This window comes from Amaricoccus solimangrovi (genome assembly GCF_006385685.1).
GTDB lineage: Bacteria > Pseudomonadota > Alphaproteobacteria > Rhodobacterales > Rhodobacteraceae > Amaricoccus > Amaricoccus solimangrovi.
Genome location: NZ_VFRP01000007.1, coordinates 1 through 215,983, shown reverse-complemented (window position 1 = coordinate 215,983; position 215,983 = coordinate 1). Strand labels below are relative to the sequence as shown.

The window sequence follows — 215,983 nt, the reverse complement described above, 5'->3', positions numbered from 1 at the left end:
CTGCGGCTCGACAAATCCACCCTCGCGCCCTCGAACGCCGCGCTGGTCCGCCGCGTGGTCGAGCTCTGCGAGAAATACGAGCGGCCGGTGGCGGGCTACGCGCAGGCGCGGGAGATCCTCGGCCTCAGGGCGGCCTGATGTTCTCGCCCTTCGACGATCCGCTGACCGCGCGGCTCTACGGCGATCCGGAGGTCGCGGCGCTCTTCGCGACCGGGGCGGCGCTGCGCGCGATGCTCCGCGTCGAAGGCGCGCTCGCCGCCGCCGAGGGGGCGCTCGGGATCATCCCGGCGGAGAGCGCGCGCGCGATCGCCGGGGCGGCGGAGACGGTGACGCTCGATCCCGAGGCGATCGGGGAGGGCATGGCGGAGGCGGGGGTTCCGGTCCCCGCCCTCGTCGCGGGCTTCCGCGCCGCGCTCCCGAAGGAGCATGGCGCCTGGCTCCACTGGGGCGCGACGAGCCAGGACATCGTCGATACCGGGCTCGCGCTGCGCCTCCGCGACCTCTGCGACCTCGTCGACGCCCGCCTCGCCACGCTGATCGCGGCCTTCGCGGACCAGGCGGCGCGCCATCGCGGCACGGTGATGGCCGCGCGCACGCGCAACCAGATCGCGACGCCGACGACGCTCGGCGCCAAGATCGCCGTCTGGGCCGCGCCGCTCCTCACCCATCGCGAACGCCTCGCCGAGCTTCGGCCCCGGCTGCTCCGCGTCTCGCTCGCCGGCGCCTCGGGCACCAACGCGGCGCTCGCGGGGCGGGGGCCGGAGGTGATGCGCGCGCTCGCCGCCGGACTCGGGCTCGAACCCTCGGAAATCCCGTGGCACGCTGACCGCGCCGCCATGGCGGAATTCGGCGCCTTCCTCGCGCTCGTCTCGGGCTCGCTCGGCAAGATCGGGACCGACCTGATCCTGCTCGGCCAGTCGGAGGTGGGCGAGGTCCGCGCCGGCGCCGGCGGCGGCTCCTCGACCATGCCGCAGAAGTCGAACCCGGTCTCGGCCGAGGCGCTGGTGACGCTCGCCCGCGTCGCGGGAAGCCAGGTCGGCGCGCTCTACGCGGCGATGCCCGGCGCGCAGGAACGCGACGGCGCGGCCTGGCCGCTCGAATGGTTCGCGCTTCCCGCGCTCGCCGCCGCCGCCGGGGCGGGGCTCCGGATCGCCGCGGATCTCGCGACGAGCCTCCGCGCCGATCCCGCGCGGATGGCGCGCGCGCTGATGGCCGACGGCGGGCTCATGATGGCCGAGGCGGCGACCTTCGCGCTCGCCGCCCGGATGCCGCGCCCCGAGGCCGCCGCGCTCGTGAAGGCCGCGGTCGCCCGGGTGCGCGATCAGGGCGGCACGCTCGCCGAGGCGCTGCCCGCCACGCCCGGGATCGACTGGCCCGCCGTGCTCGACCCCGCCACCCAGACCGGCGACGCCGGCGCCATCGTCGACGCCTTCCTCGCCCGCGCGCGGGGATAGGGCGGGATCGCGGGGCGGCGTCCGGCGAGCAGATCCATGGCCGCGCTCTTGCACTTGAACACAGGGCGGGAGGCGATGGTGTGGGTGTCAAAGGGGACGCAGCGCGGACGGTTCGCCTCGCCCCCCAGCGCAGCTTGTACAAGGCGGGCAAGGCCGCCTCCTCGCCAGCCGCGTAGATCTTGTTGAGAGCGTGCGAGCCGCTACGGAGATGAGGAAGTGTGGGCGCGACGTGGGATCACCTGTGCGTAGCTTGTCGAGACGCTGGCGGATACAGGAATCGATGACAATGAGCGGAATCTGCGAAACAAAGTGAGCTGAGAGAAATTCACTGCGGGGTTCCTGCTGTAATGTCTGACAGCAATTCGGATGGTTCAGTTGCAGCTCTGGTGCTCGGTCTATGTTGCCTTGTCGTGGTTGGGTTTGGAGCTTGGACCGCCGGCTTCCTGTCAGACCACCGCGTGCAAACAGAGCGCACTACCCGCTATGCCGAGCGTACCGACGAATATATAGGTCGCACTTGCGTCGGGATGGATCGCGCGGCTCTTCTCCAATGCGCGACGGAAGCCATAGAATCCTCCCGTGAAGATCAGCGCGCCGAGTACAACCTGAACGCTCAGGAAAGCATGGCTCGATGGACTTTCTGGCTTCTTGGCCTGAGCGTGATCACGACAGGAGTAGCAGGAGGCGGTATCTACTACGTCCACGCGACGCTAACGGAAACCAGGGCAGCAGTCCGAGCCGCCGAGGCCGCCAATGAAGTTTCCCGAGATGTTGGCCAAGCGCAAATTAGGGCCTACCTTTCCCTAACTCCTGGTCTGCCGTCCGGAGTTAAAATCGACGACTTCCCAAGTGTCCAGATCTTCGTGGAAAACACTGGGCAATCCCCAGCCTACAGTGTTTTGTGCGCTTCCGCGATTGTACCGAGAAACTGGTATTTCGACGGGAATGAAAACTTCCTTGTTATGACATCCTTTGACAAGGCCCCATTTCAAACCCCAGAAGCCTTGGGGACCATCGGGGCGAATGGCAGGAGCCCGACGGAGGCCAAGTGCATTCTGCTTCTCGACCGCTCTCTCTACGACAAATGCTTTGATCGGGGGGATGATGCCATGTTCTTGGCAGCCATCGTCACCTACGTTGATGTTTTTGGGGCGAGCCACGAAACACGCTTCTGCGCTCGTATGGACGACCCTGTTCGTGGTGGTGGCGCGATAGGGAACCCCGAGACGGGGCAGTGCCGCTGGACGCAAACACGCTTTCACAACACCGCTACTTAGTCCCGTCCCGCCAGCACCACCTCACAACCACCGCTCAGCCGTCCGCGCCGCCTGGTGCGCCTGATCCGTACCGCCTAGACGTCATCCCGGCTGAAACGCGGAACCGCCGCGCCCGGCAGGGAGCAGCCGCCCCGGGCGCCCCGCGACGGCGCGCCGCCGCCGGGGCGGCTGAGGCGGGGTTGGAACTGCCCGGCGGCGGGCTTATGTTGCCCGCGAAAGACGCCGTCGCGCGGACGCATCGAGGGAGACCAGCCATGCGCATGCCGGAACCGGATCCGGGGGTGATCGCCCGGAAGGCCGCGATCGTCGCGCGGCTGAGGGAGGCCGCGCCGGACGCGCTGGTGATCGACGCGCCCGAGGAAGTGCGCGCCTATGAATGCGACGCGCTGACCGCCTATCGCTGCCCGCCGCTCGCCGTGGTGCTGCCCGCCTCCACCGCCGAGGTCGCGCGCGTGATGCGCGCCTGTTCCGAGGAGGGGGTGAAGGTCGTGCCCCGCGGCGCCGGGACCAGCCTCGCCGGCGGGTCGCTGCCGACCGAGGATTGCGTGGTGCTCGGCGTCTCGCGCATGAACCGGGTGCTCGAGATCGACACCGCGAACCGCTTCATCCGCGTCGAGACCGGCCGCACCAACCTCTCGGTCACCGGCGCGGTCGAGGGGCTCGACTTCTTCTACGCGCCCGACCCGTCGAGCCAGCTCGCCTGCGCGATCGCGGGCAACATCGGCATGAACTCGGGCGGCGCGCACTGCCTCAAGTACGGGGTGACGACGAACAACCTCCTGGGCGTCACCATGGTGCTGATGGACGGCACCGTGGTCGAGATCGGCGGCGCGCATCTCGACGCGCCGGGGCTCGACCTGCTCGGCGTCATCTGCGGCTCGGAGGGGCAGCTCGGCATCGTGACCGAGGCGACGCTCCGGATCCTGCGCAAGCCCGAGGGGGCGCGGCCGGTGCTGATGGGCTTCGGCTCGAACGAGGTGGCGGGCGCCTGCGTCGCCGACATCATCCGCGCGGGCGTGCTGCCCGTCGCGATCGAATTCATGGACCGCCCCTGCATCCGCGCCTGCGAGGATTTCGCCCACGCGGGCTATCCGGATGTCGAGGCGCTGCTGATCGTCGAGGTCGAGGGTTCGGAGGCCGAGATCGCCGAGCAGCTCGAAAAGATCCTCGCCGTCGCGGAGCGCCACGCGCCCGAGGTGGTGCGCGAGAGCCGCTCGGCCGAGGAATCCGCGCTGATCTGGAAGGGGCGCAAATCCGCCTTCGGCGCGATGGGGCAGATCGCCGACTACATCTGCCTCGACGGAACGATCCCGGTCGGCGAACTCCCCCACGTGCTGCGCCGGATCGGGGAGCTGACCGAGAGCTACGGGCTCGCCGTCGCCAATGTCTTTCACGCCGGCGACGGCAACATGCATCCGCTCATCCTCTACGATGCCAACAAGCCCGGCGATCTGGAGAAGGCCGAGGATCTCGGCTCCGACATCCTGCGGCTCTGCGTCGAGGTCGGCGGCTGCCTGACCGGCGAGCATGGCGTGGGCGTCGAGAAGCGCGACCTGATGGACGTGCAGTTCGCCCGCGAGGATCTGGAGGCGCAGCTGCGCGTCAAGGACGTGTTCGATCCGCGCTGGCTGCTCAACCCGGCGAAGGTCTTTCCGCTGCCGGCGAGCGAAGGCCGGAGGGCGGCGTGAGCATGACACCGAGGGACGAGGCCGACGTGGCCGAGGCGGTGCGCGCCGCCGCCGCGCGGGGCGAGCCGCTGGAGATCCGGGGCGGGGGCACGCGCGGGATCGGCCACGCGGTCCGGGGAACGCCGCTCGCGCTGTCGGGCCTGAGCGGGATCACGCTCTACGAGCCGGGCGCGCTGACGCTGGTCGCGCGGGCCGGAACGCCGCTCGCCGAGGTCGAGGCCGCGCTCGCCGCCGAGGGGCAGCGGCTGCCCTTCGAACCCTGGGACGGGCGCGCGCTCACCGGCGCGAACGGGGCGCCGACGCTGGGCGGCATGGTCGCCGTCAACGCCTCCGGTCCGCGCCGGATCCAGGCCGGCGCCTGCCGCGACAGCCTGATCGGCGTGCGCTTCGTCGACGGGACCGGGACGATCGTCAAGAACGGCGGCCGGGTGATGAAGAACGTCACCGGCCTCGATCTCGTGAAACTCGTCGCCGGCGCGCACGGCACGCTCGGCGTGCTGACCGAGGTCGCCTTCAAGCTGCTGCCGGTGTCGCACCGCGTCGCGACGGTGGTGCTCGACGGGCTGGCGCCGGAGGCGGCGGGCCGGGCGATGGCGGTGGCGATGGGCGCGCCCTACGACGTGACCGGGGCCGCGCACGCGCCGGCGGGCCTCGGGCCGGGACCGGTCACGCTGCTGCGGCTCGAGGGTTTCGAGGGCGCGGTCTCGCACCGGATCGCCGGGCTCACCCGCGCGCTCGCGGAATTCGGCCCGGCCCGCGTGGTCGAGGGGCCGGGCGACTGGGCGGCGCTGCGCGACATGACGCTCTTCGCCGGGCGGCCGGGCGCGGTCTGGCGGATCTCGGTCAAACCCTCCGACGGGCCGGCGCTCGGCGCGCGGCTCGGCGCGGCGGGGGCCGAGGCGGTGGTCTACGACTGGGCCGGCGGGCTTCTCACCGTGCTCGCGGACGAGGGGCTCGACATGCGCGCCGCGATGGCGGGGATCTCCGGCCATGCGACGCTCATCCGCGCCTCGGAAGAGGCGAAGGCGCGCCACGGCGTGTTCCACCCCGAACCCGCCCCGATCGCGGCGCTCTCCGCCGGGCTCCGTGCGAAATTCGATCCGAAAGGAGTGCTGAACCCGGGGCGGATGGTCCCGGCGCCGGCGCTGGTCTGAGATGCGTACCAATTTCTCCGAAGAACAGCTCGCCGATCCCGAGACCGCCGAGGCGAACGGGATCCTGCGGACCTGCGTGCATTGCGGCTTCTGCACCGCGACCTGCCCGACCTATCAGGTGCTGGGCGACGAACTCGATTCTCCGCGCGGCCGGATCTATCTCATCAAGGACATGCTCGAGGCCGGGCGGCCGGCGGACGAGAAGACGGTCAAGCATATCGACCGCTGCCTCTCCTGCCTCTCCTGCATGACGACCTGCCCCTCGGGCGTCGACTACATGCATCTCGTCGATCATGCCCGCGTCCATATCGAGCGCACCTACAAGCGCCCCTGGGCCGAGCGGCGGACGCGCGACCTGCTCGCCTTCCTGCTGCCCCATCCCGAGCGGTTCCGCGCCGCGCTCCGGCTCGCGCGGCTCGGCCGGCCCTTCGCCGGGGCGCTGCCGGGGCGGCTCCGCGCGATGCTCGACCTCGCCCCCGCCGAGGTGCCGGCGAAGGGCGACGACGGCCCCCGCGTCATTCCGGCGGAGGGCGAGCGGCGGATGCGCGTGGCGCTCTTGACCGGCTGCGCGCAGCGGGTGCTCGATCCCGGCATCAACGCGGCGACGATCCGGCTTCTGACGCGCCACGGCGTCGAGGTGGTGATCGCCGAGGGCATGGGCTGTTGCGGGGCGCTCACCCATCACATGGGGCGCGAGGAGGAGGCGCGGGCCTCGGCGCGGGAGAACATCGCCGCCTGGACGCGCGAGATCGCGGGCGAGGGACTCGACGCGATCGTCGTCAACACGAGCGGCTGCGGCACGGTGGTCAAGGACTACGGCCATCTCTTCGCGCGCGAGCCGGAGGAGGCGGCGGCGCGGGTCGTGGCGGAGCGGGCGAAGGATCTGACCGAGGTGATGACCACGCTCGGCCTGCGCGAGCCCGGCGGCGCGCCGGGGCTGCGCGTCGCCTATCACGCCGCCTGCTCGCTCCAGCACGGGCAGCGGGTCCGGGAGCAGCCGAAGGCGCTGCTGCGCGCGGCCGGTTTCGAGGTGGTGGAGCCGCGCGACAGCCATCTCTGCTGCGGCTCGGCCGGGACCTACAACCTTATCCAGCCCGAGATCGCCGGCAAGCTGCGCGACCGGAAGGTGGAGACGCTGGCCGAACTCGGCCCGCAGGTGATCGCGGCGGGCAATCTCGGCTGCATGACGCAGATCGCGAGCGGCATCGACGTGCCAGTGGTCCATACCGCCGAACTGCTCGACTGGGCGACCGGCGGGCCGAAGCCCCGGGCGCTCGCGGACCGCGCGTGAACCCGGCGCGGCGCCTCCTGCTCGCGGCGCTGCTCGGCCTCGCCGCGGGCGCATCGGCGGGGGCGCCGGCGGGGGCCGACGACCGGCGACTGCTCTCGCATACCGACGCCGCCGAATTCCGCGCCGTCGGACGGCTCAACGTCTACGGCTCGCGCTTCTGCACCGCGACGCTCATCGACCCGACCCATGTTCTGACGGCGGCGCATTGCCTCTACAGCCCGATCACGAAGCGCCTCGCGCGGCTGCACGGGTTCACCTTCGTCGCGGGCGTCTACCGCGACGGCCATGTCGCCGACCGCCGCGTGACGCGGATGGCGACGCTGCCCGGCTTCGACTTCACGGCGGCGGCCAATCTCGGCGACGTCTCGAAGGACATGGCGCTCCTCGAACTCGAGCGGCCGGTGCCACGCTCCGCCGCCGCGCCGCTTCGCGTCGCCGCCTCGGGCGGGGAGCGGGGCGGGACGATCGTCTCCTATGCGAAGGACCGGCCCTACGCGCCGTCGATCGAGGGGCCCTGCGCGCCGCGCTCGGTCACGCGCGGCGTGGCGCTGCTCGCCTGCGGGATCAATTCCGGCGTCTCCGGCGCGCCGGTCCTCGCCGGGGCGCCGGGCCGGCGCCAGGTGGTGGCCGTCGTCTCGGCGATGGCGCGCGACCGGGCCGGGCGCGACATCGCGCTGACGGTGATCGCGCCGCCCCGGATGGACGCGCTCCGCGCCGCCCTCGCCGCCCAGCCGGTGACGAGCGTGGCCGAGCAGGACGCCGCGCGCGCGAAACGCAAGAAGAAGTGAGCGCCAGGGCCCGGAGGCCCTTGAAACCGCCGCGGGGTTTTCCCAACTCAGTCTCATCCGGCGCCGGGTAACGGGCCGGATCAGAAGACCTCAGGACCCGTCCAGTCGCGAGGGTCCGCAACGACTGTATCGCTTCCAATGGAGGATGCATCATGCGTCACTTTGATCTTTCCCCGCTCTATCGCTCGACCGTCGGCTTCGACCGTCTCGCCAATATCCTCGAGCAGGTCTCGGTCGCCGAGGGCCAGGCGAGCTATCCGCCCTACAACATCGAGAAGACCGGCGAGAACGCCTACCGCATCACCATCGCGGTGGCCGGATTCGCCGATGACGAACTCAATGTCGAGGCGCGCGAGGGCCAGCTCTTCGTGACCGGCCGCAAGACCGAGGCCGAGGCCGATCAGAAGCGGAACTACCTGCACCGCGGCATCGCCACCCGCGCCTTCGAACGGCGCTTCCAGCTCGCCGACCATGTGCGCGCGAGCGCGGCGACGACCGAGAACGGCCTGCTGCACATCGACCTCGTGCGCGAGGTGCCCGAGGCGCTGAAGCCGCGCCGGATCGAGATCGGCGCCCGCGGCGCGATCGAGGCGAAGCCGGAACCGGCCGAGGCTTGATCCCCCACGCGCGCGGCCGGATCGCCGGCCGCGTCGCCCGACCCGACCGAATGGCCCGCCGGAGACCGCTCCGGCGGGCCATGCACATTTCTTTCGGCATATTGCGCCGGATCAAGGTCCGCTCGCGAATCCGGTGCGAAACCGCTCGTCAACGGGGGAGACGAGACAAGAGATGTTCAGCCATATCCTGGTGGCGACGGATGGCTCGCCGCGGGCCGATCGCGCGGTGGACGCGGCGATGGCCCTTGGCGCCGGGGCGGGGATCGGCGCGCAGCTGACCTTCCTGACGGTGGTGAGGCCGGCGGCGCCGGAGATTTTCGGCCCGATCTCGGTCCTGGAGGAGAGCCTCGACAACGTCCGCGAGCTTCGCGCCGAATGGGTGCTGGCCGAGGCCGAGACCCGCGCGCTGGCGCTCGGCTTCCGCACCGACGCGATCCTCGTCGTGGCGCCGGAGCCGACGCGCGCCATCCTCGACGAGGCCGAGCGGCGCGGCTGCGACCTGATCGTCGTCGGCGCGCGGGGCGACGCCTGCCCGATCGGCGGCCAGGCGGTGCGGGTCGTCAGCGAATCCGCGATCCCGGTGATGATCGCGCGCTGAGCTCAGCGGTAGAAGACGTTGCCGCCGATCCGGCCCACCCGGTCGCGGGAGGCGAACCAGCCCGGCTTCGCGCTCGCCGCGTGGAAGAAGAGCGCGCCCTTCGTGATGTCCGGCGCTCCCGAGAGCGCGGCGCGCGCGGCGGCGTAGGCCCGCTCGCGCCGTTCGGCATTGGCGAGCGCGTCGGACTTGCCGTCGCAGCGGTAGGAGAACTGGCAGCCTTGGCGCACCACGCCGCAGACCGTGCCGGGAAACTTCGGGCTCTCCGCCCGGTTCACGATCACATGCGCGACCGCCGCCTCGCCCTTCGTCCCGGTGCCGCCCGCCTCGAAATAGACCGCCTCGGCGAGGCAGCTCATCTCGGAGGAGCGGGGCGCGTTGCGCGTGCTCACCGCCGGATCGGCCGCGAGCGCCGGGGCCGCCAGCGCGCCCGCGAGCGCGAGCGCGAGGGTGGCGCGAAGGGAATGGTCGAACAGGCGCAAGCCGGCGCTCCTCGAATTGTTGAAGGGGTGGGAAGGCTGCCTCCCCCGGCCCCGAGAGTCCAGACACCGCGCCCGTCTCGGCGGATTTCCGCCGGTCCCGATGCGAACCCCGCCCGGCAACCCGTTGCCACCGCTCGCTTCTCCTGAACCCTGTCAAGCCCCGCCGTCCGGGCGCGCGCCCCTTCCCGGGAACGGCCCGGGTCCATCCCCCGTTAACCGCCGCCGCCGCAGGGTCCGCCGGTCACGCGGGCGCCGGAGGACCTTGATGGATGCGAAGCGGAGCAGGGCGGAGCAGAGCGCCCATGTCGAACTCCTGATCTGCCTCCTCGCGCAGGAACGCTGGATGGAGGCCTACGTGGCGCGCGCCGGGGCGCTCCCCGTCTACGGCGAGGACCGCCCGAACACGGCGGAGCCGGTCGAGGTCGAGCTCGAGATCGACGTCGATGTCGCGAAATGGTTCAGGGGGCTCGGCCCGGCGCATATGGCGCGGCTCGCCGCCGTGCTCCGGACCTATGCGCGGGACCGGGGCCGGGGCGGCGGGGGCGACGGCGGCGGTGGGGGCGGAAACTCCGCCCCGCCCGACGCGCCCCCCGGCCGCCCGGACCTACTGCAGCGAGCGGACCGCCAGTTCCCCCTCGAGCCGGCTCTTCATCGCGAGCGCGGCGGCGTGGGCGCCGGCGGCCGTGGTGAAATAGGGCGTCCTGGTGGAGAGGGTCAGCGCGCGGATCGCGCGGCTGTCGGCGATCGACTGGCGCCCCTCGGTCGTGTTGAACACGACCTGCACGCCGCCGTCCTTCATCAGGTCGACGATATGGGGCCGGCCCTCGTAGACCTTGTTGACCCGGGTCGCCTCGATCCCGTTCTCCTTCAGGAAGCTCGCCGTGCCGCCGGTCGCGATCAGCCGGAAGCCGAGGTCGCGCATCAGCCGCGCCGCCTCGATCAGCGTCCCGGTCTTGTCCGCGTCCTTGACCGAGATGAAGAGCGCGCCCTTCTCGGGCAGGATCGTGCCGGCGCCGAGCTGCGCCTTCAGGAAGGCGCGCGGGAAGCTCCGGTCCCAGCCCATCACCTCGCCGGTCGAGCGCATCTCGGGCCCGAGCAGCGTGTCGACGCCGGGGAAGCGGTTGAAGGGCATCACCGCCTCCTTGACCGAGAACCAGGGCGTCCTGGGATCGGCGAGCGTCAGCGGATCGGCGAAGGGCAGCGGATCGTCGGGGCCGACGCCCTCGGGATAGGGGGCGCGCCGCGGGAAACCGGCGAGCCGCTCGCCCGCCATGATCCGCGCGGCGATCGCCGCGATCGCGCTGTCGGTCGCCTTGGCGACGAAGGGCACGGTGCGGGAGGCGCGCGGGTTCACCTCGAGCACGTAGATCTCCTCGCCCTGGATCGCGAACTGCACGTTCATGAGCCCGACCACGCCGAGGGCGAGCGCCATGGCCCGCGTCTGCTCCTCGATCCGGGCGACGATCTCGGGGGTGAGCGAATAGGGCGGGATCGAGCAGGCGCTGTCGCCGGAATGGACGCCCGCCTCCTCGATATGCTCCATCACGCCCGCGATATGCACGTCGCGCCCGTCGCAGAGCGCGTCCACGTCGACCTCGGTCGCATTCGAGAGATAGCCGTCGAGCAGCACCGGGTTCGTGCCCGAGACCGTCACCGCCTCGCGAATGTAGCGCGTGAGCTGCGCCTCGTCGCGCACGATCTCCATCGCCCGGCCGCCGAGCACATAGGAGGGGCGGATCACGAGCGGATAGCCGAGCTCCTTCGCCACCGCCATCGCCTGTTCCGGCGAGCGCGCGATGCCGTTGCGCGGCTGTTTCAGGTCGAGCCGCCGCAGCAGCTGCTGGAACCGCTCGCGGTCCTCGGCGAGGTCGATCGCATCCGGCGTCGTGCCGAGGATCGGGATGCCCGCGTCATGGAGCGCGTTGGCGAGCTTCAGCGGCGTCTGGCCGCCGAACTGCACGATCACGCCGTGCAGGGTGCCGTTCTCTTGCTCCACCCGCAGGATCTCGAGCACGTGTTCGAGCGTCAGCGGCTCGAAATAGAGCCGGTCCGACGTGTCGTAGTCGGTCGAGACGGTCTCCGGGTTGCAGTTGACCATGATGGTCTCGTAGCCGGCCTTCGTCAGCGCGAAACAGGCGTGGCAGCAGCAGTAGTCGAACTCGATCCCCTGGCCGATCCGGTTCGGGCCGCCGCCGAGGATCACCACCTTCCTCGCATTGGAAGGCCGCGCCTCGTCCTCGGTATAGCCGCCGTGCTCGGCCTCGTAGGTCGAGTACATGTAGGGCGTCTGCGCCTCGAACTCGGCGCCGCAGGTGTCGATGCGCTTGAAGACGGCGCGGATGCCGGCGCGGTGCCGGTCGGCGCGCACGCTCGCCTCGGTCCGGCCGGTGAGCTTCGCGAGCCGGGCGTCGGAGAAGCCCATCATCTTCAGCCGGCGCAGCGCCGGGGCCGCGCCGGGCAGGCCGTTCGCCCGCACCTCGTCCTCGGCCTCGACGATCTCGCGGATCCGGGCGAGGAACCAGGGATCGAACTTCGTCACCGCGTGGATCTGGTCGTCCGAGAGCCCGTGGCGCATCGCCTGCGCGGCGAGGCGGAGCCGGTCGGGCGTCTGGGCCGAGAGCGCCGAGGTGATCGCGGCGAGCGAATCGGGTCCGTCGGCGCCGGGAATCTCGATCTCGTCGAAACCGGTCAGCCCGGTCTCGAGCGAGCAGAGCGCCTTCTGCACCGATTCGTGGAAGCTCCGCCCGATCGCCATCGCCTCGCCGACCGACTTCATCGCGGTGGTGAGCAAGGGCTCGGTGCCGGGGAACTTCTCGAAGGCGAAGCGCGGGATCTTCGTCACCACGTAGTCGATCGTCGGCTCGAAGCTCGCGGGCGTCACCTGGGTGATGTCGTTGTCGAGCTCGTCGAGCGTGTAACCGACCGCGAGCTTCGCCGCGATCTTCGCGATCGGGAAGCCGGTGGCCTTCGAGGCCAGCGCCGAGGAGCGCGAGACCCGCGGGTTCATCTCGATCACGACGAGCCGGCCGGTCTCGGGATGGACCGCGAACTGCACGTTGGAGCCGCCGGTCTCCACCCCGATCTCGCGCAGCACCGCGATCGAGGCGTTGCGCATGATCTGGTATTCCTTGTCGGTCAGCGTCAGCGCGGGCGCCACCGTGATCGAGTCGCCCGTGTGGACGCCCATCGGGTCGATGTTCTCGATCGAGCAGACGATGATGCAGTTGTCCGCCTTGTCGCGGACCACCTCCATCTCGAATTCCTTCCAGCCGAGCAGGCTCTCGTCGATCAGGATCTGTGAGACCGGCGAGGCGTCGAGTCCGGTCTTGCAGATCCGCTCGTAATCCTCGCGGTTGTAGGCGACGCCGCCGCCGGTGCCGCCGAGCGTGAAGGCGGGGCGGATGATCGCGGGCAGGCCGACCTGCTCGATCGCGGCCATCGCCTCGTCTATCGACTTCGCGATGGTGGCCTTCGGGTTCTCGAGGCCGATTCGGTCCATCGCCTCGCGGAAGAGCGCGCGGTCCTCGGCCATCTCGATCGCGTCGCGCTTCGCACCGATGAGCTCGACGCCGAATTTCTCCAGCACGCCCATGTCGTCGAGCGCGAGCGCGGTGTTGAGCCCGGTCTGGCCGCCCATCGTCGGCAGCAGCGCGTCCGGGCGCTCCTTCTCGATGATCTTCGCGACGACCTCGGCCGTGATCGGCTCGATATAGGTCGCGTCGGCCATCTCCGGATCGGTCATGATCGTGGCCGGGTTCGAATTCACCAGGATGACGCGGTAGCCTTCCTCGCGCAGCGCCTTGCAGGCCTGCACGCCGGAATAGTCGAATTCGCAGGCCTGGCCGATGACGATGGGCCCGGCGCCGATGATCATGATCGACTGGATATCGGTTCTCTTCGGCATTTTAGGGCCTTGCAGCTTCGTCCGGCGCGCATCGCGCGTCGGCTGGTTTGGGTTCTGACGGGCACGGCAAATTCGCGCTGGTTTATAGGGCGCGAGGCCCCGGGCGCAAGGAGATTTGCCTCATCCGAGCCGGAGCGTGATCGCGCCCGCGAGGATCAGCGCCGCCGCGGCGAGCCGGACGGGTCCGATCCGCTCGCCGAGGAAGAGCGCCGCGATCGCGAGGCCGAACAGGATCGAGGTCTCGCGCAGCGCCGCCACGACCGCGACCGGGGCGCCGGTCATCGCCCAGAGCGCGAGCCCGTAGGAGCCGAGATTGCCCGCGCCGCCGACGAGGCCGAGCCGGGCATGGGCGCGGAGATAGGCGCGCAGCTCCGGCCCCCGGCGCAGGAGCGCCCAGGCGAGGAAGGGCGCCGCGTTGGCGAGGAAGAGCCAGAGCGCGTAGGAGACCGGCGCCCCGGAGCGCCGCACGCCCGCGCCGTCGATGAGCGTGTAGGTCGCGATGACGCAGGCGTTGCCGAGCGCGATCGCCACGCCCCGGCCCGTCGCATGCGCCCGGCCCGCGCCCGCGATCGCGAGCACGCCGAGCGAGACGAGCGCCACGCCGAGCCAGCCCGCCGGCCCGATCCGCTCCCCGAGCGCGAGCGCGCCCGCGAGCGCCACGAGCGCGGGCGCGCCGCCGCGCATCAGCGGATAGACGAGGCTCATGTCCGCGGCGCGGTAGGCGGTGGCGACCAGCACGAAATAGAGCAGCTGGGCGAGGGTCGAGGCGGCGAGAAACGGCCAGCTCGCCGGCGCGGGCGCGGGCAGGACGAGCGCGAAGGGCAGGGCGATCAGCGCCGAGCCGCCGGAGACGAGCACGGTGGAGAGAAGCTTGTCCGTCCCCGCCTTGACGATCGCGTTCCAGCTTGCGTGCAGCAGGGCGCCCAGGAGGACGGCGGCGAAGACCGGAAGGGACATGGCGGGCGCGGGACCGGAGGAAGGAGGCGACGCCGCGCCTTATCCCGGCGCCGCGCGAAAGGAAATGCCCCGGAACCGGCCCTCCGGGCGGTGGCGCCGCGTCCGCCGCCGCGCCCGTGGAGGCGCCGCGCCCGCGGCGCACCCCGCGACCTTCGCATGTGGCACCCGCCGGCTCTTCGCCCCGCCGGGCGCGTCGCCGACGCGCGCTTCTTCCCATGTTTCATATGGGCATGAAATCTATCGGGCAGTCCGCCCCGGCCAACAGGCCGGGACGAGGGGCCCCGCCAACAGGCGGGGAGAAAAAGGACTCGCGGCCAAAGGGCCGCTCCGCCCGATCCCGCCATGGGCGGGATCGCCCTCCCTCAGCCGGTCTCGCGCATCCGGCCCGGCACTTCCGCGAGGCCGGCGCCCGAATGCAGCGCGGCGTAGTCGGGGATGCCCGCCTCGATTCCGCGCAGCCGGGCCAGTTCGCGCGGGATATAGGCGCGGGTCAGCGGGATCCGCTCCTGGTCGCGGACGAGCTGCAGGTGGAAGACGTGGAAATTGTCGTGGCGGAAGCTCGCCTCCGACCCCGCGAGATAGAAATCCCACATCCGGATGAAGCGCTCGTCGTAGAGCGCCAGCACCTTGTCGCGCGCCGCGTTGAACCGCTCGCGCCAGGCGGCGAGCGTCTTCGCGTAATGCAGCGTCAGGATCTCGATGTCGCGGAGCAGCAGGCCCGCCTTCTCGACGAAGGGCAGGACCTGCGACAGGGCCGGGATATGCCCGCCGGGGAAGATGTACTTCTCGATGAAGGGCTGGTTGTAGCGTGGCGGCGTCGGCTGGCCGATCGCATGCAGCAGCATCGTCCCCTCCGGCGCGAGCAGGCGCGAGGCGGTCTCGAAGAAGACCGGGAACTGGCGCTGGCCGACATGTTCGAACATCCCGACCGAGACGATGTTGTCGAATTCGCCGACCATCTCGCGGTAGTCGCGCAGTTCGAAGCTCACCCGGTCGGAGAGGCCGAGCGCCTCGGCGCGCGCGGTCGCGACGCGGAGCTGCTCCTGGCTGAGCGTGATCCCCGTCACCCGCGCGTCGCAGACGCGGGCGAGGTAGAGCGCCATGCCGCCCCAGCCGCAGCCGATGTCGAGCACCCGCGCCCCGGGCTCGACCAGCATCTTCGCCGCGATCAGCCGCTTCTTCGCGAGCTGCGCCTCGTCGAGCGACATGTCCTCGCGCTCGAAGAAGGCGCAGGAATACTGCATGTCGTCGTCGAGGAAGAGGCGGTAGAGTTCCTCGCTGAGGTCGTAGTGATGCGCGACATTGGCCCGCGCGGCGCCGAGCGTGATGCCATGGGCCTTCGGCGCGCGCAGCACGGCGCGCACCGTGTCGCCGATCACCGCGCCGGCCGTGGCGCGTTCCGGGGCGGTGTTGCTCTTGAAGAGGGCGATCAGGTCGTAGGGATCGCCCCGCTCGATCGTGAGCCGCCCCTCCATGTACATTTCCGGCACCGCCAGCGTGGGGTCGAGCGCGATGGCGCGGAGCGCGCCGGTGTCGCGGATGCTGATCGAGATCCCCGGATCCGCGCCGTTTCCGTAGGCCCGCGTCTGGCCCGAGGGGAAGGTGACGCTGATCGATCCGTCCGTTATCTGTCCGCGCAGCGCGGAATCGAGCCTTTGTTCAAGCATGTTACCCGAGCTTCTTCTCGTGACCACATGGGAACAGGTTAATGCAAAAGTCCCGCTTGGCCAGAGTCAAAGATGAAGGATTGTTGACTTCCACCGCCCGCGGGCGCGCTCCGCCCGGTCCGGGCGGAGCAGGGGCGGACGGCGGAACGGATTGACCGCCGGCCCGGTCCGGGAGATGAGGCGGGGGGCGAAGGGCGGGGCGGCGTATCGTGGCGGCGGAGTCATTCATCGAGGTCGGGTTCGGACCGGGCGGCGCGCCGGCCCGTTTCGGCGCGCCGGTCGAGACGCTGGTCGCGACCCGGCGCGAGGAGGCGCTCGGCGTCGTCGCCCATGCCGAGGCCGCGCTCGCCCGCGGGCGCTGGATCGCGGGCTATGCCTCCTACGAGCTCGGCTACGTGCTGGAACCGAGGCTCGCGCCGCTGCTTCCGGAGGGGCGCGGGGCGCCGCTCCTCTGCCTCGGCGTCTTCGACGGGCCCGAACCCGCGCGCCCGGCGGCGCCGGGCGGGGCGCTCGGCCCCTTCGTCCCGCGCTGGGACATCTCCGCCTATGGCCGGGCGTTCGAGCGCGTCGCGGATTACATCGCCGCGGGCGACATCTACCAGGCGAACCTGACCTTCCCGCTCGACGGGCGCTGGTCGGGCGATCCGGGCGGGATCGCCGCCGCGCTCGCCGCGCGCCAGCCGGTCGGGCACGACGCGCTGGCGCGCCTCGGCCCGGTGACGCTGCTCTCCCGCTCGCCGGAGCTCTTCTTCGCGCTCGACGGGAAAGGCGGGATCGAGACGCGGCCGATGAAGGGCACGGCGCCGCGCGCCGGCGATCCGGCCGAGGACGCGCGCCTCGCCGCCGCGCTCGCGGCCGATGCGAAGAACCGCGCCGAGAACCTGATGATCGTCGACCTGCTGCGCAACGACATCTCGCGCATCGCCCGGATCGGCTCGGTCGCGGTGCCGGAGCTCTTCGCGGTCGAGAGCTACGCGACCGTGCACCAGATGGTGAGCCGGGTGACAGGTGAACTGTTGCCGGGCACGCGGCTCGGTGGCATTCTCGCGGCGCTCTTTCCTTGTGGATCCGTGACCGGAGCGCCGAAGGTCCGCGCGATGGAGATCATCCGCGAGCTGGAGCCATGGCCGCGCGACGCCTATTGCGGAGCGATCGGCTGGATGGCGCCCGACGGCCGCGCGGCCTTCAACGTCGCGATCCGGACGCTCGCGCTGCATCCGGACGGGCGGGCCGTGCTCAATGTCGGGGGAGGAATCGTGGCCGACAGCCGGGCCGCGAGCGAATACGAGGAGGCCCTGTGGAAAGCGCGATTCGTCCAGGCCTGCCCAGGGACTTCCGCCTGATCGAGACCTTCGCCTGGCGGCGGAACCCGGGTTTTCTCAATCTCGACATGCATCTCGCGCGGATGGAGCGCGCGGCGCGGCTCTTCGGCCTCGCCTTCGACCGCGAGCGTATCGACGCCGCGCTCGACGAGGTGGCGCGGGGCTCGGGGCCGCTGCGCGTGCGGCTGACGCTCGGGCAGCGGAACCTGCTCGAGGTCTCGGCCCGGCTCTTCACGCAGGGCCCGCCGATCTGGAACGTCGCCGTCGCGCGCGACCGGCTCGACCCGGCCGACCCCTGGCTCCGCGTCAAGACGACCGAGCGCGCGCTCTACGACCGGACCCGCGCCAACCTGCCGCCGGAGATCCACGAGATGATCTTCCTCAACCACCGGGGCGAGGTCTGCGAGGGCACGATCTTCAACGTCTTCCTCAAGCTGGGCGACGATCTGCTGACGCCCCGGCTCTCCTGCGGCCTGCTGCCGGGCGTGCTGCGCGAGAGCCTGCTCCGGAGCGGGCGCGCGCGCGAGGCGGTGCTGAGGCCCGAGGATCTCGACCGGGGCACGGTGATGCTCGGCAATTCGCTGCGCGGCCTCTGCCCGGCGCGGCTCGTCCGCCGCGCGGCGACGCTCGCCCGGATCTGAGGCGCGATCCGCCCCGGGAAACCTTGCGCGCCGGGGGCTGGCCGGTATAAGGGGCCGCGTCTTCGCGGGCGCCGCCCCGCCACAGCCAGGATCCGCCCGATGCACGCCTATCGCACCCATACATGCGCCGCGCTCCGCGCCGGCAACGTCGGCGAGACCGTCCGGCTCTCGGGCTGGGTGCATCGCGTGCGCGACCATGGCGGCGTGCTCTTCATCGACCTGCGCGACCATTACGGCGTCACCCAGGTGATCTGCGACGGCGACAGCGCCGCCTTCGCGACGCTCGAGAGCGTGCGCGCCGAATGGGTGATCCGGATCGACGGCGTGGTGAAGGCGCGCGCCGCGGACCTGGTGAACCCGAAGATCGCCACCGGCGAGATCGAGGTCTACGCGCGCGAGGTCGAGGTGCTCTCGGCCGCGGACGAACTGCCGCTGCCGGTCTTCGGCGAGGTCGAGTATCCCGAGGAGACCCGGCTCCGCTACCGCTTCCTCGACCTGCGCCGCGAGAGCCTGCATGCGAACATCATGCTGCGCTCGAACGTGATCGCCTATCTGCGCGACGCGATGCGCGCGCAGGGCTTCACCGAGTTCCAGACGCCGATCCTGACCGCCTCCTCCCCCGAGGGCGCGCGCGACTTCCTCGTGCCTTCGCGCCTCCATCCGGGCAAGTTCTACGCGCTGCCGCAGGCGCCGCAGCAGTTCAAGCAGCTGACCATGGTCGCGGGTTTCGACCGCTACTTCCAGATCGCCCCCTGTTTCCGCGACGAGGATCCGCGCGCCGACCGTAGCCCCGGCGAGTTCTACCAGCTCGACATGGAGATGAGCTTCGCGACCCAGGAGGACGTCTTCCAGGTGATCGAGCCTGTGATGCGCGGCGTCTTCGAGGAATTCGGCGGCGGCCGCCCGGTCACGCCGGAATTCCCGCGCATCGCCTATCGCGATTCGATGCTCTGGTACGGGTCCGACAAGCCGGACCTCAGGAACCCGATCCGGATGCAGATCGTTTCCGAGCATTTCGCGGGCTCCGGCTTCAAGGTCTTCGCCTCGCTGCTGGAGCAGCCCGGCAACGAGGTCCGCGCGATCCCGGCGCCCGGCGGCGGCAGCCGCAAGTTCTGCGACCGGATGAACGCCTTCGCCCAGAGCGAGGGGCTTCCGGGTATGGGCTACATCTTCTGGCGCAAGGGCGAGGACGGCGCGACGGAGGCCGCGGGGCCGCTCGCGAAGAACATCGGCCCGGAGCGGACCGAGGCGATCCGGACCCAGCTTGGGCTGAAGGAGGGCGACGCGGCCTTCTTCCTCGGCGGCAAGCCCTCGAAGTTCCAGGCGGTCGCCGGCAAGGCGCGCAACGTGATCGGCAAGGAGCTCGGCCTCACGGACGAGGAGCGGTTCGACTTCGCCTGGATCGTCGATTTCCCGATGTACGAGCTCGACGAGGAGACGGACAGGCTCGACTTCTCGCACAACCCGTTCTCGATGCCGCAGGGCGGGCTCGAGGCGCTCGAGACGATGAACCCGCTCGACGTGCTCGGGTATCAGTACGACATCGTCTGCAACGGGGTGGAACTGTCGTCGGGCGCGGTGCGGAACCACAAGCCCGAGATCATGTACAAGGCCTTCGGCGTCGTCGGCTATCCGAAGGAGCATGTCGACGCCCATTTCGGCGGCATGCTCTCCGCCTTCCGCTACGGCGCGCCGCCCCACGCCGGGATCGCGCCGGGCGTCGACCGGATCGTGATGCTGCTCGCCGGCGCGGAGAACATCCGCGAGGTCATCATGTACCCGATGAACCAGCGCGCCGAGGACCTGATGATGGGCGCCCCGAGCGAGCCGACGAACGAGCAGCTCAAGGATCTGCAGTTGAGGGTGGTGCCGAAGGGGTAGGCGTCAATTCTCGCCCTCGGCCAAGGGGTGGCCGGGCGGGTAGGGCGCACTGACGGGGAGGCCGTTCTCCAGCTTGCGCGCGGGATTGTCCTGACGGCAGAGGAACTCTGCGCGAAGCTCCGACTCTGACACGAAGGGGTTGGAAAGATAAAGATATCGCACGAGGTCGTCGAATCCCTCCGGCGGCGTCTCCCAGCAGCTCCAGACGTGGTAGGGTTCGCCGGTGTCCGGGGCATTGCCCTCCGGCAGCAGCGTCCCCGCGTTCCCGATGAATTGATCGAGCTGGGCTTGCGTCACGTCTTGCGCGCCGCGAAGATCCGCGAAATGGGCCGGGGACGCCCGGATTGATGCCCCGGCCCATTTCGAGTTCCGCAGGTCCGCCCCGCGGAGGTCCGCCCCCTCCATCCGCGCCTGCCAGAGGTCCGCCCCCTCCATCCGCGCCCCGCTGAGGTTCGCCCCCTCCATCCGCGCCCCGCGGAGGTCCGCCCCCTCCATCCGCGCCTGCCAGAGGTTCGCCCCCTCCATCCGCGCCCCGCGGAGGTACGCCCCCTCCATCCGCGCCTGCCAGAGGTCCGCCCCCTCCATCCGCGCCTCGCGGAGGTCCGCCCCCTCCATCCGCGCCTGCCAGAGGTTCGCCCCCTCCATCCGCGCCCCGCGGAGGTACGCCCCCTCCATCCGCGCCTGCCAGAGGTCCGCCCCCTCCATCCGCGCCTCGCGGAGGTCCGCCCCCTCCATCCGCGCCCCGCTGAGGTACGCCCCCTCCATCCGCGCCTCGCGGAGGTCCGCCCCCTCCATCCGCGCCTGCCAGAGGTCCGCCCCCTCCATCCGCGCCTCGACGAGGTCGGCGCGGCGGAAATCGAGATGGGACAGGTCATAACGGCGCAGGTTACTTTGTCTCAGGTTGAGCCGATAGCCTTCGGCGCCGCTGCGAGTCTCGGCGGCCTCCTCGCGGCCGATCCGCTCAGGATCGCGGCGCCCGATGACCTCAAGCACAGCCTGAACGTCGGTCCGAGGGGGAGGCAGGGAGGCGACCCACGCACGCAACCGCTCGGCTCTCTCCCGAAGTTCGGCCGACCGTCGAACAGCGTGGTCTTGCGTCATGCCTTCGGGATATTCGGGCCATTCGCCCGGCTCGTGCGGCATCGCATCCCGCGCCGGAGCGTTCTCGCGGACATAAGCGCAGAGAATATCCATGACGCGGATATGTTCGGCGGGGTCTGTCCGCGCGATCCGCTCAAGCGTGTAGATCGCGCCGATGCGAACCTCCAGATTGGGCTGGGTCGCGTCGAACGTCTGCCAGTCACCGCTTCGGCGGTGCCAGCCAGCCTCGGGCGGGTCCGGTAATTCCTGTCCCCGCCACTCGATCTCGGTGCGGTCGGGCGCGCCTCCCATCGAGAAGGTGACCGGACGGCCGATCCGGCTCACCGTCTTCTCGGCGCCGAGGCCCTCGACGGCGGTATTGATCAGGCTGGTGGTCAGATTGGCTTCCTGCGTGCGCGCGGTGCGCTCGTTGATCCAGACGCGGACAAGCTGGAACGGGATGGTGGCGAGGATCGCGAGCATACCGGCGAGCGCGGCGAACGTGTACGCGATGTCACGAATGCCGGACGTGTCCGTGCCTGCCATTTGCAGCTTGAGCCTGGCGAGCATCGCGCCGATCAGCAGCGGAATTTGCCACAGGTACGCGGCGACCGACCAGCCGAGCGCGATGATGCCGAACAGGATCAGGGGCGTAACATAGTTCCGCTGGACGCTGCCGGTGAGGCCGCGCCAGAGCCTCCGCGGCGAGGGCTGACGACGGTTCCAGACCTCGATGAGCTTGAGGACGAGCGCGAGACCGCAGGTGAGGCCGATCAGCCAAGCCGCGGTCTGGAGGCCTTCAGGGATGGCAATCTGAACCGTGATGCCCGCGTCATCGATCCGGAGCCATTCTGCCATCTAGATGCGCTCCGCGCCGTGGAAGATATTCCGGTGAGGATTGTCAGTGGCCATGAAACGAACGCGGATTGAAATCGCCCCGCGCAAAGGCTAGCTCGCAGGCGCATCCCGAACAAGCGGATCTCCGCGAGGCGCGCCAAGATGGACCAGAAACCGCCCCCGTTCTACCGCGCCTCGGTGCCGGTCTTCATCGCCGTGCTCGACCGGCTCGAGGCGACGCTCGTCCGCGCGGAGGAGCATCTCGGGCCGCTCTATCCCGAGGCGCTGACGCTCAGGCCGCATCCCGAGATGATGCCCGCCGCGCGCCAGGTCGCGACCACGGCGCAGTTCGCGCTCCGGATCGCCTTCCCGCTCGTGGGGCGGCGCGCGCCGGAACTGCGTGATCCGCTGGACGGGCCGGGGCTTCTCGCGCGGCTCGAAGGGGCGCGGGGGCTGCTGCGGGGGCTCGATCCCGAGGATTTCGCCCATTCCGGGCGGCGGATCATCCGGGCGCAGGCGGGGATCGCGCATCTCGAACTGCCCGCCGAGCAGTTCCTGAACGGCTTCGGCCTGCCGAACCTCTATTTCCACCACGCGATGGCCTATCTCGCGCTCCGCAACGCCGGCGTCACGCTCGGCAAGGCCGATTTCGACGGGCTGCACGAATATCCGCCGGGCTTCTCCTTCGGCTGAGGCGCGGGCTCAGTCGCCGAAGCGCGCCGGGGCGAGCGTCCGGAACGGCGGCAGCGGATAGGGGTCGACGCGGCGCGTGTCGGGCCGGGTGGTGAGGCCGGTGGCGGCGATCGCGGGGCCATCGGGCCTCGGGCAGAGCCGCGCCTCCCACTCCGCCGTCCGGGGGCTGGCCCAGGCGCGGCAGGTCTCCTTCGTCGTCGCGTCCTCCCAGTCGTCGCACATCCGCTCGATCACCTCGGGCCGTCGCGCGAAGCACGACCGGATTTCGAGCGGCGGCTGGAGGCGGTTCGGCAGCAGGCCGATCTCGCGCGGCCGGGGCAGGCAGGTGCCGCCGGCGCAGGCCGCCCCGGCCTCGGTATCGGGCGCGGGGGGCCGCGCCTCGCCCGCGGCGCCGTCGAGCTGGGCCTGCGTCAGCCCGTCCGCGTCGGTGAGGTCGGCGTCGAAGAGGAGCGCGCCCTCGAGCCGGGCGCGGTAGAGCTTGGCGCGGATGAGCTTCGCGCCGCGCAGGTCCGCCCCGCGCAGGTCGGCGCCGACGAGATTGGCGCCGCTGAGATTGGCGCCGCGCAGGTCGGCCCGGATCAGCACCGCGTCGGCGAGGTCGCTCCATTCGAGATTGGCGTGGCGCATGTCGGCGTCGGTGAAGTTCGCGAGGCTGAAATCGGCGTAATAGGCCCAGAGGTCGGTCAGGTCCGCCTCCTGCAGCGTCGCGCCCTCGAACCGCGCCCAGGGCAGGTTGGCGCCGGAGAGCGAGGCATGGGTGAGATCGACGCGGCTGAGCTGCGCCCCCTCTGCCGAGGCGCCGGTCAGGTCGCGCGCGGTCAGGTCGATCACCGGCAGCTTGCCAAGCTCCGCGCGGCGCGCGGCGATCCAGTCCACCTCGAACCGCGCGTCGATCAGGTCGAAATACTGCTCGCAATCGGCCGGGCGGAGGTAGAGCGCGCGGATCTCGGCGCGCTGGCAATAGGCGCGGCGGCGCAGCGTCGTCGTGTTGGTGGCGCCGATCGTGGCGCCCGGCACGTTGCCGCAGACCTCGGTCTCGATCTCCATCCGCTCGCACCAGCCCTTCCGGAACGCCTCGCGGCTGTCCGCGGCGCTCGGGATCGCGTCGGCCTTGACGATCTTGCCGCGGTCGATGTCGAGCGTGAGCCCGGCGAGGGCCGCGACGCGCCGCCTGCCCTCGGGGCTGCCCGAGCCGATCTGGGCGAGGATGTCGCGGGCGGCGGCGAAACGCGCCTCGTAGGGCCGGAGCCCGGCCGGGCCGAAGATCCAGGCGCCGCTCGCGACGAGGAGCAGGGCGAGGATGGCGCCGCCGCCGAGCGCCGCGCGCCGTTCGAGCGCCGCGCGGTCGCGCTTGCGGAGGCGGACCATCGCCTCGGTCCGGCTGCGGCTTCCCATCACCACCATCGCGGCGAGGCAGGCGAGGATGACGAGCGTCAGCAGCGGGTCGCGCGCCGGCAGGAAGCGGTACCAGGCGTAGACGAGCACCGCGGGCGCGAGCCACCAGATGAGGAAGCTCGCGATCAGGTCGCGCCCGCCCGCCCATTCCTCGGCATGGGGCGTGTTGCCCGCGTTCATCGAGAGCGCGAGGTCGTTGCCCATCCAGGTCGGGATGTCGTCGGCGAGCCGGTAGGGTTTCGTGCCGAATTCCGGGCTGCCCTCCCGGTCCGGCGGCGCGATCTCGAAGGCCTTCCAGAGCCGGCGCAGGTGGTTGTGCAGGTTCACGTAGAGCACGGCGAGCAGCACCGGGGCGCAGAAGAAGAACATCCGCGTCGGCATGCTGAGGCTGATCACCGGCAGCGTCACGTTCTCGCCCGCGACGAGGAATTCCGCGTGGCGCAGCGAGACGAGCGTGACGCCGATGAAGAGGATCGCGGTCAGCAGGCTCGTCCAGGCGCCCTTGGCGAGCGCGGTCAGCTCGGTGATGCGTTCGGGAACGGATTTCGGATCGGCCATCGGCTCCTCCTGTTCGATCGAATGATCACGACGCGCGATCCGGGTATTGTACCATCGCGCGGGCGCGGCGCGGCCAGGGGGAATTGCCTCGGCGGCGGCGGGGCTTGCCGACGGGGGTTGCGCCGGGGTCCGCCGGGTCAACCCGAGGCTGCGCGGCTTTCCCGGCGCGCTGATTCGGCGCGCGGGGGCCGTTGCGGTCGGCGGTGCCGCGTGGCAGGGTCGCGCCCGCGAAGGGAGAGTGGCGCATGGGCGAGCTTGGCTGGATCGTCGAGGGCTGGAAGCCGGCGCGGGCGCCGGAGCGGCGGGTGATCGAGGGCGATTACGCGCGGCTCGAGCCGCTCGACCGCCGCCACGCGGCCGATCTGCACATGGCGCTGCAGGGGGCCGAGGCGACCTGGGACTATCTGCCCTACGGCCCCTTCTTCGGCATCGGCGAATATTCCCGCTTCATCGAGCGGCAGAGCGCGAGCCGGGATCCGCTGTTCTTCGCGCTGATCGACCGGGCGACGCGGCTGCCGGGCGGGGTGATGAGCCTGATGCGGATCACGCCGGAGTCGGGCACGATCGAGGTCGGCCACGTCTGCCTCGCGCCCCGGGCGCGGCGGAGCCGGGCGGCGACCGAGGCGATCTTCCTGCTGGCGGCGAATGTCTTCGCCTGGGGTTATCGCCGGTTCGAGTGGAAATGCGACGCGCTGAACCTGCCGAGCCGGCGGGCGGCGGAGCGGTTCGGCTTCTCCTACGAGGGCGTGTTCCGCCGGGCCACCGTGGTCAAGGGGCGCAACCGCGACACCGCCTGGTTCGCGATGGTCGACGGCGACTGGCCCTGCCTCGGCCCGGCCTATGCCGAATGGCTCGATCCGGCGAATTTCGACGGGCAGGGCCGGCAGGTCCGCGCGCTCTCGGAACTGACCGCGCCCTGCCTCGTCGCGCGCGATCCGGGCCTCGGCTGAGCATGGCGCGCGACGAGGCATCGCGGCGGCGGCAGGAACGCCCGCTCCGGGTCTGGCACCGGAACTGGAAGGAGCGCTGGCTCGCGGAGGGCGGCGCGGCGGCGCGGCGGGGCGCGGTGATCGACATGCTCGTCTTCGATCACGGGCTGGCGCGCTATGTCTGGCGCAACCTGCACGAGATCGGCCCCGGCGTCTGGCGCGGCAGCCAGCCCGATCCGGCCCAGATCCGCCGGCTCGCCGGCCGCGGCTTCCGGACGATCCTGAACCTGCGCGGCGAGACGCGCTGGGGCTCCTACATTCTCGAGCGCGAGGCCTGCGCCGAGCTCGGGATCGAGCTCGTCGACCTGAAGCTCAATTCGCGCTCGCTGCCCGAGGTGGCGACGATCCTGGAGCTCGACGCGATCTTCGCCCGCGCCGCGAAGCCCATGCTGATCCACTGCAAATCCGGCTCGGACCGGGCCGGGTTCGCCTCCGCGCTCTACCTGCTGCTCCGGACCGACGCGACGCCGGAGGCGGCGCGGGCGCAGCTCTCGTGGCGCTACCTGCATCTGCGCCGCGGCGGGACCGGGGTGCTCGGCTACATGATCGACGCCTACGCGGCGGAGCAGGCGCGGAGCGGCGTCGGCTTTCGCGACTGGCTGCGCGAGGGCTACGACCGGGAGGCGCTGATGGCGGGCTTCCGGAGCGGCGCGGTCGCGGGCTTCCTGAGCGACCGGGTGCTCGGGCGCGAGTGAGCCTCCCGGCACGACGGCCCTTGACGCGGGCCGCGCGGCGGAACATCTGCCCGGCGCAATCCCAGACGAGGACACGACAGACCATGCCCGCCAATCCGGAAGCCGCCGAATTCCTCCTGACCCGCCGCTCGCGTCCCGCGCGGCTTCTCGGCCTGCCGGAGCCGGACCGCGAGACGCTGGAGCGGCTGATGACGGCCGCGGTCCGGGTGCCCGACCACGGCAAGCTGGAGCCCTGGCGGCTGATCGTGCTGCGCGGCGTGGCACTCGGCCGTTTCGCCCGCGCGATCCGCGACCGCGCCGAGGCGGCGGGGCAGGATCCCGAGAAGGGCGCGCTCGCCTTCGAACAGGCGCCGGTCGCGATCGCGGTGGTGGCGAGCCCGGTCGAGAGCGAGAAGGTGCCCTCGGTCGAACAGGCGCTCTCCGCGGGCGCGGTGGCGCTCAGCCTGCTCAACGCCTGCCTCGCCGAGGGCTGGGGCGCGAACTGGCTGACCGGCTGGCCCGCCTATGACGCGGAACTGCGCGAGAAGGAACTCGGCCTCGCCGATCACGAATGGATCGCGGGCTTCATCCATATCGGCACCGGCGTCGGCGAGGTGCCGGACCGGCCGCGGCCCGATCTCGAGAAGGTCGTGACGTGGAAGGAGTGACGGGAGCGGGGGCGCGGCGCTGATGGGACTGGTCGTCGATTTCGGACGCGCGCTCGAGCAGATGGGGGACCGGCGCTTCCTGCGGGTGCTGGTCCGCTCGCTCGCGATCACCGTGCTCGGGCTGGCGCTGCTCTTCTGGGCGGTGATGCTCGGGCTCGGCTGGCTGCTGCCGCCGGAGGTGACGCTGCCCTGGGTCGGGCGGGTGAGCTTCATCGACAACCTCGTTTCCTGGGCGGCGGTCGGGCTCATGCTCGCGCTCTCGGTCGTGCTGATGGTGCCGGTCGCGGCCGGCGTGGTCGGCTTCTTCCTCGACGAGGTGGCCGCGGCGGTGGAGGCGCGGCACTATCCGGCGCTGCCTCCGGTCACGGCGCTGCCGATCGGCCAGCAGATCGGCGACGCGCTGCGCTTCGCGGGCGTCGTGCTCGGCGTCAACGTCGTGGCCTTCGCGCTCTATCTCGCGTTTCCGCCGCTCGCGCCCGCGGTCTTCGTGATGCTGAACGGCTATCTGCTCGGGCGGGAATACTTCCAGCTCGTCGCGGCGCGGCGGCTGGGGTTCGAGACGGCAAGGCGTCTCGGCAAGCGGCATTTCTGGCGGATCTGGGTGGCCGGGATGCTGATGGCCGCGCCGCTCACGGTGCCGCTCCTGAACCTCCTGGTGCCGATCTTCGGCGTCGCGGTCTTCACGCACCAGTTCCACAGGCTGGAGCGGGGCGGAAGGAACGGGGGCGGGCGAAACGGGGGCGCATGAGAAAACCGCCGGCGGGACCGGCGGTTCCTTCGCAGCCCCGGCGGGTCAGCGGTGGCGGCGCCGGTCCTCGACACGGACCCGTACCGCCTCCGCGCGGAGGACGGCGAGACGCGCCCCCAGATAGGCGAGCAGGACGGCCGCGCCGCCGAGCAGGGTCAGGGTCGTCGATGTGCTCACGTGGCGGTCTCCCTTTTCCGCGGCGTCGACGGGGCGGCGGTGCCGCGCTCCTCGGCCATGTCGCACTTCCCCTCAGGCTAGCACGATTCGGGGGAATGTCGACGGGCTATCGCGCGCGTCGGCGCCCTTCGGCGCATCGGCCTCAGCCGACGTGCCAGATGTCGATGTCGTGGATCGTCAGGCCGCCGAACGCCAGATAGGCGCAGAGCGGGACGCCGATCACCACGGCCGCGCAGGTGGCCCAGAGGAGCTTGCGCCGGATCATCGGATCGACCGGCGCCGAGGAGGGCGTGCCCGGCACGCGCTCGCCCGCCTCGCCCTGCGTGCGGAGCCCGATCGGCAGGCAGACGAGCAGCGCGAGGAACCAGATGGTGGCGAAGATGACGATGGTGCCGGTGAGGGTCATGCCTGCTCCAGTTCGACCAGCGTGCCGTTGAAATCCTTCGGATGCAGGAAGAGGACCGGCTTGCCATGCGCGCCGATCCTCGGCTCCCCGTCGCCGAGTACGCGGGCGCCGTCGGCCCTGAGCTTGTCGCGGGCGGCGAGGATGTCGTCGACCTCGTAGCAGATGTGGTGGATGCCGCCGGCCGGGTTCTTCGCGAGGAAGCCGGCGATGGGCGAGTCCTCCCCGAGCGGCCAGAGCAGTTCGATCTTGGTGTTCGGCAGGTCGATGAAGACGACGCGCACGCCGTGGTCGGGCTCGTCCTGCGGCGCGCGGACCGAGGCGCCGAGCGTGTCGCGATACTGCGCGCTCGCGGCCTCGAGGTCGGGCACGGCGATGGCGACGTGGTTCAGGCGGCCGATCATGTGGAAATTCCCCCCGCTGGAACGCCCCCGCTGGAACGCGTGTCGCGCAGGACTAGGCCGTTTCGGGGCCGGGGGCAAGGCGGCCGAAAGGCGGGGATCAGCCGCCGAGCACGCGCCAGCCGATGTCGCGCCGGGCGAAGCCGCCGGGCCAGGCGACCGCGTCGAGCATCGCATAGGCGCGGTCGCGCGCCTCGCCGAGCGTGCCCGCGCGGGCGGTGACGTTGAGCACCCGGCCGCCGTTCGAGACGAGCCGGCCGTCGGAGAGCCTGGTGCCGGCGTGGAAGATCTGCGCGCCGGGCAGGTCGATCGCGGGCAGGCCGATCTCCTCGCCCTTCGCGTAATCGCCGGGATAGCCCTTCGCCGCCATCACGACGGTGATCGCATGATCGTCGGCCCAGTTCACCGCGCCCTCCGCGACGCGGCCCTCGGCGCAGGCGAGGATCGCGTCGAGCAGCTGCGCGCCGAGGCGCATGGCGATCACCTGGGTCTCGGGATCGCCGAAGCGGACGTTGTATTCGACGAGCCGGGGGGCGCCCCCCTCGATCATCAGCCCGGCGTAGAGCACGCCCTGGTAGGGGGCGCCGCGACGCGCCATCTCCGCGAGCGTCGGCGCGACGATCTCGGCGAGCGCGCGCTCGGTCACTTCCGGGGTCAGGACCGGGGCGGGGGAATAGGCGCCCATGCCGCCGGTATTGGGCCCCTCGTCGCCGTCGAAGGCGCGCTTGTGGTCCTGCGCGCTGCCGATCACGATGAAATCGGTGCCGTTGGCGAGCACGAAGAGGCTCGCCTCCTCGCCGGTCATGAATTCCTCGATCACGACGCGCGCGCCCGGGCCTTCGGCGAAGATCGCGTCGAGGGCGGCGTTGGCCTCCTCGAGCGTTTCCGCGACCGTCACGCCCTTGCCGGCGGCGAGCCCGTCGGCCTTGACGACGATCGGCGCGCCCTCGGCCGCGACATAGGCGCGGGCGGCGTCGGCGTCGGTGAAGGTCTGGCTCTTCGCAGTCGGCGCGCCGCAGGCTTCGCAGATCTCCTTGGTGAAGGCCTTCGAGGCTTCGAGCCGCGCGGCCTCCCGGCCCGGGCCGAAGGTCGCGACGCCGCCGGCGCGGAGCGCGTCCGCGACGCCTTCCGCGAGCGGCGCCTCGGGACCGATCATCACGAAATCCACCGCGTTCTCGGCGCAGAAGGCGAGGATCTTCGCCCCGTCCAGCACGTCGAGCGCGACGCAGGTCGCCTGTTCCGCGATCCCGGCGTTGCCCGGCGCGCAGAAGAGCCGGTCGACCTTCGGGTTCTGCGCGAAGGCCCAGGCGAGCGCGTGTTCGCGGCCCCCGCCGCCCAGGATCAGGATGTTCATCGGCTCGTCCCCGCCTTGGCCCCCGTCGCGCGGCGTTCTATGGTGCCGCCGGGCCAACCGCAAGCGAGGGATCGTTGGAGCTGTTCGAGGAAACCCGCGCGGGGGTGAACGCGCCCGAATTCACCGTCTCCGAGATCTCGGGCGCGGTGAAACGCGTGATCGAGGGCGAATTCGGCCGCGTGCGCGTGCGGGGCGAGGTCGGCCGGGTGTCGCGGCCGAACTCGGGGCACATCTATTTCGACCTGAAGGACGAGCGCGCCGTGCTCGGCGCCGTGGTCTGGAAGGGCGCGGTCCGGGGGCTGGCCGCGAAGCCCGAGGAGGGGATGGAAGTGGTCGCGACCGGCCGGCTCACCACCTTCCCCGGCTCGTCGAAATACCAGATGATCGTCGAGGAGATCGCCCCGGCGGGCGCCGGCGCGCTGATGGCGATGCTGGAGAAGCGCCGGCAGGCGCTCGCGGCGGAGGGATTGTTCGACGCGGGGCGCAAGCGGCCGCTGCCGTTCCTGCCGGAGGTGATCGGCGTCGTCACCTCGCCCTCGGGCGCGGTGATCCGCGACATCCTGCACCGGCTGCGCGAACGCTTCCCGCGCCCGGTGCTGCTCTGGCCGGTGACGGTGCAGGGGCCGAACTGCGCCGCCGAGGTCGCGGCGGCGATCCGGGGCTTCGACGCGATCGCGCCGGGCGGCCGGATCCCGAGGCCCGACGTGCTGATCGTGGCCCGCGGCGGGGGATCGATCGAGGATCTCTGGGGCTTCAACGAGGAGATCGTCGTGCGCGCGGTCGCCGAGAGCCGGATCCCGGTCATCTCCGCCGTCGGCCACGAGACCGACACCACGCTCATCGACCACGCCGCCGACCGCCGCGCGCCGACGCCGACGGCGGCGGCCGAGATGGCGGTGCCGGTGCGCGTCGAACTCCTCGCCGCGCTCGCCGGGCTCGAGGAGCGCCGCCGCGCCTCCGCGGCGCGGGGGCTGGCGCTGCGCGGGCAGCGGCTGCGGGATCTCTCGCGCGGCCTGCCCCGGCCGGAGGCGCTGATCGGGGAGCGGGCGCAGCGGCTCGACGCGCTCGGCCCCCGGCTGCCGCGCGCGCTGGTGGGGCTCGTGCGCGCGCGCGAACTCGGCCTCGCGCGGGGGGCGGCGGGGCGTTTCGGTCCGGCGCTGCTCCGCCACGGGCTCGACCGGCGGGCGGAGCGGCTTCGCCGCGCCGAGGCGGGGCTCCGGCCGCTGGTGATGGCGCGGCTCGCGGCGCGGCTCGCCGACCGGCTCGGGGCCTGCGGCGCGCGGCTCGACCGCGACGGCGGGCGGATCGGCCGGGACGAGGCGGCGCGGCTCGGCGCGCTCGCCCGCACGCTCGCGACGCTCGACCCGGAGGCGGTGCTCGGCCGGGGCTATGCGATCGTGCGCGACGGCGGCGGCCGGGTCGTGACGCGGGCGCGGACCGCGGGAGCGCAGGCGCGGCTCGAGATCCAGTTCGCGGACGGGCGGCTCGGCGCGCTGCCGGAGACCGCGCCGCCGCGCCCGAGGCGCCGCGCGCGGGGCGGGGAGGAGGACGAGGGGCAGGGGCGCCTGCTCTGAGCCCTAGCTTCCGACGCCCGGCGCGGGACAGTCGAGCGGGCGCTCGTCCGCGCCGCTCAGCCGCAGGAGCGGCCCGGAGGGCAGGCCGTTCTCGATCAGCGTCGCGCTGAAACCCGCGCCGCCGTCGCCCTCGAAACGCCAGCATTGCGGGTCGTCGGTCAGGTCGTAGCGGAAGCAGATCAGCCCGTCGCGCGCGTACCAGCGGCCCCAGGCGCAGCCGCCGTCGGCGTAGCGCCAGAGGCTGCGGCGGCCGGGGAAATACTGTTCGGCGCCGAAGTCCCGCCCGTCGAGGGTGAAGTGGAGCGTACGCCCCTCGCTCATCCGCTCGAAGGCCTCGGGCGTGACCGGGCCGGCCGCCGCCGCGAGGGCGCTGGCGAGCAGGGCGGCGAGGGCGGCTGTCAGGCGCAACGGCGGCTCCCTGGTCCGGAAACGGGCGCCCCGAGTCTACGTCCGCCGGCGCTCCGACGCCAGCCGGACCCGATCGGCGCCGATTGGCGTGGAGGCCCGCCGAGAGCTGTGCTAACGGCGTGGCTCGCCGAAGAGGGAGAAGGTTCGATGGATCTGTTCGCGGAAGTGAAGGCGCTCGTGGTCGCCGCGGTGAGCCGGCTCGCCGCGCGGGGCGACCTGCCGGAAGGGCTCGACCTCGGTCCGGTGACGGTCGAGCCGCCGCGCGATCCGGCGCATGGCGACATGGCGAGCAACGTGGCGATGGTGCTGGCGCGTCCCGCGCGCAAGTCCCCGCGCGAGATCGCCGAGGCGCTGGCGCCGCTTCTGGCCGAGGCCGACGGGATCGACACGGTCGAGGTCGCGGGGCCGGGCTTTCTCAACATCCGCCTCGCGCGGGGGCGCTGGTTCGCGCAGCTTCCCGCGATCCTCGCGCGCGGCCGCGACATCGGCCGCTCGACGCTCGGCGCCGGGCGCAAGGTCAATGTCGAATTCGTCTCCGCCAACCCGACCGGCCCGCTCCACATCGGCCATACCCGGGGCGCGGTCTTCGGCGACGCGCTGGCCGCGCTGCTCGATTTCGCGGGTTACGAGGTGATGCGCGAATACTACATCAACGACGGCGGCGCGCAGGTCGACGTGCTCGCCCGCTCGGTCTACCTGCGCTATCTCGAGGCGCTCGGCCGCGCGGTGGAATTCCCCGAGGGGAGCTATCCCGGCGAATACCTGATCCCGGTCGGCGAGGCGCTGGCGCGCGAACATGGCGAGGCGCTGGTCGGCCATGACAACGAGGACTGGCTGCCGGCGATCCGCGATCATGCGATCGAGAAGATGATGGAGATGATCCGCGAGGATCTCGACCTGCTGAACGTGCGGATGGACCACTTCTTCTCCGAACGCTCGCTCTACGGCACCGGCCAGATCGAGGCGGCGCTGGGCGCGCTGGAGGCGAAGGGGCTCATCTACGAGGGGGTGCTGGAGCCGCCGAAGGGCAAGACGCCGGAGGATTGGGAGCCGCGGGTCCAGACGCTCTTCAAGTCAACGGCTTACGGCGACGACGTCGACCGCCCCGTGAAGAAGTCGGACGGGAGCTGGACCTATTTCGCGCCGGACATCGCCTATCACTACACCAAGGTGGAGCGCGGCTTCGACGAGCTCATCGACGTGCTCGGCGCCGATCACGGCGGCTATGTGAAGCGGATGCGGGCGGCGGTCGCGGCGCTGAGCGAGGGGCGGGTGCCGCTCGACGTGAAGCTCTGCCAGCTCGTGAAGCTCACCAAGGACGGCCAGCCTTTCAAGATGAGCAAGCGCGCCGGCACCTTCGTCACGCTGCGCGACCTGATCGACATGGTCGGCCCCGACGTGACCCGCTTCGTGATGCTGACGCGCAAGAACGACGCGCCGCTCGATTTCGACCTCGACAAGGTGCTGGAGCAGTCGAAGGAGAACCCGGTCTTCTACGTGCAATACGCCCATGCCCGGATCTTCTCGGTGCTGGCGAAGGCGGCGGAGGCGGGGTTCGCGACCGGGGACGCCGATCTCGCGGGCGCGGACACCGCGCGGCTCGGCACGCCGGGGGAGATCGCGCTCGCGCGCAAGCTCGGCGAGTGGCCGCGCCAGGTGGAGGTCGCGGCCAACAATCACGAGCCGCACCGGATCGCCTTCTATCTCTATGATCTGGCGTCGGAATTCCATTCGCTCCAGCATCAGGGCAAGCTCGATCCGGAGCTGAGGTTCCTGCGCGAGGACGCGCCGGAGACGACGCTGGCGCGTCTCGCGCTCGCCCGCGCGACAGCGGTTGTCATCTCGGCGGGGCTTGGTATTCTCGGCGTTACCCCGATGGATGAGATGCGTTAAGCATCCGCGCGGATTTCGGGGTTGGAGCAGAGGCACATACACGATATGGTGTGTGAAAACAGGCACAAACCCTATGCGCGATCTTCTGAGCGACGAATACGAGTCCGTCGCGGGGCATCCGGCTGAAGGCCAGCTCGTCCCCGTCTCGCTGCGCCGGATCGGCGGCGCGGCGCTGTTTCTCGGCGTGATCGGCGTGATGGGCCTCTGGTCCTATCGTCTCGGCACGCGCGATGCGAACGAGGTGCCCGTGATCCGGGCGCTGGAGGGGCCGGCGCGGATCGCGCCCGAGGATCCGGGCGGGCTCACCGCCGCGCATCAGGGGCTCGAGGTCAATTCGGTGCTCGCCGGGAGCGAGCCGCCGGCGCCAGGTGCCACGATGGCGACGCCGCCCCCGGTCGCGCTCGCCGACGAGGACCAGCCGGAATCCGAGATGGTGATCGCCGGCACGCCGATCGGGCCGGAGGCCGGGGAGGACGGGGAGGCCGGGCCGGCGCCCGCCTCGATCCGGAACGAACTCGCGGCGATGGTGGCCTCGGTCGCCCCGGCCGCGGCGGCGACGCCCGACGCGGCCGCCGCGCCGGGCGAGCGGCCCCGGGGCCGGCCGTCGAACCTCGCGCTCGCCCGCGCCGCGGCCCCGGTCGCGGCCCCCGTCGCGGCGGCGCCCGCGCGGCCGGCGACGGCGTCCGCGGCTCCGCGCGTCCGCGAGGTCGCGAGCGTCGCCCCCGGCGCGCGCATGGTGCAGCTCGGCGCCTATGACAGCGAGGCGCTGGCGCGGGACGCCTGGGGGCGGCTCGTCGCGCGCGAGGGCGATCTCCTGGGCGCGCGGAGCCTCTATGTCGAACGCGCGACCTCGAACGCGCGGGTGTTCTACCGGCTGCGGGTCGCGGGGTTCGACGACGTGGACGAGACGCGCCGGACCTGCGAGGCGCTGCGCGCCCGCGGGATCGACTGCATCCCGGTCACGTCGCACTGAGATGGCGGCGCGGGCGGTCATCCTCGGCTGCGCCGGCCCGGAGCTCTCGGAGGACGAGCGGCGCTTCTTCGCCGCCGCCGATCCCTGGGGCTTCATCCTCTTCGCGCGCAACATCGAGACGCCGGAACAGACCCGGGCGCTGACGCGGGCGCTGCGCGACAGCGTCGGGCGCGACGCGCCGGTGCTGGTCGATCAGGAGGGCGGCCGGGTCGCGCGGCTGCGCGGGCCGGTCTGGCGCGAATGGGCGCCCGCGCTCGAGGAATGCGCGGGGCTGCCGGTCGCCGCGCGGGCGCGGGCGATGCATCTGCGCTACCGGCTGATCGCGGGCGAACTCGCCGAGATCGGCATCGACGTCAACTGCGCCCCGGTGCTCGACCTCGCGCGCGCCGAGACGCATGGCATCCTGCTCAACCGCTGCTATTCGGGCGATCCGGCGGAGGTGGCGGCGATGGGCCGCGCGGTGGCCGAGGGGCTGCTCGCGGGGGGCGTGCTGCCGATCCTGAAGCACATGCCCGGCCAGGGCCGCGCGCCGCTCGACAGCCACCGGGAGCTTCCCGTGGTGGAGGCGGAGGCGGCCGCGCTCGAAGCCGCGGATTTCGCCCCGTTCCGCGCGCTCGCGGACATGCCGATGGCGATGAGCGCGCATGTCGTCTATCGCGCGCTCGATCCCGAACGGCCCGCGACCCAGTCGCCGCGCGTGATCGGCATGATCCGCGAGAGCATCGGTTTCGACGGGCTCCTGATGACCGACGACCTCTCGATGCAGGCGCTGAAGGGGGATTTCGGCGAACGCGCCGCGCGCGCGCTCGACGCGGGCTGCGACATGGTCCTGCATTGCAACGGCGTGGCCGGGGAGATGGCGGCGGTCGTCGCCGCGGTGCCCCGGCTCGCGGGCCGGGCGCGCGCGAGGGCCGAGGCGGCGCTGGCGCGGCGCGGCGGCGCGCCGGGCGAGAGCGCGGCCTTCGAGGCGGAATACCGCGCGCTCGCGGCCGGGGCCTCGGCCCATGCCTGAGGATTTCTTCGATCCCGCCACGATCGCCGAGCGGCTGGCCGCGGAGGCGCTGGTCATCGACGTGGACGGGTACGAAGGGCCGCTCGACCTGCTGCTGACGCTCGCGCGCGGGCAGAAGGTCGATCTGCTGCGGATCTCGATCCTGAAGCTCGCCGAACAGTATCTCGCCTTCGTCGGCGCGGCGCGGGAACTCAGGATCGAGCTCGCGGCCGATTATCTCGTGATGGCGGCCTGGCTCGCCTTCCTGAAGTCGCGGCTGCTGCTGCCGCCCGATCCCGAGGAGGAGGGTCCCTCGGCGGACGATCTCGCCCGGCATCTCGCCTTCCAGCTGCGGCGGCTCGAGGCGATGCGGGGGCGGGCGGCGGAACTGATGGCGCGCGACCAGCTCGGCCGCGACGTCTTCGCGCGGGGCGCGCCGGAGACGATGGGCCGGACGGTCCGGATCGAGCATACCGCCGGGCTCCTCGACCTGATGCGGGCCTATGCGCGGATCAAGACGAAGGACGACTTCCAGCCGCTGCACCTGACGCGCGGCCCGGTCTACACGATGGAACAGGCGCTGGAGCGTATGCGCGGGCTGATCGGGAGCGCGACGGACTGGGTGACGCTCTCCGCCTGGCTGCCCGACGACTGGGCGCTGGAGCCGGCGCGGCGCCGCTCGGCCACCGCGGCGAGCTTCGCGGCGGCGCTGGAACTCGTCAAGGCGGGGCGGCTCACGATCCGGCAGGACGCGCCGTTCCAGCCGGTCTATCTGATGCGGCGGAACCCGGAGGAAGACGCGTGAACGACACCAGCCACGGCTTCGCCGCCGACCCGTCCTTCATGGCCCCGCCGATGCCCGAGCAGGAGCGGATGGTCGAGGCGGTGCTCTTCGCGAGCACGGCGCCGCTCAGCGCGCGCGAGATCGCCGAGCGGCTGCCGCGGGGCTGCGACGTGCCCGAGGCGCTCGCGGGCCTGCGCCGCCGCTACGAGGGGCGGGGGGTGGAGCTGCGCCGGTCGGGCGAGGGCTGGGCCTTCCGCACCGCCGCCGATCTCGGCTTCCTGATGAGCCGCGAGGTGGTGGAGAGCCGCAAGCTCAGCCGCGCCGCGATCGAGACGCTGGCGATCGTCGCCTATCACCAGCCGGTGACGCGGGCCGAGATCGAGGAGATCCGGGGCGTCTCGGTCTCCTCGGGCACGCTCGACCTGCTGATCGAGCTCGGCTGGGTGAAGCTCGGCCGGCGCCGGATGACGCCGGGGCGGCCCGCGACCTATGTGGTGACGCAGGGCTTCCTCGACCATTTCGGCCTCGCCTCCGAGGGCGACCTGCCGGGGCTGGGGGAGCTTCGCGCCGCCGGGCTGCTCGACAACCGCCCGGCGCCGGACGCGGTCCGGGGCGCGATGCCCGGCCCCGGGGCCGGCACGGGCGACGAGGCGGGAGACGAGGCGGGCGACGCGCCGGAGGCGGCGCAGCGCGACCTGCTCTGACCCCTATTCCTCGGGCTCGGTCGTGAACATGAGCGGATAGCCCTCGCGGCGGCCGAGGTCGGTCGCCTGCGTGGCCTTGGTCTCGGCGACCTCGTGGGTGAAGACGGCGACGACGCAGCAGCCCTTGGTATGGGCGGTCAGCATCACGCCATGCGCGCTCGAGGGCGGCATCCGGAAGACGGCGCCGAGCACGCTCACCACGAAGTCGCGCGGCGTGAAGTCGTCGTTGTGGAGCAGCACCTTGTGGAGCGGCGGCCGGGCCGTCCGGGTTTCGGCTTGCGTCTTCGGCGGCGCGCTGACGGCGTCGGGCATCGGCGGACTCGCGGATCAGAGGGGTTTGTCTGCCCCCAGTATAGCGCGGGCGGGCGCGAGATCAAACCGGCCGAGCGCGGGGTCAGACCCGGAAATGCTTGGAAAGCTTCAGGCCCTGGCCCTGGTAGTTCGAGCCGAGCGCGGCGCCATAGAGCTTTTCCGGCCGCTCGGCCATGCGCTCGTAGAGCAGGCGGCCGACGATCTGGCCGTGGTCGAGCGCGAAGGGCGCCTCGTGGCAGCGCACCTCGAGCACCCCGCGCGAGCCGGTGCCGCCGGCCTCGGCATGGCCGAAGCCGGGGTCGAAGAACCCCGCGTAATGCACCCGGAACTCGCCCACCATCGCGAGATAGGGCGCCATCTCGGCGGCGTAGTCGGGCGGCACGTGCACCGCCTCGCGGCTCACGAGGATGTAGAAGGCGCCGGGGTCGAGGATGATCCGGCCGTTCCCGGCATGGACCTCCTCCCAGAACTCGGCGGCGGGATAGTGGCCGATCCGGTCGAGATCGATGAGGCCGGCATGCGGCTTCGCCCGGTAGCCCACCAGCGTGCCCCGGGCGGGCCTGAGATCGACGGAGAAGCCGAGGCCGCCCGCGATATGCGCCGGCCCGTCCACCAGCCGCTCCGCCGCGTTCAGCGCCGTGAGCGCCGCGTCGTCGAGCACGACCTGATCGCGGCGGAAGCGGATCTGGTTGAGCCGCATCCCGGGCCGGACGAGGACCGAGAAGGAACGGGGCGAGATCTCGGCGAAGAGCGGGCCGGAATAGCCCGGCGCGATCCGGTCGAATTCGGTGCCCCGGTCGGTGATGAGGCGCGTCAGCAGGTCGAGCCGGCCGGTCGAACTCTTCGCATTCGCGATCGCCGAGACGTCGCCGGGCAGGTCGAGCGATTCCATCAGCGGCACGAGATAGACGCAGTTCTTCTCGAGCACCGCGCCTTGGGCGAGATCGATCCGGTGCATCTCGAATTCGGCGAGCCGCTCGGCGACGCTGGCCCGAGGGCCGGGCAGGAAGGAGGCGCGCACGCGATAGGCGCAACGCCCGAGGCGCAGGTCGAGGCTCGCGGGCTGGATCTGCCCCTCGGCGACGGAGACCTCGGGGAGGACGCACCCGCGGTCGAGCAGGGCGGAAATGCCCTGCGCGGCGAGGACGCCGGGGCGAAGCCCCGCGGCTCCGGGGGATTTGGTCGGGCTAGCGAGATTCGAACTCACGACCTTTCGACCCCCAGTCGAACGCGCTACCAGACTGCGCTATAGCCCGACACGGGGCGCTTTATAACCGCGCCGCCGGGCAGGGCAAGCGGAAAGCGACGGGATTTCGCGGGGAATTTCCGCGGGCGCGCGGGGCGGGGCGCCGTCTAGCGCTCGGCATCCCCCGCCATCACCGCCCGCAGCGCCTCGAGCTCGGCCACGAGCGCGGCGATGGCGGCCTTGCGGCCCGGCCCGGCCGGCAGGGCGGCGACGGGATCGGGCAGGAGTTCGGAGGTGGTTTCGGTCTCGATCACGGTTTCGGGCATGGGCTCGGGCTCCCGCGCCGGGGCGGGGGCCGGCGCCAGCAGGGTCGTTTCGAAAGGGGCGCCCGGCGCGGCCGCCTCCGCGTCGAGGGGCGCGGGTTCGGGGGCCGGTTCGGGCGCGGCGCGCGGGGCGGGCTCCGCCGGCGCGGGCGTCGCGGAGAGCGCGGCGGGGGTGGCATGCGGGGCGAAGGGATGCGCCGCGCCGCCCGGCTCCTTCCCCCCCGGCGTGCCGAGGCCGATCACATGCCGGATCCCGCGTTCGCGCAGGATCTTCTGCACGCCCTTGATCGTCATGCCGTCGTCGTAGAGCAGGCCGCGGATGCCCCGCAGCAGCCGGACATCCTCCGGACGGTAGTATCGGCGGCCACCGCCGCGCTTCACCGGCTTGACCTGGGTGAAACGCGTCTCCCAGAAGCGCAGCACATGCGGCGGCACATCCAGGGTCTCGGCGACCTCGCTGATCGTTCTGAAAGCTTCCGGTGACTTGTCCATGGTCTGGTAGATCGTGCCCGCGGGAGGATGCCCTGCTCCGGCCGGATCAGGACGCGGCCCGCCGCCGCCCGCCTCTCCTTTCCTGTTGCTCGCGCCGCTCAGCGCTTGTTCCCGGAGTCCACCCGCTCCTTCATGATATGCGATGGGCGGAAAGTCAGAACCCGCCTCGGTTCGATCGGCACCTCCTCGCCGGTCTTCGGATTCCGGCCGACGCGGGCGGACTTGGAGCGCACGCTGAAGGTTCCGAAGGAGGAAATCTTGACCGTTTCGCCCTGCACCAGCGCGTCGGACATGTGTTCGAGAACGGATTCAACCAGTTCCGCGGATTCGTTGCGCGACAGACCCACGGCGCGGAACACGGCTTCGCTCAGTTCCATCCGTGTCAGAGTCTTCTCACTCATTCCTTCCCCCCGGAAACAGCGGCGCCGCGCGCTCTGAATCCTAGGGTCTACAGGGATGCCAAGTCAATCACAACGGCTTGGCGAACAACGGCTTGGCCGCGCCCGCGCAGGCATTGGACAAAAGGTGGCCCGTAAGCCCCCGGAGGAAGCCCTCCGGGGAGGCGCGGGGGCTACCAGCGCAGGACCGCGGCGCCCCAGGCGAGGCCGCCGCCGATCGCCTCCATCAGCACGACGTCGCCGCGCGCGATCCTGCCTTCGGAATTCGCGACCGAGAGCGCGAGCGGGATCGAGGCGGCGGAGGTGTTGCCGTGGTCCTGGACGGTGACGACGACGCGTTCCATCGGCACGCCGAGCTTGTGCGCGGTCATCGTCATGATCCGGAGGTTCGCCTGGTGCGGCACCAGCCAGTCGACATCGGCCCTGGTGAGCCCCGCGCGGGCCAGCGCGGCGGTGCCGGTCTCGGCGAGCTTGATCACCGCGTGCTTGAAGACCTCCTGCCCGGACATCCGCACGACCCCGGCGGTGCCGGTGGTCGAGGGGCCGCCGTCGACGTAGAGAAGCCCGGCGTAGCGCCCGTCCGAATGCAGGTCGGTCGCGAGCAGGCCGCGGTCGCCGGGCCCGCCCGGCTGCTCCTCCGCCTCGAGGATCAGCGCCCCGGCGCCGTCGCCGAAGAGCACGCAGGTCGCGCGGTCGGTGAAGTCGAGGATGCGCGAGAAGGTCTCGGCGCCGATCACGAGGATCCGCTTCGCCGCGCCCGAGCGCAGCAGCGCGTCGGCCTGGGCGAGGGCGAAGACGAAGCCCGCGCAGACCGCCTGGATGTCGAAGGCGAAGCCGCCCGTCATGCCGATCGCGGTCTGCACCTTGACGGCGGTGGAGGGGAAGGTGTTGTCCGGCGTCGCGGTCGCGAGCACGACGGCGTCGATGTCGGCCCCGGTCAGCCCGCCGTCGGCGAGCGCGGCGCGGGCCGCGGCGATCGCGAGATCGGAGGTCGACTCGCCCTCGGCCGCGAAATGGCGGCGCTCGATCCCGGTGCGGGTGCGGATCCATTCGTCGGAAGTGTCGAGGGTCTTCGCGAATTCGGCGTTCTCGACCACGCGGGCCGGAAGATAGTGACCGCAGCCCCGTGCCACGGCCCGGATCGTCGTCATGTCGTCGCACCCTCCGGAGCGCTTTCCTCGGCGTCGCTCGGCGCGCCGAGCGCCATGCGCGCCGCCAGTTTCCGCGTGAAGCCCCGCTCGGCCAGGTTGCCGGCGAGCCGGATGGCCGCGGCGAAGCCGGTCGCATCCGCGCCGCCGTGGCTCTTGATGACGAGGCCGTTCAGCCCGAGGAACACCCCGCCGTTGACGTTGCGCGGATCGATCCGCGCGCCGAGCCGGCGCAGCGAGCCGAGCGCGAAGAGCGCGCCCGCGCGGCTGAAGAGGCTGTAGGCGAAGGCCTGCCTCAGCTGGTCGCGGATCATCAGGGCGGTGCCCTCGCCGGTCTTGAGCGCGATGTTGCCGGTGAACCCGTCGGTGACGATCACGTCGACCCGGCCGGAGGCCATGTCGTTGCCCTCGACGAAGCCGATGTAGTCGAACTCGCCGAGCGGCGCGGCGGTGACCATCATCTCGGCGGCCTCGCGCAGTTCGGGCCGGCCCTTGTGCTCCTCGGTGCCGACGTTGAGCAGCCCGATGCGCGGGCGGGCGACGTCGAGCGCGTTGCGGGCGTAGGAGGCGCCCATCAGCGCGTATTTGACGAGATCGGCGGCGTCGGCGCGGATGTCGGCGCCCGCGTCGAGCAGCACGTTGTAGCCGGCGGGATTGACCGAGGGCCAGAGCACCGCGATCGCGGGGCGGCTCACGCCCGGCGCCTTGCGGAGCGCGAGCATCGAGAGCGCCATCAGCGCGCCGGTGTTGCCGGCGGAGATCGCCGCCGGGCTCTCGCCCGACTTCACCGCCTGGAGCGCGCTCCACATGCTGGAGCCCTGCGCGCGGCGCAGCGCCCGCGAGGGCTTCTCCTCCATGCCGATCACGGATTCGGCGTGGCGGATCTCGGTGCGCGCGGCGAGCGGGCTGCCGGCGCGCAGCGCGCGGTCGAGCACCTCCGCGTCGCCGTGCAGGATGTAGCGCAGGCGCGGATCGGCCTCGAGCGACTTGCCCATGCCCCGCAGCACGTCGGCGACGCCGCGATCGCCGCTCATCGCGTCGATCGACAGGACCACGTCACCCCGCGGGGGGGAGGCGACGCCGCCGATCATCCTGGTGTCGGCGGACATCGCAGCCCAACCTCGCGTTGGTTCGGGAATGCTCAGGCGGCTTCGTCGTCGAGATCGACGGTGTCGACGGCGACGACTTCGCGGCCGTCGTAATGCCCGCAGGCGCCGCAGACATGGTGCGGACGGCGCAGCTCGCCGCAGTTCGGGCATTCGTTCGGATTGCCGGCGACCAGCGCGTCATGCGAGCGGCGCATGCCGCGGCGCGATCCGGTAACCTTGCTTTTAGGTACAGCCATAGTCTTGACCTCGATCTCGATCGGGCTCCGGCCCGGATCATCCTCTTCTCTACTGTTCGGCCCGCGACGTACCAGATACGGCGCGGTCTGTCACGCCCAAGGCCGTCGAAAAACGGGCAGGAAACGAGCCGCGGAAAATACGCATCGCGCGCGCGGGCGCAAGCCCCTTTCCGCCGTTTTTCACGTCCCGTCGCCGAGTTTGTCGCGCAGCGCCGCCAGGGCGGCGAAGGGTTTCACCTCCTCGTCCTCCGCCGCGAAGCCGGTATCGGCGAGCGCGGCGCCCTCCTTGCGCGGATAGGCGGGCAGGGCGAGGGCGAGCGCCTCCAGCGCGACGAGCCCGATGTCGAGCCGTTCGGGCAGCGGGTCGACCTCCTCGTCGTCGTCGGGCGAGAGAATCACCTCCGCCGCGGCGGGCGCGGCGTCGGGCAGGTAGACGCGCCGCACGCCCTGGTCGACGCGGGTGGTGACCGGATCGAGCGTGACGACGCAGTTCTGCGTCACCGTCGCGCCGAGCTTGCCCTCGAGCCGCCAGCCGCCGCGCGCGACCGGGACGAGCCGTCCGGCGAAGCGCAGCTTCCGCACCGAGCGCGCGTCCATCAGCCGCGCGATCGCCTGCGCCTCGGCCTCGGTCGGGGCGATGTCGAACGGGTATTCCGGCGTGTCCCGCAGCCTGGCCAGGTCGATCACGCGCGGAAATTCCGGGTTGTCGGCGGCCTGTTCGATGAGCGGAGGCATGGCTGGTCCTATCGGGGCGCGGATCCGGGCGAGGCCCGGGGCGGCCAGGGCGCGGTCCTGTCCGGCCCGCCCAAGTTCCTTGAATTTAGACCATGCCGGGAGTAGGGGAGCAAGGGAAATTCGGATCAAGAACGAGGACGAGATGCCCTCAAGCGCGACGCGCGCCCTGGCCGCCGCCCTGATAGTCTCGGGGCTTTCGCTCGCGGCCTGTTCGCCGACGCTGCACGTGCATGGCTACATGCCGCCGGAGGCGGATGTGGCCCGGATCAGGCCCGGCGTGTCGACCATGGCGACGGTGCAGGAAACCCTCGGCCTGCCGGCGGGCGCGGGCGTGATGCGCGATTCGGCCTGGTACTATGTCGAGAGCACCTTCGAGAACTACACCTATCACGCGCCGAAGGTGCTCGACCGGAAGGTTCTCGCCGTCACCTACAACCAGGAGGGCGTGGTGACCGGCCTCGCCCGCTACGGCGTCAAGGACGGGCGGATCGTCGATCTCGCCAACGAGACGACCGAGACCGGCGGCCAGCAGCTGGGCGTGCTGCAGCAGCTCTTCGGCAACATCCTCAACATGGACGGCTCGCAGTTCCAGCAGCAGGGCGTGGGCACCCAGACCGGCGCCGGATTGTGACGGCCGGCGCCCGGCGGGGCGCGGCGCCGGCCGCGCCGCGCGGGGGCGCGCTCAGTAGTCGCGCGTGTAGAAGAGGCCGAGCGTCGTGTTGCCGTCGCTGCCGACCGAGCCGCGGGCGTCGACGCGGGGCGTGAGCTCGATCTGGACCTCGGCCTGGCTGACGCCGTCGGCGCCGGTCTGCACGTCGACATAGACGCTGTCGCTGACGTAGCGCCCGGCGCGCAGGGCGAGCGAGCCGTTGTCCTGCGTCACGATGTCGAGATCGGCGAGGCCGGCGGAGGAGCGGACCTGGTCCATCAGCCCGCCGCCGCCGCCGGCGAGTTCGGCGGCGGCGGCCGCGAGCTGGGCGAGCTGGAAGGGCGAGAGGCTGTCGGAGGCGCGGTTGAAGAGGATGCGCGCCAGCACCTCGTCCTGCGGCAGTTCCGGATCGGAGGTGAACTTGATCTCCGGCGCCGTCGCGCTGCCCTCCACGGTGATGTAGGCGGTCACGTCCTCGGATTCCGTCGAGGCGACGAAATGGATCTGCGGATCGAGATTGCCGACCAGCGTCAGCGAGCCCTCGTCGAAATCGAGGCGCTGGTTCAGGATCGAGAGCCGGCCGCGGCGCAGGTCGAACTGCCCGACCGGCTGCACGTCCGAGACGGTGCCCCGGATCCGGGTCTCGCCGCCCAGTTCGACGTCGAGGCCGCGGCCCCGGACGAAGATCCGGGGGGCGCGCACCAGCACGTCGAGCCGGAGCGGCGAGCCGCCGCCCGATGAGGCCTCCTCCGCCGCCGCCAGATCCTCGACCCCGAGCCCGGCGCGGCCGAGCGTCTCGCTCACGCGCGGGGGCGGCAGGTGGTGGATCACCTGTTCGAGATTGGCCGAGGCGCCGGCGCCGAGCCCCTCCGCGATCGAGATCTCGGTGTCGCCGAGATTGACCTGGCCGCTGATCAGCCCGTCGCCGAGCAGCGGCCCGGTGGCGGAGAGGTTGCCGGAGAGCCGGGTCGCGACCATCGCGCCGTCGGTATAGCGCAGGTTGTTGATCCGCAGGTCGAGATCCGCCGGCAGCCCGGCGCCGAGGCCGATCGTGCCCGAGGCGGCGAGCCCGCCGCCCGCCGCCGCGTTGGCCGAGAGGTCGCGGATCTCGACCGTGTCGCCCGCGAGCGCCGCGTCGAGCGCGATGTCGTTGAGGCGCACGTTGGTCTGCGGATCGACGAAGGTGCCGCCGCTCAGCCGGACGGAGCCCGAGAGCACCGGCGCGGTCAGAGCCCCGGTGGCGCGGAAGTCGAGCCGCGCGAGGCCGGCCGCCTGCGCGTCGCGCCCGGCGAGGAAGGCGTTCGCGAGCGAGAGGGGCAGGGCGCCCGAGCCCGAGACGTCGAGGCCGGAGCCGGCGAGCGGGATCCGCCCCGAGGCGTTGAAATCGACCCCGTCGCCGCCGCCGAGCCGCGCCTCTGCGATCGTCACGGTCTGGTCGGCGAAATCGCCGCGCGCGCGCAGCGTCAGCGGGCCGGTCCCGCCGGCGGCGAGCGTGTCGATGCTGAGCCCGTCGCCGTTGAGCTCGAAACTCGCGCGGGGATCGGCGAAGGTGCCGGTCACCTTCGCGCCGCCGGTCACGTCGCCCCGCAGCCCCTGGTTGCCGGCGAGCCCGTCGACCATCGCGAGCGGCAGGCTCGCGAGCGTCACGTCGAGATCCATCGCGCCGCCCTGGGCCATCGGCACGCCGCCGGTCACGCGGAGGTCGAGCCCGTTCGGCGCGCTGGCGGCGGCGTCGAGGCCGAGCCGGCCGTTCTCGGTCGCGCCGGTGGCGGTGAGCGCGAGCGGCGGCACGCCGGCGTTCCGCGTCGCCGCGACGCCGAGACCGGAGGCGGCGACGTCGAAATCGACGTCCGGCGCGGCGCGCGCGCCGGTGACGCGCGCGGTGCCGGTGATCTCGCCCGCCGCGCCAAGCGCCGGCGCGATCGCGTTCGCGATGTCGAGCGGCAGCGCGTCGAGCACCACGTCGAGGTCGAACGTATCCGCGATGGTGCCCTGCGCGCTGAGGCTGCCGGTGCCGAAATCGAGCTTGAGGGGGGTCAGCGTGGTCGCGCCGTCCTTCACGGTGATCGTCGCGGGCGCGGTCAGCGTCGCGATCCGCGGATCCTGGCGCAGGCGCAGCGTGTCGAGCGTGACGGCGATGCCGGGTTCGAGCTGCTCGACCGCGCCGGTCGTGTCGATCAGCGTGCCGATCGCGAGCCGGCTGTCGGCGGAGAAGGTCATCCGGTTCTCGCCCGCCTGCTCCGCCTTCGCATCGACCGAGGCGATCTCGAGCCCCCCGGCGCGGATCGAGCGCGCGGCGAGCGTCCCGTTCACCAGCGGCACGCCGAGCGCGTCGGAAATGGCCGCGTCGAGCTCGAGGCTCTCGATCGCATTGCCCGCCACGACGATGTCGCGGCCATTGGCGGAGACGTCGACGCCCTGTTTCCCGTTCTCGGGTGCGAAGGCGAGATCGGCCTCGATCGAGCCCGAGCCCTCGGTGAGGGCGAGGGCGGCGATCGGCGCGATGTCGGGCGCGCGGACCGCCAGTTTCCCGGTGAGAAGCCCGTCCCGGGCGCGGGTGAGATCGCCCGCGACGGTGTTGGGGCCGACCGCGACGCGCAGGCCGCTGATCTCCTGCTGGCCGCCGGTCGTGTCGATGTTGCCGGCGAGCGCGAGGCTCTGGCCGTCGAATTCGCCGCCGCCCCGGATGTCGCCCCGGACCGTCATCCCCGGGCCGCCGAACCCGGCGAGCGTGCCGGTGAAGCCGAGATCGGCGCCGGTGAGCGGCCGGTCCATCAGCTTGCCCTCGGGGACGCGGGCGTCGAAATCGACGCCGATCTCGCCGCCCGTGCCCTTGGCCGTGCCCGAGGCGGTCAGTTCGCCGCCGAGCCGGGGGTCGACCAGGCCGAGGTCGGCCACGCGCGCGTCGAAGGTGAAATCGGTGCTGCTCGACGAGACGCGGCCGTCGGAGGCGACGGAGAACTGCGCGTTGCCGATCCGGAGCCCCTCGGTCCGGATGCCGTTCTGGTCGCGCACCGCGCGGCCTTCGAGCGTCGTCTCGCCCGCCATCAGCGCGTCAACCCGCGGATCGCCGATCGTCACGTCGGTCGCGGTCCCGGCGAGCGTGAGGTCGAAGCCGCCGCTGAGCGGGCTCACGGAGCCGTTCGCGTCGAGATCCACCGCGCCGCCGAGGTCGCGGCCGGCGAGCGCGCCGAGCGGCGCGAGGTCGTCGACCCGGACCGAATTGCGCCCGTCATAGACCCAGTCCCTGAGCGTGCCGGAGGAGAAGATCGAGAGGCCGGTGCCCGAGAGCTGGAGCTGGCGCACCTCGACCGGCCCGCCCGCGGGCATGGCCGCGTCGGCGAAGAGGTCGAACCGGTCGCCGATCGCCTGGGCGACCGCGGGATCCCGGGCGGTGACGCCGGTCGCGAGTCCCTGCAGCGCGAGGGTGACGGAGCGCTTCGCCGGATCCTCGATATTCTCCGCGAGCCCGCCCATGTCGAGCGTCACGTCCTCCATCTCGATGCCGCGCGCGGCGAGACGGTCGAGCACGACGAGGCCGTTCCAGCGCGTCTGCTGGCCGTAGGAGAGGTAGAGCCGCGCGGAGTTGAGCGTGGTGGCGCCGCCCGGCACCGGCAGCGTGACCGGCGCCGCCTTCGGATCGCCGAGCGAGCCGGTGAGATCGACCGAGCGCGGGAAGCCGTCGGCGGTCGTGTCGAAACTGCCCTGAAGCGAGAGGACCGCGCCCTGGAGCGAGAGCGCGTCGAGCCGGGTGCCGCCTTCCTTCCGGCGCAGGCCGTTCGCGCTCAGCACCGTCTCGCCGGCGAAGAATTCGCGATAGGGGGCGGGGACGAGCGGCGAGATGGCGCCCTTGAAATCGGCCTTGAAGCCGAGCCCCTCGTCGCTTCCGCGCAGCGCCAGCGTGCCCTCGGCGAGCCGCTCGCCCGCCGCGTCGAGCGCGAGGCGGATGTCGACGTTGTCGAGCGGCCCGTCGCCGGTCAGGCGCAGGTCGATCGGCGGCTGGTTCTCGATGTCGAGGAGCGTCGAGACGAGCCCGCCCTGGGGTTCCTGGAGATGCAGGTCGAGGCCGAGCTGGCGCGTGTCGTTCGCGAAGCTCGCCCGGAGGTCGAGCGTGCCGCCCGGCGGGTCGAGCCGCTTCGCGGCGAGCGTGGTGTCGAGCGCGCCGCCGGCGAGGTTCAGGCTGCCGTTGACGGAAAGCTCCGCCGCCACGCCCGCCACCGGCTCCCCGAGCGAGAAGCGCGCGATCGCAAGCTCCTGCAGCCGGATCCGGACCGGCAGTTCCGGCACCTGGAACGGCTTCGCCTCGGTCTGTTCGAGCACCGGCGTCGGCGGGATCTCGGGGCGGCGGGCGAGGTCGATCTCGTCGGCGGCGAGCCGGTTGATGTTGACCCGGCCGAGCAGCAGCGAGGAGCGCGTCCAGTCGAGCGCGACGTTGTGGAGCGTCAGCCAGGCGCCCTTGTCGTCGGAAACGGTGACCTCCTCGATGCGCGCCTGCGAGGAGAGCAGCCCGCTGACGCCGGAGACGCGGATCTGCCGCCCCGGTCCCGAGAGCTGGTTCTGCAGCATGTTGATCAGGAAGCCGTTGTCGTTCTCGTCGCCCTCGGACTGGGCCAGGGCGGCGAGTCCGCAGAAGCTGAGAAGGGCGATGAGCGCGAGCAGCCGTTTCACGTGGCTTTCTCCAATCAGAAGGCCTGGCCGATGCCGATGTAGAGCGCGATCCGCGAATCCCCCGCCTCGGGTTCGAGCGGCGTGGCGAGATCGACGCGGAGCGGGCCGATGGGGGAGAAGTACCGGAAGCCGGCGCCGACGCCGATCTTGGTGTCATGCTCGCCGGAGAAGCGCGGATCGGCGGTGACGAAGCCGACGTCGGTGAAGGCGACGGCGCCGAAGCTCTCGCTGATGCGGTAGCGCGCCTCGCCCGATCCCTCGAAGAGGCCCCGGCCGCCGATCGTGCCCTCCTCGCCGTCGACCGTCGTCGTCACGCCGATCGAGCGGTAGGCGTAGCCCCGGACCGAGCCGCCGCCACCGGCGAAGAAGAGCAGGTCCGGCGGGCTCTCGGCCGCGCCGGGGCCGTAGTAGCTGCCGACCTTGACCCGGCCCGCGAGCACGAGCGTGTCGAGCCCGACGAGGGAATAGTAGTAGCGCCCCTCGAGCGTGCCCCGCACCGCCGGATTGCCGTATTCGAATTCGTAGAACGGCTGGAGCGAGGCCTGGATGAAATAGCCGCGCGTGGCATCGAGCGGGTCGTTGCGGATGTCGTAGGTGAGGTTGCCGAGCGCGCCGAGGGTGAAGAAGTTCCGGGTGCCGTAGATGTCCTCGAACCGCGCCTTCGAGAAGAAGGCGGAAAGATCGCCGGTCAGCCGGTCGCCGAACTGCTGCGAGAAGCCGATGTTGCCGCTGAGCGAGGTCTCGCGATAGGTGTCGTAATCGAGCTGCTTCGCCGCGAGCCCGGTCACGAAATCGGTGTCGGGACTGTAGACGCCGGGCTTGGTGAAGGTGACGCCGACGTTGTAGTCGTAATCGGCCGGGTCGAGCTGTTCGAGCAGCCCCTCGATGCTCGCGTCGAAGCGGAGCCGCTCGCCATGGCCCCAGAGGTTGCGGTGCATCCAGTAGGCCTCGAGCCCGAGCCCGTCGATGGTCGAATAGGTGCCGCCGAAGCCGAGCGAGCGCGGCTTGCGGTCCTGGACGCGCACCGTCATCGGCAGCGTGCCGTCGGGCGCGATCTCGTCGGCCTCCTCGATCCGCATCGAGCGGAAGATGCCGAGCCGGCCGAGCCGCGCCTGCGAGCGCGCGATCTCGGTCGAATCGAACCGGTCGCCCTCGTCGAGATCGGTCATGAACCTGATGAATTCCGGGTCGGTGCGCGTCGCGCCGACCACGCTCGTCGGGCCGTAGCGCGCCTCGCGGCCCGGGTCGAAGGTCAGCGCGACGTCGAGCTGGCTCGCGGGATGGTCCGCGACGACCTCGCGCCCGGTCTCCGCCGCCTTCGCATGGCCGCGCATGCGCCAGTGGGCGATGGCGAGGTCGGAGGTCTTGCCGATCGCGCCGGCCTCGGCCGTCTCTCCCGGCTGGAAGCCGAGCGAGGCCGGCGTGGTCAGGCGCTGGCGCCGGGTGTCCATCGGCGGCGGCGGGTTGACGACGGTGAGCTGGCCGAAGTCGAACTTCGGCCCGGTATCGACCGCGATCGCCACCGGCACCTTCGCCGGCAGGTCGACCGCGAGCGAGAGATCCGCCGCCTCGTGGCCCGCGACGAGGATGCTGATCGAGGGGCCGTAATAGCCCGCCTCGTAGAGCGCGCCGAGGATCCGGCGGTAATCCGCCTTGGCCCGCGACAGCAGCCCGGCGCGGCCCGAGGCCGGCTGCTCCCGGTTCGCATAGAGCGCGGAGGCCTTCTCGACCGTGCCTTCGAGATCGGTATCGCCCGTCACGGTGAGCGTGGCGGTATAGTCGAGCGGGTCGATCACGTCGACGCGGTCCGGATTCTCTTCCTCGCCCCAGAGATGGAAGCCGAAGATGGAGAAGGCGGCGGCCGGACCAGGCACGATCACCGCGGCGCCCATGAGGAGTCCGGCGACGAGGCCGCCACAGCGCGACGCGATCATGGGTTCTCCCTGCTCCTGCTCTCGAGTCAGTTTCTTGTTAACGGCCCGCTAACCGGAGAGACTAGAGAAATCCCCCGGACCCTCAACCCCAACGCGCCCTCCCATGGAATTGTTTCGCTTCCTTCTGCAAAATGGCAACGCCCGGCGGACCGGACCCCCCGCGGCGCTTGCACCCCGGGGGATACGGGGGCATCTTCGCTTCCGCGGCGACGGGGGCGGCGCCCGGTATCGAGTCTGGAGTTTGTCATGAAGTTGCTGGTGACCGGCGGCGCGGGTTTCATCGGTTCGGCGGTGGTCCGCCGGGCGATCGCGGCGGGCCACGCCGTCGTCAATGTCGACGCGCTGACCTACGCGGCCAATCCCGCCAATCTCGACGCGGTGGCGTCGAACGGGCGCTACGCCTTCGAACATGTCGACATCCGCGACCGCGCCGCGCTCGACCGCGTCTTCGCCGCGCACGAACCCGACGCGGTGATGCATCTCGCCGCGGAGAGCCATGTCGACCGCTCGATCGACGGGCCGGCGGCCTTCATCGACACCAACATCACCGGCACCTACACGCTGCTCGAGGCGGCGCGGAGCTACTGGGGCGGGAGCCGCGACAGGGCCGGGCGGGACTTCCGCTTCCACCACATCTCGACCGACGAGGTGTTCGGCACGCTCGGGGAGACGGGCAAGTTCACCGAGACGACGCCCTACGCGCCGAACTCGCCCTATTCCGCCTCCAAGGCGGCGAGCGACCATCTCGCGCGGGCCTGGGGCGAGACCTACGGCCTGCCGGTCGTGCTCTCGAACTGCTCGAACAACTACGGGCCGTACCACTTCCCAGAGAAGCTCATCCCTGTCGTGATCCTGAACGCGCTCGCCGGGCGCGAGATCCCGGTCTACGGCCAGGGGATCAACGTGCGCGACTGGCTCTATGTCGAGGACCACGCCGAGGCGCTGCTGACGGTGGTGACGAAGGGCCGGATCGGGGAGAGCTACAACATCGGCGGCGACGCGGAGGCGACGAACATCGAGATCGTGCGCCGGATCTGCGCGCTGATGGACGAGATGGACCCGGCCGGCGCGCCGCGCGAGCGGCTCATCACCTTCGTGAAGGACCGCCCCGGCCACGACCTGCGCTATGCGATCGACGCCTCGAAGATCCGGGCCGAGCTCGGCTGGCGGCCCTCGGTCACGCTCGACGAGGGGCTCAAGCGCACGGTGGCCTGGTATCTCGAGAACCGCCCCTGGTGGCAGGCGATCCAGGAACGCGGCTACAAGCTCGAACGGCTCGGCCTGAAGGCCGCCGGCTGATGCGGGCGCTGATCTTCGGCGCGACCGGGCAGGTCGCCCGCGAACTCGCGCGCACCGCCGGGGGGGCGCGGCTGACCGTGCTCGACCGCGCCGCGGCCGACCTCTCCGACGCGGCCGCCTGCGCGGCGCGGATCGCGGAAAGCGACGCCGAGGTGGTGATCAACGCCGCCGCCCATACCGCCGTCGACCGGGCCGAGGCGGAGCCGGAACGCGCCCGGGCGATCAACGCCGCCGCCCCCGGTGCGATGGCGCGGGCGGCGGCGGCGAAGGGCGTGCCCTTCCTGCATGTCTCGACCGACTATGTCTTCGACGGCGCCCCCGGCCGCCCCTGGCGCGAGGACGACCCGACCGGGCCGCTCGGCGTCTATGGCGCGAGCAAGCGGGCGGGCGAGGAGGCGGTGCTGGCGGCGGGCGGCGACGCGGTCATCCTGCGCACGGCCTGGGTCTTCTCGAGCCATGGCGGCAATTTCGTGAAGACGATGCTGCGCCACGGCCGCGCGCGCGAGGAGATGCGCGTCGTGGGCGACCAGCGCGGCGGCCCGACGCCGGCGCGCGACATCGCCAGGGCGCTCTGGACCATCGCGCGGGCGCGCCGCGACGGCGCGGGCGCGCCGGGGATCTACCATTTCGCGGGCGCGCCCGCGGTCAGCTGGGCCGAATTCGCCGAGGCGATCTTCGCCGCCGCCGGCTGGGAGCGGCGGCCCCGCGTGACGCCGATCGCGACCGCCGACTGGCCGACCCCGGCGCGGCGCCCGGCGAATTCGGTGCTCGACTGCGGCAGGATCGCCCGCGTCTTCGGCATCGCCCAGCCCGACTGGCGCGCGGGGCTCGACCGCGTCGTCGCCGAGCTTTCGAAGGAAGAGGTTTCATGAGTTCCCGCAAGGGCATCGTTCTGGCCGGCGGTTCCGGCACCCGTCTCTATCCGATCACCCATTCGCTCTCGAAGCAGCTGCTGCCGCTCTACGACAAGCCGATGATCTACTATCCGCTGTCGGTGCTGATGCTGGCGGGGCTGAGGGAGATCGCGATCATCACCACGCCCGCCGACCAGGACCAGTTCCGCCGGCTGCTCCACGACGGCTCGCAGTGGAACATGTCCTTCACCTATGTGACGCAGCCCAGACCCGAGGGGCTCGCCCAGGCCTATGTGCTGACCGAGGAGTTCCTCGGCGGCGCGGCCTCGACCATGGTGCTCGGCGACAACATCTTCTTCGGCCACGGCCTGCCCGAACTGCTGCGCTCGGCGGCGGGCCGGGCCGAGGGGGGCACGGTCTTCGGCTACCGCGTCTCCGATCCGGAACGCTACGGCGTGGTCGATTTCGACGCCGAGGGCCGGGTGCTCTCGATCGAGGAGAAGCCCGAGAAGCCCCGGTCGAACTTCGCGGTGACCGGGATCTACGTGCTGGACGGCTCGGCGCCCGCGCGCGCGGCGAAGGTGCGGCCGAGCCCGCGGGGCGAGCTCGAGATCACCGAGCTCCTGAATTCCTACCGCGCCGAGGGGCTGCTCAATGTCGAGCGGATGGGGCGCGGCTATGCCTGGCTCGACACCGGCACGCATGCGAGCCTGCTCGAGGCGGGCAATTTCGTGCGCACGATCGAGGACCGGCAGAACCTGAAGATGGGCTGCCCGGAGGAGATCGCCTTCGCCCAGGGCTGGATCAGCGCGGACGAACTGCGCGCGCTGGCCGCGCCCTATCTCAAGACCGAATACGGCAGGTACCTGGTCCGCGTCGCCGACGGCGCCTGAGAAGGGCCCTCCGGGCGGTGGCGCCGCGTCGGGCGCCGCGCTGCTGGCAAGGCCCCGCCCGCGGCGCGCTCCGCGACCTTCGCCCGTGGCAACCCGCCGGCTCTTCGCCCCGCCGGGCGCGCCTTCGATGCTCGCTTCTTCCCATGTTTCATATGGGCATGAAATCTATCGGGCAGTCCGTCCCGGCCAACGGGCCGGGACGAGGGGCCCCGCCAACAGGCGGGGAGAAAAAGGACTCGCGGCCAAAGGGCCGCTCCGCGCGGTCCGGGGCAAAGGCCCCGGATCGCCCGCACTCACGCCGGGACGAAATCCATCGCCACGCCATTGATGCAGTAGCGCAGCCCGGTCGGCGGCGGCCCGTCGGGAAAGACATGCCCGAGATGGCTGCCGCAGGTGGCGCAATGCACCTCGGTCCGGAGCATGCCGTGGCTCCGGTCGGTCTCGGTCTCGACGGCGTCCGCGAGCGGCTCGTTGAAGCTCGGCCAGCCGGTGCCGCTCTCGAACTTGTCCCGCCCCTCGAAGAGCGGCGCGCCGCAGCCGGCGCAGGCGAAGGTGCCGGGGCGCTTCTCGGCGAGGAGCGCGCAGCTTCCCGGGCGTTCGGTGCCATGGCCGCGCATCACCGCGTATTGCTCGGGCGTGAGCATCCGGCGCCATTCCTCCTCGGAACGCGTCACCCTGTAGGTTCTGGTCTCGGCTGTCATCGCCTCTTCCTCCGGTTCGCTTCCGCCCGAATGTCGGCGCGGGGCGGGCGAGGTCAAGAGGCGCCGACGGGAAATGCGAACGCCCCGCCGGAGGGGCGGGGCGTCCGGGATCTGGGGAAGCGGCCGGCCTCAGGCGCGGATCAGCCCCATGTTCTCGAGCTTCAGGATCACCTGCTGCGCGCAGTAGTCGATCTCGTTGCCCTCGGTCTCGAGCCGGACCTCGGGATCCTTCGGCTCCTCGTAGGGGTCGGAGATACCGGTGAATTCCTTGATCTTGCCTTCGCGCGCGAGCTTGTAGAGCCCCTTGCGGTCGCGCCGCTCGCATTCCTCGATCGTGGTCGCGACATGGACCTCGACGAAGGCGCCGTAGGCCTCGATCATCTCGCGAACCGCCGAGCGGGTCGCGGAATAGGGCGCGATCGGCGCGCAGATCGCGATGCCGCCGTTCTTGGTGATCTCGGAGGCGACATAGCCGATGCGGCGGATGTTGATGTCGCGGTGCTCCTTCGAGAAGCCGAGCTCGGAGGAGAGATGCTTGCGCACCAGGTCGCCGTCGAGCAGCGTCACCGGACGCCCGCCCATCTCCATCAGCTTCACCATGAGCGCGTTCGCGATCGTCGACTTGCCCGAGCCGGAGAAGCCGGTGAAGAAGACGGTGAAGCCCTGTTCCGCGCGCGGCGGCGAGGTGCGGCGCAGTTCCTGCACCACGGCCGGGAAGGAGAACCAGTCGGGGATGTCGAGCCCCTCGCGCAGGCGGCGGCGGAGTTCGGTGCCGGAGATGTCGAGGATGGTCTGGCCTTCCTCGACCTCGTCGCGCGGCTCGTACTGCGCCTTCTCCTGCACGTAGACCATCTGCTTGAAGTCGACCATCTCGACGCCGATCTCGGCCTCGTTCTCGCCGAAGAGCTTCTGCGCGCCGTAGGGGTCGTAGAAATCCTTGCCCGCGCTGTTCTTGCCGGGGCCGGCGTGGTCGCGGCCGACGATCATGTGCGTGCAGCCGTGGTTGCGGCGGATGAGGCCGTGCCAGACCGCCTCGCGCGGGCCGCCCATGCGCATCGCGAGATTGAGCAGCGACAGCGTGGTGGTCGAGGAGGGATACTGGTCGAGCACCGCCTCGTAGCAGCGCACGCGCGTGAAGTGGTCGATGTCACCCGGCTTGGTCATGCCGACGACCGGGTGGATCAGCAGGTTCGCCTCGGCTTCCCTCGCGGCGCGGAAGGTCAGTTCCTGGTGCGCGCGGTGCAGCGGGTTGCGGGTCTGGAAGGCGACGATCTTGCGCCAGCCGAGCTTGCGGAAATAGGCGCGCAGCTCGTTCGGCGTGTCGCGGCGCGAGCGGAAATCGTAGTGGACCGGCTGCTGGATGCCGGTGATCGGGCCGCCGAGATAGACCGCGCCGGCGCGGTGGTGCAGGTAGTTGACCGCCGGATGGGCGATGTCGTCGGCGCCGAAGACGCCCTCGGCCTCGACCGACTTGTTCGGAACCCACTTGTCGGTCACCGACATGATGCCGAGGATCACGCCCTCGCCGTCGCGCAGCGCGATGTCCTGGCCGGGCTCGACCTTCTCGGCGAAGGCCTCCGACACGTCGAGCGTGATCGGCATCGGCCAGAGCCCGCCGTCGGCGAGGCGCATTTCGCGGACGACGCCGTTGTAGTCGGCCTCGCTCATGAAGCCCTTCAGCGGGTTGAACCCGCCGTTCATCAGGAGTTCGAGGTCGCAGACCTGGCGCGCGGTGAGATCCCAGGAAACAAGCTCGCCCGCCTCGTGCTTGAGCTTCGCGGCGCTCTCGTAGGAGACGAAGAGTTCGGGAATGGGGGCGAGGTTCGGCGCGGACATCGAAATACCCTTTACTGATTCGACACAGCCGGGTGTTAGCAGCGCCGGGCGGGGGGGTCAAAGCGCCGAACGCGCTCCGGCCCGAATTTATGCCGCGCCGCGGCAAGGACGCCACGGGAACCCGGGCCGGGCTTGCTCGTTGAGCGCGCATGACCGATCCCCGGCCCCGCCTCTTCCGCTTCCGCCGCGACCTCCGGCTTCGTGACAACGACGGGCTCGCCGCCGCGGCCGGGGGCGGGCCGGTGGTGCCGGTCTTCGTGCTCGATCCGGAGACGGAGGCGCTCGGGGCGGCGGCGAAATGGCGGCTCGGCCGCGCGCTCGGGGAACTGGCGCGGAGCCTCGAGGCGGCGGGGAGCCGGCTGGTGTCGCGGCGGGGCGAGGCGGGGGCGGTGCTCCGCGCGCTCGCGAGGGAGACCGGCGCGGGCGCGGTCCACTGGAGCCGGTCCTACGAGCCCGAGGTGGCGGCGCGCGACGAGAGGATCGCGGCGGCGCTCCGGGCCGAGGGCGTCGCGGCCATCGCCCATCCGGGCTTTCTCCTCCGCGAGCCCTGGGCGGTCGAGACCGGGGCCGGGGGCTCCTACAAGGTCTTCACCCCCTTCGCGAAGGCGGCCGGGGCGGGGCCGGTGGCCGAGTGCGCCGCCGCGCCGGAACTCCATGCGCCGGAGAAATGGCCGCGCTCCGAGGATCGCGACGCCTGGGCGCTCGGCGCCGCGATGGACCGGGGGGCGGCGGTGGTCGCGGGATACGCGGCGCCCGGCGAGGCGGCGGCGCTCGCCCGGCTCGACGCCTTTCTCGACGGCCCCGTCGCCGACTACCCGCGCGATCGCGACCGGACCGACCGGGCCGGAACCTCGGGCCTGTCGGAGCACCTGACCTGGGGCGAGATCGCGCCCCGGCGGATCTGGCACGCGGCGGAGCGTGCGGGCGGGGCGGCGGCCTTCCGGCGCGAACTTCTCTGGCGGGAATTCGCCTGGCACCTGATGTGGCACACGCCCCGGATCGCGGAGCGGAACTGGCGCGAGAGCTGGGACGCCTTCCCCTGGCGGCGCGACAACGGAGAGGCGGAGGCCTGGCGCCGGGGCATGACCGGGGAGCCGATGGTCGATGCCGGGATGCGCGAGATGTTCGTCACCGGGCGGATGCACAACCGCGTCCGGATGATCGTCGCGAGCTACCTGACGAAGAACCTGCTCACGCACTGGACGGTCGGGCTCGACTGGTTCGCGGAGTGCCTGACCGACTGGGATCCGGCCTCGAACGCGCTGAACTGGCAATGGGTCGCGGGTTCGGGACCCGACGCCGCGCCGTTCTTCCGCGTGTTCAACCCGAGGACGCAGGCGGAGAAGTTCGACCCGGAGGGGATCTATCGCGCGCGCTGGATCGCGGGGTTCGGCGACGGTGCGCCGGGACGGGAGGCGCGCGACTTCTTCGCCGCCGCGCCCCGCGCCTGGGGGCTCGACATCGCGGACCCGCGGCCCGAGCCGATCGCCGATCTCGGCGCGACGCGGGCGCGCGCGCTCGACGCCTATCGCGCGACGCGCGGCGGCTGAGGGGCGCTCACCGCCCGGGCAGGATCTCGAGCGGGGTTTCCTCGTCCAGCATCAGCACCACGCAGGGGCCGTCCTCCCCGATCACCGGGGCGTGGCGGTCGCCGGCCCGCGACAGGATCAGGTCGCCCCGGCCGAAGCTCCGCCCGTCCTCGCAGAGGCTCCCGCGCAGGATCAGCGCCGCCGACGGGCCGGCGTGCTCGTGCTCGGGCAGCGCCACGCCGGCGTCGCAGCGCAAGAGCCGCAGCGTGCCCAGCCCGGCGACGGGCACGTCCACCACCGCGAGCCCCGGCCCGATCGCGCGCCAGCCCGGCGCGGTCAGCGCCGAGCCGAGCCGCTCCCTGAGGCAGCGCGGCAGGTGGTCGATCGCGGCGCAGCGCGGCGCGCCGGGGAGGGGCGCGGGGATCGCGATCCCGGGCGCCGCGGCCCGGGGTTCGCCCTGGTCGAGCCGGGAGAGGATCTTGCCGAGATCGGGCTTGGCGCAGCAGCCGGGCGCGGGTTCGCTCAGCAGCGCGCCCCCGAGCGCCTCCAGCCGGTCGAGATGGTCGCGGCAGCGCGGGCAGAAGGTCAGGTGCCCGGCGACGATCAGGCACATGCCGTCGGCGAGCGAGCCGTCGGCGTAGCTCGCGAGAACCTCGGCGGGTATGTGCCCCCTGTTCATGGCTGAACCTTGTCCATCCTTTCCCATCACTGCTACGAACGGGATGGTGCTTCGGATCACTCAAGGCGCGAATGACCCGAAGATGAGTGAAACGCAAATGGAATCGTACCGGGTATGCGTGAGGTGTTTCTGGCCGAGCCGATGGCCTCGGGGCGGCTTTTCGCGGCGCTGACGGGAGGGGAGGCGCCGGGGGAGGCGGTTCCCGCGACGCTCGCCGGACACGCGATCGCCGCCGCGCATGACGGGATCCGGCTCGCCCCCGCGCGGCGGGCGGAGGCGCGCGCGGCCGGGGCGATCGTGACGCTCGACCGGCCGGCGCGGGCGCGTCTCGACTTCTTCATGGCCGCGATCGGCGCCGCCCCCCTCGTCGCGGGAGTGGAGGCCGGGGGGCGGCGGCGGATCGTCGACACCTTCATCCTGCCCGGCGGCCTCGCGGAGCGCGACTGGTCGCCGGAGGCCTGGGCGGGCGAATGGCACGACATGGTCTGCGAGGCGGCGGAGGAGATCGGCGCGCTCATGGGCCGGCGCGAGGCCTCCGAGATGCCGCGGCTCCTGACCGGGATCGGCTACCGCGCGCTCGGCCGCGCGCGCGGCCGGCTGACGCGGATGCCCCGCGTGCTGCGCTCGGGCTTCGGCCATGACGACGTCGAGATCCTGAGCCGCGAGCCGGCCTATGCGAACTATTTCGCCGTCGACGAATTCAGGCTGCGCTTCCGGCGCTTCGACGGCGCGCTCTCCGAGCCGGTGGAGCGGGCGGTCTTCGGCAGCGGCGACGCGGTCATGGTGCTGCCCTACGATCCGAAACGCGACCTCGTGCTGCTGATCGAGCAGTTCCGCTGCGGCCCGCTCGCCCGGCGCGAGCCCGATCCCTGGTGCCTCGAGGCCGTGGCCGGCCGCTGCGACCCGATGGAGGAGCCCGAGGCCACCGTCCGGCGCGAGGCGCGCGAGGAGGCGGGGCTGACGCTCGGCCGGATCGAGCGGATCTGCTCCTGGTATTCCTCGGTGGGCATGCTGTCGGAATACATCACCGCCTTCGTCGGCGAGGCGGATCTCTCGCGCGCGGAACCCGGCGCCTTCGGCGTGGCGGGCGAGCACGAGGACATCCGGACCTTCGTCGTCCCGCTCGACGAGGCGCTCGCCGCCGTCGCCCGCGGAGAAGTGAACAACGCCCCGCCGATCCTCGCGCTCTTGTGGCTCGAGAAGCAGGCCCCGCGGCTCCGGCGCGACTGGGGCGGCGCTTGATGCCCGGGGACGGAGCGGGTAAGCGGGGCGGATCGTAACCAGTGGGCCGGGGTGGGGCTATGAAGACCGCGTTGGATTTGGCTCAGGCCGTCGGGAACACGCCGCTCATCCGGCTGCGCAAGGCGTCCGCGCTCACGGGATGCGAGATCCTCGGCAAGGCCGAGTTCATGAATCCGGGCCAGTCGGTCAAGGACCGCGCCGCGCTCTGGATCATCCGCGACGCGGAGGCGCGGGGCACGCTTCGCCCCGGCGGCACGATCGTCGAGGGCACGGCCGGCAATACCGGGATCGGCCTCGCGCTCCTCGGGGCCTCGATGGGCTACCGGACGGTGATCGTCATCCCCGAGACCCAGACCCAGGAAAAGAAGGACATGCTGCGCCTCGCCGGCGCGACGCTGGTGGAGGTTCCGGCGAAACCCTACCGCGACCCGAACAACTACGTGCGCTATTCCGGCCGGCTCGCCGAGGAGATCGCCCGGACCGATCCGAACGGCGCGATCTGGGCGAACCAGTTCGACAATGTCGCGAACCGCCAGGCCCATGTCGATTCGACCGCGCCCGAGATCTGGGAGCAGACCGGCGGGAAGGTCGACGGCTTCATCTGCGCGGTCGGCTCCGGCGGCACGCTCGCGGGCGTGGCCGAGGGGCTTCGCGCGCGCCGGCCCGACGTGAAGATCGGCCTCGCCGATCCCGACGGCGCGGCGCTCTACAACTATTACAAGCATGGCGAACTGAAGGCCGAGGGCGGCTCGATCACCGAGGGGATCGGCCAGGGCCGGATCACCGCCAATCTCGAGGGGCTGACGGTCGACCTGCCCTACAACATCCACGACGCCGAGGCGCTCGAGGTGGTGTTCGACCTCCTGAGCGAGGAGGGGCTCTGCATGGGCTCCTCCACGGGCATCAACGTCGCGGGCGCGATCCGGATGGCGCGCGACATGGGACCCGGCCACACGATCGTGACCATGCTCTGCGACTATGGCACGCGCTACCAGTCGAAACTCTTCAACCCGGCCTTCCTCAGGAGCCAGAACCTGCCGGTGCCCGACTGGCTCGAGACGGAGCGGGGCGGTATTCCGGATGTCCGCGTGGCCTAGCAGCGTCGGGCGCCTCGGGCTCGCCGGCCGGATCCTCTTCGGCGCGGCGCTGATCGCGGCCCTGGTCTGGCTCGCCGGACCGGCCTTCGTCCAGGGCCTCGGCCCCGCCCTGCCCGAGGCGCGGGCGGCGGGGGCGGAGGAGGCGCCGGCGAAGAAGCCGGCCACCGCCGAGGATCTCGACGCCCGTCTCAAGGACACCGCGGCCGCGGCCCGCGTGCTGCTCGGCTCGTCCGAGGCCGACGGCGCCGCGCTCGAAGGCGTGCGCGCGGAGCTCATCGGGCTCCGGGCCGAGGTCAGCGACAGGATCCGCGCCGCCCAGACCGCCTTCGACGAGGCGAACCAGCGGCTGAAGGCGCTCGGTCCCGCGCCGGCGGAGGGCGCGGTCGAGCCGCCCGAACTCGCCGATCACCGCGCGAGCGTCGCCGCCGACGTGGCCGAGGCGCAGGTGCCGCTCGTGCGCGCGCAGGAGGCGGCGAGCCAGATCGACGGACTGACCCGCGAGATCGACCACGAGATCTGGCGCCGCGTCTCGGTCGAACTGCGCGCGATGGGGCCGAGCCCGCTCGTCCCGCGCAACTGGATCGAGGCGGCGGGCGCGCTGCGCGCCGTCGCGGGCGAGGCGCGGCAGTCGCTCGAGGCGCTGGCGGCCGACGACAAGGCGGCCTCGGCCTTCACGCGCACGCTGCCGCGCAGCCTCGCGCTCGTCATCGTCGGCGTCGGCGTCACCTTCGTGCTGCGCCGCCGGCTGACGCGCTGGACCGAACGCGCGCTCGGCCGCGCCGCGAGCGCGCGGGCCATCGCCTGGCTCGTCGCGCTGCGCAACCTGACGCGGCTGCTCGTGCCGGCGGTGGGGGCGGTGCTGCTCTTCGCCGCGCTCGACCCCGCGCTGCTGCTCGGCACCGGCCCGATCCGGATCTTCCATCTGCCGCGCTTCGTGCTCGCGCTGATCGGGGCGGGCTGGCTCGCGAGCAGCGTCTTCGCACCCCGGCTCCGCCAGTTCCGGCTGATCCCGCTCGGCGACGGCGAGGCGCGGCGCGGGGCGCGGCTCACGCATCTGCTCGGCCTCGTGCTCGCGGCGCATTTCCTCATTCTCGACGGCCTCTCGGGCTGGCAGCTCAGCCCGGCGACGAACAGCGTCCTGCATTTCCCGCTGACGCTCGCCGGCGGCATCGGACTCTGGCGCGTCTCGAGCCTCGTCGACCGGGTGCGGCGGACCATCGCGGCGCGGGACGCGACCCTGCCGCCGGAGCAGCGCGTCGGCGTCTTCACGCTGAAGCTGCTCGGCTTTCTCGAACGCGCGGTCTGGCTCGTCGGGCTCGGCGCCCCGGCCTTGGCCGCGGTCGGCTTCTTCGCCGCGTCGCAGACCGCGCTCTATCCGACGATCCTGACGCTCGGCCTGCTCGCGGCCGCTCTCGTCCTGTTCGACCTGATGAACAAGACGATCCGGGGCGTGCTCGCCATGCCGGCCGCGACGCCGGACCGGGGGCTCGGACCCGTGGTCATCGTCACGCTGCTGGTGCTCGTCTCCGCGCCGCTCCTCGCGCTCGTCTGGGGCGCGCGGCCCTCCGACATCGCGGGCTTCTGGCTGCTGCTGCGCGAGGGGGGGACGCTCGGGGGGATCCATCTCTCGCTCGGCAATGTCGTGAGCTTCGTCGGCGTCCTGCTCATCGGCATCGCGATCACGCGGGCGGCGCAGTCGGTGCTGGTGGGCTCGGTCCTGCCCCGGACCCGGCTCGACATCGGCGGCAAGACGGCGGTCACCTCGGGCATCGGCTATCTCGGCTACGGGCTCGCCGCGCTCGCGGCGATTTCCGCGACCGGGCTCGACCTGTCGAACATCGCCATCGTCGCCGGCGCGCTCTCGGTCGGCATCGGTTTCGGCCTGCAGACCATCGTGTCGAACTTCGTCTCCGGCATCATCCTGCTCGTCGAGCGGCCGGTGAAGGAGGGCGACTGGATCGAGGTCGGCGCCTTCATGGGCTATGTCCGGCGCATCTCGGTGCGCGCGACCGAGATCGAGACCTTCGACCGGGCGAGCGTGATCCTGCCCAATTCGGATCTGATCTCCGGCACGGTGCTGAACCGCACCCATTCCGGCATGGTGGGCCGGATCCAGGTTCCGGTCAGCGTCACCTACGACGCCGATCCGAAGGAGGTCTCGGAGATGCTGCTCGCGATCGCCGAGGACCATCCGCTCGGCCTGCGCGATCCGGCGCCCGTGGTGCTCCTGATGAACCTCGGGCCGGACACGATGGATTTCGAGATCCGGCTCTGGCTGCGCGACGTGAACTTCTCGCTCTCGGCGCGCTCGGACATCAATTTCGCGGTGATCGAGCAGCTGATCCGCCGCGGCATCCGCGTGCGCCCCTACGGCCGCGAGTTTCCCGCCGGCCAGGCCGGCGCCGTCGCCGGGACGGTCGAAGCGGAAGCTTGACTTCGGGCGCGAGTTTCGCGATAGACGCGTCTCCCGGGCCCGGAAGGGCGGCGGGGTTCATGCTTTTTGTCAAAGCGCGCAGTTCGATGGCGCGGGGCGGCGGTCCCCGCGGAACGCCGGCGAAGGCCGGGGCCGAAGAACGCGGTACACGAAGGAGACGCGAGATGTTCGCGGTGGTGAAGACCGGCGGCAAGCAATACAAGGTCGCCAAGAACGATATCTTCCTGGTCGAGAAGCTGGCCGCCGAGGCCGGCGAGACCGTGGAATTCAACGAAGTGCTCATGATCGGCGGCGAGAGCGTCACGATCGGCGCCCCGCTCGTCGCGGGCGCGGTCGTCAAGGCCGAGGTGCTGGAGCAGACCAAGGGCCCGAAGGTGATCTCCTTCGTGAAACGCCGGCGCAAGCATTCGTCGCAGCGCACCCGGGGCCACCGGCAGCTGCTGACCCGCGTGCGGATCACCGAGATCCTCGCGGCCGCGAACTGAGGAGTAGAGCGAGATGGCACATAAAAAGGCGGGTGGCTCGTCCCGGAACGGCCGCGACAGCAAGGGGCGGCGCCTCGGCGTCAAGAAGTTCGGTGGCGAGCGCGTCATCCCGGGCAACATCCTGCTCCGGCAGCGCGGCACCAAGTGGTGGCCGGGCGAGGGCGTCGGCCTCGGCCGCGACCACACGATCTTCGCGGTGACCGAGGGGACCGTGACCTTCCACAAGGGCCTCAAGGGGCGTACCTTCGTATCGGTTCTGCCGGTGGCCGAGGCCGCCGAGTAAGCCGCGCCCCGAGGCACAATTCGTACCGAAGGCCGGCCGCAGCGCCGGCCTTCTTGTCTTTTCGGAACGGGATTTTCCGTGATGTCCGAGCTTCTGCTATCCCCCGAGGTGATCGAGACCGAGCGGCTCCGGCTGCGCGGCCTGCGCCCGTCCGACGCCGCGCTCCTGACGCTCTACGCCAGCGACGCGCGGGTGGCGAAGACGACCACGGACATTCCCCATCCGTTTCCGCCGGGCTACGCGGAGGCCTATGTCGAGAGGGTGACGCGCCCCGGTTCGCGCGATCTCGCCTGGGCGATCGACACCGGCGCGGCGGACGAGGGCAACGGGCTCATCGGCCGGATCTCGCTCCGGGTGCTCGATGACGGCCGGGCCGAGCTCGCATACTGGATCGCACCCGCGTTCTGGGGCGCGGGCTACGCGACCGAGGCGGTGCGGGCGGTGACGGCCTACGCCGATGCCCGGGGCATCGGCGCGCTGGTCGCGCAGGTCCTGCAGGACAACGAGCGCGCGGCTCGGGCGCTGACGCGGGCGGGCTTCGTCTATCTCGGCGAGGGCGAGATCTATTCGGTCGGGCGCGCCGCGATGGTGCCGACCTTCCGCTATCGCCGCGAGGCGGGGAGCACGACGCGATGAAGTTCCTCGATCTCGCCCGCGTGCACCTGCGTTCTGGCCAGGGCGGCCACGGCTGCGTGAGCTTCCGGCGCGAGAAGTTCGTCGAATTCGGCGGGCCCGACGGCGGCGACGGCGGCGCGGGGGGCGACGTCTGGGCCGAGGCGGTCGAGGGGCTGAACACGCTGATCGACTACCGTTACCAGCAGCATTTCTTCGCGAAGAACGGTCAGCACGGCATGGGCCAGCAGCGCACCGGCAAATCGGCCGAGGACGTGGTGCTGAAGGTGCCGGTCGGAACCGAGATCCTCGAGGAGGACGGCGAGACGCTGATCGCCGACCTCACCCGCGAGGGCCAGCGCGTGCTGCTCGCCAAGGGCGGCAACGGCGGCTGGGGCAACCTGCGCTTCAAGACCGCGACCAACCAGGCGCCGCGCTCGGCCAATTCCGGCCAGGAGGGCGTCGAGCGCACGATCTGGCTGCGGCTGAAGCTGATCGCGGACGCGGGGCTCGTCGGGCTGCCGAACGCGGGCAAGTCGACCTTCCTCGCCGCGACCTCGAATGCGAAGCCGAAGATCGCGGACTACCCCTTCACCACGCTGCACCCGAATCTCGGCGTCGTGGGCGTCGATGGCGCGGAATTCGTCATGGCCGACATTCCGGGCCTGATCGAGGGCGCGCATGAGGGCAGGGGGCTCGGGGATCTCTTCCTCGGCCATGTCGAACGCTGCGCGGTGCTCCTGCACCTTCTCGACGGCACCTCCGAGACGCTGGTCGAGGATTACGAGGTGATCACCGCGGAACTGGCGCTCTATGGCGAGGGGCTGGCGGAGAAGCCCCGGATCATCGCGCTCAACAAGGTCGACGCGCTCGACGCGGAAGCCCGCGCCGAGGCGCTGGAGGCGCTGAGGGAGGCGAGCGGCGGGCAGCGGATCTTCGCGATCTCGGGCGCGACCGGCGCCGGCGTGACCGAGGTCTTGCGCGCGCTCCGCGCCATCATCGCCGAGCGCCGCGGCGAGACGGAGGCGACGCGGGAGGAGCGGGCGCCGTGGACTCCCTGACCTCACCCGGACATATCGCGGGCGGAACCCTCGTGGGCGAGGGGCAGGCGCGCGGCTCGGCCGAGCGGCTGGCGGCGGCGAAGCGGATCGTCGTCAAGATCGGCTCCGCGCTGCTCGTCTCCGACGAATCGGGCGGGCTCCGGATGAACTGGCTCGAAGGGCTCGCGGCCGATGTCGCGGCGCTGCGCGAGCGGGGCAAGGATGTGATCCTCGTCTCCTCCGGCTCGATCGCGCTCGGCCGCCGCGTGCTCGCGCTGCCCGCCGCGGCGCTCTCGCTCGAACAGAGCCAGGCGGCGGCGGCGGTGGGCCAGATCCGCCTCGCCCAGGCCTATGAATCGGTGCTGGCGCCGCGCGGGATCAAGACCGCGCAGGTTCTCGTCACGCTCGAGGACAGCGAGCGGCGGCGGCGCTATCTCAACACCCGCCGCACGCTCGGCACGCTGCTCGAGCTCGGCGTGGTGCCGATCGTGAACGAGAACGACACGGTCGCGACCGACGAGATCCGCTACGGCGACAACGACCGGCTCGCGGCGCAGGTGGCGAGCATGGCGGGCGCGGACCATCTGCTGCTGCTCTCAGACGTCGACGGGCTCTACACCGCCAATCCGCGCGAGGACGCGGGCGCGCGCCGCTTCGCCTCGGTCGCGCGGATCACGCCCCGGATCGAGGCGATGGCCGGCGGCGCGGGCTCGGCGCTCTCGAAGGGGGGCATGAAGACCAAGCTCCTCGCCGCGAAGGTCGCGGTCCGCGCGGGCTGCGCGATGTCGATCAGCCTCGGCGCGGTCGAGCGGCCGATCCGCGCGCTCGAGGAAGGCGCGGCCTGCACCTGGTTCGAGGCCGACGGCGATCCGCGCGCCGCGCGCAAGCGCTGGATCCTCGGCATGAAGCCGCGCGGGCGGCTCACGATCGACGCGGGCGCGCTCGACGCGCTCATGCGCGGCAAGTCGCTCCTGCCCGCGGGCGTGCGCGGGATCGACGGCGAATTCCTGCGCGGCGACCCGGTCGAGATCGCGGGACCCGACGGCGACGTGGTGGCGAAGGCGCTCGCGGGGTATGACTCGACCGAGGCGCGGCTCATCATGGGCCACCGCTCGCACCGGATCGCGGAGCTGCTCGGCCATCCCGGCCGGGCCGCGCTGGTACACCGCGACGACATGGCGCTCTGAGGAGGAAGGCGATGGACGGCACTTTCGACATCAAGGCGGAGATGCGCGACATCGGCGCCGCCGCCCGCGCCGCCGCGCGCGAGCTCGCCTATGCCTCCTCCGAGCAGAAGGACATGGCGCTCAGCGCCGCCGCCCAGGCGCTCTGGGACCGCCGGGCCGAGATCCTGGAGGCGAACGCCGCCGACATGGAAGACGCGCGCGCCAAGGGCATCTCGGGCGCGATGCTCGACCGGCTCGAACTGACCGAGGGCCGCGTCCGCGCGATGGTCGAGGGGCTGCGCGCCATCGCGGCCCAGCCCGATCCCGTCGGCGCGGTGCTCGCCGAATGGGACCGGCCGAGCGGGCTCCACATCCGCCGCGTCCGCACGCCCATCGGCGTGATCGGCGTCATCTTCGAGAGCCGGCCGAACGTCACCGCCGACGCGGGCGCGCTCTGCCTCAAGGCGGGCAACGCCGCGATCCTGCGCGGCGGCTCGGAGAGCTTCCGGAGCGCGCGGGCGATCCATGCCTGCCTCGTCGACGGGCTCCGGGCGGCGGCGCTGCCCCAGGCGGCGATCCAGCTCGTCCCGACGCGCGACCGCGCGGCGGTGGGCGAGATGCTCGGCATGGTCGAGCATATCGACGTGATCGTGCCGAGGGGCGGCAAGAGCCTCGTCGCCCGCGTCCAGGCCGAGGCGCGCGTGCCGGTCTTCGCCCATCTCGAGGGCATCGTGCACATCTACGTCGACCGCGCCGCCGATCCCGAGAAGGCGCGGCGGGTGATCCTGAACGCCAAGACCCGGCGCACCGGCATCTGCGGCGCCGCCGAATGCCTGCTGATCGACCGGGCCTATTTCGAGGCGGCGGGCGCGCCCTTCATCGCCGATCTGATCGCGGCGGGGGTAGAGGTCCGGGGCGACGACTCGCTTCAGGCCCTTCCCGGCGTCGTGCCCGCGGGCGCGGAGGACTGGGGGCGGGAATATCTCGATTCGATCATCGCCGCCCGGCTGGTCGAGGGCGTCGACGGCGCGATCGAGCATATCCGGCGCTACGGGTCGAACCACACCGACTGCGTGATCACCGAGGACGACGCGGTGGCCGCGCGCTTCTTCGAGCGGCTCGACAGCGCGATCCTGATGCGCAACGTCTCGACCCAGTTCGCCGATGGCGGCGAGTTCGGCATGGGCGCGGAGATCGGCATCGCGACCGGCAAGCTGCACGCGCGCGGACCCGTCGGCGCCGAGCAGCTGACGAGCTTCAAGTACCTCGTGGAGGGAGACGGCGCGATCCGCGCCTGATCCGGGATCCGTATCGCGACGGGGGCCGGAGCGCCCGTCGCGATACCCCGGAGGGAACGGCTCAACCGTTCCAGGTGCGGACCGGGCCGCAGTCGATATGCACGAAATTCGAGCGGCGGTAGTAGCCGACGCCGCCGCCGTTGCAGCGCAGCGCCGCGCGCTGGATCGTGCGCACGTCGCGGCTCCGGAGCCGGATGTCCGCCGCCATCGCGCGCAGGTGGTAGGAATTGCTCGCCGCGCCCCGCAGCATCCGGTTGGTCTGGGGCGTGCGATAGCCCGAGATCATCATGTAGGGCTCGTTCGTCTCCATCAGCGCCAGGACGGCGGCGAGGTTGTCGATGTTGTTCGGATCGTAGGACCGCACTTCGTTCTGGCGCCAGTCGCGCATGAAGTAGCTGATCTCGGACATCGCCTCGGGGATGTACTTGCCGTCGGCGTAGTAGATCGTCTTGATCGATTCCCCGGTCCGCTGGCTGTACATGGAGATGGAACGGGTGTCGCCCGCCTTGCGCAGCAGTCCCGGAGCGCGCGCGTAGACCGGCGCGGCGGCGACCGTGCAAAGTCCTGCGAATACGCCAAGGATCGCCCGGCGCGACGGTTTGATCTCGTCGATTTTCATTTTACTGCCTCGATATGTGCCCGCGGGACATTTTTCGCCGTCCCTTGCCCGAAAGCTGCCACAGCGCGGCCGACCTGCCAAGTCCGCCGGGCCGCGTCAATGCGATCGGCGGATTTCCGCCGATAACTTATCGTTACCTCTCCGTGCGTTAGGGAGCGTTCTGCATCCAGACCCCTGTAAAACTTGCCTCCCGAGGGTGAAGGCGGTTACGCTGGAGCGCAAAAAAGAGAGCCCGAAGGCGAGGCAGGAGCGGTGATGACTTCAGGAAGGAAGGCGCGTTTTCTCGGGGCCGTGCTGATCGCGGGCCTCGGATGCGGACCGGCGGGGGCCGAGGAGAGGGCCGCGCCGGAACTGGTGGCGAGCGAGTCGGGCGCGGCGCTGGCGCCCGGGATCGTCACCGCCGCCCCGCCGGCGCCGCGCGGGGCGGGCGAGAACCATCCCGGGACCGAGCCGGTGGCCGAGGCCGCGCCGCCGCTTCCGCCCGAACAGGCGGCCTTCCGCGACGCGCTGCGCGCCGAGACCGCCGCCTTTTCCGAGGCCGAGCGGGCGGCGATCGAGGAATTCTACGCCGGGCGCGACTTCGCGCCCTACTGGTCCGCCGATCCCGCCGGGATCGACGCGCTCCTTTCCGCGCTCGGCACCGCCGGGGCGCAGGGGATGCCGGCGGGCCGCTACGACGCGGCGGGGCTCGGCGCGCTCTTCGCCGCGCCCGAGGCGCCCGCGATCCGGCGCGAGGCGGCGGCGAGCCGGGCCTTCCTGCGCTACGCGGGCGATCTGAACTCGGGCGTGCTGCGCCCGTCGCGGGTCGATCCGGAGATCGACGTGCGGCCGGTCCGGATCGCGCCCGGGGCGCTGCTCGCCCGGCTCGACACGGCGCCGGTCGCCTCGGTCCTCGCCGATCTCGCGCCGCCCTCGCCCGATTACGCGCGGCTGATCGCGGAGAAGGCGCGGCTCGAATCCGCCGGGGCGGCCGGGGAATGGGGGCCCGCCGTGGCGGAGGGGCCCTCGCTTCATCCCGGCGACGGCGGCCCCCGGGTCGCGGAACTGCGCGCGCGGCTCGCCCGGATGGGCTATGGCGAGACGGCGGGAGCGGCGGCGGGCGAGACCGTGGCCGAGACGGCGGGCGAGACCGTGGCCGAGACGGCGGCCGACCGCTTCGATCCCGCGCTCCGGGCCGGGGTCGAGGCCTTCCAGCGCGATCACGGGCTGAACGAGGACGGCGTCGTCGGCCAGCACACGCTCGCCGAGATCAACGCGACGCCGGGCGACAGGCTGGCGCGGGTCGTGGTCAATCTCGAACGGCTGCGCTGGCAGAACACCGCTTTCGGGGAGCGCTACATCCTCGTCAACATTCCCGACTACCGCGCGACCGTCTACGAGGGGGGCGCGCCGGTCTGGACCTCGCGCGTCGTGGTGGGCGAGACGAAGACCCGCACCGCGGAATTCACCCAGGTCATGAGCTTCATGGTCGTGAACCCGACCTGGCATGTGCCGAGCAGCATCGCCAAGCGCGACCTGCTGCCGAGGCTGCGGCGCGACCCGATGGCGCTCGCCCGGTCGAACATGCAGCTGATGACGCGCTCCGGCACGGTGATCGATCCCCGGCTGGTCGACTGGAACGCGCTCGGCGACACCTTCCCGTTCCGGATCCGGCAGAGCCCGAGCGACGGCAACGCGCTCGGCAAGGTCAAGTTCATGTTCCCGAACGACCACGCGATCTACATGCACGACACGCCGCATCGCGAGCTCTTCGCCCGCGACGCGCGCGCCTTCTCGAACGGCTGCGTGCGGGTGCAGGATCCCGACGGGCTCGCCCATCTGCTGCTCCGCGATCAGGTGAGCGATCCGGCGCGCTCCTTCGACGACTGGGTGGCGGGGAAGGCGGAAAAGACGGTGATGCTCAAGGATCCGATCCCGGTCCATATCGTCTATCGCACCGTCTTCACCGACGATCAGGGCGTGATCCGCTACCGCGACGACGTCTACGGCCGCGACGCGGAGGTGCTGGACGCGCTCACCGCCGCGGGCGTCGCGCTGCCCGCGGCATGAGGGGGGCGCCGCGTCGCGCATTGACCGGCCCGCCCCCGTCGGTGATAGGGGCGGGAACGGATCCGCGCGGAAGGAATGGGCGATGATCTCGGTCGGTGATCTGGCACGCGCGCTCGGCGCGGAGGTGCATGGCGACGAAACCCTGCCGCTCGACGGCGCGGCCGAGCCGGACAAGGCCGGCCCGGGCCAGATCGCGCTCGCGATGAGCCCGGCCTTCGCGGAGGGGCTTCGGGCCGGCAAGGCGCGGGCGGCGGTGGTCTGGCCCGGCGCCGACTGGCGCGCGCTCGGGCTCGAGGCCGCGATCGTGGCGCCCCGCGCGCGCTACCTGATGGCCGGCGTCACCCATGTCTTCGGCGTCGAGCCGAAGGTCGCCCCCGGCATCCACCCCACCGCCGTGATCGACCCCGGCGCGGAGATCGGCGCGGGCGCGGCGATCGGCCCCTTCGTCGTGATCGGGGAGGGCGCGCGCATCGGCGCCGATGCCCGGATCCTCGCCCATGTCACGATCGCCGAGCACGCGGTGATCGGCGACGGCGCGCTGATCCAGACCGGGGTGAAGATCGGCGCGCGGGTGCGGATCGGGCACCGGTTCATCGCGCAGCCGGGCGCGGTGATCGGCGCGGACGGCTTCTCCTTCGTGACGCCGACCCCCGGCAATGTCGAGGAGGCGCGCGCGGTCGGCGCGATCAGCGCGAAGGCGCGGGAGAGCTACGTCCGGATCAACTCGCTCGGCTCGGTCGTGATCGGGGACGATGTCGAGATCGGCGCCAATTCCTGCGTCGACCGCGGCACGATCGCCGACACGCTGGTGGGCGACGGCACCAAGATCGACAACCTGGTGCAGATCGGCCACAACGTGAAGGTCGGCCGCACCTGCCTCGTCTGCGGCCATGTCGCGGTCGGCGGTTCCACGGTGATCGGGGACCGCGTGGTGCTCGGCGGCAAGGCGGCGGTGGCGGACCATCTGACGATCGGCGCCAATTCGGTCATCACCGGCAATTCCGGCGTCGCCTCGAACGTGCCGCCGAACCGGATCATGATGGGCTATCCGGCCGTGCCGATGGAGGCGAACGTGGAGATGTACAAGGCGCTGCGCCGCCTGCCGCGGCTTCTCTCGCGCCTTTCGCAGCAGCAAAAACAGGTTTCCAAGACCGGGGAGACCGATTAGAGGTTCGGCTTCGGATGACCGACGGAGGCAGCATGTCCGGGGAAGTCAAGGACACAGTCAGGGACAAGGTGGTCGCGATTCTCGCCGAACAGGCCGTGCTCGAGCCCGGCGAGGTGCGCATGGACTCGACGCTCGCGGATCTCGGCATCGACTCGCTCGGGCTGGTCGAGACCGTCTTCGCGATCGAGGAGGCCTTCGACATCCAGGTGCCCTTCAACGCGAACGATCCCAAGGCCTCGGAATTCGACATCAGCACCGTCGAGACGATGGTCCGCGCCGTGGAGAAGCTGATCGACGCGAACCGCTGAGATGCGCCGCGTCGTCATCACGGGCCAGGGGGCGTTCTGCGCGCTCGGGGCGAGCGCCGGGGAGACCGGGGCTGCGATGCGCGAGGGGCGCTGCGGCATCGGCGAGCTCGATTTCGCCGATGTGGAGCGGCTCTCGATCCGGATCGGCGCCCAGATCCGGGGCTACGATCCCGAGGCGCATTTCCCGAAACAGGCGCTGACGCTCTACGATCCCTTCACCCAGTACGCGCTGATCGCGGCGCGCGAGGCGCTCGCGGGGTCCGGGCTCGAGATCACCGAGGAACTGGGCGAGGAGGCCGGCGTCGTGCTCGGCACCGCCGGCGGCGGGCTCCAGACCCAGGACGAGAACTACCGCGACGTCTTCGAGCGCGGCAAGAACCGCGTGCATCCCTTCGTCGTGCCCCGGCTCATGATGAACGCGGCGGCGAGCCATGTCTCGATGGCGCACGGGCTGCGCGGCCCGGCCTTCTCGGTCGCCACCGCCTGCGCCTCCTCGAACCATGCGATGGGCCAGGCGCTCGGCCTGATCCGGAGCGGCCAGGCGCGGGTGGTGCTGACCGGGGGCAGCGACAGCATGCTCTGCTTCGGCGGGATCAAGGCCTGGGAGGGGCTGCGCGTCATGTCGAAGGACGGCTGCCGCCCCTTCTCGGCGAGCCGCAACGGCATGGTGCAGGGCGAGGGCGCGGCGGTCTTCGTCTTCGAGGAATACGAGCATGCGCGGGCGCGCGGCGCCGAGATCCTGGCCGAGGTGGCGGGGTTCTCGATGACCTCCGACGCCTCCGACATCGTGACGCCGAACCAGCACGGGGCCGAGCGCGCGATCCGGGGCGCGCTCCGCGACGCGGGGCTGGCGCCGGAGGCGGTCGGCTACGTGAACGCGCATGGCACCGGCACCACGGTGAACGACAGGACCGAATGCGCGGCGATCCGCGCGGTCTTCGGCGCGCATGCCGATCGGCTTATGGTTTCCTCGACCAAGTCGATGCACGGGCACATCATGGGCGGGACCGGCGCGGTCGAGATGCTCGCCTGCGTGATGGCGCTGCGCGAGGGGGTGATCGCGCCGACGATCGGCTACGACGCGCCCGATCCCGACTGCGATCTCGACGTGGTCCCGAACGAGGCGCGCGCGGCGCGCGTCGGCGCGGTGATGAGCAACGCCTTCGCCTTCGGCGGGCTGAACGCGGTCCTGGCGCTGCGCGCCGTCTGATCCGGATTTCGCCGGCGGCCCGGCCGGGGCCGGCGGAAGGCGGGCGGCCCGGTCAGGCCGCCCGGAGCCGCGTCAGTTGCTGGAGGGCGCGAGCGAGGGCATCGTCGGCTTCGGCGCGGGAGCCGGGGCCGGGGCGGGCGCGGCGGGCATCGGCTGGCCCGCCGGCGCCTCGAGCGAGTCGTAGGCGGCGGTGAAGCCCTTCAGCGACAGGTTGAGCGTCACCGGCCGGTTCGGCTGCGCGATCGAGACGAGCGAGAGCTTGCCGGCCTTGCCGCGCTTGAGGGCGGCGATCGAATCCTGCGCGAGGCCGAACCGGGCGAAGCAGCCGACCTTGCTGCACCAGTTGAACGGATACTGCCGCGCCTGGTCGGTGTCGATCTGGAGCGCGACGCCGGTGGTCAGCAGCGTGCCGAGCGGGCTGACCACGGTCACGCCCGCCGAGGCCTCGCCGCCCGCCGGCAGCTTCAGCAGGCTGACCTCGGCGACCGGGTTGCCCTGCTCGTCGAGCGCGAGCTGGTACATGAAGCATTCGTTGTTCTGCGTCGAGCAGCGCACCTGCCAGTCGCCGAACGTGTCGCGGACGACCTCGCGCGGTTCCTGCGCGGCCGGATCGCCGGTCGATCCCTCGGCCTGCGGCGCGGGCGGCTGGGCCGGGGGCTGGGCGGGCGGCTGGGCCGTCGTCGCATCCGCCGGCGGGGTCGTGGCATCCTGGGCGAAGGCGGGGAGGGCGAGGCCGAGACCGAGGGTCGCGGCCAGGATCAGGCGATGGGCGTCGAACGGCATGACTGCGCGCTTCCTCCGTATGGGTCGGAAGCGGCTTGTCATCCCTCGCCGCGCAAGTCAACGCCGCGACGATAAACCGCGCGTGTCCGGCGGCGGGCGGACGGAGACGATTGCCCTCCCGTCCGGGCCGGGCCATATTTTCGCGGCCGAGCGGGGGTGAGGACATGGAAGAGAACCGGATACTGGTCGGGGGCGCGGGCGAGGGCTACGCGGAACCCTGCGAGCTTCTGCTGCGCTACGCGAACCGGCACGGGCTGGTCGCGGGCGCGACCGGCACCGGCAAGACGGTGACGCTCCAGGTGCTGGCCGAGGGGCTCTCGGCCGCGGGCGTGCCGGTCTTCGTGCAGGATGCGAAGGGCGACGTCTCGGGCCTGTCGCGCCCCGGCGATCCGGCGGGCAGGATGGACTCGGCGCTGCGCGGCCGGGCGGAGAAGATCGGCTTCGCCGATTTCGCCTATCGCGGCTTTCCGGTCGTCTTCTGGGATCTCTTCGGCGCGGAGGGGCATCAGGTCCGTACCACGGTGACGGAGATGGGGCCGCTCCTGCTCGCGCGGATCCTCGAGCTTTCCGACGCGCAGGAGGGCGTGCTCAACATCGCCTTCCGCGTCGCGGACGAGCAGGGGATGGCGCTGCTCGATCTCGACGACCTGAAGGCGATGCTGTCCTGGCTCTCGGAGAACGCGGCCGAGGTCGGGCGCGCCTATGGCAACGTCGCCCCGGCCACCGTCGGCGCGATCCAGCGCGCGCTGCTCGTGCTCGAGAACCAGGGCGCGACCGCCTTCTTCGGCGAGCCGCGTCTCGACCTGAAGGACCTGATGGCGGTCGACGCGGAGGGCATGGGCCGGGTCAACGTGCTGATGGCCGACAAGCTGACGCAGTCGCCCCGGCTCTACGCCACCTTCCTGCTCTGGCTGCTGTCGGAGCTTTTCGAGCAGCTTCCGGAGGTCGGCGATCCGGAGAAGCCGGTGCTCGCCTTCTTCTTCGACGAGGCGCATCTGCTCTTCAAGGACGCGCCGAAGGCGCTGGTCGACAAGGTGGCGCAGGTGGTGCGCCTCATCCGCTCCAAGGGGGTCGGGGTCTATTTCGTCACGCAGAATCCCGACGACGTGCCGGCGGAGGTGCTGGGCCAGCTCGGCAACCGCGTCCAGCACGCGCTCCGCGCCTTCACGCCGCGCGACCAGAAGGCGCTGAGACTGGCGGCGGAGACCTTCCGGCCCAATCCGGCCTTCGACACGGAAACGGCGATCCGGGAAGTCGGGACCGGCGAGGCGGTGGTCTCGCTTCTCGAGGAGAAGGGCGTGCCGGCGATGGTGCGCCGCTGCCTGATCCGCCCGCCCCAGTCACGGCTCGGCCCGGTCACGGCGCAGGAGCGGGCGGAGACGCTCCGGACCTCGCCGCTCGCCGGGCGCTACGACACCGCCGTCAACCGCGACTCCGCCGCCGAGATCCTCGCGACCCGCGCCGAGGCGGCGGCGAAACAGGCCGAGGCCGAGGCGCGGGCCACCGAGATGGCGGAGAAGATGCTGCGCGAGCAGGGGGAGAAGGCCCCACCCGCGCGGAGCCGGAGCACGCGGGCGCCGAAGCCCGAACCCTCGCTCGGCGCCGAGATCGCGCGCACGGTGGTGAAGCAGCTCGGCACCCGGCAGGGGCAGGCGCTGGTCCGCGGCATCCTCGGCGGGCTCTTCCGGGCGAAGTAGCGCGGGAAGGGAGGCCGGGATGACGCCGCGCGCGCGGTTCGAGACGCCCCGGGAAGAGGATCTCGGCCCGCGCCGTCTCACGGGCGCGGCGGGGCTCTCGATCAGCCTGCTCCCGAACGGCTGTCTCCATGCGATCGCGCATCGCCGCGCGAACGGGCGCACGCTCATCAGCCAGATCCCCGGCTCGCCGCTCGACGGCGGCATCGGGCGGCTCTTCCTCCGGCTCGACGGGCGGGTGGCGGAGGCGGTCGGGCCGGGCGCGCGGGTCGCGGTCGGGGCCGCGGAGGATCGCTTCGTCTGGGAGGGCGCGGCCGGGGCGGCGCGGCACCGGGTCACGCTCTGGCTCCATCCGGAGGAGAACCTCTGGCTCTGGCGGGTGGAGGTCGCGAACGGCGCCGCGGAGCCGGTCGCCTGCGACGCGACGCTGGTCCAGGATCTCGGCCTCGGCGATCCCGGCTTCGTGACCGGCAACGCGGCCTTCGCCTCGCAATACATCGACCATCACATCGCCCGGCACCCGGTCGCGGGGCCGGTGGTGATGAGCCGTCAGAACCTCGCGCAGGGCGGCGCGCATCCTTGGCTCGCGCAGGGCTGCCTCGACGGGGCGGCCGGTTTCGCGACCGACGCGGCGCAGCTCTTCGGCCCGGCCTTTCGCGACACGGGCCGGATCGATCCCGCGCTGGAGCTTCCGGGCGAACGGCTGCAGCACGAGGTCGCCTGCCCGGCGATCCGCTCGCGGCGCCTCGTGCTCGCCCCCGGCGCGGAGGCGGGCTGGACCTTCTTCGGGCTCTACCTCCCCGATCATCCCGGGGCCTCGGGCGAGGCGGATCTGGCGCGGCTCGCGCGCGCCTTCGAGGCGCGGGAGGCTTTCGCGCCGCGCGCGGTCGCGCTGGCGCCGGCCCGGAGGAATCTGGCCCGCGAGGCGCCCCTCCTCGCGGGCGCGCCCTTCGACGCGGCGGATCTCGCGGCGCGCTATCCGGATCGGGTGCTGGAGGAGCGGGCGGACGGGCGGCTCCTCTCGTTCTTCGCGCCGGAGGGGGCGCTCAACCGCCACGTGGTGACGCGCGGGAAGGAGAGGATGCTTCTCCGGCGTCACGGCGCGATCCTCAGGACCGGGCAGGGGATGCTGATCGACGAGACGACGATGTGCGCCACCGTCTGGATGCATGGCGTCTTCGGGTCGCTGCTCTCGCTCGGCAATACCTCGTTCCACCGGCTCTTCTCGGCCGCGCGCGACCCCTACGGCATCACGCGGTCGGGCGGGCTCCGGATCCTCGTCGAGACGGAGGCGGGCTGGGCGCTGCTCGGCGAGCCCTCGGTCTTCGAGATGGGGTTGAGCGACTGCCGCTGGATCTACCGGCTCGGCGCCGACCTGCTCACCGTGCGGCTCGTCGCCTCGGGCGCGGATCCCGCGATGACATGGCGGATCTCGGTCGAGGGCGCGCCGCGGCGGTTTCTCGTCCATGCCGGGCTCGCGCTCGGCGAGCGGGAGTTCGCGAGCGCCGGCCGGGTGGAGGTCGACGCGGGCGCGGGCCGGATCGCCTTCCGCCCCGATCCGGCCTCGCTCTGGGGCCAGCGTTATCCGGATGCGGTCTATCACCTCGTCGCCGCCACGCCGGAGGCGGTGGAGGCGATCGGGGACGACGCGCTGCTCGATCCGGAGGGGGGGCCGGGGAGCGGCGGCTTCGTCGCGCTCCGGACGCGGCCGACGCGCGCGTTCCGCTTCGCCGTGGTGGGCGCGCTCCGCGATCCGGCGGAGGCGGAGCGGCTCGCGGCGCGCCACGCGCGCGGCGTGCCGGAGGCCGAGAGCCTCGCGGCGGCGGCCTACTGGCGCCATGTGACGCGGGAGACGCGGCTCGGCGGTACGGGCGCGGGCGTGGCGGCGGCGAACGCGGTCCTGCCCTGGATGGCGCGGGACGCGATGGTGCATCTGACGGTGCCGCACGGGCTCGAACAATCGGGCGGGGCGGCCTGGGGGACGCGGGACGTCTGCCAGGGGCCGGTCGAATTCCTGCTCGCCCACGAACACGACGCGGTGGCGCGGGAGATCCTGCGGATCGTCTTCGCCGAGCAGGGCGCGGAGAGCGGCGACTGGCCGCAATGGTTCATGCTCCCGCCCTACGAGGCGATCCGCGACGCCCACAGCCATGGCGACGTGATCATCTGGCCGCTGAAGGCGCTCTGCGACTACATCGAGGCGACGGGCGACACGGCCTTTCTCCGGGAGCCGCTCGCCTGGCGCGGGGAGGACGGGGCGGTGACCGCGCGGCGCGATCCGGTCGCGGCGCATGTCGCGAAGCTGATCGCCACGGTGCGCGCGCGCTTCATCCCGGGCACGCATCTGATCCGCTACGGCGAGGGTGACTGGAACGACTCGCTGCGCCCGGTCGATCCGGCGATGCGCGACTGGATGGTGAGCGGCTGGACGGTCGCGCTCCTCTACCAGCAGTTCGGCCGCTACGCCGGGATCCTCGCGCGGGCGGGGGAGGCGGCGGAGGCGGCGGCGCTGCGCGACCTCGCCGGGGCGATCCGGGCGGATTTCGCGCGGTACCTGATCCGGGGCGGGGTCGTCGCGGGCTACGCGCTGTTCGGCCCGGAGGGCGGGGCGCCGGAGCTTCTGCTCCATCCGGCGGACCGGCGGACCGGCCTCTCCTATTCGCTGCTGCCGATGACGCGGGGGATCATCGGCGGGATCTTCACGCCGGCGGAGGCGCGGCGGCATCTGGACCTGATCCGGGAGCATCTGCTCTTCCCCGACGGGGCGCGGCTGATGGACCGGCCGGTGGCCTATCGCGGCGGGCCGGAGCGGGTGTTCCAGCGCGCGGAATCGGCGGCCTTCTTCGGGCGCGAGATCGGGCTCATGTATGTCCACGCCCATCTGCGCCACGGCGAGGCGCTGGCGGCGCTGGGCGAGGCGGAGGCGCTCTGGCGGGCGCTCGGCCTCGCCAATCCGGTCTCGGTGGCCGACCTGGCGGCGAATGCCGCGCCGCGCCAGCGCAACGCCTTCTTCAGCAGTTCGGACGCGGCCTTCCCCGATCGCTACGCCGCCGAGGCGGACTGGGCGCTCCTGCGCGCGGGACGCGTGGCGGTCGAAGGCGGCTGGCGGATCTATTCGAGCGGGCCGGGGCTCTACACGCGGCTCCTGCTCTGCCACGCGCTCGGGCTGCGGCGGTGGTTCGGGGAGCGGGTCGTGGCGCCGGTTACGCCGCCGGGGCTCGGGCCGGTCACGCTCGACCGGGTGATCGACGGGCGGGCGGAGCGGTGGGATCTCAGCCCGTGAGTCGCGGGCTCTCGAAATCGAGGCGGCGGAGGCCGTCGCGGATCTCGGGGCAGCTCATGAACAGATTCCAGAGGAGGCCCGTGCGCGCGTTCTCGATCATCACCACGATCGGCCCCTGGTCGATCGCGAGATGCGAGGCGGCGTACCAGTCCTCGGTCTCGCTGAACGCGTCGACGAAGCCGAGGTCGGTCCAGATGCGCGGCCCCAGCGCGCCGTGGAAATGGCGGAGCGCGCGCATCGCGGCCTCGGGCGCGTAGGGGAAGGAGCCGAGCGCGGCGGCGGGGGCGATCACGCCCCGGTCGTTCGCGGGCGAGAAGCCGTCATAGCCGCGGGGACCGTCGCAGGCGGTCAGGCCCCAGCAGTCCGGCCCGTAGCCGAGGAAGCCGCCCGGATTGGCGATGCAATGCGCGCGGTTGATCCGGGTATGCGCGGTGTTCTGTTCCCAGTAGTCGGCGTAGCGGTCGCGGAGCCCGCGCGGGTCGAGGCCGAGGAAGGAGTAATGCGCGAGAAAGAGCGGCCCGCCCCGGTCGGGGCCGAGCGGCAGCGTCACGCCGTCGTAGCTCCGGCCGTTCAGGAAGGCGCGGCCATCGGCCCAGCCGCGGTGATAGACCTCGGCGCTGACCGGGTAGCGCGGGGCGGAGGCGGCGAGCAGATAGGTGACGAGGCATTCGTTCCAGCCCCGGATCTCGTGGTTCATGCTCCAGCCGTTGTTCGGGCTCCAGTGCCAGTAGAGCACGTTCCGCCCGCCTCGCGTGTGCCAGTCCCATTCGACCTCGCGCCAGAGCCAGTCGATGAGCGCGCGCAGCCGCGTCTCGCCTTCCTCCGCGCCGTCGAAGAACTGCCGCGCGCAGAGAAGGCCCATGATCAGGTAGGAGGTCTCCACCAGATCGGCGCCGTCGTCCTTGCGGCTGAACGGGATGGTCCGCCCGGTCTCGCCGTTCAGGAAATGCGGCCAGACGCCGTGATAGCTGTCGGCCTTCTCGAGGAACTTCGCCATGGTCCAGAGCCGGGCGACCGCCTCCCGCCGGTCGATCCAGCCGCGCGAGACGCCAACGATGATCGCCATGACGCCGAAACCCGATCCGCCGGTCGTCACCGCCTCGAGCCCGTAGCGCGGCGTCACGTTGCTCCGCTCCCGCGCGAGGCCGGAGACGGGATGGGCGAAGTCCCAGAAATAGCGCAGCGTCGCGCGCTGCGTCAGGTCGAGCAGCGCCGCGTCGCCGGCCTCGGCGGGGCAAAGGGTTCCGGCCCCGGTGTCACTCATGCCGCGCTCCTTCCGCCGTTTCCCGGCCACTCTCGCAAAGGCCGGGGCCGGGCGGAAGGCTGTTGTCGCCTCGCCATTCGGGAGTATCGTCGCGCAAGGATCAGGCGGCGGGCGGCATCGATGACACCACGGACCTCTCCCAGGCCGGCGCATGTGACGGAGCGCGCCTGGACGCTCGCCGGTGCGATGACGCTCCGCCAGCTCGCCGGGCAGCTCAACTCGATCGATCCCGGGCGCTACCGGCAGCTCGCCGGGGAGGATATCGCGCGCGCGGTCGCGCGGGGCGAGGTCGGGGGCTCCGGCCTCGTCGGGGACCGGTTGCGGGAACTGCAGGGGATCGCGGTCGCGAACGGCCATCCGCCGCTCCTGATCAAGGACGACGGCCGGCGGGGCTTCTACCTCGTCGGGCCGTTTCCGCTCTACTGTTTCGACATGGATCTGGTGCGGCGCGCGCATGAACAGGCGGCGATCGACGCGAACAAGGCCGGCGCCCGGCTGATCCGGCTCACCTGCGACTACGCCTTCGCCCAGCATCAGGGGCGCACGCAGGAGGGGGGCGTGATCTCCTGCCCGCGGTTCATGAGCGAGGTGACGCGGGCGAGCACCGAGGGGCTGGTCGCGGAGGGGCGCGTCGCCGTGGTGCTGAAGCATCTCGGACCCTACCAGTACACCGCCGGGCCCGATTACACCGCGCTCCCGATCAGCCGCGCGGAATTCCTCGAAACCGTGCTGCCGCGCTACGCCGGCGGGTTCGAGGCGGGGGCGCACGGGGTGATGATGAGCTTCGTCGCGCTCGACGGCGTGCCGGCCCATGCCGATCCGTTCCTGCGCGACCTCGCGAAGACGAAGGCCGGGCCGGGCGCGATCATCGAGGCGGATTACGACGCGATCTACGAGATCCACGGCGGCTTCGGCTACGCGGCGAGCCCGAGGGAGGCGGCCTTCCGCGCCTTCCGCGAGGGGGGCGTGCATATCGACCTCTGCTCGCTTCTCTATCTCACCCACCTGCCGGATCTGGTGGAGGAGGGGCGGCTGAGCGAGGAGGAGTTGCGCGTCCGCGCGGCGGAGCTTCTGACGCTGAAGGACCGGATCGGACTGCTCGACGATCCCTGGCTCGGCACCGGGCCGGAGCGGGAGACGGCGCTGCTCGCCGGATCGACGCGGGCCTATCGCGACCTCGCCGCCGGCTCGGTCGTGATGCTGCGGCCCGCGCGGCCGGACCCCGCGACGCTGCCCATCCCCTCCTCGGCGCGGCTCAGCGTGATCGGGCCGCTCGCGGATCAGGATCCGGAGGACTGGCTCGGCGCCTATTCGAGCCATGCGAACCACCATCTCGAACGCGTCGTCACGCCGCTCGCCGGGCTTCGCAAGCACTGGCCCGGCGCGGCCTACGCGCGCGGCTGCGACTACGACCGCGATCCCGGCCGGCCGGCGGCGGAAGAGGAGCGCGAGATCGCGGCGGCGGCGGCGCTGGCGCGCGGGGCGAGCCACGTGGTGCTCTTCCTCGGCGAGCCGCACGAATGGAGCGGCGAATCCGCCGCGCTCGCCGATCCGCGGCTGCCCTGCCTCCAGCGCCGGCTGGTCGAGCGCGTGCGAAAGGCCAATCCGGAGGCGAAGCTCATCGTCTTCGTCACCGCCGGCCGCGCGCTCCACATCCCGCGGGAGATCGAGGCGGCGGCGGACGCGCTCTTCTGGACCGCGCATCTGGGCACCTTCGCGGGCGACGCGATCGCGGACATCCTCGCGGGGCTGCGCGAGCCGACCGGGCGGCTCTCGCACGGGCTGCCGATCGGCGACGGGATCACCTCGGGCCTCGACAGGCGCGCGGAGCGGATCGGGCGGCCGCCGGTCCCGGTCGTGGAAGGCTCCGCCTCGCGGCGGCAACGCGACCACTGGTGCGCCTATTACCTCGGGCTCGGCGCGCGCTGGCCCTCGGCCTATCACTTCGGCGAGGGGTATTCGCACACGAGCTTCGCGCTCTCGGACTGGGCGCTCGACGGGGACCGGCTCTCCGCCTCGGCCGCCGCGCCGCTCGTCGCGCGGGTGCGCGTGACCAATACCGGGGAGCGGGCCGGGACCGAGACGGTGCATCTCTACTACCAGGACATGGTCTGCGAGGAGCGCGTGCCGCGGCTTCTCGACCGGCTCGGGCACCGGCAGGTCCGGCTCGATCCCGGCGCCTCGGCGGTGCTCTCCTTCGCGGTGACGCCGGAGATGCTCGCCCGGCCGGGGCGCGATCCGGAGGCGGGGGCGCGCGTCTGGCCCGACCGCGACCCGGCGGCCAATCCCGACCGGCTCTTCCTCGTCCAGCACGAGGGGCAGGCGCTGGAGGCGATCGCGCGGTTCGGGGACGCGCCCTGCGCGCTGCCCTTCCTGCTCACCGACTGAGCCCGCCCGTGGCGCGCGGGACACGCCGCCGTGAGGCGTGGAGCAAAATGCGCGACCCCTGTTTTCCCCGGCGGGGGCGCCCGGTAGTCTCAGCCGCGCGGCGGAGGGATGGTGGAGAGCATGGCGAAGGCCCCGATCGCGCCATTCGATGACCGACTGACCCATCAGGTCAGCGTGCTCCTGCGCGCGGTCCATCGCACACCGGGCCGGTCGCGGCTCTACGTGCTGACGGCGGCCATCGTCGCCATCATCATCCTGACCGCGGTGATGCAGGTCCGGCTCAACGCCTGGAACCAGCCCTTCTACGACGCGATCGAGCGGCGCGACTTCAACGAATTCCTGCGCCAGCTCGGCGTGTTCTTCATGATCGCGGCGGGGCTTCTGGTGCTGAACGTGGCGCAGACCGGCTGCAACCAGCTGATCCGGGTGCGGCTGCGCGAGCTCGCGACCATCGACCTGATGGGCAACTGGATGACGCGCAAGCGCGCCGCGCGCATCAGCCGCGCGGGCGAGATCGGTGCCAATCCCGACCAGCGCATCCAGGCCGACACGCAGAACCTGACCGAGCTCACCACGGATCTCAGCATCGGGCTCATCCAGTCCTCGATCCTGCTGCTGAGCTTCATCGGCGTGCTCTGGATCCTGTCGGAGGGCGTCGTGATCCCGCTCGGCGGCCACGACATCGCGATCCCGGGCTACATGGTCTGGGCCGCGCTCATCTACGCGCTCTCGGGCTCGCTCGTCTCCTGGCGCGTCGGCCGGCCGCTGGTGCGGCTCGGGCAGGACCGCTACGCGCGCGAGGCGGAGTTCCGCTTCGCGCTGGTGCAGGGCTCCGAGCACGCCGAGGGCATCGCGCTCAGCAACGACGAGGCCGACAGCCTGCGCGGGCTCGGAACCAGCCTCGGGACGCTCGCGGCCGTGCTGCGGCGCATCGCCTTTGCCCGGGCGCGGCTGACCTGGGTGACGGCGGGCTATGGCTGGGTCGCGCTGGTCTTTCCGATCATCGTCGCCGCGCCCGGCTATTTCGCCGGGCGGCTCAGCTTCGGCGAGCTGATGATGGTCGTTGGCGCCTTCAACCAGGTGCAGCAGTCGCTGCGCTGGTTCGTCGACAACACCGGGGCGATCGCGGACTGGCGCGCGACGCTCCTCAGGGTGATGAACTTCCGCCAGGCGCTGCTCGATCTCGACCGGGTCGAGGCCTCCGCCGGGCTGATCGAGCGGCGCGAGGGGCCGCGCGACCGTTTCCTGCTCGAGGACGTGCGGGTGCGCACGCGCCACGGCTGCGCCGCGCTGGAGCCGCCGAGCCTGGAGGTGGGGCCGGGCGAGCGGGTGCTGATCCTCGGCAAGCCCGGCTCGGGCCGCACGAGCTTCTTCCTCGCCATCGCCGGGCTCTGGAGCGCGGGGTCGGGGCGGATCGTCGTGCCGCCCGATCACGAGGTCGCCTATCTGACGCAGCGCCCCTTCCTGCGCGGCGGCCCGCTCCGGCAGGCGCTGCGCTTCGACGGCGAGACGGTCGAGGATGCGAAGCTGCGCGCGGGGCTGCGCCGGGTGGGGCTCGACAATCTCGCGGGCAGCCTCGACCTCGCGGCGCGCTGGGACCGCGAACTCGGCCTCGGCGAGCAGGAGCGGCTCTGCTACGCGCGGCTCCTGCTCGCGCGGCCGCGGTTTCTCGTCTCCGACGAGGGGCTCGACACGCTCGACGAGACCAACCGGGAACTGCTGCTCGGGATCCTCGGCGACGAACTGCGCGAGACCGCCGTCGTCAACATCTCGCAGCGGCGCGAGCCGACGGGCTTCTACGACCGCGTCGTCCGGCTCTGCGCGACGCCGCTCGACACCACCCCGGCCGAGGAGGCCGAGGTGACGCCCCGGCGGCGCCGGCGCGCCGGCGCGCGCTGAGCCGATCGGCGGAAACCCGCGGGGCCACGCGGCGGTTCCTTGGCTTTCCCCCGGGAGGCCGATATTCTCCCGGCGGGGAAATGGGGGTGAGCTGCTTCAATTGGCTCTGGTCTTTGTTCGATCCGTCGCCGTCGCGAATTCCCCTCCGACCATCCGCCGGGGGTAGGGATGTTCGCCCGTTCGATCGCATCCGCGCTGCGCGAGGGACTCGCGGGGGCGCATGACTTCCTGACGCGCGGCGCCGGGGCCGGGAAGGAGTCCGCGCCCGCGGCGCCCGCGCCGGGTTTCGCGGGCTGGATTCCGGCGGAGCGGCCCGCGCTCGTCGCGGGGCTGCCGGTGGGGGGAATGATCTACCTCGGCGCGCCCGGCGCGGAGACCGCCGCCGGCGGCGCCTGGATCGATCCCGCCCTGCCCGCGGAGACGGAGGAGGGCGGCGAGGTCCCGCCCGGGGCCGCGGTCTACGCGGAACTCCCGCCCGGGGCGCGCGGCGCCTATCTGCGCTGGCTCGCCTCGGGGCGCGCGGATCCGGCGGAAGGATGCGTCTTTCTCTATTTCCAGGGACTCGAGCGGCGGTTCTTCCTCGACTCGGAGACCGCGCCGGCCGAGCGGGAGGCGATCCTCGACGAGGCGATCCGGCTCCGGGGGCTCGACATCGCCGCGCCGGCGCTGCGCGACGCGCTGGAGCGGTTCATCGACGCGGCCCGGGTGATCCTCTGCCGCGCCGACCTCGCCGCGCCCCCCGCCGGGGCGCGGCCCTGGGGCCTGCCGCTGGCGCTCCGGGTGCCGGTCGGCGCGATGATCATGCAGGGGATGACCCTGACGCATGAATGGCTCTTCGGCTGGTGGTCCTGCGCCGGGCGGGGCGCGCTCCGGCCGCCGGCCCTCCGCCATCCGGCGGAATTCGGCACGCTCTTCGCGCTGCGCTTCGCGCGGCGGTTTCCGGAGGGCTACCGGGTCAGGCTGCGCTGGGCGGAACTCGCGCCGGTCTACCGCGCCGCCACGGGCGCGTTCGAGCGCCCGCTCGACCTCTCCACCTACGGCGAGCCGCTCCCCGACATCGGGGCGCTCAGCGAACCGCTCGCGATCGCGGACGAGCTCGTGGAGGCGGCGACCGCGGCGCTCGACCGGTTCGACGCGTTTCTCGAGGCCAATCCCGGCGCGCGCGACTCCGCGATGGCCCACGCCTTCCTGCCGGCGGACCTGCGCCCCTTCCACCCCTCGCCCGAGGCGGAGACCTTCCTCGCCTGGACCCGCGCGCGGATGGCGGCGGGCGGGCACGCGCTGCTCGGCGACATCCTGTTCCGGCTCGGCGGCGCGCCGGCCGGGCGGCCGGATCCGGCGCGCTTCTCCGAGGCCGCGGAGGCGCTGGAACGCCTCGGCGTCGCGCTGACGCCCGATCCCCGCGCCGCGGTCCGGCCGCCGGGGCCGAGCACGCTCGTCCGGCTGACCCCGCCCGGCGAGCCCGCGGAGGCGCTTCCGGCCCCGTTCTCCACCGGCGTGACGACGGCCGAGCCGGTGCCCCGCAACGCCGCGACGCCCTGGGCCGGCCCGCCGCGCGAAGTCGGGTCGCGCGAGGCCGGGCCGCGCGAGGCCGGGTCGCGCGATGTGGGGCGGCGGCCCGGCGCCGCCGGTCCCGACTGGCAGGAACTCCTCGGCCGGGTCGAGGCCTCGCGCAAGGCCCGCGCCGGAGGCTGACCGGCGATCCGGCCCCCGCCGGGGCCGGCCGCCTCACGCCTCGTGCGTCTCGGGCACCCGCGCCGCCGGAACGGCCGCCTCGGCCTCGGCGACATGGCGCTTCACGGCGAGGAAGCTGTCGGGCGTGACCGAGATCGAGTCGATCCCCGCCTCCACGAGCAGCCGGGCGAAGGCCGGATCGTTGCTCGGGGCCTGGCCGCAGAAGCCGACCTTGCTCCCGGCGGCGTGCGCCCGCGCGATCACGCTCCGGATCATCCAGAGCACCGCCGGGTCGCGCTCGTCGAAGAGCGCCGCGAGCTGGCCCGAGTCGCGGTCGACGCCGAGCGTGAGCTGCGTCAGGTCGTTCGAGCCGATCGAGAACCCGTCGAAGCGCTTCGCGAATTCCTCGGCCAGGATCACGTTCGACGGGATCTCGCACATCACATAGACCTCGAGCCCCGCGCGGCCGCGCTCGAGCCCGTTCTCGGCCATCACCGCCAGCACCCGGTCGGCCTCGGCGGGCGAGCGGCAGAACGGGATCATCACGATCACATTGGCGAAGCCCATCTCCTCGCGCAGCCGCCGGATCGCCCGGCATTCGAGCGCGAAACCGTCGCGATAGGCATCGGAATAGTAGCGCGACGCGCCGCGGAAGCCGATCATCGGGTTCTCCTCGCGCGGCTCGAACTGGCGGCCGCCGAGCAGCTCGGCGTATTCGTTGGTCTTGAAATCGCTCATCCGGATGATGACCGGCCGCGGATGGCAGACGGCGGCGATCCGCGAGAGGCCGCGCGCGAGGGTCTCGACGAAATAGTCGCGCCGGTCGGCGTAGCCCCGGGTGAGCGCCTCGATCTCGGCCCGGGCCTCGTCGTCGCGCAACGCGTCGAAGCGCGCGAGCGCCATGGGGTGCGCGCGGACCGCGTTCGAGACGACGAATTCCATCCGCGCGAGGCCGACGCCATCGGCGGGCAGCCGCCACCAGCGGAAGGCAGCCGCCGGATTGGCGAGGTTCAGCATGACGCGGGTGCGCGTCTCGGGCACGGCGCCGAGGTCCATGTCCTCGACCTCGAAATCCGCCGTGCCCTCGTAGACGAAGCCCTCCTCGCCCTCGGCGCAGGAGACGGTCACCTCCTGCTCGTCATGCAGGAGGCGCGTGGCCGAGCCGGTGCCGACGACGGCGGGAAGGCCGAGCTCGCGGCTGACGATCGCGGCGTGGCTGGTGCGCCCGCCGTGATCGGTCACGATCGCCGCGGCCCGTTTCATCACCGGCACCCAGTCGGGATCGGTGGTCGAGGTGACGAGCACCGAGCCGTCGACGAACCGCTCGATGTCGCGCGCGCTCTCGAGCAGGCAGACGCGGCCCGCCACCACCGCCTCCCCGACGCTGAGCCCGGTCAGGAGCTTCCGGCCCGCCGAGCGGATCCGGTAGGACTTGAACGCCCCGGCGGCGGCGCGGGACTCGACCGTCTCCGGCCGCGCCTGGACGATGAAGACCTCGCCCGTCTCGCCGTCCTTGGCCCATTCCATGTCCATCGGCTGGCCGTAGTGGCGCTCGATCGCGACCGCCTGGCGGGCGAGGTCGAGGATCTCGTCGTCGGAGAGCACGAAATCCGCCTGCTCGGCCTTCGAGGTCGGCACGTTGCGCGTCCCCCCGTCGGCCCCGGCGTAGATCATCTTGCGCTCCTTGGCGCCGAGGCGCTTCTCGAGGATCGGGCGCGTGGCGGGATCGGAGAGCAGCGGCTTGAAGACCTCGTATTCGTCCGGGTTGACCGCGCCCTGCACGACGTTCTCGCCGAGCCCCCAGGCGGCGTTGATCAGCACCGCCTTGTCGAAGCCGGTCTCGGTGTCGATCGAGAACATCACCCCCGCGCCGCCGAGATCGGAACGCGCCATCCGCTGCACGCCGACCGAGAGCGCGACCTGGGAATGGTCGAACCCCTTCAGCCGGCGATAGGTGATCGCGCGGTCGGTGAAGAGCGAGGCGTAGCAGCGCCGGCAGGCGTTGAGCAGCGCCCGCTCGCCCCGGACGTTGAGGAGCGTCTCCTGCTGCCCGGCGAAGCTCGCGTCCGGCAGGTCCTCCGCCGTGGCGCTGGAGCGGACGGCGACGGCGGGATCCGCGACGCCGATCCGGTCCGCGAGTTCGCGATAGGCGGCGGCGATGGCGGCGGCGGTCCGCTCGGGCCAGTCGCCCGCCATGATCGCCGCGCGGATCGCCGCCCCGGCCTCGCGCAGCGCGATCTTGCCGGCGTCGAGCCGCGCGAGGGTGGCCGCGATCGTCTCGTTCAGGCGATTGGCGGCGAGATAGTCGCGGAACGCGTCGGCGGTCGTGGCGAAGCCCGGCGGCACGCGGATGCCTTCGGACGACAGCGCGCGCACCAGTTCGCCGAGCGAGGCGTTCTTGCCGCCCACGAGGGCCACGTCGCCGCGCGACAGGTTCTCGAACCAGATGATGCTTCGGATCTCTTCGGGCATCGGATCCTCCTCCGGTCAGGGCCGCGCCCCCGAGAGTGCCATCCGGGGCGCGGCCCGCGCCTTGACCTCCGTCAAGCCGCGACGACGCGGGCGGGCGGGAATTTCGCCCGGCTTGTTCCAGATCAACGCCCGCCGCTCCGGCGTCGTCGATGCTCAGGCGAGGAAGAAGCGGGGATCCGGAGCGAGATGAGGACGATTCTACTGGGCGGAGCACTGGCGCTCGGCGCGCTGGCGGGCGGCGTTCCGGCGGGGAAGGCCGGCGAATTCGACACTGCCTTTTCCGACATGTACGCGAGCTACCGGTCCGCGCTCTTCGAGACCAATGCCGGCAAGGCGGAGAGCGCGCGCGGCGCGCTCGAGGCGCTCGACAGCCAGCTCGGGGCGCTGGCCGCGACCTACGGCGCGGCGCCGCCGCCGCGCTACGCGGAGGATCCGTCCTGGTCCGGAACGCTCGCGAGCGCGCAAGGCATGGTCGCGACTGCGACGCGGGAGGCGGAGGAGGGGCGCCTGCCGGAAGCCCACGAGAGCCTCGAGGGCGTGCGCGATCTCTTCTGGGAGCTCGACCGGCGCAACGGCGCGCAGAGCTTTTCGGACCGGATGAACGCCTATCACGCCGAGATGGAGACCATCCTCGGGCGTGACCTCGGGACGCTCGGCGCCGAGGAGGTGGCGACGCTCCGCGAGCAGGCGGCGGTGCTCGCCTATCTCGCCGGGGAGGTGACGCGCGCGCCCCATCCCGGGGGGCCGGGCTACGAGGAACTGGCGGGCAGGTTCACCGCCTCGGTCGAGGCCATGCTGGCGGCCGCGCGCTCCGGCGATCCCGAGCGGATCCGCGCCGCCGCCGCCGGGCTGAAACCGGCCTATTCGCGGCTGTTCCTGAAGTTCGGCTGATGCGGATCCGGCCGCTCCGCGCCGCCGCGTTCGTCGCCGCCCTCGGGGCGGCGGCGCCCGTCCTCGCGGAAGAGATGGCGGAGGGGCAGGCGATCTGGTCCTCCGCCTGCGCCCGCTGCCACCGCGATCCGGCCGCGCTGCTGCGCGGGCTCGAACCAGGCGCGGCGGCGCGGGCGGCCGAGCTCGACGTCTTCCTCGCCCGCCACCGGGCGCCCGATCCGGCGAAGCGCGCGGCGCTGATCGACTGGCTCCTCTCCCTCGGCGGGGAGTGAGCCGCGCTCAGGCGACGAGCCAGGCCTTCGCCGCGTCGAAGTCGTCGGCGGCGAAATGCCGGGCGTCGAGGCCGAAGGCGCGCTTGCCGATCTGCACCGCCATCGCCTGCCATCCGGCATCGCCGACCACGGCGGCCCGGCGCACCCGGGACGCGTGGCCGCGCACGAGGAAGAAGTGATCGCGCAGCGCGCCGAGCCCCTGCCAGCCGTCGAAGTCGCGCAGGTCGATCAGGAGCCGGGGCGCCGCGTGCGTCTCGAAGAAGCGGTTCAGATCCCCGATGGCGTTCTCGTAGGCGGCGGCGTCGAGCTTGCCGCGGAAGCGGAGCCAGAGCACGCCGCCGCCGAGATCCTCGCGCTGGATGCTGCCGAGGCTCTCGCGCAGCCAGCGGCGGGCCTCCTCGGTCGCGCCGGTCGCGAAGGTCGCCACCGGGCAGGGCATGAAGACCGAGACGGCGCCGACCGTCCGGGTGATCGAGGCATTGTCGGAGACGATCGCGACGCGGTCGAAACCGTGCCAGTGCTTGATCCCCGTGCGCGCGTCCTGGAGCACGGCGCCGAGGGTGAAGTCGGAAAGCCCGGCCTCGATGACGGCGAGCAGGCGCAGCCGGTCCCCCGCGGCGATGGCCGCGTCGATGGCGGGGATCAGCGTCTCGCGGTAATCCCCGTCGGTGACCGGGGCCTTCATCCGGATTTCCAGCAGCCCGGTTTCACCGGTGTCTCGTATCTCGATCATGGCAGGATCCTCCCGCCGCCATTCTGCCGCGCCGGGGGCCGCGCTTGAAGGGGCGCGCGGCTTCGTGAACGCCGGGCGCCGCGCCCATCCGCCACGCAGGTACCCGTTGGCGCCGCCCCGCGCCTGGCCCATAAGGGCGCATGTCCGCGCGTCTGGCCCGATCCCTGCTGATCGTCCTGACCATCCTCGGCCTGCTGGCGCCGAGGGTGTCGGCCGTGCTCGCCTTCGCCGCGCCGGGCGTCCGGACCATCGTCATCTGCACCGGCGACGCGCTCCGGACCATCCGGATCGACGAGGAGGGCGACGCGGTCCCGGTGGTCGAGCATTCCGACCACTGCGTTCTGGCGCACGCGGCCGACACGGCCCAGCGGATCGCGGCCGCGCCGGTCCTGGCGCCCGTCCCCGGCCCCGCCGCGCGCGCCGACCGGGATCTCGTTCCCGCCGGCCGCCCCCGCGCCGCCCGGCCGCCGCCCCGCGCGCCTCCCGCCGCCTGAGATGTTTCCACGCCGGGCGATGCGCCCCGGCGCGCCGCCGTCGCCGTGTCTCGCCCGGAGCGAGGCGCGGGCGCCTGCGCTCCGCTCACGCTCCGCTCCCGGCATTTTCACGGCCCGGAACATTTCATCGAATGGGAGAAACCCATGTCCAACCTTCTTCGCGCCGGCATGGCCGCCGCCCTCGTTCTCTCCTCGCCGCTCTGCGCGAGGGCGCATGAGGGCCATGACCATGGCGCCGCGGCTGCCACCGCCACCGCCCCGGCCGAGGCGCTCTCGGTCGCCCGGGGCTTCACCCGCGCGACGCGGCCCGGCGCGCCTGTCGCGGGCGGCTTCATGGTGATCACCAACGCCACCGGGCGGGACGACAGGCTCGTCGGCGCGCGTTCGCCCGCGGCCGGCGTCACCCAGCTCCACGAGATGGCGATGGCCGAGGGCGTGATGAGGATGCGCGAGCTCGCCCAGGGCCTGCCGATCCCGGCCGGCGCGACGGTCGCGCTCCGGCCCGGCGGCTATCACGTGATGTTCATGGATCTGAAGGCGCCGCTGGTCGAAGGCGCGCGGATCGAGGTCACGCTCACCTTCGAGAGGGCGGGGGAGGTCACCGTGCCGCTCGCCGTTCTCGCGCCCGACGCGGAGGACTTCCCCGGAGCGGGGGAGTAGCGCCGATGGGACGCGGGGCCTTCGAACGGATCCTCGTCGCCGCCGCCGCGCTGGCGGCCGTCGCCGCCGCCGTCCTCTTCCTCCGGGCACCGGATCCCGAGGCGGGCGCGCCCGGCCGGGGCGGCTACGCGCTGACCGCGACGGACGGGAGCACCTTCACCGAAGCCTCGCTCGAGGGGCATCCCTCCGCCGTCTTCTTCGGCTTCACCCATTGCCCCGACATCTGCCCGACGACGCTGGGCGAGATCGGAACCTGGCGGGAGGAACTGGGGGCGGAGGCGCGCGACTTGCGCTTCTGGTTCGTGACGGTCGATCCGGAGCGCGATTCGGTCGACGGGCTTCGCGACTACCTCTCGTGGAGCCCGGGCGTCACCGGCGCGGGGGGCACGCGGGCGGAGGTCGACGAGGCGCTCGCGGCCTTCCGCGTCTATGCGCGGAAGGTTCCGCTCTCGGACGGGGGCTACACGATGGATCATTCCTCCTTCGTGATGCTCTTCGACCGCGACGGGCGTTTCGTCCGGAACATCGGCTATCGCGAGGAGACCGGGAGCGCGGTGGCGAAGCTGCGCGCGCTGATCGGCGCCGGGGCGGGCTGAGGCGGGACCGGCCGCCCGCCCGGCCCCGCGGGCGGCCGGTCCCCGGTTGCATCGGGCCGGGGCTTGACGCAGGTCATGGTCGCGGGGCGTCGTGACAGGCAGGCCGGCGTCGGATCCGGGCGAGGCCGTCGCCCACTGGAGGTGCGCATGAATCGCGAAGTTCGTCCCGGCCCGGTCCGCCGGACCCGTCCGCTCCCCTTGCCCGCCACCGCCTCGCTCGACGAGGCGGGGCGGGTCTTCGACCGGGCGCTGAACGCGCTCGCGGCGCGGATGACGCTCGGCCTGTCGCCGGCGGCGCTGCGCGCGGCCTGGGCGGACTGGGCCTCGCATCTCGCCGCGGCGCCGGGGAAACAGGCGGAACTGGCGCGCAAGGCGCTCAGCAAGACGACGCGGCTGCGCGACTACGCGCTGCCCGGCGGCGCCTCGGACCGTTGTATCGCGCCGCTGCCGCAGGACCGCCGCTTCGACGCGGAGGGCTGGTCGAAGCCGCCCTTCGACCTCATCCACCAGGCCTTCCTGCTGCAGCAGCAATGGTGGTGGAACGCGACCACGGGCGTGCGCGGCGTCACGCGCCAGCACGAGCAGGTGGTGGCCTTCGCCGCGCGGCAGATGCTCGACGTGTTCTCGCCGGCGAATTTCGTGCCGACCAATCCGGAGGTGCTGGAGCGGGCGCGCGAGACGGGAGGCATGAATTTCGTCCAGGGCGCGCGTAACTGGCTCGAGGACGCGGGCCGCGCGCTGACCGGTCAGGCCGTGCCCCGGCCGGAGGGGTTCGAGGTCGGCCGGGACGTCGCGGCGAGCCCGGGCAAGGTGGTCTATCGCAACCGGCTCATAGAACTCATCCAGTACGCGCCGACGACGGAGACGGCGCGGCCGGAGCCGATCCTGATCACCCCGGCCTGGATCATGAAATACTACATTCTCGATCTCAGCCCCGGGAACAGCCTCGTGCGCTATCTGGTGGGGCGGGGCTTCACGGTCTTCATCATCTCCTGGCTCAATCCCGGGGCGGAGGACCGCGACCTCGGGATGGACGACTACCTGCGCGAGGGGCAGATGGCGGCGCTCCAGGCGGCGACGGCGATCACCGGGGCCGAGCGGGTGCATGCCTGCGGCTACTGCCTCGGGGGCACGCTGCTGACCATCGCCGCGGCGGCGATGGCGCGCGACGGCGACGACCGGCTCGCCTCGCTGACGCTGCTCGCGGCGCAGTCGGATTTCACCGAGGCGGGCGAGCTCACGCTCTTCATCGACGAGAGCCAGGTGAGCTTCCTCGAGGACATGATGTGGGAGCAGGGCTATCTCGACACCTGGCAGATGGCCGGCGCCTTCCAGCTCCTGCGCTCGAACGACCTGATCTGGTCGCGGATGACGCGGGAATACCTGATGGGCGAGCGGGCGCGGCCGAGCGACCTGATGGCCTGGAACGCCGATGCGACGCGGCTGCCCTACCGGATGCATTCGGAATACCTGCGCTGGCTCTTCCTCGAGGACCGGCTGGCGGAGGGGCACTACAAGGTCGACGGCGCGGCGGTGGCGCTCTCGGACATCCGGACCCCGGTCTTCGCGGTCGGGACCGAGACCGACCATGTCGCGCCCTGGCGCTCGGTCTACAAGGCGCATCTGCTCTTCGACGCGGAAGTGACCTTCGCGCTCACCAACGGCGGCCACAACGCGGGCGTGGTCTCCGAACCCGGGCATCCGGGCCGGCACTACCGGCTGCGGACCACCGCGGCGCATGACCCCTATCACGATCCCGAGGCCTGGCTCGCGGCGGCGCCGCGCCACGAGGGATCGTGGTGGACCGCCTGGGCCGAATGGCTCGCCCGGCGCTCGGGCGAGCCGGTGCCGCCGCCGGGGCTCGGGGCGCCGGGCTGGGGATATCCGGCGCTCGAGGACGCGCCCGGGCTCTACGTCGTGGCGCCGTGACCGGGGAGGCGGGCGAGGCGGGGCAGGAGGAGGTGATCCGCTTCCTCTCCGATCCCGCGACGCACGGGGGCGCGGCGGTGGAGCGGGTCGACACGCATATCTCGCGCCTCTTCCTCGCCGGGGACCGGGCCTGGAAGCTGAAGCGGGCGATCCGCGCCAATTATCTCGACTTCTCGACGCTCGACCGGCGGGAGCGGAGCTGCCGCCGGGAGATCGCAGTGAACCGCGCGGCCGGCGATCTCTATCTCGGCGTCGTCCCGGTGACGCGGGAGGCGGAGGGGCTCGCGCTCGGCGGACCGGGCGCGCCGGTCGAATGGCTGGTCGCGATGCGCCGGTTCGACCGGAGCCTCGAACTCGACCGTCTCTGCGACGCCGGGCGGCTCACCCTTCCGATGGTCGAGCGGCTGGCCGACGAGGTGGCCGCGCTGCACCGCGCCGCGCCGCCCGCGCCGGGTTTCGGCGACATCGGCGACCTTCGGGCGCGGATCGACCAGATCGCGGGGGCGCTCGCCGGGGCCGGTCCCGGCTGGCGGGACGCGGCCGGGGAGTGGCGCGGCGCGGCGCGGGCCGCGCTCGAGCCGCTCGCCGGGCTGGTCGCGCGCCGGCGCTGGCTCGGCCGGACGCGGCGCTGCCATGGCGATCTGCATCTCGGCAACGTGGTCCTGCTCGGGGAGCGGCCGGTTCCCTTCGACGCGATCGAGTTCGACGAGGCCATCGCCTCGATCGATCTGCTCTACGACCTCGCGCTGACGCTCGCGGACCTGCTGACCCGCGGGCGGCGGGATCTCGCGAACGCGCTCCTCAGCCGCTATCTCGGGGCGACGCGCGATCACGGCGGGCTGCCGCCGCTGCCGCTCTTTCTCTCGATGCGCGGCGCGGTCCGGGCGATGGCGGCGGCCTCGCGCGGCGCGGCGGAGGAGGCGGAGCGCGACCTCGCCTTCGCGGCGCGCGGGCTCCGGCAGCGGGCGGCGCCCCGGCTCGTCGCGCTCGGCGGCGTCTCTGGAAGCGGCAAGTCGACGCTCGCCCGCGCGCTGGCGCCCCGGCTCGCCCCGCTCGCGGGGGCGGTCGTCATCCGCTCGGACGTTACGCGGAAGCGGATGATGGGCGCCCGGCCGGAGGACCGGCTTCCGCCCGCCGCCTACGGGCCGGAGGCGGACCGGAAGGTTCTCGCGCGCATCGCCTGGGACGCGCGGGCGGCGCTCCGGGCGGGAACCGCGGTCGTGCTCGACGCGACCTTCCTCGACCCGGAGGCGCGGGCCTGTCTAGCGGCCCATGCCCGGGCCGAGGGCGTGCCCTTCGACGGGATCTGGCTCGACCTGCCGGCGGCGGAGGCGGCGGCCCGGGTGGAGCGCCGGACCGCCGATGCCTCGGATGCGACCGGCGAGGTGGTCGCGCGCCAGGCGGCGCGGGCGGACCCGCCGGCCGGCTGGCGCGTCATCGCCGCGGGGCGCCCGGCCGGCGAGGTCGCCGCCGAGGCGGCGCGGATCCTCGGCGCGCGGGAAGGCTGAGGCCGCCCGCTCAGGCGGCCGCGGTCTCGCGCCGCCGCCGCGCGAGCTGGCCCGCGTAGGCGAGGGCGGAGAGCATGTTGACATGGTTCGCCTTGCCGGTGCCCGCGATGTCGAAGGCGGTGCCGTGGTCGACCGAGCTGCGGTCGATCGGCAGGCCGAGCGAGACGTTGACCGCCGTGTCGAAGGCGACGAGCTTGATCGGGATGTGCCCCTGATCGTGATATTCCGCCACGACGAGGTCGAAGGCGCCGTTATAGGCGCGGTGATAGACGGTATCGGCCGAGATCGGCCCCGCGACATTGATCCCCTCGGCCCGCGCCCGGGCGACGGCGGGCGCGATCTGGTCGTCGTCCTCGGTCCCGAAGAGGCCGTTCTCGCCGCAATGCGGATTGATGCCGGCGACCGCGATCCGGGGTGACTCGAGCCCCATGCGGCGCAGGTGCCGGTGGCCGGTCCGGATCGTCTCCAGCACGCGCTCGGTCGTCGCCCGCTCGATCGCGGTCCGGAGCGAGACATGGGTGGAGACATGGATCACGTTCAGCCGCTCGGAGGCGAGCAGCATCCAGGAGGCCTTCTGCCCGGTCAGATGCGCGAGCAGCCCGGTATGGCCATCGTAGTGATGACCGGCGGCGTTCAGCGCCTCCTTGTTGATCGGGGCGGTGACGATCCCGGCCGCCCGGCCCGAACGCGCCCAGTCGACGGAGGCGCGGATGTACTGGTAGGCCGCCTCGCCGCAGCGCGGGCTCAGCACGCCGAACCGGTCCGGAAGCCCCTCGACGGGCACGTCGATCACGGCGATGCCCGCCTCGCCCGGCGCGACCAGCGGCAGGTCGAGCCCGCAGGCGGTCAGCGCGCGGCCGAGCACGGCCTTGTCGCCGATCACGGCGAAGTCCCGCCGCTCCTCCGGGGAGAGGGTGGCGAGGGCCTTGACCGTCACCTCCGGGCCGACGCCCGACGGGTCGCCCATGGTGATCACGATCGGGGGGGTGTCGGAAGCGGTCATACCTTGGTCCTCTCCAGCGCGATGCCGATTCGTGTTGTCAACTCGGCAATTTCCGTCATGACCTGCGATTACCCCATTGAGATATAACCTTTTATCAGGTCACCGCGCCGAGGAGAAAGGTCATTTTCTGCGTTCACAATGAACATGTTTACCTGTAGGATGGCCGAAAGGCAAATACGGATTGGCCATGCGTGTACTGATGATCGCCGACGACCTGACCGGCGCCCTCGACAGCGCGGCGGCGCTGACCGGCGCCGGGCTCCGCTGCGTGGTGGCGCGGCGCCCGGAGGACGTGCCGGCCGCGCTGGCGGAGGCGCCCGAGGTGCTCGCCGTCAGCACCGCCTCGCGCGAGGGGTCCGAGGCCGGGGCCCGGGCCGCCGTCGCCCGGGCGCTGGCGGCGGTCGGGCCGCTGCCGGAAATCGTGTTCAAGAAGGTGGATTCGCGCCTCAAGGGTCATGTCGCCGCCGAGGTCGCGGCGCTGGCCCGGGCGGCGGGGCGCGGGCGCGCGCTGGTCGCCCCGGCGATCCCGGCGCAGGGGCGCTTCGTCGCGGAGGGCGCGCTGATCGGAACCGGGGTGCCGGTCCCGATCGACGTGGCCGGGCGCCTCGCGGGTTCCGGTCTGGCGCTCGACGTGCCGGAAACGCGGGACGAGGCGGGGCTCGACGCCGCGCTGGAGCGCGCGCTGGATGGCCCGCCGGCGCTGCTGGTCGGGGCGGCGGGGCTCGCGGCGGCGCTGGCGCGGCGTCTCGCGCCCGGGGCCTGGGCGGTGCCGGCGCCGGAACTCGAGGCGCCGATCCTGCTCGCGATCGGCTCGCACGATCCGATCACCGTCGCCCAGGTCGGGCGGCTGGCCGCGACCGGGCGCGTCGCGATGGCGACGGCGCCGGACGGCGCCTGCCCGGCGCCCGCGCCGGAGGCGGCGCGGCTCGTCCGGCTGACGCCGGTGGAGGGGCGGCCCTTCGATCCCCGCGCGGCGGGCGCGCGCTTCGCGGAAGGCATCGCGGGACTCGCGCGCGCGCGCGGGATCCGGACGCTGGTCGGCTGCGGCGGCGAGACCGCGGACGCGGTCCTCGGCGCGCTCGGGCAGGGCGTGCTGACCATCGAGGGCGAGATTCTGCCCGGCATGCCCGTCTCGACCTTGCCGCTCGGCGGGCGCCGGGTGAAACTCGTCACCAAGTCGGGCGGGTTCGGCGACGCCGACGCGCTCGTCTCGATCGTGGGGGCGGCGGCGCGCCCCCGGGAAGGCGTGCGATGAAGGACGTGACCGATCAGGAGGCGCGCGGCGGCGCGGAGGGGCCGAGGGCGAAGCCGGGCCTCGCCGACCGGGTCTATCACCTGCTCCATGGCCGGATCTCGAACGGGGATTATCCGGCGAACCAGAAGCTGCCCTCCGAGAAGGCGCTGGCGGAGGAATTCGGCGTGTCGCGGCCGATCCTGCGCGAGGCGCTGGAGCGGCTGCGCGAGCAGGGGCTCATCCATTCGCGGCAGGGCGCGGGCAGTTTCGTGCGCGAGATCCGCTCGGTGCCGCTCGGCTTCGCGCGGGTGGAGACGATCGCCGACATCCAGCGCTGCTACGAATTCCGCATCTGCATCGAGACGATGTCGGCGCGGCTGGCCGCGGCGCGGCGCGACGAGGAGGCCCTCGGGGAACTCGCGACGGCGCTCTCGCTGATGGAGGGGGCGACGGATTCGCTTACCCATCGCGAGGACGCGGATTTCGCCTTCCATCTCGCGGTCGCGAAGGCGGCGAACAACCAGTATTTCGAGGCGTCGATGCGGGCGCTGCGCGAGCATATCCACGTCGGCATGAAGATGCATGGCCAGTCGCTGATGACCGACGGGGCCAAGGCGCTGAAGAACGTCTTCCGCGAGCATTCGGCGATCTTCGCCGCGATCCGCGACGGCGAGGGCGAGACGGCGGAGCGGCTGATGCGCGATCATCTGACGCATTCGCGCGACCGGCTCTTCGGCGGGACGCTGATCGACCTCAGCCGGGGGTGACGCCCCTCGCGGCCGGGAGCGGCACGCCGAGCCGCTCGGCATGGGGCGCGAGGCTCTCGAGGATGCCCGGATGGAGCGCGACGCCTTCCGCCAGCGCCGCGCGGCGCCGGGCGAGGCCGGCCTGTCCGGGCAGGCGGACCGCGGCGACGCCGGGGCGGGGCGGGCTCGCGAGGCAGGCCCGGGCGAGCCAGCCGGTCTGGCGCAGAAAGGCCTCGCGCCCGCCGAAAGCCTCCGGATCCCAGACCTGGACCGTGGTCGCGAGCGTCAGCGCCCGGGGCGCCTCGGCCCGGCCATGCCCGGCGAGCCCCTGGGTCAGCGCCTCGACCTGGAGTGCCATGCCGTAGCCCTTCTGCCCGTGGTCGAGCCCACCCGCCGTCAGCAGGCTGCCGCCCTCGCCGAGCGCCTTCGGATCGCGCGAGGGATTGCCCGCGCGGTCGAGCAGCCAGTCGTGCTCGTAGAGCCGGCCCTCGCGGATCATCCGCTGTGCCATGTTGAAGGTGGTGATCGAGGCGGAGATGTCGATCAGGATCGGATCGCCGCCGGTCGGGATGCCATGGGCCACCGGGTCGGGGGAGAAGACCCCGACACGGCCGCCGAAGGGCGCGACATGCGCCCCCGAGGGGGCGGAGGAGGCGATCGAGACCATGAGCCCCTGGTCGGTGGCGAGCGTGAGATAGGTCGCGAGCGCGCCGTTGTGGTGGCTGTCCCCGATCGCGACCGTCGCCGTGCCGTGGAGCTTCGCGCGCTCGGCGGCGAGCTTCACCGCCTCCGAGGTCAGCCAGGCGCCCGGCAGCCGGCGGCCGTTCCAGCAGATCGCGGCGCCCCGGTCCGAAACCGTCCCGGGATCCCCGGCGGCCGTCATCGTCCCGTCGGCGATCGCCTTGAGGTACATCGCCGCGAGGCCGAGCCCGTGCGTCGTGTGGCCCATCAGGTCGGCCGCGACGAGATAGGTGGCGACGGCGGCGGCCTTTCCGGGCTCCAGCCCGGCGGCGGCGAAGAGCGCCTCGGCGAAGGCGGTGAGTTCGGCGGGGTCGTGACGGTCGGTCAAGATGGGGCCTTCCCGAAAACCTGGGGGTTGAGGACACGGGCCGGGCGGCCCCCGGCGAGCAGGGTCTCGATATCCGCGATGTTCATCAGGCCGATCCGCTCGACCGCCTGAAGCGTGTTGCCGCCGGCATGCGGGGTGAAGATCACCTTCGGATCCGCGAAGATCGGGTGGCTCCGGTCCGGCGGCTCGTGGGTGTAGACGTCGATCGCGGCGCCGGCGAGATGGCCCCGGGCGAGCGCGGCGGTGAGCGCGTCGAGGTCGATCACCTCGCCCCGCGCGAGGTTGAGGAGCCGCGCGCCGGGCTTCATCGCGGCGATCTCCGCCGCCCCCAGCACGCGCGTGGTCCCCGAAAGATGCAGCGCCACGTAGTCGGCGCGGGCGAGGAGCGCGGCGAGCGGCAGCATGCCGACCGGGTGGGCGGCGAGGAAATCCGCGTCGCTGACCGGATCGGTCGCCACCACCTCCATCCCGAGCGCGCGCGCGGCGCTGGCGAGGCGCTTGCCGATCCGGCCGAGCCCGACGATGCCGAGCGTGGCGCCCGCGAGCTCCGCCCCCACCCGGCGGTTCCAGGCGCCGCCGGCGGTCTCGGCATGGGTGAGCGGGATCTCGCGCGCCAGCGCGAAGAGAAGGCCGAGCGAAAGCTCCGCCACCGCCGCCGCGTTGGCGCCGGGCGCGTTCAGGACCGGAACGCCGCGGGCCGAGCAGGCGGGAATGTCGATGTTGTCGGTGCCGGTGCCGTGCTTCAGCACGCCCCGGAGCCGCGGCGCCCGGGCGAGCCAGTCCGCCGTCACCGGGGCGAGCCCGGCGACGAGGAAATCCGCCTCCGCGAGCCGCGGCGAGGCGCCGGCGGGATCGTCGCTCCGCGCCACCTCCCAGCCGAGTTCGGCGAGACGGGCGGGTACGCGCCCGTGCAGGCCGAAGGCCGGCGAGGTGGTGAGGACGAGGGTCATGGCAGGCGCGTCACGCGGGCGCCCCGGCCATCAGCCCGTGCTTGACCAGCAGCGCCGCGATCGCGCGGTCCTGCTCCGGATCCGGCGGGAGCGCGGGCTGGCGGCTGGCGCCGACGGAAGGGTCCATCACGTAGAGCGCGCGCTTCACCAGCGCCGGCGGATAGCCGAGGCCGTAGAGATCCTTCCGGAAGGCGCCGAAGGCCTCCTGCGCCGCCTCCGCGGCCTTGTCGTCGCCCGCGTTGAACCCCGCGAGGATCGCCGCCAGCGTCTCCGGCATCACGTTGCCGAGGCCCGAGATGCAGCCCGCGGCGCCGTTCCCGAGCGCCCAGAGGATCAGGTGGTCGGGGCCGGAATAGACCTCGAAGCCCGGCATCTCCCGGCTGACCTGGAGATAGGCCTCGAGCGTCTCCTGCGCGCCGCCCGAATCCTTGATGCCGGCGATGTTGCCGTGGGAGGCGAGGGCCTTCGCCGTCGCGGGCTCGATGTGGTTCTGGGTGCGGGCCGGGATGTCGTAGAGATAGACCGGCGTCGTCACCGCGTCGGCCACGGTCGAGAAGTGCCGGATCAGCCCGTCCTGGGTGCACTGGATGAAGAAGGGGGTGATCACGGCGATGCCGTCGACGCCGATCCGCGCGAATTCCTTCGCGAGCAGCACGGTCTCGAAGGTCGCGGGCATGCCGGCGTTGACGATCACCCGCGCCTTCCCGCCGACCTCCTCGACCACCTCGGCGCAGAGCCGGACCTTCTCGTCGAAGGTGAGCGCGGTGAAGTCGCCGTTGGTGCCGGCGCACATGATGTTGTTGCCGGCCGCGACCTGGCGGCGCACCTGGGCGCGGGTCGCGGCGTAGTTGACGGTCTCGTCGTCGTTGAAACAGGTGACGAGCGCGACGAAGGCATCCTTGGTCATGATCGGGTCTCCGCGGGCCTCAGTAGGCCGCCTCGTAGATTTCGAGAATGTCGGCCTCGGAGAGGTCGACCGGGTTCCAGTCGAGGAGCCGCCGGATCGCATGGGCCTCCTTCGCGGAGGCGGGCAGGTCGTCGCGCGGCACGCCGTGGGCGCTGAGCTTCATGTCGAGGCCGAGCTTCTCGCAGAAGTCGTTCGCCCCGCCCAGAACCTGCTGCCGCCCCTCGGCGCCGAAGCCGAGCGCGCGGCCGACGAGCGCGGTCTTTTCCGGCACGGCGGGCGCGTTCACCGCGAGCACATGCGGGAAGATGAGCGCGTTCGCGATCCCGTGCGCGAGCTTGTGCCGGGTGCCGAGCGGATAGGCGATCGCATGGCCCGCGGTCGTGTTGACCGGGCCGAGGCAGACGCCGCCGTAGAAGGCCGCGAGCGAGAGGCCCGCGCGCGCCTCGAGATCGGTCCCGTCCGCGACCGCGCGGGCGAGGTAGCGGCCGACGAGTTCGATGCCCCGGAGCGCGTAGTCGTCGATCATCGGATGCGCGCGTTTCGAGGTGAAGGCCTCGACGCAATGCGCCATCGCGTCGACGCCGGTCGCGGCCGTCACCATCGGCGGCACCGAGACGGTGAGCGCGGGGTCGATGATCGCGATGTCGGCGAGCATCTCGATGCTCTCGGTCGCGATCTTGTTCTTGGTTTCGGGGTCGGTGATCAGCGCCCGCGTGCCGACCTCGCTGCCGGTGCCCGCGGTGGTCGGGATCTGCGCGAGCGGCACCCGCCGCTTCGGCGCGCGGTTCGGGCCGGAGATCCCGGGCAGGCGCTGGTCGCTGGTCGCGAGCACCGCGACGAGCTTGGCGAGGTCCATCGCGCTGCCGCCGCCGAAGCCGATCACCGCGTCGGCACCGGCCTCCTTCGCCGCCGCGACGGCGGCTTCGAGATTGGGCAGGTCGGGCTCGGGCACCACCTCGCCGAAGACGGTGACGTCGCGAAGGCCGAGGATGTCGAGCCGGGCGGCGTTCACCTTGTCGGCGACGACGAAGGGACGCCGCGCGCCGGTGGCGGCGAGCCAGGAGGCGAGCGTCTCCACCTGTCCCGCGCCGAAGCGCAGGATCGGCGGGCGCTGCGTCTCGATCGGATCACTGAGGTTGAGCATGGATGCGTCTCCTTAGGCGACCGCGCGGCGGCGGGCCTTCTGGACCTCGGGATCGGGGTCGAGACCGGCGGCGAGCAGGCGGCGGGTATAGGGCTGGGCGGGGGTGTCGAAGATCTCGCGCACGGTGCCGATCTCGACGACGCGGCCCTTCTCCATGACCATCACGTGGTCGGCGAAGTCGCGCACCACCGGCAGGTCGTGGGCGATGAAGATGAAGGCGATGCCGAGCTCGCGCTTGAGCTTCGCGAGGAGCTCGATCACCTGGGCCTGGATCGAGACGTCGAGCGCGGAGACCGCCTCGTCGGCGATGATGAGCTCGGGTTCGAGGGCCAGCGCGCGGGCGATGGCGATGCGCTGCCGCTGCCCGCCCGAGAACTGGTGCGGATAGCGCCGCGCATGGTCGGGCGAGAGGCCGACCTGGGTCAGCAGTTCCGCGACCCGCTCCTTCCAGCGCGCCTTCGGCAGGATCTCGGGATGGATCACCCAGGCCTCGGAGATGATCTGGAAGATCGACATCCGGGGATTGAGCGACTGGGTCGGATCCTGGAACACCATCTGGATCTCGCGGCGCATCGCGTAGAGTTCGCGCGACGGCATGGTGAAGAGGTCGCGCCCCTTCCAGAGCGCGCGGCCCGAATCCGCCTCGATCAGCCGCAGGATCGCCTTGGCGACCGTCGACTTGCCCGAGCCCGACTCGCCCACCACGGCGAGCACCTCGCCCTTGCGAAGCTCGAAGGAGACGTCGTTGAGCGCCTTGAACGGCCCGTAGGACTTGCAGGCGCGCTCCACCCTGAGCAGCGCCTCGCCCTCGGCCATCGGCGCGTTCATCTCGCCCTTGCCGGGGGCCGCGGCGATCAGCTTGCGGGTATAGGGATGCTTCGCATGGTGGTAGATCTCGGCCGGCGTGCCGGCCTCGACGATCTCGCCCGCGTTCATCACCACCACGCGGTCGGCCACCTCGGCGACGACGCCGAGATCATGGGTGATGAGCACGAGGCCGAGGCCCATCTCGTCCTGAAGCTCGCGCAGGAGTTTCAGCACCTCCGCCTGCACCGTCACGTCGAGCGCGGTGGTCGGCTCGTCGGCGATGATGATGTCGGGTTTCATCGCCAGCGCCATCGCGATCATGATGCGCTGCCGCTGGCCGCCCGAGAACTGGTGCGGGTACTTGTCGAGCGAGGCCTCCGGCTCCGGCATGCCGACGCGGCGCATCAGGTCGAGCGCGCGCGCCGCCGCCTCGGCCGCGGGAACGGCGTGGACGCGCATCACCTCGCGCAGCTGCCAGCCGACGGTATAGACCGGGTTCAGGTGGCTGAGCGGATCCTGGAAGATCATCGCGATCCGCTTGCCGTTGATCCGCCGGCGTTCCTCGTGCGTCGCTGTCAGCAGGTTCAGCCCGTCGAACAGGATCTCGCCGGAGGTGATCTCGCCCGGGGGCATGTCGATCAGGTTCAGGATCGCCGACGAGGAGACCGACTTGCCCGAGCCCGACTCGCCGAGGATGGCGAGGGTCTCGCCCCGGTCGACATGCCAGCTCACGTTGTTGACCGCGTTGACGATGCCCTGCGCGGTGTGGAAGCGCACCGACAGGTTCCGCACCTCGAGCAGATGGTCAGCCATTGGCCTTGCCTCCCCCAATCTTGTTCGCAGGCGTGATCTCCAGCCGCCAGCGCTGGGCGGGATCGAGGGCGATCCGGAGCCAGTTCGACAGCAGGTTGAGCGAGAGCGTGGTCAGGATGATCGCGAGGCCGGGCCAGAAGGCGAGCCACCAGGCGTTGGCGAGGTACTGCTTGCCCTGCGCGACCATCAGGCCCCAGGTGATCTCGGGCGGCTGGATGCCGATGCCGAGGAAGGAGAGCGCGCTTTCCGCGAGCATCACGAAGGCGAAGTCGAGCGTCGCGATCGTCACCAGCGTCGGGATCACCATCGGCAGGATGTGGCGGAACACGATCCGGAGCGAGGAGGCGCCCATCACCTGCGCCGCCTGGACGAACATGCGCTCCTTGATCTCCAGCACCTCGGCGCGGGTGGTCCTGAGGTAGACCGGGATCCGGGTGACGGCGAGCACGAGGATCACGTTCCCGACCGAGGGCGAGAGCATGTAGAGCACGATCACCGCGAGCAGGAGCGAGGGGAAGGACATGATCACGTCGGCGAGGCGCATGATCACCGTGCCGAGCCAGCGCGGCCCGTAGCCGGCGGCGAGGCCGAGCATCGCGCCGATCGAGGCCGAGAGCGCGACCGCGCCGGCGGCGATCATCAGCGTGTTGCGCGCCGCGACGATGATGCGCGCGAGCAGCGGGCGGCCGAGCGCGTCGCCGCCGAGGATCATGAGCCAGCCCTGGTCGAGCGAGAAGGGGGCGAAGTTGCGGGCGCGCAGGTTCTGCCTCGTCGCCGCCTCGGTCAGCAGCGCCGGGCCGAGGATCGCGCAGAGGATCGCGATCAGGAGGAAGATCACGGCGGCGGTGGCGAACTTGTCGCGCCAGAGCATGCCGAGGACGACGCGGAGGCGGCTCGGCTCGGCGGGCCCGGAGGAGGTGAGGGTGGACATGTGCTGCGCCTTCAGGGGGGACGAGACGGCCATCGGCTCAGGTCCGGATGCGCGGATCGAGCAGCGCGTAGGCGAGGTCGATCAGCAGGTTCATCACGAAGATCGCGATGGCGGTGACCATGATCGCGGCGAGGATCACGTTGAAGTCGCGGTTGAGGATCGAGTCGATCATCAGCTTGCCGACGCCGGGGAAGCCGAAGATCGTCTCGACCACGACCGCGCCGTTCAGGAGCGCCGCCGCCTGGTCGCCGACGACGGTGATGACCGGCAGCATCGCGTTCCTCAGCGTATGGACGAAGATGATCGAGCGGTCGCGCACGCCCTTCGCCCGCGCGGTCTTCACGTAGGCGGAGCCGAAGGCCGAGACCATCGAGCCGCGCACGACCTGGAGGATCAGGCCGAAGGGCCGGATGAAGAGCACCGCGATCGGCAGGATCCAGTGCCAGACCGTGCCGGTTCCGCTCGTCGGCAGCCAGCCGAGGCCGATGGCGAAGACGGTGATGCCGACGATCGCCACCCAGAAATCGGGGGCCGAGGCGCCGATCAGCGAGGTGAAGGTGACGATCCGGTCGAAGATCCCGCCGGGGCGGAAGGCGGCGAGGGAGCCGATCACGACCGCCGCCGCCGTCACGAGCGCCATGGTGATGAGCGCGAGCCAGAGCGTCCAGACGAAGGCCTGGGTCACGACCTCGATCGCCGGGCGCGCCTGGCGGAGGCTGTCGCCGAAGTTCAGATGCAGCACGTCCCAGACGTAGCGGCCGAACTGGACGATCATCGGATCGTTCAGCCCGTGCAGTTCGCGGAACTGCTCGATCATCTGCGGCGTGGCGTCGTCCGGCAGGAAGAGCGCGGCCGGGTCGCCGGTGAGGCGCGAGAGGAAGAAGACCATCACGAGCAGGAGCACGAGCGAGGCGAAGCTCGAGATGATGCGGGAGGCGTATCGGGGCATGGCGTCCTCCATCTGGAGCCGGACGGCGGCGCGCCCGGGGCGGATCCCTGTCGCCGGCGCGCTGGCGCGGCGGTTCTTCTTGATCGGCTTGATCGGCGGGGCGGCGGAACGGGTCGGTCGGCGGATGAGCGCGCCCGCTCATCCGCTCGCCCGGGGCGGGCGCGCGCGCGTGTGCGCTCACGCGCCCGCGGGTCTCACTTGAACGAGATTTCCGAGAGCGGCAGCATCGAGTTGGTCGCGATCGTCGGCGTGAACTCGATCCGGTCGCCGACGCGGGCGAAGCTCACCATGTGGAAGAGCAGGACGTCCGGCACCACCTCGTCGTGGAGATAGGCGAAGAGCTCCTGCCAGTCCTTCGTGCGCTCCTCGCCGGTGGCGGCGGAGGCCTTGGCGATCATCTCGTCGACCTTGGGATCGGCGATGCCCGACTGGCGGCCGTTCGAGTCGTACTTGAAGAACATCGAGAAGACCGGGTCGCCCTTGCTGTTGTCATGGCTGACGAAGAGCATCTGCGGCGGCCGGCCTTCCTTGAAGGGCTTCGAGTAGAGCTCCTCCTGCTGGGCGACCTCGACCATCTGCAGTTCGACGTTGAAGCCCACGTCCTGCATCATCTGCTGCAGCGCCTCGGAGACCTCGGTCACGCCGGGGAAGAGGTTGGAGCGGCCGATCAGGTAGAGGGTCGTGTCGACCGGCACGCCGTCGGCCTTGGCCGCGGCGAGCAGTTCCTTCGCCTTCTCCGGGTCGTAGGGGTATTCCTTCACGTCCGGGTTCCAGCCGAGCGTCGTCGGCGGCACCATGGCGACGGCCGGAACCGTGCCCTCGGGCAGCAGCGTGCCGACGAAGGCGTCGCGGTCGATCGACATGTTGAGCGCCTCGCGCACGCGCTTGTCGCTGATCGGCGGGATGGCGCTGTCGAGGCGCAGGTAGGTCGTCTCGGAATTGAGGTAGGAGACGTCGGTCTCGGAATCGGTCGCGTCCACCGCGGAGATCGACGGCGCGAGATCGGCCTCGCCCTGCGCGACCATCGCGGCCGCGACGGCGGGATCGGTGCGGAAGACATAGGTCGCCTTCTCGACCGCGGGCTGCTCCCCCCAGTAGTCGTCGCGCCGCTCGAGCACGACGCTCTGGCCCGGGCTCCAGGAGGCGAGCTTGTAGGGGCCGGTGCCGACCGGCTCGCGGACGAATTCGACCGGGGTCTCCGACGGCACGATGGTGACGAGCGACATGAGCAGCGGCAGGATCGGCTGCGCCGGATCCGCGGTGATGTCGATCGTGTGCTCGTCGACGACGTCGAAGGTGAGCTTGGTGTCGCCGAAGTAGCGCGGCGTCTCGCAGGTCAGCTTGTCGCTGCTCGCCCGCTCGTAGGAGGCCTTCACGTCGGCCGCGTCGAAGGCGGAGCCGTCGGAGAAGGTCACGCTCTCGCGCAGGTGGAAGCGCCAGGTGCCGCCGCCCATGTCCTCCCAGGATTCCGCGAGGCGCGGCAGGACGCCCTTGCCGCTCTTCACGTCGTATTCGGTCAGCGTCTCGCTGACGTTCTCCATGATGATCCGGCCGATGTTCGACCGGGTCGCCATGCAGGGCTCCATCAGGTCGATGTCCTCGCCGAGCACGATGGTGACGTCCTTGCCCTCCTGCGCGAAGGCCGGCGCCAGCGGCGGCAGCGCCAGCGCCAGCGCCGAGGACAGCAGCAAGGTTGTTCGCTTCATTCTTTTTCCTCCCGGTAGGTAACCGCGGTCACGCCTCGGCCAACGATCGGCACGGGCGCCGGTACTCCCGAACGCCCTCAGGGTGACAGTCGCCGCGAATCCTGTCAACATGATAAATATTCTTCCAGGCGGGTCAGGCAGCGTCGGGAATGGGTCGATGCCAAATCGCTGAATATGCACGGGAAATGGAGATTTTGAGATATGGAGAGCCGATATTTCCAACTTGACAGGCGTTGCAAAGTTGTTCATTCCGGGCGCCAAACCATGCAAGGGGGGAGGCTCGGATGACGCCTGAGGACATCGCGGCGCGGATGACCGGACGAATCGAGGCGGCCGGGCCGGGGCGGGCGGAAGCCTTCCTCGCCTCGCCCGTGGCGCACAACCACGCCGCCTTCCTGACGTGGCTGCCCGACGGCGCGCTCGCCTGCGCCTGGTTCGGCGGCACGCTCGAGGGGCGCTCGGACATCTTCATCCATCTCGCCACGCTCGCCCCCGGCGCGGATGCCTGGAGCGCGGCGAGCCGCGTCTCCGACGATCCCGACCGGTCCGAACAGAACCCGGTGATCTTCACCGATCCCGAGACCGGCGCGCCGGGCCTCTTCCACACCGCCCAGCCGGGCGGACGGCAGGAGGAATGCGTGGTCCGCTTCCGCCCGCTCGAGATCGGGCAGGGCGCCGCGCGCTCGGGGAAGTCGCGCACGCTCGACCTGCCGAAGGGGAGCTTCGTGCGCGCCGCGCTCACCCCGCGCGACGACGGCGCCTGGATGCTGCCGCTCTTCCTCTGCCGGACGAGCCCCGGCGCGCGCTGGACCGGAAGTCACGACGTCGCGGCGGTGGCGACGAGCACGGACCGGGGCGCGAGCTGGGATCTCGTCGAGGTGCCGGGCTCGACCGGCTGCGTGCACATGACGCTGGTCCCGCTCGGCCAGGGGCGGATCGCCGCCTTCTTCCGCCGGCGGCAGGCGGATTTCGTCTATCGCAGCGAGAGCGCGGACGGCGGCCGCTCCTGGTCGGTGCCCGAGGCGACCGACGTGCCCAACAACAATTCCTCCATCGTCGCCGTGGCGCTCGCCGACGGCCGGGTGGCGCTCCTCTGCAACCCGGTCAACGCGGCGCAGTCGGATGCGCGGCGCGAGTCGCTCTATGACGAGCTCGGCGAGGGCGACGACGGGCGGGCCGATCCCGCGGGCGGCGTCCCGGCGATCTGGGGCGTGCCGCGCGCGCCGCTGACGCTCTGCCTCTCGGAGGATGGCGGGCGCAGCTTCCCGCGCCGGCGCGTGGTGGAGGACGGTCCGGGCACCTGCCTCTCGAACAACGCGCTCGACGGGAAGAACCAGGAGCTCTCCTATCCCGCGATGGTCGAGGCGCCCGACGGCGCGCTGCACCTCGCCTTCACCTTCCACCGCCGCGCGATCAAGCATGTCGTGCTCGACCGGAGCTGGATCGACGCGATCTGACGCCGCTTCCGCGTCCCCGGCCTTCCGATCCGCTTGCACCGCGCCCGCGCGCGCCTAGGGTGGAGCGCGCGGAATGGCGCGGCCGGTGGAGGCGGAGATGAAGAAGATCGGGTTCCTGTCCTTCGGGCACTGGTCGCCGGCGCGGGGATCGGGCACGCGCTCGGCCCGCGACGCGCTCCTCCAGTCGATCGAGCTCGCGGTCGCGGCGGAGGAGCTGGGGCTCGATGGCGCCTATGTCCGGGTGCATCACTTCGCCCGCCAGCTCGCCTCGCCCTTTCCGCTGCTCGCCGCGATCGGCGCGCGCACCAGCCGGATCGAGATCGGCACCGCCGTGATCGACATGCGCTACGAGAACCCGTTCCACATGGCCGAGGACGCCGGCGCCGCCGATCTGATCGCCGGCGGACGGCTGCAGCTCGGGCTGAGCCGGGGCTCGCCGGAACAGGTGATCGACGGCTGGCGGCATTTCGGCCATCTGCCCTCCGAGGGCGAGAGCGACGCGGACATGGCCCGCCGCCACGCCGAGATCTTCCTCGCCCTGCTCGCGGGCGAGGGGTTCGCCGAGCCCAATCCGCGGCCGATGTTCCCGAACCCGCCCGGCCTCCTGCGGCTGGAGCCGCATTCGGAGGGGCTGCGCGAGCGGATCTGGTGGGGGGCCGCGACCGATGCCACCGCCGTCTGGGCCGCGAAGCTCGGGATGAACCTGCAGAGCTCGACGCTGAAGTTCGACGAATCGGGCGAGCCGCTCAGCGTCCAGCAGGCGCGCCAGATCCGCGCCTATCGCGCCGCCTGGAAGGAGGCGGGCCATGCCGGAGAGCCGAGGGTCTCGGTCAGCCGGAGCATCTTCGCGCTCGTCACCGATCAGGACCGGGCGTATTTCGGCGGCTCGGGCGAGGGCGGGGATTCGATCGGCTATATCGACGCGGATACGCGCGCGGTCTTCGGGCGCTCCTACGCCGCCGAGCCCGACCGGCTGATCGAGGAGCTGGCGCGGGACGAGGCGGTCGCCGAGGCCGACACGCTGCTCCTCACCGTGCCGAACCAGCTCGGCGTCGATTACAACGCCCATGTGCTGGAGGCGATCCTGACCCATGTCGCCCCCGGGCTCGGCTGGCGCTGAGCCGGCCCGGCGGCGGTCCCTCCGCGCCTCCGGCCGGGGCGAGGATTTCCTCGGCAAGCCGTCGCGGCGAGGTATAGGATGAGCGGCCGCCGGCCCCCTTTCTCCCCCCGGCCGCGACCCCTTGGACATATCGAGCCCCGCGAACATGCCGACGACCTCCGCCGATCTCTACAGCCAGATCACCCTCTCGCCCCTGAACCTCGAGGAAGTCGCGGCGATCCTCGTCGTCGCGCTGCCGCTCGCCGCGATCCTCGGCTTCTGGCTCGGGCGCTTCCAGCGCCGGAGGCTGCGGGACGAGGCCGAGGCGGTCGAGAAGATCCTCGGCGACGCGACGATGAACACCTTCCTCGCCCTGCTCGGCCTGCTGCTCGCCTTCGCCTTCGGCAATTCCCTCTCGGTCGCGCAGGCGACCAAGGATGCGATCACGAACGAGGCGGCGGCGCTCGGCACCGCCTTCCTGCGCGCCGACTATCTCGCCGAGCCGGGCCGGACCGAGCTTCAGGGCGCGCTGCTCGATTACGCGCGGACCCGGATGCTGCCGCGGGACCACGCGATCCGCAACGCCGCGGAGGCGCATGCCTTCCTCGAGAGGACGCTCGCCGCGCAGGCCCGGCTCTGGCCGCTCACGCTCGCGGCGACCGCCGATCCGACGCCGGCGCCGATCCAGGCCTTCGTCGCCGGGGCGATGAACGAGGCGCTCGACGCGCATCTCTACCGGATGGCGACGGTCTCGGTGCCGATCGCGGCCTTCACCCAGATCGTGCTGCTGGTCGGTTCCGTCATCGCGGTCCTGCTGCTCGGCAACCGGACCGGCATCCTCGGCCACGCGCTGACCTGGCGCACCTTCGCCTTCGCCTCCTTCCTGATCATGATCATGTACATGGTGGTCGACATCCGGCGGGGCAGCGAGGGGCTGATCCGGGTCGACGACAGCCTGCTCGCCGCCACGATCTTCGACATGGAGCAGTCGCTCGCCGCCCGGAAATAGGCTCCCCGATGTCGGCGCCGGCGCGGGTCAGGCGGGACGCCAGTCGAAGGCCAGTTCCTCGCGGAAGGCGAAGCGGACGAGGTGGCGGACCACGACGTCCCGCAGCCGCTCCATCTCCGCCGGCGCGGCCTCGAGCTCGATCCTGAGCGCCTCCGGCCCGGCGGCGAGCCGGGCGGTGCCGGCGGCGAAGGGGATCGTCCCGGAGGTCTCGGCATAATCCACCGCCGGGATCTTGTGGGCGAAATGCTTGCAGAGCTGGCCGAGGTAGCGCGCGGCATGCGCGGTCCTCACCTCGGCGAGCTCGCGGATGGCCGCCCCGGCGGGTTCGGCGGTTTCGGGGACCGTCCGGGTGGTCGCGTCGGTCATCGTGTTCTCCACGTTGCGCGCCGCGGCCCGGATGGCGGCGGCGACGGTTTCGATCGTCTCGGGGTCGGGGACGCCGGCGGCGAAGCGGCGGCGCAGCGCGTGCTTGAGATCCCCCATCGCCTCGCGCACCTCCGGCGCCGGGGGGCGGCGGTCGCCATGCCCGCCGGCCGCGTCGCGGAAGGCGGGCGGAACCGGCTTGCTCGCGGCGAGGAAGGCCGTGCCCTCCGGCGTGATCGCATAGCGTTTGCGGCCGGCCTCCCGGACCGGCTCGGCATAGCCCATGTCCTCGAGCCAGGAGAGGGTCGGATAGATCACCCCCGGGCTCGGGCTGTAGCCGCCGCCCATCCGCTCCTCGATCGCCCGCATCAGTTCGTAGCCGTGCCGGGGCTCCTCGGCGATCATGCCGAGCACGATGCCCCGGAGCGCGCCGTAGTCGAAGGGCCGGCGCCCGCGCCGCCCCTCCGCTCCCTCGCCGCGGTGGCGCGGCGGATCGTCGTCCATGTGTTTCATGCCGGTAACATAGAAACAGATATGTCGAAAATCAAGATATATCGGAAATCAAGATATATCATGAATTGAGATAGATCGTGAATCGGGCCTCGCCCGCGCCGGCGGCGCGGGATCGGGTCGGGCCGGGCGGAGGGCTCAGCCGTGCTCCGCCTCCGCCCGCGCGGCCTCGCGGAAGGCGGGCAGCGCGGCCTCGACCATCGCGTCGGTCGCGGTCAGGCAGAGGCGGAAATCCTCCGGCCGGTCGAAGAGCGTCCCCGGCATCACATGGACCCCATGCTCCCGCAGGCGCCCGGCGAAGGCGGCGGCGTCGCCGCCGGGGGCGCGGCCCCAGAGATAGAAGGTTCCCTCCGGCCGGGTCATCGCGTAGCCCCAGCCCGCCAGCGCGTCGAGCATGCGCTCCCGCCGCCGGGCGAGCGCGGCGATGTCGATGCCGAGGGGCTCCAGATCCGGCAGCGCGTAGATCAGCGGCGCGTCCGGCACGTTCCAGCCATCGGCCATCTGCGCCGCGAACCGGATCCGGCGCAGTTCCTCGCGCTCGGCCGCGGGCAGCAGGGGCGAGATCGCGAGATAGCCGAGCCTCAGGCCCGGCGCGAGCAGGATCTTGCCGTAGGAATAGTCGACCAGCGTATGCGGATAGACCGCCGCGGGGGAGGTGAATCCGGCCCCGTCGAAGCGGACGCGGCGGTAGGGTTCGTCGGAGAGGATCCAGATCCGGCGGCCGATCTCGGCGGATTTCGCCTCCAGAAGCGCCGCGAGCGCGCTTAGATCCGCGCGCGAATAGATCCGGCCTGTCGGGTTGTGCGGCGTGTTGACGATCACGATGCGCGTGCGCGGCGTGATGGCCGCCGCGATCGCCTCGGGATCGAGGTCGAAACGCGGCGGGGCGAGCGGCGCCGGCACCTCCGTCGCCCCGACGGCGGCCAGCATCGCGCCGTAGCAGAACCAGCCCGGAAGCGGCGAGACGCATTCGTCGCCCGGTTCGAGCAGCAGGGTGAAGGCGAGCCTGATCGCCCCGAAGGCGCCCCGGGTGAGGGCGATGTCCTCGGGCTCGTAGGGCAGTTCCAGTTCCGCCGCGAGCACGTCGGCGAGGAAGGCGCAGGCTTCCGGCTCGTTGGCCTTGTAGGCGAACCAGTCCACGCTCCGGGGCTCGGCGCGGGCCCTGAGCGCGGCGACGAGGCCGGGCAGGGCCATGTCGCGCGGATCGCCGAAGGTGAAATCGGCCACCGCCGGCCTCTCCGCCATCTGGGCGCGGTGGGACAGGAAGAAGTTCTCGACCCTGCTGAACGATCGGGCGGCGGCATGCGCGCGGGCGGCGGCGACGGACATCGGTTCCTCCCTGGAGGATGAATGGGGAAGGCTGCGGCCGCCGCCAGTATACCCCGGAAGTGCCCTTCGCGCGCCGGACCTGTCGCGACGCCCGATCCGCCGGGGAAGCCGGGCGCGTGGTCGTGGGAGGAGGGAGATCGCCGTCCGTTCGGACGGTCTTCGGACGCGCCGGAAGGAATGGATACGCCGAAAACGACCGCGCGCGACCCGCCCGCCAGGGGCGTCGGAAGCGCGAAGTCAGCGAAAACGGGAGGTTGGCTGGGGAACCTGGATTCGAACCAGGACTAACGGAGTCAGAGTCCGCTGGTCTACCGTTAACCTATTCCCCATCGACCGGCGCCGTAATATGCGCCCCCGCCGGAAAGATCAAGCGCGCCGGAGAGAAAAAATCGCGCCCGCGCGCGGCTTTTTCGCCCGGCCCGCGGAGGGCGCGGGCGGAGGGCGCGGGCGGGGGTGGGGCGCGGGGGTCGACGGGCGGCGCGAACGCGCTATGGTCGCGCTCCGGACACTCCCTGGGGAGCACGCAGATGAAGATCGCCGCCGCCGCCTATCCGATCGACTGGCTCAACCGCTGGAACGAATATGTCGGCAAGATCCGCGTCTGGGTGCGCGCCGCGGCCGAGAACGGCGCGGATCTGCTGGTCTTTCCCGAATGCGCGGCGATGGAACTCGCGAGCCTCGCGCGCGAGAGCAACGCCGGGGATCCGCGCCGGGCGGCGGAGGCGGTGGCCGCGCGGGCGAAGGATGTCGACGAGCTGCACGAATCCCTCGCGCGGGAATTCTCGGTCCATATCGCCGCCGGCTCGGCGCCGATTCACGAGAGCGAGGCGCTGGCGAGCCGGACCCGCTTCTTCGCCCCCGACGGGACGATGGCATTCCAGGACCGGCAGTCGCTCTCGCCGGCGGAGCGCGCGGCGGGGCTGGCGCCGGGGCGGGGCGGGCGCGTCTTCGACACCGCGCTCGGCAAGATCGGCATCCTGCCGGGGCGCGACGCGATGATCCCCGCGCTCGCCCGCGACATGGCCGCGGCCGGGGCGGAGATCCTGCTCGTTCCGGCGGGGGCGAATTCGGTGCTCGGCTACTGGCGCGTCCGGATCGCCGCGGCCGCCCGCGCGGTCGAGACGCAGAGCGTGGCGGTGCTCGCGGCGCGGGTCGGGGATTCGGACTGGCTCGGCGGCATGCCCCATCATGTCGGCGCCGCCGCCATCCTGACGCCGCCCGAGGAGGAGATGCCGCAGGACGGCGTGCTCGCCGCCGGCAAGATGAACGCCGAAGGCTGGGTCTACGGCGATTTCGATCCGGAGCCGCTGCGCGCCGCGCGCAATCGCCGCGCCAGCGCCGATCCGGATCTCCGGGCCGCGCTGAGCGAGAGCTTCGGCCCGGTCGAGACCGTGCGCCTCGGCGCCGCCCGGGTCGTCACGTCCTGACTCCGGGCGATCAGCCCCGGCCGCGCCCGGCGCGTTCGCGCATCTCCCGCGAGCGCCGCGCGAGGCCCTTCATGCAGACCTGGCCCCGGAGCGCGCGGTCCGCGAGTTCGATCGCCAGCACGAGGTCGATCGCGCAGGGGGGGCGTCCGGGCTCGCAGGGAGACTGCCTGACCTGGTCGAGCAGCGCCTCGGCGTATTCCGCCGGCGTCAGCGGCGGCCAGCCGAACCGGGGGGCGGCGGCGGGCAGGATCTCGCCGACCATCCGGCCCCAGAGCGCGCGCACATTCGCCTCGCAGAGGCGCGGCTCGGAATCCCTCCCCATCTGATCCGATCCTGATCCTTGCTGCTTCGCCCGGATCATCTAGGGCGCGGGCGGCGCGATGCCAGATGCGCGCGGCCGCCCGCCGCCCGATCGCGCCGCCCGATCAGGTCGCCCGATCGCCGTCAGCTCCGCGCCATCGTCCAGAGCGTGCGGCAGCGCGTGCCCGAGCGGCAGTAGGCGAGAACCGGGGCGGGCAGTTCCTCGAGCGCCTCCTCGAAGGCGGCGACGTTCTGCGGCGCGACGCCGCCCGAGATCACCGGCACGAAGGCGAAGGCGAGGCCGCGCGCCTCGGCGGCGGCGCGGATCTCGGCCACCGGCGTCTGGTCCGGGCTCTCCCCGTCGGGCCGGTTGCACATGATCGAACGGTATCCCATCGCCGCGATCTCGGCGACGTCCTCGACCGAGATCTGGGTCGAGACGCTGTATTCGGGCGTGATCTTGGTGATGGACATGGCTACCCCGCTTTGGCCCTTCCCGGCGAAAGCCACGGAGATACCCCCCCGCGCCCGCCTTTTCAACAGGCTCCGGGGCGGTTCGGTTCCGCGCCGGAAGGCGCGCCGCGCTCACCCGGGCAGGGGCAGTTCCGTCGTGCTCTTGATCACCTCCATCGAGAGGGTGGAGGTGACGTTGAAGATGCTGACCTCGCGGATCAGCGCGCGGTAGAAATCGTCGTAGGCGCGGGCATTTGGCACCTGAACCTTCAGGATGTAGTCGATGTCGCCCGCGAGCCGGTGCGCCTCGGTCACCTCGGGCCGCGACTGCACCGCGCGCAGGAAGCGCGCGAGCCAGTCCGCGTCGTGCTGGGCGGTGCGGATCAGCACGAAGAAGCAGCTTTCGAGCCCGATCTTCTCGGGGTCGAGCAGCGCCACCTCGGCCCGGATCACGCCCGAGGCGCGCAGCTTGCGGATCCGGTTCCAGACCGGGGTCTTGGAAGCCCCGACCTTTCGTGCGATCTCGTCGAGCGAGAGGCTCGCGTCGCGCTGCAGCAGCGAGAGGATATTCCGGTCCAGATCGTCGAAAGCGGCCGCCATTCGCCCCTGCCTCCTGAAATCGGGAAAATGTTCCCGTCCGATGGATAATGGCAGGATCTATTCCTTATTTGAAGCGTGACATTGAGAAAATGGGGGAAAAAGTTCTATCTTGCAGGGTCAGAGCAGCGAGGTGAATCCATGAGGCACTTTCCGGTCTTCCTCGACACACGCGGTCGGCGCGTCGTGGTTTCGGGCGCGGGCGAGACCGCGGTCGCGAAGCTGCGCCTGCTGATGCGGACCGAGGCCCGGATCGAGGTCCATGGCACCGATCCGGCGGAGGAGGTGCGCCGCTGGGCGGCGGAGGGCCGCCTCGCGCTCGTCGAGGCGCCGCTCGCCGCGATCGGCGACGCGCGGCTCGTCTACGCCGCCAACGCCGATCCCGCGGAGGATGCGCGCGTGGCCGCGCTCGGCCGCGCGGCCGGCGTGCTCGTCAACATCGTCGACGATCTCTCCTCCGATTTCATCACGCCCGCGATCGTCGACCGCGACCCGGTGACGGTCGCGATCGGCACCGAGGGCGCGGCGCCGGTGCTCGCGCGCAAGATCAAGGCCGAGGTGGAGGAGATGCTGCCGAGCTCGCTCGGCCTGCTCGCCCGGATCGGCCAGTCCTTCCGCGCGCGGGTCGAGGCGCTCGATTCCCGCGCCCGCCGCGCCTTCTGGACCCGCTTCTATTTCGAGCGGGGCCCGCGGGCGGTCGCGGCCGGCCCCGAGGCCGTCGCGGACACGCTCGAGACGATGCTGGGCGAGGACGTGGCCGCGACGAAGGGCTTCGTCCATCTGATCGGCGCGGGGCCGGGCGATCCGGAACTGCTGACGATGAAGGCCCGGCGGATCCTGCACGAGGCCGACGTGGTGATCCACGACCGGCTGGTGCCTGGCGCCATCCTCGAACTCGCCCGCCGCGAGGCGCGGGTGATCGAGGTCGGCAAGATCGCCTATGGCCCCTCCTGGAAGCAGGAGGACATCAACGCGCTCATCCTGCGCGAGGCCCGCGCCGGCGCCACGGTGGCCCGGCTCAAAGGCGGCGACGCGGTGCTCTTCGGCCGGCTCGACGAGGAGATCGCGGCGCTGGAGGAGGCGGGCATCGGCTTCGCGGTCGTGCCCGGCATCACCTCGGCCAGCGCCTCGGCCGCGGCCATCGGCCAGTCGCTGACCCGGCGCGGCCGCAACGCCAGCCTTCGCCTGCTGACCGCGCATGACATGAACGGCTTCGCCGACCACGACTGGCGCGATCTCGCGCGGCCGGGCGCGACGGCGGCGGTCTACATGGGCGTGAAGGCGGCGGCCTTCGTCCGGGGGCGGCTGCTCATGCACGGCGCGGCGGCGGCGACGCCGGTGACCTGCGTCGAGAACGCGAGCCGACCCGACCAGCGCGTGATCGCCACGACGCTCATCGACCTGCCCGAGGCGCTCGCCGAGGCCCGCCCGACCGGCCCGGTGATGATCCTCCTCGGCCTGGAACCCCGCGCGGCCCTCGGCGCCGCCACCCGCAACGAACTGAGGGAAGCACTCTGATGGCACCGCGCGCTTTCAAGCCGCAGATGGCGACCGGCAACGACCTGCTCGAAGGCGATGTCGTCTATTTCACCGCCGAGGGCGGCTGGTCCCGGCACATCGCCGAGGCCGCCATCGCCCGCGACAAGGAGGCCGCCGAGGCGCTGCTCGCCCGCGCCGAGGCCTTCCCGAACCAGATCGTCGGCGTCTATCTGACCGATGTGACGATCGACCCGAACGGCCACGCGGCCCCCGCCCATTTCCGTGAGGATTTCCGCACCCGCGGCCCCTCGAACTATCCCGAGCACCAGCGGCAGGCGTAAACGATGTACGATTATACCGATTTCGACCGTGACTTCGTGAACGCGCGCGTCGCGGAGTTCCGCGACCAGGTGGAGCGCCGGCTGACCGGCTCGCTCTCGGAGGACGAGTTCAAGCCGCTCCGGCTGATGAACGGGCTCTATCTCCAGCTGCACGCCTACATGCTGCGCGTGGCGATCCCCTACGGCACGCTCGACAGCCGCAAGATGCGGCGCCTCGCCGACATCGCCGAGAAATGGGACCGGGGCTACGGCCATTTCACGACGCGGCAGAACATCCAGTACAACTGGCCCAAGCTCCGGGACGTGCCCGACATCCTCCAGGCGCTCGCCGACGTGGAGATGCACGCGATCCAGACGAGCGGCAACTGCATCCGCAACGTGACCGCGGACCATTTCGCCGGCGCCAGCGCCGACGAGATCGAGGATCCGCGTCCGACGGCCGAGCTGATCCGGCAGTGGTCGACCGACCATCCGGAATTCGCCTGGCTGCCGCGCAAGTTCAAGATCGCCGTGACCGGCAGCCCGAACGACCGCGCCGTGACCAAGGCGCATGACATCGGCCTCAGGATGGTGCGCGACGAGGCGGGCGAGCCCGGCTACGAGGTCATCATCGGCGGCGGGCTCGGCCGGACGCCGATGCTCGGCAAGGTGGTCCGCGACTTCCTGCCGAAGGCGGAGCTGCTCCGCTATCTCGAGGCGATCCTGCAGGTCTACAACATGGAGGGCCGGCGGGACAACAAGTACAAGGCCCGCATCAAGATCCTCGTCCACGAGAGCACGATCGAGAAGGTGCGCGCGGAGGTCGAGGCCGCCTACGAGGCGAACCGCGCGCTGCTGCCGCGCGTCTCGCCCGAACTCGTGGCCGAGATCGAGGCGGCCTTCGCGCCGCCGGCCTTCGAGCCGGCGCCCGACACCGCCGCGCCGGTGCTCTCCGCGGGGCTGCGCGCCTTCATCGACACCAATGTCAGCGCCCACAAGCTCGCCCATTACGGCATCGTCACGATCTCGCTGAAGCCGGTCGGCGGCACGCCGGGCGACGCGACGGCGGAGCAGATGCGGGTGATGGCAGATCTGGCCGAGGAATTCGGCCATGACGAGCTCCGGATCAGCCACGAGCAGAACGTGATCCTGCCGCACGTCGCGCGCCGCCACCTGCCGGCGATCTATGCGCGGCTCAGGGAGGCTGGCCTCGCCACGGCGAATGTCGGGCTCGTCTCGGACATCATCGCCTGCCCGGGCATGGACTACTGCGCGCTCGCGACCGCCCGCTCGATCCCGATCGCGCAGCAGATCTCGGAGACCTTCGCCGACATCGACCGCCAGCGCGACATCGGGCCGCTCAAGATCAAGATCTCGGGCTGCATCAACGCCTGCGGCCACCACCACGTCGGCCATATCGGCATCCTCGGCCTCGACAAGGCGGGGGTCGAGAGCTACCAGGTCACGCTCGGCGGCGACGGTACCGAGACCGCGGCGATCGGCGAGCGCGCCGGCCCCGGCTTCTCCTACGAGGAGATCGTCCCGGCGGTCGAACGGCTGATCGAGGCCTATCTCGACAATCGCCTGGAGCCCGGCGAGAGCTTCCTCGCCGCCTATCGCCGTCTCGGCCCGGACCCGTTCCGCGCCGCGCTCTATCCCGAGGAGGCGCGTTCCGATGCTGCATGATCGCGAAACGCCGCGGGCGCTGCGTCCGTCGGAGCAGGTGGAGCGGCTGCGCACCACCTACGAGGGCGCCTGGGGTCCGGAAGTGCTCCAGGTGATGGTCGACGAGTTTCCCGGGGAGGTGGCGCTCGTCTCGTCCTTCGGCGCCGAGGCGGCCGTGCTCCTGCACATGGCGGCCGAGGTCGACCGCGACCTGCCGGTGCTGCTCGTCGACACGCTGATGCTGTTCCAGGAGACGCTCGACTACCAGAAGACGCTCTCCGCCCATCTCGGGCTGCGCAACGTCCAGCACATCCGGCCGAACCCGGTGGATCTCGCCCGCGCCGATCCGGCCGGCACGCTGCACCAGCGCGACACCGATTCCTGCTGCGACATCCGCAAGGTGCTGCCGCTCGAACGCGCGCTCGAGCCGTATTCGGTGCTGATCTCGGGCCGCAAGCGCTACCAGGCCGCGACCCGGGCGAAGCTCGAGGTGTTCGAGGCCGATGGCGAGCGGCTCAAGGTCAATCCGCTGGCCGGCTGGTCGGCCTCGGATCTGCGGACCTACATGGATGTGAACGAACTGCCGCGGCATCCGCTGGTCGCGCAGGGCTATCCCTCGATCGGCTGCGCCCCCTGCACGACCCGGGTGGCCCCGGGCGAGGATCCGCGCGCCGGGCGCTGGCGGGGCACCGACAAGGTGGAATGCGGCATCCATTTCGGCGCCGACGGCCGGATCCTGCGCGCCTCCTGACGAAAGAGAAGAGATGACCGTTCTTGTGACCGACACGGGCTTCTCGCCCGATCCCTGGGCCGGGGCCGAATTCACCGCCCTCGACGCGCTCACCGCAAATCCGGAAATGCCGGGGCAGGGGCTCGCGATCGACATGCCCAACGACCGCGATCCCGCGGAACTCGCGCCCTTCCTCGACCGGATCGCGATGATCCGCGTGGCCTTCCCGGGGATGGGCGACGGCCGCGGCTTCTCGATCGCGCGCCGCCTCCGGGCGATGGGCTATACGGGCACGCTGCGCGCCTCGGGGCCGCTGATCGTCGATCAGGCCCGCGCGGCGCGGCGCGTGGGTTTCGACGAGATCGAACTGCCGGAGAGCGTGGCGGAACGCCAGCCGGAGGAGCTCTGGCTCGCCCGCCCCGCCGCCTCCTACCGCGCCCACGTCTTCGCCTGAGCCTCCCGCCGGGCCCGCGCCCGGCTTTCCGCCCGCGCCGGGACGCCTCGCCGCGGGCGCCGGCTGTTCGGGGGGAGAGAACGACTCGTGGGCGACGTCCCACTCCGCGTCCCAGGGGGAGGCGCCGCCGCGACATGAGGTTCCGCTTGCTGGCGGGCGGGGATTTGTCTATTCCGCCGCCGTTCCCGCGGCAGGCGCGGGATGGAAGTCGCCGCGACCTTCCCTAAAAAACGGATCGCTCATGAAGAACAGTTTCCTCCTCGGCGTGATCGCCATGGCGATCGTCGTGCTCGCCTCGAACATCCTGGTGCAGTTCCTCTTCGGCCAGTGGCTGACCTGGGGCGCCTTCACCTATCCCTTCGCCTTCCTCGTCACCGACCTGATGAACCGGCTGCGCGGGCCGTCCGCGGCGCGGCGGGTGGTCTACGCGGGCTTTCTGACCGGGCTCGTCTGCAGCCTGATCGGCACGCAGATCGAGGGACAGTTCGGCCCGCTCGTCAGCCTCCGGGTCGCGATCGGCTCGCTCAGCGCCTTCCTCGTCGGCCAGCTTCTCGACGTCGCGGTGTTCAACCGGCTCCGCCGGGGCAGCTGGTGGCGCGCGCCGCTGGTCTCGAGCACGCTCGGCAGCGTCGCGGACACGGTGATCTTCTTCTCGCTGGCCTTCTCGGCGAGCCTCGCCTTCATCGCCCCCGGCGTCGACGTCGCCTGGGCCAACGAGCCCGTCCCGCTGCTCGGCCAGGGCCCCGTCCTGCCGCTCTGGGTGAGCCTCGCGCTCGCGGATTTCTCGGTCAAGTTCGCGATCGCCGTCTTCGCGCTGGCACCCTTCCGGATGGCGATCTGGAACTGGCAGCCCAGGGCGGCGAAATAGCACTTGCCTTTCGCCGGAACGATGGCACCATCAGGGTAACCGAAACCAGCGAAAGGAGGTGATCCAATGTCTGACGGGACTTTGGAGCTTGTGGCCGGTATGACGCGCGGGGGTGTCGCCTGAGGGGCAGCCCCTTCGGGACAGACACGAAGCGCGAGGGTTAGGCCCGATCGGCCAGCCTCCAAGTTCTAGCAAATGACCGGGGGTCGCGGTTCGCCGCGGCCCCTTCGCTTTGGCCGGGGCGGCGCGCCCCGCCACGGGCGCGGCGCCCGGAACGCGCCGCGCGCGCGACCTCGCCGGAGGCGCGGCCGCCGACGCGGCGCCACCGCCGGCGGGCGGTGACGGCCTCCGGGCCGGCGCCGGCGGCTGGCCACGCGGCGGTGCGAGGGAATGGGGATGCTGAGAATCAACGACGAGATCGCGCTCGCCGACTGGGAACTCACCGAGAGTTTCACGCGGGCGTCCGGTCCGGGCGGGCAGAATGTGAACAAGGTCTCCACCGCGGTCGAGCTGCGCTTCGAGGCCGCGCGTTCGCCGCATCTCGCGCCCGACGTGAAGGCGCGGCTCCGCCGGCTCGCCGGCCGGCGCTGGACCGGCGAGGGGGCGCTCATCGTCACCGCCGAGACCCATCGCAGCCAGGCGCTGAACCGGGAGGCGGCGCGCGAGAAGCTGCGCGCGCTGGTCCTCGCCGCGCTGGAGCGGCCGAAGCCGCGGCGCCCGACGCGGCCCACGCTCGGCTCCGTCCGCCGCCGGCTCGAGGCCAAGACGCGCCGGGGCGCGCTCAAGTCGGCCCGCTCGCGGCCGGAGGAGGAGGGCTGAGGCCCGGCGCGGGGGCGCGATCGCCTTCTTCCGCGGCGGCGCCCGCCGTGCTAGCCGGGTTTGTGCGATAGCGAAGAGGAAGGCCGCGGCCATGCGGGACTGGTTTCCCCAACTCGTCTACGGGCTCGCCTTCGCCCTGATGGTCGGCTGGATCCTGCAGATCGGGAGGCCCGTCATCCTGCCGGTCGTCGCGGGCGTCGTCGTCGCCTATGTGATCCTCGGCCTCGCCGAACTGCTCGGGCGGCTCCCCGGCCTCGGCGCGCGCATCCCGGCCGGCCTGCGCTACGGGCTGGCGGCGCTGCTGATCGGGCTGGTCCTCGTCGGCATCGTCTGGCTTATCGTGACCAACGTGAGCCAGATCGCCGCGACCCTGCCCAGATATCAGGAGCGGGTGATGACGATCTTCCAGGCGGCCGCGGAACGCTTCGGCTTCGACGCGGAGCCCGACTGGCAGGCGGTCCGGGACGACATCCTCGGCCGGATCAACCTGCGCCGCGCCGTGGGCGTCACCGTCGCCACCGCCTCCTCGATCGCGGCCACCTTCGTCGTCATCGTGATCTACGCGGGCTTCATCCTGTCGGAGAAGGACAGTTTCGGCCGCAAGATCGCGCTGCTCTCGGCCGAACCCGCCCGGGTCGCGCAGATCCAGGAGGTGATCCGCGACATCAACAGCTCGATCGGCGCCTATCTGGTGATGAAGACGCTGATCAACGTCGTGCTCGGCCTCGGCAGCTACGCGATCATGTGGTGGTACGGCATCCCCTTCGCCGGGTTCTGGGCGATCCTGATCGGGCTCTTCAACTACATTCCCTATGTCGGCAGCTTCCTCGGCGTCGTCCTGCCGGCCTTCCTCGCCGTCGCCGAGATGGGGGCCTTCTGGCCGGTGGTGAGTTTCGTGCTGGCGATGACGGCGATCCAGCTCCTGCTCGGCAATTTCATCGAACCCTATGTGATGGGCAGTTCGATGAACCTCAGCCCGCTCGTCATCCTGATCAGCCTCGTGGCCTGGGCCTCGCTCTGGGGCATCGCCGGGGCGATCCTGTCGGTGCCGATCACGGCGATGCTCGTCATCATCTTCGCCGAGTTCCCCGGCACCCGGCCGCTCGCCATCCTGATGTCGAAGGATGGCACGCTCGCGCGGCCGGGGCGGGCGCGCTGAGGCGGGCCGGGCGTCAGTCCGCGTCGCGGATGCCGAGGTCTTCCGGCTCGAACTCGTAATGCGCGCCGCAGAACTGGCAGTCGGCGGTGATCGTGCCCGTCTCCGTCGTCATCGTCGCGAGTTCCTCGGGCGAGTAGATCGAGAGCGACTGGACCACCTTCTCCGGCCCGCAGGTGCAGCCGAAGCGCACGGGCTGCGACTCGTAGACCCGGGGCGCCTCCTCGTGGAAGAGGCGCAGCAGCAACTGGTCCGGGCCGACATGCGGGCCGATCAGCTCCGTCTCCTCGACCGTGCCGAGCAGCGTGACGGCGCGGTTCCAGTTGTCCGCCTCGTCCCCGTCCAGCATGTCCTCGGGCGCGAGCAGCCCGTCGAAGCCGGTCGCCTCCTGTTTCGCATGCGGCGAGGCCGCGGGCATGTGCTGCAGCATCACGCCGCCCGCGCGCCAGCGCGCATCCTCGCCCGGCAGCGTCGCCTCGCCCATGGCGAGCGCGAACCGGGTCGGGATCTGCTCCGACTGGGCGAAATAGGTCTCGGCGCAGTCCGAGAGCGAGCGTCCGGCGAGCGGCGTGATCCCCTGATAGGGCTGCGTGCCCGGCCCCTGGTCGATCAGCATGCCGAAGAGCCCGGCGCCGAGCAGCGCGTATGGGCTCTCCCCGGCGGGGCGGGCCTCCAGCGCCTCGGCGTCGAATCCGGCATAGGCGCGCATCCGCGCCGGCTCGCCCTCGGCGGAGGGGCCGAAATAGTCGGTCGCGACCAGCCGGATCGGGCCCTCGCCGCGAAGCTGCAGCGAGAGGCGCCAGCCGGGCCGGATGGTCTGGCCGATCAGCGCGGTGATGAGCGTCGCCTCCGCGACGAGGGCCGCGACCGGCGCGGGATAGGCGTGCTGGCCGAGGATGGTGTCGAGCACGGAATCGAGGCGCGCCACGCGGCCGCGCACATCGGCGCGGTCGAGTTGAAACGGCAGGATGGAATCGTCCCAGGCGATACGGCCGGCGAGTGTCATGGTCTTGTCCCGATGGCTTGTTGCCCCTGCACATAGGGGTTCGACCCGCCGAGTGCAAATCCGGCGCCCCCGCGCCGGCCGGGGCGGGGGCGGTTTCCCCCGCCGCGCCGCGCGCTATGATGCCGCCCATGCGCAGATTCGGCTCCCCCGTCGACCCCCGCCAGAGCTACCGGAACCGCCTCGGCGCCTATGCCGTGATCCGGCTCGGCGACGAGATCCTGCTGACAGAACAGGCGGGCGATCCGCCGGAACTGCAGCTTCCCGGCGGCGGGATCGATCCCGGCGAGGGCGCGCTGCGCGCGATGCACCGCGAATGCCTCGAGGAGACCGGCTGGACGATCCGGCCGATCCGGCGGCTCGGCGTCTACCAGCGCTACGCCTACATGCCGGAATACGATCTCTGGGCGCGCAAGGTCTGCCACGTCTATCTCTGCCGCCCGGGGCCGCGCCACGGGCCGCCGCGCGAGGCCGGCCACCGCGCGGTCTGGATGCCGATCCGCGACGCGGTCGGGGCGCTCAGCGTCGATGGCGACAGCCATTTCACGCGGCTGGTGGCGGAGGGGCTCGTCGCGGGCGGGGGCGGGGTGGCGGACTGAAGTCCGCCCTACGGCGTTACGGCGCGGGTTTCGGGAGGGCGCGGAGTTCGCGCTCCAAGGCTTCGAGGAAGCGGGACCGGTCGGCGGGGCGGAAGCTCCTGCCGCCGCCCTGCCGGAACGGGTCGGCGGCGCGCAGGTCGGCCATCAGGTCGCGCGTCGCGAGCTTCTCGCCGATGTTGCGCGCGTCGAGCCGCGCCCCGTCGGGCGCGAGCACGAGGCCGCCCGCCTCGACCACCCGCGCGGCGAGCGGAATGTCCGCCGTGACGCAGAGATCGCCCGGCCCGATCCGCTCGGCGATCCACTTGTCCGCCGCGTCCGCGCCCTGGTCGACCACGATGACGCGGGCGAGCGGGTGCCGGCTCGGCCGGATCCCGCCATTGGCGACATAGACGACCGCGACGCCGTGCCGCTCGGCCACGCGCAGCACCTCGTCGCGGACCGGGCAGGCATCGGCGTCGACGTAGATCACGCGTAGAGCGCCTCGGCGTGGAAGCTCACGTGATCCTCCATGAAGGAGGCGACGAAGAAGTAGCTGTGGTCGTAGCCGGGCTGCATCCGGAAGGTCGCGGGCTGGCGCCGTTCCGCGATCGCGCTCGCGAGCGCCTCGGGCTTCAGCAGGTCGAGGAACTGGTCGTTCGCGCCCTGGTCGATCAGCAGCTGGCCCTTCCAGCCCTTCTCGCGCAGGAGCAGGCTCGAATCATGCGCGTGCCAGGCCGCGCTCTCCGCGCCGAGATAGGCGCCGAGCTGCTTGCGGCCCCAGTCCGAATTGCTCGGATTGGCGATCGGCGCGAAGGCCGAGACCGACTTGAACCGGTCGGGATAGGTGAGCGCGATGGTGAGCGCGCCATGGCCGCCCATCGAATGGCCGGTGATGCCCTGCGCGCCTTCCTCGAGCTCGAAATTGCGGAAGAGGAGCGTGGGCAGTTCCTCGGTCACATAGGACCACATCCGGAAATGCGGGCTCCACGGCGTCTCGGTCGCGTCGACGTAGAAACCCGCGCCCTGGCCGAGGTCGTAGGCCTCGTCGTTCGCGACGCCCTCGCCGCGCGGCGAGGTGTCGGGGAAGACCAGCGCGATCCCCTCGCGCGCCGCCCAGGCCTGCGCCCCCGCCTTGGTCATCGCATTCTCGTGCGTGCAGGTGAGGCCCGAGAGATACCACAGCACCGGGACCGGCCCGGCCTTCGCCTGCGGCGGGGTGTAGACGGCGAAGGTCATGTCGCAGCCGCAGACCTCGGACGCATGGGTGTAGACCCCTTGTGTGCCGCCGAAGGCCGCGTTCTCCGATACCGTCTTCATGCCCGGTTCCTCCTTGATTCCCTGGTCATCCCATAGCATCGCGCGCCGCCCGGTCAAACCGGGGCCGCGCCGCTCGCCGGGACGCTAGCCCATCGGCGGGGCGCGATTCTCTTGGCCAATGGTCCAAGGCCCGGGGGGCGGCGCGCGAGCCCGAAGACGCCGCGACGGGCGAAGAGGGTGGCGGATCATCTGCCTGGTATAAAATGGAATACACTTTTAGCGTGCATTTTCCTCTTGCACTCCCGCGTCAATCTATCATTAATAGTATTAAAGATTAAGTGTGGTTACGCGTGATAACCATACTTGTGGAGAAGTACGCGCAAGTTGAATAGAATGGTGATAAAAGTTGGAGCACAGCGGCGCTCTGTATTCGCCATGGAACAGAAGGAGGTGTAATTGAGCTGGTTGGTTGATGTCGAGTTCAGGTCGAGCAAGGTGGACGGCATGGGGGTCTTCGCGCGTCGCGCGATCAGGTCGGGCACCCGGCTCTGGCAGTTCGACGAGAGCATGCATGTGTGTGATTCGAACGCGCTGGCCGGTCTCGACGACCGGGATCTCGCCTACGCGCTCCATGGCGGATATCTGCACGGCCCGTCCGACAAGTTCCTGTGGTACCGCGACGGAATGCAGTTCATGAACCACGCCGACGGCGAGATGGCCAATGTGGGCCTGGGGTTCTGGCCCGAACTCCGCCAGGATCACTGCGTCGCGCTGCGCGACATCGCCGCCGGGGAGGAACTCTTCGAGGATTATTCCTTCTGGGCCGACGCCGGGCTCGATCCCCGGCACTGGCTCCATCCGTTCTACATGCGCCAGGGCCGGCGCCACTATCATTTCCTGCGCGGCCTGGAACGTCAGCCGGTGGCGGCCTGACCGGGCGGGACGGGCGGGCTGGCCCCGGGGGCGCCCGCGCTCTATTCCCCTTCCATGTGGCGGCGCACCAGCGCCAGCAGGTCGGACATCTCGACCGGTTTCGGCAGAAGGTCCGCGAATCCGGCCGCGAGGCAGGAGGCGCGGGCTTCCGGTCCCGGCGCGGCGGTGATCGCGACGATCGCCGGCGGCGGGCAGGCCTCCCGCGCGCTCGCGCGCAGGATGTCGCGGGCGGCCGCGAAACCGTCGAGCCGCGGCATCTGCAGATCCATCAGGATGAGCCGCGGATGGAGCCGCGCGGACATCTCGATCCCGGCGAGGCCATCGGCCGCGGCGACCGGCTCCCATCCGCCCCGGCGCAGCATCGCGGCGAGGATCATCGCATTGACCTCGTTGTCCTCGACGACGAGGACGCGCCGCGCCGGTCCGGCGCCGAGATCGGGGCGGGGGGCGCCGCCGAGGGGGTCGCGGGGTTCAGGCCGCATCGAGATCTCCGGCCCGCGCCTCGGCGAGGTCAAAGGGCGCGCTGAAGACGAAGGTCGATCCGGCGCCGAGCCGGCTCTCGACCTCGATCCGTCCGCCCATCATGCGCGCGAGCGACTGGCTGATCGCGAGGCCGAGGCCCGTGCCCTCGGCCGCGCGCGTCGGCGAGCCGTCGACCTGGTAGAACCGGTCGAAGATCCGGGGCAGGGCGGCCGCGGCGATCCCGCGGCCAGTATCGGCGATGCTCACGACCAGAAGCCACGCCCCGTTCCCGTCCCCGTCTCCGTTTCCGTCCCCGCCCCGGACCTCGGCCCGGAGCGTCACGCCGCCCGCGTCGGTGAACTTGACCGCGTTGCCGAGCAGGTTGGTCAGGATCTGGCGGAACGCGCGGGCGTCGCCGGTGAGCGCGAGGCCCGTGAGCGCGTCGAAATCGGCGGTGAAGCCCACGCCCTTCTTGGCGGCGGCGACGCGGATCATGTCGGAGACGTCGCGCAGGATCGCCGCCGGCTCGAAAGGCTCGGACGAGAGCTCGCGGTTGCCGTTCTCGATCCGGCTGAGGTCGAGGAGATCCGAGATGAGGGCCATCTGCGTATTGGCGGAGCTGAACAGGATCTCGAGGAGTTCGCGCTGCTCGGCGTCGAGCGGGGTGGTGCGCAGCAGTTGCGCGACGCCGAGGATCCCGTTCATCGGCGTGCGCAACTCGTGGCTGACGTTCGACAGGAACTCCGTCTTGCTGCGGTCGGCGGCCTTGGCGGCGTCGAGCGCCTCCTCGAGCCGCTCGGCCGCGCGTACCGCCGAGCGGGAACTGACGAGGCCGATCACCATCACCGCGGCGAGCGCGAGGCCGAGCGGCGGCGCGACCCGGCGCAGGATGCTCGCCCCCGGCCGGGGCGGCGTCCAGACCACCTGGCCGATCACCCGGCCGAGCTCGTTGCGGAGCGGAAGCCGCGCCGAACCGTCCGGGACCGCGTCGCCCGGCTCCAGCCGGATGTCGTCGATCAGAAGTTCCCGGCCGATCCGGGCGAGCCGTTCGCGCGTGAGCTGGTAGCCGTGGATCTGGCGCGGCAGCGCCTCCGGCGGAACCCCGGGCGGCATGCCCGCGACCGGGCGGACGAGGGCGAGCGAGAAGATCCAGGGCGCGCCGTCGTATTCCGCGAGCAGCGTTCCGGGCATGTCGCGCTCGGGATCGCGCGGGTCGAGTTCGCGCAGGATGCGGTTCAGCAGCGACGCGGGCAGGATCTCCGTCTCCCCCCCGGGGGGCGAGCTCGCGCGCCATCCGAAGGGGGGGCCGCCCGCGGCGCGGACGAATTCGATCAGGTCGACCGTGCCGATCTCGGTCGCCGCGTTGCCGATGTTGCGATAGATCCAGGCGCGGTCGTCGGCGAGGATGTTCTCGTAGGCGTCGTCCCAGATCGAATAGTCGCGCACCAGCGTGCCGAGCCGGTTGCGCAGCGCGTTCACGCCGCTCGACACCAGCTCCTCCGAACCGACGCGGGCGAGGCTGTTATGCTCGGCCGAGATCCAGAGCGTCGCCGAGATCACGACGAAGAGGAGGAGCGCCACGCCCGCGGCGTGGATCGCGGCGAGCTTGCGGGACAGGCTCAGGATCCGCGCGCCGTCGTCCTCTTTCCCAGCGCCCACGCAGTGACCTCCACCCCGCAACCATCGCGTGCATTGGAGGTGACTATCGATCCGCGACGCGCGCTTTGCAACACCCAAGGTTGCGGAGGGTTAACGGATTTCTCCCGGAACGGGCCGGCGGGCGCCCCCGAAACGGGAGCGCCCGCCTTCGTTTCCCGGGGCTCAGAGCCCGTTCAGCGGCACCTTCAGGAAGCGCTTGCCGCTCTCGTCGGCGGGGGGCAGTTCGCCCGCGCGCATGTTGATCTGCAGCGACGGGATGATGAGCTTCGGCATGTCGAGCGACGCGTCGCGCTCCTCGCGCATCTTCACGAAGGCCTCCCGCGTGGTGCCCTGTCCGACGTGGATGTTGTGCGCCTTTTCCTCCGCGACGGTGGTCTCCCACCGGATCTCGCGGCCGTTCGGCGCGTAGTCGTGGCACATGAAGAGCCGGGTCTCGTCGGGCAGCGCCAGCACCTTCTGGATCGAATCGTAGAGCGTGCCCGCGTCGCCCCCCGGGAAATCGGCGCGCGCCGAGCCGCCGTCCGGCATGAAGAGCGTGTCGCCGACGAAGGCCGCGTCGCCGATCACATGCGTCATGCAGGCGGGCGTGTGGCCGGGCGTGTGGATCGCGAAGGCCTTCATCGTGCCGATCTCGTAGGTGTCGCCATCCTCGAACAGCCGGTCGAACTGGCTGCCGTCGCGCTGGAACTCGGTACCCTCGTTGAAGATCTTGCCGAAGGTCTCCTGCACCACCTTGATCTTCGAGCCGATGCCGAGCTTGCCGCCGAGCCTGCCCTGGATATAGGGCGCGGCCGAGAGGTGGTCGGCATGCACATGCGTCTCGATCAGCCATTCGACCCTGAGCTGGTGGCGCTCGACGAAGTCGATGATCTGGTCGGCGTGGCCGTAGGAGATCCGGCCGGCGGCGTAGTCGATGTCCATCACGGAATCGACGATCGCGCAGGCGTCGGTGGCCGGGTCCTTGACGACGTAGCTGACGGTGTTGGTGGCCGGGTCGAAGAAGCCGGTGACTTCGGGCTTGACCGAGGTGTCGATCGGATAGGTCATGACAGGGTTCCTCCGGATCAGGCGCGGCGCGGGGCCGCGGCGCGGCGGTCGAGCACCGCGCGGGTGACAAGGATGCCGGCGACGAGCGCGGCGACGAAGAGAAGCACTTCGCCGCGCCCGGTGCCGAGGGCGGGCAGGGCGCCGCCGGGGCAGAAGCCGGCGATGCCCCAGCCGAGGCCGAAGATCATCGAGCCGCCGACGAGGCGGGCGTCGATCGCCGAGGCCTTCGGCAGGTGGAACGTCCGGTCGAGGACCGGGCGCCCGCGTCGGAAGGCGAGGCGGTAGCCGATCGCGGTGACGATCAGCGCGCCGCCCATGACGAAGGCGAGGCTCGGATCCCAGGTGCCGGCGATATCGAAGAAGTTCAGCACCTTGGCCGGGTTGATCATGCCCGAGAGGGCGATGCCGAGGCCGAAGACGAGGCCGATGAGATAAGTGGCGACGAGCTTCATGGCTGAACTCCGATGACGTGCCGGATCACGTAGACCGTGACGATGGCGGTCGCGAGGAAGGTGAGGGTCGCCACGATCGAGCGGGGCGAGAGCCGCGCCATCCCGCAGACGCCGTGGCCCGAGGTGCAGCCGCCGCCGAGCGTGACGCCGACGCCGACGAGCAGCCCGCCGATGGCGAGCGCGAGCGGGCCGACCGGAACGCTCAGCGCGGGCATGGCGCCCGCGAAGAGCCGCCAGAGGAGCGGCGCGGTGACCATTCCGGCGAGAAGCGCCAGCCGCCAGCCCCGGTCGCCGGGGCCGGTGGGCAGGAAAGCGCCGGTCAGCACGCCGGTCGCGCCGAAGACGCGGCCCGCCAGCGTCATCAGCAGGACGGCGGCGAGGCCGATGAGGGCGCCGCCCGCGAGCGAGGCGAAGGGGGTGAAGCTGGTCATGGCCGGGCGCGGGTCCTTGTGCCGGAAAACGGGTGGAACGGGCGCGGAGCCGCGCCCGGCGTGGCGGTCGTCACGCGGCCCGCGACGCGGCGCGGGGCGCGATCGGCGGGGCCGATGGTTCTGGTCATCTCGGTTTCTCCGATATGCGTTGGCATCCTCATGCCATCGGAGCGCCCCGCGCGTCTGTGACTAAGTCACCAATGCCTCACCGGTTCCGCGCCGGTCTTTCTCACCGGCCGCCGCCATCCTCGGCGAGGCGGCGCAGCGCCGCGGGCGCGGTGATCTGGATCGTGCCCCGCCCGAGCTCGACCCAGCCCCGGCGCTGGAATTCCTGAAGCTGGCGCGAGATCACCTCCCGCGCGGTGCCGAGCTCGAGCGCGAGGCTCTGGTGCGTCGCATTGAGGACGCGGTCCGGTCCCGCGAGCTTCAGCAGCTTCTGCGCGAGGCGAAGGTCGATCCGGCGGAAGGCCACTTCCTCGATCACCCGGAAGAGCTCGGTGATCCGGCGCGAATAGGCGGCGAAGACGAAGCGGCGGAATTCGGGCGAGCGCGCGATCAGCTCGTCGAAGGTCGCCCGCGGCACCAGGGCCGCGACGAGATCGGTCTCGGCCACGCCCTCGGCGGTATATTCCTCGTAGCCGAGCAGGCAGGCCGTGGTCAGCACGCAGCTTTCGCCCGCGTTCACGCGGTAGAGGAATACCTCGCGGCCCGATTCGCTGGTCTGCTGGACGCGCACGGTCCCCTCGAGCAGCAGGAGCAGGTTTTCCGGCGCCTTGCCGGGGCCGAAGATCACCGTGTCCTTCGGCACGCGCGCGACCCGGGTCTCGGCGATCAGGGTCGCCTTCACGGCCGGGGAGAGGCTCGAGAGACCGTGGAAACGTTCGATCCAGGCGCCGGGCTCCGTCTCTTCCGTGGTCTTTTCCGCTCGCATCCCGCCGGTTCCTCCCCGCCGCCTTTATGCCGGAACCGGGGCCTTCGCGGAAGGCCGAACCGGGTCCGCGCTTTTTCGCTGGCCCCGGACCACCGGTGCGCTAGGCTCCGCCGGCCGGCCCGACGCGCGCGCGCCGGGCAGGGTGCAAGATCCGGAGAGCATGCCCATGTCCGACCTCGAGGCCGTCCTCGCCCATATCGACGCCGACCAGCCCGCCGCGCTCGAGCGGCTCTTCGCGCTGCTGCGGATCCCGTCGATCTCGACCGATCCCGCCTATCTGGCCGATTGCGCGCGCTGCGCCGAGGCGGTGGCCGCGGATCTGGCCGCGCTCGGCTTCGAGGCGGCGGCGCGGCCGACGACGGGCCATCCGATCGTCGTCGCGCACAACCGCGCCGCGCCGGGCCGCTCGGTGCTGTTCTACGGCCATTACGACGTGCAGCCGGTCGACCCGCCCGAGCTCTGGAACCGTCCGCCCTTCGAACCGGCGGTCGAGACGCTCGCCGACGGCGCGAAGGTGATCCGCGCCCGGGGCGCCGCCGACGACAAGGGCCAGTTCATGACCTTCATCGAGGCCTGCCGCGCCTGGGTCGCGGTCACGGGCGCGCTGCCGGTCCCGGTCTCGATCATGCTCGAGGGCGAGGAGGAATCGGGCAGCCCGAGCCTGCCCGCCTTCCTCGAGGCGCACGGGGACGAGCTGAAAGCCGATCTCGGGCTCATCTGCGACACCGGCATGTGGGACGCGGAGACGCCCGCGATCACGACGATGCTGCGCGGGCTCTGCGGCGAGGAGATCGTGATCCGGGGGGCGAGCCGGGACCTGCATTCGGGCATGTACGGCTCGGCGGCGGCGAATGCGAACCACGTGCTCGCGCGCATCCTCGCCGATCTCCACGACGCCGACGGAAGGGTGACGATCCCGGGTTTCTACGACGGCGTGCCCGAGATCCCGGAGAGCCTGCGCGCGCAGTGGGAGGCGCTCGATTTCGACGTGGCGGCGTTTCTCGGCGGCGTCGGGCTCGCGGTCCCGGCCGGCGAGACCGGGCGATCGGCGCTCGAGATGATCTGGTCGCGGCCGACGGCCGAGGTGAACGGCATGGGCGGCGGCTACCAGGGCGCGGGGTTCAAGACGGTGATCCCGGCCGAGGCGCGGGCCAAGGTCTCCTTCCGGCTGGTCTTCGACCAGGATCCGGAGAAGATCCGCGCCGCGTTCCGGGACTTCGTGAGGGCGCGGCTGCCAGAGGATTGCGAGGTCGAGTTCCATCCCCATGGCAACGGGCGGGCGGTCGCCTTCGACACCGCCAATCCGGCCTTCGGCGCCGCGCAGCGGGCGCTCTCCGAGGAATGGGGCAGGCCCGCGCCCTTCATCGGCGCGGGCGGCTCGATCCCGATCGCGGGCGACTTCAAGAACAGGCTCGGCATGGACGTGATCCTCGCGGGGTTCGGGCTCGACGACGACGGGATCCACAGCCCGAACGAGAAGTACAACCTCGCCTGCTTCCACAAGGGCATCCGCTCCTGGGCCCGCGTCCTCGCCGCGCTCGCGTAGGGCGGACATCTGTCCGCCATCCTTCCGTCCGTCCCGCTCGCGTAGGGCGGACATCTGTCCGCCGCCCTCCCGTCCCCCCCCGCGCTCGCGGGGCGGACGGACGTCCGCCCTACACGGAGCCGGGGAGGGGGAGGGCGGCGAGCCTCTGGCGCGCGTGTTCGTGGAAGACGGCCGCGGCGAAGCGCAGGTTGCCGCCGGCGCGCGCGAGGAGCGCGAAGCGGTTGAGCGGCAGGCCCTGGTCGGCGAGCGGGCGGAAGACCAGATCGCCCCGCGCCAGCGCCGCCTGCGCGCCGATCGGGGTCATGATCGAGGCATAGGCCCCCGTCAGCGCCAGTTCGACCAGCAGCCGGATCGAATCGACCTCGACCAGCGGCGGCGGCGCCTCGCCGTCGCGGCGCAGGAACGGCTCGATCACCGCGCGGATCGAGATCTCGGGCTTGCCGACCGCGACCGGATGCGCGACGCAGTCGCGCAGCGTCGGGTTCTCGCGCGCCGCCAGCGGATGGTCGGGCCGCGTCACGACGCCGATGCGCACGTCGCGCCGGAGCGCCGCCTCGATCCGGGGCGGGAGCGCGGAGACGAAGCCGAGGCCGATGTCGCAGCGCTCCGCGAGCAGGCGTTCGATCACATCCGCCGAGGAACAGACCGAGATGTCGAGATGGATGCGCGGATAGCGCCGCCCGAACTCGGCGATGATCTCCGGCAGGAAGGAGAAGCCGACGCTCTCGACCGTGGCGAGCCGCACCGTGCCGGTCTTGAGTCCGCGCAGCATCTCCAGTTCCTGCACCGCCGCCTCCAGCGGCCCGGAGAGGCGGCGGGTGTGGCGGTAGAGGATCTCGCCCGAGGGCGCGAGGCGCAGCCGGCGGCCCTCGCGCTCGAAGAGCGGCAGGCCGAGCCCGTCCTCGAGCGCGCTGATCTGCCGCGAGACGGCGGAGGAGGCGACGTTGAGCCGCCGGCCCGCCTCGCGAATCGACAGATGCTCGGCGACCGCGTTGAAATAGACGAGCGCGGGCTGGTGAAACACGCGCGCGAGCAGCGCGGGAGAGAGGGAGGATTTGCGCGGCCGCTCCCGCGGCCCGGGGGATTTCTCCGTCATGTCTACGCTCCGAGAGCGGCTGTTGCCGTTCCGGCAGCATACTGCGCTGGCATCGGTGGTTTCAACTTCGCGAAGCTTGATTAAGGTCAAGGCAATGAGGGGGAAGCGCACGTTTTCCGCGCAGCGCCCGCCGCCACCCGTTCCGCGAGACCCGACGAGAGCCATGACGCCACTCCCGACCTTCGCCACCCGCCGCCGCGCCGCCAGGGAGCGCCGGGCATGGATCTGAACACGATCACCGAGATCCTCCGCCCGGCGCGCCGCGCCGATCTCGGACCCTGGCGCGCGGGCGACGCGTTCCTCGCGGGCGGGACCTGGCTCTATTCGGAACCGCAGCGCCACCTCGGCCGGCTGATCGATCTCGACGCGCTCGGCTGGCCCGCGCTCGAGGTGAGCGAGGCCGGGCTCCGGATCGGGGCGACCTGCAAGGTGGCCGCGCTCCATGCCTTCGAGCCGCCGGCGGACTGGCGCGCGGGCGGGCTTCTCGCCGAATGCTGCCGGTCCTTCCTCGCCTCGTTCAAGATCTGGAACATGGCGAGCGTGGGCGGCAACCTCTGCGCCTCGCTGCCGGCGGGGCCGATGGTCTCGCTCTGCGTCGCGCTGGAGGGGTCGTACCTGATCTGGTCGCCGGACGGGAGCGAGCGGCGCGTCGCGGCGGCGGATTTCACGCGGGGGCCGTTCGACACCGCGCTCGAACCGGGCGAGATCCTGCGCGCGATCGACCTGCCCCTGGAGGCGCTGCGCCGGCGCCACGCGTTCCGCCGCCAGTCGCTGACGCCGCTCGGGCGCTCGGGCGTGCTCCTGATCGGCACGCTGCCGGCGGAGGGCGGCTTCGCGCTCACGATCACCGCGGCGACCCGGCGCCCGGCGGTGCTCCGCTTCGAGACGATGCCCGGGGCCGGGGCGCTGGCCGACCGGATCGGGGCGGAGGTGCCCGATGATCTCTGGTACGACGACGTGCACGGGCTTCCCGACTGGCGCGCGCACATGACGCGCGAATTCGCCGGCGAGATCCGGGCCGAGCTCGCGGGGCTCCGGCCATGAGCTTTCTCGTGAACGGCGAGCGGTTCGAGGACGAGCCGCGTCCGGGCCAGTGCCTGCGGACCTTCCTGCGCGATCTCGGCTGGTTCGGGGTGAAGAAGGGCTGCGACGCGGGCGATTGCGGCGCCTGCACCGTGCATCTCGACGGCCAGCCGGTGCATTCCTGCCTCGTCCCCGCCTTCCGCGCCGAGGGCAGGGCCGTGACGACGATCGAGGGGCTGGGGGGCTCGGGGCCGGGCGGCGAGGGGCTTCACCCGACGCAGCAGGCCTTCCTCGCCGCGCAGGGATTCCAGTGCGGCTTCTGCACCGCGGGCATGGTGATGACGGCGGCGGCGCTCGATCAGGGACAGAAGGCTGAGCTCGACCGGTCGCTGAAGGGCAATCTCTGCCGCTGCACCGGCTACCGCGCGATCCGCGACGCGGTGGCGGGCATCGCCCATGTCGAGACCGCCGGGGGCGGCGCGGCCGTCGGGCGCAACCTGCCCGCGCCCGCCGGCCCCGGCGTGGTGACGGGGCGGGTCGAATACACGATGGATGTCGCCATCGAGGGTCTTCTGCACATGAAGATCCTGCGCAGCCCGCATCCCTCGGCCCGGATCCGCGCCATCGACACCGCGGCGGCGGCGGCGGTGCCGGGCGTGGTCGCCGTCCTGACGGCGAAGGACGCGCCGGCGAAACGCTTCTCGACCGGCCGGCACGAGCTTGCGACCGACGACGTGGACGACACGATGGTGCTCGATCCGGTGGTGCGCTTCATCGGCCAGCGCGTCGCCGCGGTCGTGGCGGATTCGGAGGCCGCGGCGGAGGCGGCGCGCGACCTGATCGCGGTCGATTACGAGATCCTCCCGGCGGTGTTCGATCCCGAGGCGGCGCTGGCGCCGGGCGCGCATCAGGTGCATTCCGACGCGACCTGCCCCCGGATCAGCGATCCCGCGCGCAACATCGTCGCGCAGTTCGCGGGCGAGATCGGCGATTGCGCGGCGGGCTTCGCCGAGGCCGACGCGATCCACGAGGGCGTCTACCTGAGCCAGCGGCTGCAGCACGCGCATCTCGAGACCCACGGCGCCATCGGCTGGATGGAGGGCGACCGGCTGGTGATCCGCACCAGTTCGCAGGTGCCCTTCCTGACCCGCGACGCGCTCGCCGATCTCTACGACCTGCCGCGCGGCAAGGTCCGCGTGATCACGAAGCGCGTCGGCGGCGGCTTCGGCGCGAAGCAGGAGATGCTGGTCGAGGATATCGTCGCGCTCGCCGTGCTGCGGACCGGGCGGCCGGTGAAGCTCGAATACACGCGGCCGGAGCAGTTCATCGCCTCCACCACGCGGCACCCGATGAAGGTGACGGTGCGCCTCGGCGCGAAGGCGGACGGGACGCTGACGGCGATCGAGACGCGGATGCTCTCCAATACCGGCGCCTATGGCAACCACGGCCCCGGCGTGCTCTTCCACGGCTCGGGCGAGGCGGTGGCGATGTACCGCTGCCCGAACAAGCGGGTGGAGGGGAAGGCGGTCTATACCAACACCGTCCCGGCCGGCGCCTTCCGGGGCTACGGCCTCAGCCAGACCAATTTCGCCATCGAATCCGCGATGGACGAACTGGCGCGCAAGCTCGGCATCGATCCCTTCGCCTTCCGCCGGATCAATGTCGCCAAGCCCGGCGACGCGCTCGTCTCCTGGGACGCGCATGAGCATGACGTGGAATGGGGCAGCTACGGCCTGCCCCAGTGCCTCGACATGGTGGAGGCGGATTTCGCGGCGGAGGAGCGGCCGGACCTCGGACCCGACTGGATGGTCGGGCGCGGCATGGCCGCGGCGATGATCGACACGATCCCCCCGCGCGGCCACCATGCCGAGAGCCGGATCGCGCTCGCGGGCGACGGCTGCTACGATCTTTACGTCGGCACGGCCGAATTCGGCAACGGGACGACGACGGTGCACCGGCAGATCGCCGCCACCGTGCTCGGCACCGAGGCCGGGCGCATCCGGATCCACCAGTCCGACACCGACCTGACGCGCCACGATACCGGCGCCTATGGCAGCACCGGCACGGTCGTCGGCGGCTCCGCGACGCAGGCGGCGGCGGCGGCGCTCGCCGCGCGGATCCGGGAGGCCTCCGCCGCGCTCCTCGGCGCCCCGCCGGAGGAGTGCCGGATCGGTCCGGAGAGCGTGACGGGGGCGGGTGCCACGCTCCCGCTCGCGGATCTCGCCGCGACGGCCGGGCCGCTGGAGGCGACCGGCGACGCCGCCGGCTCGCCGCGCTCGGTCGCCTTCAACGTCCAGGGGTTCGAGGTCGTGGTGCACCGGCGCTACGGCGAGGTCCGGGTGCTGCGCTCGCTGCACGCGGCGGACGCGGGCACGGTCGTCAACCCGATGCAGTGCCGGGGCCAGGTCGAGGGCGGCGTCGCCCAGGCGCTGGGCGCCGCGCTCTACGAGAATCTCCGGATCGACGAGGCCGGCGCCGTGGTGAACGGCACCTTCCGCGGCTACCAGATCCCGACCGCGGCCGGATGCCCCGACACGCTGGTCCGCTTCGCCGCGACCACCGACAGCGTCGGGCCGCTCGGCGCCAAGTCGATGAGCGAGAGCCCCTACAATCCGGTCGCCGCGGCGCTTGCCAATGCGATCGCCGATGCGACCGGCCTGCGCCTGCGCGCGACGCCTTTCGCGGCCGACGTGGTGAGCCGGGCGCTGCGCGCCCGCGCCGCCGGATCTTCCTGAGAGATGGCGCCGGGGCGGCCCCCGCCCGGCGCGACCGCCCGAGACGAGACGCAACCCGCCGGCGCGCCCCCCGCGACCGGCCCCGGCTCCCCCTTGCCGCGGGGAACCGCCCGGACTGGAGGACGGACTTGGAGACGCTGGAAAGATACTTCGCCCTGAAGGAGCACGGCACGAACGTCAGGACCGAGCTCCTGGCCGGTTTCACGACCTTCGTGACCATGGCCTACATCATCTTCATCAACCCGATGATCCTCGGCGACGCGGGCATGCCGCAGGGCGCGGTCTTCGTCGCGACCTGCCTCGTCGCCGCGATCGGCACGCTGATCATGGGGCTCTACGCGAACTACCCGATCGCGCTCGCGCCCGGCATGGGGCTCAACGCCTATTTCGCCTATGTCGTCGTGCTCGGCATGGGCTTCACCTGGCAGCAGGCGCTGGGCGCGGTCTTCATCTCCGGCTCGCTCTTCCTGATCGTCACGCTCTTCAGGCTGCGCGAGATCATCGTGCGCGGCATCCCGCAGAGCCTCAGGATCGCCATCACCGTCGGCATCGGCCTCTTCCTCGCGATCATCTCGCTCAAGAGCTCCGGGATCGTCGTGGGCTCGGAGGCGACGCTGGTCACGATCGGCGACCTGCACCGGCCCGAGGTGGTGCTGGCCGCGATCGGCTTCATCCTGATCTGCGTCATGTCGGCGCGGGGCGTGAAGGGCTCGCTCCTGATCGGGATCGTGCTCGTCACCGTGCTCAGCTACTTCTTCACCGACAACCGCTTCGCGGGCCTCGTCTCGGCGCCGCCCTCGATCATGCCGACGCTGTTCCAGCTCGACATCCGGGGCGCGCTCTCGGCGGGGATCGTCCATGTCGTGCTGGTCTTCTTCCTCGTCGAACTCTTCGACGCCACCGGCACGCTGATGGGCGTCGCCCGGCGCGCGGGGCTGCTGACGCCGGAACGGGAAGGGCGGCTCAGCCGGGCGCTGCTCGCGGATTCGGGCGCGATCTTCATGGGCTCGATGCTCGGCACCTCCTCCTCGACCGCCTATATCGAGAGCGCCGCCGGCGTACAGGAGGGCGGGCGCACCGGGCTCACCGCCGTCACCGTCGCGGTCCTCTTCCTGCTCGCGCTGTTCTTCTCGCCGCTCGCGGGCACCGTGCCGCCCTATGCGACCGCGCCCGCGCTCTTCTTCGTCGCCTGCCTGATGATGCGCGAACTGACCGAGCTCGAATGGGACGACATCACCGAGGTGATCCCGGGCTGCGTCACGGCGCTGCTGATGCCCTTCACCTATTCGATCGCGAACGGCGTCTCCTTCGGCTTCATCACCTACGCGGCGCTGAAGCTGCTGACGGGCCGGGCGAAGGAGGTCCATCCGGTGGTCTGGGTGATCGCCGCGGTCTTCCTCTACAAGTTCATCGCCGAGACCGGCGGCCATTGAAATCCGCGCGGCGCCCGTAGGGCGGACATCTGTCCGCCCCCCCCCCGCGCGACCGGGAGAACCAGATGACAGCGACCACGAAGGCCCTGCGCGGCGCGGCGATCAGCATCGACGCCGATCCCTTCCTGCGCGAGCCGCGCGACTGCCTCACCCATCACGAGGACGCGCTCACCGTGATTTCGGACGGGATCGTCACCGCCTTCGGCCCCTACGACCCGGCGGCGGTCCGCCCGGGCGTGGAGCCCGAGCGCTACGAGGGCCTCCTCTGCCCGGGCTTTATCGACGCGCATGTGCATTACCCGCAGATGCAGGTGATCGGCGCCTATGGCACCGAACTGCTCGAATGGCTGACCACCTATACCTTCCCCGCCGAGCAGAGCTTCGCCGACGACGCGCATGCCGCGCGGGTCGCGGGGCTCTTCCTGCGCGAACTGCTGCGCGCGGGCACGACGACGGCGGTGGTCTACTGCACGGTCCATCCCGGCTCGGTCGACGCCTTCTTCGCGGAATCGGCGCGGTTCAACACGCGGATGATCGCGGGCAAGGTGCTGATGGACCGCAACGCGCCGCCCGCGCTGCTCGACACCGCCGAGCGGGGATACACCGAGAGCCGCGCGCTGATCGAGCGCTGGCACGGGGTGGGGCGGCAGCTCTACTGCGTGACGCCGCGCTTCGCGCCGACCTCGACCGAGGCGCAGCTCGACGCGGCCGGCGCGCTCGTGCGCGAGACGCCGGGGGTGTTCACCCAGACGCATCTCTGCGAGAACCGCGCCGAGATCGAATGGGTGCGCGAGCTCTTCCCGGCGCGCGAGAGCTACCTCGACGTCTACGCCCATGCCGGGCTCGTCGGCCCCCGGTCGATGTTCGGCCATGCGATCCACATGCACGAAGGCGATTTCCAGACCTGCCACGACACCGGCGCCGCGCTCGCCTTCTGCCCGACCTCGAACCTGTTCCTCGGCTCCGGGCTGTTCCGGCTCTACGACGCGATGGACCCGAAGCGGCCGGTCCGGGTCGGGCTCGGCACCGACGTCGGCGGCGGCACCTCGCTCAGCCAGCTCCGCTCGCTCGACGAGGCCTACAAGGTCGTGGCGCTTTCGGGCGCGAAGCTCGACGCGGTCCGCGGCTTCTGGCTCGCCACGGCGGGGGGCGCGGAGGCGCTCCGCCTCGGCGACCGGCTCGGCCGGATCGCGCCGGGCTACGAGGCCGATCTCGTCGTGCTCGACCCGAAGGCGACGCCCTTCATGGCGTTCCGGACCGGATACTGCCAGTCGATCGAGGAACTGCTCTTCGCCTTAATGATCATGGGCGACGACCGCGCGATCCGCCGGACCTATGTCGCGGGCGAACGCGTCTACGACCGCGACCGGCCGGAACAATTCCGCTACCCGTAGGGCGGACCTCGGTCCGCCCTCAACCGCGCCGCCGTCGACCACGCCGCCGTTGGGCGCGCCGCCGTCGACCGCGCCGCCGTCGACCACGCCGCCGTTGGGCGCGCCGCCGTCGACCGCGCCGCCGTTGGGCGCGCCGCCGTCGACCGCGCCGCCGTTGGGCGCGCCGGATGGCGGACAGATGTCCGCCCTACGAGGCCGCGGCCCTCTCTTCCTCCGTCGCCCGCCGGAGCCGGCGGAGCGGGGCGCCGGGGCTGATCGCCTGGGCCGCGCGGGCGATCGACTGCGCGTCGATCCCGTGGTGGCGGTAGAGATCGGCGATGGTCCCGGTCTGGCCGAAATGCTCGACGCCGAGCGCGCGGGTCCGGTGGCCATGCACCGATCCGAGCCAGGCGAGCCCCGCCGGATGCCCGTCCGCCACCGTGACGATGGCGCAGTCCCGCGGCGCCTCCGCGAGCAGCGTCTCGACATGGCAGCGCGCGCCCGTGTGGCCGAGTTCGCGCGCCCGCTGCGCCGCCGACCAGCCGGCGTGCAGCCGGTCGGCGGAGGTGACGGCGAGCACGCCGAGATCCGTCCGCTCCTCCGCGAGAAGCCCCGCCGCCTCGATCGCCTCGGGCGCGACCACGCCCTGATAGGCGAGGATCACCCGCGCCTTCGGCCCGGGCGCGCGGAGCCAGTAGCCGCCGTTGATGATCTGGTCGCGCAGCGCGCCGGTCATCGCGCGCCGCGGCTGGTCGAGCGGGCGCGTCGAGAGGCGCAGGTAGACCGAGCCGCCGGAGGCGTCGCGAAGCCAGGTCGCCGGATCGCGTTCCGCTTCCCCGTCGCGCTGGACGTAGTCGAAGGCGAAGCGCAGTATCACGGCGAGTTCGTCGCAGAAGGCGGGCTCGAAGGCGGCGAGCCCGTCCTGCGCCATGCCGATGAGCGGCGTCGAGATCGACTGGTGCGCGCCCCCCTCCGGGGCCAGCGTGATGCCCGAGGGCGTCGCCACGAGGATGAAGCGCGCGTCCTGGTAGCAGGCGTAGTTCAGCGCGTCGAGCCCGCGCTGGATGAAGGGATCGTAGAGCGTGCCGACCGGCAGCAGCCGCTCGCCGAAGAGCGAATGCGACAGGCCCATCGCGGAGAGCATCAGGAAGAGGTTCATCTCGGCGATGCCGAGTTCCATGTGCTGGCCTTCCGGGGCGAAGCGCCAGTTGAAGGTCGAGGGGATGCGCTCCTGCCGGAAGAGGTCCGCCATCTCCTCGCGCGCGAAGAGCCCGCGGCGGTTCACCCAGCCGCCGAGATTGGTCGAGACGGTGACATCGGGCGAGGTCGTGACGACCGCCGCCGCCAGCGCGTCGTCGCGCTTGCCGAGCTCGTTCATCAGCAGGCCGAAACCCTGCTGCGTCGACATGACCGGCTGGGCGGGCAGGTCGAGCGTTTCCGGCACCGCGACGCGCGGCGCGGCGAACCGCCGCCGGCCGCGGCCGGCGAAGGGCACCGCGTCGAGGAAGGCGCGGAGTTCCGCCTCCGGCACGCCGAGCCCTTCGAACGGCGCCCATTCGCGCCCCGCGCGCACGTTCATCTCCGCGCGCAGCGTCTCGACCTGCGCCGCCGTCATCAGGCCGGCGTGATTGTCCTTGTGGCCGGCGAGCGGCAGGCCGTGGCCCTTGATCGTATAGGCGATGAAGCAGGTCGGCCGGTCATGCCCGCGCGCCGCCGCGAAGGCCTCGGTGAGCGAGGGCAGGTCGTGGCCGCCGAGATTGCCCATCAGCGCCCCGAGCTCCGCGTCCGAGCGCCGGTCGAGCAGCGCGGCGACCTCGCCCTGGTCGCCGATCTCGTCCATGAGCCGCGCGCGCCAGGCCGCGCCGCCCTGGAAGGTCAGCGCGGAATAGAGCTGGTTCGGGCAGGCGTCGATCCAGTCGCGCAGCCGCTCGCCGCCCGGCTCCGCGAAGGCCGCCCGTTGCAGCGCGCCGTATTTCAGGATCACCACGTCCCAGCCGAAGCCCCGGAACAGGTCCTCGAACCGCTGCCACAGCCCCTCGCGCACCACCGCGTCGAGGCTCTGGCGGTTGTAGTCGACGACCCACCAGCAGTTCCGGAGCCCGTGCTTCCAGCCCTCCATCAGCGCCTCGATGATGTTGCCCTCGTCCATCTCCGCGTCGCCGAGAAGCGCCACCATCCGCCCTTCGGGCTGGCCGGAGGCGCGGCCCTTGGCGCGGAGATAGTCCTGGGTCAGCGCCGCGAAGAGCGTCTGCGCGACGCCGAGCCCGACCGAGCCGGTGGAGAAGTCGACGTCGTCGATGTCCTTCGTGCGCGAGGGATAGCTCTGCGCGCCGTGGAATCCCCGGAAGTTCCGGAGCTTCTCCTCGGTCTGGTTGCCGAGCAGATACTGGATCGCATGGAAGACCGGCGCCGCGTGCGGCTTCACCGCCACCCGGTCCTCGGGGCGCAGCGCGTCGAAATAGAGCGCGGTCATCACGCTGGCGAGCGAGGCGGAGGAGGCCTGGTGCCCGCCCACCTTGATCCCCTCCGCGTTCCCGCGCAGGTGGTTCGCATTGTGGATCGTCCAGGTCGAGAGCCAGAGCAGCTTGCGCTCGATCTCGCTCAGGATCGCGATCTTCTCGCTCGGCATCGGCGATTCCTCCGGAGGCTTGCTTTCCCGCGAGCATAGGGCAGGCTGGGCGCCACTTGTGGCCAAATTCGCGCGTCCGCAGTGCCCGCGGGGGCGGATCGGGCCAGGAATCACGGCATAAGGGAAGATTCGTGGCAGAAACCGGCATGGACCAGATCGACCGGCGCATCCTCGCGGCGCTGCAGACCGACGCGCGGCTCACCGTGGAGAAGATCGGCGCGATGGTCGGGCTCTCGGCCTCGCCCTGCGCCAGGCGGATCCGCCGGCTCGAGGCGAAGGGCGTCATCCGGGGCTACGTCGCGGTGCTCGACCAGGTGAAGGCCGGGCTGCCGGTCAGCGTCTTCGCCTCCGTGAAGCTCGAACGCCAGCGGGAGGAGGATCTCGACCGGTTCGCCGCCGCCGTCGCCCGCTGGCCCGAGATCGTCGACTGCTACCTGATGACCGGGCCGAGGGACTACCTGCTGCGGATCGTCGTCCGCGACCTCGAAGCCTACGAGGATTTCCTCAAGCGCCGGCTCACCCGGCTCGACGGCGTGGCCTCGATCGAATCGAGCTTCGCGCTCGCGCAGGTGAAACAGTCGACCTGCCTGCCGCTTTCGGAGGGCTGAACTTCGGAGGGGTTAGCGCGGCGGAAGCGGTTGCCGCCGTCCGCGCGATCGGCATCATGGGGCGAAAGACGATCCGTTGGGGAGGCCGAGCGATGGAGGACACGAGCCGCGACGGGGCCGCCCCGCCACCCTCGGCGCTCGGCCCGTTCCGGCACCCGACCTTCCGCGAGATCTGGATGGCGAGTCTCGTCTCCAATCTCGGCGGGCTGATCCAGACCGTCGGCGCGGCCTGGATGATGACCTCGCTCACCAGCCAGGCGGACATGGTGGCGCTGGTCCAGGCCTCGACCACGCTGCCGATCATGGTCTTCTCGCTGACCGCGGGCGCGATCGCCGACAATTTCGACCGCCGCGGCGTGATGATCATCGCGCAGGTCTTCATGTGCCTCGTCTCGCTCGGCCTCGCCGCGGTCGCCTGGGTCGACGGGCTGACGCCCTGGCTGCTGCTCGGCTTCACCTTCCTGATCGGCGCGGGAACCGCGCTCAACAATCCCGCCTGGCAGGCCTCGGTCGGCGACCTGGTGCCGCGCGCCGACCTGCCGGCGGCGGTGGTGCTGAACAGCGTCGGCTTCAACATCACCCGCAGCGTCGGCCCCGCGATCGGCGGCGCCATCGTCGCCGCCGGCGGCGGGGCGGCGGCCTTCGCCGCGAACGCGCTGAGCTATTTCCCGCTCCTCCTCGTGCTCGCGCGCTGGAAGCCGAGGCGGGAGCGGAACACGCTCCCGCGCGAGACGATCGGCATGGCGATGGGGGCGGGGCTGCGCTACGTCGCGATGTCGCCCAATATCGGCAAGGTGCTGCTGCGCGGCTTCGTCTTCGGGCTCGGCGCGATCTCGGTCCAGGCGCTGCTGCCGGTCGTCGCGCGCGATCTGGTGGCGGGCGGGCCGCTCACCTACGGGCTGCTGCTCGGCGCCTTCGGCGTCGGCGCGCTCGGCGGCGCCTATCTCGCCGCGCCCTTGCGCGCGCGGCTCTCGAGCGAGGCGATCGTGCGGCTCGGCTTCCTCGCCTTCGCGATCTGCGCGGCGGTGGTGGGGCTCAGCCGGATGTCCTGGCTGACCGGGCTCGGCCTGCTGCTCGGGGGGGCGAGCTGGGTGCTGAGCCTCTCGACCTTCAACGTGACGGTGCAGCTCTCGACGCCGCGCTGGGTGGTGGCGCGGGCGCTCGCGCTCTACCAGACCGCGACCTTCGGCGGCATGGCGATCGGAAGCTGGATCTGGGGCGTGCTGGCGGAGCGGACAGACCCGACCACCGCGCTCCTCGCCACCGCCGGCGCGCTCCTCGCCGGGGGGGCGATCGGCTTCCGCTTCCGGCTGCCGGACCGGGCCGAGCTCAATCTCGATCCGCTGAACCGCTGGCGCATGCCCGAGATCGAGATCGACCTGAAGCCGCGCAGCGGGCCGATGGCGATCGTCATCGAATACATCATCCGGCCGGAGGACGAGGCCGATTTCCTCGACGCGATGATCGACCGCCGCCGGATCCGCCGCCGCGACGGCGCGCGGCACTGGACGCTGATGCGCGACATCGGCGACGCGCGGGTCTGGATCGAGACCTACCAGACGCCGACCTGGATCGAGTACATGCGCCACAACCAGCGCATCACCCATGCCGACGCGGTGATCGGCGAGCGGCTGCGCGCGCTCCACGCCGGCGAGGCGCCGCCGAGGGTCCGGCGGATGGTCGTGCGCCAGGTCGCCCGGACGCACGAGGATCCCCACCATCTGAGCGGCACCGAGACCCACGCGCATTGAGCGGGGCGTGTGCCGCCCCGCGGGCTCACGCCATCCGGGGCTGCCCGGCGCCGAAGAGCCGGCCGCGCTCGGTGACGAGCGTGATCGCGACGCTCGCGACGCCGAAGAAGGCGAATCCCGCGAGCAGCGGCCCCACGGTGCCGTCGAAACGCTGGCCGATGACGAGGCCGAGCACCGCCGCGAGCCCGGTGGTGACCGCGCCGACGAAGGAGGAGGCGGTGCCCGCGATCCGCCCCATCGGCTCCATCGCCAGCGCGTTGTAGTTCGGCATCACGAGGCCGAAGCAGAAGAGGCAGCCCGAGAGGATCACGAGAAAGACCGGCAGCGGCGGCGTGCCGATGGCGAGGAAGAGCCCGTAATGCAGCGTCGAGAGCGCGGCGAAGCCGAGCACGGCGGCGTGGCCGAGCTTGCGCGACCCGACCCGCATCACGAAGCGCCCGCTGACGAAGGCCGCGATCGCGAGCGCGATGGCGCAGGCGCCGAAGAGGACCGGGAAGAGCGCGCCGACGTCGTAGATCCCCTGGAACACCTGCTGCGCGGAATTGATGTAGCCCATCAGCGCGCCGAAGATCACGCCGGTCGCGAGCGTGTAGCCGAGCGTCTGCCGGTGGGTCGCGGTCTCGCGGATCGCCTCGCCGAGCCAGCCGAGGCTCATCGGCGCGCGCTGCGCCGCGGGATGCGTCTCGGGCAGCCGGAGCGCGCACCAGGCGAGGATGCCGATCGCGAAGAGGCAGAGGAAGGCGAAGATCAGGTGCCAGGATCCGGCGAGCAGGAACAGCCCGCCGAGCGTCGGCGCGATCACCGGCACGATGATGAAGACCATCATCACGAAGGACATGACCTCGGCCATCCGCCGGCCGTGGAAACTGTCGCGCGTCATGGCGATCGCGATGACGCGGGGCGAGGCATTGGCGAGGCCCTGGACGAAGCGGGCGAGCAGGAGCCCGGAGAAACTGTCGGCCACGAGGCAGGCGAAGGCCGCGACCGCGTAGGCGGCGAGGCCGATCAGGAGCACCGGCCTGCGGCCGTAGCGGTCCGAGATCGGGCCGATGAAGAGCTGGCCGAGCGCGAAACCCCCGACATAGGCGCTGACGACGAGCTGCTGCGCGTTCACATCCGCGAGGCCGTAATCCTCGCGGATCCGGGGCAGGGCGGGCAGCATGATGTCGACGGAAAAGGCGGTCAGCGCCATGAGACAGGCGGTGAGCGCGATGAATTCGGGAAGGCCCGGCAGGTCGGGGACCCGGGGCTGGGACTCGGAATGCGACATGGAACTTTCGTAAGACTGCGGGCGGAACCGGGGCCGCGCGAAGGGCCCACGGGGCGGAAATAGATCATCGCGCCGCGAAGGCCAGCGATTTTCGCACCGGGGCGGCGGCGATCCCGCCTCCGGCGGGATCGGACGGAGCGGCCCTTTGGCCGCGAGTACTTTTTCTCCCCGCCTGTTGGCGGGGCCCCTCGTCCCGGCCCGTTGGCCGGGACGGACTGCCCGATAGATTTCATGCCCATATGAAACATGGGAGGAAGCGAGCGTCGGCGGACCACCCGGCGGGGCGAAGAGCCGGCGGGTGCCGCGGGGGTTGTCACGGGCGAAGGTCCGGAAACGCGCCGCGGACGCCACGCTGCCACGCGCGCAACGCCGGACGCGGCGCCACCGCCCGGAGGGCTACCCTCCGGCGCGCGCCAGTTCGGTGAAGAGGCGCGCCTTCTCGGGCCAGAGCGTCGCGATCGAACAGGTGGAGGTGATGATCTCGCGGGCCCGCGCGCCGCGCGCCTCGGCGGGCGGGCGCTCCGCGAGGGTCTCGAGCACGCCCTCCGCGATCGCCGCCGGATCCCCGAACGGGACGAGCCGCGCCGAGGACGCGTCGGCGAATTCGCGCACCGGCGCCGTGTCGGAGAGCACGAGCGGGCAGGCGAGGCTCATCGCCTCCAGCATCGACCAGGAGAGCACGAAGGGCACGGTCAGATAGACATGCGCGTCCGAGCGCCGCAGCAGCCGGCGGTAGAGCGGGCGGTCGAGCCGGCCGACGAAACGCACCCGCGCCGGGTCGAGATCGTGGTCGGCGAGCGCCTTCGCCTTCCAGTCCACCGCGCGTTTCGCCTGGTTTCCGTAGGCGACGCGGTTCTCGCCCGCGATCACCACCTGGAGGCGCGGGTCGCGCGCGAGGATCGCGGGCAGGCTCGCCATGAACTGCGGGAAGCCCCGGTGCGGCTCCATCCCCCGCGTCGCATAGGTGACGACGGGGGCGTCCGGGGCGACGAGCCCGTCGAGCGTCGAGCGCCGGTCGGCGGGATCGGGCGCGTGGTAGGCGGTGTCGATCCCGTCGTGCTGGACGGTCAGGAGCGCGCGCAGCCGGTCCGGGAACTGCTCCGCCTGGAAGCGGGTCGGGCAGATCACCGCGTCCGCGCGCGCGAGATCCATCGCGATCGGCGCGTTGCGCGCGCTCTCGAGCATCGGCGATTCGACCGAGCCCGCGACCGGCTCGCCGGTCAGGCGCGACAGGAAGGCGACGTCGGCCCCGGGATGGCGGTACCACCATTCGCAATAGGCGACATAGGCGGCCTTCGGGAAGACGTCGCGGGCGAACATGCCGCCGCCCCAGCCTGAATGGGCGACGATGATGTCGGGCGCGTAGCCCGCCTCCCGCGCCCGGAGCGCGGCGCGTGCGAAGCCCTGGCCGTTGATCGCCGCCTTGTCCATCGGCTGGGCGTAGGGATGCGTCTCGGGCGAGGGGGCGCGGTGCGGCGCGTAGCGGAGCACGCGGATCCCCGGCGCCGCCGCCTTCTCCGCGCTCGTCGCGAAGGTGACGTCCCAGCCCTGGCGCGCGAGCCACACGCCGAGCACGCCGAACTGCGCCGGGAAATTGTCGTGGATAAAGAGAATTCGCATGCGCGCTCCGGACCGTCCGCCTCCCGGCGGGATCAGGAATAGAGGCCGGGGCCGGGGGCGCCAAGCGGGTTGGCGGGCGCGGCCGGGTCCCGGGGGCTTGCCAAAGCGCTTCGAGACTGTGACGGTCGGCCCCGCGCGGGCGGCCCGGCCGGGGCCGCCCTCAGAGAGTGCGAGGAGATCGAGATGCGTGATTGGTGGCGGGGGTCGGTGACCTATCAGATCTATCCCCGGTCGTTCCAGGATTCGACGGGCGACGGCGTCGGCGACCTGCGGGGCATCACCGCCCGCCTGCCCTATGTCGCCGATCTCGGCGTCGACGCGATCTGGCTCTCGCCGATCTTCACCTCGCCGATGGCCGACATGGGCTACGACGTGGCCGATTACACCGACATCGACCCGGTCTTCGGCACGCTCGCGGATTTCGACGCGCTGCTCGAACGGGCGCATGAGCTTGGCCTCAAGGTGATCATCGACCAGGTGCTGTCGCATTCCTCGTCGAAACACCCGCTCTTCCTCGAGAGCCGCCAGAGCCGGACCAATCCGAAGGCGGACTGGTATGTCTGGGCCGATCCGAAGCATGACGGCTCGCCGCCCAACAACTGGCTCGCGATCTTCGGCGGCGGCGCCTGGACCTGGGAGCCCAGGCGGCACCAGTACTATCTCCACAACTTCCTGGCCGAGCAGCCGGATTTCAACTTCCACAATCCCGAGGTGCAGGACTGGCTGCTCGGCACGATGCGCTTCTGGCTCGACCGCGGCGTGGACGGATTCCGGCTCGACACCGTGAACTTCTATTTCCACGACAGGCTGCTGCGCGACGATCCCGCGGATTTCCGCCGAAAGGAGAAGCCCGCGTGGAATCCCTACGACATGCAGTACCACATCTTCTCGAAGAACCAGCCGGAGAACCTGGTCTTCCTCGCCCGGATGCGCAAGCTGCTCGACGAATACGAGGCGCGCGCGATGGTGGGCGAGGTGGGCGAGTCCCACCACGCGATCGACATCATGGGCCAGTACACGAGCGAGGGGCGGCTGCATAAGGCCTATTCCTTCGAGATGCTGGGCGACACCTTCACGCCCGCGCATTTCCGCGGACAGATCGAGGACTTCTTCCGGGGCGCGCCGGAAGGCTGGCCCTGCTGGGCCTTCTCGAACCACGACGTGGTGCGCCACCTGACGCGGTGGAAGAAACACTGTGTGAGCGAGGAGGCGCTGGCGAAACAGGCGGGCGCGCTGCTCCTGACGCTCCAGGGGTCGATCTCGATGTATCAGGGGGAGGAGCTCGGCCAGACCGAGACCGATCTCGAATATTACGAGCTCACCGATCCGCAGGGGCTGAACTTCTGGCCCGAGAACAAGGGCCGCGACGGCTGCCGCACGCCGATGGTCTGGGACGGGGGCAATGCGAGCGCGGGCTTCTCGACCGGGCGGCCCTGGCTGCCGGTCAAGGAGCCGCAGGCGGCGCGCCACGTCGCGGGCCAGCTCGGCGATCCCGATTCGGTGCTCGAGACCTACCGCGCGCTGCTGCGGCTGCGGAGGGAGAACGCGGCGCTCAGGACCGGCGGGACCGTGTTCTTCGACACGTCCGATCCGGTGCTGGCCTTCTCCCGCGGCGGCGAACTGCTCTGCGTCTTCAATCTCTCGCCCGAGACGGTCGAGCTCCGGATCGAGGGCGCCGGCCCGCCGGCGCTGGCGCGAGGGGTCGAGCATGGGGAGGGGGACAAGGTGAGGCTGCATGCGAACGGCTTCGCGATCCTCGCGATCGATGGCGAGCCGCTGGTCAGCGATGCCTGAGAAACGCGCATCCCCGGGTTCCGGCCCGGGGGTGCCGGGAGGAGCGCATTGACGAATCGCCCGAGGCCTTCCCACCGTCGGAGCAGGAACTCGAACCGGAGGAGGGAGGCGGCGATGCCGGGTCCGACGCGGGCCATCCTGTGCCTGCTGCTCGTCGCGGCCTGCGCCTCCGCGCCGCCGCCCGACCCGAGACTGACCGCCCTCTCCGAGGCCTACGCGGCGGAACCGAGCGGGACGCTCTGGAAGCGGCAGGCGACGACCGGGGATCCGCGCGAGCTGATGATGGTGGAGGCGGAACTCGGCACCCGGGGCCAGCTCTCCGATCCGAACGGGCGCTATCTCGGCTCGCGCACCGCCGCCGGGGTCGGGCTCGTCACCTATTCCCGGACCGCGCCCGTGACCGGCCGGCGCGGCTGCGCCGATTTCCCGAGCGCGGCGGCGGCGCAGAAGGCCTTTCTCGCGGCGGGCGGCCCGGCGGCCGATCCCGACGGGCTCGACGGCGACGGCGACGGCTCCGCCTGCGGCTGGGGGGCGCAGATCCTCGCGGTCAGCAACCGCTTCCAGAACCGGAGGGGCGCCGCGCCGCGCTCGCTGGCGCCGGCCCGGGTGCCGGGCTGAGGGCGCCCGGCTCCCTCAGGCGTCGATGAATTCGGCGACGAAGCGGGTCGCGGGCCGGGCGCGGATCTCTCTGGGCGCGCCTACCTGCTCGATCCGGCCCATGCTCATCACCACCACCAGATCGGAGAGCTCCATCGCCTCCTCCTGGTCGTGGGTGACGAAGATCGTGGTGAGCCCGGTCTGGTCGTGGATCGTCCGCAACCCGCCCCGGAGCTCGCGCCGCACCCGCGCGTCGAGCGCGCCGAACGGCTCGTCGAGCAGCAGCATCCGGGGCTCGATCGCGAGCGCGCGGGCGAGCGCCACGCGCTGGCGCTGGCCGCCCGAGAGCTGCGCGGGATAGCGGCGGGCGATGTCGGGAAGCTGGATCATCGCGAGGAGCTTGTGGACCCGCCGGTCGATCTCCGCCTCCGTCGGGCGGGAGCGCCTCGGCCGGGCGCGCAGCCCGTAGGCGATGTTCTCGAACACCGTCATGTGCCGGAAGAGCGCGTAGTGCTGGAAGACGAAGCCCGCGCGCCGCTCCTGCACCGAGAGCCCGGTCGCGTCCTGCCCGTCGAAGAGCACCCGGCCCGAGGTCGGGAATTCGAGCCCGCCGAGAACGCGCAGGAGCGTAGTCTTGCCCGAGCCGGAGGGGCCGAGCAGCGAGACGAGCGCGCCCGAGGGGATCGACAGGCTGACCGGCATCAGCGCGGTGGTCGCGCCGAATTCCTTGGCCAGTTCCTCGATTTCGATGTTCATGGGGAAACTCCTGGTGAGCCCGGGATTCAATGGCGGTGGCGGGCGGCGAGCTGGTCGGCGAAGCGCCATTCGAGCAGCGTCTTGGCGGTCAGCATGACGAGGCCGAGCGAGGCGAGCAGCGCCGCCATCGTGAAGGCCGCGACGGTCAGGTATTCGTTGTAGGACATCTCGATCATCAGCGGCATGGTGATGGTCTCGCCGCGGATCTTGCCCGAGATCACCGCCACGGCGCCGAATTCGCCCATCGCGCGCGCGTTGCAGAGCAGGACGCCGTAGAGCAGCGCCCAGCGGATGTTCGGGAGCGTCACCGTGCGGAACGTCCGCCAGCCGGAGGCGCCGAGCGTCAGCGCCGCCTCCTCCTCGGCGCGGCCCTGCTCCTGCATCACCGGGATGAGTTCGCGGGCGACGAAGGGGAAGGTCACGAACATCGTGGCGAGGATGATCCCCGGCACCGCGAAGACGACCTGCATCCCGTGCGCGATCATGAAGGCGCCGAGCGCCGAGCCCGAGCCGAAGAGCAGCGTGAGGCAGAGCCCCGCGACCACCGGCGAGACCGAGAAGGGCAGATCGATCAGCGTGATCAGGAAGGCCTTTCCCCGGAAGTCGAACTTGGCGATCATCCAGGCCGCCGCGATCCCGAAGGCCGCGTTCATCGGCACCGCGACGAGCGCGGTCAGGAGCGTGAGCAGGATCGCGTGGCGCGCGTCGGGATTGCCGAGCGAGGCGACGGCGGCGCCGAACCCCTCGGAGAGCGCCTGGCTGAACACTTCCCAGAGCGGCAGGAACAGGAGGAGTGCGAGCAGCGTCAGCACCGTCGCGATCAGCGCGGCGCGGAACCATCCCGGCTCCGTCGTCACCCGGCGCGCCCGGCGGCGCGGCGGACGGGCGGAGAGGGGGGCGCTGGCGGGAAGGGCGATATCCGCGGGCATGGCCGGTTCTTTCCTTGTCGCGTCAGTGGGAGAGCAGCGCCGGCCGGCGCCGGCGCGCGAGGAGCCGGGCGAGCCGCGGGCGGAGCGGCCGCGCCGCCTGGACGAAGGCGGCGAGGCCGAGCGTGGCCGAGCCGGTCAGCATGTAGAGCGCGAGCGCGGCGAGAAATCCGCCGCCCGAGAGAAGCAGGGTTCCGCTCGCGGTCACGGCGGCGCCGAGACCGAGGGCCATGAAGGGCAGCGCGTTTCGCACATGTTCAGGCATTGCCATACCTCCGTCGGCTCAGGACCTGGACGAGATTGATGACGAGCAGCATCAGGAAGGAGATCGCGAGCATCGCGAGCGCGATGCAGATCGCGCCCTCGTAGTCGAATTCCTCGAGCCGGATCACGATCAGGAGCGGCGCGATCTCGGTCTTGTAGGGCAGGTTGCCGGCGATGAAGATCACCGAGCCGTATTCGCCGACCGCGCGCGCGAGGCCGAGCGCGAAGCCGGTCAGGAGCGCGGGCGTCAGCATCGGCAGGATCACACGGACGAAGGTCCGGAGCCGGTGGGCGCCGAGCGTGGCCGAGGCCTCCTCGACCTCGCGCTCGATCTCCTCGATCACCGGCTGGACCGTGCGCACGACGAAGGGCAGGCTGACGAAGACCAGCGCGAGCCAGATGCCGAGTTCGGTATAGGCGATCCGGACGCCGAACCCCTGGAAGACATGGCCGACCAGCCCGTTCGGCGCGTAGAGCGTCGTGAGCGCGATGCCGGCCACCGCCGTCGGCAGCGCGAAGGGCAGGTCCACGGCCGCGTCGATCAGCCGGCGGCCGGGGAAGTCGTAGCGCGCCAGCATCCAGGCGACCGCGAGGCCGAGCACGAGGTTGAAGAGCGCCGCGAGGAAGGCGAGGCGGAACGAGAGCCAGAGCGCCGAGAGCACCCGCTCGGTCCCCACCGTGGCGAGGAAATGCGCGAGGCCGATATCCGCGCCCCGCGCGATCAGGGCCGCGATCGGGATCAGCACGACGAGCGAGAGCAGCGTGAAGGTGATCCCGGCGGCGAGGCCGAAACCCGGCATCGGCGAGGGAGAGCGAAGGGAAAGACCGCGCATCGTCCGCCTACCTCGGCTTGTAGATCTGGTCGAACACGCCGCCGTCGCCGAAATGCTCGGGCTGCGCCTTCGCCCAGCCGCCGAAATCGTCGATCGAGACGAGATCGAGCTTCGGGAAGCGCGCCACGTCGGCGGGATCGGCCTTCGACGTGTCCCAGACGCGGTAGTAGTGTTTCGCCGCGATCGCCTGCGCCTCGGGGCTGTAGAGCCATTCGAGATATTCGCCCGCGGCCTTGCCCTGCTCCTCGGAATGGAGGTTGCCGGGCACGAGCGCCACGGTCGGCTCGGCGAGGATCGAGACGGAGGGGACGACGATCTCGAACTGGTCGGGGCCGAGCTCGTTGAGCGCGAGGAAGGCCTCGTTCTCCCAGGCCAGCAGCGCGTCGCCGATCCCGCGCTGGGCGAAGGTCGTCGTCGCCCCGCGCGCCCCGGTATCGAGCACCGGCACATGCGCGAAGAGCTGGCCCATGTAGTCCCTGATCCTCGCCTCGTCGTGGCCGAAGGTCCTGTCGGCCCAGGCCCAGGCCGCGAGGTAGTTCCAGCGCGCCCCGCCCGAGGTCTTCGGGTTCGGCGTGATGACCTCGACCCCGTCCTTCACGAGATCGCCCCAGTCCGCGATGCCCTTCGGATTGCCGGCGCGCACCAGGAAGACGATCGTCGAGGTATAGGGCGCGGAGTTGTGGGGCAGCTTCTCCTGCCAGTCGGCGGGGATCTTGCCCGACTTCTCCGCGATCGCGGCGACGTCGGAGGCGAGCGCCAGCGTCACCACCTGGGCGTCGAGCCCCTCGATCACGGCGCGCGCCTGCGCGCCCGATCCGCCATGCGAGGCGGCGATCTCGAGCGGCGCGTTGCCCTCGGCCTCCCAGTGCCTGCCGAAGGCGGCGTTGTAGTCGCGGTAGAGTTCGCGCGTCGGGTCGTAGGAGACGTTGAGCAGCGTCTCGGCGCTCGCGCCGCCCCCCGTCAGAAGCGCCGCGCCCGCGAGCAGCGCGGCGGCGATCCCGGCGGGCCAGCGGCGCGCCGGGCGCGCCTCCCGGGTGCCGGCCGGATGCCACCGCGCCGCGGGCGGCGGGGCGAGATGCAGCGTGCCGTAGACGTCGAACAGCGCCACATAGGCCTCCGCGCCGGTCCGGTCCGCGGGCGGCGAAGGCGGGTGGCCAGTCGCGGGGTGAATGCTGGGCATGCGAGCCTCCAGGTTAATTCCCGCTAATCACGACAGGTTTCATCGTGATAATCAAGAATTAAGAGGGAGCTCGGCGAAAAAGAGTTTTCCGAATAAAAATCAGGGAATTATGTCGAGTTCCGGCGTGGATTCAATGAGCGAATCATCCCGCATCAGATCGGCCAGCGTCAGGGATTCGACCATCAGCAGATAGGCGGCGTAGAGGTCGCCGAAGACCTTGCGGATGCGGCAGGTCCGCTCGTCGAGGCAGTCCTCGCAGCGCTGATAGGCGCGTCGCGACAGGCAGGGCAGGGGCGCGATCGGGCCGTCGATCATCCGCAGCACGTCGCTGATCGAGATGCTCTCGGGCGGCTTGATCAGCATGTAGCCGCCGTCCCGGCCGCGCCGGCTGCCGATCACGCCGGCGTTGCGGATGTCGATCAGGATATGCTCGAGGAAGCGCTTGGGCGTGTTCGAGCGGTTGGCGATTTCCTCGATCCGCAGCGAGGCGCCCCCCTCGGCCTGTTCCTGGGCGAGGGTGATCAGCGCCTTGATCGCGTATTTCGTCTTTTGCGAAATCATCCCAGGCAGTTAGACCATGGGAACCGCGCATTCAAGTCGGATGCCCGCGAAAGCCCGCCCGATCCCCGGCGTCGCGCGGCCGGGCGGCGGGATCCCGACGATGGTCCGCGCCCGCGCGGAATCGTTTTCCGCGGGGGGCCGGTCGCGCCATATCTCAGGCGCGCGGGCTGATCCTCGTCTAGCCCCGGCGGGGCGCGGGGCGCGATCCGTTGCCTGCCGGAACGGGGGCGAGCCCGCGATCCTCGCGGGCGTGACGCGCGCCGTGGCGGCGGAATTCGCGATCCCGCCGGGCCCGACGCCTCGGCCGGGATGGCGCGCTTCTTCCTCGGCGCCGCCTGAGCGCGGTCAGCTTCGAAGCGTGACGAGCGTGCGCGCCAGCCCGCAGGCCGCGGCGACGCCGTCGATCACCGGGATGCCGTGCTCCGCGGCGAGCGCGGCGGGCAGGTCCGCCATCCCGGCGCAGCCGAGCACGATCGCCTCCGCCCCGTCCTCCGCCTTCGCCCGGCCGACCTCCGCGGAGATGCTCGCCGCCGCGCCCTCGATCGCGAGCACCGGCACCCCGCTCGCCCGCACCCGCCGGCAGTGGGCGAGCCCGTAGGCCGCCAGATTGGCCTCGAGGATCGGCACCGAGACCGCGAGCGTGGTCACGACGCTGTAGGGTTTGCCGAGCAGTTCGGCGGCGTGACAGGCGGCCTGGCCGATGCCGATGACCGGGCAGGGCGCGGCGGCCCGCGCCTCGGCGAGCCCGGTGTCGTCGAAGCAGCAGATCACGACCGCGTCCGCCGCGCCCGCCGCCGCCGCGATCTCGGCGAGCAGCCCCGGCACCGCCGCCGCCCCGTCCGCCTCGCCCTGGATCGAGGGCGGGCCGGCGCGGTTGGTCCGCGCGATGATCTCGACATCGGGCGCCGCGACCGCGCGGGCGGCGGCGGCGATGGTCTCGGTCATCCGCTCGGTGCTGTTGGGATTGATGAGGAGCAGCCGGATCATCGCGGGCTCAGACCATCCCCTGGCCCGCGTCCGACCCGCGCCGCGCCCGCCGCCGCTGCGAGGTGATCGCGACGATCAGGAAGACCGCGATGATGAGGAAGGAGAAGACCGTCGTCAGCGTGCCGAGCGCGAAGATCACCGGCGAGGTGACATTGGTCGTCATCCCGTAGATCTCGAGCGGCAGCGTGTTGTGGCTCCCCGCCGTCAGCAGCGTCCGGGCGAATTCGTCGTAGGAGAGCGTGAAGCCGAAGAGCGCGACGCCGATCAGGCTCGAGCCGATGATCGGGATCACCACGTGGCGCGCCGTCTGCCAGGCCGTCGCGCCCTGGTCGCGCGCGGCCTCCTCATAGGCCCGATCGAACCGGTTGAAGACCGCGAACATGATCAGGAGGCCGAAGGGCAGCGTCCAGGTGAGCTGCGACCCGAAGCCGCTCGTCGCCCAGTGCACGTCCCAGCCGAGCTGGGAGAAGATGAGGCCGACGCCGAGCGAGATCAGGATCGACGGGATGATGAGGCTGGTGATGATGAGATAGAAGAGCGGCCCGGAGCCCAGGAACCGCTTGCGGAAGGCAAGCCCGCCCATGACCGAGACCACCACGGTCGCGACCATCACCATGAGGCCGAGCACGACCGACCGCCGCCAGGCGCCCCAGATGTCGCCGACAGACTGCCGCCGGAACAGTTCCTCGAACCAGTGCGTCGAGACCCCGCGCATCGGGAAGGTCAGCCCCCCCTCCGGCCCCTGGAAGCTCAGGATGCCGATGGTGATCGTGGGCCCGTAGAGGAACAGGATGAAGAGCGCGAAGAAGGCCGCGAGCAGGTAGAAGGAGCGCGGGCGTCTCTCGTCCATCTCAGAGTTCCTTCCGGATGTTCACGAAGCGCAGCATGATCGCGATCATGATGAGCACGGTCGCGAGCAGCACCATCGCGGTCGCGGCCGCGGACGGGTATTGCAAGAGGCCGATGTCGTTCGAGATCAGCCGCCCGACATTGGCCGATTGCGAGCCCGACATGATCCGCACGGTGACGAAATCGCCCATCACCAGCGTCACGACGAAGATCGAGCCGATCATGATCCCGGGCTTGGTCAGCGGGATGATCACGTTGGTGAGGATCTGGAAGCCCGAGGCGCCGTTGTCGCGCGCCGCCTCGATCAGCGATCTGTCGATCCGCATCATGGTGTTGAAGATCGGCACCACCATGAAGAGCGTGTAGAGATGCACGAAGGCGAGGATCACCGCGAAATCGGAATAGAGCAGCCATTCGAGCGGCTCCCGGATGATGCCGAGTTCCATCAGCGTCGAATTGGCGATGCCGTTGCGGCCGAGGAACGGGATCCAGGAGATCATCCGGATGATGTTCGAGGTCCAGAACGGGATCGTGCAGAGCAGGAAGAGTGCGATCTGCCAGGTCAGGCTCCGCACGTGAAAGGCGAGGAAATGCGCGACCGCGAAGCCGATCACCAGCGTGCAGGCCCAGGTCACGCCCGCGTACATGAAGGTCTTGGCGAAGACCTGGTAGGTGACGGGGGAGGAGAACAGGAACTGGTAGTTGTCGAACTGGAACGCCGGATAGATCGAGAATTCCGTCGCCCCCCAGAAGCTGACGACGAAGATCATCGCGATCGGCAGGATCAGGAAGAACAGCAGCACCAGCGTCAGCGGCGCCGCGAGCAGCCAGCCGGTCAGCGTTTCGGATTTCCTCTCGGCTTGCATGATCCCTCGCGCTTGGAAAGCCCGGACGTAGGGCGGACATCTGTCCGCCGTCCGCTCCGCCCGGGCATGGGATGGCGGACCGGGGTCCGCCCTACGTCAGGAGGCGATGAACTCGTTCCACTTGCGGACCATGTACTGGTTCTCGTCCATCACCGAGTTCCAGCAGGCGACATGGCCCATCCGCTCGTCGTAGGAGCCGCCGTCGCGGGTCTCGCCGGCGGCGGCGAGCTTCTGGCCCTGCGGCGAGACGATGTCGCCGGTCGCGGGCTTGCCCTCGTACCAGTAGCCCCATTCGTTCTCGGACATGAATTCCTTCGACGTCTCCGGCACGGCGGAATAGTAGCCCTGCCGCATCAGGAAGCCGCCGACCCAGCCCGAGAGATACCAGTTGATGTACTCATAGGCCGCGTCGAGCTCGAGCCCGGAGAGCGCCTTCGAGAGGCCGAGCCCGCCGCCCCAGGAGCGGTAGCCCTCGGCGAGCGGCTGGTAGACGCAAGGGATGCCGCGGGTCTTGACGGCGGTGATCGCGGGCGACCACATCGACTGGATCACCACCTCGCCCGAGGCCATCAGGTTCACGCTCTCGTCGAAGCTCTTCCAGAAGGCGCGGAACTGGCCGTTCTTCTTGGCCTCGGTGAAGATCGCGATGGTCTTGTCGATCTCCTCGCGGGTCATGTTGCCCTTGTCGCCGTACTGGATCTCGCCCATCGACTCGCAGGTCATGGCCATGTCCATGATGCCGATCGAGGAGATGTCGAGGATCGAGGCCTTGCCCTTGAACTCGGGGTTCAGAAGCTCCGACCAGTGCTCGATCGGCCGGCCGATCAGGTCGGGGCGGATGCCGAGCGTGTCGGCGTTGTAGATCGTCGGGATCAGCGTCATCCACCGCGTCGGCTCGGCGGCGAATTCCTTCGAGCCTTCCTCGGTCACGAAGCCGACCTTGGAGGGCGCGGTGCCCTGCGCGACCACGCTGTCGGGACGCAGCTTGCCGGTGGTGAAGATCGGCGAGATCTTGTCGTAGTATTTGATCTTCGTCGTATCCATCGCCTGAAGGTTGCCGGTCGGCCAGACCTTCTTGCAGATCCAGTATTCGATGTCGGCGATGTCGAAGCTGTTCGGCTGGGTCGCCGCGCGCTGGGTGACGGAGTCGGAATCGAGCGCCGTCATCTCGAGCGTGAAGCCGAGATCCTCCTTCACCTTCTGCGCCACCTCGTTGAGGTTCGACACGCCGGTGCCGAACTGGCGCAGCGTCACGTCCTTGATGTTCTGCGCCCAGATCATCGGCGCGCCGATCGTGTTCGTGGCGGCGAGCGCGGCGGTGGCCGCGGCGCCCCTCAGCACCGCGCGGCGGCTGGCGCCGGTCTTGGGAAGGTCGGTCTTCGGGAGGTCGGTCTTCGTCATCGGGGGCTCCTCGTTTTCCGCCGGGGCGACCGGCGGCGTCATGGGCGGGCGTGATGGGCGGGCGTGATGGGCGGCGGCGCGGGCCGGCCGCGCCGGGCAGGCGTTCAGGCGCCGAGCCGGTGCTGGTCGGCGGGATCCCAGGTCACGCCGACCGCGGCCTCGGGATCGAGCGGCGCGGCGAAGAAGTCGCGGTCGGGCAGGACGGCGGTCAGTTCGCCCTCCCCGGGGCAGGCGAGGGCGACATGGACGCTGGCGCCCTGGTACTCGATCCCCGAGACCCTCGCGCGCAGCCCGGATGCCGCGCTCCGGTCGAGCCGGACGCGGTCGGAGCGGACCGCGTAGCGTTCCCCGGGCCGGCCGACGATGTTGTGCCCGCCCATGAAGCGGGCGACGAATTCGGTGCGCGGCGCGTCGAAGACGTCGCGCGCCGTGCCGGCCTGCTCGATCCTGCCGACATTCATCAGCACGACCTGGTCGGCGAGCGCGAGCGCCTCGTCCTGGCCGTGGGTGACGTGGATGAAGAGGATGCCGAGCTCGCGCTGCAGTTTCTTCAGCTCCGCGCGCATGCGCACGCGCAGGAAGGGGTCGAGCGCGGAGAGCGGCTCGTCGAGCAGCAGGACGCGCGGCTTGGTGATGAGCGCGCGCGCGAGCGCGACGCGCTGCTGCTGCCCGCCCGAGAGCTGCGCCGGCAGCCGCCCGGCGAATTTCGTCATGTCGACGAGTTCGAGCAGCTCCCGCGCCCGGCCGAGCCGCGTCGCCTTGTCCACGCCCTTCATCTTGAGGCTGAAGGCGACGTTCTCCTCGACCGAGAGATGCGGGAAGAGCGCGTAGCTCTGGAACATCATCGCGGTACCGCGCCGGGCGGGCGGCAGATGCGCGATCTCGGCGCCTTCGAGCACGATCGAGCCCTCGGTGACGCTCTCGTGCCCCGCGATCATCCGCAGCGTCGAACTCTTGCCGCAGCCGGAGGGGCCGAGCAGGCAGACATAGCCGCCGGCGGGGAAGACATGGTTGATCGAGTCGACCGCCAGACTGTCGCCATAGCGTTTGGTCAGGGCGACCAGCTCCAGGTCCTTCTCTGTGCGCATGGGCCTCCGGGGGGCACGGGATCGTTCGGTGCCTCATTGGGGTGCGCGCCGGACGGGACGCAAAGAATGACTCGCCAGACACCGCCCTCTTTTCATGCCGCGACGAGCGAATGCCGAAAATTTGGGCGAGATGGCGATGGAAGCGGCGAAAATCGTATACGAAGCCGGGAGGATCAGGCGACAATCTCGAAGAGGATGGTCGGCGGGCGCGAATCGGCGTCTACTCGGGAGACGCCTGAGAGGAAGGTGTTTCGATGCTCGGATCACGACAGATCACCGCCGCGGCGCCGGAGCCGGCGCCGAGCGAGGAAATCGCCGTGGCGCTCGCCCGCGGCATCCTCGAACACCGCCTCCCCCCCGGCGCGCGGCTCTCCGAGGACGAGGTGGGCGAGCTCTTCGGCGCCGGGCGCACGGTGGTGCGCGCCGCGCTGGCGCGGCTCGCGCATCAGGGGCTGGTGACGCTCCGGCGCAACCGCGGCGCCTCCGTCGCCCGGCCCGATCCGCGCGAGGCGCGCGAGGTCTTCGAGGCGCGCGCGCTGCTCGAACCGCGGACCGCGCATTTCGCGGCGCGCCGGGCCGGCCCCGGCTGGGCCGCGGAGATGCGCGCCCGGATCGCCGAGGAGGACCGGGCGATGCGCGCGGGCGACGTCGGAACGGCGGTCTATCTCTCGGGCCAGTTCCATTGCGCGATCGCCGAGGCCGCGGACCAGCGCACGATCGCGGAGATGATCGTCTCGCTCGTCGCGCGCTCCTCGCTCGTGATCGCGCTCTACTGGCGGCGGCGCGACACGCTCTGCGAATGCCACGCCCATCACGCGCTGGTGGACGCCTTCGCGGCCCGCGACGGCGCGCGGGCGGAGGAGCTGATGCACGGCCATCTCGTCGACCTGCTCTCCGGCCTCGACCTGCGCGAGCGCGAGGCGGCGCCGAGGAGCCTGCGCGACCTGCTCGGAGGCGGAACATGAGCGCGCCCCGGATCGCGGTGATGACGCCGGCCGATCTCGACCGCGCGCTCGACTGGGCGGCGGCGGAGGGCTGGAACCCCGGGATCGACGACGCGCAGGCCTTCCGCGCGGCGGATCCGGAGGGATTCCTGATGGCCTTCATGGGCGAGGAGCCGGTCGCGGCGATCTCCGTCGTCCGGCAGGGGGCGGATTTCGGCTTCCTCGGCCTCTATCTCTGCGTGCCCGCCTGGCGGGGGCGGGGGCTGGGGTGGAAGATCTGGCAGGCGGGGCTCGCGCGGCTCGCCGGGCGCGTGGTCGGGCTCGACGCGGTGCCGGCGCAGGAGGCGAATTACGCCCGCTCGGGCTTCGCCGTCGCCGACCGCGCGCGGCGCTGGGGCGGCGTCGTGGCCGGGGAGGCGGCCGGGGGCGGGGCGGCGCCCGCGCGCCCGGAGGATCTCGCCGAACTGCTCGCCTGGGACCGCGCCGCCTCCGGGATCGACCGCGCCGCCTATCTCGGCGCCTGGCTCGCCCCCGCGCCGACGCGCATCACGCTGGTCCTGCGCGCCCCCGATGGCCGGCTGCGCGGCTTCGGCACGATCCGCGCCTGCCGGGCGGGGGCGAAGGTCGGCCCGCTGATGGCCGAGGACGCGGACGCGGCCGAGAGGCTGCTCCGCGCGCTCGCCGCGACGCCGCCGGGGCCGGAACTCGTCGTCGACATGCCCGCGAGCAATCCCGAGGCCGAGCGGCTCGCCCGGCGGCTCGGCCTCCGCCCCGATTTCGACACCGCGCGGATGTATCTCGGCCCCGCGCCGCGGGAGGAGACGGCGCGCGTCTTCGGGCGCGCGACGCTGGAACTCGGCTGAGGCCCAGCCCGCCTCAGCCGGCCTCGCCGCGCCCGCGCGCGGCGATCAGGTCCTTCCGCGCCGCGTCGAGCCCCGCGATCACCAGATCGGTCGGATCGTCGCGCCGCGGCGTCAGTCCGGAGAGGCCGAGCGCGCGGGCATAGGCCCCGGCGAGCGGGCTCTCGCCCACGAGCACGATGTCGCGGCCGAGCCAGTAGGGTTTCGACGCCGCGATCTCGAGCCCGACGAGCAGGCCCGAGAGCCGCGCCCGCGACGCCGCCGCCGAGAGGCCGCGCAGCAGCGCCTCCGCCCGGATGCCGAAGAGCTTGCGCGCCACCTGCTCGGGAAAGGACAGGGATTCCTCGACCGCCGCGTCGAAATCCGGTTCCGACCAGCCGCCCTCGTCCATCGTGTAGTGCAGGACCGAGGATGTGGAGAGCAGGCCGAAGACCTCGCCGGTCATGAAGGTGGCGAAGCTCACCACCTCGCCCGCGCTGATATGCACCCATTTGGTATGGGTGCCCGGCAGGCAGACCACGCCGTCGAAATCCGGCTCGCGCGCGATCAGGCCCGCCATCAGCGTCTCCTCGCCGCGCATCACGTCGGGGGGATCGTCCTGGCGCATCCCGGGCAGGATGTGGACCGAGATGCCGTCGTCCGCGACCGCGGGCTCGACCAGCGGCAGCCCGCCCCGGGGGGGCGCGGGCACCGTCACATAGGGCGTTTCCGCCCAGCCCTGCCGCGCGCCGGCCATGCCGCAGACGAAGACGTCGGTCACGCGCGTCAGATCGAGCCAGTCGAGCACGCAATCGAGCAGCGCCGGCTCGAACCGGTCGGGCGTCAGGCTCAGCGTGCCGGCCTCCGATTCCACCTCGGCGAGCACCCGCCCCTCCGGGCCGACGGCCCAGGCGCGCATATGCGTGGGTCCCCAGTAGACGGCGATCCAGTCCGCCGCGATCCATTCGCCGGAAGCAACCATGAGGGAGACGCGATCCCGATCTCTCGTGTGAAATGCGCGAAAGCCCTACCACGCCGGCCGCGGCCGCGGCAACAAGCGCGTCGCAGCCCTCAGCCGTCGCGCCCCGGCGGATGCAGCGCGCCGGGGTTCATCCGCCCCTCCGGATCGAGCGCCGCGCGCAGCCCCGCCAGCATCCGCCGGGGCGCGGGCGCGAGCCGCGCGTCGAAATCGGCGCGCTTCAGCCGGCCGATCCCGTGCTCGGCGCTGATCGAGCCGCCGCGCGCGTCGACGCGCGCGTTGAGGATCTCCTTCGCGCGATGGATCGCCGCCTCCATCTCCGCCGCCGGCCCCTTCGCGGGCAGCACGGTCACATGCACGTTGCCGTCGCCGAAATGCCCGAAGGCGAGCGGCAGGGCCCCCGGCACCCCCTCCGCGATCGCCTTCGTGACCTCGGCCACGAAGGCGGGCACCTCGGAGAGCCGCGTCGAGACGTCGCTGCGCAGATGCGGCCCGTGCCGCGCCGCGCCGTCGTTCACCGCCTCGCGCAGCATCCAGAGCCGCTCCGCCTGCGCTCCGCTCGTCGCGATCACGCCGTCGCGGACGAGGCCGCGTTCGAGCGCGGTGGCGAGGAAGCCCTCGAGCAGCGCGTCGAGATCGACCGGCCCGGGCGCGGCGAGGTCGATCAGCGCGTAGGCGCCGCCGGGGCCGGGCAGGTCCGGCGGCCCCTCCATCGCCTCCCGCGCCACGGCCATCGCCTCGGGCATCATGAATTCGAAGGCCGAGAGCAGGTCGGCGCAGGCGCGGCGGGCGAGGTGGAAGACGCCGGTCAGCGCCGCGACATCGGGCAGCGCGACGAGCGCGGTCGCCCGCGCGCGGGGCAGCGGCGCGAGGCGCAGCGTCGCCGCCGTGATCACGCCGAATGTGCCCTCGGCCCCGATGAAGAGCTGCCTCGGATCGGGGCCGGTGTTGTTCTTGCGCAGGCTCGACAGCCCGTCCCAGAGCGTGCCGTCCGCGAGCACGACCTCGAGCCCCAGCACCTGCTCCCGCGTCATCCCGTAGCGCAGCACGTTGATCCCGCCCGCGTTGGTCGAGACGATGCCGCCGATCTGGCACGTGCCCTGCGAGCCGATCGAGACCGGCAGGAAGAGATCATGCGCGGCGACCGCCTCCTTCACCGCCTGGAGCACGCAGCCCGCCTCGGCCGTCACCGCGTAGTCGTCCGGCTCGATCGAACGGATCCGGTTCATCCGGCGCAGCGACAACGCGACCTGATCCGTCCCGGCCGGGATCGCGCCGTGGACGAGGCCGGTGCCGCCGCCCTGGGGCACGACCGCGAGGCCGAGCCGGGCGGCGGCGCGCAGCATCGCCCCGACCTCCGCCGTCGAGCCGGGCAGCAGCAGCGCGGCCGCCGTGCCCGTGACCTCGCGGTAGAGATCGGTGAGGCTCGGCGCCATCTCCGCGGGGTCCGTCAGCACCGCCCGCGCGCCGAATTCGGCGCGCAGCGCCTCGGCCGCCGCGCTCATTTCGGCACGGGCACGGTGATGGAATTCGGGCTGCCCACCACCCGGAAGGCCTTCACGCCGCGCAGGGTCACGTTCTGGACGAAGAGCGCGGCGTCGAGCATCCGGGTGCGCGCCGGCCCCGTCGCCCCCGGCGTCGCCGGCGGCAGCGCGGTGAACTTCACGGTCACGATGCCGTTCGCATCGGCCCGGCTCTCCGGATCGACCGGCGCGAGCAGCGCGCCGTAGTACCCTTGCGTCGGCGCCACCGATTCCGCGCGCAGGATCACGCCATGGAGCCCGCGTTCCGCGACCGCGGAGGTGACCGGCATCTCGACCGGGTCGGGTGCCTCGGCGGCGTCGCCGCCGAGCGTATAGGTGCCCGACTGGTCGCCCTCGCGTCCGAGGAAGGAGGGCATCTCGTAGGAACAACCCGAAAGCGCCGCGAGCGCGAGAAGACAGACTGGACCGCGCCGCATGGGTGCTCCGCCGGTAGAAAACTGGCCAAGGGATAGTCGCCGCCGCCCGGCTTTGGAAGGGCAAATGCGGGGCGGGGCGTCGCTCGGCACTGGAACTCCGGGCAGGGCCGGCATAAATCGGGGACATCAGGGACAAGGGGCGTTCGCAACCGTGGCCACCGACCGTTTCGAAGAGATCGCCGCCGATTTCGCCTTCCTCGACGAGTGGGAGGACCGCTATCGCTATGTGATCGACCTCGGCAAGGCGATGCCGCCGCTCGACGACGCGCTGCGGGTGCCCGCGACCAGGGTGGAGGGCTGCGCGAGCCAGGTCTGGATCGCGCCGCGCTTCGAGGGGGCGGGCGCCGAGGCCCGGTTCGATTTCGCCGGCGATTCCGACGCGATGATCGTGCGCGGGCTGATCGCGGTGCTGCACGCGCTCTATGCCGGGCTGACGCCGTCGGGGATGCTCGCGGTCGACGCGCCGGGGGAACTCGCCCGGCTCGGGCTCGACTCGCATCTCTCCTCGCAGCGCTCGAACGGGCTCCGGGCGATGGTCGCGCGGATCCAGGCGATCGCCGCGACCGCGGCGCGGTCGGCCTGAGCCATGTCGGGGGTGTTCGGCGCGCTCCTCGAAAGCCGCGACTGGCTGCTCGCCGATGGCGCGGTCGGCACCAATCTCTTCCGGATGGGGCTCGAACCCGGCGAGGCGCCGGAACTCTGGAACGCGACCGACCCGGGCCGGGTGCGCGCGCTGCACGAGGGCTGGGTCGGGGCGGGCTGCGACATCTTCCTCACCAACAGCTTCGGCGCCAATGCGAGCCGGCTCGCCCGGCACGACGCCGAGGACCGGGTCTACGACCTGAACCGGAGGGCGGCCGAGATCGCGCGCGAGGTCGCGGACGCGGCCGGGCGGCCGGTCGCGGTCGGCGGCTCGATCGGCCCGACCGGCGAGGGCGTGGGGCCAGGCGGATCGCTCGACGCCTCGGCGGCCGAGGCGATGTTCGGGGAACAGGCACGCGGGCTCCGGGACGGGGGCGCGGATCTCGTCTGGATCGAGACCTTCTCGGCCCCGGCGGAATTCGAGGCGGCGGTCCGCGCCGCGGCGGCGGCCGGCCTGCCCTGGTGCGGCACGATGAGTTTCGACACCAACGGCCGCACCATGGCCGGGCTCGACGTCGCGGGTTTCGCGGCGCTGGTCGCGGGGCTTCCCGCGCCGCCGCTCGCCTTCGGCGCCAATTGCGGCGTCGGCGCGTCGGATCTGGTGCGAAGCCTGATCGGCCTCGCGGGCGCGGCGCCGGGCGCGGCGCTCATTGCCAAGGCCAACGCGGGCGTGCCGAAATTCGTCTCGGGCCGGATCCTCTACGACGGCACGCCGGAACTGATGGCGCGCTACGCGCTGCTCGCGCGCGACGCGGGCGCGCGGATCATCGGCGGCTGCTGCGGCTCGACCCCCGCGCATCTCGGCGCGATGCGGGTGGCGCTCGAATCGCGGCCCAGGGGCGCGGCGCCGGATCTCGCGGCGATCACCGGCGCGCTCGGGCCGCTCTCGCCGGCCGAGACCGGTCCCGGCACCGGCTCCTGACTATTCGAGCCGGCGCAGGTCGCGCAGCGTCGGGAAGAGCCGCATCCAGAGCGCCGCGACCAGCACCGTGCCCGCGCCCCCGATCAGCACCGCCGGCACCGCGCCGAAGAGCGCCGCGGTGACGCCGCTCTCGAATTCGCCGAGCTGGTTCGAGGCGTTGATGAAGAGGAAGTTCACCGCGCCGACGCGCCCGCGCATCGCATCCGGCGTCCGGAGCTGCACGAGCGAGGTGCGGATCACCACGCTGATCGTATCCGCCGCGCCCATCACGAGCAGCGCGAGACCCGAGAGCCAGACGTGGCGCGAGAGGCCGAAGACGATCGTGGCGAGGCCGAAGACGATCACCGCCTGGAACATCCGGAGCCCGACCTTGTCGCGCAGGCTGCGGCGGGCGAGGACGAAGGTCATGGCGAGCGCGCCGACGGCCGGGCAGGCGCGCAGCACGCCGAGGCCGAGCGGCCCGACGTGCAGGATGTCGCGGGCGAAGATCGGCATCAGCGCGGTGGCGCCGCCGAGCAGCACCGCGAAGAGGTCGAGCGAGATCGTGCCGAGGATCGCGGGGTCGCCGCGCACGAAGCCGATGCCGGCGAAGAGATCGGCGAGCCGGGGCGGCTCCCGCCCGCCCGGCTCGCGCGCCGGCACGATCGCGCCGTTCAGCATGCCGCCGAGCACCCAGAAGACCGCCATCACCGTATAGGGCACCGCCGGCCCGGCCGCGTAGAGCAGACCCGAGAGCGCGGGGCCGCCGATCACCGCCATCTGGAAGCTCGCGGTCGAGATCGCCGTCGCGCGCTGCAGCGCCCCCCTCGGCGCCACGCCGGGCAGGAGCGCGGCCGAGGCGGGGGATTCGAAGGCGGCGGCCGCGCCGAAGAGCATGACGGCCGCGAAGATCGTCCCCGCCGTCAGCCAGCCCTCCCAGCTTCCCCAGGCGAGCAGCGCGGCGGCCAGCCCCTGCGCGACCTGACAGATCTGCACCACGCGTTGCCGGTCGTAGCGGTCGGCGGCGTGGCCGGCGAGGAAGGTCAGCAGCGCCATCGGCGTGAACTGCGCGAGGCCGACCATGCCGAGCATGAAGGCGCTGTCGGTCAGCGCGTAGACCTGCCAGCCCATCGCCACCACCGCCATCTGCGCCGCGAAGCGCGAGAAGCCGCGGCCGAGGATGAAGAGCAGGAACGGGCGATGCGAGAGCAGCGGCGCCGGCGGGGCGGCTCGGTCGGCGGTGGACATTCGGGATCTTTCGGAGAAGGCGGGGAAGCCGCGCGCCGGTCCATCTAGGCCGGCGGCCCGGCCCGGTCAACGCGGAGCCGGCGGGCGGAATATGCATATGCATATCTTCCCGTCCGGCTCGCGGTCCGGCGCGTGGCCGTTCGATATGCATATGCATATTCCGCCCCGTCAGAACAGGCTGAGCTGTTCGGGCCCGCGGCGGGGCGGGCGGAAGAGGTCGCGGCGGAGCGGGGGCCAGGGGCGGTCGAGGCCGAGCCGCCGGCTCGCGACGGCGAAGCGCCGGGCGATCAGCGCGGCGATCGGCCCCTCGCCGGTCATCCGCTTGCCCCATTCCGGATCGTAGTCCCGGCCGCCGTGGATCTGGCGGACGAGGTTCATCACCCGCGCGGCCCGGTCGGGAAAGCTCTCCTCGAGCCAGTCGCGGAAGATCGGCCCGACCTCGCGCGGCAGGCGCAGCACGATGTAGCCGGCGCCCCGCGCGCCGGCCGCCTTCGCCGCGGCGAGCAGGCGCTCCATCTCCATGTCGTTCAGCCCCGGGATCACCGGTCCGAGCGAGACCCAGACCGGGCAGCCGGCGGCGGCCAGCGCCTCGATCGCGGCGAGGCGGGTCGCGGGCGCCGCCGCGCGCGGCTCCATCGCGCGGGCGAGGGCGGGGTCGAGCGTGGTCAGCGACAGCCCGGCGCGCGCGAGCCCGGCCCTGCCCATCTCGCCGAGAATGTCCGCGTCGCGGGTGACGAGCGCGCCCTTGGTCAGGACCGAGACCGGATGGTTGAACTCGCGCAGCACGCCGAGGATGGCGCGGGTGATGCCGAGCCGCTTCTCGACCGGCTGATAGGGATCGGTATTGGTGCCGATCGCGATCGGCGCGCAGACATAGGCTTTGCGCGAGAGTTCCGCCGCCAGCCGCTCGGCGGCGTTCGGCTTCGCGGTCAGCCGGGTCTCGAAGTCGAGCCCGGGCGACAGCCCGAGAAAGGCGTGGCTCGGCCGGGCGAAGCAGTAGACGCAGCCATGCTCGCACCCCCGGTAGGGATTGACCGAGCGGTCGAAGGAGAGGTCGGGCGATTCGTTGCGCGCCAGGATCGTGCGCGCCCGCTCCATCGCCACCTCGGTCCGGAGCGGCGGCCGCGTCTCCTCCGCGAGACCCCAGCCGTCGTGGAAGGCGAGGCGCGCATGCCGCTCGAACCGGCCGTCGCGGTTGCTGGCGGCGCCGCGCGCGCGCCGGAGGGACTTGTCGATCCGGTCCGATTCGGTGTCATCCATGCCCGGCATTCTGGAACAAAAAGAGAACATATGCCACGCGGGATTTGCGTCCCCTCCGCCTCTCCGGCCGCGGATAGCGTGCGCTTCCGCCGGCGAAGTCACTGTGTTCTCAATTCTTCGTGCGCGGTTCTCCGCCGCCGGGCGATGAGATGGCCACGAAAGGTTGACAGGCGCCGCCGGCTTCGGCCCTAATCGGATTACGCACAGGAAGCGCGGAAAACTTGCGTCGGAAAAAATCTGAAAGCCAAGGGCTTCCACTGTTCCTTTACCACGGGACTTGAGGTTGGGCAGCTGTATCGGCATGCGCTTCGCGATGAAGCGCATGCCATGGATTTGAATTATTGAAAGGTCCGGACCCCCCGGGATCCCGGACCGCGGCGAGGAACCATGGCAGACCCCAGAGTACTGATCTCGACCGATCTCGGCGGCTACGACAACGACGACGCGCAGTCGATGATCCACGCGCTCGTCTATGCGAACGACGTGAACTACCGCGGCTTCGTGATGACCCGCACGCTCGACGGCGGGACGATCAACGGCGTGAAGACCAGCGGCGCGGCGATGATGCGGGAGATGCTCGACGCCTATGCCAAGGACCTGCCGGATCTGAGGGCGCATGACGCGGCTTTCCCTTCCGCCGATTCGCTCAGGAACAAGATCGCCGAGGGGAGCTACAACGGCGCCTGGCCCGGGACGCTCTCGAACGGGGCGAAGCTCATCGTCTCGGAGGCCCGCGCGGCCTCGCCCGGGGATCCGCTCTACGTGCTGGTCTGGGGGCCGATCCACGACGCGGCGGCGGCGCTGCTCTCCGCCCCGGACATCGTGCCGAATGTCCGGCTCTTCTCGCTGTCGGGCTTCGGTCAGGACGAGGAGAATCCGGCGGCCTTCAACGCGCTGGTGAACGCGGTCAGCAACAACGCCGCCTATCACGACCTGTGGTGGATCGACTCGGAATCGACCATGCGCGGGATCTACGTCGACGAGAACGGGGACCGGCACAAGGGCATCGCGGCGAACCTGCCCTGGGTGCTCGAGAACGTGGCCGACCACGGCGCGCTCGGCACGCTCTTCAAGGAGAAATACACCTACGACCTGTCGACGACGCGGACCGGCGCCTCATCGCCCGACGGGCTCAAGATGGGCGACACCCCGTCGCTGCTCTATCTGCTCGACAATGTGAGCAACGACAATCCGACCGGCGGCGACAGCTGGGGCGGCCGGTTCCGGGAGTGGAACATCGGCGAGAACGCCTGGACCGACCGGACCGAGGCCTCGCTGAAGCTCGGCCAGTGGTTCGGCGCGCGGACCGTCTACGACCACCGGGCCGAGATCTACGCCGATTTCGCCGAGCGGATGGACTGGGCGGCGGGGACCGGCGGCGGCGGCGGAAGCGATGGCGGCACCGGCGGCACAGGGGGAGGTACCGGCGGGGGCGACGGCGGGACCGGGGACGGCGGGCCGTTGATCCCGGTCGGGCTCGCCCAGGCCGAGTCGCTCGATCTCGACGGCTATCGCGTGATCAGCGGGCGGCAGGGATCGAGCCCCCTGGTCGAAACCTACAAGGGCACGGGCGGGCACGGCACCGCGGAAGGCACCTTCAAGGGCGCGTCGGGGGACTACGCGCTGACGGTGCGCTATTTCAACGAATCCGACGGGAAATCGACCTTCAAGGTCTATGTGGACGGGGATCTCGCCTTCTCCTGGCGCGCGCTCGGCAACGAGAACCAGTTCCAGACCGAAAGCCATGTCGTCCATATCGACCGCGGCGACACGATCATGGTCGAGGGCACGCACGACGCCGGGGAATGGGCGCGCTGGGATCACCTGACCGTGCTGCGAACCACCGCTTCCGCGGATACGTTCGACCTGGTCTGAGCCGGAAGGCCGGAGGCGCGCCGGGGATCGCCGGCACGCCTCCCCGCGCGTCAGAGGTAGTCGCCCCGGCTGAGGCCGTATTTCGTCATCTTCTCGTTCAGCGTGCGGCGGGGCAGGGCGAGTTCGGCCATGACCGCGCTGACCGAGCCGGTGTTGCGCCGGAGCGCGTGGTCGATCAGCATCTTCTCGAAGGCGTCGACATGCTCCTTGAGCGGCTTCTCGGCGTCGAGCGCCATGATCGGCGCCTGGAAGCCGTCGTCGATCAGCAGCGCCGAGATGTTGTGATCGCCGCGCCGCGCCTGCAGCACCGCGCGCTCGGCGAGGTTGATGAGCTGGCGCACGTTCCCCGGCCAGGGCGCCTGGACGAGGTTCGCCGCGTCGGCGGCGTTGAGCGTCGGGGGCTCGCAGCCGTATTCCTCGGCGAACTGCACCGTGAAATGCGAGAAGAGCGTCAGGATGTCCTCGCCGCGCGCGCGCAGCGGCGGCGCCTCGAGGATGAGCCCGGCGAGGCGGAAGTAGAGGTCGTCGCGCAGCACCTCGGCGGGCGGGGCGCCGGCGCCGAGCCGGCTCGAGATCGCGACGACGCGGATGTTGTGCGGGCGGTTCGCCGCGCTGCTCGGGTCGGTGGCGCTCAGCGTCTCGACCAGCCGGGCCTGGGCATGCGCGGGCAGCGCCTCGATGTCCTCGAGGGCGAGCGTGCCGCCCTCGGCCTGGTCGATCAGCGACTTCTCCGGCCGGTCCGGCGCGCCGAAGAGCATCGGCTCGATCGTCTCGGGGGGCACGCTGGCGCAGTTCAGCGTGATGAGCGGCTTGCTCGCCCGCGCGCCGCAGGCGTGGAGCGCCATGGCGATCAGGCTCTTGCCGGTCCCGGTCTCGCCGAGGATCAGCACGTGGCCGTCGGCCTGGCCCATGTCGAGGATCTGCTCGCGCAGCTTCTCCATCGCCGGGCTCGCGCCCATGAGCCGGCGCGTCAGCACGTTGCCGTCGGAAAGCTCGCGGCGCAGCGCGCGGGTCGCCAGCGTCCTCGCGCGCGCCTGCGAGGCCTTGCGCACGAGATCGGCGAGCCGCTCCGGATCGAAGGGCTTCTCGACGAAGTCGAAGGCGCCGATGCGCATCGCCTCGACCGCCATCGGCACGTCGCCATGGCCGGTCATCAGGATCACCGGCAGGCCGGGATCGACCGACTGGAGCCGGCGCAGCAGCGCCATGCCGTCCATGCCCGGCATCTTGATGTCGCTCAGCACGACGCCGGGGAAATCGGGGCCGAGCGCCTTCAGCGCCAGCTCGGCGGTCTCGAAGGTGCGGGGCTCGAATTCCGAGAGCTGCATCCACTGCGCGACCGACTCGCGGAGATCCGCCTCGTCGTCCACGATCGCGACCGTCGTCGTCTTGTCCGTCATCTGTCACTCCGCGGCGTGATTTTGCGCCCGTTCCCTCGGCAGCAGCAGTTCGAAGACCGCGCCGCCGTCGGGGGCGTTGCGGGCGACGAGCCGGCCGCCGAGCTCGTTGGCGAACCCGGCCGAGATGGCGAGGCCGAGGCCCAGCCCCTCTCCGGGCTTCTTCGTGGTGTAGAAGGGTTCGAACAGCTTGCCCGGATCCTTCAGTCCTTCTCCGTTGTCCTCGACCGAGAGCAGGATCATCTCGCCCTGGACGAGGAATATCTTCACCCTCTTGTCGTCGCGTCCCTTCACCGCGTCCAGCGCGTTGCGGAGCAGGTTCACGATGATCTGTTCGATCCGGAGCGGATCGGCCCGGACCATGACCGGCTCGGAGGGCAGGGTGGTGGTGATGTTGACCGACATCTTGCCGAGCTGCGGCGCCATCATCGCGAGCGCCGCGCGCACGCTGTCGCGCAGGTCCACCGGCTCGAGGTCGTCGGCGTCGCTCTTGCGCGCGTAGGACTTGAGCTGGCGGGTGATCCCGCCCATGCGCTCGATCAGGTCGTCGATGCGCTGGAACGAGGTCAGCGCCTCCTCCGCGCGCTTGCGCGTGAGCAGGAGCCGCGCGCCGGCGAGATAGGTCTTCATCGCGGCGAGGGGCTGGTTCAGCTCGTGGCTGACGGCGGCCGACATCTGGCCGAGCGCGGCGAGTTTCGACGCCTGTTCGAGGCTCAGTTCCGCGTCCTTCAGGTTGCGCTCGACCCTCTGGCGCGCGGCGATCTCGGCCGAGAGCCGGCGGTTCAGCTGGCGCAGGTCGTCCGATTCCCGCTTCACGCGGCGGTTCTCGGCCCGGGCGCGGCGCGAGAGCAGGTAGAAGGCGAGCGCGAGCAGCAGGGCGAGCACCATGATGATGAGCGCGAGCACCGCGTTCACCCGCGCCCGCACGTCCTCGAGCCCCGCGAAATAGGTCAGGCGCCAGTTGCGGAAGCCGACCGGCACCTCGGCGCCGATATAGGGCGTGCCGGAGATGTAGACATAGGGCGGCGCGCCGAAACCCTCGCGCGCGTCGCGCAGCACCTGGGTGACGCGGGACGGGTGCGAGGCGGAGGCGAGCAGCGTGTCGAGCGCGCTCTTGCGCCAGGTCGGCTCGGAGGCGAGCAGCACGTTGCCCTCGGAATTCGTGACCGCCACCTTGACGCGGGACCGGCGCCAGCCCTCCTCGAGCGCGCCGAGGTCGACGGTCACGACGATCACGCCGAGAAGCTGCCCCTCGTTCTCGACCTTGCGCGCGTAATGGAAGCTGTAGGCGCCGTCGTCGTTCTCGATGATCGAGAAGATCGTGCCGGTATCGGCGACGGCGAGCGTGAAATAGGCCTTGTCGCCGTCGTACTGCTCGATCGGCTGCTTGTCGCTCGCCGCGACGATGCGGCCCTTGGCGTCGAGCAGGAAGATCGAGCCCGCGCCGATCTCCTCGCGGAAGTCCCGGAGCCGCGCCTCGGCCTCGGCGAATTCGCCGGTGCGGAGCGCGATCTGCAGGATCGGGTCGCGGGCGAGCAGGAGCGGCACGACCGAATGGCGCTGCATCGCGCTCTGGATCGAGCCGGCGTAGAGCGTCGCGCGCAGCGTCGCGTCGGTCTCCTGGCTCTCGGAGAAGGAGCGGGTGAGATAGATCTGGCTGGCCCAGATCACGACGCCCATGACCAGCACGGAAACCACCAGCCCGGCCCGCATCCAGATGCGACCCGGATACCCCGTCGGCTTCGCCGCTGTGCTGGCCTGGTTCATGAGCCTGATCTAACCCCGGCGGGGGTCCGGCTCAAGCGCGCACCGCTTCCCCGCTCAGCGCCGCCACGAGACCGGCGAACATCCGCGCGCCGTCCGCGCCGCCATGCGCGGGATCGACCGCGCGTTCCGGATGCGGCATCAGCCCGAGAACGCGGCGGTTTTCCGACAGGATCCCGGCGATGTCCGCGGCCGAGCCGTTCGGATTCTCGGTGTAGCGCAGCGCGATCCGGTCCTGGTCGGCCAGCGCCGCCAGCGTCTCGGGATCGGCGAAGTAGTTGCCGTCGTGATGGGCGATCGGAATCTCCAGCCGCTCGCCCCGCGCATAGGCCCGGGTGAAGGCGCTGTCGGTCGTCGCGACCTCGAGCCCGACCGGCGCGCAGACGAAGCGGAGCCCGGCGTTGCGCATCAGCGCGCCGGGCAGGAGGCCGGTCTCGATCAGCACCTGGAAGCCGTTGCAGACGCCGAGGCCGTAGCCGCCCGCGTGGACGAAATCGACGACCGCGCGCATGATCGGCGCCCGCGCCGCGATCGCGCCGCAGCGCAGATAGTCTCCGAAGGAGAAGCCGCCGGGCACGCCGACGAGATCGAGCCCGGCCGGAAGCTCGGTCTCCTTGTGCCAGATCATCGTGACATCGGCCCCGGCGCGGCGGAGCGCCACGGCGAGGTCACGGTCGCAGTTCGATCCCGGAAAGACGACGACGCCGGCCTTGAGGCTCATGCGATCTCCACCGCGTAATTCTCGATCACCGTGTTGGCGAGGAGCTTCTCGCACATCTCGCGCACGCGCGCCTCGGCGGCCGCGCGGTCGGTCTCGGCGACCTCCAGCTCGATCACCTTGCCGATCCGGACCTCGCCCACGCCCTCGAAGCCGAGCGCGCCGAGCGAATGGCGCACCGCCTCGCCCTGGGGATCGAGCACGCCGGTCTTCAGCGTCACATGCACGCGAGCTTTCATCAGTTCACCAGCTTCGGGCCGGAATGGGTCCGGCTCTGCGATTTGGGCATGACGCCGAGGCGCTTGGCCACTTCGGTATAGGCGTCCGCGAGATCGCCGAGGTCGTGGCGGAACACGTCCTTGTCGAGCTTGCGGCCGGTCTCGATGTCCCAGAGGCGGCAGGAGTCGGGCGAGATCTCGTCCGCGACGATCAGGCGCTGGAAGTCGCCGTCGTAGATCCGGCCGATCTCGATCTTGAAGTCGACGAGCCGGATGCCGACGCCGAGGAACATGCCCGAGAGGAAGTCGTTCACGCGGAGCGCGAGCGCGATCATGTCGTCGATGTCCTGCTGGCTCGCCCAGTTGAAGGCCACGACATGCTCCTCGGTCACCAGCGGATCGTGCAGCGCGTCGTCCTTGTAGTAGAACTCGATCACCGGGCGCGGCAGCTGCTGCCCCTCGGGAATGCCGAGGCGCTTGGAGAGCGAGCCCGCGGCATAGTTGCGCACCACGACCTCGAGCGGGATCATCTCCACCATGCGGATCAGCTGCTCGCGCATGTTGATGCGGCGGATGAAGTGGGTCGGCACGCCGATCGCGTTCAGCCCGCTCATGAAATGCTCGGAAAGGCGGTTGTTCAGCACGCCCTTGCCCTCGATCGTCGCCTTCTTGGTGGCGTCGAAGGCGGTGGCGTCGTCCTTGAAGTACTGGATGAGCGTGTCGGGCTCGGGGCCTTCGTAGAGAATCTTCGCCTTGCCCTCGTAAATCATCCTGCGGCGGGCCATGAAAGTCTCCGAAAATACCAATGGGAAAGGGGGGCCGGACGCCCGCCTTTCCCGTCCCCCGCTCTCTATACCCGGGCCCGAAAAGGAGCAAGGGCGATTGCAGGGCGCTTGTCCGGGGACGGGCGGAATGATTATGTGCGCGCGAACGAGAGACCCCCGAAGGAGGATGCCGATGGACAGCTTCAAGGACCGTGAAAAGGCCTTCGAGAACAAGTTCGCCCATGACGAGGAGATGCAGTTCAAGGCCTTTGCCCGGCGCAACAGGCTGATCGGGCTCTGGGCGGCCGCGGAGCTCGGCAAGACGGGCGCCGAGGCCGAGGCCTATGCGATGGAGGTCGTCTACGCCGATTTCCAGGAGGTCGGGCACGAGGAGGTCTACCGCAAGATCGCGGCCGATCTCGCCGGCAAGGCCGACGAGACGACGATCCGGTCCAAGATGGACGAGCTGCTCGGCATGGCGAAGGCGCAGATCCTGGAGGAGTGACGCGCGCGCCCGGCGCCCGCGCTCAGGCGGTGGCGGCGTCGAGCTCGTCCATGACCCTCGCCCAGACCTCGGGCGGCTGCGCGCCGTTGACCGCGTAGCGGCCGCCGAGGATGAAGGTCGGAACCCCGGTCACGCCGATCCGCGCCGCCTCGGCGACCTCCGCCGCGACCTCGGCGCGGTCGGCCTCGCCCGCGAGCAGGCGCGCCACCGGGGCGGGGTCGAGGCCGGCGGCCTCCGCGGCCGCGGTCAGCACGCCCGGATCTGAAATGTCCTCGCCCTCCTCGAAATAGCGCCGGAAGAGTTCGGTCGCGACCAGGGTCTGGCGATCCTCGGCCGCGGCCCAGCGGGTCAGCCGGTGCGCGTCGAGCGTGTTCGGCGCGCGGGTGATCCGGTCGAAGCGGAAGGCGATTCCCGCCGCCGCGCCCATCTCCGTCAGCCGGGCATGGGCGGCCGCGGCCTGCTCCGGCCCGCCGAGCTTCGCCTCGATATAGGGGCCGCGCGCATGGCCTTCGGGCGGGATCGTCGGGTCGAGCTGGAAGGCGTGCCAGGTGATCGCGAAGGGATGCGCGCCGCGCGCCGCGATCGCGGCCTCGAGATTGACCTTGCCGAGGTAGCACCAGGGGCAGACGAAATCGGAGATGATGTCGAGGCGGGTCATGGCCAGCCCTCCTTCAGGGCGCGGCGGATGATCTTGCCATTCGCGCTGCGCGGCAGGGTTTCGAGGGCGATGAAGGCCCTCGGGCATTTGTAGCGCGCGAGCCGCGCGGCGCAATGGCTGGCAAGCTCCTCCTCCGCGGGCGCCGGTCCCTCGGCCACGTAGAAGGCGGCGATGACCGTGACGCCCGGGCGGACCTCGCGCTCCACCACCGCGACCTCGCCCACGGCCGGATGGGCGAGCAGCGCGGTCTCGACCTCGGCCGGGGAAACCCGGAAGCCGCCGGCGTTCAGCAGGTCGTCGGCGCGGCCGTGATAGGTGATCGTGTCGTCCGCCGCCATCTCCGCCCGGTCGCCGGTCAGGAACCATTCGCCCCGGAAGTTCGCCGCCGTCTCTTCCGGCCGGCGCCAGTAGCCGAGCATCAGGCCCGGATCGCGGCGCGAGACGGCCAGAAGGCCGTGTTCGCCGCGCGGGACCGGGGTTTCGCCGTCGCGTTCGGAATCGGGCAGGATCGCGACGCGGCGGCCCGGCTGCGGCCGCCCGGCGCGTCCCGGCACGGGCGGCGCGGCGGGGGCGAAGGAGATGTAGGTCGAGACCTCCGACATGCCGAGCGCCTCGTAGACCTCGCGGCCCGCGCGCGCGCGAAACCCGGCCCGGACCGCCTCGGGCATCGCCTCGCCCGCCGAGAGGCCGTGGCGCAGATGCGCGAAGCCCGCGGCGAGATCCGCCTCCGAGCCGAGTATCTGGCGGTAGACCCCCGGCGTCGCCGCGAAGATCGTCGCGCGGTGCGCGCGCGCGAGCGCGGGCCAGACGCCGCGGTCGGGCGGGCCGGCGTGGATGAGCGCGGTGGCGCCGATCGCCCAGGGGTCGGTCAGCCCGGCGCCGAGCGTGTAGGTCCAGTTGAAGGCGCCCGCGTGCAGCATCCGGTCGGAGGGGGCGAGCCCGTACCAGCCCTGCCACATCATCCGCCGCGCCCAGGCGGCGCGCTGCGCGTGGACGACGCCCTTGGGCCGGCCGCCGGTGCCCGAGGTATAGACCATGTAGGCGGGATCGTCGGCCGCGGTCTCGGCGAAGCCCGCGGCCGGCGCATGGGCGCGGATCGCGGCGATCGCGGCGGTGTCGAGCCGGTTTCCCGCGGGCGGGCAGGCGACGCCCTCGGCGGCGAGGATCAGCGCCGGGTCGAGATCGGCGACGATGCCCGCGACCTCGGCCTCGGTCAGCTGGGTCGAGGTCGGGACCGGCACGGCGCCGAGCGCGTTGGCGGCGAAGAAGAGGATCGGGAAATCGGAGGAGTTGCCGATCCGGAGCAGGATCCGGTCGCCCCGGCCGATCCCCCGGGCCGCGAGCCCGCCCGCGGCCGCGAGCACCGCGGCGCGAAGTTGCGCGTAGCTCCAGCTTTCCGCGACCGCGCCGGGGGCACTCAGCACCTCGAGCGCGATCTTCTCCGGCGCGGCGCGGTCATGGCCGAGCGTATGGGCGGCCATGTTGAAGCGCGCGGGGCAGGGCGGGGGCGGGCCGGCGTCGAAGAGCGAGAGGGTCATGGGCCGGTTCTAGCGCGCCGCGCCGGCCGCGCCCAGCCTCAGCGTGCCAGCTCGCGGATGCCGCTCTCCAGGCCCGCCAGCGTCAGCGGCACCATACGCCCCTCCATGATGTCGCGGATCATGCCGATGGAGGGATCGTGGCCCCAGCGGTCCTCGCGCACCGGATTGATCCAGAGCGCGTGGCGCCAGAGGCCGAGCGCGCGGCCGAGCCAGACGGCGCCCGGCTCCTCGTTCCAGTGCTCGTTCGCGCCGCCCGGATGGGTGATCTCGTAGGGCGACATCGTCGCGTCGCCGACGAAGACGCAGCGATAGTCGGGCCCGTAGGTGCGCAGCACCTCCTCCGTCGGGATCGCGGCGTCCCAGCGGCGACGGTTCTCGCGCCAGACGTGTTCGTAGAGGCAGTTGTGGAAATAGTAGTGTTCGAGATGCTTGAACTCGCTCCGCGCGGCGGAGAAGAGCTCCTCCACCGCCGCCACGTGCCGGTCCATCGAGCCGCCGACGTCGAGAAAGAGCAGCACCTTGACCGCGTTGTGCCGCTCGGGCCGCGTCACCACGTCGAGCCAGCCGCGCTCGGCCGTGGCGCGGATCGTGCCGGGCAGGTCGAGTTCCTCCGCCGCGCCCTCGCGCGCCCAGCGGCGCAGCCGGCGGAGCGCGATCTTCATCGCGCGCGTATTGAGCTCCACCGCGTCGTCGAAGTCGCGGAAGTCGCGGCGGTCCCAGACCTTCACCGCGCGCTGGTGCCGGCTCTCGTCCTGGCCGATCCGCACGCCCTCGGGATTGTAGCCATGGGCGCCGAAGGGCGAGGTGCCGGCGGTGCCGATCCACCTGTTTCCGCCCTGGTGCCGCCCCTTCTGCTCCGCGAGCCGGTCGCGCAGCGCCTTCATCAGCGCCTCGAACCCGCCGAGCGCCTCGATCTCGGCGCGCTCCTCCGGGCTCAGATGCTTTTCCGCGAGCTTGCGCAGCCACTCCTCGGGCAGGCCGATCGCCTCGAGCGCCGCCTCCGGCCCCTCGGAGAGCAGCCCGCCGAAGACCGCGGCGAAGACGCGGTCGAACCGGTCGGTGTGCCGCTCGTCCTTCACGAGGCAGGCGCGGGCGAGGAAATAGAACCCCTCCGCGTCGTAGAGCACCACCTCGGCCTCGAGCGCGCCGAGAAAGCCCAGGTATTCGCGCAGCGAGACCGGCACGCCGGCGGCGCGCAGATCGGCGAAGAACCGGGTGAACATCGCCGCGCCCTCAGCGGCGGCGGAGGGGCGGGCGGCCGGGCATCAGAGAATTCCCGCCTTGATCGCCACGATCCAGCCGACGAAGGCCACGAGGGTGAAGAGGATTCCGTGCACCGTGCCATATTGCAGCCGGTCGAGCCGGTCGCCGCCCCGGGTCCGGGCACGGTACCAGCCGAAGGCGAATCCGGCGATGAAGACAAGGGTCAGCAGCATTGCGCGCTCATTTCCGGGGTTCCGCGAGATCGGCCGCGAGCGCGATCTGCTCGCGCGCGAGCGCGCCGTCGGGGTCGCCGAAGCCATAGCGCGCCCAGCGCAGGCTGTCGAGCCGCGCCTCCGCGGCGGCGGCCTCCGCGCCCTGGGCGGCGAGCGCCTCGGCCTTGATGCTCATGAAGCTCGCCGCGAGGATCGCGTTCTGATAGGCGACCGCGTCGGGCATGTGGCGCTCGGCCAGCCGGATCGCCGAGTCGGTGTCGCCCGCGCCGAGCGCGAGCGCGGCGAGATGCACGCCCGCCTGCGCCGTGCGGATGTCGTGGGGGCCGAGCCGGTCGCGGAAGCCCGCGTAGGCTTCGGCGAACTGATGCGCGGCGAAGGCCGGGTCGCGGCCGAGCGTCGCGCGGCCGAGCGCGAGTTCGGCCACGCCGAGCCGGTGGTCGGGCGGGCGCATCTCCGCGGCGAGCCCGGTCGCGAGCAGCCCCGCCCGGATCCGTTCCTCGCGGGGGGCGTCGGGCGCCTGCGCCGCCTCGATCGCGTCGCCCCAGACGCGCGATTCCGGCGCGCGCTTCCGGGGGGCGAGGTTCCGGCCCATCGGATTGGTCCGGGCGAGCACGCGCGGCAGGACGGCGGCGACCGCTTCCCGCGTCATGCCGCTGTGGAGTTCGGGCTGGTAGAGCGCGCGCAGGATCGTCATGTCGAACGAGGTCGGCATGCCGTGGAAATTGTCGTCGTTCCAGATCGAATCGGGCAGGCGGTAGAGGTCGTTGGCGGGGCCGAGCGCCTGGGTGATCTCCTCGGCGAGGCAGTCGCGCGTGTCCTGCGGCGTCGAATCCGTCGGCAGGAAGATCGCCGCCTCGCCGAGCGCCTTCTGCGCCGACCAGCGCGGATGCGTCTCGGCGGCGCGGGCGCGGAAACCCTTCCAGTCGCGCTCGCCCGGCGCGATGAAACAGGCCGCGGTCGGGAAGACGGCGGCGATCTCGTGCGCGGGCACCGCCTCGATGAAGATGAGCGCCTTCGCCGGGTCGTCGGTCCGCGCGATGTCGATCCCCGCCTCGCGCCGGATCCGGAGCAGGAGTTGCGCGAGATCGGGCGCGTATTCGGCGAGTTCGGGGCTTCCCATGTAGATCCGCACCGGCCGCTCGTAGCGGAGCAGCGCGGGCAGCGTCTCGCCGTTCTCGAGCGCGAAGGTGAGGTCGAGGAAATCCTCGGCCAGTTCGCGGTTCGACTGCCGCGTGCCCCGCGGGGGCGAGACCGGCGCGAAGCGCACGCCGGTCAGCGTCGCCGGCGCGTCCCCTTGCGGCGTCGCGCAGCCGCCCAGCAGGATGAGGGCGAGGCAGGCGGCGAGGGCGAGGGCGCTCACGGCGGGGGGCGCCGGTATTTCATGAACGGGGTCGCGACGCCCACCGCGTCGTAGAGCCGGCGCGCGCGCGCGTTGTCGGCCTGGGTCAGCCAGTAGACCTCGGGCCGGCCGGCGGCGTCCGCGGCCGCGTAGACCGCCTCGATCAGCGCGCGCCCGACGCCGCCGCCGCGCGCCTCGGGCGCGACGTAGAGATCCTGGAGATAGCAGACCCCGGCGGGCTGCCAGCCGTGGCAATGGAAGATGTAGTTGACGATGCCGACCGCGCGCCCGTCCTCGCGCGCGATCAGCCCGTTGTACTCCGTCACCGCCGGATCGACGAGCCGGGCGAAGCTGTGGGCGTAGACCTCATCCGGCCGCTCGGTGTCGTAGAAGGCGAGATAGGCGCGCCAGAGGCGCCGCCAGTCGGCCTCGTCCGAGGCGCGGGTGGGAGTGATCTGCGACATCGGCACCGCCGGATCTGCCCGGCGGACCGGGCGGGGTTAGCCGCGTAACCTGCGGACGTTGGAACGGGTCTTGGCGCCATAGGGCTTCAGCGCCTCGGACGCAATATTCATGACGTCGCCGCCGCGCGCGGCGACGAGCGCGGCGCGCTCGGTCGCGACGGCGAAGGCGGTGGCCTTCTCCATCACCATGCCGATCGCCTCCGGCGCGCTCATCGTTCCCGTCGCCATCTGGAACGTCCGGTGCGCGATCACCTCCGCGGCGTGCAGCGACATCTCGCCATAGGCCCGCGTGAATCGCATCCAGGAATCGGTGTAGGCCGCGTAGGTGGTGAAGGGGAGCATCCGGTCCTCTCAAGCTTTGCTGCGCCGCAGCATAGCATGCCCGCGGCGTTCTGTCATGTAAGATGACATAGCGCGCGCGCGCCCGCCGACCATCAGGATCGTCTTCCGCGGGCGATGAAGGCGAGCCGCTCGAAGAGATGCACGTCCTGTTCGTTCTTCAGGAGCGCCCCGTGCAGGCGCGGCAGCGCCTCGGACGGGTCGCGCCGCAGATCCTCCGGCGCGAGATCGTCCGCCAGGAGAAGCTTAAGCCAGTCAAGCACTTCCGACGTGGAAGGCTTCTTCCGCAGGCCCGGCGTCTCGCGGATCTCGAAGAACTGGGTCAGCGCCGCGCGGATCAGCGCGGGCTTGATGCCGGGGAAATGCACCGAGACGATCCGCGCGAGCGTTTCCTGGTCGGGGAAGCGGATGTAATGGAAGAAGCAGCGGCGCAGGAAGGCGTCGGGAAGTTCCTTCTCGTTGTTCGAGGTGATGACGACGATGGGTCTTGTGCGCGCGCGAACGGTCTCGCCGGTCTCGTAGACGAAGAACTCCATCCGGTCGAGTTCCTGCAGCAGGTCGTTCGGGAATTCGATGTCGGCCTTGTCGATCTCGTCGATCAGCAGCACGACCTTCTCCCCGGCGGTGAAGGCGCGCCAGAGCGGGCCGCGGCGGATGTAGTTCGCGACATCGCCCACGCGCGGATCGCCGAGCTGGCTGTCGCGCAGCCGGCTGACCGCGTCGTATTCGTAGAGCCCCTGCGCCGCGCGCGTCGTCGATTTCACGTTCCACTCGATGAGCTCGAGCCCGAGGCTTCCGGCGATCTGGCGTGCCAGTTCGGTCTTGCCGGTCCCCGGTTCCCCCTTCACGAGGAGCGGCCGTTCGAGACGGATCGCGGCGTTCACCGCCACGGCCATGTCGGGCGTGGCCACATATGCGTCGGTGCCATTGAATTTCATCGTTTTTTCATACCACTGCCAGTTATTTGCACAGCCTGCCCGAAGGCGCTCCGCGGGGAGCATGAATCGGCAGGTAGCGCGTGACAAGCTATCCGAATCCCTATATCGGGAGGCCACGAAAACGTTGAGGGGCCATGGGGAAACCGGCCGGTATTGACGGGCGGGATCACACGGCCAGGACGGCATAAAAGGTGTGGTTCTATGAAGCCTGAGACCAAGTTCGACGTCGAGTATCATCCGACCGACGACGAACCCTTTATGAATCCCCGCCAACTGGATTATTTCCGGCGCAAGCTCCTGGCCTGGAAGGCGTCCATCCTGGCGGAAAGCCGCGGCACGATCGAGACGATGCAGGAGGGGACGCGCAACATCCCCGACATCGCCGACCGCGCCTCGGAGGAGACCGACCGCGCGCTGGAGCTTCGCACCCGCGATCGCCAGCGCAAGGTGGTGTCCAAGATCGACGCCGCGCTGCGCCGGATCGAGGACGGCAGCTACGGCTATTGCGAGGAGACCGGGGATCCGATCTCGCTGCGCCGGCTCGACGCGCGTCCGATCGCGACGCTGAGCCTCGAGGCGCAGGAGCGCCACGAGCGCAAGGAGCGCGTGCACCGCGACGACTGAGCGGCGCCCGAACATGTCCGGGGCCCCGGGGCGGGGCCCCTTCGCCGACGATGGCCCGGCCCGCTTCCGCGGCCCTCAGCTGATCGGGGGCACGCCGCAGGTGACGGGCGTGTCGGAGACATTCGTCATCTCCTGGGTCATCGCCGTGTCGTGCCCGTCCTGCGTCTCGATGATCAGGATCTCCTTGCCGAGCCGCGCGTGCCGGAAGCAGGCCGGCGGCTGCCCCTCCCAGTAGAAGCAGTAATGCGGCGCCTCGTAGTTCCAGGTGCCCTGAAGGCAGCGCCCGTCGTTCGCCTGAAGCGTCACGCGGTTCGAATGCGGGTAGTAGTGTTCGAGCGCGAAGAAGATCCCGTTGATCTCGTAGGTCAGGGTGTGCCCGTCGGCCATCGCGACCCATTCCTCGACCGGAATGTCCTTCGCCCCCGCGGTCTCGGCGGAGAGGGCCGGGCCGGGGAGGGCCGCGAGCGGCAGGAAGGCGAGCGGGAAGAGCGGCGACAGGCGCATGGGGAGCCCCCGGGGGATGCTTCGGCGCGCGAGGATAGCGCGGCCCGCGGCGCCTCGCCAGTGGGCGGGAGTGAAACGCCCGTGAGGCCGGGCCGCGCCTTCGAGCGGTTCGCGCCGTTAACCATCTTGCGCCGTTAACCATTCCTTTGCGACGATGCCGAAGGCTGGCCCGGTCGGGGGCCGCCCGGAGGAACGTCGGATGTCGATTTCAGGAATGGCGCGGGGAGGCCGCGCGGGACCGGGGCTCGTGGCGCTCCTTCTCGCGGCGCTGACGCTGCTGCCGGGCGGCGCGCCGGTCCAGCCCGGCCCGCGCGGCGCGGCGCGGGTTTCGGACGGCGACACGCTCCGGGTCGGCGGGGCCGTCGTGCGGATTTTCGGGATCGACGCGCCGGAACGGGCGCAGAGCTGCGGTGCCTGGGCCTGCGGCGAGGCGGCGCGGGCGCGGCTCGTCGCGCTGGTGGCGGAGCGGGAGGTCGCCTGCGTCCGGCGCGATACCGACCGATATGGCCGCGTGGTCGCCACCTGCCGCGCCGGCGATACCGATCTCGGCCGCGCGCTGGTGGCGGAGGGGCTCGCCTGGGCCTTCCGGCGCTACGCCGCCGACTACATCCCCGACGAGGCGGCGGCGAAGGCCGCGGGCCGGGGCGTCTGGCGGACCGGCGCGGAGGCGCCCTGGGATTATCGCGCCGATCTCCGCGCGGCGCGGACCCGGGCCGCCGAGGCTCGGGCCGAGAGCGAGGCGGGGGACTGCCGCGTCAAGGGGAACATCTCCGCCGATGGCGAGCGGATCTACCATCTTCCCGGCAGCGCCGCCTATGCGCGGACGCGGATCTCGACGGCGAAGGGGGAGCGCTGGTTCTGCGACGAGACGGCGGCGGTGGCGGCGGGCTGGCGGGCGCCGCGGGGGTAGTCGCCCCGGTGTCGCGCGGGGCGTTGCGCGTGGCGGTCCCGCCTCCCGTCAGTGCAGGCCGAGGAAGGAAAGAATGGCCAGCACGATGACGACGAGTCCCACGAGGTAGATGATCGAATTCATTGGCGTTTGTCCTTTCGTACACAACGCCGGCCGGCTATCCCGGAAAATAGCGCGGTCCGGCGAAGATGTGTCGAAAACAAACGGCGCCCGCTTCGGTTCCGCGGCCGCGCCGATTTCCGCCCGCGCGCGGCGGCGGCCGACGGGGCGTCAGAGGTCGAGTTCGTCCATGTCGACGAATTTCGCGTTCTCCTGGATGAACTGGAAGCGCAGTTCGGGCTTCTTGCCCATCAGCCGCTCGACCAGCCCCGCGGTGTCGCCCTCGTCCTCGCCGTCGAGCGTCACCCGGATCAGCGTGCGCTTCGCCGGGTCCATCGTGGTTTCCTTGAGCTGCGCGGGCATCATCTCGCCGAGGCCCTTGAACCGGCTCACCTCGATCCTGCCGCGGCCGCCGAGGCCCTTGGCCATCAGCGCGTCCTTCTCGGCGTCGGTCGAGACATAGACCGACTTCGCCCCCTGGGTGACGCGGTAGAGCGGCGGGGCGGCGAGGTAGAGATGGCCGTGGTCGATCAGCGGCCGCATCTGGGTGAAGAAGAAGGTCATCAGCAGCGAGGCGATATGCGCGCCGTCCACGTCGGCGTCGGTCATGATGATGATCTTCTCGTAGCGCAGGTCGTCGAGCCGGAACCGGCTCCCGGTCTGCACCCCCATCGCCTGGCAGAGGTCGGAAAGCTCCTGGTTCTGCGTCAGTTTCGACGAGGCCGCGCCGAGCACGTTCAGGATCTTGCCCCGCAGCGGCAGGATCGCCTGGGTCTTGCGGTCGCGCGCCTGCTTGGCGCTGCCGCCCGCCGAATCGCCCTCGACGAGGAAGAGTTCCGATCCCTCGCGGCTCGCCCCCGAACAGTCGGCGAGCTTGCCGGGCAGGCGCAGCTTCTTGACGGCGGTCTTGCGGCTCGTCTCCTTCTCGGCGCGGCGGCGCGCGCGCTCCTCGGCCTTCAGCACCAGGAAATCGAGAATCGAACCGGCGGTCTTCGGATCGGCGGCGAGCCAGTTGTCGAACCGGTCGCGCACCGCCCCCTCGACGAGCCGCGCGGCCTCCTGCGTCGAGAGCCGGTCCTTGGTCTGGCCGACGAATTCGGGGTCGCGGATGAAGACGGAGATCATCGCGCCCGCGCCGGCCGTCAGGTCGTCGCGGGTGATCTGCGCGGCCTTGCGGTTCGAGGAAAGCTCGCCATAGGCGCGGATGCCCTTCAGGAGCGCGGCCCAGAACCCCGCCTCGTGCGTGCCGCCCTCGGGCGTGTTGACCGTGTTGCAGTAGGAGGAGACGAAGGGATCGCGCTGCGGCGTCCAGTTGATCGCCCATTCGACCGAGCCGACGGTATCCGCGCCGAAACGCTCGGCGAAATCGACCTTCCCGGCGAAGGGCCTCTCGGCATAGGTATCGGCGCCCGCGAGCCGTTCGCCGAGATAGTCGGCGAGCCCGCCGGGGAAGTGGAAGGTCGCGCTCGCGGGCGTGTCGTCGCCCGCGCCGATCAGGGCCGGGTCGCATTTCCAGCGGATCTCGACGCCCGAGAAGAGATAGGCCTTGGAGCGCACCATCCTGAGGAGCCGCGCCGGCTTGAACCGCGCCGAGGCGCCGAAGATCTCGGCGTCGGGATGGAAGGTCACGCTCGTCCCGCGCCGGTTCAGCGTCTGCCCGAGATTCTCGAGCGGCCCGAGCGGGATGCCGCGCGAGAAGCTCTGCGAATGAAGCTGGCGGCCGCGGGCGACCTCGACCGTCAGCCGGTCCGAGAGCGCGTTCACGACCGAGGCGCCGACGCCGTGCAGCCCGCCCGAGGTCTGGTAGACCTTGCCGGAGAACTTGCCGCCCGCGTGCAGCGTGCAGAAGATCACCTCGAGCGCCGACTTGCCGGGGAACTTGGGATGCGGGTCGACCGGCATGCCCCGGCCGTTGTCGCGGATCGTGACCGCGCCGTCGGCGTGAAGTTCCACCTCGATCCGGTTCGCATGGCCCGCCACCGCCTCGTCCATCGAATTGTCGAGCACCTCGGCGACGAGATGGTGCAGCGCACGCTCGTCGGTGCCGCCGATATACATGCCCGGGCGCTTGCGCACCGGCTCCAGCCCTTCGAGCACCTCGATCGCCGAGGCGTCATAGGCCCGCTGCGAGGGGTCGTCGTCGAAGAGATCGGAGGCATGGACCATAGGTTGGCTCTTTATCTTTGTTCCGGTTTCGCCAAGGATAGCGGGGGAAATGCGCGCCCAAGCCATATCTTGTTTGGTCCGCGCGGGCAAAGGGTCTTTGGAAACGGACGGGATGAGCGGGATCTCGCAGCGGCGCCTGCCGGCCGCATCCTGGATGGATGAGCGCGGCTGGCGGCCGCCGGGCGCGGGGCCGATCGCGCCGGAAGACGGGTTGTTGCGGCGCGACGAAGCCTTCGCCGCGCGGAGGGCGCCGCGCGACCGCGGGGCGCCGGGGCTGTCTGGCGGACCGGAAAACGCGGCGTGAGGGTCTTCGTCCTCACCGGCGCGGGGATCTCGGCGGGCAGCGGGCTCGGCACCTTTCGCGACGCGGGCGGGATCTGGGCCAGATTCGATCCGGTGAAGCTCGCGACGCCGGCCGCCTTCGCCGCCGATCCCGGCCGGGTGCACGATTTCTACAACACGCGGCGGCGGGCGATGCTGGCGGCGGGGCCGAACGCGGCGCATTTCGCGCTCGCGGAACTCGGCGAGGGGCTCCGGACCGACGGCGGGGCGCTTTTCCTCTGCACCCAGAACATCGACGACCTGCACGAGCGCGCCGGGTCGCGGGCGGTGCACCACATGCACGGGCGCATCTGCCGCGCGCTCTGCGGCGCCTGCCGCGTCACGGTCGAATGGCGCGGCGATCTCGGCGTCGGCGACCACTGCGCCGCCTGCGGCCGGTCCGGGACGCTGCGGCCCGACGTGGTCTGGTTCGGCGAGATGCCCTATGACATGCCCGAGATCGAGGCGGCGCTCGCCCGCGCCGATCTCTTCGTCGCGATCGGCACCTCGGGCGCGGTCTATCCGGCGGCGGAATTCGTCGAGATCGCGCGGACGATGGGCATCCTGACGCTGGAGTTCAATCTCGAGAAATCGGCGAACGCCCATCTCTTCGACGAAAGCGTCTACGGCCCGGCGGTCGAGAGCGTGCCGCGCTTCGTCGCGCGGCTGCTCGGGACCGGCGACGCGGGGGCGTGAGGGAAGGCGATCCCGCCTCCGGCGGGATCGGGCGGAGCGGCCCTTTGGCCGCGAGTCCTTTTCTCCCCGCCTGTTGGCGGGGCCCCTCGTCCCGGCCCGTTGGCCGGGACGGACTGCCCGATAGATTTCATGCCCATATGAAACATGGGAGGAAGCGCGCGTTGGCGGGCCACCCGGTGGGGCGAAGAGCCGGCGGGTGAGGCGGGGGTGCCACGGGCGAAGGTCCCGGAGCGCGCCGCGGGCGCGGCCTTGCTACCAGCGCGGCGCCGGACGCGGCGCCACCGCCCGGAGGGCGGGGAGTGCGACGCGAGAAGGCGGCGCCGGGGCGCCGCCTTCGGAAAGTGCGATACCGATCCGGGATCAGCCGGAATAGTACATCTGGTACTCGACCGGATGCGGCGTGTGTTCGAAGGCGTAGACCTCCTTCCACTTCAGCGCCATGTAGCCCTCGAGCTGGCTCTCGGTGAAGACATTGCCCGCGAGCAGGTAGTCCTTGTCCGCCGCGAGGCTCTCGAGCGCTTCGCGCAGCGAGCCGCAGACGGTCGGGATCTCGGCCAGCTCCTCGGGGGGCAGGTCGTAGAGGTCCTTGTCCGAGGCCTCGCCCGGATCGATCTTGTTCTTGATCCCGTCGAGACCGGCCATCAGCAGCGCCGCGAAGGCGAGATAGGGGTTCGCGAGCGGATCGGGGAAGCGGGCCTCGACGCGCTTCGCCTTCGGGCTCTCCGACCACGGGATGCGGACGCAGCCCGAGCGGTTGCGCGCGGAATAGGCGCGCAGCACCGGCGCCTCGAAGCCCGGGATCAGCCGCTTGTAGCTGTTCGTGGTCGGGTTGGTGAAGGCGTTGAGCGACTTCGCGTGGTGCAGCAGGCCGCCGATGAACCAGAGCGCCTCCTGGGAGAGGTCGGCGTACTTGTCGCCGGCGAAGAGCGGCTTGCCGTCCTTCCAGACCGACATGTTCACATGCATGCCCGAGCCGTTGTCGCCGTAATAGGGCTTCGGCATGAAGGTCGCGGTCTTGCCGTAGGCGGCGGCGACCTGCTGGATCACGTACTTGTACTTCTGGATCTCGTCGGCCTGCTTGGTGAGCGTGCCGAAGATCAGGCCGAGTTCGTGCTGGGGCGAGGCCACCTCGTGGTGGTGCTTGTCGACCTTCATCCCCATCCGCTTCATCGTCGAGAGCATCTCGGCGCGGATGTCCTGGGCGCTGTCGACCGGGGGCACCGGGAAGTAGCCGCCCTTGACGCCGGGCCGGTGGCCCATGTTGCCCATCTCGTAGACGGTGTCGGTGTTCCAGGAGGCGTCGATCGCGTCGATCTGGAAGCTGACCTTGTTGATCGTGTTCGAGAAGCGCACGTCGTCGAAGAGGAAGAACTCGGCCTCCGGGCCGAAATAGGCGGCGTCGCCCATGCCGGAGGACTTCAGATAGGCCTCGGCCTTCTCGGCGGTGCCGCGCGGGTCGCGGTCATAGGGCTCGCCGGTGTCGGGCTCGACGACCGAGCAGTGCACGCAGAGCGTCTTCTCGGCGAAGAACGGGTCGATATAGGCGCTCTCGACATCGACCATGAGCTTCATGTCCGATTCCTCGATGCCCTTCCAGCCGGCGATCGAGGATCCGTCGAACATGAACCCCTCGTCGAGGAAGTCCTCGTCGACGAGGTCCGAAAGGACGGTCACATGCTGGAGCTTGCCCTTGGGATCCGTGAAGCGGATGTCGACATAGGGGATGTCGTCTTCCTTGAGGGACTTCAGAATGGACTCTTTATCGCTCATGTCTGTTCCTTAGCGGTTATGGCGCGATGCGGTTGCGGGCCTCCGCGCGTGGCCCGTTCGGTTCGAGGCTCGGGGTGCCGGCGGGCGGTCAGAGCGCGTCGTTGCCTTCCTCGCCGGTGCGGATCCGGATCGCCTGGTCGACGGGCATGATGAAGATCTTGCCGTCGCCGATCTTGCCGGTCTTGGCGGCGGAGATGATCGCCTCCACCGCGGCGTCGACCTGGTCGTCGCCGAGCACCACCTCGATCTTCACCTTGGGCAGGAAGTCCACGACGTATTCGGCGCCGCGATAGAGTTCCGTATGGCCCTTCTGCCGGCCGAAGCCCTTGGCCTCGGTCACGCTGAGACCCTGGATGCCGACTTCCTGGAGCGCCTCTTTCACCTCATCGAGCTTGAATGGTTTGATGATCGCTTCGATCTTTTTCATGAGGGGGACGCTCCCTTTGCCATTCCGGACGACCCAGTCGTCGATCGCGCTCGAAAAATCAGCTTGATGGGGGGGATTCAAGCGCCCCGCCGCCAAGCGCCGACCGAGGCCGGAAAATCCTTCGTCATTGCCCATCTATTGATCATGTTGCCCTAGATGCAAGCAAATTAAGATCGGTCGCCAAAGTCAGCGGAGGGCCGCTTCGCCGGCCTCCGGACGCGGGAGGAAACCCGGCGGCGCGACGGCGCGGCGGGTGGCGAGATCGACCGCGACGAGGGTATGCCCGACCCGCGCGAGGGCCGCGCCGGTGTCGGTCTCGAGCCGGTGGCGCGTGGCGAAGGAGCGGGGTCCGGTCCGCGCGAGGCGGGAGCGGACCCGGAGCAGCGCGCCGGGGCGCAGCGGGCCCGCGGCGAGCGGGCGGATCCGGGTTTCCACCGCCATGCGGCCGATGCCGTGCTCCGCCGTGAAGTCCCGCGTGAAGCCGAGCCCGTCGAGCAGCGCGTGCAGGCCGAGGGCGACGCGCCGGAGGATCTCCTCGAGCAGCGGGGCGCCGGTATGGTCGAGTTCCGCCGGGCGGACCGGGCCGGTCTCGGCGATCCGCGCGCCCGCCCAGTTTTCCTCGGCGTCCGCCGGCGCGCCGGCGCGGGGAAAGGCCAGCCGCGCCTCGCGCGCGCTCGCCCGCGGCAGCGCCGCGCCGCCGGTCCCGGGCAGGTCGAGCGCGGTCGCGGCGAGGCCGCGCGCGTCGCCGAGCAGGTGGAGCACCGCGCCGCCGTATTCGCCCCCCGAGACCCGGGCCGAGCGCACCTCGACGCCGGTCCCGGCCAGAAGCTCGCGGTGGAAACGGATCGTGCGCGCCCCGAGGAGGCCGAGGCCGGGATTGTCGCGGCCGTCGAGCGTCGCCACGCGCTCGGCGGCCTGCTGGAAGCTCCGCGCGTAGAACCGGGCGTTCCAGTGATCGTTGAAGTCGCATTCCCAGCTTTCGACGCGGGTCGTCAGCGTCGGGCGCCCGATGGTCATTGCGCGCATTCATCCGTCCTCGCCGCCGCTCCGGGAGCCATCGACCAAGTCTGGCCGGGCCTGTCAAGCGGCGGGCCGGATCGCGGCCCCGGGACGGCTCCGCGATTGGCGCTCCGCCCCGATGGTGGCAGGATGGCCGGAGGGGAGAAGCGCCGGGGGGAATGGCATGGCGGGGCCGGAGCGGGAGACGGGGGCGATGGTGCTGCGCGCGATTGGCGCGCCGCTCGTCTGGGAGGCGCGTCCGGCGCCGGTTCCGGGGCCGGGCGAGATCCTGGTCGCGGTCGAGGCCTGCGCGGTCTGCCGCACCGATCTGCACGTGGTGGACGGGGAATTGCCGAACGGGCGGCTGCCGATCGTGCCGGGCCACGAGATCGTCGGCCGGGTCGTGGCGCGCGGTCCCGGCGTCGCAAGCCCCGCGCCGGGCACGCGGGTCGGGATCCCGTGGCTCGGCCATGCCTGCGGCCACTGCCCCTATTGCGCGGAGGGGCGCGAGAATCTCTGCGACGCGCCCGAATTCACCGGCTTCACCCGCGACGGCGGCTTCGCCACCCATGTCGTGGCCGACGCGGCCTTCGCCTTCCCGCTCGCCGGGTTCGAGGATCCGGTGGCCGCGGCGCCGCTCATGTGCGCGGGGCTGATCGGCTGGCGCTCGCTGCGGCGCGCGGGAGAGGGGCGGCGGATCGGGCTCTACGGGTTCGGGGCGGCCGCGCATCTGCTCGCGCAGGTGCTCGTCTGGCAGGGGCGGGAGGTCTACGCCTTCACCCGGGCCGGGGACGCCGGGGCGCGCGCGCTCGCGCTCCGGCTCGGCGCGGTCTGGGCCGGCGGGTCGGAGGAGCGGCCGCCGGAACTTCTCGACGCCGCGATCCTCTTCGCGCCGGTGGGCGCGCTGGTGCCGCTCGCGCTCCGCGCGCTCCGCAAGGGCGGGCGGGTCGTCTGCGGCGGGATCCACATGAGCGACATTCCGTCCTTCCCCTACGAGATCCTCTGGGAGGAGCGCGAGATCCTCTCGGTTGCCAATCTCACCCGCGCCGACGCGGTCGAGTTCCTCGACCTCGCGCCCCGGGCCGGGATCCGCGCCGAGACCTCGGTCTATCCGCTCCGCCGCGCGAACGAGGCGCTCGATGACCTGCGGCGGGGCCGGTTCCAGGGAGCGGCGGTGCTCGTTCCCTGAGGCGCGCGCGCGGGCGGCGTCCTTCGGGGCTGTCCTTTTCACCCGGCGGGGCGCAGTCTGCCAGCGGGGCAGGGGGAGGACGCGGTGGAACGGGACACGGAACTGGCGCGGTTCAGGGCGCTCGACCGGTTCGGCTCGCTGGCCGAGGCGGTGCTCGCCGCGCGCAGGGCGCATGGCGCGGGCCGGGTCGCGGTCGAGGACATCGCCGGGACCGCGCTGACCTATGGCCGGCTCACCCTCGCCGCCGCGGTGCTGGAGCGCGCCTTCCGCGCGCGCTTCGCGTCCGGCGAGCGGGTCGGCGTGCTGCTGCCGGCGGCGCCGGGGGCGGTCGCGGTCCTGCTCGGCTTCTGGCGCTCGGGACGGGTGCCCGCGATGCTGAACCCGACCGTGGGGCCGGGTCCGGTCCTCGCGGCCTTGCGCGTGGCGGGTTGCGGGAGCGTCCTCTCGAGCCGCGTCTTCGTCGAGAAGGCGGAACTCGGCGCGCTGGTGGAGGAGATGGTCGCGGCGGGCTTCGCGATGGTCTGGACCGAGGATCTGCGCCGGTCGGCGGGCGCCTTCGACAAGCTCGCCGCCGCCGTCGCCGGACGCTTCGCCCCGCGCGACGTGACGCGGGCGAGCGAGGCGGCGGTGCTCTTCACCTCGGGCACCGAGGGGGCGCCGAAGGGCGTCGTGCTCACCCATGGCAACATCCTCGCCAATATCGCGCAGCTTCGGGCGCGCGCGCCGATCGGGCCGGAGGATCGCGCGGTCTCCGCCCTGCCGCTCTTCCACAGTTTCGGCCTGACCGCGGGCGTGGCGCTGATGCTCGCCACGGGGATCCGGACCGGGCTGCATCCCTCGCCGCTGCACTACCGCGTCATCCCCGAACTGGTGCGGCGGCTCGAAGCGACGATCCTGATCGGCACCGACACCTTCCTCGCCGGCTGGGGGCGCCGGGCCACCGCCGCGCAGCTCGGCTCGCTGCGCGCCGTCGTGGCGGGGGGCGAGCCGGTGAAGGCGACGACCCGCGCGCTCTGGACCGGAAGCTTCGGCGTGCCGGTGCTCGAAGGCTACGGCGCGACGGAGACCGGGCCGGTGCTCGCGCTCAACGACTACGCCGACCCTCGGCCCGGCACCGTCGGCCGCCTGCTGCCCGGGATCGAGTACCGGCTGGAGCCGGTGCCGGGCATCGATGGCGAGCGGCTTTTCGTGCGCGGGCCGAACGTGATGGCGGGCTACCTCCGTCTCGGCGGGGAGGGCGCGGTCGAGCCGCCCGAGGACGGCTGGTACGACACCGGCGACGTGGTGCGGATGGGCCCGGAAGGGCATGTCACCATCGTCGGGCGGCTGAGGCGCTTCGCCAAGGTCGGGGGCGAGATGGTCTCGCTCGCGCGGGTCGAGGCGCTCGCCGCCGATGTCTGGCCGGACGAGCCGCTCGGCGCCGCCGCGCTGCCCTGTCCGCGCAAGGGGCAGAAGGTCGTGCTCGCGATCGCCCATCCCGGCGCGCGGCTCGAGGATCTGCGCGCCCATGCGCGCGAGGCGGGCGTGGCGGAGATCCAGCTTCCGGCCGAGCTGCGCGTTCTCGCGGAGATCCCGGTGCTGGCCTCGGGCAAGACCGACTTCCCCCGCCTCCAGGCGCTGCTGGAGGCGGAGTGAGCCGGGCCGGTCAGACGACCCGCGCCGGCATCGGCCGTCCGGCGAAGAAGGCCTCGAGATTGTCGACCGCGAGCATCCCCATCGCGGTGCGCGTCTCAAGCGTCGCGCTGCCGATATGCGGCAGCAGCGTCACGTTCTCGAGCGCGACGAGTTCGGCCGGCACCTTCGGCTCCTCGGCGAAGACGTCGAGCCCGGCGCCGGCGATCCGGCCCGCCGCGAGCGCCGCGACGAGCGCGGGCTCGTCCACGACGTCGCCGCGCGCGGTGTTGACGAGGTAGGCGGTCGGCTTCATCGCCGCGATCATCGCCGCCGAGATCCGGCCCCGGTTCTCGCCGCCGCCGGGGATGTGCAGCGAGACGACATCGGCCTCCGCCATCACCTCCTCGATCGTCGCGCGCCGCTCGGCCGGGAAGTCGAGTTCCACCCGGAGGTCGGAGCGGTTGAAGTAGATCACCTTCATCCCGAAGCCGAGCGCGGCGCGGCGCGCCGTCGCCTGGCCGATCCGGCCCATGCCGACGATGCCGATCACCTTGTCCCTGAGGCCCATGCCGAGCTGCGCGGTGATCGAGAAGCCCTTCCAGCGGCCCTCGCGCAGCATCTTCTCGGTCTCGTACATCCGCCGGGTCGCGGCGAGCATCAGCGCGATGGCGATGTCCGCGGTCGCGTCGGTCAGCACGTCGGGCGTGTTGCCGACGGCGATGCCGGCGGCCTCCGCCGCCTTCAGGTCGATGTTGTTCACGCCGACGCCGAAATTGGCGACGATCCCGGCCCGCCTGCCCGCGACGCCGAGCACCTCGGCCGTCATCGGGTCGACCACGGCGCAGAGCACGCCGTCCGCCTCGCGCATCGCCGCCTTCAGCTCGTCGGCCGGGAGCGCGCGGTCGCTCGGGTTCAGCGTGACGTCGAAGAGGGCGCCGAGCCTTTCCTCGACCGGATCGGGCAGCTTGCGGGTGACGATGACGCGGGGACGGGACAAGGGCTGCTCCTTCAATGCAGGCGGGCGCCGAGAGGGGTCTCGGCATCGGGGGCGACGAGGACGACGCGGCCCTCGGCGTCGGCCACGCCGAGGACGAGCACCTCGGAGCGGAACGGGCCGATCTGGCGCGGCGGGAAGTTGACGACGCCGAGCACGCGGCGCCCGACGAGATCCGCGACCGCGTAGAGTTCGGTGATTTGGGCGGAGGATTTCCGCGTGCCGATCTCCGGGCCGAAGTCGATCCAGAGCCTGTAGGCGGGCTTGCGCGCCTCCGGAAACGGCTCGGCCCGTTCGATCCGGCCGACGCGGATGTCGACGCGCAGGAAGTCCTCGAATGTGGCGGTCCCGGTCATGCGCTCTTCCCGCGGGGGCAAAGGGGTTCGCGCGCAAGGAAAACCGCCTGCCCGGCGCGGGCAAGCGGTTTTCCGCGTTTCTGGCTTAAAGTCGGAGGGCGCCCCCTGGCCGGCTCAGCCCTTCTTGGCGAGCTTGGTCGCCATGTCGCGCAGTTCCACGAGGCTTTCCTGGATGCGCGCCGAGACGATCTCGTAGGCGCTGGCATTCGCCTTCTGCGCGGATTCGGCCAGCGCCTGCATGTTGGCGAGCGCCTTCTCGAAGGCGGCCTTGGCCAGCTCGGCCTGCGCCTTGGCGCTGTCGGCGTCGAGCTTCGTGGTGTCGAAGGACTTCAGGTGCTTCTGCGCCTCGGCCATCGTCTCCTCGAAGATCGAGACCTGCTTCTTGAAGAGATCCTGATAGCCGGCGGCGGCGGCCTTGTTGGCCTCCACCAGGGCTTCCATGTTCTTCTTCTGGGCGGTCATGAAGGCCTCGGTATCGACCTCCGGCATCTTGAAGTTCTGGAACTGCTTGGTGAAGTCGTTCTGCTTGAAGAACTCGGAGATCTTCTCCGGGTCGAAGGCGAAGGTCTTGGGGTCGAACATCGGGCTTTCCTCTCCCTTGATTGTCCTCGTGTTATGCTGCACCGCAGCATTCACGTCAACCGGCGTCTCGCGGCCGCCTCCCCGCGCGGCGGGGACAGGGCCAGCCTAGCACGCGAGAATGCCGGGCGCGTGACAATCGGACGCGCCGGAACCGCTCCCCCCGAGAGGTGCGCATGCCGGGGGGAGCGGGCCGGGGCTCAGGCCCGGCCGTAGGCCTCGGTCATCGCGATGCCGAGCGCGGTCTCCGGCGACTCGTTGCCCCAGGCGACGAGCTGGAAGGCGGGATAGAATCGCTCGCAGGACATCACGGCGGCGCGCACCATGTCGTTGATCTGCGCCGAGCTCGCCATCGCGCCGCCGGTCAGGTTCAGCGCGTAGCGGAAGGCCATCATCTTCTGTTCCGGCCAGAGTACGAAGGCGCCGAGCCAGCACTTGTCGTTGGCCAGCATGATCGCGCGGTTGAGCGCGTTCAGCTTGCGCGCGGGCGGGGCCATCTCGAAGGCGCAGATGAGCCGGAGCGACTCGTCCTGCGCCGACCAGGCAAGGGTGACGGAATAGGTCCTCCAGCTCCCCTCGATGGCCATGGCGATCTGATCATCGGCGACGCGGTCGAAATCCCACGAACGCTCCTCCGCGAGCGTCTCGACGATATCGATGGGGTGGATTTCCTCGCAGTCAAAATCACGCTCGACAATGCCCATACCCGGTGCCTCTTCGTCTGGCCGCCGGCGGGGCAAGACCCCGCGCGGGGGCTGTGAGGTTAACAACAGGTCACCCGCCTGGACGGGGGACCTACAAAATATGGTGTGTGAGAGTGAAGGCCCTGTAAAGACAATTCTTGGTCGCGGGGCCCGGGCCGCGCGGATTTCGCCGCGGCTGCGAAATGGCCGGTCCCGCCGGGCGATAGAGGCCCGAATTCCACCGGCTTCTGAACCGCGCGGCGGCGGAATCCGGCCGGTCGCGTCAGGACTTCGCGGCTTCCTCGAGCGCGGCGATTCGGGCCTGGAGCGCGTCGTTCTCCTCGCGCGCCTTCTGCGCCATCGCGCGCACCGCGTCGAATTCCTCGCGCGTCACGAAGTCGCGATCGGCGAGCCAGCGGTCCATCATGCCCTTGAGCGCGGTCTCCGCCTCGGTCTTCGCGCCCTGCGCGACCCCGACGGCGTTCGACATGAGCTGCGTGAGGTCGTCGAGGATCTTGGAACGGGTCTGCATCGGCATGGTCCTCCCGGGGGGTTTCGCGTGCTGATATGGTCCCGGCGCGGCGTTTTGCCAAGCGCCCGGCACGCGATCCGCGGCTTGACTTCGCCCGGATCGGCCCCGATGCAGGGGCGCCCTCACGAACCGGAGCCGCGATGCCCTTCGTCCTGCCCTTTCCCGACATCGACCCGCGGCTCTTCTCCATCGACCTCTTCGGCGTCGAATTCGCGATCCGCTGGTACGCGCTCGCCTATATCGCCGGGCTGGTGCTCGGCTGGCGCTACGTTGCCGCGCTCTGCCGGCGGCCCGCGCTCTGGGGCGGGGCGGCGCCGATGCCGCCGGAGCGTACCGACGACCTGCTGACCTGGATGGTGCTCTCGGTGATCCTCGGCGGGCGGATCGGCTACGTGCTCTTCTACCAGCCGGGATATTTCCTCGCCCATCCCGGCCAGATCCTCGCGGTCTGGCAGGGGGGGATGTCCTTCCACGGCGGGCTGATCGGCGTCGCCACCGGGATCATCGCCTTCTGCCTCCGGAACGGCTTCCCGATCCTCGGCGTCGGCGACGCGGTCTCCGCCGCCACGCCGATCGGGCTCTTCTTCGGGCGGATCGCGAACTTCATCAACGGCGAGCTCTGGGGCAAACCCTCGACCGCGCCCTGGGCGGTGATGTTTCCGGGCGCGGGCGCGACCTGCCCGCCGGACTGGACGGCGGTCTGCGCCCGCCATCCCTCGCAGCTCTACGAGGCGGCGCTGGAGGGGATCGTGCTCTTCCTCGTGCTCTTCCTCGCGATCCGGCGCGGCGCGCTCGCCCGGCCCGGGCGGATCTTCGGCCTGTTCCTGATCGGCTATTCGCTCAGCCGGATGTTCGTCGAACTGTTCCGCCAGGCCGATCCGCAGTTCGTCACCCCCGGGAACCCGATCGGCCATGTGATCGCGCTCGGCGGCGGCTGGGGGCTGACGATGGGCCAGCTCCTGAGCCTGCCGATGCTCGCGCTCGGGCTCTTCCTCTGGGCGCGCGCGCGGCGCGCGGCGCCGTGACCCCGCTCGGCGCGCTGATCGCGGGGCGGATCGTCGAGCGGGGGCCGATGCCGCTCGACGAATACATGGCGCTCTGCCTCGGCCATCCGGAGCATGGCTACTACGCCACCCGCGACCCGCTCGGCGCGGCGGGGGATTTCACCACGGCGCCCGAGATCAGCCAGATGTTCGGCGAACTGGTCGGCGCCTGGCTCGCGGAGGTCTGGCGCGGGCAGGGGGCGCCCGCGCGCTTCGTGCTGGCCGAACTCGGCCCCGGCCGCGGCACGCTGATGCGCGACGCGCTCCGCGTCGCCTCGCGGCTGCCGGGTTTCGCCGAGGCCGCCGAGCTCTGGCTCGTCGAGACGAGCCCGGCGCTCAGGGCGCGGCAGGCGGAGACGCTGGCGGGCCATGGTCCGAACTGGGCGGCGCGGGTCGAGGAGCTGCCGGCCGGTCCGCTCTATCTCGTCGCGAACGAATTCTTCGACGCGCTGCCCGCGCGGCAGTTCCGGCGCGCCGACATGGCCTGGCTCGAACGGCTGGTGGAGCGGGCCGGGCCGGGCCTCGCCTTCCGCTGGGGGCCGCCCCGGGCCGAGCCCGAACTCGCGCGCCGCTTCCCGCTCGCGCCCGACGGGGCGGTGGTCGAATGCTGCCCGGCGGCGGAGGCGATCGCCGGGGCGGTCGGCGCCCGGATCGCGTCGGCGGGCGGCGCGGCGCTCGTGATCGACTACGGCGCCTGGGACGGCACCGGCGACACGCTGCAGGCGCTGCGCGCGCATGACTCCGTCGATCCGCTGGCCGAGCCCGGCGCCGCGGATCTCACCACCCATGTCCGCTTCCGCGCGCTGGCCGAGGCGGCGGGGCCGGTCGCGGTCGCGGGGCCGGTCGCGCAGGGCGTCTTCCTGGAGCGGCTCGGGATCACGGCGCGGGCCAATGCCCTCGCCCGCGGGCGGGACGCGGGAGGCGTGGCGGCGATCGCCGCCGCGCATCGGCGCTTGACCCATCCGGACGAAATGGGAAACCTGTTCCGCGTTCTGGGGTTCGCCCCTTCGAACAGCGCGCCGCTGCCCGGCCTCGACCCGGCGGAGCCGCGCCCAGGCATGGATCGATGATGCTCGAAATCCTCACCTCCCCGCGTCTCGACGGCACCACGCACGGGTTCTTCACCCGCAAGGGGGGCGCCTCGTCCGGGATCTTCGAAGGACTGAACTGCGGCCAGGGATCCTCCGACCTGAGCGAGGCGGTGACGATCAACCGGAGCCGCGTCGCCGAGGCGATGGACGTGGCGCCCGCGCGTCTCCTCTCGCTCAGGCAGGTGCATTCGACCCGCGTCGTCACCGCGGAAGGCCCCTGGGAGGGCGGGACGCGGCCGGAGGCCGACGCGGTGGTGACCGACCGCCCCGGCCTCGCGCTCAGCGTGCTGACGGCGGATTGCGCCCCGGTCCTGTTCCGCGCCGGCGACGCGGAGGTGATCGGCGCGGCCCATGCCGGCTGGCGCGGCGCGCTCGGGGGCGTGCTGGAGGAAACCGTGATCGCGATGGAGCGCCTCGGCGCCACGCGCGGCGCGATCCGCGCTGTGGTGGGGCCGACGATCAGCCAGCGCGCCTACGAGGTCGGACCGGACTTCTTCGAGCGGTTCGCCTGGGAGGAGGCGGGGTTCGAGCGCTTCTTCGCGCCGGGCCAGGGCGACCGGCTGCGCTTCGACCTGCCGGGCTTCGTGCTCGCCCGGCTGCGCGAACTCGGGGTCGAGGCGGAGTGGACCGGCCATTGCACCTATTCCGATCCGGGGCGGTTCTATTCCTACCGCCGCGCGACCCACGCGGGCGAGCCGGATTACGGGCGGCAGATCGCGGTGATCCGGCTCTGACGGGGGGCTCGGCGGGGGAGAGGGATGGATGGCGGACAGATGTCCGCCCTACGTCCCCCGTAGGGCGGACATTTGTCCGCCCCATGCCGCGACCCCGTAGGGCGGACATCTGTCCGCCACCCCCCCTCTCAATCCCGCGCGCGGGCGCGTTCCTCGTAGACGTCGAAGGGCACCGCCGGCTCGTCCTTCGCGCAGCGGATCACGAGGCTCGTCTTCACGCTCGCGACATTGGGCGCGGAGGTCAGCCCCTCGGTCAGGAAGCTCTGGAAGGTCGAGAGGTCGGGCGCCACGCATTTCAGGATGAAATCGATTTCGCCGTTCAGCATGTGGCATTCGCGCACGAGCGGCCAGTCGCGGCAGCGCGCCTCGAAGGCGGCGAGGTCGCGTTCGGCCTGGCTCGACAACCGGATCATCGCGAAGACCTGCACCTCGAAACCGAGATCGCGCGCGTTCACGTCGGCGTGGTAGCCCCGGATCAGCCCGGCCTCCTCCAGCGCGCGCACGCGCCTGAGGCAGGGCGGCGCGGAGATGCCCACGCGGCGCGAGAGTTCGACATTGGTCATCCTGCCGTCGGCCTGGAGTTCCGCGAGGATCCGGCGGTCGATAGGATCGAGTTTGGTGGAGGCCATGAGACGCGACAATTCCCGTAGTGTGTCGCGGTAATTATGCGGACGCACGCGGGAAAGCAATAATCTTTCCCATGAGCGAAACAAATCGAAACGCCGCCGCGCGCCCTCGCGGGCCCCACGCGCGGGGGTTTCCTTCGCGCCGCGGGGAACCTATATGACGCCGGTCATTTGGGGATCCTCGTTTCATGTCCGCTCAGCGCCACACCCGTCTCCTGATCATCGGTTCCGGTCCCGCCGGCTACACCGCCGCGGTCTATGGCGCGCGCGCGATGCTCGAGCCGCTGCTGGTCCAGGGGATGCAGCCGGGCGGCCAGCTCACCATCACGACCGAGGTCGAGAACTGGCCCGGCGACGTCGAGGTGCAGGGGCCCGACCTGATGGTCCGGATGGAGGCGCATGCGCGCGCGACCGGGGCGGAGATCGTCACCGACCACATCTGTTCGCTCGACCTCTCGCGCCGTCCCTTCGTCGCGCGGGGCGAGAGCGGCGACACCTACACCGCCGACGCGGTGATCCTCGCCACGGGCGCGCAGGCGAAATGGCTCGGCCTGCCGTCGGAGGAGACGTTCAAGGGCTTCGGCGTCTCGGCCTGCGCGACCTGCGACGGGTTCTTCTTCCGCGAGCGCGAGGTGGTCGTGGTCGGCGGCGGCAACACCGCCGTCGAGGAGGCGCTCTTCCTCACCAATTTCGCCTCGAAGGTGACGCTGGTCCATCGCCGCGACTCCCTGCGCGCCGAGAAGGTGCTGCAGGACCGGCTGTTCCGCAATCCGAAGGTCGAGGTGATCTGGAACCACGCGCTCGACGAGGTGCTGGGCGACAGGACCCCGCCCTCGGTCACGGGCGCGCGGCTGCGCGACGTCGGCACCGGGGAGACGCGCGATGTGAAGGCCGACGGCGTCTTCATCGCGATCGGCCACGCGCCGGCGAGCGAACTGGTGGCGGGCCAGCTCACGCTGCATTCGGGCGGCTATGTGAAGGTGAAGCCCGGCTCGACCGCGACCGAGATCCCCGGCGTCTTCGCCGCCGGCGACATCTGCGATCCGATCTTCCGCCAGGCGGTGACGAGCGCCGGCATGGGCTGCATGGCCGCGCTCGAGGCGGAACGCTATCTCGCCGCGACGGAGACCGGCGCGGCCGAGGCCGAGCCGGCGCTGGACTGAGAACCGGCGCGGGCGGCCCCGGCGCGGATGAGACGCGTCCGGGCCGCCCGCGCGGTCAGTACACCGGGGTCAGTACACCGGGGTCAGCACAGCGGGATCAGTGCACGCTGACCGGCGAGAGTTCGTTCTGCCGCGCGACCACGAAGGCCTGCTGGCGGTCCGAGACGAGCGCGAGCACCGAGCCGTCGGGCGCGTTGATCGAATAGACGTGGTCGAGGCCCGGGGCCTGCGCCTGGATCGATTCGGGGAGTTCCGACGTCTTCACCGACCGCACGTAGACGATACGGTTCGGCGAGTCATCGGTCAGAGAGGGAAAGTCGGTCATGGCTGCCTCCTTAACTTTTCCGGCCATTGATCGCGATGGTACGCACGATCGCTTCGGGTTGAGCGCGTTCCAGATCGACGTGGAGCAATCCGTTCTCGAGCGCGGCGCCCGAGACCTCCACCCCGTCGGCCAGCACGAAACTGCGCTGGAACTGGCGCGCCGCGATGCCGCGGTGCAGGAACACCCGGTCATCTCCCTCATCGGATTGCCGTCCCCGGATCACGAGCTGGTTGTTCTCCAGCGTGATCGAGAGATCGGGCTCACCAAATCCGGCCACCGCGAGCGTCACGCGGTATGAGGTCTCGCCGCGCTGCTCGATGTTGTACGGAGGATAGCCGTCGTTGCCCGCCTTGGCTGTCCTTTCGACCAGCCGGTCCAGCTGCTCGAAACCGAGCAGGAACGGATGCGAGGCGAATGTAACCTTCGTCATGGCAAAGCCCTTGTCCTAAGCGACCGCCGCGGCGCCCCTTACGGCGACGCCACACCGATCAAGATGGTCCCCCGGGGGCGGAAAACAAGGGCCGGGGAGGCGCCGGGAAATGCGCGCGCCGCCGCCCTCATCCCCTAGGCGCGGGGCGCGGGCGGGGCTATAAACCCTCTCCAGCCGTCCCCGGACGGACAGCAGCGCCCAAGGTGACCCGACGCCCATGAACGAGCCCACGATGTCCCGCGAGGAAGTGCTTCGCGTCAAGCTCGAGCTCCTGCGCGCCGAGCATCGCGACCTCGACGACGCCATCGCCGCGCTCGATCTCGAAGGCCGCGCCGACCCGCTCGCCGTGCGGCGGCTGAAGAAGCGCAAGCTGTCGCTGAAGGACGAGATCAGCCGCCTGAGCGACGAATTGACCCCGGATATAATCGCATGAGCCTTGAGGACAGAGACACCGCGCCGCTGGTCGGCATCGTGATGGGGAGCCAGAGCGACTGGGAGACGATGCGCGCGGGCGCCGATATCCTCGCCGCGCTCGACGTGGCCTGCGAGGTGCGCATCGTCTCGGCGCACCGCACGCCCGACCGGCTCTTCGCCTATGCCGAGGAGGCCGCGCCGCGCGGGCTCAGGGTCATCGTCGCGGGCGCGGGCGGCGCCGCGCATCTGCCGGGGATGCTCGCCTCGAAGACGCGGCTCCCCGTGCTCGGCGTGCCGGTCCAGTCGAAGGCGCTCTCGGGCATGGATTCGCTGCTCTCGATCGTCCAGATGCCGAAGGGAATCCCGGTCGGCACGCTCGCGATCGGCCCGGCGGGGGCGGCCAACGCCGCGCTGCTCGCCGCGGCGATGCTGGCGACGACCGACGCGGATCTCGCCGGCCGGCTCGACGCCTGGCGCGCGCGCCAGACCGCCGAGGTGGCGGAGGTGCCCGATGACCTCTGAGGTTCCGATGGCCGCGAAGGACGCGGCGCGGCGCCTGCCGATCGGAAGCCGGATCGGCATCCTCGGCGGCGGCCAGCTCGGCCGGATGCTCGCGGTCGCCGCGGGCCGGCTCGGGATGGAAGTGGAGATCTTCGAACCCGCCTCCGAACCCTGCGCCGCCCAGGTGGCGACCCGCGTCACCCGCGCGTCGTACGAGGATGTCGGCGCGCTCCGCGACTTCGCGGCGCGGATCGACGTCGCGACCTACGAGTTCGAGAACGTGCCGATCGGCGCGGTCCGTGTGCTGGGCGACCTCGTGCCGGTCCGCCCGGGCATGCGCGCGCTCGAAGTGTCGCAGGACCGGATCATCGAGAAGGATTTCCTGAGCGGGATCGGGCTTGCCACCGCGCCCTACGTTGCGATCGACGATTTCGGCGACCTGACCGCCGCGCTCGGCCGGATCGGCGCGCCCGCGATCCTGAAGACCCGGCGCTTCGGCTACGACGGCAAGGGGCAGACGCGGCTCAGCGACGCGGACGAGGCGCCGGCCGCCTGGGAGACGCTGGGCGAGACGCCGTCGGTCCTCGAAGGCTTCGTCGCCTTCGAACGCGAGATCTCGGTGATCGCGGCGCGCGGCATGGACGGGCAGGTCGTCGCCTTCGATCCGGGCGAGAACCGGCACGAGGACGGGATCCTGCGCGCGACCACGATTCCCGCCGCGATCCCGAACGGCCTCGCGCAGGACGCGGTGCTGCTGGCCGGGCGGATCCTGAACGCGCTCGATTATGTCGGCGTGATCGGGGTGGAGCTCTTCGTCACCCCCTCCGGCCTCGTCGTGAACGAGATCGCGCCCAGGGTGCACAATTCCGGCCACTGGACCCAGGACGCCTGCCTGATCGACCAGTTCGAGCAGCATGTGCGCGCGATCTGCGGCTGGCCGCTCGGCGACGGGTCGCGGCATTCGGACGCGGTGATGACCAACCTGCTCGGCGAGGAGGTCTACGCGGTCGAGGAGATGACCGGCGCCGCCGTCCATGTCTACGGCAAGGGCACCGCCCGGCCGGGGCGCAAGATGGGCCATTTCACCCGGCTTTCGCCGCGAGGGTGAGGCGGCGGCGCGGCGGGACGGGCGCGCCCGTCTTGCCTCCGCGCGCCATTCTGGGGCACTAGAGCCGCATGACGCCCGGTGCCCGCCTCTCCGCCGCGATGGAGCTTCTCGACCCGATCCTCGCCGGCGAGCCCGCCGAGCGGGTGCTGACGCGCTGGGCGCGCGGCAGCCGCTTCGCGGGCTCCAAGGACCGCGCCGCGGTGCGCGACCTCGTCTTCGACGGGCTGCGCCGGCGCCGCTCGCTCGGCTGGCTCGGCGGCGGCGACACCGGCCGCGCGATCGGGCTCGCCCTCGCGGCGGCGGAGGGAAGCCTCGACAGGCTCTGCACCGGCGACGGCTACGATCCCGACCCGCCGACGCCGGCGGAGCGGGCGCGGCTCATCGGCGATCTCGCCCGCGCGCCCGAGGGCGTGCGGCTTGATTTCCCCGATTTCCTCGGTCCCGCGCTCCACGCCGCGCTCGGCGCCGATTTCGGCGAGGTGCTGGAGGCGATGCGCCACCGCGCGCCGGTCGATCTGCGCGTCAACACGCTGCGCACCAACGCGGACGCCGCGACCGTGGTCCTGGCGCGCGACGGGATCCGCGTCGCCTCGCAGCCGCTCGCCGGGCATGCGCTGCGCGTGCTCGAGAATCCGCGCGCCGTCGCCGCGAGCCGGGCCTACAGCCAGGGCATGGTCGAGCTTCAGGACGTCTCGAGCCAGTATGTCGCCGAGACCGCGGGGGCTGAGCCGGGCATGACCGTGCTCGACTACTGCGCGGGCGGCGGCGGCAAGACGCTGGCGCTGGCCGCGGCGATGAAGGGGCGGGGCAGGCTCATGGCCTGGGATGCGAATCCGCGCCGGATGGCGGACCTGCCCGACCGCGCGCGCCGGGCCGGCGCCGAGGTGCTGATCCTGTCGGAGCGCGATCACGCGGCGCTCGGGCCGGTCTGCGATCTCGTGCTGGTGGACGCGCCCTGTTCGGGCACCGGCGCCTGGCGGCGCAAGCCCGAGGGCAAGTGGCGCCTGACCCCGGAGGAGGTGGCGAGCTATCCACCGCTGCAGGATGCGATTCTCGACGAGGCGGCGACGCGGGCGCGGCCGGGCGGCCTCCTGACCTATGCCACCTGTTCGCTGCTGCGCGCCGAGAACGAGGAGCGCGCCGAGGCCTTCGCCGCGCGGCATCCCGGCTGGCTCGTGCTCGGCGACCGGCGGCTGAGCCCGGTCGACGGCGGCGACGGTTTCTACATGGCGCGCTTCCGGGCGCCGGAGGGCACTCCCGCGCCGCGATCCTGACGGGGAACCGATATTACCTGTGGTTGTTTCCATCCGGACACGTTATGGTTGAACGGTCCAGGCGGGAGGCAAGCTGTGCCAGGGTCCATCGGTGGTTTTCGGCCGTTCAGGCCCGCGCTGGTCGGGGGCCTCATGCTCGCGCCGCTCGCCCTTCTTCCCGCGGTCGGCCCGGGGCCGGCGGTGCCCGCCGCGCTCGCCGCCGCCGGTCTGGTGGTCGGCGGGTTTCTCCTCCTCCTCCGGGTCTCAAACGCGGGCGCGCGCGCCGACGCGGCCGAGGCGGCGCTCTTCGACGGGCAGGAGGCGGCGGTCTTCCTGACCGACCTCCGGGGCCGGGTGCGCGGCCGCAACGCCGCCGCCCTGGCCCGGGCCGGCGCGCCGGGCGACTGGCTGCCGGCGGCGGAGGCCGCGCGCTACCGGCTGATCCGCGCCGCCCGCGCGCGCGGCGTCGCGGCCGAGGAGGCGGAGGGGCGCCGTCTCGTCGTCACCCGCCACGGCCGCGACCGCCTGCTCTGGCGCGAGGAGGCGGTCCAGGCGCCGGAGGCCGGCGCGGGGTTCCCGGCGCCGACCGCGCTTCCCTGGATCCGGATCGACGCCCGGGGCGGGGTGCTGGCCGCCAATTCCGCCGCCACCGCGCTGGGACAGGGCGGGGCGCCCGCCCATGTCGGGGAGATCCTGCGCGACGCGCCGCCGCGTCCCGACGCCGCCCACGCGCTCCGCTCGGGCGGCGCGGCGCGCGCGGTGCTGGTCGGCGAGGGCGAGGGGCATCGGGACTTCCTCCTGAGCCCGCTCGACCCGGAGGCGATCGCCGGGCTGATGCCGGACGATTTCCTCGAGGATCTGCCCGTCGCCGTGGCCCGGCTCGGGACCACGGGCGCGCTCGGCTTCGCGAACAAGGCCGCCCGGACGCTGCTCGGCGCGCGGGCCGCGCCCGGCGTCGCGATCGACGCGCTGATCGAGGGGCTGGGCCGTTCGATCGGGGAGCGCGTGCTCGACACGCTGCGCGGTCGCGCGCTCGGCAAGCCCGAGGTGGCGCGCGCGGTGATCGAGGGCCAGGAGATCTTCCTGCAGGTCGCCTTCACCCGGGCGATGCTCGACGGCCAGCCCTCGGTGCTCGCGATCCTCTCGGACGCGACCGAGCTCAAATCGCTCGAGGCGCAGTTCGTGCAGAGCCAGAAGATGCAGGCGGTGGGCCAGCTCGCCGGCGGCGTCGCGCATGACTTCAACAACCTGCTGACCGCGATCAACGGCCATTGCGACCTCTTGCTGATGCGCCACGACGTGGCCGATGTCGAGCATGGCGACCTGATGCAGATCCGCCAGAACGCGAACCGCGCGGCCTCGCTGGTGCGCCAGCTGCTCGCCTTCTCGCGCAAGCAGACGCTGCGCCCGACCGTCATCCACCTGCGCGACACGCTCTCCGAACTCAGCCACCTGCTGAACCGGCTGCTGACCGACAAGGTCACGCTCCGGATCGAGCACGGCCCCGACCTCGCCCCGGTGCGCGTGGACGAGCGCCAGCTCGAACAGGTGATCATGAACCTCGTCGTCAATGCCCGCGACGCGATGCCGGGGGGCGGCGAGATCCGCGTGATCACCCGCAACGAGCATCTGGAGCAGGACGTGAACCGCGACCGCGCCGCGATCCTGAAGGGCGATTACGTGGTGATCGAGGTCGCCGACAGCGGCGCGGGCATCCCGAAGGACAAGCTCAACAAGATCTTCGAACCCTTCTACACCACGAAACAGGTCGGCGAGGGCACCGGGCTCGGCCTCTCGACCGCCTATGGCATCATCAAGCAGACCGGCGGCTTCATCTTCGCCGACAGCCAGCCGGGGCAGGGGGCGATCTTCACGATCTACCTGCCCGCGCATGACAGCCGCGAGCCGGCTCCGGCGCCGGAACCCGAGAGCCCCCGGCCGCGCGACCTGACCGGGCGCGGCCTGGTGCTGCTCGCCGAGGACGAGGATCCGGTCCGCAGCTTCGCCGCCCGCGCGCTCCGGCTCCGGGGCTACACGGTCGTCGAGGCGAGCTCGGGCGAGGAGGCGCTCGACATCCTGCGCGAGGCCGATGTCCACGTCGACATCATGCTCTCGGACGTGATCATGCCGGGGCTCGACGGGCCGGCCTGGGTGCGGGAGGCGCTGCGGACCCGCCCGGGGGCCAAGGTGATCTTCATGTCGGGCTATGCCGAGGACGCCTTCGTCGGCGGCGACGGCGGCATTCCGGAGGCGGCCTTCCTCGCGAAACCCTTCACGCTGCAGGAACTGACGCAGCGGGTGAAGGAGGCGCTTGACGGGTGAGGGCGCGCGGGGATTGCTGTGCCGGGCCGCGCGAAGGCCCGGTACCCAGAGCGGGAGTCGCCCATGCCCGGCCACGTCGAAACCCATCTCGTCCACCGTACCGGCTGGCTCCGCGCCGCCGTGCTCGGCGCCAATGACGGGATCGTCTCGACGGCGAGCCTGATCGTGGGCGTCGCCGCGGCCTCGAGCGAGATCCGTCCGGTGCTGGTCGCGGGGGCGGCCGGCCTCGTCGCGGGGGCGATGTCGATGGCGGCGGGGGAATACGTCTCGGTCAGCAGCCAGTCCGACACCGAGGCCGCCGACCTCGCGCGGGAGCGCCGCGAACTGGGCGCCGATCCGGAGGGGGAGCTGCGCGAACTCGCCGGCCTCTACGAGGCCCGCGGCCTCGCGCCGGATCTGGCCCTCGAGGTCGCGCGCGCGCTGAGCGCCCATGACGCGCTCGACGCCCATGCCCGCGACGAGCTCGGCATCACCGAGATCGCGACCGCCCGTCCGGTCCAGGCCGCGCTCACCTCCGCCGCCACCTTCGCCTGCGGCGCCGCCGTCCCGCTCCTCTCCGTCTTCGTCGCGCCCGGGGGCCTCGTCGGGCCGACCGTCTCGGTCGCCGCGCTCGTCTCGCTCGCGCTCCTCGGCTATGTCGGCGCCCGCGCGGGCGGCGCCGCGCCGGCCAGGCCGGTGGCGCGGGTCGTGTTCTGGGGCGCGCTCGCCCTCGCGCTGACCGCGGGGATCGGCGGCCTCTTCGGCGTCGCGGCCTGACTTCACATTCCGTTAACCAGCGCCGCGGCAGGCTTGGGGAGGCCGAAGATTCGCATTGCAATGTTCCTGTTTTATCCCCATCTTGGCTGGGAGAACAAGTTGGGAACATTTTCCCTCCGGCGATTGCCGGTCCGGCGCGGGTGTGAAATAAGAGGCGACAATGGCCAGTCAGATTCTGGACTTCAGCGAAAGACGCGGAATGGACAAGCAGAAGGCGCTGGAATCGGCGCTCGCCCAGATCGAACGGAGCTTCGGCAAGGGTTCGATCATGAAGCTCGGGGCGACACCGGCGCTGGATATCGAGGCGATCTCGACCGGCTCGATCGGGCTCGACATCGCGCTCGGGATCGGCGGGCTGCCGAAGGGGCGCATCGTCGAGATCTATGGGCCGGAAAGCTCGGGCAAGACCACGCTCGCGCTCCACGTCCTCGCCGAGGAGCAGCGCAAGGGCGGCGTCTGCGCCTTCGTCGACGCCGAACACGCGCTCGATCCGGTCTATGCGAAGAAGGTGGGCGTCGATATCGACGAACTCCTGATCTCGCAGCCCGACACCGGCGAGCAGGCGCTCGAGATCACCGAGACGCTGGTGCGCTCCGGCGCGGTCTCGGTCGTCGTGGTCGATTCGGTCGCCGCGCTCACGCCGAAGTCGGAGCTCGAGGGCGACATGGGCGAGGCGCAGGTCGGCGCCCAGGCCCGGCTGATGAGCCAGGCGATGCGCAAGCTCACCTCCGCCATCAGCCGCTCGAACTGCATGGTGATCTTCATCAACCAGATCCGGATGAAGATCGGCGTGATGTTCGGCAGCCCCGAGACGACCTCGGGCGGCAACGCGCTGAAGTTCTACGCCAGCGTGCGGCTCGACATCCGCCGGATCGGCTCGATCAAGGACCGCGACGAGGTGGTGGGCAACACGACCCGCGTGAAGGTGGTGAAGAACAAGGTCGCGCCGCCGTTCCGGCAGGTCGAGTTCGACATCATGTACGGCGAGGGGATCTCGAAGCGGGGCGAGCTGATCGATCTCGGCGTCAAGGCGGGCGTGGTCGAGAAATCCGGCGCCTGGTATTCCTTCGGCGACCAGCGCATCGGCCAGGGCCGGGAGAATGCGAAGACCTTCCTGAAGGACAATCCCGACATCGCCTGGCAGATCGAGGACAAGCTCCGCGCCGCCCATGGTCTCGACTTCGGCATGACCGCGGAGGAGCAGTCCGAGGTTCTGGACGACTGACCCCGGCGGGAGGGGCCGCTTCGCCGGCCCCCCGGACCCCGGGCCTGTTCCCCCTCGCGGGATCGGTGCCCGGAGGTTCTTCCCGCCCCGCCGGCGCGCGCGGACCCCGCCCGGATCGCGCAGCCGATGGACTTCACCGCGCGGGAAGGCTAACCGTACGCGGTCACGGGCGGCGTCCGCGCCGCGCCCATCCTGCTTGCGAGAATCCGATGGCCAGCCTGAACGACATCCGCTCCACGTTTCTGGAGTATTTCCGGCGGAACGATCACCGCGTCGTCGCCTCGTCGCCACTCGTTCCGCGCAACGATCCCACGCTCATGTTCACGAACGCGGGCATGGTGCAGTTCAAGAACCTCTTCACCGGGGTCGAGCGCCGCGACTATTCCCGCGCGGCGACGAGCCAGAAATGCGTGCGCGCCGGCGGCAAGCACAACGACCTAGACAATGTCGGCTACACCGCGCGGCATCACACCTTCTTCGAGATGCTCGGGAACTTCTCCTTCGGCGACTATTTCAAGGAGAATGCGATTCCCTATGCCTGGGAACTGCTGACGAAGGATTTCGGCCTGCCGAAGGAGAAGCTGCTCGTCACCGTCTATCACGACGACGAGGAGGCGGCGGCGCTCTGGAAGAAGGTGGCGGGGCTCGGCGACGACCGGATCATCCGCATCGCCACCTCGGACAATTTCTGGATGATGGGCGCGACCGGACCCTGCGGCCCGTGCTCGGAGATCTTCTACGACCACGGACCCGAAATCTGGGGCGGACCTCCGGGCAGCCCGGAAGAGGACGGCGACCGCTTCATCGAGATCTGGAACCTCGTCTTCATGCAGTTCGAGCAGCATGACGACGAGAGCCGGACGGCGCTGCCGAAACCCTCGATCGACACCGGCATGGGGCTCGAGCGGATCGGCGCGGTGCTGCAGGGCAAGCACGACAATTACGACACCGACCTGATGCGCGCGCTGATCGAGGCCTCGGCGCATGCGACCTCCTCCGATCCGGACGGGCGGGACAAGACCCATCATCGGGTGATCGCGGACCATCTGCGCTCGACCTCCTTTCTGATCGCCGACGGCGTCACGCCCTCGAACGAGGGGCGGGGCTATGTGCTGCGCCGGATCATGCGGCGCGCGATGCGCCACGCGCATCTGATCGGCGCGCAGGATCCGGTGATGCACCGGCTCGTCCCGGCGCTGGTGGGCGAGATGGGCGCGGCCTTTCCCGAACTCGGCCGCGCCCAGGCGCTGATCGAGGAGACGCTGCTGAGCGAGGAGACCCGGTTCAAGGCGACGCTCGACCGCGGCCTCCGGCTGCTCGATGACGAGCTGACTCGGCTGCCCGAGGGCGACGAACTGCCCGGCGCGACCGCCTTCAGGCTCTACGACACCTTCGGATTCCCGCTCGACCTCACCCAGGACGCGCTGCGCGAGAAGGGCCGCGCCGTCGACGTGCCCGGCTTCGAGGCCGCGATGGCCGAGCAGAAGCAGAAGGCGCGCGCCGCCTGGACCGGCTCGGGCGAGGCGGCCGACGAGGCGATCTGGTTCGAACTCGCCGAGAAGCTCGGGAGCACCGAATTCCTCGGCTACGACACCGAGGCGGCGGAGGGCCAGATCCTCGCCATCGTGCGCGAGGGCGCCACGGTCGGCTCGGTCATGGCGGGCGACACCGCGCAGATCATCCTGAACCAGACGCCGTTCTACGGCGAATCGGGCGGCCAGGTCGGGGATATCGGCACGCTCACGACCGACGGCGCGACGGTCACCATCACCGACGTGCGGCGCAAGCTCGGGCTCTTCGTCCATTACGGCAGGGTCGAGAGCGGCGACCTCATTCCCGGCGTGCCCGCGGTGCTGACCGTCGATCACGACCGGCGCGCGGCGATCCGCGCCAATCACTCCGCGACGCACCTGCTGCACGAGGCGCTGCGCCGCGCGCTTGGCGAGCATGTCGCGCAGCGCGGCAGTCTCGTCGCGCCGGAGCGGCTGCGCTTCGATTTCAGCCATGCGAAGGCGATGTCCCCCGAGGAACTCGCGCGGGTCGAACGGGAGGTGAACGACTTCATCCGCCAGAACACCCAGGTCGAGACCCGGATCATGACGCCGGCGGGCGCCCAGGACCTCGGCGCGCGCGCGCTCTTCGGGGAGAAGTACGGCGACGAGGTGCGCGTGGTCTCGATGGGCACGGCGCCGGGCTCGGGCATGGGCGCCGCCGGCGACACCTATTCGCTGGAACTCTGCGGCGGCACGCATGTGCGGCGCACCGGCGACATCGGCGCGTTCAAGATCCTGAGCGAGGGCGCGAGCGCGGGCGGCACGCGCCGGCTGGAGGCGGTGACCGGCGTCGGCGCGCTCGCCCATGTCGCGGCCCAGGACGCGGCGCTCCGGGAGACCGCGAGCCTCCTGCGCGCGCGGCCCGAGGAAGTCGCCGAGAGGGTGCGGGCCCTGCTCGAGGAGCGCAAGGAGCAGACGGCGGAGATCGCGGATCTGCGGCGCAAGCTCGCCCTGGCGGGGAGCGCGGGAACCGGCGGGGGGGCCGGGGACGGCCCCGAGCAGGTCGGCGGCGTGCCCTTCCTCGCGCGCACGCTATCGGGCGTTTCCGGCAAGGACCTGCGCGGGCTGATCGACGAGCACAAGTCGCGGCTCGGTTCCGGCGTGGTGCTGCTCGTCGCCGATACCGGCGACAAGGCGGCGGTGGCGGCGGGGGTGACACCCGATCTGACCGCCCGCGTCTCGGCGGTGGATCTGGTGCGCGCCGCGGCCGAGGCGCTCGGCGGCAAGGGCGGCGGCGGACGCCCCGACATGGCCCAGGCCGGAGGCGCCGACGCGAGCCGGGCGCCGGAGGCGATCGCCGCCGCCCGCGCCCTTCTGGAAGCCTGAGGGAGAGCGACATGCCGGCTTACTGGCTCACCCATGTGAGCGTGACCGACAGGACGCCTATGGCGAATACGCCCGGCGCGCCGGCCCCGCCATCGCGGCGCATGGCGGGCGGTTCCTCGCCCGCGGCGGGCGCCACAGGCAGCTCGAGGGCCGCGACCGGCCACGCAACGTGCTGATCGTCTTCGACACGCTCGAGGCGGCCGAGACATGCTACCGCTCGCCCGAATATCAGGAGGCGCTGTCCTTCGCCCGGGACGCCTCCGAGCGCGATCTGGTCATAGTGGAGGGCGTGGCGGACTGACCGGAAAAGGTCCGACGGCTTTCGCGCCGCCTGGTTGGGCAGGGTCGCGGCGGACGGATCCTCCGAGACGGGATCCGACAGGCGCGGAACGAAGGAGCGGCGATCTTGCGCGGCGGGCGCCGGTCGTTCTCCGGGAGCGCGGCCGCGCGGTTGGCCGAAGCACAGCCCGGACCGCGTGATCCGCCCGCGGCGCAAGGGGCGGCGTGCTTCCGGCCCCGTCCGAAGGCGGATGCGCGGTGATCTGGGACGTCGCATCCATTACTCGGCCTGATTGGGGAAGCTTTCAGTGCCCAACTCGAAAAGAGTGGCCATGTCTGAAAAAGCGCGTTGGTTATGCGGCTATCAGTCGATCCATGCGTCTTCGACGCGCTCCGGCTCGGTGCGAGCCGAGCGTGCGATGAGCCACGAGGCGTAGCCGGTCAGGTTCTTTGTCGCCGGCCCGCGGAACGGCTCCATGAAGCGTTCGAAGCGGTCGTGCAGGCTGTTGATGGTCTGGACGTGGAATGCCTTGTCGATGACGAAAGGGGCCCTTCTTCGCGTCGATGCGGTAGTGCGGCGCGCCATTCCGCCGGGAAGAAGTCCTAGCTGTTTAGTCCCAGCATGTCCTGGCTTGGCTGACGAACGAACAGTTCCGGCCTTTCCACGGCGATCGGCTGAATTGCTTCGAGGGGCGTCCTGAAGCGGAGCGCCTTGAGTTGCTTGGCGTAGTTGTAAGCGAGCAGCCAGTCGCGGACATGACGCCGAAGGTCCTCGATGCTGGCGTAGTGAAAGGCGCGGACCGTCGCCTCCTTGATGGTCCGAACCATCCGCTCGGCCTGACCATTGGTCCAGGGATG

The 215,983-nt window shown here is 71.4% G+C and carries 202 protein-coding genes, 2 tRNA genes and 2 pseudogenes; 103 read left to right on the top strand and 103 right to left on the bottom strand.

Annotated features, from left to right (window positions below; all coding sequences use genetic code 11):
- The 9 genes from FJM51_RS09765 to FJM51_RS09720 all read left to right on the top strand — a co-directional run.
- A partial coding sequence (locus tag FJM51_RS09765) for a 3-keto-5-aminohexanoate cleavage protein (RefSeq protein ID WP_140453943.1) occupies positions 1-138 on the top strand: 138 nt, incomplete at its 5' end.
- The gene (locus FJM51_RS09760) at positions 138-1,454 is read left to right on the top strand and encodes a lyase family protein (RefSeq protein WP_233713063.1); all 1,317 of its coding nucleotides are present in this window, start codon (positions 138-140) and stop codon (positions 1,452-1,454) included. The genes FJM51_RS09765 and FJM51_RS09760, both read left to right, overlap by 1 nt.
- A gap of 347 nt (positions 1,455-1,801) precedes the next feature.
- The gene (locus tag FJM51_RS09755) at positions 1,802-2,731 is read left to right on the top strand and encodes a hypothetical protein (RefSeq protein WP_140453942.1); all 930 of its coding nucleotides are present in this window, start codon (positions 1,802-1,804) and stop codon (positions 2,729-2,731) included.
- 254 nt (positions 2,732-2,985) lie between these two features.
- Complete coding sequence (locus tag FJM51_RS09750) at positions 2,986-4,419, top strand: FAD-linked oxidase C-terminal domain-containing protein (protein WP_140453941.1); 1,434 nt, start codon at positions 2,986-2,988, stop codon at positions 4,417-4,419.
- 2 nt (positions 4,420-4,421) lie between these two features.
- Positions 4,422-5,573 (top strand): FAD-binding protein, encoded by a 1,152-nt coding sequence (locus tag FJM51_RS09745; protein ID WP_140453959.1) that lies wholly within the window; start codon positions 4,422-4,424, stop codon positions 5,571-5,573.
- A gap of 1 nt (position 5,574) precedes the next feature.
- The gene (gene glcF, locus FJM51_RS09740) at positions 5,575-6,864 is read left to right on the top strand and encodes a glycolate oxidase subunit GlcF (protein WP_140453940.1); all 1,290 of its coding nucleotides are present in this window, start codon (positions 5,575-5,577) and stop codon (positions 6,862-6,864) included.
- Positions 6,861-7,652 (top strand): trypsin-like serine peptidase, encoded by a 792-nt coding sequence (locus tag FJM51_RS23750; RefSeq protein ID WP_181164512.1) that lies wholly within the window; start codon positions 6,861-6,863, stop codon positions 7,650-7,652. The genes glcF and FJM51_RS23750 overlap by 4 nt, the downstream gene beginning before the upstream one ends.
- Positions 7,653-7,804: 152 nt before the next feature.
- On the top strand, positions 7,805-8,269 hold the full coding sequence (locus FJM51_RS09725; RefSeq protein ID WP_140453939.1) for an Hsp20 family protein: 465 nt from the start codon (positions 7,805-7,807) through the stop codon (positions 8,267-8,269).
- 172 nt (positions 8,270-8,441) lie between these two features.
- Positions 8,442-8,867, top strand: coding sequence for a universal stress protein (locus FJM51_RS09720; RefSeq protein ID WP_140453938.1), 426 nt, complete (start codon positions 8,442-8,444; stop codon positions 8,865-8,867).
- A 2-nt stretch (positions 8,868-8,869) separates the two neighbouring features.
- Here the strand turns inward: FJM51_RS09720 and FJM51_RS09715 are convergent, their stop codons facing one another.
- The 4 genes from FJM51_RS09715 to FJM51_RS09700 form a co-directional block, all read right to left on the bottom strand.
- Positions 8,870-9,346: a cell wall hydrolase gene (locus tag FJM51_RS09715; RefSeq protein ID WP_140453937.1), complete on the bottom strand. Its 477-nt coding sequence runs from the start codon at positions 9,344-9,346 to the stop codon at positions 8,870-8,872.
- Positions 9,347-9,950: 604 nt separating this feature from the next.
- Positions 9,951-13,250, bottom strand: coding sequence for a carbamoyl-phosphate synthase large subunit (gene carB, locus FJM51_RS09710; protein WP_140453936.1), 3,300 nt, complete (start codon positions 13,248-13,250; stop codon positions 9,951-9,953).
- Positions 13,251-13,370: 120 nt separating this feature from the next.
- On the bottom strand, positions 13,371-14,207 hold the full coding sequence (locus FJM51_RS09705) for an EamA family transporter (protein ID WP_140453935.1): 837 nt from the start codon (positions 14,205-14,207) through the stop codon (positions 13,371-13,373).
- A 362-nt stretch (positions 14,208-14,569) separates the two neighbouring features.
- Positions 14,570-15,874, bottom strand: a complete 1,305-nt coding sequence (locus tag FJM51_RS09700) for an SAM-dependent methyltransferase (RefSeq protein WP_140453934.1) — start codon at positions 15,872-15,874, stop codon at positions 14,570-14,572.
- A 209-nt stretch (positions 15,875-16,083) separates the two neighbouring features.
- Between FJM51_RS09700 and FJM51_RS09695 the strand changes: the two genes are divergently transcribed.
- The 3 genes from FJM51_RS09695 (at position 16,084) to aspS (ending at position 19,718) form a co-directional block, all read left to right on the top strand.
- Positions 16,084-17,217: an aminodeoxychorismate synthase component I gene (locus tag FJM51_RS09695; RefSeq protein WP_233713062.1), complete on the top strand. Its 1,134-nt coding sequence runs from the start codon at positions 16,084-16,086 to the stop codon at positions 17,215-17,217.
- Entirely contained in the window at positions 17,172-17,837 is a 666-nt protein-coding gene (locus tag FJM51_RS09690) for an aminotransferase class IV family protein (RefSeq protein WP_140453933.1), read from the top strand. Before FJM51_RS09695 ends, FJM51_RS09690 begins: the two co-directional genes overlap by 46 nt.
- A gap of 99 nt (positions 17,838-17,936) precedes the next feature.
- Positions 17,937-19,718 (top strand): aspartate--tRNA ligase, encoded by a 1,782-nt coding sequence (gene aspS / locus FJM51_RS09685; RefSeq protein ID WP_140453932.1) that lies wholly within the window; start codon positions 17,937-17,939, stop codon positions 19,716-19,718.
- A gap of 3 nt (positions 19,719-19,721) precedes the next feature.
- Here the strand turns inward: aspS and FJM51_RS09680 are convergent, their stop codons facing one another.
- Positions 19,722-21,656, bottom strand: a complete 1,935-nt coding sequence (locus tag FJM51_RS09680) for a pentapeptide repeat-containing protein (RefSeq protein ID WP_140453931.1) — start codon at positions 21,654-21,656, stop codon at positions 19,722-19,724.
- A 141-nt stretch (positions 21,657-21,797) separates the two neighbouring features.
- On the opposite strand from FJM51_RS09680, the gene FJM51_RS09675 reads away from it, so the two are divergent.
- Positions 21,798-22,328: a DUF1993 family protein gene (locus FJM51_RS09675; protein WP_140453930.1), complete on the top strand. Its 531-nt coding sequence runs from the start codon at positions 21,798-21,800 to the stop codon at positions 22,326-22,328.
- 9 nt (positions 22,329-22,337) lie between these two features.
- Here the strand turns inward: FJM51_RS09675 and FJM51_RS24795 are convergent, their stop codons facing one another.
- Complete coding sequence (locus tag FJM51_RS24795; RefSeq protein WP_140453929.1) at positions 22,338-24,281, bottom strand: pentapeptide repeat-containing protein; 1,944 nt, start codon at positions 24,279-24,281, stop codon at positions 22,338-22,340.
- Positions 24,282-24,526: 245 nt separating this feature from the next.
- On the opposite strand from FJM51_RS24795, the gene FJM51_RS09665 reads away from it, so the two are divergent.
- From FJM51_RS09665 to FJM51_RS09650, 4 genes are all read left to right on the top strand, one after another.
- Positions 24,527-25,231 carry a GNAT family N-acetyltransferase gene (locus FJM51_RS09665; RefSeq protein WP_140453928.1) on the top strand — a complete coding sequence of 235 codons (705 nt, stop codon included), beginning with the start codon at positions 24,527-24,529 and terminating at the stop codon, positions 25,229-25,231.
- A 2-nt stretch (positions 25,232-25,233) separates the two neighbouring features.
- A complete protein-coding gene (locus FJM51_RS09660) occupies positions 25,234-25,965 on the top strand; it encodes a fused DSP-PTPase phosphatase/NAD kinase-like protein (protein ID WP_181164511.1) in 732 nt (243 codons plus the stop codon).
- Between the two features lie 83 nt (positions 25,966-26,048).
- The gene (locus tag FJM51_RS09655; protein ID WP_140453926.1) at positions 26,049-26,612 is read left to right on the top strand and encodes a nitroreductase family protein; all 564 of its coding nucleotides are present in this window, start codon (positions 26,049-26,051) and stop codon (positions 26,610-26,612) included.
- A gap of 22 nt (positions 26,613-26,634) precedes the next feature.
- A complete protein-coding gene (locus FJM51_RS09650; RefSeq protein WP_140453925.1) occupies positions 26,635-27,360 on the top strand; it encodes an EI24 domain-containing protein in 726 nt (241 codons plus the stop codon).
- A 45-nt stretch (positions 27,361-27,405) separates the two neighbouring features.
- Here FJM51_RS09650 and FJM51_RS24695 read toward each other — a convergent pair whose 3' ends face one another.
- The 4 genes from FJM51_RS24695 to purD all read right to left on the bottom strand — a co-directional run bounded on the left by FJM51_RS24695 (position 27,406) and on the right by purD (position 29,695).
- The gene (locus FJM51_RS24695; protein WP_267901401.1) at positions 27,406-27,537 is read right to left on the bottom strand and encodes a hypothetical protein; all 132 of its coding nucleotides are present in this window, start codon (positions 27,535-27,537) and stop codon (positions 27,406-27,408) included.
- 142 nt (positions 27,538-27,679) lie between these two features.
- Entirely contained in the window at positions 27,680-27,943 is a 264-nt protein-coding gene (locus tag FJM51_RS09645; protein ID WP_140453924.1) for a DUF1467 family protein, read from the bottom strand.
- Positions 27,940-28,344 (bottom strand): methylmalonyl-CoA epimerase, encoded by a 405-nt coding sequence (gene mce, locus FJM51_RS09640; RefSeq protein WP_140453923.1) that lies wholly within the window; start codon positions 28,342-28,344, stop codon positions 27,940-27,942. The genes FJM51_RS09645 and mce overlap by 4 nt, the downstream gene beginning before the upstream one ends.
- Positions 28,345-28,441: 97 nt before the next feature.
- Positions 28,442-29,695, bottom strand: coding sequence for a phosphoribosylamine--glycine ligase (gene purD, locus FJM51_RS09635; RefSeq protein WP_140453922.1), 1,254 nt, complete (start codon positions 29,693-29,695; stop codon positions 28,442-28,444).
- A 74-nt stretch (positions 29,696-29,769) separates the two neighbouring features.
- Between purD and xseA the strand changes: the two genes are divergently transcribed.
- Positions 29,770-31,269, top strand: a complete 1,500-nt coding sequence (xseA, locus tag FJM51_RS09630) for an exodeoxyribonuclease VII large subunit (RefSeq protein WP_140453921.1) — start codon at positions 29,770-29,772, stop codon at positions 31,267-31,269.
- Between the two features lie 3 nt (positions 31,270-31,272).
- On the opposite strand, the gene FJM51_RS09625 is transcribed toward xseA, so the two are convergent.
- Positions 31,273-31,677, bottom strand: a complete 405-nt coding sequence (locus tag FJM51_RS09625) for a hypothetical protein (RefSeq protein WP_140453920.1) — start codon at positions 31,675-31,677, stop codon at positions 31,273-31,275.
- Between the two features lie 147 nt (positions 31,678-31,824).
- On the opposite strand from FJM51_RS09625, the gene argS reads away from it, so the two are divergent.
- The 5 genes from argS to scpB all read left to right on the top strand — a co-directional run bounded on the left by argS (position 31,825) and on the right by scpB (position 37,022).
- Positions 31,825-33,570, top strand: a complete 1,746-nt coding sequence (gene argS / locus FJM51_RS09620; protein WP_140453919.1) for an arginine--tRNA ligase — start codon at positions 31,825-31,827, stop codon at positions 33,568-33,570.
- Between the two features lie 73 nt (positions 33,571-33,643).
- Positions 33,644-34,543, top strand: coding sequence for an SPOR domain-containing protein (locus FJM51_RS09615; protein ID WP_181164510.1), 900 nt, complete (start codon positions 33,644-33,646; stop codon positions 34,541-34,543).
- A gap of 1 nt (position 34,544) precedes the next feature.
- On the top strand, positions 34,545-35,555 hold the full coding sequence (gene nagZ / locus FJM51_RS09610; protein WP_140453917.1) for a beta-N-acetylhexosaminidase: 1,011 nt from the start codon (positions 34,545-34,547) through the stop codon (positions 35,553-35,555).
- The gene (locus FJM51_RS09605) at positions 35,548-36,339 is read left to right on the top strand and encodes a segregation and condensation protein A (protein WP_140453916.1); all 792 of its coding nucleotides are present in this window, start codon (positions 35,548-35,550) and stop codon (positions 36,337-36,339) included. Before nagZ ends, FJM51_RS09605 begins: the two co-directional genes overlap by 8 nt.
- 38 nt (positions 36,340-36,377) lie before the next feature.
- On the top strand, positions 36,378-37,022 hold the full coding sequence (gene scpB / locus FJM51_RS09600) for an SMC-Scp complex subunit ScpB (protein WP_140453956.1): 645 nt from the start codon (positions 36,378-36,380) through the stop codon (positions 37,020-37,022).
- Positions 37,023-37,025: 3 nt separating this feature from the next.
- Here the strand turns inward: scpB and clpS are convergent, their stop codons facing one another.
- From clpS to FJM51_RS09555, 9 genes are all read right to left on the bottom strand, one after another.
- Positions 37,026-37,334: an ATP-dependent Clp protease adapter ClpS gene (clpS, locus tag FJM51_RS09595; RefSeq protein ID WP_140453915.1), complete on the bottom strand. Its 309-nt coding sequence runs from the start codon at positions 37,332-37,334 to the stop codon at positions 37,026-37,028.
- An 82-nt stretch (positions 37,335-37,416) separates the two neighbouring features.
- Positions 37,417-38,541, bottom strand: coding sequence for a 2'-deoxycytidine 5'-triphosphate deaminase (locus FJM51_RS09590; protein WP_140453914.1), 1,125 nt, complete (start codon positions 38,539-38,541; stop codon positions 37,417-37,419).
- A tRNA-Pro gene (locus FJM51_RS09585) sits at positions 38,514-38,590 on the bottom strand. Before FJM51_RS09585 ends, FJM51_RS09590 begins: the two co-directional genes overlap by 28 nt.
- A gap of 97 nt (positions 38,591-38,687) precedes the next feature.
- Positions 38,688-39,335: a MerR family transcriptional regulator gene (locus FJM51_RS09580; protein WP_140453913.1), complete on the bottom strand. Its 648-nt coding sequence runs from the start codon at positions 39,333-39,335 to the stop codon at positions 38,688-38,690.
- A gap of 98 nt (positions 39,336-39,433) precedes the next feature.
- Entirely contained in the window at positions 39,434-39,736 is a 303-nt protein-coding gene (ihfA, locus tag FJM51_RS09575; protein ID WP_140453912.1) for an integration host factor subunit alpha, read from the bottom strand.
- 170 nt (positions 39,737-39,906) lie between these two features.
- Positions 39,907-40,884, bottom strand: coding sequence for a beta-ketoacyl-ACP synthase III (locus tag FJM51_RS09570; RefSeq protein WP_140453911.1), 978 nt, complete (start codon positions 40,882-40,884; stop codon positions 39,907-39,909).
- A complete protein-coding gene (gene plsX / locus FJM51_RS09565; protein WP_140453955.1) occupies positions 40,881-41,972 on the bottom strand; it encodes a phosphate acyltransferase PlsX in 1,092 nt (363 codons plus the stop codon). Before plsX ends, FJM51_RS09570 begins: the two co-directional genes overlap by 4 nt.
- A 50-nt stretch (positions 41,973-42,022) precedes the next feature.
- A complete protein-coding gene (gene rpmF, locus FJM51_RS09560) occupies positions 42,023-42,226 on the bottom strand; it encodes a 50S ribosomal protein L32 (RefSeq protein WP_140453910.1) in 204 nt (67 codons plus the stop codon).
- A gap of 180 nt (positions 42,227-42,406) precedes the next feature.
- A complete protein-coding gene (locus tag FJM51_RS09555) occupies positions 42,407-42,961 on the bottom strand; it encodes a YceD family protein (protein WP_181164509.1) in 555 nt (184 codons plus the stop codon).
- Positions 42,962-43,103: 142 nt separating this feature from the next.
- Here FJM51_RS09555 and FJM51_RS09550 point away from each other — a divergent pair, with 142 nt between their 5' ends.
- On the top strand, positions 43,104-43,592 hold the full coding sequence (locus FJM51_RS09550) for an outer membrane protein assembly factor BamE (protein WP_181164508.1): 489 nt from the start codon (positions 43,104-43,106) through the stop codon (positions 43,590-43,592).
- 51 nt (positions 43,593-43,643) lie between these two features.
- Here FJM51_RS09550 and FJM51_RS09545 read toward each other — a convergent pair whose 3' ends face one another.
- The gene (locus FJM51_RS09545; RefSeq protein WP_140453907.1) at positions 43,644-48,278 is read right to left on the bottom strand and encodes a translocation/assembly module TamB domain-containing protein; all 4,635 of its coding nucleotides are present in this window, start codon (positions 48,276-48,278) and stop codon (positions 43,644-43,646) included.
- Positions 48,279-48,292: 14 nt separating this feature from the next.
- Entirely contained in the window at positions 48,293-50,212 is a 1,920-nt protein-coding gene (locus tag FJM51_RS09540) for an autotransporter assembly complex protein TamA (protein WP_210240248.1), read from the bottom strand.
- 246 nt (positions 50,213-50,458) lie between these two features.
- On the opposite strand from FJM51_RS09540, the gene rfbB reads away from it, so the two are divergent.
- The 3 genes from rfbB to rfbA are packed head-to-tail and all read left to right on the top strand — an operon-like array spanning position 50,459 to position 53,258.
- Positions 50,459-51,511, top strand: a complete 1,053-nt coding sequence (rfbB, locus tag FJM51_RS09535) for a dTDP-glucose 4,6-dehydratase (RefSeq protein WP_140453906.1) — start codon at positions 50,459-50,461, stop codon at positions 51,509-51,511.
- Positions 51,511-52,383: a dTDP-4-dehydrorhamnose reductase gene (rfbD, locus tag FJM51_RS09530; protein ID WP_140453905.1), complete on the top strand. Its 873-nt coding sequence runs from the start codon at positions 51,511-51,513 to the stop codon at positions 52,381-52,383. The genes rfbB and rfbD overlap by 1 nt, the downstream gene beginning before the upstream one ends.
- Positions 52,380-53,258 (top strand): glucose-1-phosphate thymidylyltransferase RfbA, encoded by an 879-nt coding sequence (gene rfbA, locus FJM51_RS09525; protein ID WP_140453904.1) that lies wholly within the window; start codon positions 52,380-52,382, stop codon positions 53,256-53,258. The genes rfbD and rfbA overlap by 4 nt, the downstream gene beginning before the upstream one ends.
- Positions 53,259-53,551: 293 nt before the next feature.
- Here the strand turns inward: rfbA and msrB are convergent, their stop codons facing one another.
- Together msrB and FJM51_RS09515 are read right to left on the bottom strand one after the other, a co-directional pair.
- Positions 53,552-53,959 (bottom strand): peptide-methionine (R)-S-oxide reductase MsrB, encoded by a 408-nt coding sequence (msrB, locus tag FJM51_RS09520; protein ID WP_140453903.1) that lies wholly within the window; start codon positions 53,957-53,959, stop codon positions 53,552-53,554.
- A gap of 129 nt (positions 53,960-54,088) precedes the next feature.
- A complete protein-coding gene (locus tag FJM51_RS09515; RefSeq protein WP_140453902.1) occupies positions 54,089-55,795 on the bottom strand; it encodes a bifunctional sulfate adenylyltransferase/adenylylsulfate kinase in 1,707 nt (568 codons plus the stop codon).
- A 149-nt stretch (positions 55,796-55,944) separates the two neighbouring features.
- Between FJM51_RS09515 and FJM51_RS09510 the strand changes: the two genes are divergently transcribed.
- Positions 55,945-57,345, top strand: a complete 1,401-nt coding sequence (locus tag FJM51_RS09510; protein ID WP_140453901.1) for a cryptochrome/photolyase family protein — start codon at positions 55,945-55,947, stop codon at positions 57,343-57,345.
- A 7-nt stretch (positions 57,346-57,352) separates the two neighbouring features.
- Here FJM51_RS09510 and FJM51_RS09505 read toward each other — a convergent pair whose 3' ends face one another.
- Positions 57,353-58,003: a cupin domain-containing protein gene (locus FJM51_RS09505; protein ID WP_181164507.1), complete on the bottom strand. Its 651-nt coding sequence runs from the start codon at positions 58,001-58,003 to the stop codon at positions 57,353-57,355.
- A 114-nt stretch (positions 58,004-58,117) separates the two neighbouring features.
- On the opposite strand from FJM51_RS09505, the gene FJM51_RS09500 reads away from it, so the two are divergent.
- From FJM51_RS09500 to FJM51_RS09460, 9 genes and pseudogenes are all read left to right on the top strand, one after another.
- On the top strand, positions 58,118-59,245 hold the full coding sequence (locus tag FJM51_RS09500) for an NUDIX domain-containing protein (protein ID WP_140453899.1): 1,128 nt from the start codon (positions 58,118-58,120) through the stop codon (positions 59,243-59,245).
- A gap of 59 nt (positions 59,246-59,304) precedes the next feature.
- A complete protein-coding gene (locus tag FJM51_RS09495) occupies positions 59,305-60,342 on the top strand; it encodes a cysteine synthase A (RefSeq protein ID WP_140453898.1) in 1,038 nt (345 codons plus the stop codon).
- A complete protein-coding gene (locus FJM51_RS09490) occupies positions 60,326-62,776 on the top strand; it encodes a mechanosensitive ion channel domain-containing protein (RefSeq protein ID WP_140453897.1) in 2,451 nt (816 codons plus the stop codon). Before FJM51_RS09495 ends, FJM51_RS09490 begins: the two co-directional genes overlap by 17 nt.
- Positions 62,777-62,940: 164 nt before the next feature.
- Positions 62,941-63,252 (top strand): annotated as a pseudogene (gene rplU / locus FJM51_RS09485) (50S ribosomal protein L21); the annotation flags it as partial.
- A gap of 22 nt (positions 63,253-63,274) precedes the next feature.
- Positions 63,275-63,544 carry a 50S ribosomal protein L27 gene (gene rpmA / locus FJM51_RS09480; protein WP_140453895.1) on the top strand — a complete coding sequence of 90 codons (270 nt, stop codon included), beginning with the start codon at positions 63,275-63,277 and terminating at the stop codon, positions 63,542-63,544.
- Positions 63,545-63,625: 81 nt separating this feature from the next.
- Positions 63,626-64,180: a GNAT family N-acetyltransferase gene (locus FJM51_RS09475; RefSeq protein ID WP_140453894.1), complete on the top strand. Its 555-nt coding sequence runs from the start codon at positions 63,626-63,628 to the stop codon at positions 64,178-64,180.
- Entirely contained in the window at positions 64,177-65,217 is a 1,041-nt protein-coding gene (gene obgE, locus FJM51_RS09470; protein ID WP_140453893.1) for a GTPase ObgE, read from the top strand. The genes FJM51_RS09475 and obgE overlap by 4 nt, the downstream gene beginning before the upstream one ends.
- Before the next feature lie 68 nt (positions 65,218-65,285).
- The gene (gene proB, locus FJM51_RS09465; RefSeq protein ID WP_140453953.1) at positions 65,286-66,383 is read left to right on the top strand and encodes a glutamate 5-kinase; all 1,098 of its coding nucleotides are present in this window, start codon (positions 65,286-65,288) and stop codon (positions 66,381-66,383) included.
- Positions 66,384-66,394: 11 nt separating this feature from the next.
- Positions 66,395-67,660, top strand: coding sequence for a glutamate-5-semialdehyde dehydrogenase (locus tag FJM51_RS09460; protein ID WP_140453892.1), 1,266 nt, complete (start codon positions 66,395-66,397; stop codon positions 67,658-67,660).
- Positions 67,661-67,721: 61 nt separating this feature from the next.
- Here FJM51_RS09460 and mepK read toward each other — a convergent pair whose 3' ends face one another.
- Positions 67,722-68,279, bottom strand: coding sequence for a peptidoglycan L,D-endopeptidase MepK (mepK, locus tag FJM51_RS09455; RefSeq protein WP_140453891.1), 558 nt, complete (start codon positions 68,277-68,279; stop codon positions 67,722-67,724).
- Positions 68,280-68,534: 255 nt separating this feature from the next.
- Here mepK and FJM51_RS09450 point away from each other — a divergent pair, with 255 nt between their 5' ends.
- The 4 genes from FJM51_RS09450 to FJM51_RS09435 all read left to right on the top strand — a co-directional run bounded on the left by FJM51_RS09450 (position 68,535) and on the right by FJM51_RS09435 (position 73,014).
- The gene (locus FJM51_RS09450; RefSeq protein ID WP_140453890.1) at positions 68,535-70,328 is read left to right on the top strand and encodes a L,D-transpeptidase family protein; all 1,794 of its coding nucleotides are present in this window, start codon (positions 68,535-68,537) and stop codon (positions 70,326-70,328) included.
- Positions 70,329-70,410: 82 nt separating this feature from the next.
- Positions 70,411-71,496 (top strand): UDP-3-O-(3-hydroxymyristoyl)glucosamine N-acyltransferase, encoded by a 1,086-nt coding sequence (gene lpxD, locus FJM51_RS09445; RefSeq protein WP_140453889.1) that lies wholly within the window; start codon positions 70,411-70,413, stop codon positions 71,494-71,496.
- A gap of 32 nt (positions 71,497-71,528) precedes the next feature.
- Positions 71,529-71,804, top strand: coding sequence for an acyl carrier protein (locus FJM51_RS09440; protein WP_140453888.1), 276 nt, complete (start codon positions 71,529-71,531; stop codon positions 71,802-71,804).
- Between the two features lies 1 nt (position 71,805).
- A complete protein-coding gene (locus FJM51_RS09435; RefSeq protein ID WP_140453887.1) occupies positions 71,806-73,014 on the top strand; it encodes a beta-ketoacyl-[acyl-carrier-protein] synthase family protein in 1,209 nt (402 codons plus the stop codon).
- Positions 73,015-73,086: 72 nt separating this feature from the next.
- On the opposite strand, the gene FJM51_RS09430 is transcribed toward FJM51_RS09435, so the two are convergent.
- Positions 73,087-73,797 (bottom strand): invasion associated locus B family protein, encoded by a 711-nt coding sequence (locus tag FJM51_RS09430; protein WP_140453886.1) that lies wholly within the window; start codon positions 73,795-73,797, stop codon positions 73,087-73,089.
- Positions 73,798-73,961: 164 nt separating this feature from the next.
- On the opposite strand from FJM51_RS09430, the gene FJM51_RS09425 reads away from it, so the two are divergent.
- Both FJM51_RS09425 and FJM51_RS09420 read left to right on the top strand, forming a co-directional pair.
- A complete protein-coding gene (locus FJM51_RS09425) occupies positions 73,962-75,494 on the top strand; it encodes a helicase HerA-like domain-containing protein (RefSeq protein WP_140453885.1) in 1,533 nt (510 codons plus the stop codon).
- A gap of 19 nt (positions 75,495-75,513) precedes the next feature.
- Complete coding sequence (locus FJM51_RS09420; protein ID WP_140453884.1) at positions 75,514-78,774, top strand: cellobiose phosphorylase; 3,261 nt, start codon at positions 75,514-75,516, stop codon at positions 78,772-78,774.
- Here FJM51_RS09420 and FJM51_RS09415 read toward each other — a convergent pair.
- Entirely contained in the window at positions 78,764-80,038 is a 1,275-nt protein-coding gene (locus FJM51_RS09415) for a glucoamylase family protein (protein WP_140453883.1), read from the bottom strand. The two genes, FJM51_RS09420 and FJM51_RS09415, sit on opposite strands and share 11 nt — an antisense overlap.
- 120 nt (positions 80,039-80,158) lie before the next feature.
- Here FJM51_RS09415 and FJM51_RS09410 point away from each other — a divergent pair, with 120 nt between their 5' ends.
- From FJM51_RS09410 to FJM51_RS09400, 3 genes are all read left to right on the top strand, one after another.
- Positions 80,159-82,426 (top strand): glycoside hydrolase family 3 C-terminal domain-containing protein, encoded by a 2,268-nt coding sequence (locus tag FJM51_RS09410; RefSeq protein ID WP_181164506.1) that lies wholly within the window; start codon positions 80,159-80,161, stop codon positions 82,424-82,426.
- A gap of 120 nt (positions 82,427-82,546) precedes the next feature.
- Complete coding sequence (locus FJM51_RS09405) at positions 82,547-84,325, top strand: ABC transporter ATP-binding protein/permease (protein WP_181164505.1); 1,779 nt, start codon at positions 82,547-82,549, stop codon at positions 84,323-84,325.
- Positions 84,326-84,493: 168 nt separating this feature from the next.
- On the top strand, positions 84,494-86,020 hold the full coding sequence (locus FJM51_RS09400; RefSeq protein ID WP_140453880.1) for a TerB N-terminal domain-containing protein: 1,527 nt from the start codon (positions 84,494-84,496) through the stop codon (positions 86,018-86,020).
- Positions 86,021-86,053: 33 nt separating this feature from the next.
- Here the strand turns inward: FJM51_RS09400 and ppsA are convergent, their stop codons facing one another.
- On the bottom strand, positions 86,054-88,471 hold the full coding sequence (gene ppsA / locus FJM51_RS09395; protein WP_140453879.1) for a phosphoenolpyruvate synthase: 2,418 nt from the start codon (positions 88,469-88,471) through the stop codon (positions 86,054-86,056).
- Between the two features lie 186 nt (positions 88,472-88,657).
- Here ppsA and FJM51_RS09390 point away from each other — a divergent pair, with 186 nt between their 5' ends.
- Positions 88,658-89,362: a hypothetical protein gene (locus tag FJM51_RS09390; protein ID WP_140453878.1), complete on the top strand. Its 705-nt coding sequence runs from the start codon at positions 88,658-88,660 to the stop codon at positions 89,360-89,362.
- Positions 89,362-89,634, top strand: coding sequence for a hypothetical protein (locus tag FJM51_RS09385; RefSeq protein WP_140453877.1), 273 nt, complete (start codon positions 89,362-89,364; stop codon positions 89,632-89,634). Before FJM51_RS09390 ends, FJM51_RS09385 begins: the two co-directional genes overlap by 1 nt.
- A gap of 7 nt (positions 89,635-89,641) precedes the next feature.
- On the opposite strand, the gene FJM51_RS09380 is transcribed toward FJM51_RS09385, so the two are convergent.
- Positions 89,642-90,367 (bottom strand): SpoIIAA family protein, encoded by a 726-nt coding sequence (locus FJM51_RS09380; protein ID WP_181164504.1) that lies wholly within the window; start codon positions 90,365-90,367, stop codon positions 89,642-89,644.
- Between the two features lie 140 nt (positions 90,368-90,507).
- Between FJM51_RS09380 and FJM51_RS09375 the strand changes: the two genes are divergently transcribed.
- From FJM51_RS09375 to FJM51_RS09355, 5 genes are all read left to right on the top strand, one after another.
- Positions 90,508-90,861, top strand: a complete 354-nt coding sequence (locus FJM51_RS09375; protein WP_140453875.1) for a DUF2946 family protein — start codon at positions 90,508-90,510, stop codon at positions 90,859-90,861.
- 144 nt (positions 90,862-91,005) lie between these two features.
- Positions 91,006-91,521, top strand: a complete 516-nt coding sequence (locus tag FJM51_RS09370; RefSeq protein WP_140453874.1) for a copper chaperone PCu(A)C — start codon at positions 91,006-91,008, stop codon at positions 91,519-91,521.
- 5 nt (positions 91,522-91,526) lie between these two features.
- Entirely contained in the window at positions 91,527-92,117 is a 591-nt protein-coding gene (locus tag FJM51_RS09365; protein WP_140453873.1) for an SCO family protein, read from the top strand.
- A gap of 147 nt (positions 92,118-92,264) precedes the next feature.
- A complete protein-coding gene (locus FJM51_RS09360; RefSeq protein WP_181164503.1) occupies positions 92,265-94,046 on the top strand; it encodes a PHA/PHB synthase family protein in 1,782 nt (593 codons plus the stop codon).
- Positions 94,043-95,554, top strand: coding sequence for a bifunctional aminoglycoside phosphotransferase/ATP-binding protein (locus FJM51_RS09355; protein ID WP_233713061.1), 1,512 nt, complete (start codon positions 94,043-94,045; stop codon positions 95,552-95,554). The genes FJM51_RS09360 and FJM51_RS09355 overlap by 4 nt, the downstream gene beginning before the upstream one ends.
- Before the next feature lie 10 nt (positions 95,555-95,564).
- Here FJM51_RS09355 and pdxA read toward each other — a convergent pair whose 3' ends face one another.
- Complete coding sequence (gene pdxA, locus FJM51_RS09350; RefSeq protein ID WP_140453871.1) at positions 95,565-96,557, bottom strand: 4-hydroxythreonine-4-phosphate dehydrogenase PdxA; 993 nt, start codon at positions 96,555-96,557, stop codon at positions 95,565-95,567.
- A 187-nt stretch (positions 96,558-96,744) separates the two neighbouring features.
- Between pdxA and FJM51_RS09345 the strand changes: the two genes are divergently transcribed.
- Together FJM51_RS09345 and FJM51_RS09340 are read left to right on the top strand one after the other, a co-directional pair.
- On the top strand, positions 96,745-97,812 hold the full coding sequence (locus FJM51_RS09345) for a four-carbon acid sugar kinase family protein (RefSeq protein WP_140453870.1): 1,068 nt from the start codon (positions 96,745-96,747) through the stop codon (positions 97,810-97,812).
- Complete coding sequence (locus tag FJM51_RS09340; RefSeq protein WP_140453869.1) at positions 97,809-98,558, top strand: FadR/GntR family transcriptional regulator; 750 nt, start codon at positions 97,809-97,811, stop codon at positions 98,556-98,558. Before FJM51_RS09345 ends, FJM51_RS09340 begins: the two co-directional genes overlap by 4 nt.
- Here the strand turns inward: FJM51_RS09340 and FJM51_RS09335 are convergent.
- From FJM51_RS09335 to FJM51_RS09300, 8 genes are all read right to left on the bottom strand, one after another.
- Entirely contained in the window at positions 98,545-99,606 is a 1,062-nt protein-coding gene (locus FJM51_RS09335; protein WP_140453868.1) for an Ldh family oxidoreductase, read from the bottom strand. The two genes, FJM51_RS09340 and FJM51_RS09335, sit on opposite strands and share 14 nt — an antisense overlap.
- Positions 99,603-100,556: an NAD(P)-dependent oxidoreductase gene (locus FJM51_RS09330; protein ID WP_140453867.1), complete on the bottom strand. Its 954-nt coding sequence runs from the start codon at positions 100,554-100,556 to the stop codon at positions 99,603-99,605. Before FJM51_RS09330 ends, FJM51_RS09335 begins: the two co-directional genes overlap by 4 nt.
- Positions 100,557-100,566: 10 nt before the next feature.
- Positions 100,567-101,463 carry a dihydrodipicolinate synthase family protein gene (locus tag FJM51_RS09325; RefSeq protein WP_140453866.1) on the bottom strand — a complete coding sequence of 299 codons (897 nt, stop codon included), beginning with the start codon at positions 101,461-101,463 and terminating at the stop codon, positions 100,567-100,569.
- A 19-nt stretch (positions 101,464-101,482) separates the two neighbouring features.
- Positions 101,483-102,607, bottom strand: a complete 1,125-nt coding sequence (locus FJM51_RS09320) for an iron-containing alcohol dehydrogenase (RefSeq protein ID WP_140453865.1) — start codon at positions 102,605-102,607, stop codon at positions 101,483-101,485.
- A 12-nt stretch (positions 102,608-102,619) separates the two neighbouring features.
- Positions 102,620-104,227 carry a dipeptide ABC transporter ATP-binding protein gene (locus FJM51_RS09315; protein ID WP_140453864.1) on the bottom strand — a complete coding sequence of 536 codons (1,608 nt, stop codon included), beginning with the start codon at positions 104,225-104,227 and terminating at the stop codon, positions 102,620-102,622.
- Entirely contained in the window at positions 104,220-105,158 is a 939-nt protein-coding gene (locus tag FJM51_RS09310; protein ID WP_140453863.1) for an ABC transporter permease, read from the bottom strand. The genes FJM51_RS09315 and FJM51_RS09310 overlap by 8 nt, the downstream gene beginning before the upstream one ends.
- 37 nt (positions 105,159-105,195) lie before the next feature.
- Positions 105,196-106,107 carry an ABC transporter permease gene (locus FJM51_RS09305; protein ID WP_140453862.1) on the bottom strand — a complete coding sequence of 304 codons (912 nt, stop codon included), beginning with the start codon at positions 106,105-106,107 and terminating at the stop codon, positions 105,196-105,198.
- Between the two features lie 194 nt (positions 106,108-106,301).
- On the bottom strand, positions 106,302-107,813 hold the full coding sequence (locus tag FJM51_RS09300; RefSeq protein ID WP_140453861.1) for an ABC transporter substrate-binding protein: 1,512 nt from the start codon (positions 107,811-107,813) through the stop codon (positions 106,302-106,304).
- A 284-nt stretch (positions 107,814-108,097) separates the two neighbouring features.
- Here FJM51_RS09300 and FJM51_RS09295 point away from each other — a divergent pair, with 284 nt between their 5' ends.
- The 3 genes from FJM51_RS09295 to FJM51_RS09285 all read left to right on the top strand — a co-directional run bounded on the left by FJM51_RS09295 (position 108,098) and on the right by FJM51_RS09285 (position 111,378).
- On the top strand, positions 108,098-109,270 hold the full coding sequence (locus tag FJM51_RS09295; RefSeq protein WP_140453860.1) for a sialidase family protein: 1,173 nt from the start codon (positions 108,098-108,100) through the stop codon (positions 109,268-109,270).
- A 97-nt stretch (positions 109,271-109,367) separates the two neighbouring features.
- Positions 109,368-110,390, top strand: a complete 1,023-nt coding sequence (locus FJM51_RS09290; RefSeq protein WP_140453951.1) for an LLM class flavin-dependent oxidoreductase — start codon at positions 109,368-109,370, stop codon at positions 110,388-110,390.
- 145 nt (positions 110,391-110,535) lie between these two features.
- The gene (locus FJM51_RS09285) at positions 110,536-111,378 is read left to right on the top strand and encodes a hypothetical protein (protein ID WP_140453859.1); all 843 of its coding nucleotides are present in this window, start codon (positions 110,536-110,538) and stop codon (positions 111,376-111,378) included.
- A 27-nt stretch (positions 111,379-111,405) separates the two neighbouring features.
- Here the strand turns inward: FJM51_RS09285 and FJM51_RS24355 are convergent, their stop codons facing one another.
- The 3 genes from FJM51_RS24355 to FJM51_RS09270 all read right to left on the bottom strand — a co-directional run bounded on the left by FJM51_RS24355 (position 111,406) and on the right by FJM51_RS09270 (position 113,909).
- Positions 111,406-112,245 (bottom strand): DUF2218 domain-containing protein, encoded by an 840-nt coding sequence (locus FJM51_RS24355; protein WP_233713060.1) that lies wholly within the window; start codon positions 112,243-112,245, stop codon positions 111,406-111,408.
- 144 nt (positions 112,246-112,389) lie between these two features.
- The gene (locus FJM51_RS09275; protein WP_140453857.1) at positions 112,390-113,580 is read right to left on the bottom strand and encodes an aminotransferase class I/II-fold pyridoxal phosphate-dependent enzyme; all 1,191 of its coding nucleotides are present in this window, start codon (positions 113,578-113,580) and stop codon (positions 112,390-112,392) included.
- A gap of 255 nt (positions 113,581-113,835) precedes the next feature.
- A tRNA-Gln gene (locus tag FJM51_RS09270) sits at positions 113,836-113,909 on the bottom strand.
- A gap of 198 nt (positions 113,910-114,107) precedes the next feature.
- On the opposite strand from FJM51_RS09270, the gene FJM51_RS09265 reads away from it, so the two are divergent.
- A complete protein-coding gene (locus FJM51_RS09265) occupies positions 114,108-115,007 on the top strand; it encodes a nitrilase-related carbon-nitrogen hydrolase (protein ID WP_140453856.1) in 900 nt (299 codons plus the stop codon).
- A 10-nt stretch (positions 115,008-115,017) separates the two neighbouring features.
- Here the strand turns inward: FJM51_RS09265 and FJM51_RS09260 are convergent, their stop codons facing one another.
- The 3 genes from FJM51_RS09260 to FJM51_RS09250 all read right to left on the bottom strand — a co-directional run bounded on the left by FJM51_RS09260 (position 115,018) and on the right by FJM51_RS09250 (position 116,360).
- Positions 115,018-115,329 (bottom strand): hypothetical protein, encoded by a 312-nt coding sequence (locus tag FJM51_RS09260; RefSeq protein ID WP_140453855.1) that lies wholly within the window; start codon positions 115,327-115,329, stop codon positions 115,018-115,020.
- 122 nt (positions 115,330-115,451) lie between these two features.
- Complete coding sequence (locus tag FJM51_RS09255; protein ID WP_140453854.1) at positions 115,452-115,781, bottom strand: protein tyrosine phosphatase family protein; 330 nt, start codon at positions 115,779-115,781, stop codon at positions 115,452-115,454.
- A gap of 111 nt (positions 115,782-115,892) precedes the next feature.
- Entirely contained in the window at positions 115,893-116,360 is a 468-nt protein-coding gene (locus tag FJM51_RS09250) for an Lrp/AsnC family transcriptional regulator (protein WP_140453853.1), read from the bottom strand.
- Positions 116,361-116,498: 138 nt separating this feature from the next.
- Between FJM51_RS09250 and cysG the strand changes: the two genes are divergently transcribed.
- From cysG to FJM51_RS09210, 8 genes are all read left to right on the top strand, one after another.
- Positions 116,499-117,875, top strand: coding sequence for a siroheme synthase CysG (cysG, locus tag FJM51_RS09245; protein WP_140453852.1), 1,377 nt, complete (start codon positions 116,499-116,501; stop codon positions 117,873-117,875).
- Positions 117,875-118,177: a DUF2849 domain-containing protein gene (locus FJM51_RS09240; protein ID WP_140453851.1), complete on the top strand. Its 303-nt coding sequence runs from the start codon at positions 117,875-117,877 to the stop codon at positions 118,175-118,177. The genes cysG and FJM51_RS09240 overlap by 1 nt, the downstream gene beginning before the upstream one ends.
- Positions 118,178-118,180: 3 nt before the next feature.
- Positions 118,181-119,842, top strand: a complete 1,662-nt coding sequence (locus FJM51_RS09235; protein ID WP_140453850.1) for a nitrite/sulfite reductase — start codon at positions 118,181-118,183, stop codon at positions 119,840-119,842.
- Positions 119,832-120,572, top strand: a complete 741-nt coding sequence (locus FJM51_RS09230) for a phosphoadenylyl-sulfate reductase (protein WP_140453849.1) — start codon at positions 119,832-119,834, stop codon at positions 120,570-120,572. Before FJM51_RS09235 ends, FJM51_RS09230 begins: the two co-directional genes overlap by 11 nt.
- A gap of 13 nt (positions 120,573-120,585) precedes the next feature.
- Positions 120,586-121,005, top strand: coding sequence for a DUF934 domain-containing protein (locus FJM51_RS09225; RefSeq protein ID WP_140453848.1), 420 nt, complete (start codon positions 120,586-120,588; stop codon positions 121,003-121,005).
- A gap of 241 nt (positions 121,006-121,246) precedes the next feature.
- Entirely contained in the window at positions 121,247-121,873 is a 627-nt protein-coding gene (locus tag FJM51_RS09220; RefSeq protein WP_140453847.1) for a queuosine precursor transporter, read from the top strand.
- Positions 121,874-122,269: 396 nt separating this feature from the next.
- Positions 122,270-122,692: an alternative ribosome rescue aminoacyl-tRNA hydrolase ArfB gene (arfB, locus tag FJM51_RS09215; protein ID WP_140453846.1), complete on the top strand. Its 423-nt coding sequence runs from the start codon at positions 122,270-122,272 to the stop codon at positions 122,690-122,692.
- A 91-nt stretch (positions 122,693-122,783) separates the two neighbouring features.
- Positions 122,784-123,851, top strand: coding sequence for an AI-2E family transporter (locus tag FJM51_RS09210; RefSeq protein ID WP_140453845.1), 1,068 nt, complete (start codon positions 122,784-122,786; stop codon positions 123,849-123,851).
- Between the two features lie 13 nt (positions 123,852-123,864).
- Here the strand turns inward: FJM51_RS09210 and hslO are convergent, their stop codons facing one another.
- Entirely contained in the window at positions 123,865-124,854 is a 990-nt protein-coding gene (hslO, locus tag FJM51_RS09205; protein ID WP_140453844.1) for an Hsp33 family molecular chaperone HslO, read from the bottom strand.
- Positions 124,855-124,982: 128 nt separating this feature from the next.
- Between hslO and FJM51_RS09200 the strand changes: the two genes are divergently transcribed.
- Entirely contained in the window at positions 124,983-125,450 is a 468-nt protein-coding gene (locus tag FJM51_RS09200; RefSeq protein ID WP_140453843.1) for an NUDIX domain-containing protein, read from the top strand.
- A gap of 16 nt (positions 125,451-125,466) precedes the next feature.
- On the opposite strand, the gene FJM51_RS09195 is transcribed toward FJM51_RS09200, so the two are convergent.
- Both FJM51_RS09195 and fghA read right to left on the bottom strand, forming a co-directional pair.
- Positions 125,467-125,919 (bottom strand): YaiI/YqxD family protein, encoded by a 453-nt coding sequence (locus FJM51_RS09195; protein ID WP_140453842.1) that lies wholly within the window; start codon positions 125,917-125,919, stop codon positions 125,467-125,469.
- Positions 125,916-126,746 carry an S-formylglutathione hydrolase gene (gene fghA / locus FJM51_RS09190; RefSeq protein WP_140453841.1) on the bottom strand — a complete coding sequence of 277 codons (831 nt, stop codon included), beginning with the start codon at positions 126,744-126,746 and terminating at the stop codon, positions 125,916-125,918. The genes FJM51_RS09195 and fghA overlap by 4 nt, the downstream gene beginning before the upstream one ends.
- A gap of 396 nt (positions 126,747-127,142) precedes the next feature.
- On the opposite strand from fghA, the gene FJM51_RS09185 reads away from it, so the two are divergent.
- Positions 127,143-127,619 (top strand): SET domain-containing protein-lysine N-methyltransferase, encoded by a 477-nt coding sequence (locus tag FJM51_RS09185; RefSeq protein WP_140453840.1) that lies wholly within the window; start codon positions 127,143-127,145, stop codon positions 127,617-127,619.
- A gap of 41 nt (positions 127,620-127,660) precedes the next feature.
- Here the strand turns inward: FJM51_RS09185 and FJM51_RS09180 are convergent, their stop codons facing one another.
- From FJM51_RS09180 to FJM51_RS09155, 7 genes are all read right to left on the bottom strand, one after another.
- Positions 127,661-128,101, bottom strand: coding sequence for a response regulator (locus FJM51_RS09180; protein ID WP_140453839.1), 441 nt, complete (start codon positions 128,099-128,101; stop codon positions 127,661-127,663).
- A complete protein-coding gene (locus FJM51_RS09175) occupies positions 128,091-129,740 on the bottom strand; it encodes a sensor histidine kinase (protein ID WP_140453838.1) in 1,650 nt (549 codons plus the stop codon). Before FJM51_RS09175 ends, FJM51_RS09180 begins: the two co-directional genes overlap by 11 nt.
- A gap of 162 nt (positions 129,741-129,902) precedes the next feature.
- Positions 129,903-130,787: an MBL fold metallo-hydrolase gene (locus FJM51_RS09170; protein WP_140453837.1), complete on the bottom strand. Its 885-nt coding sequence runs from the start codon at positions 130,785-130,787 to the stop codon at positions 129,903-129,905.
- A gap of 17 nt (positions 130,788-130,804) precedes the next feature.
- Positions 130,805-131,239, bottom strand: a complete 435-nt coding sequence (locus FJM51_RS09165) for a DUF6691 family protein (RefSeq protein ID WP_140453836.1) — start codon at positions 131,237-131,239, stop codon at positions 130,805-130,807.
- Complete coding sequence (locus FJM51_RS09160) at positions 131,236-131,670, bottom strand: YeeE/YedE family protein (protein WP_140453835.1); 435 nt, start codon at positions 131,668-131,670, stop codon at positions 131,236-131,238. The genes FJM51_RS09165 and FJM51_RS09160 overlap by 4 nt, the downstream gene beginning before the upstream one ends.
- Positions 131,667-131,798, bottom strand: coding sequence for a hypothetical protein (locus tag FJM51_RS24690; RefSeq protein WP_267901398.1), 132 nt, complete (start codon positions 131,796-131,798; stop codon positions 131,667-131,669). The genes FJM51_RS09160 and FJM51_RS24690 overlap by 4 nt, the downstream gene beginning before the upstream one ends.
- 101 nt (positions 131,799-131,899) lie before the next feature.
- The gene (locus FJM51_RS09155; RefSeq protein WP_140453834.1) at positions 131,900-132,601 is read right to left on the bottom strand and encodes a Crp/Fnr family transcriptional regulator; all 702 of its coding nucleotides are present in this window, start codon (positions 132,599-132,601) and stop codon (positions 131,900-131,902) included.
- A gap of 166 nt (positions 132,602-132,767) precedes the next feature.
- Between FJM51_RS09155 and FJM51_RS09150 the strand changes: the two genes are divergently transcribed.
- A complete protein-coding gene (locus FJM51_RS09150) occupies positions 132,768-134,147 on the top strand; it encodes a M20/M25/M40 family metallo-hydrolase (RefSeq protein ID WP_140453833.1) in 1,380 nt (459 codons plus the stop codon).
- A gap of 109 nt (positions 134,148-134,256) precedes the next feature.
- Here FJM51_RS09150 and FJM51_RS09145 read toward each other — a convergent pair whose 3' ends face one another.
- Complete coding sequence (locus tag FJM51_RS09145) at positions 134,257-135,243, bottom strand: LysR family transcriptional regulator (RefSeq protein ID WP_181164502.1); 987 nt, start codon at positions 135,241-135,243, stop codon at positions 134,257-134,259.
- 219 nt (positions 135,244-135,462) lie between these two features.
- Here FJM51_RS09145 and FJM51_RS09140 point away from each other — a divergent pair, with 219 nt between their 5' ends.
- From FJM51_RS09140 to guaD, 4 genes are all read left to right on the top strand, one after another.
- A complete protein-coding gene (locus FJM51_RS09140; protein WP_140453831.1) occupies positions 135,463-136,287 on the top strand; it encodes an FAD binding domain-containing protein in 825 nt (274 codons plus the stop codon).
- Positions 136,284-139,001 carry a molybdopterin-dependent oxidoreductase gene (locus FJM51_RS09135; protein ID WP_140453830.1) on the top strand — a complete coding sequence of 906 codons (2,718 nt, stop codon included), beginning with the start codon at positions 136,284-136,286 and terminating at the stop codon, positions 138,999-139,001. Before FJM51_RS09140 ends, FJM51_RS09135 begins: the two co-directional genes overlap by 4 nt.
- 128 nt (positions 139,002-139,129) lie before the next feature.
- Positions 139,130-140,434 carry an NCS2 family permease gene (locus tag FJM51_RS09130; RefSeq protein WP_140453829.1) on the top strand — a complete coding sequence of 435 codons (1,305 nt, stop codon included), beginning with the start codon at positions 139,130-139,132 and terminating at the stop codon, positions 140,432-140,434.
- Positions 140,435-140,499: 65 nt separating this feature from the next.
- Positions 140,500-141,828: a guanine deaminase gene (gene guaD, locus FJM51_RS09125; RefSeq protein ID WP_140453828.1), complete on the top strand. Its 1,329-nt coding sequence runs from the start codon at positions 140,500-140,502 to the stop codon at positions 141,826-141,828.
- Positions 141,829-142,015: 187 nt separating this feature from the next.
- On the opposite strand, the gene FJM51_RS09120 is transcribed toward guaD, so the two are convergent.
- On the bottom strand, positions 142,016-144,436 hold the full coding sequence (locus FJM51_RS09120) for a thiamine pyrophosphate-binding protein (RefSeq protein WP_140453827.1): 2,421 nt from the start codon (positions 144,434-144,436) through the stop codon (positions 142,016-142,018).
- Between the two features lie 131 nt (positions 144,437-144,567).
- Between FJM51_RS09120 and FJM51_RS09115 the strand changes: the two genes are divergently transcribed.
- Positions 144,568-145,044: an Lrp/AsnC family transcriptional regulator gene (locus FJM51_RS09115; RefSeq protein WP_140453826.1), complete on the top strand. Its 477-nt coding sequence runs from the start codon at positions 144,568-144,570 to the stop codon at positions 145,042-145,044.
- A gap of 92 nt (positions 145,045-145,136) precedes the next feature.
- Positions 145,137-146,795, top strand: a complete 1,659-nt coding sequence (locus FJM51_RS09110) for an MFS transporter (RefSeq protein WP_140453825.1) — start codon at positions 145,137-145,139, stop codon at positions 146,793-146,795.
- A 25-nt stretch (positions 146,796-146,820) separates the two neighbouring features.
- Here FJM51_RS09110 and FJM51_RS09105 read toward each other — a convergent pair whose 3' ends face one another.
- The gene (locus FJM51_RS09105) at positions 146,821-148,065 is read right to left on the bottom strand and encodes a multidrug effflux MFS transporter (RefSeq protein WP_140453824.1); all 1,245 of its coding nucleotides are present in this window, start codon (positions 148,063-148,065) and stop codon (positions 146,821-146,823) included.
- Between the two features lie 396 nt (positions 148,066-148,461).
- On the bottom strand, positions 148,462-149,685 hold the full coding sequence (locus FJM51_RS09100; protein WP_140453823.1) for a glycosyltransferase: 1,224 nt from the start codon (positions 149,683-149,685) through the stop codon (positions 148,462-148,464).
- A 183-nt stretch (positions 149,686-149,868) separates the two neighbouring features.
- On the opposite strand from FJM51_RS09100, the gene FJM51_RS09095 reads away from it, so the two are divergent.
- Positions 149,869-151,479: an alpha-amylase family glycosyl hydrolase gene (locus FJM51_RS09095; protein WP_140453822.1), complete on the top strand. Its 1,611-nt coding sequence runs from the start codon at positions 149,869-149,871 to the stop codon at positions 151,477-151,479.
- A gap of 114 nt (positions 151,480-151,593) precedes the next feature.
- Positions 151,594-152,097 (top strand): hypothetical protein, encoded by a 504-nt coding sequence (locus FJM51_RS24790; protein ID WP_140453821.1) that lies wholly within the window; start codon positions 151,594-151,596, stop codon positions 152,095-152,097.
- A 15-nt stretch (positions 152,098-152,112) separates the two neighbouring features.
- On the opposite strand, the gene FJM51_RS09085 is transcribed toward FJM51_RS24790, so the two are convergent.
- From FJM51_RS09085 to FJM51_RS09035, 11 genes are all read right to left on the bottom strand, one after another.
- A complete protein-coding gene (locus FJM51_RS09085; protein WP_181164501.1) occupies positions 152,113-152,832 on the bottom strand; it encodes a sulfate/molybdate ABC transporter ATP-binding protein in 720 nt (239 codons plus the stop codon).
- Between the two features lie 26 nt (positions 152,833-152,858).
- Positions 152,859-153,761 carry a sulfate ABC transporter permease subunit CysW gene (cysW, locus tag FJM51_RS09080; RefSeq protein ID WP_140453819.1) on the bottom strand — a complete coding sequence of 301 codons (903 nt, stop codon included), beginning with the start codon at positions 153,759-153,761 and terminating at the stop codon, positions 152,859-152,861.
- Between the two features lie 22 nt (positions 153,762-153,783).
- Complete coding sequence (locus tag FJM51_RS09075; RefSeq protein ID WP_140453818.1) at positions 153,784-154,023, bottom strand: hypothetical protein; 240 nt, start codon at positions 154,021-154,023, stop codon at positions 153,784-153,786.
- Positions 154,016-154,855: a sulfate ABC transporter permease subunit CysT gene (gene cysT / locus FJM51_RS09070; RefSeq protein WP_140453817.1), complete on the bottom strand. Its 840-nt coding sequence runs from the start codon at positions 154,853-154,855 to the stop codon at positions 154,016-154,018. The genes FJM51_RS09075 and cysT overlap by 8 nt, the downstream gene beginning before the upstream one ends.
- Positions 154,856-154,862: 7 nt before the next feature.
- Positions 154,863-156,035, bottom strand: a complete 1,173-nt coding sequence (locus FJM51_RS09065; RefSeq protein WP_140453816.1) for a sulfate ABC transporter substrate-binding protein — start codon at positions 156,033-156,035, stop codon at positions 154,863-154,865.
- A gap of 99 nt (positions 156,036-156,134) precedes the next feature.
- Positions 156,135-156,596 carry an RrF2 family transcriptional regulator gene (locus FJM51_RS09060; protein WP_140453815.1) on the bottom strand — a complete coding sequence of 154 codons (462 nt, stop codon included), beginning with the start codon at positions 156,594-156,596 and terminating at the stop codon, positions 156,135-156,137.
- 345 nt (positions 156,597-156,941) lie between these two features.
- Positions 156,942-157,580, bottom strand: a complete 639-nt coding sequence (locus tag FJM51_RS09055) for an aspartate/glutamate racemase family protein (protein WP_140453950.1) — start codon at positions 157,578-157,580, stop codon at positions 156,942-156,944.
- 10 nt (positions 157,581-157,590) lie between these two features.
- The gene (locus FJM51_RS09050) at positions 157,591-158,433 is read right to left on the bottom strand and encodes an ABC transporter permease (RefSeq protein ID WP_140453814.1); all 843 of its coding nucleotides are present in this window, start codon (positions 158,431-158,433) and stop codon (positions 157,591-157,593) included.
- A 1-nt stretch (position 158,434) separates the two neighbouring features.
- Positions 158,435-159,298: an ABC transporter permease gene (locus tag FJM51_RS09045; RefSeq protein ID WP_140453813.1), complete on the bottom strand. Its 864-nt coding sequence runs from the start codon at positions 159,296-159,298 to the stop codon at positions 158,435-158,437.
- A 96-nt stretch (positions 159,299-159,394) separates the two neighbouring features.
- Positions 159,395-160,699 (bottom strand): ABC transporter substrate-binding protein, encoded by a 1,305-nt coding sequence (locus FJM51_RS09040; RefSeq protein ID WP_140453812.1) that lies wholly within the window; start codon positions 160,697-160,699, stop codon positions 159,395-159,397.
- Between the two features lie 104 nt (positions 160,700-160,803).
- A complete protein-coding gene (locus FJM51_RS09035; RefSeq protein ID WP_140453811.1) occupies positions 160,804-161,787 on the bottom strand; it encodes an ABC transporter ATP-binding protein in 984 nt (327 codons plus the stop codon).
- A gap of 254 nt (positions 161,788-162,041) precedes the next feature.
- Between FJM51_RS09035 and FJM51_RS09030 the strand changes: the two genes are divergently transcribed.
- Entirely contained in the window at positions 162,042-162,752 is a 711-nt protein-coding gene (locus FJM51_RS09030; RefSeq protein WP_140453810.1) for a GntR family transcriptional regulator, read from the top strand.
- Complete coding sequence (locus tag FJM51_RS09025; RefSeq protein ID WP_140453809.1) at positions 162,749-163,594, top strand: GNAT family N-acetyltransferase; 846 nt, start codon at positions 162,749-162,751, stop codon at positions 163,592-163,594. The genes FJM51_RS09030 and FJM51_RS09025 overlap by 4 nt, the downstream gene beginning before the upstream one ends.
- Before the next feature lie 13 nt (positions 163,595-163,607).
- On the opposite strand, the gene FJM51_RS09020 is transcribed toward FJM51_RS09025, so the two are convergent.
- The 3 genes from FJM51_RS09020 to FJM51_RS09010 all read right to left on the bottom strand — a co-directional run bounded on the left by FJM51_RS09020 (position 163,608) and on the right by FJM51_RS09010 (position 166,509).
- Positions 163,608-164,552, bottom strand: a complete 945-nt coding sequence (locus tag FJM51_RS09020) for a 2-dehydro-3-deoxygalactonokinase (RefSeq protein ID WP_140453808.1) — start codon at positions 164,550-164,552, stop codon at positions 163,608-163,610.
- 89 nt (positions 164,553-164,641) lie between these two features.
- Positions 164,642-166,054 carry an FAD-binding oxidoreductase gene (locus FJM51_RS09015; RefSeq protein WP_140453807.1) on the bottom strand — a complete coding sequence of 471 codons (1,413 nt, stop codon included), beginning with the start codon at positions 166,052-166,054 and terminating at the stop codon, positions 164,642-164,644.
- Positions 166,051-166,509 carry a hypothetical protein gene (locus FJM51_RS09010; RefSeq protein WP_140453806.1) on the bottom strand — a complete coding sequence of 153 codons (459 nt, stop codon included), beginning with the start codon at positions 166,507-166,509 and terminating at the stop codon, positions 166,051-166,053. Before FJM51_RS09010 ends, FJM51_RS09015 begins: the two co-directional genes overlap by 4 nt.
- A gap of 151 nt (positions 166,510-166,660) precedes the next feature.
- Here FJM51_RS09010 and FJM51_RS09005 point away from each other — a divergent pair, with 151 nt between their 5' ends.
- On the top strand, positions 166,661-167,092 hold the full coding sequence (locus FJM51_RS09005) for a SufE family protein (protein WP_140453805.1): 432 nt from the start codon (positions 166,661-166,663) through the stop codon (positions 167,090-167,092).
- A 3-nt stretch (positions 167,093-167,095) separates the two neighbouring features.
- On the top strand, positions 167,096-168,073 hold the full coding sequence (gene bmt / locus FJM51_RS09000) for a betaine--homocysteine S-methyltransferase (RefSeq protein WP_140453804.1): 978 nt from the start codon (positions 167,096-167,098) through the stop codon (positions 168,071-168,073).
- On the opposite strand, the gene FJM51_RS08995 is transcribed toward bmt, so the two are convergent.
- Positions 168,074-169,300: an MFS transporter gene (locus FJM51_RS08995; RefSeq protein ID WP_140453803.1), complete on the bottom strand. Its 1,227-nt coding sequence runs from the start codon at positions 169,298-169,300 to the stop codon at positions 168,074-168,076.
- Positions 169,301-169,468: 168 nt separating this feature from the next.
- Complete coding sequence (locus FJM51_RS08990; protein ID WP_140453802.1) at positions 169,469-170,560, bottom strand: PA0069 family radical SAM protein; 1,092 nt, start codon at positions 170,558-170,560, stop codon at positions 169,469-169,471.
- A gap of 387 nt (positions 170,561-170,947) precedes the next feature.
- Here FJM51_RS08990 and FJM51_RS08985 point away from each other — a divergent pair, with 387 nt between their 5' ends.
- Positions 170,948-172,435: a nucleoside hydrolase-like domain-containing protein gene (locus FJM51_RS08985; protein WP_140453801.1), complete on the top strand. Its 1,488-nt coding sequence runs from the start codon at positions 170,948-170,950 to the stop codon at positions 172,433-172,435.
- Between the two features lie 50 nt (positions 172,436-172,485).
- Here FJM51_RS08985 and FJM51_RS08980 read toward each other — a convergent pair whose 3' ends face one another.
- The 5 genes from FJM51_RS08980 to purC are packed head-to-tail and all read right to left on the bottom strand — an operon-like array spanning position 172,486 to position 177,317.
- Complete coding sequence (locus FJM51_RS08980) at positions 172,486-173,835, bottom strand: sigma-54-dependent transcriptional regulator (protein ID WP_140453800.1); 1,350 nt, start codon at positions 173,833-173,835, stop codon at positions 172,486-172,488.
- Positions 173,836-173,838: 3 nt separating this feature from the next.
- Positions 173,839-175,599 (bottom strand): sensor histidine kinase, encoded by a 1,761-nt coding sequence (locus FJM51_RS08975; RefSeq protein ID WP_233713058.1) that lies wholly within the window; start codon positions 175,597-175,599, stop codon positions 173,839-173,841.
- A 31-nt stretch (positions 175,600-175,630) separates the two neighbouring features.
- Positions 175,631-176,317: a phosphoribosylformylglycinamidine synthase subunit PurQ gene (gene purQ, locus FJM51_RS08970; RefSeq protein WP_140453799.1), complete on the bottom strand. Its 687-nt coding sequence runs from the start codon at positions 176,315-176,317 to the stop codon at positions 175,631-175,633.
- Positions 176,314-176,553 carry a phosphoribosylformylglycinamidine synthase subunit PurS gene (gene purS / locus FJM51_RS08965; protein WP_140453798.1) on the bottom strand — a complete coding sequence of 80 codons (240 nt, stop codon included), beginning with the start codon at positions 176,551-176,553 and terminating at the stop codon, positions 176,314-176,316. The genes purQ and purS overlap by 4 nt, the downstream gene beginning before the upstream one ends.
- Positions 176,553-177,317: a phosphoribosylaminoimidazolesuccinocarboxamide synthase gene (gene purC / locus FJM51_RS08960; RefSeq protein WP_140453797.1), complete on the bottom strand. Its 765-nt coding sequence runs from the start codon at positions 177,315-177,317 to the stop codon at positions 176,553-176,555. The genes purS and purC overlap by 1 nt, the downstream gene beginning before the upstream one ends.
- Before the next feature lie 172 nt (positions 177,318-177,489).
- On the opposite strand from purC, the gene FJM51_RS08955 reads away from it, so the two are divergent.
- Positions 177,490-177,801, top strand: coding sequence for a DUF1476 domain-containing protein (locus FJM51_RS08955; protein ID WP_140453796.1), 312 nt, complete (start codon positions 177,490-177,492; stop codon positions 177,799-177,801).
- 22 nt (positions 177,802-177,823) lie between these two features.
- Here the strand turns inward: FJM51_RS08955 and FJM51_RS08950 are convergent, their stop codons facing one another.
- The 8 genes from FJM51_RS08950 to FJM51_RS08920 all read right to left on the bottom strand — a co-directional run bounded on the left by FJM51_RS08950 (position 177,824) and on the right by FJM51_RS08920 (position 184,513).
- Positions 177,824-178,459 carry a DsbA family oxidoreductase gene (locus tag FJM51_RS08950; RefSeq protein ID WP_140453795.1) on the bottom strand — a complete coding sequence of 212 codons (636 nt, stop codon included), beginning with the start codon at positions 178,457-178,459 and terminating at the stop codon, positions 177,824-177,826.
- Positions 178,456-179,997 carry a class I adenylate-forming enzyme family protein gene (locus tag FJM51_RS08945; protein ID WP_140453794.1) on the bottom strand — a complete coding sequence of 514 codons (1,542 nt, stop codon included), beginning with the start codon at positions 179,995-179,997 and terminating at the stop codon, positions 178,456-178,458. Before FJM51_RS08945 ends, FJM51_RS08950 begins: the two co-directional genes overlap by 4 nt.
- Positions 179,998-180,035: 38 nt before the next feature.
- Entirely contained in the window at positions 180,036-181,220 is a 1,185-nt protein-coding gene (locus tag FJM51_RS08940; protein ID WP_140453793.1) for a vWA domain-containing protein, read from the bottom strand.
- A 42-nt stretch (positions 181,221-181,262) separates the two neighbouring features.
- On the bottom strand, positions 181,263-181,433 hold the full coding sequence (locus FJM51_RS23745) for a hypothetical protein (protein WP_181164500.1): 171 nt from the start codon (positions 181,431-181,433) through the stop codon (positions 181,263-181,265).
- Positions 181,434-181,440: 7 nt separating this feature from the next.
- Entirely contained in the window at positions 181,441-182,793 is a 1,353-nt protein-coding gene (locus tag FJM51_RS08935) for a DUF2927 domain-containing protein (RefSeq protein ID WP_181164499.1), read from the bottom strand.
- Entirely contained in the window at positions 182,790-183,236 is a 447-nt protein-coding gene (locus FJM51_RS08930; protein WP_140453791.1) for a GNAT family N-acetyltransferase, read from the bottom strand. The genes FJM51_RS08935 and FJM51_RS08930 overlap by 4 nt, the downstream gene beginning before the upstream one ends.
- A gap of 36 nt (positions 183,237-183,272) precedes the next feature.
- Positions 183,273-183,578, bottom strand: a complete 306-nt coding sequence (locus FJM51_RS08925) for a hypothetical protein (RefSeq protein ID WP_140453790.1) — start codon at positions 183,576-183,578, stop codon at positions 183,273-183,275.
- A 92-nt stretch (positions 183,579-183,670) separates the two neighbouring features.
- Positions 183,671-184,513 (bottom strand): AAA family ATPase, encoded by an 843-nt coding sequence (locus FJM51_RS08920; protein ID WP_140453789.1) that lies wholly within the window; start codon positions 184,511-184,513, stop codon positions 183,671-183,673.
- 201 nt (positions 184,514-184,714) lie between these two features.
- Between FJM51_RS08920 and dksA the strand changes: the two genes are divergently transcribed.
- Positions 184,715-185,137 (top strand): RNA polymerase-binding protein DksA, encoded by a 423-nt coding sequence (gene dksA / locus FJM51_RS08915; RefSeq protein ID WP_140453788.1) that lies wholly within the window; start codon positions 184,715-184,717, stop codon positions 185,135-185,137.
- 75 nt (positions 185,138-185,212) lie between these two features.
- On the opposite strand, the gene FJM51_RS08910 is transcribed toward dksA, so the two are convergent.
- Positions 185,213-185,641 carry a hypothetical protein gene (locus tag FJM51_RS08910; RefSeq protein ID WP_140453787.1) on the bottom strand — a complete coding sequence of 143 codons (429 nt, stop codon included), beginning with the start codon at positions 185,639-185,641 and terminating at the stop codon, positions 185,213-185,215.
- Between the two features lie 199 nt (positions 185,642-185,840).
- On the opposite strand from FJM51_RS08910, the gene FJM51_RS08905 reads away from it, so the two are divergent.
- On the top strand, positions 185,841-186,551 hold the full coding sequence (locus tag FJM51_RS08905) for a thermonuclease family protein (RefSeq protein ID WP_233713057.1): 711 nt from the start codon (positions 185,841-185,843) through the stop codon (positions 186,549-186,551).
- Positions 186,552-186,821: 270 nt separating this feature from the next.
- Here FJM51_RS08905 and parE read toward each other — a convergent pair whose 3' ends face one another.
- Positions 186,822-188,816, bottom strand: coding sequence for a DNA topoisomerase IV subunit B (gene parE / locus FJM51_RS08900; protein WP_140453786.1), 1,995 nt, complete (start codon positions 188,814-188,816; stop codon positions 186,822-186,824).
- A 112-nt stretch (positions 188,817-188,928) separates the two neighbouring features.
- Between parE and FJM51_RS08895 the strand changes: the two genes are divergently transcribed.
- Together FJM51_RS08895 and FJM51_RS08890 are read left to right on the top strand one after the other, a co-directional pair.
- The gene (locus tag FJM51_RS08895; RefSeq protein ID WP_181164498.1) at positions 188,929-189,120 is read left to right on the top strand and encodes a hypothetical protein; all 192 of its coding nucleotides are present in this window, start codon (positions 188,929-188,931) and stop codon (positions 189,118-189,120) included.
- A complete protein-coding gene (locus FJM51_RS08890) occupies positions 189,117-189,833 on the top strand; it encodes an NAD-dependent deacylase (RefSeq protein ID WP_140453784.1) in 717 nt (238 codons plus the stop codon). Before FJM51_RS08895 ends, FJM51_RS08890 begins: the two co-directional genes overlap by 4 nt.
- Positions 189,834-190,193: 360 nt before the next feature.
- Here FJM51_RS08890 and glnA read toward each other — a convergent pair whose 3' ends face one another.
- The 3 genes from glnA to FJM51_RS08875 form a co-directional block, all read right to left on the bottom strand.
- Positions 190,194-191,603, bottom strand: coding sequence for a type I glutamate--ammonia ligase (gene glnA / locus FJM51_RS08885; protein WP_140453783.1), 1,410 nt, complete (start codon positions 191,601-191,603; stop codon positions 190,194-190,196).
- A gap of 88 nt (positions 191,604-191,691) precedes the next feature.
- Positions 191,692-192,030 carry a P-II family nitrogen regulator gene (locus FJM51_RS08880; RefSeq protein WP_140453782.1) on the bottom strand — a complete coding sequence of 113 codons (339 nt, stop codon included), beginning with the start codon at positions 192,028-192,030 and terminating at the stop codon, positions 191,692-191,694.
- A gap of 186 nt (positions 192,031-192,216) precedes the next feature.
- The gene (locus FJM51_RS08875; protein WP_140453781.1) at positions 192,217-193,056 is read right to left on the bottom strand and encodes a hotdog family protein; all 840 of its coding nucleotides are present in this window, start codon (positions 193,054-193,056) and stop codon (positions 192,217-192,219) included.
- Positions 193,057-193,213: 157 nt separating this feature from the next.
- Here FJM51_RS08875 and FJM51_RS08870 point away from each other — a divergent pair, with 157 nt between their 5' ends.
- The gene (locus tag FJM51_RS08870; RefSeq protein WP_210240247.1) at positions 193,214-194,218 is read left to right on the top strand and encodes a zinc-dependent alcohol dehydrogenase family protein; all 1,005 of its coding nucleotides are present in this window, start codon (positions 193,214-193,216) and stop codon (positions 194,216-194,218) included.
- Between the two features lie 84 nt (positions 194,219-194,302).
- Positions 194,303-195,853, top strand: coding sequence for an AMP-binding protein (locus tag FJM51_RS08865; protein ID WP_140453780.1), 1,551 nt, complete (start codon positions 194,303-194,305; stop codon positions 195,851-195,853).
- 10 nt (positions 195,854-195,863) lie between these two features.
- Here the strand turns inward: FJM51_RS08865 and FJM51_RS08860 are convergent, their stop codons facing one another.
- The 5 genes from FJM51_RS08860 to FJM51_RS08840 form a co-directional block, all read right to left on the bottom strand.
- Complete coding sequence (locus tag FJM51_RS08860; protein ID WP_140453779.1) at positions 195,864-196,829, bottom strand: 2-hydroxyacid dehydrogenase; 966 nt, start codon at positions 196,827-196,829, stop codon at positions 195,864-195,866.
- 11 nt (positions 196,830-196,840) lie between these two features.
- The gene (locus FJM51_RS08855) at positions 196,841-197,182 is read right to left on the bottom strand and encodes a tRNA-binding protein (protein WP_140453778.1); all 342 of its coding nucleotides are present in this window, start codon (positions 197,180-197,182) and stop codon (positions 196,841-196,843) included.
- A gap of 114 nt (positions 197,183-197,296) precedes the next feature.
- Positions 197,297-197,764, bottom strand: coding sequence for a phasin family protein (locus FJM51_RS08850; RefSeq protein WP_140453777.1), 468 nt, complete (start codon positions 197,762-197,764; stop codon positions 197,297-197,299).
- A 197-nt stretch (positions 197,765-197,961) separates the two neighbouring features.
- Positions 197,962-198,465: a type III secretion system chaperone family protein gene (locus FJM51_RS08845; RefSeq protein ID WP_140453776.1), complete on the bottom strand. Its 504-nt coding sequence runs from the start codon at positions 198,463-198,465 to the stop codon at positions 197,962-197,964.
- 262 nt (positions 198,466-198,727) lie between these two features.
- Positions 198,728-198,976 (bottom strand): accessory factor UbiK family protein, encoded by a 249-nt coding sequence (locus tag FJM51_RS08840; RefSeq protein ID WP_140453775.1) that lies wholly within the window; start codon positions 198,974-198,976, stop codon positions 198,728-198,730.
- Between the two features lie 140 nt (positions 198,977-199,116).
- Here FJM51_RS08840 and lgt point away from each other — a divergent pair, with 140 nt between their 5' ends.
- Genes lgt through pgeF form a run of 3 tightly spaced genes read left to right on the top strand, consistent with a single transcriptional unit; the run spans position 199,117 to position 201,844 of the window.
- Positions 199,117-200,001: a prolipoprotein diacylglyceryl transferase gene (gene lgt / locus FJM51_RS08835; protein ID WP_140453774.1), complete on the top strand. Its 885-nt coding sequence runs from the start codon at positions 199,117-199,119 to the stop codon at positions 199,999-200,001.
- On the top strand, positions 199,998-201,089 hold the full coding sequence (locus FJM51_RS08830; RefSeq protein WP_233713056.1) for a class I SAM-dependent methyltransferase: 1,092 nt from the start codon (positions 199,998-200,000) through the stop codon (positions 201,087-201,089). Before lgt ends, FJM51_RS08830 begins: the two co-directional genes overlap by 4 nt.
- Positions 201,086-201,844: a peptidoglycan editing factor PgeF gene (pgeF, locus tag FJM51_RS08825; protein ID WP_140453773.1), complete on the top strand. Its 759-nt coding sequence runs from the start codon at positions 201,086-201,088 to the stop codon at positions 201,842-201,844. The genes FJM51_RS08830 and pgeF overlap by 4 nt, the downstream gene beginning before the upstream one ends.
- Positions 201,845-201,972: 128 nt before the next feature.
- On the opposite strand, the gene FJM51_RS08820 is transcribed toward pgeF, so the two are convergent.
- Entirely contained in the window at positions 201,973-202,473 is a 501-nt protein-coding gene (locus FJM51_RS08820; RefSeq protein ID WP_140453772.1) for an Lrp/AsnC family transcriptional regulator, read from the bottom strand.
- Between the two features lie 185 nt (positions 202,474-202,658).
- Between FJM51_RS08820 and trxB the strand changes: the two genes are divergently transcribed.
- Entirely contained in the window at positions 202,659-203,633 is a 975-nt protein-coding gene (gene trxB / locus FJM51_RS08815; RefSeq protein ID WP_140453771.1) for a thioredoxin-disulfide reductase, read from the top strand.
- Between the two features lie 97 nt (positions 203,634-203,730).
- Here trxB and FJM51_RS08810 read toward each other — a convergent pair whose 3' ends face one another.
- The gene (locus tag FJM51_RS08810) at positions 203,731-203,958 is read right to left on the bottom strand and encodes a DUF1150 family protein (protein ID WP_140453770.1); all 228 of its coding nucleotides are present in this window, start codon (positions 203,956-203,958) and stop codon (positions 203,731-203,733) included.
- Between the two features lie 10 nt (positions 203,959-203,968).
- On the bottom strand, positions 203,969-204,388 hold the full coding sequence (locus FJM51_RS08805; protein ID WP_140453769.1) for an Hsp20 family protein: 420 nt from the start codon (positions 204,386-204,388) through the stop codon (positions 203,969-203,971).
- 217 nt (positions 204,389-204,605) lie between these two features.
- Between FJM51_RS08805 and FJM51_RS08800 the strand changes: the two genes are divergently transcribed.
- The 9 genes and pseudogenes from FJM51_RS08800 to FJM51_RS08760 all read left to right on the top strand — a co-directional run bounded on the left by FJM51_RS08800 (position 204,606) and on the right by FJM51_RS08760 (position 215,147).
- Complete coding sequence (locus tag FJM51_RS08800; RefSeq protein WP_140453768.1) at positions 204,606-204,821, top strand: YdcH family protein; 216 nt, start codon at positions 204,606-204,608, stop codon at positions 204,819-204,821.
- Positions 204,818-205,324, top strand: coding sequence for a 5-(carboxyamino)imidazole ribonucleotide mutase (purE, locus tag FJM51_RS08795; protein WP_140453767.1), 507 nt, complete (start codon positions 204,818-204,820; stop codon positions 205,322-205,324). The genes FJM51_RS08800 and purE overlap by 4 nt, the downstream gene beginning before the upstream one ends.
- On the top strand, positions 205,314-206,411 hold the full coding sequence (locus FJM51_RS08790) for a 5-(carboxyamino)imidazole ribonucleotide synthase (protein ID WP_233713055.1): 1,098 nt from the start codon (positions 205,314-205,316) through the stop codon (positions 206,409-206,411). Before purE ends, FJM51_RS08790 begins: the two co-directional genes overlap by 11 nt.
- Positions 206,412-206,479: 68 nt before the next feature.
- A complete protein-coding gene (locus tag FJM51_RS08785) occupies positions 206,480-207,685 on the top strand; it encodes an RsmB/NOP family class I SAM-dependent RNA methyltransferase (RefSeq protein ID WP_140453766.1) in 1,206 nt (401 codons plus the stop codon).
- 132 nt (positions 207,686-207,817) lie between these two features.
- Positions 207,818-209,986 (top strand): ATP-binding protein, encoded by a 2,169-nt coding sequence (locus FJM51_RS08780; protein WP_140453944.1) that lies wholly within the window; start codon positions 207,818-207,820, stop codon positions 209,984-209,986.
- Between the two features lie 63 nt (positions 209,987-210,049).
- Entirely contained in the window at positions 210,050-210,742 is a 693-nt protein-coding gene (locus FJM51_RS08775) for a VIT1/CCC1 transporter family protein (protein WP_140453765.1), read from the top strand.
- Between the two features lie 160 nt (positions 210,743-210,902).
- A complete protein-coding gene (recA, locus tag FJM51_RS08770; protein ID WP_140453764.1) occupies positions 210,903-211,967 on the top strand; it encodes a recombinase RecA in 1,065 nt (354 codons plus the stop codon).
- Positions 211,968-212,176: 209 nt separating this feature from the next.
- On the top strand, positions 212,177-214,846 hold the full coding sequence (alaS, locus tag FJM51_RS08765) for an alanine--tRNA ligase (RefSeq protein ID WP_140453763.1): 2,670 nt from the start codon (positions 212,177-212,179) through the stop codon (positions 214,844-214,846).
- An 11-nt stretch (positions 214,847-214,857) separates the two neighbouring features.
- Positions 214,858-215,147 (top strand): annotated as a pseudogene (locus tag FJM51_RS08760) (DUF1330 domain-containing protein).
- A gap of 342 nt (positions 215,148-215,489) precedes the next feature.
- Here FJM51_RS08760 and FJM51_RS08755 read toward each other — a convergent pair.
- Complete coding sequence (locus FJM51_RS08755) at positions 215,490-215,711, bottom strand: hypothetical protein (RefSeq protein ID WP_140453762.1); 222 nt, start codon at positions 215,709-215,711, stop codon at positions 215,490-215,492.
- Positions 215,712-215,728: 17 nt separating this feature from the next.
- On the bottom strand, positions 215,729-215,983 hold a 255-nt coding region (locus FJM51_RS08750), incomplete at its 5' end, for an integrase core domain-containing protein (RefSeq protein WP_140453761.1).

Coding starts and splice junctions, on each gene's coding strand:
- FJM51_RS09760 (WP_233713063.1), top strand. CDS start 138: ATGTTCTCGCCCTTCGACGATCCGCTGACCGCGCGGCTCTACGGCGAT.
- FJM51_RS09755 (WP_140453942.1), top strand. CDS start 1,802: ATGTCTGACAGCAATTCGGATGGTTCAGTTGCAGCTCTGGTGCTCGGT.
- FJM51_RS09750 (WP_140453941.1), top strand. CDS start 2,986: ATGCGCATGCCGGAACCGGATCCGGGGGTGATCGCCCGGAAGGCCGCG.
- FJM51_RS09745 (WP_140453959.1), top strand. CDS start 4,422: ATGACACCGAGGGACGAGGCCGACGTGGCCGAGGCGGTGCGCGCCGCC.
- glcF (WP_140453940.1), top strand. CDS start 5,575: ATGCGTACCAATTTCTCCGAAGAACAGCTCGCCGATCCCGAGACCGCC.
- FJM51_RS09725 (WP_140453939.1), top strand. CDS start 7,805: ATGCGTCACTTTGATCTTTCCCCGCTCTATCGCTCGACCGTCGGCTTC.
- FJM51_RS09720 (WP_140453938.1), top strand. CDS start 8,442: ATGTTCAGCCATATCCTGGTGGCGACGGATGGCTCGCCGCGGGCCGAT.
- carB (WP_140453936.1), bottom strand. CDS start 13,250: ATGCCGAAGAGAACCGATATCCAGTCGATCATGATCATCGGCGCCGGG.
- FJM51_RS09705 (WP_140453935.1), bottom strand. CDS start 14,207: ATGTCCCTTCCGGTCTTCGCCGCCGTCCTCCTGGGCGCCCTGCTGCAC.
- FJM51_RS09700 (WP_140453934.1), bottom strand. CDS start 15,874: ATGCTTGAACAAAGGCTCGATTCCGCGCTGCGCGGACAGATAACGGAC.
- aspS (WP_140453932.1), top strand. CDS start 17,937: ATGCACGCCTATCGCACCCATACATGCGCCGCGCTCCGCGCCGGCAAC.
- FJM51_RS09680 (WP_140453931.1), bottom strand. CDS start 21,656: ATGGCAGAATGGCTCCGGATCGATGACGCGGGCATCACGGTTCAGATT.
- FJM51_RS09675 (WP_140453930.1), top strand. CDS start 21,798: ATGGACCAGAAACCGCCCCCGTTCTACCGCGCCTCGGTGCCGGTCTTC.
- FJM51_RS24795 (WP_140453929.1), bottom strand. CDS start 24,281: ATGGCCGATCCGAAATCCGTTCCCGAACGCATCACCGAGCTGACCGCG.
- FJM51_RS09665 (WP_140453928.1), top strand. CDS start 24,527: ATGGGCGAGCTTGGCTGGATCGTCGAGGGCTGGAAGCCGGCGCGGGCG.
- FJM51_RS09660 (WP_181164511.1), top strand. CDS start 25,234: ATGGCGCGCGACGAGGCATCGCGGCGGCGGCAGGAACGCCCGCTCCGG.
- FJM51_RS09655 (WP_140453926.1), top strand. CDS start 26,049: ATGCCCGCCAATCCGGAAGCCGCCGAATTCCTCCTGACCCGCCGCTCG.
- FJM51_RS09650 (WP_140453925.1), top strand. CDS start 26,635: ATGGGACTGGTCGTCGATTTCGGACGCGCGCTCGAGCAGATGGGGGAC.
- FJM51_RS09645 (WP_140453924.1), bottom strand. CDS start 27,943: ATGACCCTCACCGGCACCATCGTCATCTTCGCCACCATCTGGTTCCTC.
- mce (WP_140453923.1), bottom strand. CDS start 28,344: ATGATCGGCCGCCTGAACCACGTCGCCATCGCCGTGCCCGACCTCGAG.
- purD (WP_140453922.1), bottom strand. CDS start 29,695: ATGAACATCCTGATCCTGGGCGGCGGGGGCCGCGAACACGCGCTCGCC.
- argS (WP_140453919.1), top strand. CDS start 31,825: ATGGATCTGTTCGCGGAAGTGAAGGCGCTCGTGGTCGCCGCGGTGAGC.
- FJM51_RS09615 (WP_181164510.1), top strand. CDS start 33,644: ATGCGCGATCTTCTGAGCGACGAATACGAGTCCGTCGCGGGGCATCCG.
- nagZ (WP_140453917.1), top strand. CDS start 34,545: ATGGCGGCGCGGGCGGTCATCCTCGGCTGCGCCGGCCCGGAGCTCTCG.
- FJM51_RS09605 (WP_140453916.1), top strand. CDS start 35,548: ATGCCTGAGGATTTCTTCGATCCCGCCACGATCGCCGAGCGGCTGGCC.
- scpB (WP_140453956.1), top strand. CDS start 36,378: ATGGCCCCGCCGATGCCCGAGCAGGAGCGGATGGTCGAGGCGGTGCTC.
- clpS (WP_140453915.1), bottom strand. CDS start 37,334: ATGCCCGACGCCGTCAGCGCGCCGCCGAAGACGCAAGCCGAAACCCGG.
- FJM51_RS09580 (WP_140453913.1), bottom strand. CDS start 39,335: ATGGACAAGTCACCGGAAGCTTTCAGAACGATCAGCGAGGTCGCCGAG.
- ihfA (WP_140453912.1), bottom strand. CDS start 39,736: ATGAGTGAGAAGACTCTGACACGGATGGAACTGAGCGAAGCCGTGTTC.
- FJM51_RS09570 (WP_140453911.1), bottom strand. CDS start 40,884: ATGACGACGATCCGGGCCGTGGCACGGGGCTGCGGTCACTATCTTCCG.
- plsX (WP_140453955.1), bottom strand. CDS start 41,972: ATGATCGGCGGCGTCGCCTCCCCCCCGCGGGGTGACGTGGTCCTGTCG.
- rpmF (WP_140453910.1), bottom strand. CDS start 42,226: ATGGCTGTACCTAAAAGCAAGGTTACCGGATCGCGCCGCGGCATGCGC.
- FJM51_RS09555 (WP_181164509.1), bottom strand. CDS start 42,961: ATGCCTCCGCTCATCGAACAGGCCGCCGACAACCCGGAATTTCCGCGC.
- FJM51_RS09550 (WP_181164508.1), top strand. CDS start 43,104: ATGCCCTCAAGCGCGACGCGCGCCCTGGCCGCCGCCCTGATAGTCTCG.
- FJM51_RS09540 (WP_210240248.1), bottom strand. CDS start 50,212: ATGATCGCGTCGCGCTGTGGCGGCCTCGTCGCCGGACTCCTCATGGGC.
- rfbB (WP_140453906.1), top strand. CDS start 50,459: ATGAAGTTGCTGGTGACCGGCGGCGCGGGTTTCATCGGTTCGGCGGTG.
- rfbD (WP_140453905.1), top strand. CDS start 51,511: ATGCGGGCGCTGATCTTCGGCGCGACCGGGCAGGTCGCCCGCGAACTC.
- rfbA (WP_140453904.1), top strand. CDS start 52,380: ATGAGTTCCCGCAAGGGCATCGTTCTGGCCGGCGGTTCCGGCACCCGT.
- msrB (WP_140453903.1), bottom strand. CDS start 53,959: ATGACAGCCGAGACCAGAACCTACAGGGTGACGCGTTCCGAGGAGGAA.
- FJM51_RS09515 (WP_140453902.1), bottom strand. CDS start 55,795: ATGTCCGCGCCGAACCTCGCCCCCATTCCCGAACTCTTCGTCTCCTAC.
- FJM51_RS09510 (WP_140453901.1), top strand. CDS start 55,945: ATGACCGATCCCCGGCCCCGCCTCTTCCGCTTCCGCCGCGACCTCCGG.
- FJM51_RS09505 (WP_181164507.1), bottom strand. CDS start 58,003: ATGAACAGGGGGCACATACCCGCCGAGGTTCTCGCGAGCTACGCCGAC.
- FJM51_RS09500 (WP_140453899.1), top strand. CDS start 58,118: ATGCGTGAGGTGTTTCTGGCCGAGCCGATGGCCTCGGGGCGGCTTTTC.
- FJM51_RS09495 (WP_140453898.1), top strand. CDS start 59,305: ATGAAGACCGCGTTGGATTTGGCTCAGGCCGTCGGGAACACGCCGCTC.
- FJM51_RS09490 (WP_140453897.1), top strand. CDS start 60,326: ATGTCCGCGTGGCCTAGCAGCGTCGGGCGCCTCGGGCTCGCCGGCCGG.
- rpmA (WP_140453895.1), top strand. CDS start 63,275: ATGGCACATAAAAAGGCGGGTGGCTCGTCCCGGAACGGCCGCGACAGC.
- FJM51_RS09475 (WP_140453894.1), top strand. CDS start 63,626: ATGTCCGAGCTTCTGCTATCCCCCGAGGTGATCGAGACCGAGCGGCTC.
- obgE (WP_140453893.1), top strand. CDS start 64,177: ATGAAGTTCCTCGATCTCGCCCGCGTGCACCTGCGTTCTGGCCAGGGC.
- FJM51_RS09460 (WP_140453892.1), top strand. CDS start 66,395: ATGGACGGCACTTTCGACATCAAGGCGGAGATGCGCGACATCGGCGCC.
- mepK (WP_140453891.1), bottom strand. CDS start 68,279: ATGAAAATCGACGAGATCAAACCGTCGCGCCGGGCGATCCTTGGCGTA.
- FJM51_RS09450 (WP_140453890.1), top strand. CDS start 68,535: ATGACTTCAGGAAGGAAGGCGCGTTTTCTCGGGGCCGTGCTGATCGCG.
- lpxD (WP_140453889.1), top strand. CDS start 70,411: ATGATCTCGGTCGGTGATCTGGCACGCGCGCTCGGCGCGGAGGTGCAT.
- FJM51_RS09440 (WP_140453888.1), top strand. CDS start 71,529: ATGTCCGGGGAAGTCAAGGACACAGTCAGGGACAAGGTGGTCGCGATT.
- FJM51_RS09435 (WP_140453887.1), top strand. CDS start 71,806: ATGCGCCGCGTCGTCATCACGGGCCAGGGGGCGTTCTGCGCGCTCGGG.
- FJM51_RS09430 (WP_140453886.1), bottom strand. CDS start 73,797: ATGCCGTTCGACGCCCATCGCCTGATCCTGGCCGCGACCCTCGGTCTC.
- FJM51_RS09425 (WP_140453885.1), top strand. CDS start 73,962: ATGGAAGAGAACCGGATACTGGTCGGGGGCGCGGGCGAGGGCTACGCG.
- FJM51_RS09420 (WP_140453884.1), top strand. CDS start 75,514: ATGACGCCGCGCGCGCGGTTCGAGACGCCCCGGGAAGAGGATCTCGGC.
- FJM51_RS09415 (WP_140453883.1), bottom strand. CDS start 80,038: ATGAGTGACACCGGGGCCGGAACCCTTTGCCCCGCCGAGGCCGGCGAC.
- FJM51_RS09410 (WP_181164506.1), top strand. CDS start 80,159: ATGACACCACGGACCTCTCCCAGGCCGGCGCATGTGACGGAGCGCGCC.
- FJM51_RS09405 (WP_181164505.1), top strand. CDS start 82,547: ATGGCGAAGGCCCCGATCGCGCCATTCGATGACCGACTGACCCATCAG.
- FJM51_RS09400 (WP_140453880.1), top strand. CDS start 84,494: ATGTTCGCCCGTTCGATCGCATCCGCGCTGCGCGAGGGACTCGCGGGG.
- ppsA (WP_140453879.1), bottom strand. CDS start 88,471: ATGCCCGAAGAGATCCGAAGCATCATCTGGTTCGAGAACCTGTCGCGC.
- FJM51_RS09390 (WP_140453878.1), top strand. CDS start 88,658: ATGAGGACGATTCTACTGGGCGGAGCACTGGCGCTCGGCGCGCTGGCG.
- FJM51_RS09385 (WP_140453877.1), top strand. CDS start 89,362: ATGCGGATCCGGCCGCTCCGCGCCGCCGCGTTCGTCGCCGCCCTCGGG.
- FJM51_RS09380 (WP_181164504.1), bottom strand. CDS start 90,367: ATGATCGAGATACGAGACACCGGTGAAACCGGGCTGCTGGAAATCCGG.
- FJM51_RS09375 (WP_140453875.1), top strand. CDS start 90,508: ATGTCCGCGCGTCTGGCCCGATCCCTGCTGATCGTCCTGACCATCCTC.
- FJM51_RS09370 (WP_140453874.1), top strand. CDS start 91,006: ATGTCCAACCTTCTTCGCGCCGGCATGGCCGCCGCCCTCGTTCTCTCC.
- FJM51_RS09365 (WP_140453873.1), top strand. CDS start 91,527: ATGGGACGCGGGGCCTTCGAACGGATCCTCGTCGCCGCCGCCGCGCTG.
- FJM51_RS09360 (WP_181164503.1), top strand. CDS start 92,265: ATGAATCGCGAAGTTCGTCCCGGCCCGGTCCGCCGGACCCGTCCGCTC.
- pdxA (WP_140453871.1), bottom strand. CDS start 96,557: ATGACCGCTTCCGACACCCCCCCGATCGTGATCACCATGGGCGACCCG.
- FJM51_RS09345 (WP_140453870.1), top strand. CDS start 96,745: ATGCGTGTACTGATGATCGCCGACGACCTGACCGGCGCCCTCGACAGC.
- FJM51_RS09340 (WP_140453869.1), top strand. CDS start 97,809: ATGAAGGACGTGACCGATCAGGAGGCGCGCGGCGGCGCGGAGGGGCCG.
- FJM51_RS09330 (WP_140453867.1), bottom strand. CDS start 100,556: ATGACCCTCGTCCTCACCACCTCGCCGGCCTTCGGCCTGCACGGGCGC.
- FJM51_RS09325 (WP_140453866.1), bottom strand. CDS start 101,463: ATGACCAAGGATGCCTTCGTCGCGCTCGTCACCTGTTTCAACGACGAC.
- FJM51_RS09320 (WP_140453865.1), bottom strand. CDS start 102,607: ATGCTCAACCTCAGTGATCCGATCGAGACGCAGCGCCCGCCGATCCTG.
- FJM51_RS09315 (WP_140453864.1), bottom strand. CDS start 104,227: ATGGCTGACCATCTGCTCGAGGTGCGGAACCTGTCGGTGCGCTTCCAC.
- FJM51_RS09310 (WP_140453863.1), bottom strand. CDS start 105,158: ATGTCCACCCTCACCTCCTCCGGGCCCGCCGAGCCGAGCCGCCTCCGC.
- FJM51_RS09305 (WP_140453862.1), bottom strand. CDS start 106,107: ATGCCCCGATACGCCTCCCGCATCATCTCGAGCTTCGCCTCGCTCGTG.
- FJM51_RS09300 (WP_140453861.1), bottom strand. CDS start 107,813: ATGAAGCGAACAACCTTGCTGCTGTCCTCGGCGCTGGCGCTGGCGCTG.
- FJM51_RS09295 (WP_140453860.1), top strand. CDS start 108,098: ATGACGCCTGAGGACATCGCGGCGCGGATGACCGGACGAATCGAGGCG.
- FJM51_RS09290 (WP_140453951.1), top strand. CDS start 109,368: ATGAAGAAGATCGGGTTCCTGTCCTTCGGGCACTGGTCGCCGGCGCGG.
- FJM51_RS09285 (WP_140453859.1), top strand. CDS start 110,536: ATGCCGACGACCTCCGCCGATCTCTACAGCCAGATCACCCTCTCGCCC.
- FJM51_RS24355 (WP_233713060.1), bottom strand. CDS start 112,245: ATGGACGACGATCCGCCGCGCCACCGCGGCGAGGGAGCGGAGGGGCGG.
- FJM51_RS09275 (WP_140453857.1), bottom strand. CDS start 113,580: ATGTCCGTCGCCGCCGCCCGCGCGCATGCCGCCGCCCGATCGTTCAGC.
- FJM51_RS09265 (WP_140453856.1), top strand. CDS start 114,108: ATGAAGATCGCCGCCGCCGCCTATCCGATCGACTGGCTCAACCGCTGG.
- FJM51_RS09260 (WP_140453855.1), bottom strand. CDS start 115,329: ATGGGGAGGGATTCCGAGCCGCGCCTCTGCGAGGCGAATGTGCGCGCG.
- FJM51_RS09255 (WP_140453854.1), bottom strand. CDS start 115,781: ATGTCCATCACCAAGATCACGCCCGAATACAGCGTCTCGACCCAGATC.
- FJM51_RS09250 (WP_140453853.1), bottom strand. CDS start 116,360: ATGGCGGCCGCTTTCGACGATCTGGACCGGAATATCCTCTCGCTGCTG.
- cysG (WP_140453852.1), top strand. CDS start 116,499: ATGAGGCACTTTCCGGTCTTCCTCGACACACGCGGTCGGCGCGTCGTG.
- FJM51_RS09240 (WP_140453851.1), top strand. CDS start 117,875: ATGGCACCGCGCGCTTTCAAGCCGCAGATGGCGACCGGCAACGACCTG.
- FJM51_RS09235 (WP_140453850.1), top strand. CDS start 118,181: ATGTACGATTATACCGATTTCGACCGTGACTTCGTGAACGCGCGCGTC.
- FJM51_RS09230 (WP_140453849.1), top strand. CDS start 119,832: ATGCTGCATGATCGCGAAACGCCGCGGGCGCTGCGTCCGTCGGAGCAG.
- FJM51_RS09225 (WP_140453848.1), top strand. CDS start 120,586: ATGACCGTTCTTGTGACCGACACGGGCTTCTCGCCCGATCCCTGGGCC.
- FJM51_RS09220 (WP_140453847.1), top strand. CDS start 121,247: ATGAAGAACAGTTTCCTCCTCGGCGTGATCGCCATGGCGATCGTCGTG.
- arfB (WP_140453846.1), top strand. CDS start 122,270: ATGCTGAGAATCAACGACGAGATCGCGCTCGCCGACTGGGAACTCACC.
- FJM51_RS09210 (WP_140453845.1), top strand. CDS start 122,784: ATGCGGGACTGGTTTCCCCAACTCGTCTACGGGCTCGCCTTCGCCCTG.
- hslO (WP_140453844.1), bottom strand. CDS start 124,854: ATGACACTCGCCGGCCGTATCGCCTGGGACGATTCCATCCTGCCGTTT.
- FJM51_RS09200 (WP_140453843.1), top strand. CDS start 124,983: ATGCGCAGATTCGGCTCCCCCGTCGACCCCCGCCAGAGCTACCGGAAC.
- fghA (WP_140453841.1), bottom strand. CDS start 126,746: ATGAAGACGGTATCGGAGAACGCGGCCTTCGGCGGCACACAAGGGGTC.
- FJM51_RS09180 (WP_140453839.1), bottom strand. CDS start 128,101: ATGCGGCCTGAACCCCGCGACCCCCTCGGCGGCGCCCCCCGCCCCGAT.
- FJM51_RS09170 (WP_140453837.1), bottom strand. CDS start 130,787: ATGACCTATCCGATCGACACCTCGGTCAAGCCCGAAGTCACCGGCTTC.
- FJM51_RS09165 (WP_140453836.1), bottom strand. CDS start 131,239: ATGAAGCTCGTCGCCACTTATCTCATCGGCCTCGTCTTCGGCCTCGGC.
- FJM51_RS09160 (WP_140453835.1), bottom strand. CDS start 131,670: ATGACCAGCTTCACCCCCTTCGCCTCGCTCGCGGGCGGCGCCCTCATC.
- FJM51_RS24690 (WP_267901398.1), bottom strand. CDS start 131,798: ATGACCAGAACCATCGGCCCCGCCGATCGCGCCCCGCGCCGCGTCGCG.
- FJM51_RS09155 (WP_140453834.1), bottom strand. CDS start 132,601: ATGCGAGCGGAAAAGACCACGGAAGAGACGGAGCCCGGCGCCTGGATC.
- FJM51_RS09150 (WP_140453833.1), top strand. CDS start 132,768: ATGTCCGACCTCGAGGCCGTCCTCGCCCATATCGACGCCGACCAGCCC.
- FJM51_RS09145 (WP_181164502.1), bottom strand. CDS start 135,243: ATGACGGAGAAATCCCCCGGGCCGCGGGAGCGGCCGCGCAAATCCTCC.
- FJM51_RS09140 (WP_140453831.1), top strand. CDS start 135,463: ATGGATCTGAACACGATCACCGAGATCCTCCGCCCGGCGCGCCGCGCC.
- FJM51_RS09135 (WP_140453830.1), top strand. CDS start 136,284: ATGAGCTTTCTCGTGAACGGCGAGCGGTTCGAGGACGAGCCGCGTCCG.
- guaD (WP_140453828.1), top strand. CDS start 140,500: ATGACAGCGACCACGAAGGCCCTGCGCGGCGCGGCGATCAGCATCGAC.
- FJM51_RS09120 (WP_140453827.1), bottom strand. CDS start 144,436: ATGCCGAGCGAGAAGATCGCGATCCTGAGCGAGATCGAGCGCAAGCTG.
- FJM51_RS09110 (WP_140453825.1), top strand. CDS start 145,137: ATGGAGGACACGAGCCGCGACGGGGCCGCCCCGCCACCCTCGGCGCTC.
- FJM51_RS09105 (WP_140453824.1), bottom strand. CDS start 148,065: ATGTCGCATTCCGAGTCCCAGCCCCGGGTCCCCGACCTGCCGGGCCTT.
- FJM51_RS09100 (WP_140453823.1), bottom strand. CDS start 149,685: ATGCGAATTCTCTTTATCCACGACAATTTCCCGGCGCAGTTCGGCGTG.
- FJM51_RS09095 (WP_140453822.1), top strand. CDS start 149,869: ATGCGTGATTGGTGGCGGGGGTCGGTGACCTATCAGATCTATCCCCGG.
- FJM51_RS24790 (WP_140453821.1), top strand. CDS start 151,594: ATGCCGGGTCCGACGCGGGCCATCCTGTGCCTGCTGCTCGTCGCGGCC.
- FJM51_RS09085 (WP_181164501.1), bottom strand. CDS start 152,832: ATGAACATCGAAATCGAGGAACTGGCCAAGGAATTCGGCGCGACCACC.
- cysW (WP_140453819.1), bottom strand. CDS start 153,761: ATGCCCGCGGATATCGCCCTTCCCGCCAGCGCCCCCCTCTCCGCCCGT.
- FJM51_RS09075 (WP_140453818.1), bottom strand. CDS start 154,023: ATGCCTGAACATGTGCGAAACGCGCTGCCCTTCATGGCCCTCGGTCTC.
- cysT (WP_140453817.1), bottom strand. CDS start 154,855: ATGCGCGGTCTTTCCCTTCGCTCTCCCTCGCCGATGCCGGGTTTCGGC.
- FJM51_RS09065 (WP_140453816.1), bottom strand. CDS start 156,035: ATGCCCAGCATTCACCCCGCGACTGGCCACCCGCCTTCGCCGCCCGCG.
- FJM51_RS09060 (WP_140453815.1), bottom strand. CDS start 156,596: ATGATTTCGCAAAAGACGAAATACGCGATCAAGGCGCTGATCACCCTC.
- FJM51_RS09050 (WP_140453814.1), bottom strand. CDS start 158,433: ATGGACGAGAGACGCCCGCGCTCCTTCTACCTGCTCGCGGCCTTCTTC.
- FJM51_RS09045 (WP_140453813.1), bottom strand. CDS start 159,298: ATGCAAGCCGAGAGGAAATCCGAAACGCTGACCGGCTGGCTGCTCGCG.
- FJM51_RS09040 (WP_140453812.1), bottom strand. CDS start 160,699: ATGACGAAGACCGACCTCCCGAAGACCGACCTTCCCAAGACCGGCGCC.
- FJM51_RS09035 (WP_140453811.1), bottom strand. CDS start 161,787: ATGCGCACAGAGAAGGACCTGGAGCTGGTCGCCCTGACCAAACGCTAT.
- FJM51_RS09030 (WP_140453810.1), top strand. CDS start 162,042: ATGCTCGGATCACGACAGATCACCGCCGCGGCGCCGGAGCCGGCGCCG.
- FJM51_RS09025 (WP_140453809.1), top strand. CDS start 162,749: ATGAGCGCGCCCCGGATCGCGGTGATGACGCCGGCCGATCTCGACCGC.
- FJM51_RS09020 (WP_140453808.1), bottom strand. CDS start 164,552: ATGGTTGCTTCCGGCGAATGGATCGCGGCGGACTGGATCGCCGTCTAC.
- FJM51_RS09015 (WP_140453807.1), bottom strand. CDS start 166,054: ATGAGCGCGGCGGCCGAGGCGCTGCGCGCCGAATTCGGCGCGCGGGCG.
- FJM51_RS09010 (WP_140453806.1), bottom strand. CDS start 166,509: ATGCGGCGCGGTCCAGTCTGTCTTCTCGCGCTCGCGGCGCTTTCGGGT.
- bmt (WP_140453804.1), top strand. CDS start 167,096: ATGTCGGGGGTGTTCGGCGCGCTCCTCGAAAGCCGCGACTGGCTGCTC.
- FJM51_RS08995 (WP_140453803.1), bottom strand. CDS start 169,300: ATGTCCACCGCCGACCGAGCCGCCCCGCCGGCGCCGCTGCTCTCGCAT.
- FJM51_RS08990 (WP_140453802.1), bottom strand. CDS start 170,560: ATGGATGACACCGAATCGGACCGGATCGACAAGTCCCTCCGGCGCGCG.
- FJM51_RS08985 (WP_140453801.1), top strand. CDS start 170,948: ATGGCAGACCCCAGAGTACTGATCTCGACCGATCTCGGCGGCTACGAC.
- FJM51_RS08980 (WP_140453800.1), bottom strand. CDS start 173,835: ATGACGGACAAGACGACGACGGTCGCGATCGTGGACGACGAGGCGGAT.
- FJM51_RS08975 (WP_233713058.1), bottom strand. CDS start 175,599: ATGAACCAGGCCAGCACAGCGGCGAAGCCGACGGGGTATCCGGGTCGC.
- purQ (WP_140453799.1), bottom strand. CDS start 176,317: ATGAGCCTCAAGGCCGGCGTCGTCGTCTTTCCGGGATCGAACTGCGAC.
- purS (WP_140453798.1), bottom strand. CDS start 176,553: ATGAAAGCTCGCGTGCATGTGACGCTGAAGACCGGCGTGCTCGATCCC.
- purC (WP_140453797.1), bottom strand. CDS start 177,317: ATGGCCCGCCGCAGGATGATTTACGAGGGCAAGGCGAAGATTCTCTAC.
- FJM51_RS08955 (WP_140453796.1), top strand. CDS start 177,490: ATGGACAGCTTCAAGGACCGTGAAAAGGCCTTCGAGAACAAGTTCGCC.
- FJM51_RS08950 (WP_140453795.1), bottom strand. CDS start 178,459: ATGACCCGCCTCGACATCATCTCCGATTTCGTCTGCCCCTGGTGCTAC.
- FJM51_RS08945 (WP_140453794.1), bottom strand. CDS start 179,997: ATGACCCTCTCGCTCTTCGACGCCGGCCCGCCCCCGCCCTGCCCCGCG.
- FJM51_RS08940 (WP_140453793.1), bottom strand. CDS start 181,220: ATGTTCACCCGGTTCTTCGCCGATCTGCGCGCCGCCGGCGTGCCGGTC.
- FJM51_RS23745 (WP_181164500.1), bottom strand. CDS start 181,433: ATGCTGCTGACCCTTGTCTTCATCGCCGGATTCGCCTTCGGCTGGTAC.
- FJM51_RS08930 (WP_140453791.1), bottom strand. CDS start 183,236: ATGTCGCAGATCACTCCCACCCGCGCCTCGGACGAGGCCGACTGGCGG.
- FJM51_RS08925 (WP_140453790.1), bottom strand. CDS start 183,578: ATGCTCCCCTTCACCACCTACGCGGCCTACACCGATTCCTGGATGCGA.
- FJM51_RS08920 (WP_140453789.1), bottom strand. CDS start 184,513: ATGAAATTCAATGGCACCGACGCATATGTGGCCACGCCCGACATGGCC.
- dksA (WP_140453788.1), top strand. CDS start 184,715: ATGAAGCCTGAGACCAAGTTCGACGTCGAGTATCATCCGACCGACGAC.
- FJM51_RS08910 (WP_140453787.1), bottom strand. CDS start 185,641: ATGCGCCTGTCGCCGCTCTTCCCGCTCGCCTTCCTGCCGCTCGCGGCC.
- FJM51_RS08905 (WP_233713057.1), top strand. CDS start 185,841: ATGTCGATTTCAGGAATGGCGCGGGGAGGCCGCGCGGGACCGGGGCTC.
- parE (WP_140453786.1), bottom strand. CDS start 188,816: ATGGTCCATGCCTCCGATCTCTTCGACGACGACCCCTCGCAGCGGGCC.
- FJM51_RS08895 (WP_181164498.1), top strand. CDS start 188,929: ATGAGCGGGATCTCGCAGCGGCGCCTGCCGGCCGCATCCTGGATGGAT.
- glnA (WP_140453783.1), bottom strand. CDS start 191,603: ATGAGCGATAAAGAGTCCATTCTGAAGTCCCTCAAGGAAGACGACATC.
- FJM51_RS08880 (WP_140453782.1), bottom strand. CDS start 192,030: ATGAAAAAGATCGAAGCGATCATCAAACCATTCAAGCTCGATGAGGTG.
- FJM51_RS08875 (WP_140453781.1), bottom strand. CDS start 193,056: ATGCGCGCAATGACCATCGGGCGCCCGACGCTGACGACCCGCGTCGAA.
- FJM51_RS08870 (WP_210240247.1), top strand. CDS start 193,214: ATGGCGGGGCCGGAGCGGGAGACGGGGGCGATGGTGCTGCGCGCGATT.
- FJM51_RS08855 (WP_140453778.1), bottom strand. CDS start 197,182: ATGACCGGGACCGCCACATTCGAGGACTTCCTGCGCGTCGACATCCGC.
- FJM51_RS08850 (WP_140453777.1), bottom strand. CDS start 197,764: ATGTTCGACCCCAAGACCTTCGCCTTCGACCCGGAGAAGATCTCCGAG.
- FJM51_RS08845 (WP_140453776.1), bottom strand. CDS start 198,465: ATGGGCATTGTCGAGCGTGATTTTGACTGCGAGGAAATCCACCCCATC.
- FJM51_RS08840 (WP_140453775.1), bottom strand. CDS start 198,976: ATGCAGACCCGTTCCAAGATCCTCGACGACCTCACGCAGCTCATGTCG.
- lgt (WP_140453774.1), top strand. CDS start 199,117: ATGCCCTTCGTCCTGCCCTTTCCCGACATCGACCCGCGGCTCTTCTCC.
- pgeF (WP_140453773.1), top strand. CDS start 201,086: ATGATGCTCGAAATCCTCACCTCCCCGCGTCTCGACGGCACCACGCAC.
- FJM51_RS08820 (WP_140453772.1), bottom strand. CDS start 202,473: ATGGCCTCCACCAAACTCGATCCTATCGACCGCCGGATCCTCGCGGAA.
- trxB (WP_140453771.1), top strand. CDS start 202,659: ATGTCCGCTCAGCGCCACACCCGTCTCCTGATCATCGGTTCCGGTCCC.
- FJM51_RS08810 (WP_140453770.1), bottom strand. CDS start 203,958: ATGACCGACTTTCCCTCTCTGACCGATGACTCGCCGAACCGTATCGTC.
- FJM51_RS08805 (WP_140453769.1), bottom strand. CDS start 204,388: ATGACGAAGGTTACATTCGCCTCGCATCCGTTCCTGCTCGGTTTCGAG.
- FJM51_RS08800 (WP_140453768.1), top strand. CDS start 204,606: ATGAACGAGCCCACGATGTCCCGCGAGGAAGTGCTTCGCGTCAAGCTC.
- purE (WP_140453767.1), top strand. CDS start 204,818: ATGAGCCTTGAGGACAGAGACACCGCGCCGCTGGTCGGCATCGTGATG.
- FJM51_RS08790 (WP_233713055.1), top strand. CDS start 205,314: ATGACCTCTGAGGTTCCGATGGCCGCGAAGGACGCGGCGCGGCGCCTG.
- FJM51_RS08785 (WP_140453766.1), top strand. CDS start 206,480: ATGACGCCCGGTGCCCGCCTCTCCGCCGCGATGGAGCTTCTCGACCCG.
- FJM51_RS08780 (WP_140453944.1), top strand. CDS start 207,818: ATGCTCGCGCCGCTCGCCCTTCTTCCCGCGGTCGGCCCGGGGCCGGCG.
- FJM51_RS08775 (WP_140453765.1), top strand. CDS start 210,050: ATGCCCGGCCACGTCGAAACCCATCTCGTCCACCGTACCGGCTGGCTC.
- recA (WP_140453764.1), top strand. CDS start 210,903: ATGGCCAGTCAGATTCTGGACTTCAGCGAAAGACGCGGAATGGACAAG.
- alaS (WP_140453763.1), top strand. CDS start 212,177: ATGGCCAGCCTGAACGACATCCGCTCCACGTTTCTGGAGTATTTCCGG.
- FJM51_RS08755 (WP_140453762.1), bottom strand. CDS start 215,711: ATGGCGCGCCGCACTACCGCATCGACGCGAAGAAGGGCCCCTTTCGTC.